This is a genomic window from Streptomyces sp. B21-105 (assembly GCF_036898465.1).
GTDB lineage: Bacteria > Actinomycetota > Actinomycetes > Streptomycetales > Streptomycetaceae > Streptomyces.
Map to the genome: position 1 here is coordinate 8,250,207 of NZ_JARUMJ010000001.1, position 227,844 is coordinate 8,478,050.

Sequence of the window (227,844 nt, forward strand, 5' to 3'; positions counted from 1 at the left end):
CTCTGCGGCGGTGGCAGCCCCGGGGCCACCGAGGTCACCGGGCCCACCGGTCGAGGCGGCGAGCCTCAGCAGGGACCGCAGCTGTTCCAGAGCGGCGTCCGTGACCTCGGGCTCGCCGAGGACCAGCTGGTGCAGCACCAGCCCGTCGAGGGCGGCGAAGACCAGCCGGGCCAGTGCCTCGTTCGCGCCGGCCGACAGCATCCGGCCCAGCTCGCGCCGGCTGGCGTCGAAGTACTCGTCGTACAGCTCACGGATCTGCGGCAGCAGCTCCGGCCTGCGCCGGGCCTCCAGCAGCAGCTCGTACTGGAAGGCCTGGGTGCCCGGATCCGCCGTGACCATCTCGGAGAGCCCCGTCGAGAAGTCGGCGATCTCACCGGTGCCCGGTTCGAGCGCGCTGCGGCTCAGCGAGGTGCGGATGGTGTGGGCGAGGGCCGCCTCGATCAGCGCGTCACGGGAACCGAAGTGGTGCACGACCAGACCGTGGGTGACCCCGGCCTCCTCCGCGACGGCCCGGTAGGTGAGCCGGCGCAGTCCGCCCCGCGCCACCACGCGCACGGCGGCGTTCAGCAGGGCCTCGCGGCCCTCGCCGTAGTGCAGGCGCTTCCTCGGCCGGCGGCCCGTCGGGGCGTCCGCGGAGTCGGTCATGCCGGTGACCCTACCCGCCGGCCCGGCGGCGGCCCTCGCGGGTGTCATCGCCGGGGCGGGCGGACGCCGCGGAACTCCCAGTCACCGCCGAGCGCGGTGGACAGCACCTCCTCGGACTCGGTGGGCTGGGCGCCGACGTCGGCGCGGACCGCGGTCGGGCCGGTCACGATGTGGTTGGTGAGCCGCCCGAGGCCCTCGACCTCCACCTCGACGACGTCTCCCGGCTGGACGGGCCGCGAGTTCGCCGGCGTGCCGGACAGCAGGACGTCGCCGGGGTGGAGGGTGATGGTGCGGGCGATGTCGGCGACGAGGTAGTGCATGTCCCACTGCATCTCGTCGGTCGAACCGTCCTGCGCCACCTCGCCGTTGACGTACGTGCGCAGCCGCTTCCCGTGGAAGTCCCAGCCGGTGACCAGCCCCGGCCCGAGCGGGCACAGGGTGTCGGAGCCCTTCACCCGGAGCATGGACCCGGCGTCGGTGTCGCGGAAGTCGTGCAGTCCGTAGTCGTTGGCGACGGTGTAGCCCGCGATGAACTCCCCTGCCTCGGCGGGGGAGATGTTGCGCGCGGTCCTGCCGATGACGATGGCGACCTCGCCCTCGTAGTTGAGCCACTTGCAGCCCTCGGGGCGGACGATCGCGCCCTGGTGGGAGTTGAGGGAGGAGGTCGGCTTGTGGAAGTAGGTGGGGGTGGCCGGGAGATCGATCCCGAACTCGTCCACGCGGCTGCGGTGGTTGAGATGGACGGCGATCACCTTCGACGGTACGACCGGCGGCAGGTGTTGCGCCTCCTCGGTCTTGACGCGACGGCCGTCGCCGGCGACGAGTTCGTCCCCGTCGACGGTGACCTGGACGGCGGCGCCGTCGAGGAGGATGCGGCGGTACTCGGGCATGGCGGGGCTCCTAGGGGTGGCTGTGCGGGGTGCGGCTGGGCGGCGCGGGAGGGCCGGCGACGGTACGACTGGCGGCGGGACGGCTGTCCGGGAGGCTGCCGGGCGGGGTGTGCGCCGGGCCGGCCGTGGCAGGGCCCGCGCCGGTCCAGCCGTCGGACGGGCGGTCGAACCAGAGGTGCACCTGGCCGGTGCCGATCGAGTTCTCGTACTCCCCGTACTGGCTGGCCCTCGCCACGCAGGCCTGCTCGCCCAGGGCGCCGGCCATCATCAGGTAGTGGAAGAACTTCGCCTCGGGCCGGTACTTCCAGAACTCGTCCATCGTGTCGAGGACCTTGTCGTGGCGGCCCTCCTTGAACCAGGCGATGCGCTCGTGGTCGGCCTCGCGCGCCTCGGGGGTACGGATGTGCACCGGGTCGCTGGACTCGTGGTCGCGCAGTTCGCGCAGCGGCCAGAAGGTGTGCGAGAGGGCGCCGGACGCGATGAGCAGGACACGGCGGCCGGGGGTGGCGGCGATGCCGTCGGCCAGCGCGCGGCCGAGCCGCAGATGGTCCTCCATGTCACCGGTCTGGCACACCCCGATGGTCACCCACCGCTTGTCGGGCAGGCCCTCGCCGAGGAACTTCCACAGGTTGATCGTGGCGTAGTAGACCGGCAGGTAGTCGTCCTCGATCGCGGTGATCCAGGTGCCGTGCCGGTCCGCGAACTTCGTTATGTTCTCCGCCAGTTCGGGGTCGCCGGGGAAGTCGTACGGCATCCGGCACATGCCGCGCGGCAGCTCCTCGGAGGTGAACAGCCCGGCGCGGCGCCGCTGGGCGGTGACGACGAACTCGACGGTCGTCGCCCAGTGCGAGTCGAGGACGACGACGGTGTCGTAGTCGTCGCGGGCGAAGACGTCCTCGCGCAGCTGCCGCAGCCCGGTGACGAGGGTGATCTCCTTGCCCTGGTTGAGCTCCCGCCGTTCCTGCTCGGGGAGCACGATGGTGGGGACGTGGGCGAGCAGCCCCGCCCCGACGATCTCACCCATGGTCCTGGCTCCATCCGTTCGGCGCGGTCACGGTGTTCTTCAGGTCGCAGTAGAAGTCGAAGCTCCAGGAGCCGCCCTCGCGTCCGACACCGGACTGGCGGGAGCCGCCGAAGGGCGCCCGGAGGTCGCGGACGAAGAAGCAGTTGACCCAGACCGTGCCCGCGACCAGTCGTGCCGTGACGCGCTCGGCGCGCGCACGGTCGCCGGTGGCGAGGGTGGCCGCCAGACCGAAGCGGGTGTCGTTGGCGAGCCGGACGGCTTCGTCCTCGGTGGTGAAGGTCTGGAGCGTGAGGACGGGTCCGAAGACCTCTTCCTGGACGATCTCCGAGTCCTGGGTCACGCCGGTGAGCAGCGTCGGCGCGTAGTACCGGCCGTCCTTGCGGTGCCCGCCGATGACCGCGCGTGCCCCGGCGTCGAGCGCCCGCCGCACGAAGCCGTCGATCTTCTCCAGTTGGCGGGGGTGGATGGTGGGCCCTATGTCGGCGGCCTCCTCGCGGGGGTCGCCCTGGGTGAGCTGCCCGGCCTTCTCCACGAACCGCCGGGTGAACTCCTCGGCGACCGAGTCCTCGACCAGGATCCGGGTGGCCGCGAGACAGACCTGGCCGGCGTTGTCGTACTGCTCCACCGCGAGGTCGACGGCGAGGTCGAGGTCGGCGTCGGCGAACACCAACAGCGGTGACTTGCCACCGAGTTCGAGGCTGAGCGGGGTGAGGTGGGCGGCGGCCGACGCGGCGATCCGCCGGGCCGTCGGGACGGAGCCGGTGAAGCTGATGCGGCGGACGTCCGGGTGGGAGGTGAGTGCGTCGCCGATCTCGGAGCCGTAGCCCTGGACCACGTTCAGCACCCCGGCCGGCAGCCCGGCCTCGGCGGCGATGTCCGCGAGCAGGGACGCGGTCAGCGGGGACCACTCGGCGGGCTTCAGGACCACGGTGTTGCCGGCGGCGAGGGCCGGCGCGACCTTCCAGGTGGCGAGCATGAGCGGGGCGTTCCACGGGGTGATCAGCACACTCGGGCCCGCCGGGTCCCAGGAGACGTGGTTGGTGTGGCCCCGGGTCTCGAAGTCCTCGTGGTCCAGCTTCAGCAGCCAGTCGGCGAAGAAGCGGAAGTTGTGCGCCACCCGGGGCATCACCCCGCGGCGGTGCGAGCGCAGCAGGGCCCCGTTGTCGGTGGTCTCGACGACCGCCAGCTCCTCGAGCCGTTTCTCCACGCCGTCGGCGACGGCGTGCAGGATGCGGGCGCGTTCGGCGCGCGGGGTGGCCGCCCAGGCGGGGAAGGCGGCCTTGGCGGCGGCCACGGCGGCGGCGGCCTGAGCCGGGGTGCCGCGCGCGATCTCGCCGATCGCGCGGCCGTCGATGGGTGAGACGTCGGTGAACGTCTCGGCGGAGGCGACGCGTTCGCCGCCGATCCAGTGCCGGGCGTCGACGGTGACCCCGGCCACCGTGAGGGTGTGCTCGATCATGCCGGTCTCCAAGTTCTGTGATGCGTGCGGGGGTTACTCGGCGCCCGACATGCCGGACTCCAGCAGCCGGCCGCCGTCCCAGACGACGCCGACCTGGCGGTAGTAGGCGGCGATCGGCTCGTGGATCTCCAGCCGGGCCAGTTCCTCCGTGGGCGCCTCGAACAGCTCGAGCTCGGCCTCGCCGACCCACGCCGGGCCCGCCTCGAAGGACGCAGCCCCGGTCTCGACCAGCTCGTCGAGGGCCAGCCCCTTTCCCTTCTCGATCGAGGGCAGCCAGCGGTGGTGGGCCATGGGGTGCGCGTTGACGAACCCGTTCGTCTCCGACGGCTCGCGCAGCGTCACCACCGTCTGGGCCAGCCGCCGGTCCGCCGCGGCCAGCGTCGCCCCGAACCGGGCCCCCGCCTCGATGCGCGGGGCGGGCCCGTAGGGGTGCGGGCGGGTCTGGTGGATGGAGCCGAGTTTCTTCGGGTAGCCCTGGTGCAGTCCGCGGGCGATGGCGAAGTCCTTGTCGACCCAGATGTAGACGCACCGCGAGTAGGTCTGCCCCCGGTATGCGCAGCGGACGACCGCGAACGCCTCCTTGTACTGGGAGAGCACCGGGTCGAGCAGCTCGTCGCCGGAGGCGGCGCAGGACTGCCAGTCGGCCCAGATCAACGCGACCGCGCCCGGGTCGTCGTCGGCCAACTCCAGTGGCTCGGGCAGCAGTTCGCGCACCCGGGCCGGATCGGTCCGGTACTCGACGGTGAGCAGGTCGCCGGAGTAGCGCCACGGCGGCGACGGGATCAGCGACGAGGCGCCGCTCGCCGTCTTGGGGTGGAAGTAACCACGGACAGGGGACATGACGGGCTTCCTTACGGGGTGAGGGCGGGCGACTTCAGCAGCTGGGCGCGGTAGCGGGCGGCGGCCGTCGCAGCGGCCGGGCCGCCGAGGGCGACGACGCCGACCAGCCGGCCGCCGGTGTGGTAGCCGGTCACGACGTCGCCCTCGGGGTCGCCGTCCAGGACGCGGACGTCGTCCGTGCCGAGACCGGGCACCCCGAAGGACTGCAGCCGGAAGTCGTGCTGGTCGCTCCAGAAGGTGGGCAGCGGGGCGAAGGGGCCGGGCGCGGCGTCGGCGTCGGCGCCGGTGAGACCGGCGACCAGGGCCTTCGCGGCGTGCCGGGCGGTGTCGGTGGGGATCGACCAGTGCTCGACGCGGCGGGGCACGCCGTCGTAACGGGCGTTGGGGAACCGGGCCACGTCACCGACGGCGACCACGTCGGGCCGGCCGCCGACCCGCAGCCGGTCGTCGGTGAGGACGCCGTCGACGAGGTCGAGGCCGTTGCCGTCCAGCCATTCCACGTTGGCGACCGAGCCGACCGACTCGACCACCACGTCGGCGGGCAGCACACGGCCGTCTGCGAGGACGACGCCGGTCACCCGCCCGTCGCCCCGGAAGCCGGCCACACCCGTGCCCAGCGCGAAGCGCACCCCGCGCTCCTCGTGCCGCTTCAGCAGCGCGCGGCCGAGCAGCTCGCCGAGCGGGCCCACCATGGGCAGGGGCAGCGGGTCGACGACGGTCACCTCGGCCACGCCGAGACGGACGGCGGTGGCGGCGACCTCGCATCCGATGAATCCCGCGCCGACGACGACCAGCCGGACTCCGGGCCCGGTCAGCTCGTCGCGCAGGCCCTTCGCGTCGTCCAGCGTGCGGACGGTGTGGCGGCCGGCGAGCGGTCCCGGGCAGCGCAGCCGTCTCGGCCGCATCCCGGTGGCGACGACCAGCCCGTCGTAGGACAGCGTGCGGCCGTCGTCGAGGGCGACGGTCCGTTCTCCGAGCCGGGCGGCGACGACCTTCGTGCCGAGCCGCCACTCCACGTCGGCCGCGGCCGCCTTCGGAGTGAAGGCCAGCGACGCGAACGGCGCCTTGCCGGCCAGCACGTCCTTGGACAGCGGAGGCCGGTTGTAGGGCATGTGGGGCTCGTCGCCGACGACGGTGACGGCCCCGGTCCAGCCCGCCGCGCGCAGCTGCTCGGCGGCGCGCAGTCCGCCCATCGAGCCGCCCGCGACGACAATCGTCCCGGTCGCCGTGCCGGTCTTCGTGCCGGCTGTCTTGCCGGTCGTCGTCCCGGTCATGGGATCAGCCCTCGATCCGGATGGCCTGCAAGGGGCAGACGTCGGCGGCTTCCTCGACCTCGTCGCGCAGAGCTTCGTCGGCGTCGGAGACGTAGGCGAGCCGTCCGTCGTCGTCCAGCGAGAAGACGTCCGGGGCGGCGAAGACGCACTGGCCGTGGTCCTGGCACTTGTTCATGTCGACGACGACCTTCATGGCGGTCCTCCTGAGGGGTGAGCGCATCGGAGCGGAGGGGGAGGAGGGGAGGGGCCCGGCCCGGTGCGGACCAGCAGCGTCCGGTGCGGGCCTGGCCGGGCCCCGGTGCCACAGGGCGGCTGGAGAGCCGTCGCCCTGACTCGTTTGGCGTCAAACAACATAGGAAGCCGTCGCCCTCTGGTCAATACCTGTCCAGATGGATAAATTTCTTGCACCGCCCCCTTGCGGGGGCGCGGCTCCCTTCCTTACCGTTCGGGGTCAAACGAATGGCTCCAGGGGTTCGCCCAGGGCCGTCTTCCCGCTCCCTCCCGGCCCCGGACCGCCTTCTGTGTCGCCTCCCGGTCCGGCCGACGCCCCGGGGGAGCCCCGCCTTTCCGCCCTAGGAGAACCGGTGAGCGCATCCGACAGCCCAGACATCCGCCGGCACATGGAGCGGCTCGCCGCTGAGGGCGTCGACGTGGTCCGGGTGCAGTACCCCGACCTGATGGGCACCGACCGCGCCCGCGACGTCCTGCTGGACCACCTGCCCTCGGCCGGCGAGCACGGCCTGGCCTTCTGCCGCGCCGTCTACCACACCACCCCCCAGGGCGACGTGGTCCCCGTCGCGGGCGGCCTGGACGCCGGACTGCCCGACGTCTGCGTACGCCCCGACCTGTCCACCGCCGTCCCGCTGCCCTGGGAACCCGGCGTCGCCGCCTGCCTCGGCGAGGTCACCGACCCGGCGACCGGGGAACCGGCCGCGGAATCCCCGCGCGACCTGCTGCGCACCGTCCTGGCCCGCTGCGCCGAGCAGGGACTGCGTCCCGTCGTCGGCCCCGAACTCGAGTACTTCCTCCTCGAACCGGCCCCCGGCACGCCCACCGGGTGGCGTCGCGCCCCGGAGACGACCGGCGCCGTCTACACCGCCGGCCTGCGCGCCGACCCCTCCAACCATCTGCTGCGCACCCTGCGCCTGCTGCGCGACCTCGGCCTGGGCGTCACCAACGGCAACCACGAGTTCGACGGCGGCCAGATCGAGATCAACCTGACCCACTCCGACGCCCTGGACGCGGCCGACCGCGCCTTCCGCTTCAAGGCCGCCGTCAAGGAACTGGCCCGCAAGGAGGGCAAACTGGCCACCTTCATGGCCAAGCCCTTCGGCGACGCCGGCGGCTCCGGCTTCCATCTCCACCTGTCCTGCGACGACGCCGACGGCCGCAACGCCTTCGACGACCCGTCCGGCGCCCACGGCCTCTCGGCCACGGCCCGGCACGCCGTCGCGGGCATCCTCGCCCACGCACCGGCGCTCGCGGCGCTGGCCAACCCCACCGTGAACTCGTACAAGCGCTTCGGCCCCGACACCCTCGCGCCGTGGCTGATCGACTGGGGCCTCGACAACCGCAGCGCCATGGTCCGCATCCCGCCGGAGCGCGGCAGCGGCGCGCGGCTCGAACTGCGCCTCGGTGACGCCGGCGCCAACCCCTACCTGCTCGTCGCGGGCACGATCGCCGCCGCCCTGCTCGGCGTCCGGGCGGGCGAGGAGCCGGCTGCCCCGCTGGAGGGCTACGGGTACGACACCGCCCGCTCCGCCCTGCTGCCCACCGGCCTGCCGGCCGCCCTCGACGCGCTGGAGGCGGACACCGCCCTCACCGACGTCCTCGGCAAGGACTTCACCGCCTCCTTCCTCACCTACAAGCGCAACGAGGCCGAACGCTTCGGCCGCCACGTCACCGACTGGGAGTTCACCGAGTACGCCTACCACCTCTGACCCGGGTACGCCCACCCCCTCTGAGCCCTGCCCGCCCCGAGCCCTCTCGGGCCCCCGAGCCCGCCCGGCTCGAGCACGCCCGACCGCCCTGAGCCCGAGCCGCCCGGCCGCCGAACCCGAACTCGCCCACCGCTGCCCGGTCGGCGGTCCGACCTCTACCCCCGACCCCCGACCGCCCCAAGTCCAGGTCCCTGCTGTTCCGCCTCACGACCCCGCAGCCCTGCCCACCCGAGGACGCCGCATCCTCACGCCGCTTCGCCCGCCCCGCACAGGAGATCACCGATGACCAGCCCCTCCGCCTCCGCCGCCGCCTCCGTTGTCTCCTCTTCCTCGGCCACCGTCCCCGCCGGCCGGGCCGAGCTGCGGGCCGCCCTCGAAGAGCCCCTGCCGCTGGACCGGGTGGACCTCGCCGACCTCGACAACTTCGCCGACGGCGTCACCCCGTGGCGGATGTTCCACACCCTGCGTCACGAGGACCCGGTCCACTGGCAGCCCGAGGAGGCTCCCAACTCCGGCTTCTGGGCGGTCACCCGGCACGCCGACATCGCCCGCGTCGACCGCGACGCCGACACCTTCACCTCCACCCGCTTCGTCAACCTGGAGGAGGTCGACGACGACCAGATCAAGAAGCGCGCCTCGATCCTGGAGATGGACGGCGTCCGCCACCGAGCCCTGCGCAGCGTCATCCAGCGCCAGTTCGGCGCCGGCGTCATCAACAGCTACAGCGACTTCCTGCGCGGCCTGACCGCGAAGACCCTGGACGCGGCCCTGGCCAAGGGCACCTTCGACTTCGTCGCCGACGTCTCCGCCGACTTCCCCATCAACGTGCTCGCCCGCCTCCTCGACGTGCCGCCGGAGGACAACCAGCAGCTCATCGACTGGGGCAACCGCATCATCGGCAACACCGACCCCGACTACGCCGACGTCCTCCTGCACAGCGCGGAGAGCGAGAAGTACCGCGACCTGCCGTTCCGGTCACCCGCCTCGCTCGAGGTCTTCGAGTACGGCCGTGAGCTGGCCCGGCAGCGGCGCGGCGGAGACGGCCAGGACCTGGTCTCCAGGCTCGTCAACACCGTCCCGCGCGACGGGGTCCCGCTCTCCGCGCAGGACTTCGACAACTACTTCCTGCTGCTGGTGGTGGCCGGCAACGAGACCACCCGCCACACCATCTCCCACTCCATGCTGGCCCTGCTCCAGCACCCCGACCAGCTCGCCAGGCTGCGGGACGACCCCTCGCTGATCCCGACGGCGGTCGAGGAGTTCCTGCGCTGGGCGTCCCCCGTGTACCACTTCCGCCGCACCGCCACCCGGGACGTCGAACTCGGCGGCAAGCAGGTCAGGGAGGGCGACAAGGTCGTCATGTGGTACGCCTCCGGCAACCGCGACGAGGCAGTCTTCGGCAACCCGTACGACTTCGACGTGGCCCGCCGGAACAACGACCACGTCACCTTCGGCAAGGGCAGCCCCCACCTGTGCCTGGGCAACCTGCTCGCCCGCACCGAGATCCGCATCATGTTCGAGGAACTCATCCCGCGCATCGCCGACATCAGGCTGGCCGGCGACGTCCCCCGGGTCCGCTCCAACTTCGTCAACGGCATCAAGAAGCTGCCGGTCGAGGTAACCCTCGCCTGACCGCAGCGGCGTCAGGGCCGCCCGGTGGGGCGGATGAGCAGAAGGGCGATGTCGTCGCTGCGGGGCGCGGAGCGGCGGGCGTGCTGGATGAGCGAGTCGGCGAGCGCGTCCAGGGTGCCCGGCCCGGCCCGCTCCAGCTGGCGGGCCAGGGCGTCGACGGCGTCCTCGAGGTCGACCCCGGGCGCCTCGACGAGCCCGTCCGTGTAGAAGGCCAGCACGGAGCCGGGCGGCAGCGGGACCTCGGTGGACGAGTACGGCACGTCGGGGTCGATGCCCAGCAGCAGTCCGGGCGGCAGGTGCAGGATCTCGGTGCGGCCGTCCGGGTGGCGCAGCAGCGGGGGCGGGTGCCCGGCGGTGGCCAGGCACGCGCGCCGCGCGGTCAGGTCGATGTGGGCGTACAGACAACTGGTGAAAAGTCCGGGGTCGAGGTCGGTGAGCAGCCGATTGGTGCGGGCGAGGACCTCGTCCGGGGGCGCGCCCGCGGTGGCGTGGACGGCGGTGCGGACCTGCCCCATCAGCGCCGCGGCCGTCATGTTGTGGCCCTGGACGTCGCCGATGGCCGCGGCCGCGGTGGTGGCGTCGAGGCGGATCAGGTCGTAGAAGTCGCCGCCGACGTCCATGCCGCGGGTGGCGGGGAGGTAGCGGGCGGCCACCTCCAGGCCGGGCACGTCGGGCAGGGCGTGCGGCAGCAGGGCGGCCTGCAGGTCGTGCGCCAGCTGGTGCTTGGTGTCGTACAGGCGGGCACGGTCGAGGGCCTGCGCGATCAGTCCGGCGGTGGACGTGAGGACGGCGCGTTCCTCGGAGGCGAAGGCGCGGGGCCGGCCGTAGGCGAGCACCAGGGAGCCGACCGGGTGGCCGGAGGTGATCAGCGGCAGGAAGGCCCAGGCCGCCATGCCGTCCTGTGCCACCGCGGGCGGATAGGCGCGCTGGAGCTCGGCGAAGCTGCCGAAGAAGGCGGGCACGCCCGTCGTCAGCGTGCGCACGGCCGGGGTGGCGGAGGTGAGCGGCTCGGCGTCGAAGCGCTCCATGACGTCCGCGGCATAGCCGCGGTAGCCGATGATCCGCAGCCTGCCCTCATCGGCGGTCATCAGGGCGAGCGCCTCCGCGCCGAAGGCGGGCAGCATCTGGTCCGCGACCTGGTCGACCACGTCCCGCACGCCGACCGCCTCGGTGAGCGTGGCGGCCAGATGCATCAGGTGGTACAGGGTGGCGGCCCGGCCGGGAGCGGCGGACACGCACGCGTCCGGCCGGGGCGGGGTGGAGACCGGCGCGTGGGCGTGGGCCGAGTGGGTGGGCGCGATGTACACGCTGACGCCCGAGCCGTCCGGGGTGAGCCGGAACGACAGCCACCGGTCCGGAGGGCACAGCGCGGTGAAGGACACCGGCTCACGGCTGAGCACGGCCGCCCGGTAGCTGTCCTCGGCGGTCGGCTCGTCCAGCCAGGGCAGGGCCTCCCACGGCTTCCTGCCGAGCAGGGCCTCGATGTCGGCGCCGAGCAGTTCGGCGGCTTTGGTGCTGACGAAGGCGATACGGCCGTCCACGCCCAGCGAGCAGCAGCCGCGCGGGAGGCGCTCGACGAAGTCCACCGCGGCCTGCGCCTCGTCCGGTCCCACCGTGCGGGCCCGCAGCGGCGGCAGCATCAGCGGCTCGGCGCCCGGCCGCACCGGCCGGCCCTCCTCGGCGGCGTGCCGCAGGATCAGGCCCAGCCGGTGACATGCGCCGGTGATCGCCTCCCGCTCGTGCGGGCTCAGCTCCGAGGGGTGCGACGCGGGCCAGTGCACCACCAGACCGCCCCAGGTGTCGGCGCCGGTGGCCACCGCGGCGGCGGCCAGCGCGAAGCGGTACGGCAGGACGAGCGCCAGCCGCGGGTAACGGCGCGCCCTCTCCTCCTGCCCGCCCACCCACACCAGGCGCCGCTCCCGCACGGCGTCGGAGACCGGAGAGACGGCGTCCAGCATCACCCGCGCCCAGGGCATGGAGATCTCCCACGGGGTCCCGCCCAGCGCGGCCAGCCGCAGGACCGGCTCGTCCTCCTCCAGCAGATAGACGGCCGCAACGGAAGCGCCGGTCCGCCGCGCGAGGTCGACCAGCACCGGCTCCAGCAGCTCCGGACCGGAGCCGGCACGGAGGTCCTCGGCGGCGGCGTCCGCCACGTTCTCACCTTCCCCGGAGCGCAGGGCCAGGGAGCGCGGTCAGAGGTGACTCCCTCATAACCGGACCTTACGCCCCCCACGCCCCACGGTCGCGCAGTGCGCGAACCCCCGGCCGCCCGGCGCCGGGGGCGCCGGGCGTACGTCGGTCGGGTCAGCCGGCGCCGAGCGGAGCCGTGGCCCACGGGCGGGCATCCGACCCCCCGGGCCGAACGACGACGTCTCGGGCCGCTCCGGGGATCAGCCGGGGATCGGCCGAGGGAGCAGCAGACATTCGGTACACGGCGTACATGATCGCATTTTTGTTAACGCATGCTCGGAGAGCCGCCTGCTGTACTCCTCCTGCGCCTGCCGGCGCGCGTCGTACTCGATGACGGGCACCACATCGGCAACCCCGTTAGCGAAGGGCGCTGTTGCTAACCTTGCCGGGGAGTCGGTGATCGGAACGGGGGAGACGATGACGTTCGGCGACGAGTGGGCGCAACTGGTCTCGGAGGGCAGGCAGCGCCAGTCCACGGGGATGCGGCTCAATCAGCTGGAGCCTGGATCAGGCGGTACAGGTGGCGCGGCCGGCAAGGATCTGGTGGTCAGGCAGGACGATCTCGGGGCGGTTGGTCATGAGGCGTTCGTGCTCCACGGCGACCTGCACAAGAAGGCGGACATCGTGGGTGCGGGTGCCGACCGCAACGGAGAGGGTTCCACTGCGCGGGCGGCCAGGGAATTCGCGGACCGCAACCTGACCATGGGCAGCGAGCTCTACACCACGCTGTCGGTGTGGGACACACAGGTGAAGACCGTCCTGCAGATGTGCGCGCACATCTCGAACCACCTGGACTACTCGAAGAAGCTGCACGCCAATGACGACGCGGCGATCGCGGCGTCCCTTCGTGGCCGGGACGGGACCGCCATGCCGGTCTCCGAGATCTCCACGTACGTGCGCTGACGGAGGGCGCCACATCAATGGGCACGTTCACCTATTCCGACCTCATCGCGCTGGATCTCGGCAGGCTCGGCACCGCCGTCACCGACTGGGAGACGATGGCCGGGAACCTCGCCACGCTGCAGACCGAGGCCAGGGACGGTCTGCTGAAGAAGTCCGAAGCGGCCCGTTGGCAGGGCGTCAACGCGACTGTGACCAAGGAGTTCGTGCGCAAGGCTGCCAAGGAGTTCGGTGATCTGTGCAAGGAGGCGCAGAGTGTTCACGCCGTGCTCGCCGACGCCCACACCGAGCTCTCGCAGATCCAGAAAAGGGCGAAGGCCCTGACCGACGAAGCGCGCAAAGGAGACCCGGACCGGTCCCCCGACCCGGACCACGGTCTGCTCGTGACGGACGGCGGGAACGGGACGGTGAAGGTGATCGAGGCGGTGTGCGACGTGAAGGGAACCTCGCAGCGCACCAAGGACAGGATGCAGTGGTACGCCGACACCCTCACAGGCCTGGTCGCCCACGCTGCCGAGATCGACGCAGCGGTGACCCGGGCCCTGCGTAAGTCCCACGGCGCAGACCCGCACAACGCCGGTCACGCCACGTACACCTCGCTCGACGAGGACCAGTTGCCGCGCGCGATGAAACTCGCCTCGCTCGGTGAGGACGCCAACGCCGGGCAGCGGGCCGAACTACGGCGTCTGTGGCAGTCGCTGAGCCCGGACGCCCGCGGCGAGATGTGGTCGAAACACAAGGACGATCTCCTCGCCGCCGGGATTCTCGCGCCCGGATCGAAGCGCATCGCGGCGGACCCGGGGGCGGGCGCGTACGACGTCGAGGCCCCCACGGCACACGACCAGTGGATCCAGGCACAGGCGGTGGCGATGTCCAACGCGGGCGACTTCATCGGGAACACCGATGCCGCGCATCACATGGATCACTACCTACGCGGGCTCGGCACCCCGGTGGATCTGGACGTGGACCGGATGCTCACGGACGACTCGGCACTTCGACAGACCGCGGAATACGCCATCCAGGACGAGCAGGAGAGGTGGCGGAAGCAGGCTCTCGCGGCGTTCGAGAAGTCGGGCGGCGAACCCGTGGCCATCCCGGTGGAGACCTCGCCGCAGAGCTACACCCACAGCGACCGCAACTGGTACCTGGCCGTCGGGAGCGGCATGACGAACACGACGGGTACGGTCACGGTCGTGCCCGGTGAGAACGGCGAACCCAAGATCAGCCTCGACTACCAGGTGAACGTATGGGACCGGTACAACTGGGACCCGGGCAAGGAGACCCCCATCGGCCCGACCACGGTGACCGACGCCGACATGGCTCGGTTGCACACCACAGGTCTGGCGAGAGAGTTCGACATGCGAGGCAGTGGATCGGTGCAACACCACGACCTGAGTGCGAACGGCGGCCTTCCCGCCCCAGAGGACCCGGGGCGCGACGGGACACGCACCGATCCGGGTCGGAACGGGGACGCCCGATGACGCGGACACTTCACAACTCTCGAGCGAAGCGGGTAGTCCTCGCAGCCGGAGCGGTGGCCGCGCTCTGTCTGACCGGCCCGGTCCTCGCCGCCTGCTCGGCCGCGGGCGAGTCCGGTGCGGCCGACAGGACCAGCGAAGTGCCCGACTGGGACGACAAGGCCACCCCTGTGACGGTCGGTCGGCAGATGAACATCCAACTTCCGTCCAAGGCCGCCGACATCCGTGCGGCACGTCAGAACGGATTCCAGGACGACGGGCTGCTGCTGGCCTTCACCCTTCCCACCTCCGGCGTGGACGGCTTCGTGAAGCAGCTCCGGCCCGAGAGGGAGCTGAGGCAGCGAGACGAGCCCCGCGAGAGCGTCGCGAAGCCCATGACTCCCTTCTCCCACCTCGGACTCCCCGAACCCGAGTCGTTGCCGGACGTACGGGAAGGGCAGGTCTGTGCCCCCTGCGGTGGAGACCTGAACTCCCTGGCGATCGCGGTGCACAGGCTGGACAACAGCGAGAGCCGGATCTACCTCAGGGCAGTCGACTGACGAGAACATTCGGTGGCCTGCGGCTGCCAGGGACTCCTGCTTCACTTCGCCACCCGGGCATTTCCGGAGGGGAGGCAGAGGACGAACTGTTGAGCCGAGCGACCACGCAGCTCCGACGCCGGAAGGGAAGCGCCGGCCGACGGGCGTGCGCAGGAAGTTCAGCGTTCGCGCACCGAGTGGGGTCGGTCAACATAGGAGGAGCCCTGCCGCCGTGTGTCATGCTGCTGCAGTTTCCGGAAGGGGAGGGTGCGATGACTGAGAAGCCGCTGGCGCACAAGCCGGCGCTCGCCGCGGTGATCCAGGCGTTGCGAGGCACATGGGACACCGAACGTTCCGTACTGGCTCTACGAGTCGCAGGGTACCGGCCGGCGGACGACGAAGCCGCGGGCAAGGAGGCCCGTCGCAACCTGCGCGAACTCGCCCAGGACGGTGTGATCGTGAGGCCGGATCCGGACCAGGCCGTATATCGACCGGCGTAGTCGCCGCCGCAAAGCTCCGGCACTGACCCCTCATAGGACGGCGGGCTCCTGGAAGCCGTTCGTGGTGATGTGGGCAATGGCTGACGGATGCCTGGTCAGCCACTCGCCGCACACGCGCCAGCGGGGAGAGGTGCCGTCGCTGAACTCAGGTCGCACTTCCGCGACGAGCTTGTGGTCGCAGACGCCGCGCGAGGCCATGGAGCAGATCATATCGCCCTGTTGCTGGATGGCCGGTACGTATGGATGGATCGAAAGGATCGGAGAGCGCATCTCCTGCGCTGCTGAATGAGGCATGCCACGGAGGGTAACAACACGGTTTCGCCGGCTGCTTACGTGCCGTGAGACGCCCGGTCGGCGGTCACGATTCGTCCTCGTCTCCCAACTCGTTGACGAGCGGTACGAGGAGGGGGTGGACGGAGAAGCCGGACGCGGGGCCCGGGCCTGCGTCGTATTCGGCCTTCAGAACCCGGACGGCCGACTCCGGGATCTTTCCCAGGCTTCGGAGCAGGCCGGTAATGCGCGTGACCGGTTTGGTGAAGCCTCTCAGGGAGCGGCCTTCGGGGTACTGGCAGACGTCGAAGACACTCTTGGCGTCCGCGACAGCATCCAGCTCGGCGGCGTACTTGCTCTGTTGGCCAATGTGTCCTTGTTCATGATCTCGTACATCAACTCGTGGACGGTGCGGGAACCTTGCCATCACATAAGGTGATCGGAAACCGTACGACGCGACGTCGCCGCCCAGTTGCGAGTGGCGGCCCCGTTGACCGAGGCGCTTGGGACCCGTTGCCGCGCTACGGGCCGTTAGCCTGTCGGTATGCCGGAGCGTGTTATGCCCCCTCGTACGGACGGCCTGATCACCCTTGCTGCCGCGGACGCTCTGTGGGTCGATCTGACGGCCGACAGTGCTGTGCCGACGGCTTCTGGGGCATTCACCTGTACTCCTGCCCATGCCCGGGCGGGGTACGTCCTGCTCGGCGGCCTTGTGGTAACGACGGTGAGGGCGAGCGGCGGTCAGTGGAGTGTTCCGGAGGGTGAGTTGCGCCGGGCGGCCGCGGAGCTGAACGCGGTGGGGGTGGACCGGCGGGACCTGGTCCGCATCGGTCCGTTTCGTGGGGCGCCGAGGCAGGAGTGTGACGAGGGGACGCGGCTGCGTTGGCGCCGGCGCGTCACGGGTGAACTGCGGGAGCCGGGCGGCCCCGAGCGGGCAGCACGACGTGAAGTCGGCCGGCCGCACCATCTGGCGGGGATCGACTGGCGGCAGATGCTCGTGGAGCAGATTCGCGACGGGACGCAGCAGACGTGGTGGCTGCCACGCGCCGTGGTCAGGCTGCTGGACGCGGCCGAGCACGCCGAAACGCAGTGGGGGCAAGCCGCGCGGACCCGCCAAGCAAGCGAAGCCGCCACCGAGCCGCCCTCCCACCCCCGGCAGGCCCGAGACACCGACGGTCGGCAAGACGTCGACGGTCGGCAGACGCCGATACCCGAGGGTCCCACCGCCTCACCGCGCCCGTACAACGCGGAACTGGAAGGCCAGCTGTACTCGGTGCTCAGCAGGAAGCCCGGTATCTCCCGCAAAGTGGCCGCGTGGGCGTGCGCCGTCTGCCGCACCGCGCCCGCCACCGTGCTCGACCACTGCCACGAACACGGCTACGTCCGCGCCCCCGTCTGCCAGTCCTGCAACACACTCGAACGTCCCGACCACCTGTACAACAACGACATCCGGGTGGCGAACCGCTACACACGCCTCTTCCACACCGACTCCGGCGACTGGCTCCGGCACTGGCACCGCTGCCCCGGCTGCCGCGCCCGCACCACCCTGCCCCTGCCGCACCTCGCCGCATGGACCGCCCACACAGCCTGCCGATCGCTGCGCCCGACCCACCGAGCCTCCCGCGGGCGCACGCCCTGCGGTGTCCTGCGCGTGTCCTGGACGGGCAGTCAGAACGCCCCCCGTTCCTGCCTGCTCACGGTCACCGTCGACTGCTGCCCCTCCGGCGAGCACCGTGTCCTGGCGCAAGTCCCCTACCGCGAAGCCGTCGAGCGGTTCCGCGTCTGGCTGGCCGAGACGGCCCCTGCCGTGGCCGCCGCGGCCGGTCCCGACCGAGTGGACGACCTCCCCGCCCAGCCCCGCCCGGTCATCGCGGACACCAGCGGCGAGGGCCTGGCACTGTTCTGAGCGGGCACCGGGAGACCTGACACCCCTACATCACCCCCGCAGCCGTCGGCCCCGACACGGTCACCCCGCCCGCCCGGCGGAACGCGCGGCAGAACCTCACCGGGACTCCCGCAGAATGCCCCGCGTTCATACCGGGGGTGAACGCTCGATCCTCGTCGATGTCGGTCAGCTCAACTCCGCGCGCACGGCCGAATCCCGGGTTCCGTGGGCGGTGAAGTGGACCCGGTCGGTTACGGGGGACGCCCGGTCGGGCGATGGCGCGACTACCGGTAGCGTGGACCGTCGCGGCCGGTCCGGCAGCGCGGGCACCGGCACGGGGGCCACATGAGGGACACCGGCGGGAGTGTGCCCGTGCCGGGGGCGCATGCGGTCGGCTCTGTCACGCCGACCCGGCGCCCGTCGTTATCGAGGCGGTAGGCGCTGATGGTCAGGCGGGACCTGCCCGGTTCGGGAGGGGTTCCGGCGATCACCGCTCGCCCTCCGACGTGTGACAGCGGGCCGATGTGTGACAGGGGTTCGGGCGGTTCGGGCAGCGCCCCATCAGAGGGGGACCGACGCCCGGGCCGTGGCCGAGGCCCAGCGCCTTCACCGTGCGCCCGACGCTCACCGCTCGCCACCGCGGCGGGACGCGGGCGGCAGCGACAGGACATCCGGCACATGCGGGAAGTGCGGGGCGCAGTCCCGGCACGCGTAAACCGTGAAGCCGGGACCGGAGCCCTGGTGCACCACGGAGACGACGACCGGCGTATCGGTGATCGCACAGCAGCGCACACACATACGCACCGGCGCACGCGTCCCACCCGGGGCCGTCTCGGAACGCTCGCTCTGCTCGCTCACCGGGCCACCGCCTCAGCGACGACCACATGCCGGTCAAGGTCGATGCCGAAATCGGCGGCCATGAGCATGACGACACGGCGCTGCCGCTGCCGCGCCCACTCACGTTTCCGCTCCCGCTCAGCGAGAACGACATACGGTCGGACCACGGCAGTCGCCTCGCCGGGCAACGGCTCCGCTACAGCGGCACCCAGGGTGACGACTGCGTGGAGATCGCCCTCACCGAACAGGCCATCTGCGTACGGGACTCCAAGGACGTGACGCGCCCGTACTTCGCCGTCGGGCGTGAGGAGTGGTCGCGGTTCGTGGGGTTCGTCTCGGAGGTCTGAAGAGTTCATGGGTGGCACTCGGGCCATGAAGTGGCCCCGATCGGCTACGAACGCCGACCGGGGCCCAACCCGCCTGTCAGGCGCGGGCTTACACGGGTCTGCCCGACCGAAGAAGCCCCTCCGCCTATGGGATTCGTTTGCTGCCAGGCCTCTGGTGACGTCGTCAGCCTCGACGACAGCGATCCTGAAGCTCGGAGATGACGGCTTCCTCGCGTGAGTTGACGTCGCCGTCCACAGCGGCCACCTGGTTGGCCACGTCGAGGAGGTCGCTCAGATCTCCTGACTCGGCATCCAGGCGCTCCCACACCTCGGCGGGGTCGATGTCGACAAGGCGAGCGAGCTGTTCATCGACGACCTGATGCCGCTCCCGGACCAGTCTCACCAGGTGGCGCATCAACAGCGTCTCATCGTCAGCGATCTTGCGGTTCGCCCTGATGACCAGCCAAGCGACCCACAGCATCGCCTGTGGGTGCCGACTCCGCTTGCTCAGTCTTTCGGCGACTTCCATCACCCGTGCCTCGTTGCGGAAGACGGCTTGCGCGTGCCGTCCCGCGACCAGTGTCGTATAGCGGTTCAACACCACCGCGAGGGGTACGCCGACCACCGGGATGCCGATCTTGATGACGTTGCGCTGCAGGAGAAACTTCCCGACGACGGGGAGCCCTCTCGCGGCGCTCAGCACCCCCTTGGAGTAGAAGCGCTTGATCACCTGCCGTACCACGAGCGGCACCGCCTTGAGCGCGCTTTCCTGGACCACTTCCCCACTCTTGATCGTGAAGGCTACTCGTATGAGTTTCCACAGGTCCTCGGGGTCGGACAGGTCGAGCGGGACCTGGTAGAGGACTGCGATGTCGTAGGCCAGGCGGAGCTGGAGCCGGCTGGTGAACGCGACATCGACCATCATCGTCGCGACGGCGGCCGGGACGGTGGCCGGAGAGGCCCCGCCAAGGGTTCCGATGGTGGATGCGACGGCCGCCGTGTAAGCCCCGGCGGAGAGTCCGCCCTCGATGGCGGCGTACCGGGCCGCCATCTTGATCCGCTGATCGACGATGCCGTCCGGGGGCACGCCCTCGTAGCGTTCCTGGAAGTACTGCCAGTCGACCTTCGTGGTGTAGGAACTCATGGCCTGAGCACAGAGCTTGGTGAACCAGTTGCCCGACTTGATGTCGTCCGCGCTCAGGCTCTTGACGAACTCGCGTATCTCGGAGCGCTCTTGCTCGACGGCCGTCCGGTCGGCATCGTCGTCGGCGGCGTCAGTCGGGGGTTTGGGCATGGTGGGGTCTCCTGAGTTCGTTTCCATCGGGGTGACGTCAGCGCAGTTCGGAGTGGCGACGCAGTGCCATGCGCCAGTGCATGAACAGGGCCTCGGGCGGGGGAGCGATCCGGTCCAGGTTGAAAAGGATCTGCTGATACAGCGGATGCGGCCGTTCGTCTCCGTGCGCGGTGACCAGGGCGGACAGCGGAGGTCGGTCGTCGGGTGTTTCACGGTCGGCCTCGACCAGTACGGCGATCTTGTCGTCGGGGTGGAGAGCCGCGAGGGGAGCCCCGATCCGCAGCGCCAGCTCGCCCCATGTCGTCGTACGGCGTTCACGCGCGCTCTGCCGCAGCGCGACGCGCACGGCGACGGCGAGGCCGCGTATCTGTGACAGAGTCAGACGCTCGGTCATCCGCTCCAAGTGTCGCTGCCAGCGTGCGATGTCCTGGCGTTCCTCTGCTGCCAGACCGCCCCCGAGCTCCTCGGCTAGGTCGTTGGCGCTCCGTAGAGCAAGCCGCAGCTGGTCCGGATGGAGATCGTCTCCTTCGCGGTTGATCTCGTCAACGAGCGCTGACAGGCGCTCCCACGACTCGTGCAACTCGTCAGCGCGCCGGTTCACGAGCCAGTCGGTGAGATCCCGCAGGGTTTCGTGGGCATCAGTTGAAGGCGCGGCCCGTTCCGCCAGGAACAGGTTCTGCTCGTAGGCGTCGAGGTCACCGGCCTGCTGTGCCTCGTGCGTCAGGTCGAGCAGCGCGTCGAACGCGGCGCGGGACTCGGCCTCCTTGCGTCCGCTTCTGATCGGCGGCCGACGAGAGGCTTCATGAATGGGGCGAGACGGCGAGTTCGTCTGGCTTCTGCTTCTGCTGTAGGCCGCGTGCACGCGGCCACGCTCGCGGTTCCAGATGTCGAGCAACTCGGCGTCGGAGAGACTTTTCGTCCAGCCGAGTCCGTGCAGTACCTCGTTGAAGAACGAGGCTGGGCCGCCGTCTCGCCGCTTGATGAGGGATGACAGAACGGGCTTGCCCGGTGTCCGGGGCTGTTCGACCTGGAGGAGGAGTTCCCGCCACCGGTCCACGGAGAGTGTGTGGCCGTGGAGGGATGCTCCCTTGCACAGGGTTGCCGTCGTGACGACGTTCTTGCTCCGCGCGGTGTTCTCCAGCGTCTTGCGGAAAGAGGCGACGAGTTCGGCGTCAGAGGGTAGCGGGTGCGTCTCTGACGATGGCTCATGGGTGTCGGTGGATGCTGTGGCCCTGACCACGGGCCCGTCAGTGGCGTCGGTCCCGACGCGTTGCAGGTCACTGGCCTTGATCAGCCATGTGCCGTTGCTGTCGAGGGAGACAACGGCGTCCAGGGGTAGGTACGTGTGCTGACGCTCGGGCGAATCCGCGTGAGCGGGGAGCGACAGGCGGGCGTTGACGCGCAGGGAGACTTCGAACCAGTGATGGGTGTCGGTGGTGTGAGCCGGCGTGGCGTCGGTGATGAGTACGGAGGTCGGGGTGAGCGGCAGCCCGGACAGAGGACGGGCAGGTTCCACAGGTGCGGCGGCATGGCGTGGAACGATGCCGTCCGTTGTGTGGAGGAGGCTCGGGGTGACGATGCCTTCGGGGGTGAGCGTGCACTCCGAGAGGGAGGTCCACTCCACGGGCATGTCGGGGAACTGAGTCCCGATCTCCACCGCTCGTGTCACCCCGAGAGACCGGCACTGCACGCGGAGGGCGTACCCCTGCTGTTCGATCTGCCAGTTGGCCAGGAGGCTGTCGGGCCCGAAGAGCCAGTCGAGTTCCGAGTGCCGGAACCGCAGTTCCGTGTCGGCCTCCTCCCACTCCCGCTTCGACCGCCGAGCGAGCTGTACGCGTATGAGCTGGCGTCCAGTCCCGTAAGACACATCGACGGCATCGCGGACCTGGTGCCCCTTCGGCTTGTAGACGGGCTGGACCGCACCCTGCCCCTGCCGCTTCAGCCAGTCGGCGACGGTCCGTCCGATGTAGAGGTGGTCGGCGCTGTCCTCACCTGTCTCCGTGCGCCGACAGTGCACGGGCGGCCGGTGCGCGAAGTGGCATTTTTTGTCCGTGTACCGTTTCGGGGACAGTCTCTTGCCACAGCCGCCGAGCAGGACGCCGCAGTAGAAGTCGTCGCGCGTCCGACCTCGCATGAACCGGTCGAAGTCGTCATGGTCGTAGGGCAGGAACACCGGCCAGTCCGACTCGGCCCGGCCGATGACTGCGGTCTGGACCCTGCGCGTGTCTTCTTCCTGTGCGTACGGCAACGGGGGCTCCTGGTGACGGGTGGTGGTGGCGGGTCAGGCGCTACGCCAGCGGTTACGGCCGTCGGAGCCGGGGCCGCAGATCATGGGGGTTCCTGCCTTGGTGACGCCGGTCGCGCCGCGCGGGGAGCAGAACGAGCCGGGGTGGACCGTGCCGACGCCGTTGCCATCACCGGTGGAGTCGCCGGAGGAGGATGAGGAGCCTCCATCGGTCGAACCGCCGCCGGTCGTGTCGTCGTCGTAGTCGGGGTCGTTGGCGGGGATCTTGTAGGTTGCGCCCTTCGCCGACGGACAATCCTGGACGAGGTCTGCGTCGGTCCACTGGCCCAGGTCCAGGCGGACCGTGGTGGCGGGGTTGACCTCGGTTCCCTCGTCCGGGGACTGGAAGCACACCCGCCACTCGTTGCCGTCCTCCGCGGCCTCCTCGGCGGTCGGAGTGTCGATGTCGAGGTAGACGTCGTCGAGCGTGACGCGGTCGAGGTCGATACCGGCCTGCTTCAGATCCTCGACGGCCTTGTTGTAGGTGGCGCCGACGACGTCCGGCATCTTCGGCCACGGGAGCGGGCCGCCGTCCTTCTCAGGGCACGGCTCGAGGCTCTTGACGGCCGCGAAGTCGATGGTCTTTGCGGCTGCGTCGGCCACCTGAAAGCACACGGTCCATCCGGACCTCAGGACGATCACGCGATCTTCGTCGGACGCGTCATGGTGGGCCGCGGTGTAGCCGGTGGCGCGGGCCTGCTTCTCGGCCTCGTCCAGTTGCTGTCCGACGTAGTCAACGGCGATGGCGGGCTGGGACTTCTTGGACGCGGTCGGGGATGCCTGGGCGGATTCGCCGCTCGCCCCGCCCGCGTGCGCTGACTTGGTGCCGTTGGCGTCGAGCTGTCCACCCAGTCCTGCCCCGACCGTCAGGAGGAGCAGGGCTCCGACTGTCGCTCCGAGCCTGGCGAACCAGCGCCACGGTGGCAGCACCCACACGGCCACCATGGCGGCGATCATCACGAGGAAACCCAGGGCGAAGCTGAACGCGCCGAGCAGGGCGACCAGGGCGAGGATGCCGAGCACGGCCTGTGTGCTCTTCCACCAAGGACGGGACAGGGCCGGGGCATTGTACGGATTCACGTGGTGCTCAACTCCTTAAGTGCGAGCCCGGGCACGGTGGGCTCACACCGGCCCTCGCACGGACCGGGTTCGGGCTGTCAGGCGGAGTGTCTGGGGCCGTGGCCCGGGGCCGGGGTGAGGGTGGAGGTGTAGTTCTCACCTTCGACGAGCGGGTTCTCCAGGGTGAGGCCGGCGGCGGCCATGCGGTCGTACTCGGCAAGGGTCAGTTCCTCGGTGCGGTACGAGCCGTGGCTGTTGGCGAGCGCGTTCATCGGGTAGACGATGATTGCCCGCACCCGCTTGGGAGCCTTCGGCCCCTCGGTGTCCCGTTGATGGAGCACCTTGGTCACGATGGGGACGATGTACGCGAGCGGCTTGCCGGAACCGGTGCCCGTCGTCAGGACGTACGCCGCCCCGGACGCGGCGGCGTCGACGGCCTCGCGCTGGTGCTGGTGGAGCATCAGCGGGCGGCAGTGCGGGACCGTGCCGCCCTCGGTCTTCCTCGCCTGGAAGATACGCGCGCGCTCGTCGTGCAGGACCTTCTGTCCGGCGAGTTCGACGACCGTGCCGCCGCCCTGGAAGAACGGGTTCAGCGACAGCCACGGGTCGGGCCACTGCGACTTGCTGTTGAGGTCGTCCTCGACGAACGCCGCGACGCGGTCGCCACGGATGACGGTGCCGCCCTGCGTGAAGGAGCGGTAGTCCTTGATGAGCGCGCGGTGGACGCCGAAGACGTCCATACCCGCGCCCGAGGCGGTGACGAGAGTCGGCCTCGCGGAGTCCGCCTTCGGGACGGAGGCCTGCGCCGCGGGGTCGCGCAGTAGGTGGGTGTGGGAGCCGGGCTTTGCCACAGGGGGGTCGGCCGGCTCGCGGCCCCGGAATGAAAGCCGGCCTGGCGGAACTGCTGACCCGTCTGCGTAGTGCGGCGGTCGACGTTGCCGTGCCGGAAGCCGTGTTCCTGGAGCATGTGGGCGCGCTGGGGCTCGGTGACGTCAAGCAGGAGCGTCTCCGTGACGAACTCGCAGCGCTGGGCCTGCCCACCTGAAGGCGGTGATGCATGCAGACGGTGACGGTCCGGATGCGAAAAAGGTTGCAGGGATCCGTGAAGAAAATGTGTCCAGTCCCGTTTTCCCTCCCAGGACGTGGCCCGGGCACTGCTGAGCCGGTACGTCGACCCCGACGGATATGTGGCCGCAAGCGCAGTGGACGGCGTCGCCCGTCTGGCCGGCCTCGACACGCGGGAAGCGGCGGTCCTGCGCGCCGGGGCCCGGGTACGGTCCGAGACCGTCGTGACGTCGCGGTCGGCGACGATGACGGAAGCGGAGGCCGCGGTCGGGCTCCCCGGCGCCGCGGAACACGTTCCGGAAGACGTCTCGCCGCAGGATGTCCGTGACCTTGCCACCCCCCCCACGCCGTTCTCCCGCATCGCGCTGTGTCCCGTATCACTCCTGTCGACGTGAGTGCGGGGCCGGGGTGTGGCGCGTACCCATCTGTGGCGGGCGGGGCCCGGATGCGAGGATGAGGCCGTCATGACTGCTGGGTGGGGTGCGCGCACGGTACGCGCCGCGGTGTTCGCGGCCGTCTGTGTGCTGCTCGCCGCCCTCGGACACGTACTCATGTCGGGCTCCTCCGTGCCGTGGTGGACGATGGCCGCCGGGTTCGCCGCCACAGCCGGCGTCGGCTGGACTCTGACGGGGCGTGAGCGCGGACTTCCGCTGGTGGTGACCGTCGTGGTCGTCGCGCAGGGGGCGCTGCACTCGGCCTTCTCGTGGGGCCGGTCGGCCGCGCCGGCGTCGGGGAACGGTTCCGCGGCACGGGGCATGAGCGGTATGCCGACTGGCTCGATGTCCATGGACGCCCTGGACGCCATGGACATGGGCTCGCTGGGTTCCATGGGCATGGGGCATGCGGCGCATGCCGAGCACCTCGGGCACATGGGCCACGGCGCCGGCGGCATGTCGTCGTCGGGCATGCTCGCCGCCCATACGCTGGCCGCCCTGCTGACCGGTCTGTGGCTGGCCCACGGCGAGCGCGCCGCGTTCCGGCTCCTGCGCACCGTCGCCGGACGGCTCGCCGCGCCGCTGTTCCTGCCGTTCGCGGCCCTGTCCGTCCCGCCGCGCCGGCCCAGCCTGCGGCCGACGCGCGAGCGCGCCGAGCCGATCCCGCGGCTGGCGCTCACGCACACGATCATCTCTCGGGGGCCTCCGGCCGGGACCGCTGTCGTCTGAGACAGCCGGTTTCCCGAAGCCGTCCTGCCGCCGTCGCGTTCGTCGCGTTCGTCGGCCCCGAGGCTTCGGGCGCGGGGCGTGCCTACGTCGCACGTCCCCGTCCCTATCTCCCTCCCGTCCCGGGACGTTCCGCAGGGCCTGTGGCACGCCGCTCCGTGCCTCGCTCAGCTGTGCCGCGCCGAGCGTCCGGGACCACCCGAGAAGGACATCAGGTGATCACTCCTGTCCTCCCCCTGCCCCCGGCGCCGTCCGATCAGCACCTCAGGACGACGCCGCCCGACGATGCGGCCACCGGCTGGGCTCTCGCCGCCCGCGCCGGCGACCCCGAAGCCGTCGACCGGTTCGTGCGCGCCCTGCGTCCGGACGTCGTCCGCTACGTCACGTATCTCTCCGCGGACCGGCAGCTGGCCGACGACCTCGCGCAGGACACGTTCCTGCGGGCGCTCGGCAGTCTGCACCGATTCGAGGGGCGCTCGTCGGCACGCACCTGGCTGCTGTCCATCGCACGCCGCACGGTCGTCGACAGCCTGCGCCACGCGGCCGCCCGGCCGCGACGGGCCGACGTGGACGACTGGACGGTCTGGGCCGAGCGCGCCCAGCCCGCCGGCCTGCCCGGCTTCGACGACGGTGTGGCCCTGCTCGACCTGCTGGACGCGCTGCCCGCCGATCGCCGGGAGGCGTTCGTCCTCACGCAGTTGGCGGGCCTGCCCTATGCGGAGGCCGCCGAGGCCGGTGGCTGCCCGGTCGGGACGATCCGCTCGAGGGTGGCACGGGCCCGCGCGACCCTCGTCGACTTCCTCGAAGAAGCAGAGAGGGGAGAGGGGGGCGAGGGGGTCGAGGTCCTGGCGGCTGTCGCCGCCTGATCGGAGGGCCGCCGCCGGAACGTCCGTGCCCTGCGGGGCCCGGCGTTCCGGCCGGTCCGGTCGACGTGAGGGTCACGGCGGTTTGGCACACTGTCCACACCCCGGTGAAAGAGGTCCCGTATGTCGATGGTCGGCCACCTGCGCAAAGTCGCGAACCTGGCGCGGCGCAGCCGACGGCGGCGCGTGGACCTCAGCCACCCGGCCCGCTCCCCGCTCGGCTCGACGGTCGTCAACTGCGTCGTCTACCGCGACGGAGTCCGTAGGCCGACGACCGGCTCCGTGGAGGAGGCCGTGCGATACGTCCGCAAGCAGCGGGACGGATTCGTCTGGCTGGGCCTGCACGAACCCAGCGCGGAGGAATTCGCCGGAGCCGCCGAGCTCTTCGGTCTGCATCCGCTCGCCGCCGAGGACGCCGTCCATGCCCACCAGCGACCCAAGGTCGAGCAGTACGGCGACGTCCTGTTCGCCGTGTTCAACACCGTCACCTACGTCGAACACGCCGAACTGACCACGTCCAGCGAGGTCGTCGACACCGGGTCGATCATGGTCTTCACCGGGCCCGACTTCGTCGTCACCGTCCGCCACGGCCGGCACGGCTCCCTCGGGCCCATGCGGGAGGACCTCGAGGCGGACCCGCAGCAACTGGCCAAGGGCCCCTCCGCCGTCCTGCACGCCATCGCCGACCACGTCGTCGACGACTACGTCACCGTCGCGGACGCGGTCCAGAACGACATCGAGCAGGCCGAGACCGAGGTCTTCTCCCCGCTCAGCCCCCGAAACGCCGACGCCGGCCGGATCTACCAGCTCAAACGCGAACTCCTCGAATTCAGGCGGGCCGTCGTCCCGCTCACCCGCCCTCTGGACCGGCTCGCCACCGAGCCGAGGAGCTGTGTCGACCCGGAGATCCAGACGTACTTCCGCAACGTCGCCGGCCATCTCCTGCGCGTCACCGAGCAGATCACCGCCTTCGACGCCTTGATCGACTCGATCCTCCAGGCCCACCTGGCGCAGGTCACCGTCGCCCAGAACGAGGACATGCGCAAGATCACCGCCTGGGCGGCGATCATCGCCGTACCCACCATGGTGTGCGGCGTCTACGGCATGAACTTCGACCACATGCCCGAGCTGCGCTGGCGCTTCGGCTACCCCCTCGCCCTCGCCGTCATGGCCATCGCCTGTGTCGTCATCCACCGGGGCTTCAAACGCAACGGCTGGCTGTAGGGCGTGTGCGCGGAATGCGCAGGGAGCGTCAGGCGGTGGACCGGCTGCGTCAGGCCGCCTTGCGGAAGACGAGGACCTCCGTGGAGGCGACGCCCATCGGAGCCAGGAAGCCGGCCTCCAGGCCGCAGCCGAGGGACGCGAAGAGGTCCACGCACATTCCGCGAGGCATGGCGGCCGGGAAGGAGCCGTGCCCCGTCCCGCCCCTCGTCGCCCAGGTGCGTACCGCCGCCGGGTCCAGGCAGGCCTCGGTCATGACGTCGAAGACGATCCGGCCACCGGGCCGCGTCACACGCGCCATCTCGAAGAAGTAGCGGGCGGCGCAGAGGAAGGTCACGGTGTTGAAGACCTTGTGCGCCTGAACGAGGTCGACGCTGGCGTCGGGTGTCGGCGCGAGAGAGGACCCCTCGGTCGGCCGGGCGATCACGCCGAACGTGTCCACCAGGTAGCCGGCCCAGGGCGCCGCCGTCTCGTAGATCTCGTAGCGGTCCGGCGAGCACTCCTTCAGCGTCTTCTCCAGGTACCGCCCGGACCCGGGTCCGATCTCCAACACGGTGGCCGGGCCGGCGGCGAAGACGCCGAGAGCGCGTAGTTCGTCGATGGTGGCCTGGGTGGCGCCCGGCGTCCCGTTCATGACCGTGTCGATGTGGTCGCCGACCGACAGACCGGCCGCCCGTGCGGCCCGCATCGTCGCCTCGAAGGGGATGAAGTCGTCCACGCCCCCCAGGTTGTTGCTGCTGCGCACGATGTCGAATCCCGTGCGGCCCACGAGCCGCTTGACCCCGGACTTCCAGGCCGACGTGCCCTTGCCCGCTGCGCCCATCAGGCATCCCCCAAGGTCGTTGCCACCCTTGACGTCAGCATAGGATTTTCGGACATGGGCCCGCAGCGGGACGGCGAATTCGCCGAGTCGGGGCGCCTCGCCGAGTCGCCGAGTGGACCCGTCGCTGAGACGCCGGGACGCCGCGTCCACCGGTGACCGCCATCGCGCCTCACGGGTGTCCGGCGGCCGGTTGCGCGGGCGTCCGCTCGCCCACGCTGACCAGTCCGGTCTCGTAGGCGGCGATGACGGCCTGGACGCGGTCGCGCAGTTGCAGCTTGCCGAGGACGCGCGAGACATGGGTCTTGACGGTGGTCTCGGCCAGATGCAGACGGCCGGCCACTTCGGCGTTGCTCAGTCCGCGAGCGACCAGACCCAGGACTTCGCGTTCGCGCGAGGTCAGCGAGGCCAGGTCGCGGTGGATCGCGGCGCTCTGGCTCCCTTGCCGAGTGAACCGTTCGACGAGACGCCGGGTGACGGCCGGCGCGAGCAGGGCGTCGCCCGAGCGGACCGTGCGGACGGCGGAGATCAGCTGCTCCGGGGTGACGTCCTTGAGGAGGAAGCCGCTGGCGCCGGCGGACAGGGCCGCGTAGACGTACTGGTCGAGGTCGAAGGTGGTCAGGATGATCACGCGGGGCTCGCCCGGAACGCCCGTGAGGATACGGCGGGTGGCCTCCAGGCCGTCCATCTCCGGCATCCGGACGTCCATCAGGACCACGTCGGGCCGGGTGCGCCGGACCGCGTCGACGGCCTCGGCCCCGTCGGTGGCCTCGGCGACCACCTCGATGCCGTCGGAGCGCAGGATCATCCGGAAGCCGGTGCGGACGAGGGTCTGGTCGTCGGCGAGCACCACGCGGGGCGGCGGCTCGGTCACGGTGCCTCCAGGGGGATGAGTGCCTCGACACGGTAACCACCCGTGAGGCGCCGGCCGGTGTCCAGGGTTCCGTCGTAGACGGAGAGGCGCTCGCGCAGGCCGAGCAGCCCGAGCCCGTTGCCGGCGGCCGCGCCCGGGCCGGGAGCACCGCCGGTGTCGGAGACCTCCACCCGCAGCAGGTCGGGGGAGTAGTCGACACGGACGGTCGCCCGCGCTCCGGCGGCGTGTTTCACCGTGTTGGTCAGCGCCTCCTGGACCACGCGGTACGCGGTGAGCCCGATGCCGGGCGGTACGGGGCGGGCCACTCCGGTGACCTCGAGGTCGACCGGCAGGCCGGTGTCACGGACCCGCCCGACGAGCGTTTCCAGCTGCTTCAGGCCCGGTTGCGGGGCCAGCTCCCCGCCGCGGTCCGCGGCGTGGTCGTCGCCGTCCATGGTGAGCAGGCCCATGACGTGACGCAGATCGGTCATCGCGGCCCGTCCGCTCGCCTCGACGGCGAGCAGCGCCTCGTCGGCCTCGTCGGGGACGGCCCTCATGACCCTGCGGGCGGCGCCGGCCTGGATGACCATGACGCTGACGTTGTGGGTGACGACGTCGTGCAGTTCGCGGGCGATCCTGGCGCGTTCCTCGGCGACGGCCCGGCGCAGCGCGGCGGCCTGCTCGTGTTCCACGGCGGTCAGCCGCGCGCGGCCCTCGTCGGTCCGCACCCGCCAGGTCCGCAGGCCGTTGGCGGCCATCGCCAGCGGCCCGAGGATCCACAGGACCACGTACTCGTTCGGGACGATGCCCGGCTGGTACGGGTAGACGTGCGTGGTCGAGGAGCCCGACGTGTACACCAGGAGGACCGCCGTCGGGAGTGCCACCAGGGTGGGGATGCGGTACGGGCTGTACGCGGCGGCGCTGTACACGGCGACGACGAGGGGGTAGAAGGTCAGCCGGGCGACGTCCTGCGGGGTGAGCAGGGCCAGGCAGGTCACCGCGCAGAGCACGGCCAGCGGAAAGCGGCGGCGCATCACCAGTGCGCCGGAGGTGACGAGCGCCAGGGCGCTCAGGGCGATCGCGGCGGGCATCCCGGCCGGGTGGATCGCCTTGCCCACACCGGGGAGGATCTCGCGGACCTGGTTGTCCGCGACGTCGACGGCGTAGTACACGGTGGTGACGGCGAAGGCCGCCGCCAGCGCCAGGTCGAACTGTCGGCCGCGCCGGGTGAGGCGCGGTGCCGGCCCGGTCGGGCACAGCGCATGGCGGGCTGCCTCACGGACCCGGTCCACCACGGTCGTCTCGTTCGTCACCGGCACATTCTCGTCGTCTGCCCGCCCCCGTGGGATCCGTCACGGAGATCACTTCCGGCGCACCTCCTACGCCGGTCGACTACTTCTCAGGGAGGACCCCGGCAGGCCCTCGTTCCCACGGAGGACCGCGAACGGCTCGGGCGAAGGACGTGGCCGGCCCCGATGCCCGCCTAGCGTCCAGGGCGCCGGATACGCGCAAGCAAGGAGCCTTCATGACCGAGCCGCTGATCGAACTGCGCGCTGTGAGCCGCAGATACGACGACGGGCCGCCCGCACTGGACGACGTGTCGCTGACCGTGGGGGCCGGTGAGGCGGTCGCGATCCTCGGTCCGTCCGGCAGCGGCAAGTCCACGCTGCTCAACCTGATCGCGGGCCTGGACCGGCCGGACACGGGGACCGTGACCGTGGACGGCGTGCGGGTCAGCGGGCTGGGCGAGGCCGCGGCGGCGCGCTACCGGCGCTCCAAGGTCGGCATGGTCTTCCAGTTCTTCCACCTCCTCGACGACATGACCGTCGCCGACAACGTCGCACTGCCCGCGCAGCTGGCCGGCATGGCGCGAGGAGAGGCGCACCGCCGTGCCGCCGAACTCCTCGAGACCCTCGGCATCGACCGGCACGCCCGCGCCCACCCGGGTCGGTTGTCCGGCGGTGAACGCCAACGCGTCGCGGTGGCCCGGGCGTTGATGAACCGCCCGCCGCTGATCCTGGCCGACGAGCCCACCGGCGCGCTGGACACGGCCGCCGGTGACGACGTCAGCAGACTGCTCAGGGAGCTCAACGCCGAGGGCCAGACCCTGGTGATGGTCACTCACGACCTCGCCCTGGCCCGCTCCTGCACCCACCGCACGGTACGGATCGTCGACGGCCGGATCGCCGAGGACGCCGGTGTGCAGGGCATCGGCATGGACGGCATCGGCATGGACGGCATCGGCATGGACGGCACGGGTGTGGCGGACGCGGGCGTGGAGATGGCCCCGTGAGCGCGCTGAGCCGGGTGGTGCGGTCGGGCGTGGGGCGGCGCCGGGTTCAGACGCTCGTGATCGGTCTGACCGCGATGGTGGCGGTCGCCGCGTCCGTCCTGGGAGGCTCGCTGCTGGTGGTCTCGGGCGCGCCCTTCGACGACGCCTTCGACCGGCAGCACGGCGCGCACCTGTCCGTCACGTTCGACGCGGCCCGCACCGACGCCGGCCGGGCCGAGGAGACGGGGCGCGTTGTCGGGGTGGCCGCCGCGGCAGGGCCGTTCCGCACGGTGTCCGCGGTCCCGCGCATCCGCGGGGGCACGACCGGGTGGCCGATGACCGTCGTCGGCCGCGGCGATCCCGACGGCCCGGTCGACGACCTGACGTTGAGCGCCGGGCGGTGGGCCACCCGGCCCGGCGAGATCGTGCTGAACACCGACGGCTTCCTGTTTCCCGACCTCGGGCTCGAACTGACCTTCCCGGGACTGCCCGGCGACCCCGTCCTGAAAGTGGTGGGCACGGCCCGTTCGGTCACCGGGAGCGCCGACGCCTGGGTGACACCGGCCCAGGCCGCCGCACTCACCACGCCCGGCCGCCCCGGCGGCCACCAGATGCTCTACCGCTTCACCGCCGCCGACACCGCCGCTCAGGTCGAGGCAGGCCGCGAAGCCGTGACGGAGGGGGCTGTGACGGCGGGCGGCGAGGCGGTGACCGGAACGCGGTCCTGGCTCACCGTCAGGGCGTCCGCCGAGCACGACACCGCGCTGTACGTGCCCTTCCTCCTCGCGTTCGGAGTCCTGGGCCTGGTCATGTCGGTGCTCATCGTGGGCAACGTCGTCGCCGGCGCGGTGGGCGCGGGACTGCCTCGGATCGGCGTCCTCAAGGCCGTCGGCTTCACCCCGGCGCAGGTGGTACGGGCCTACGTGGGCCAGGCGCTCGTCCCGGCGGCAGCGGGCACGGTGTGCGGCCTCCTCGCGGCCCACCTGCTGGCCGTGCCGGTCATGTCCGAGACGGAGGACGTGTACGGCACCACATCCCTGGCGGTGGCCCCCTGGGTCGACGCGACCGTAGCCCTGGGCGTCCTCGGCCTGGTCGCGGTCACCGCCTGCGCGAGCGCCTGGCGGGCCGGCCGGCTGCGCACGGTCGACGCCATCGCCGTCGGGCGCGGCGCGCGGACGGACCGCGGCCGGTGGGCGGCACGCCTGGCCGGGCGGCTGCCCCTGCCACGGCCGCTCGCCCTGGGCCTGACCCGTCCCTTCGCCCGCCCCGCCCGTGCCCTGGCCACGGGGACGGCGATCCTGTTCGGCGCCACCGCCGTCACCTTCACCGTCGGCATGGGGGCGTCGCTCGGCGAGGTCATGAAGGCGAGGGCCCACGACTCGGCCGACGTCACCGTCGCCGCGCCCCTGCCGGAACCCGGCCCGGACGGGCCGATCCCGGGCACACGCGGCGAGCCCGAGCCGGACGCCCGCGCCGTCGCCGCGGCGATCGACGCCCAGCCCGCCACCCGGGCGTACTACACGACCGCTACGGCCCGGGCCACCGTCCCCGGTGCGGCCGGGACCACCGCGGTCGTCGCCTTCACCGGCGACGCGTCCTGGGGCGGCTACACCATGGTCTCCGGTCGCTGGATCGCCGAGCCGGGCGAGGCCGTCGTACCCACCGCCTTCCTCGCCGCCACCGACACGCACATCGGGGGCACCGTCACGCTGGGCGGCCTGGGTGATCCGTACGGCCCGGGCGGTTCGGACGGCTCGGCCGAGGCGGTCACCGTCCGGATCGTCGGCGAGGTGCTCGACCCCCGCAACGACGGCATGCAGGTGTTCACCGACGCCGCGACGCTCGCACCCGCACACCCGGACCTGACCGACACCACGCAGCACATCGCGGTGACATCCGGCACTTCCGCCGCCGGTTACGCAGACGCGCTGAACAAGAGCCTGAAACCCCTGGGCGTCACCGCCCGGGCCGGCGGGGCCGACGGCGGCAGCGACGTGGTCGCCACGCTGAACGCACTGTCCGCGCTCCTGACGCTGATGCTCGTCGCCGTGGCGGCGCTCGGTGTCCTCAACGCGGTCGTCCTCGACACCCGTGAGCGCGTCCGTGAACTCGGCGTCCACAAGGCCCTGGGCATGACCCCCCGGCAGATGATCGCGATGGTCGTCACTTCGGTCGTCCTGACCGGGCTGGCCGGCGGCATCCTGGGTGTTCCGCTCGGCGTCGCGCTGCACGGCTGGGTCGTCCCCGCCATGGGCCACAGCGCCGGACTGGAACTTCCGCACTCCGTCCTCGCCGTCTACCCCGCGGACCGACTGTCCCTGCTCGCTCTGGGGGGCCTGCTCATCGCCGTTCTCGGGGCGCTGCTGCCCGCGGGCCGCGCGGCCGCGGCGCGCACCGCGACCGCCCTGCGCACCGAGTAGGCATGGAACAGGTGCGAAGAAGGTCCGGAGCGCCGCCGGGCCGATGGACGCCCGCTCGTCGACCGCGAGGCGGGAACCGCGGAGGCACCAGGCAGACTCTGCGTGTTGTAGTCCCTTCGTAATCGAGTTCGCAGACGAGTTCGCAGGCAAGCTCGCGGACGAGTTCGCGGACGAGTTCGTAGACAAGGATGAGCCACGCATGATCACCCTCACCAAGGAAGACGGCCCCGCCGACCTGGACGGAGTCACCCATCTGTCCCTCGGGGTCTCCTGGGACCCCACCGCCGGCAGCAGCGGCGGGGTGCTGGGCAAGCTGCGTCGCAAGACCGGCACCGACCTCGACCTGATCGCCATCGCCATGCAGGGCGCGGATCCCGTGCGTCTGGCGGGTCTCGACTCACTCGACCCGATGGGCAACGGCTCGCTGCTGCACAGCGGTGACAACCAGACCGGGCACGGGGACGGCGACGACGAGACGGTGACCGTCGAGTTCGCCCGGATACCGGCCAACATCACGTCGATCGTGTTCATCGCCGCGGCGTACAAGAAGGGCAGCAACTTCCAGAAGGCCCGCAACATCAGCTTCAAGGTCTACGACGCGACCGGCGGCAACACCCAGCAGGTCGCCGACATCTGGCCGAGCCTGCTCACCCAGGACAACGGCTGCGCCGTGGCGAAGGCCATGCGGGTCGGCGGCAGTTGGAAGCTCGAGGTCATCAACGTGACGGGCAAGATCAAGCAGGGCGACGAACACGCCCTGATGCGTTTCGCCGTCAGCAAGTAGCAGTGTGCGCAGGCGGGTTCCGTCACGGATGAGCCGTCCGACGTCGACCGGCGAGGGTGCTGACGCGCCCTCGCCGGTGCTGGTTCAGTGATGGTGACGGCGTATCAGTTCAGCGTCCATTTCTGGTTGTTCTGGCCGTTGCAGGTCCACAGGAGCAGCTTGGTGCCGTTGGCGGTCGCCGCGTTGGAGGCATCGAGGCAGAGGCCCGAGAGGTTGTTGGTGACGGTGCCGTTCGAGTTCACGGTCCACTTCTGGTTGGTGCCGCCGGTGCAGTCCCAGATGATGACCTTGGTGCCGTTGGCGGTGCCGCTGTTGTCGGCGTCCAGGCACTTGTTGCCGTAGACGACGAGTTCTCCGCGCGAGGTCTGGGTGAAGGTCTCGTTGCGTCCGCCGGAGCAGTCCCAGATCTGCGCCTGGGTGGCGTTGACGTAGGTGTTCTTGTCGATGTCCACGCAGCGGTGGGAAGCGGCCCCGACGAGGGCTGTGCCGTCGGTGCCGGGGATGCCCTGGACGCGGAGGGCGTCGATGTCCGGGGCGGTGCTGCCGGAGACCGCGGTGAACTTCACGGTGTTGGCACCCTTGGCCAGGTGCGCGAGCACGGACACGGTGCGGTAGGTGGTGGCCGAGCCGGTCGGCGGGAAGGACACGGCGTACGCGAACTGGCCGCCCACCTGGAGGTTGGCCTTACGGGCCGTGCTGCCGCCGTTGGCGTAGGTGATGTCGACCAGCTTGGTGCCCGCCGCGGAGGCGGTGACGCCGGTGAAGGTCGGGGTGGCGGCGGTGGTGGTGTCCTCGTACGTGGAGCCGGCCGCCTCGGTGCCGGAGACGGTCAGCAGCACCGCGTCGTTCGCCGGGACCGAGGTGGTGTAGCCGGTGGCGAACGATCCGGCGGTGGTGCGGGTCCAGGCGTTGCGCACGGTGGCGGAGGCACTGGTCAGGCCGAGGTCGGCCCAGCGGACGGTGATGTTCGCGGCGGAGCCGGTGCGGTTGAACAGCATCACCGCGCGCTTGCCGGTGCCGGACAGCACCTTGCCGTACACCTGCAGATTGCGGGCGTCCTCGGCGACCTTGACGCCCTGCAGTCCGCGCGGGTCCTGGTCGATGGCCAGGACCTCGGGGTTGGTGAGGATGTCGCGGGTCTCCGCGCTCATCGTGGCCACGTTGTTGCCGGCCAGCAGCGGGGCGCCGGCGATCGACCACAGGCTCATGTGCAGCCGGTTGCGCGCGGCGGTCATGCCGCTCAGCCCGACCATCATCATGTCGGGGTCGTTGTAGTACCCGGTGTGCTGGGCCGCGGGCTGCAGGGCCTGGTCGAAGTTGCGGTACATCTTCGTCAGCCCCGGCGTCTCCTTGAAGAAGAGGACGTCGTCGCTGGTGCGCCACAGGTCGCCGTAGCCGGTCGCCCAGTTCCAGGGCAGTCCGGTGCCCCACTCGCAGAAGGACAGCACCAGCTTGCGGCCGGTGACGGCCGACGCGGCGGTGTTCGCGGCGGAGATCGCCTTGTACGTGGCCTCCTGGTTCAGGCCCTCCACCCGGCCGCCGCAGAAGTCGAGCTTGACGTAGTCGAAGCCCCAGCGCTGGAACGTCTCCAGGTCCTGCTGGTAGTGGCCCTCCATGCCGGTGTCGGGGGCGGCGGGGCGGGTGGTGGGGAAGTAGAAGCCGCAGCCCTGCTTGCCCGCGTCGGTGTAGATGCCGGCCTTCAGGCCCTTGCTGTGGATGTAGTCGGCGATCGCCTTCATCCCGCCGGGCCACAGGTTCTCGTCCACGACGATGTTGCCGTTCGCGTCGCGGGCGCCCTGCCACCAGCCGTCGTCGAGGTTGACGTACTTGTATCCGGCGGCGGCCATGCCGGAGGAGACCAGTGCGTCGGCCTGCTGCTTGATCGCGTTGTGGTCGATGCTGCTGAAGAACGAGTTCCAGGACGCCCAGCCCATCGGCGGGGGTGTCACGTCGATCTGGCTGGTGCTCACAGCGACCGGTTCGGCGGGCAGGGGCGCCGGCTGCTCCTGCGGGTCGAGGGTCGCCAGACCCGCGACGACGAGTCCGACGGCGAGGGTTCGGGCGGTGACGCGTCTGACCCATTGCCGGGCAGCGGTGGCGGACATGCGGATCTCCAGAGAGGGGGAGGGGGGACGAGTACTCACCGGCCGTGGAACGTCAGCGGACGGGGGGAAGGTCGCGCAGGAGTCGGCCCTCCAGGGAAGACGTGTGAGCGGGCAGGAAGCCCTGTGTCCGGTATTTCGGACGACATTCGGTGATCCGGTGATCCGGTGATCTGGTGATTCGGTCAGAAGGTAGAGGTGGAGCAACGGTGGGTCAATGGTTCTGTCGCTTCACGTTGGATTTTGTGTGACTTCCGGATGCGACTCTCCGGCGTGACGGCTCTCGGTGCCGCTCGGTCGCCGGTCCGCCTGTCACCGCTCATATCCGCACACCGGTGAAAACACATAACGACATAATCCTTGACGGACCATCAGTAAGTCCCTACCTTGCTGATTGTGGGAACGTTCCCATACTCGCGGTTCCGAGCCGTTCCTAATTTGTCAGGTGCATGCCTTGAATGGCTGTGGAGGCCGCCCGCTCATCGCTCGCCGGGTCCGGGAAGAGGGCCCCTGGGAAGGGAGAAGGCGTGTTCCTCGGACGCTCGTCGTGGCAACGGCCCAGGAGCCGACGGTTCGTCATGCGCGCCGCGCTGACCGCCGTCGTCGCGGTCCTGCCGATCGTTCCACTGCCCGGCACGGAGGTGAGCGCCTCGGCGGCGACCCCCGTCCATGTCTACATCGCGGGAGACTCCACCGCCTCCACCTACGTGTCCTCGCTCGCCCCCCGGGCCGGCTGGGGCCAGGCGCTGCCGGTGTTCCTCACCTCCCGGGCCGCGGCGGTGAACGTGGCCAAGTCAGGGGCCAGTTCGAAGAGTTTCGTCGATCTGGGCCGACTCGACCACATTCTGGCGCTGATCAAGCAGGGTGACCTGCTGCTCATCTCGTTCGGGCACAACGACGAGAAGGCCGACGACCCGACCCGCCACACCGAGCCGTCGACGACGTACAAGCGGTATCTCTCCCAGTACATCGACAGGAGCCGGGCCAAGGGAGCGGTCCCGGTGCTGGTCACGCCCGTCGAGCGGCGCCACTTCAACGGCGCGGGCGTCATCTCCCCGTCGCACGGCGCCTATCCGGCCGCGATGCGCGAGCTCGCCGCGGCCAAGGGCGTACCGCTGATCGACCTGACCGCCTCCAGCACGGCGCTCTGGAACCGCGCAGGCGTGGAGGGAACGAAGAAGCACTTCATGATCCTCAAGGCCGGGCAGTACCCCAACTACCCCAACGGCAGCCAGGACAACACGCACTTCCAGGCACTCGGTGCGATCGAGGTCGCCCGACTCGTCGCCACCGGCCTGCGCAACCAGGGGATCCTCCCGTCCGCCGATTTTCAGCGGCTCACCGACACCATCCCGACCAGTGCGGTCGTGTGGCCCAGGACCGCGCCGTACTGAGGGCCGCCGGCCTCTCTCCACCCGTCGACCACTGTCTACCCGCCGGTCTCTCCCCATCCGCCGGTCATCTCTCCACCCGCTGCCGCCGGCAGATCCGCTGAAGTTCGACGAAAGGGCACACATGCACCCGCTCGGTACACGCAGGACCTTGGTGGTAGCCGGCGTCGTCGCCGTCCTACCCCTGGCCGGCCTCGGGGTGACCACCCCGGCGAGTGCCGCCACCACGATCACGGTGGCCAGTGACGGCTCCGGGAACTACACCACCGTCCAGGCGGCGATCGCGGCAGCCCCGTCCGGAGCGATCATCAAGATCAAGCCGGGCACCTACCGCGGCCAGGTGTCCATCCCGGCGAGCAAGCCCGGCATCGTCCTGCAAGGCACGTCCGGGACCTCCACCGACGTGGTGATCACCGGAAACGCCCCCGCGTCCACGGCCGGTACCGCGGGCAGCGCGACCGTACTCAACATGGCCAAGAACACCACGGTCACCGGCGTGACCATCGCCAACACGTACGACCGGCACGACAGCCAGGCACTGGCCCTGTACGCCGGCGGTGACCGGCAGGTCTACCGCAACGTGCGCCTGCTCGGCTACCAGGACACCTTCCTGTCCTGGGGCGGCACGGGAAGCGCGCAGGTCCGTCAGTACGTCTACAAGAGCTACATCGAAGGCGCCGTCGACTTCATCTACGGCAACGGCGCCCTGGTCGTCGACTCCACGACCATCCGCTCACTGGACCGCGGCAGCAGCAACAACGGCTACATCACCGCCGCGGCCACCAACGCCGCCAACCGGTACGGCATCCTGATCACCCGGTCGACGCTGGTGAGCTCGGCCGCGGCGCGGACCGTCGCCCTGGGACGCTGCTGGCACGCCGGCGGGGCGGCCGACGCGGTCGGTCAGGTACTGGTCCGCGACTCGACGCTGGGGGCCCACACGCGCCAGACCGGAGCCTGGCAGGACATGGGCGGCTTCTCCTGGAAGACCTGCCGGTTCAGCGAGTTCAACAACAGGGGCCCCGGCGTCAGCACCGGCACCACGGACCGTCCGCAGATCAGCGCCGCGACCGCGGCGAACTACACCTCGCAGAAGTACCTGGCCGGAAGCGACGGCTGGAACCCAGTGCAGTAGCCCGTCGCCGTCGCCGTCGCCGGGGGTGGGGGCGGGACGCAGGGCGGGCGTGGCCGCCTCGTCCCGTTCCCGCGGAGCGCCCAGGTCCGCGCCGTGGCCGCCGGCCGGTGGGGAGGCGGGAAGGACGCCATCCGCTTCTCGCGGATCCTGATTGCGCGGTGCGCGACCGTCTCCGGCCGCTTCTCCGCGTCTCTGTCGCGACCTTCCCGCCCCTTCCAGGACACCACGGGGACCACCCGGCCGCCAGGTCCGACCGGCCCCGATCCCGGGGAGACCGGAGATTCGTTCCTGAACGAGGTCCGCACCCGCCCACCGTCACCCACGACAGCGGCGGGACACCGAGAAAGGTGGGCCGACCGGTGGGTACGGCCGCCCCGGCTCCGTGTAGGCAGCCTCGGACCCCGGCTCGGCAGCCCCGGACCCCGGCTCGGCAGCCCCGGACCCCGGCCCGGTCGCGCCGGCCACAGGCGCACCCTGCCGCCACCGCGCCGACTGCCCCGGTGGCGGACCTGCCACCGACGGTGTGAACGTGGTATTCAACCGCCCGGAGAGGCAGTGATGACGGCAATCCGGTTCCGCGACGTGCGCGCACCCGCGCTGAGGGACGTCGACGCGGTGGTGTGCGACGTCCGCGGGGACGGCCGCCCGGCGTCGCGGCACGGGAGCGAGCCGCGCACCGACGCGGAGGCACGACGGTGACGGGCCGGATGTGGGAGTACCACGGCTACGACCCGGCCCAGGAGCGGCTGCGGGAGTCGTTGTGCACGCTGGGCAACGGCTACTTCGCCACCCGTGGGGCGCTCCCGGAGTGCACCGCTGACGACGTGCACTATCCGGGCACCTACGTGGCGGGCTGCTATGACCGGCTCACCACGGACGTAGCGGGGCGCCGGGTGGAGAACGAGGACATGGTCAACGTCCCGAACTGGCTGCCGCTCCGGTTCCGCCTCGCGGGCGGGCAGTGGCTGACCCCCGACACGGCCCCGGTGCTCGACCACGCGCTGGTGCTCCACCCCGCCACCGGGCTCCTGGAGCGCCGGACACGGTACGGGCTCGGCGACGGGCGGGCGCTGGCGGTGCGGCAGCAGCGCCTCGTGCACATGGCCGACCCTCATCTGGCCGCCCTGCGCACCGAGTTCACGGCCGAGGGCGTCACCGGTGACCTCGAGGTGGAGTCGGCTCTGGACGGTGGCGTCACCAACGCGGGGGTCCCGCGCTACCGGGACCTGGACGGCCGTCACCTCACCCGGGTGCGCACCGGGTCCGTCGAGCCGGACACGGTCTGGCTGTGCTGCCGTACCCGCACGTCCGACGTCCGGATCGGCATGGCGGCCCGACTGAGTGCCGCGTCGCCGGTCGCCGACCGGCACGAGGGGTCGCGTGTCGGGGGGCGAGTGCGTCTGGGGCTGCGGCCGGGCCGGACCGTCACCGTCGACAAGAGCGTCGCCCTGCACACGTCCCGCGATCCCGCCATCAGCGACCCGCTGGACGCCGCGATCGACCGCGTCCGCGCGGCGCCCCCCTTCGACGAACTGCTCGACGGGCACCTGACGGCCTGGGACCACCTGTGGCGGCGGGCCGAACTGGACGTTCCGGGTGAGGCCGGCGACATTCTGCGGCTGCATCTCTTCCACGTCCTGCAGACCCTCTCCCCGCACACGGCGGACCTGGACGCCGGCGTACCGGCACGAGGACTGCACGGCGAGGCGTATCGAGGCCACGTCTTCTGGGACGAGCTGTTCGTGCTGCCGTACCTGGACCTGCACTTCCCCGAGGTCTCCCGCGCCCTGCTGCGCTACCGGCACCGCCGTCTCGACCGCGCCTGCGCCGCGGCGCGGGCGATCGGCCGGCGCGGCGCGCTGTACCCCTGGCAGAGCGGCAGCGACGGACGTGAGGAGACGCCACGACTGCATCTCAACCCGCGCTCGGGGCGCTGGCTGCCGGACCACTCGCACCTCCAGAGGCACATCGGCTCGGCGGTGGCGTACAACGTGTGGCGTTACTGCGAGGCCAGTGGGGACTCCGAGTTCCTGCACACCGAGGGCGCCGAGACGATGCTCCAGATTGCCCGCTTCTGGTCCGACTCGGCCACCTGGGACGAGCGGCTCGGCCGGCACCGCATCCGGGGCGTGATGGGTCCCGACGAATACCACGACGCCTATCCCGACGCGCGGCAGCCGGGCCTCGACGACAACGCGTACACCAACGTCACCGCCGCCTGGGTGCTCGCCCGCACGCTCGACGTGCTGCGGACCCTGCCCGACCCCCGGCGGCGCGAACTCGCCGAGCGCACCGGCCTGGACGACGCCGAGCTCGCACAGTGGGAGGACGTCTCCCGCACACTCCACGTGCCCTTCCACGACGGCGTCGTCAGCCAGTTCGAAGGCTACGGCGATCTCGCCGAACTCGACTGGGAGGGCTACCGCGAGCGGTACGGCGACATCAGGCGCCTGGACCGGATCCTGGAAGCGGAGGGCGACACCGTCAACCACTACAAGGCGTCCAAACAGGCCGACGTCCTCATGCTCGGGTTCCTCTTCTCACCGGCCGAACTCCGAGCCCTCTTCGAGCGGTTGGGCCACCCGCTGGACGAGGACACCTGGAGCCGGACGGTCGACCACTATCTCGTGCGCACCAGCCACGGCTCCACGCTGAGCGGCCTGGTACACGGCTGGGTCCTGGCCCGCGCCCGGCGCGCCGAAGCGTGGACGTACTGCCAGGAAGCCCTGCGCGGGGACATCGCCGACCTCCAGGGCGGCACCACCGGCGAGGGCATCCACCTGGGCGCCATGGCGGGCACCCTCGACCTCGTTCAGCGGGGACTGACCGGACTGGAGACCCGGGAGGGGGCACTGTGGCTCGATCCGGTGCCGCTGCCCGAGCTGTCGTCCTACGGACTCTCCCTGCGCTACCAGGGCCACTGGGGGGTGCGGCTCCGTCTGGAGTGCGGTGCGCTGGACGTGACGGTGCCGCCGTCCGACCGCTCACCCATCGACATCCGGCTGCCGGGCCGGGCGGTCAGGGTGCAACCGGGCGAGACGTGTCACCTCCTCCTCGACGCCGCGCCCGACGCCGTTCCCAAGGTCGTGCCTCGTCTCCGGGGAAAGGGGTGAACGACATGTCCGGGTCCGGGCCGAGGTCCGGGTCCGGGTCCGGGTCCGGGTCCGGGAGGAGCGAAAGGCCTCTCGTCGGCGTCCCGCCGGCCATTCGCGAAGGGCGATTCCCGTCTCCTCCACTGTTCTCCGGCGCCCCCGGGCGCGTGCGGTGACGGCCGAGGGGGCGGGGGAAGCGCAGGGTGGGCGACGACAGGGGGGAGCGGGCGACGAACGGTGGGCGGTTGCCTCGTCGAGCGGTCACCCCTGTACGTCCTCCCCCGGAGCGACGTCAGGCCGGCGCGTTCAGCAGGTCGGCCAGCACGTCGGGTCGTTCCAGGGCGATGAAGTGCCCCGCCTCGGCGATCTGTGTGAAGGCGGCGGCCGGCAGCAGTCTCCTGTTGGCCTCCCGGTCCGAGGGCCGGGACCAGTCCTTCTCGCCGTAGACGAGGTGGACGGGGGCCTTGACCTCGGGGTAGCGCGAGCGGGCCGCGACGAGGGTGGGCAGGGCCTGGTACACGGCTCGGGCGACGGCCGGGTAGCCGGGGCGCGCGCCCACCCGGAGGAGCTCGTCCACGTAGTCCTCCCGTAGAGCGGTCCTGTCGCTGAGGCCGCCTTGCAGGATCTTGCGGAGGGCGGGCCTGGGCTCCACCCCGGCGATCACCGGGCCCACCCCGGGAGTGAGGACACCGCCGACCACCACGCGGGCGAGGAGTGAGGACCGGGCGATCCCGCCGGGGAAGTCGTAGGTGTTGACCGCGACGACGCGCCGCACGCGCTCCGGCAGATCGGCCGCGGTGGTCAGGGCGAGCACCGCCCCCATGGACTCCCCGACCAGTGTGACGTCGTGCAGGTCGAGCTCGGTGAGGAGCCGTTCGACGCCCGCGCGCATGGCCGGCTCGTCGTACGAGGCGCCGGGCACGATCTCGGAGTGGCCCATCCCCGGCAGGTCGAGGGCGTACACGGTGTACCGGTCCGCGACCAGCGGGACGAGGTGGCGGAAGTGCTCGGCCTGGGTGCGCACGGTGTGGAGCAGGACGAGGGGGGCGCCGCTGCCCGCCTTGAGGTAGCGCAGGGTTCCCTCGCGGCCGTGTCCGTCCGCGCGTGGGGCGATCGTGTGGCTGGTGGTCTCCGGAATGTGCATCGTGGGACGTGACTCCTGGGCGGGCATCTCGACGACTCCTTGTGTGTGAAGGGGGTTGTCAGCTGCTCGCTCTGGAGCATGCATAACGTCGTTTCAGTTCGATCGTGTGATGGTCGGCTTCTGGGCTTGCGGCGCGATGGGTCGTTCGGGCTACGGTGACCGTGCGGTCTGGGAGGCCGGGTAGGGCGCCGGTGTGCGGGGCCCCCGCTCCACCAGCGAGATGGCTCGGGGCCTCCCCGTCACCTTTGGCCTCACCCATATGTCCAGGTCGTGAGGGAGCCGGCCTCCCGGGTTCGGACCACGCACCGGATGCGTGTCGCTGCCCCGGGGTCGAGTACGCCGGTAACCAGTGCGCCCAAGACCGTCCGGGGCGTGCGGCTGAGCAGGACCCACTTCTGCTCAGTCCACAGGAACGGTTACTTCGACAGTTGGGGGTACAGCGCGGACGGGTCGCCGGCCAGGCCTGCCTTGACCTGGCGCGAGATGTCGTCGGCGAGCACCTCGTGCGCTCCCGCCTCGACCCCGTCGAGGGCGAGTGCGGCGACGTCACGCGGGTCGGACTTGGGCGCGTCGACGCCGGCCGCGAGGTCCGTGTCCACGTATCCCACGTGCAGTCCGGTGACGGAGATGCCGCGCGGCAGCAGTTCCAGGCGCAGGGAGTTGGTCTGCGACCACAGGGCGGCCTTGGAGGCGCTGTAGGAGCCGCCGAGGGCGATCCAGGAGAGCACCGAGTGCACGTTGAGGAGGTGGCCGCCGCCGTTGCGCTCGATGACGGGGACGAAGGCCCGGGTGACCAGCAGCGGACCGTAGAAGTTGGTCTCGAACTCCCGGCGTACGTCGTCGACGGGGGAGTCGAGGAAGGACGCGCCGACCGAGGCGCCCGCGTTGTTGATCAGCACGGTGACGTCCCCGGCCTGTGCGGCGGCGGCCGCCACGGAGGCCGGGTCGGTGACCTCCAGCGCCACCGGGACGGCGTCGGGGTGCGTCACGCCGCGCGGGTCCCGGGCCGTGGCGTAGACCTTGCCGGCGCCGCGGGCGTAGAGCTCCTCCACCAGTGCCTTGCCTATGCCGCGGCTGCCGCCGGTGACGAAGACGTTTGCGCCCTTCAAAGCGGTCATGACTGCCTCCACAGAGTGAGAAACCGATCTGTTTCCACTACGGTAAACCGTTCGGTTTCCCGTGGCAAGCTCCGAGGGGTGCGCGATGTCGCCCGGTGTCCGCGTTGGAGGCCGGGCGGCTGCCGGGCCGGCGGCGCCCCGTTCGCTTGCGCCGTGGAAACCGATCCGTCTTCCTGAGGTGGAAGCAGATCGGTTTCCGGGCTGACCGGCTGATCGTCGGCCTGTGGCCTGTGGCCTGTGGCCTGTGGCCTGTGGCCTGGGCCAGCGGCTAAGGGGAAAAGTGAGTACTGCCTTCGATCGTGGGGTGACCGCCTTCGGGGCATCGGATTCGGGTCGCCGCGACTCACGCGCCGTCCGCTGGTGGGTGCTTGTCGTGCTGGGCGCGGCGCAGCTCATTGGTTTACGCCGATGCGACGGTCGTGAGCATCGCGCTGCCCGCGGCGCAACACGACCTCGGCTTCAGTGGCGGCAGTCGGCGGTGGGTTCCTGCCTCTCGGCCGTGGGCTGCGTCGAAGACCGGCCCGGGCGGGGGCAAGCCGTAAACCGATCGGTTTTCAATTGGCCGTCGTCGAGTTAACCTCGCACCATGAGCACAGACGTGAAGCAGAGTCCCCGGGAACGGCTGCTGGCGGCAGCGGCCACGCTCACCTACCGAGACGGTGTCGGTATCGGCGTCGACGCGCTGTGCAAGGCGGCGGGGGTGTCGAAACGCTCCATGTACCAGCTGTTCGAGAGCAAGGACGAACTGCTCGCGGCGAGCCTGGAGGAACGCGCCTCCGTCTACGTGGCGACCCTCCTGCCGACGGCGGACGGCGACCGTTCCCCCCGTGAGCGGATCATGCACGTCTTCGACCGGCTGGCGGAACAGGCGGGCGCGCCCGACTTCCAGGGCTGCCGATACCTCACCGTGCAGATCGAGCTCAAGGACCGGAGTCACCCGGCGAGCCGGGTGGCCCACCGGGTCAAGGAGAGCCTGACCGGCTACTTCCGTTCCGAGGCCGAGCAGGGCGGCGCGCGCGACCCCGACCTGCTGGCCCGGCAACTGATCCTGGTCTTCGACGGCGTCAGTGCCCGTGCCGGGATCAAGGCCGACACGCCGGCAGGGCTCGTCGCTCCCACGGTGACCGTCCTGCTCGACGCGGCAGGCATGCGCTGACGCCCCGCCTCCGCGTGCTCGCGGATGCGGGGCGCCGTCGCCTCTCCGGCCGGTCGGCGCGCGGCTCGACGGGATCGGACACCGGGTGGCATCGCCTCCACCCGGCTCGAACCACGCGCCTACCGGGGTGCGTATCCCGGCACCGCGTCACCCCGTCACCCCGGCACCGCGTCTCCGGTCAGGCGGCGGACGGTAGGCCCGCGCCGGCCACGCCGCTCATGATGGCGCTGATGATGCCCGGCTGAGTCACCGTGAGGGAGCGCCGGTCGAACAGCCCGAACCCGTACCGGGCGGTTGCGCCGTTGTCCCAGTAGATGGTGGCCGCCCCGTACTTCTTGGCCGTGGCGGTGACGGCCCGGGCGAAGTCCGCACGGTACCTGTTGTTCGACGAGTCGAACGACGACTTGTCGATCGAGCCGTATTCACCGACGACCACCGGATACCCCTTGGTGGCGAATGCGTCGTACATCATCTTCAGTTGCGCGTCCAGGTAGTCTTCCTGCCCCCAGGTCGACTTCTTCGACGGATCGGTCGCCGCCCGTCCCCACTGCGTGATGGTGCCGCTCTCCTCCCCGGCGAAGTCCCACGGGGCATAGTGGTGAACGGAGATCATGATGCGCCGCTCGTTGGCGGGAACGGACGAGGAGCGATACTGGTCGGACGGGAGCGTGAAGCCGTAATTCCCGGCGGTGTAATCGATGTTCGTGTTCCAGCCGGCGATGAGAAGCCACCGCGAAGCGTTGTTGCCGCCCGTTTTCCGCACGGTGTCCACGAAGATCTGGTTGTAACTGTTGATGTTCGAGTAGCACGGTTGGGTCGGGCGGCCGTACTGCCCGTCGAACTCCTCGTTCATGGACTCCAGGATCAGGCGCTGGTCATAGTTCTTGAACTTGTTCGCGATCTGCTGCCAAGCCTTCTGGTACTTCGCCTTGATCGTCGTCTGGGACGCTGAATCACAGATCAGCCAGGAGCCGTTGACGTTCTTGTAGCCGTCGCCGTGCATGTTGATCAGAACATGCAGACCCCTGTTGTAGGCGTAGTTGACGACTTCTTGGATCCTGTTCAGCCAGGAGGGATTGATCGTGTAATTCGGCCCGGGCCCTATGGCGCCCAGGTAGGAGACCGGGATCCGGATCGTTTTGAAGCCTGCAGACCGCACTTTGTCGATGAGGGCCTGCGTGACGACCGGCTGGCCCCACGCCGTTTCGCTGGGGTATCCGTTGGTGGTGGCTTCGAGTTGGTTGCCCAGATTCCAGCCCGCGCCCATGTCGGCCACGATCTGTGAGGCGCTCGACTGCGCCGCGGTATCGGCCGATGCCGCATTCGTCGCGCCGTACACGGATGCGGCAACCGCCAACAGGGCGGCAAGGAAGCTGACTCTGATCTTCCCTGTCAGTGAAACCATGAGCTTTCCTCTCTTCTCTTCCGGTCCAAAGGGTTTCGGACCCTCGAATGACGTGTCTGTCCGAGTGCGGGCAGCCGGAGCCGCCGGCTGTTCGGGGGCGTGGTCTCCCGGCGCACCGGCCTGGGAACGTACACAGCCACCCGGCAATGACGCCGCGGCTGCCCTCGCGGGGATCCGGGAAGTGGTCGGAGCCGCGAAACGCGCTTGCTGTGGACGAAGGCCGGGCAGCCCGCTGACGTGGGTGGTGAGCTGGAATGGGGGGTGCGGAGCGCTGCTCGGGCAGGTGTCGGCAAGAGAGCGCCGGCGATGCCGCGATGGCGACGCTGACCCAGATGGTGGGGGAGCGACCGTGGGGGGTGATGCGGGTGTGGGGTGTGGGGTGGTGGGGGGTGGGGGTGACGGGGGTGGTGGCTGTTCCGCGGAAGCGTCGTAGAGGTGCCTTTCCCTTTTCCTTCCGGTCACGGCACTGGTTGTGTGCTGACGCCTCTGGGAGCGTTCCCACCTGGGGTGCAACAGTCAGATTCCCGATCGGGTGCCTGTCTGTCAATCATTGGCGCGTAACTCTGCTGCCTTCGACGCGTATTCGACAGATTGCCGGGCGGAAGGCGGTCGCGTGGCGTCCGGACCGGGCTGGGGCGGACCCGTCGCAACACCGCGACGCGGGCCTCCCCATGACCGGCATCGGCGACGCCGCCGGCGGTTGCGCCGCCCCACCGCCCCCGTTCATCCGGGCACGAGGTCACCGCGCCCGGCCAGGTCTCGGCGGTCCCGGGCCCCGGAGCGAATCCGGTGTCCGCAGCCGACTGAGGCCGACGGAGTTCTCGTCATCGAGCCTGGCGAGAGCGGTCGCGGCGCAGCCCCGCAGACGCCCCGTCAGGTTGCGCGTGTGCGCGGTCGGTCGAGCGGGTACGGCCCCGGCCGGGTGCCGCAGTCGACGACGAGATCCTGACCGTTGACGCGGTTCACGCCGGTGTCCCCGTCAGGGTGTGCGCGATGTGGTCGCTCAGCTGCGCCAGCCAGTCCGGCCGCGCGTTTCCGAGGAGGTGATCGCCGTGCGGGACGGACAGATAGGTGCCGTGCGGCGCCAGCCGGGCCAGCGACTCGCCGTTCGTCACGCCGGGGATGACGTCCCGGCCGCCGTCCACGACCAGCAGCGGGGCCGCGATGCGGGGCGCCAGGGCGGCGAGGTCCACCTGCTGGACGAACGCGTGCGCCGCGTCGGCTCCTCCGGCACGTCGGGCCATGATGTCCCGTACCGGCGGGGGCAGCGTCTCCCAGTCGAGGCGGAAGGGACCGCTGACGGTGGCGACGGCTGACACGCGCGGATCGAACGCCGCGGCCCTGGCCGCGAAATAGCCGCCCAGACTCAGGCCGACGAGCCCGATGCGTGCGACGCCGAGGGCATCGACGACCCGGCCCACGACCCGCTCGTAGTCCGCCACGAAAGTCGTGCCGGCCGCGAGCACGCCCTGTCCCGGACCGTCCATCGCGAACACTGCCAGCCCTCTGGCCAGCAGCGCGGACGCGAGATCGAGGAACTCCTCCTTGGCCGAGTCCAGACCGGGGACGACGACCACGGTCCCCGGTGCGTCCGAGGGGCTGTCCACGGGGCAACGCAGCCAGCCGGTGAATCCGTCACCGCTCACCCGTCGCGCACCGGGTTCCAGGAGGGTGAGGGCTCTGCCCAACGCGTGGTCCGCCTCGGCGGCGGCACGGTGCGCTTCCGCGTACGGCGCCAGGGTGGCCAGGTGGAACCACCGGGCCGCCACCAGGAGATACTGGCCCGCCGAGCGGACCGATCCCGCGTCCTGCGCGCGCCGGAGATAGCCGTGGCCCGTGCGGAGGAAGGCCGGGCCCCAGTCGGCGACCGAGGCGAGGCCGCCGGTGACGCGCCGGTACTCGTGAGGGTCGACGCCTGCGCCGGTGGCCCGGGTCCACTGGGCGGCGGCGAACTCCGCGGGGTTCATCGGGCTCCTCCGGTCAGCAGGACGGCCTTGCCACGTATCCCGCGCTCCCGCAGGTCGACCAGGGTCTCGGCGGTCTGCGCCCAGTCGGCGACGCGGCCGATCTCCGGATGCAGCCGGCCTTGCTCCACCAGGCTCACCAGCGCCGAGAGGTCACAGCCGTACGGGGCGCCGGCGTAGTGGAAGTGCTGGATCGTCACACGCTCGGGACCGCCGAGGAGGTCGAAGAAGTCCAGGGTCACAGGGGTGCGGCTCGCCTGGCCGAACCAGACGAGCAGGCCGCCCGGGCGCACCTTCGACAGGGCGAGCGGCAGAGCCGGCCCGCCGGTGGACTCCAGCACGACATCGAACGGCCCCTGAGCCGACGCCACCTCGTGCACCACCCGCGCCCCCAGCGCCGCGAGCCGCTCACCGCGCACCGGCGTCGCCGTCACCGCGGTCACCATCGCTCCGGCCCCCACGGCCAGCTCGGTGACGTAGTGGCCGACGCCGCCCGAGGCGCCGGTCAGCAGCACCCGTCGGCCGGCCAGGGAACCGGCCGTGCGCAGCAGCCGCAGGGCGGTGATCCCGGCCAGCGGCAGAGCCGCCGCCCGCGCGCTGTCCACGCTGTCCGGGAGCACCGCGAGCGAGTGCGTGGGCACGGCCGCGTACTCGGCCCAGCCGCCCTGCGCAGGGTGCCCGACGACGCGGGTGCCGATGCCGGGGCCGGACCCGTCGGCCGCCGCCTGTACGACGAGCCCCGCGATGTCCTTGCCCGGCAGCGCCTTCGGCAGGGGGCGTTCGAGAAGGAACGTCTCACCCCGGTTCGGGGCGAACGCCTCGACCTTGATCAGTGCCTGACCGGGCTCCGGCACGGGTTGGGAGACCGCGGCGAAGGCGACCGGGCGCGCCGCGTCTCCCGTGGGAATCAGTCTTTGCATGGAGAGGATGCAACCCCGACGGCCGCCCCGCGATCCAACAACGAACAGGCACAGCCGACAACTTCTGGTTGTCACCTATGGTGAGAGCCATGGATCTGGACGTGGCGCAGGTACGTGCCTTCGTGCGCGCCGCCGAAGAACTCCACTTCGGCCGGGCGGCCGGGACACTCGCGATCTCCCAGCAGGCGCTGTCCAAGAGGATCGCGCGGCTGGAATCCCTGCTCGGCGCCGGTCTCTTCCGGCGCGACGGCAACGGAGTACGCCTCACTGAGGCCGGACAGCGTTTCCTCGCACCCGCACGGCAGACCGTGGCTGCCGCCGATGCCGCGGTCGCCGCGGTGTCCGGGAAGGAACCATCGCTCCGCGTGGACGTCTGGGGACACCTCTACGCGCCCATGCGGACGATGGCCCAGGTCGCCGGACGAGCCGGTGAACTGGCGCTCGGGCACGGCCGCGACCTGCCGTCGGTGACGTCGGCCCTGCTGCACGGCGACATCGACGCGGCCTTCGGCCGAGTCCACCCCCCGCTGCCCGCGGGGCTGGCGCACCGCCTCGTCCGGCTCGAACCGGTGGACGCCGTGCTGAGCACGGACCATCCGCTCGCAGCCGAACCAGCCCTGCGGCCGGACCAGTTGCGCGACAGCACGCTGTGGGCGCCCGGTGCGCTGGACCGGCTGGACTTCCTCCACCGGTTCGCCGACCGGTTCGGCATCCGGAACACGGCCACCGGTGTCAACCTGGGGCTCGCCCACTTCCTGGCCGAAGTGGCGGGCGAGCCGCGAGGCTTCTCGCTGGTGCCCGCCGATGTGCCCCTGCCTCAGGTCCCGGGACTGCGCAGCGTCCCCCTGTTCGATCCCACACCGCTGTACGCCTGGTCGCTGATGTGGTGCACCGTAAACGCACACCCGAGGCTGACCGGCCTCGCCGCCGCCTGCGCCGAGGAAGCGGGGCGAAGCCGATGGCTGGAGTACGACCCGACCCGCGACTGGCTGCCCGAACCGCCCACGAGCGATCCGGGCTTCGGCGGGTAGCCCGTACCCGTGGCCCCGTGGCCCCGTGGCCCCGTGGCCCCGTGGCCCCGTCGAGCTGGGGGCCGGGGGGCCGTCGTGCCGGGGGGCCGACGGTGTCGTCCCGGCTGCACCGTGTGATTTGGACGAGCGCTTCTCCTGCGCTGCACGTGCGTTGGACGAGCGCTAACCGTCCTCTGGCGAGTGTGGAGTCACCAACTCCACCTGGGAGGACGGGAGCGGCGGAGAGCCGGTCGAGCCCGTCGAGCCGGTTGCGATGTGCCGCAGCCCCCTGAACTCCCGGGCGGATTCCGCTCAGGACTGCAAGGGACAGACTCATGGGTAACGCCGTAGGGCCACAGCGCAGGGCCGTTCTCACCGGAGGACTCGCGGCAGTGGGCGCGGCCGTGCTCACCGCCTGTTCCTCAAAGGCCAGTGGCGCCGACACCGCGAAGGCGGCGAACACCGGCGCGGCCTCGCCCTCCCCCTCCGCGCAGACCGCTCCCCGGCCCGACTCCGCCCGGACCGCCTACGCGAGGCTGATGGAGGGCAACAAGCGCTGGGTGAGCGGCAAACTGCAGCACCCCGACCAGGACCCTGCCCGCCGCAAGGTCCTCGCCCCCGAGCAGAAGCCCTACGGTGTCATCGTCTCCTGCATCGACTCCCGGGTACCGCCGGAGCTGGTCTTCGACACCGGCATCGGCGACCTGTTCGTGATACGCACCGGCGGGCAGGTCGTGCAGCCGGTGGTCGTCGGCTCCGTCGAGTACGGGCCGCTCACCTCGGGGTCCCCGCTCATCGTGGTGCTGGGTCACCAGAGCTGCGGTGCCGTCAAGGCGGCGTACAAGGCGCTCAAGGAGGCCACGGACCTGCCGGGCGACCTGGATGCGATCGTCGACGCCCTGCGCCCGGCCTACAAGGAGATCGCCAAGACCAAGCACGCCGACCCCGTCGACGCGATGATCCGCGCCCACGCCAACCGGACCGCCGCCGATCTGCGGTCTGACTCCGCCCTCGCCCCCTGGTGAAGAAGGGCGAACTGAGCGTGGTCAGCGCCTACTACTCCCTCGACACCGGGCGCGTGGAAACCCTCTCGGGAGCCCCGTCGGCCTGACCCGATCCACCCCTGCCACGGGACGACGGGCTCGTTCAGATCACCTCAAGTGACCTGAACGAGCCCGTCGTTGCGCTCTTCCCGCGCGGAGCCGTACGCGGCCCTCCGCCACCGTGAGCGCCACGAACGCCGCCCACCTCAACGAGCGAGTTCGGCTCGGCGAAGGCCGCGGAACACGTCCGCCGTCGCCCAGCCGCGCAGCGTGGCGTGAACCGATGAGCGGAACGCGGCCTCGGCCGTGGCGGCCTCGAGGGCCCCGGCCAGTTCGAGCGTCACGAGCCCGTGCATGGTCGCCCAGATCGACAGGGCGATCTCCGTCGCGTCACCGGCGAGGACGTTCGCCGTCACAGCGCGATCGATCGCCGCGAGGAGCGGACGGATCGGGTCGCCGGTACCGACCTTCCCCGACGGGGCGAACGGCTGCACACCGCCGAACAGCACCGTGTACAGGTGGCTGTGTCCGCGCCCCCAACGGCGGTAGGCGACGGCCAGCGCGTAGAGGTCGGCGAGAGGATCCGCGGAGGTCGGCACCGCCGACACATCCTGGAACAGGCCGGCGACGGCTCTGTCGCGCACCGCACGGATCAGCCCGTTCTTACCGCCGAACAGCGAGTACACCGCCGTCGTCGACGCCTCGGCGGCAGCGGCCACGGCGCGAACCGTGACCGACTCCCGCGGACCGGTGGCGAGCATCTCGGTCGCGCACTCCACGAGCCGCTCTTTGACGCCCTCGTCGTTCGTTCTCGGCCTACCCACGGCGAGCAGCCTACCTCCTTCTGATAACGTTGTTTTGAAACAGCGTTCTGAAACTGTCGGAGGTTCGCCGTGCCCACGTCCGCCCTAAGCCTCGTCCGCATCACCGCACGCTTACTGTTGGCCCTGGCCGCCGTCGTGACGCTGGTCGTCGTCTTTCTCGCACTGATCGCCCTCACGGACGGGGCGGCTTCGGGCCTCGCCGCGTGGGCGACGACCCTCGGGGCCGGGACCGTCCTCGCGCTGTGGCGGAGCCGGCGCGGCCGACGCGGCACCTGGCGGGCGCGGCTCGTGCCGTTCCTGCCGGTGATCGTCGCGGCGGCGTTGACGGCGACGGTCTGCATACCGACCGTGCCGACGGCCCGCCAGTACCCGCCCGCCCTGCCCTCGGTGTCCACCCAGTACTGGAGCCTGGCCACGGGCAGCCGGGTCGCCGTGTACCACTACCCGCCCGCGAAGACCGGCGCCCCGCATCCCGTCCCGCTCGTGTACCTCCACGGGGGACCTGTCCGCGGCATCGCGATGCAGGACCACCGGTTCCTGCGACAGCTGGCACGCCAGGGCTACGACGTATACGCCTACGAACAGGCCGGCGGCGGACGGAGCGCCCTGCTCCCCATGGACCAGTACACGATCTCCCGGTCGGTCCGTGACCTCGCCGCCTTCGTCGACCGCCTGGACAAGGGCAAGGCCGACGTCCTCGGATTCTCATCGGGCGGAGTCGTGCTCACCCGAGCCCTCGCCGACCCGGGCGTCGCCGCACGCCTGCACCGGGCGATCATCGCCGAGCCCGGCCCCATGGACGGCCCCACCGCACACATCACCGGCCACAAAGGCCGAGCATCCGCACGCGGCCTCGCGCCGGCCCCGACCGGACCGCGATCGACGCACGTCCCCCGGTACGCCGTGGCGTTCGGACTCATGCGCCTCGGACTCCTCACCCCCGACACCCAACTGCTCGGACAGGCCGAAGGCGACAACGCCTTCACCGCCGCGGACCTCGGCAGCGACACCGCATCCGCCTACTGTGCGCGCGACGCCCACCGCATCCCCGCCGAGGACACCGCGCGCAACTTCTCCTTCAGCCCCGCCGCCAGCCTCCGCATCCAGCAGACCACCAAGGACTCGCCCTCCGTCGCACCACTCCTGAGGCAGTCCCGGACGCCCGCGATGCTGATGATCGCCGAGTGCTCCTCCCAGGTCCGGCAATGGGCGACCGCCGTCCTCGCGAACGACCCCGCCGTCCAGCGCACGCAGTACATGCCCGGAGTCGGCCACCACATGTGGAACGGCCTGGACGACAACAACGCCCGAGCCGCCGCCGTCATCACGGCGTTCCTCCAGGACGAACCGGCCCCCCTGCCCAACCACCCGACCCGCGAAGAGATCCCCGCCTTCCTGCGCGACCACAAATGAAGACACCCCACCCACGTCACCGCGCCGCCGACGCAGGGCGACCACACCGGCAAGGCCGAACAGATCTCGCCCTCGGCGGGAGCCGAGGAACCCAAGGGGTCGGGCGAGTAGACCTGCTGACACTCACCGCGCCGACATCCCGCCGAGTTCCGCCAGAACCATCGCCCACGGTGCGGCCCCCGCTGGGCAGCTTGATGCCCTCGGCGAACCCCGAACCAGGCCGTGGGCGCCTGCGCGACGGCCAGCCGGTAGCGGTCGGTGGCCACGAGGTGCAGGCCGTCGTCCTCGACGTCGAACAGGACGCCGCCGAGCATCGGCAGCTCCCCGTCGGTACCGGCCGCGAAACGGACGGCGTCCAGCGCGGCGGCCGACTCCGGCGCTCACGCCCAGTCCGCCGTCCCGGGCCATCTCCCCGATGCTGCGCATGTCGTTCTCCACTCCCGGAACTCTGAGCCCTCGACAAGGTCGAGGGTCAAGGTGGACCCGGCCGCCCCGCGCGTTTTCTGGGTCGTGGCATCGAAGGGGATATCCCGTTGACAGAGGGCTATGGGGCGGTCACGATACTGGGCGCATTCATTGAACCGATTCAGTGAAGCGCTCGACCGCGTGGGCAGATGGGGGACGAAGGCCGGACAGCATGCGACATTTCCCTGAGGCAGATCCGGGACGTCCCGACATCCGGTCGCCCCGCAGATATCTCCTGTGGCTGGCACTCGAGCAGCGTGCCCCGGCCCTCGGGGCCCTCGCCTACGGCGTGGTGTGCACGCTGGCCCAGGCGCTGGTCCCGCTCGCCCTTGGCAAGGGCATCGACGAAGGGCTCGTCCACCGCGACGAGCGGGCGCTGCTGTGGTGGGGCTCGGCCATCCTCGCCCTGGGGGTGCTGCAGGCGATCACCGGCACGCTCCGGGACCGCTGTTCGCTGACGAACCGGCTCGGAGCCTCGTACCGGACGATGCAACTGGTCACCGGCAAGGCCGTCGACCTCGGGGTCGAACTGCCCCGGCGTGTCTCGACCGGGTCCGTCGTCAGCGTGGGCACCACCGACCTCACCCGGATCGGCGCCGCGCTCGAGAGCACCGCACGGGGCAGCGGCGCCGTGGTGTCCATCGTCATGGTCGCCGCCCTCATGCTGACCCAGTCCCTGCGACTGGGGCTGATCTGCCTGGTGGGAGTACCGCTCATCGCCTGGGCGGCAGCGCGGCTCGTACGCCTCCTGCACCGCGCCCAGCACGAACTGCGCACCGAGCAGGGCCACCTCGCCGACCTGTCCGTCGACATCGTCAGCGGCCTTCGGGTCCTGCGCGGCATCGGCGGCGAGGACGTCTTCTCCTCCCGCTATCGCGACCAGTCCCAGCGCGTGCGCGCCCTGGGCGTACGGGTGGCGTCCGTCGAGGGCCGGGTCGCCGCGGGACGTCTGCTGCTGCCCGGCCTGCTCACCACCGCCATCGTCTGGCAGGGGGCCGAACTGGTCGCGGGCGGCACGATGAGCGCCGGCGCACTCGTCGCCTTCTACGGGTACGCCGTGTTCCTCGCCGAACAGTTACGCCGCGCCACCGGCATGCTCGATCAGCTGACCCGAGGCGCCGTCTCCGCCGAGCACGTCACCGGGTTCCTCGCACTCGACCGACACCTGCACGACGGCCCGCTCCCCGCCCCCGCGGGGGACGGCACGCTGCACGATCCCGACACCAAGATCACCCTTCCCGGGGGCGGCCTCACCGCGGTGGCCTGCGCCGTCGCCGCCGACGCGCTCCCCATCGCCGAACGGCTCGGCCGCTACACGGAGTCGTCCGGGACGGCCTTGGACGGTGTCCCGCTGCGCGAACTCTCCCTGAACGAAGTCCGCCGGAACATCCTGATCGTCGACCACGGCTCCCGGCTGTTCGCGGGCACCCTGCGCGACCAACTCGACCCGCACGGTACAGCCGCCACCGCCCCCGACCGGCTGCGCCACGCTCTGGACGCCGCCTGCGCGCGCGACGTCGTCGACGCCCTGCCCGACGGCCTGGACCAGCAGATCACCGGAAGCGGCGACTTCTCCGGCGGACAACTCCAACGTCTCGTACTGGTACGGGCGTTGCTCATGGATCCCGAGGTGCTGATCCTGATCGAGCCGACCAGCGCCCTGGACGCACACACGGAGGGCCGTATCGCCGAGCGTCTCGGCGGCTACCGCGCCGGCCGGTCCACCGTCGTCTTCACCACCAGCCCCGCCCTGCTCGGCCGGGCCGACCACGTCGTCCACGTGGAGGACGGCGCGGCGACCGCCACGGGCCGGCACGACGAACTGATCACCGACGTCCGTTACCGCGCCACCGTCACCCGAGAGGCGGCGGTGTGACCACCACGGCCACGACGACGACCACCACCAGGGCCGGCGCCGATGCGGGCCGCCGCCCCCTGCCCGTAGCGACCAGCGTCGAAGTGCGCTCCCACGCACGGCGACTGATGCTGCGTCACCCACGGGAGCTCCTCGGCTCCCTGCTTCTGCACTGCCTCGCCACGGCCGCCGGCCTCGTCGCCCCCCAACTGCTCGGCCGTCTCGTCGAGAACGCGGGCCGCGGCGCCGACGACATCGGACGGTTCGCCCTGGGGATCTGCGCCGCCGTCACCCTTCAGGCCGCCCTGACCGGCTACGCGATCCGGGCGTCGCTGCGCCTCGGCGAGAAGGTCCTCGCCCGGCTGCGGGAGGAGTTCATCGACCGGGCGCTGTCGCTCCCCCTTCCCCTCGTCGAGCGCATCGGACCGGGGGAGCTGCTCACGCGCACCACGCGCGACGTCGACGTCCTCGCCACCACCGTCCAACTCGCTGTCCCCGACACCCTCGTGGCCGGGGCGACGATCGCACTGACCCTCGGCGCCCTCCTCCTGACCGCCCCCGTGCTCGCGCTGCCGTGTCTGATCGCGGTGCCGGTGCTGTGGGTGTCCACCCGCTGGTACCTGCGCCGGGCACGATCGGGCTATCTGCGCGCGAACGCCTCCTACGCGCGGCTGACGGACGGGCTCAGCGAAACGGTCGACGGCGCACGCACCGTCGACGCGCTGCGCCTGGGCGAGCGACGGCTGCAGCGCGTCGCCGAGGACATCGCGGAGTCGTACGCGGCCGAGCGCCGGACCCTGCGTCTGCGCAGCGTCTACCTGCCCGTCGCGGACACCGGGTACGCCCTGCCCGTGGTCGCCACCCTGCTCGTCGGCGGACTTCTGTACCTGCGCGGACACGTCTCCCTCGCCGAGGTCACGGCGGCCTGCCTCTACGTGCAGCAACTCACCGGGCCGGTGGACCGGTTCCTGTTCTGGATGGACGAACTCCAGGTCGGCGGCGCCTCCCTGGCCCGCATCCTCGGTGTGCGGCCTCCCGACGCCCGCCGGCGCCCGGCGCAGCCCGCCGCGGACGCCGAGGCGCCGGCCGGCGGTGACCTCGTCACCGAGGGGGTCCGGTACGCGTACCGGGCCGGACACGACGTGCTGCACGACATCGATCTGCGGGTCGCCGCCGGTGAACGGCTCGCCGTCGTCGGCCCGTCCGGCGCGGGCAAGAGCACACTCGGCCGTCTTCTGGCCGGCGTGCACGACCCCACGGCGGGCTCGGTCTCCCTCGGCGGCACCGCCCTCCTCGACCTCCCGCCGAGCCGACTGCGCCGGTCCGTGGCACTGGTCACCCAGGAGCACCATGTGTTCCGGGGCACGCTGCGCGACAACCTGCTGATCGCCCGGCCCGACGCGCAGGAGACCGACCTGAGACGGGCCCTCGCGGTCGTGGACGCCGAGGAGTGGAGCGCCGGTCTGGGCGGCCTGGACGCCGAAGTGGGCTCCGGAGCGGCCGCGCTCACCCCCGACCAGGCACAGCAACTCGCCCTGGCCCGCCTGGTCCTCGCCGATCCGCAGACGGTCGTCCTCGACGAGGCCACGTCCCTGCTGTCCCCCCATGCGGCACGCCGCCTGGAACGCACCCTCGCCCGCGTACTGGCCGGACGCACCGTCATCGCCATCGCGCACCGGCTGCACACGGCGCACGACGCCGACCGCATCGTCGTCATGGAGTCCGGAAGGATCAGCGAGACGGGAACCCACCACGAACTCGTCACGCGCGACGGCCCCTACGCCCGCCTGTGGTCGACCTGGCACACGGCCGACCGCAGCGACACCCCCGCCGCGACGGCAGGCGGCACCCCGTCGTAACGCCGGACGGCATGACGCCCTCGGACCCCACTGCCACCCCGGTCGAGCCGGGGAAAGGGGCATGGACGTCAGCCGTAGGCCGTTGTGGCCAAACAAGGGGAGATGATGATCGACTACCGCAAGGGGACCGTTCCGGTGTGGATGCTGGCGACCGGTGACGTCCAGATGCCCGCACTGTCGCGGCCAACGGCCGCACCACGGACGTGGCGATCGAGATCGTCCGCGACAGGGACGGCTCCGTGGTCGTGTTCCCCACGCTGCCCGCCGAGGCGTAGGCGCGCCGCACTCACGGGGTGAGTGGTGGGCTCGCACCGTCATCGGCTGTTCTACGCCCGGCGACGATACGACCAGTGCCTTTCAGGGCGTACCCGAACGGGCAGAAAGCGATATGCCGTTCTGATGACCGATCAGGCGCCACATGCATAGAGTCAAGCCATGGTGAGGCTGGTGACGCTGCGGGGGTACCTTCTCGAAGAGGTCCTCGCCTGGCTGCTGCGGTCCAGTGGGTACCGTCTGCTGACGGAACGGGACGACCCGGCCCGACCGCCGTGGAAGGTGTTGGAGAAACGCAAACACGGACTGGTGGTGCGGGGGCGCGGGGCCTGGCATCAGGCGGACGCTCTGGGCGAGTTCCAGTACGTGCCGCCGTTCTCACTCCCGATCCGTCTGTTCGCCGAGGCGAAGTTCACCCGCCTCAAGGTCGGTCTCCCCACCGTGCGCAACGGCCATGGTGTCGTGCATGACCTCAACGAAAACGTCGTCACCACGCTGAGCGGCGGCTCCGGACCGCGCCGCCCGAGGGTGCGCTATCACTACAGCTACGCGATCTTCTCGACGTCAGGGTTCACCCAGGATGCCCAGGAGTTCGCACTGGCCCATCAGATCTCCCTCATCGACCTGTCGCTGCCCGACTTCCAGCCGCTGTGCGACCTGGTGAGTGTGGCGTCCGAGTCGGTCCACGACGCCATGAGTTCGATGCCGCCTAGTGAGCGGCCTACCGTGTACGAGATTCGCAACTACCTGCGTCGGCATCTGTTGGAGCTGTGGGACGAGCCCGCAGCCGAAGATCCCTCGGTGACCGATCCGCTCGACGCGTTGGCGGCGGGCCTGCACCGCCGGTCGTCGTTGGGACTCGTCCTGGGCTTTCCCGCTGCTCCGTTCGTCCTCGGGCTCGTCTCCAGAGATCTCCGTGCCTTTGTCCGGCACGCCCGGGAGCACCCCACTCACGCCGTCCGCGTGCACAGGAGCCAACGGTCGGTGGGACATCCCGTGTGGCTGATCGAACCGCGCGGAGGCCATGCCTACAGGCTGACCTTCAGTCTGCCGGAGCAGGTGGAGGCATGGATCCTTGACCAGGAGGAGGGATCACGGTCCCGCACTCACTGGATGACGCGGAACCTCCTCGCCGCCATCACCATGTACTGGGTCGACGAACACCACACCCACACCTTCCAGCTTCAGTACAGCGCGAGTGAGTTCCGGGAGGTCAGCGGGAGGCGGGAACCGTCCTTCAACGACTTCGGTGAGGCACCGGACCTCTTCTGATCCCAGGGGCGTGGCCATCCCGGCGCCGGCCGCCGTCCCGCGTGGCGGAGCGCGGAGAGTTGCTCGCGTTCCTGTACGGCCACGTTGGTGGGGAGGGCGTCGGCGAGGGCCCGGGCTCGGCTGAGCACGTAACGCGCCGCGTGCCAGCGCTTGCTGTTGATCGCGGTGCGGGCCACCCCGATGGTCTGCTGCAACGCCTTGATCTTCGCGGGCTGCCGCCGGGGTATCGGAGACTCCGCCCCGCTGCTCCGCCGCTGCCCGGCGGCACGGGTCCCCCAGTCAGCACCCGACGTCAGGACGACGGCCGCACGGGGATTACTGCTCTGGCTATGAACACCCGGACACCCGCCGCGGAGCCCGAGGCGAGATATCCGGCGGGTCGAGCAGTCCCTCTCTTCTGTTCGGATGTGATCGGGCGTGGTCGTTCGTATTCGAGGGTGTTCTGAATCGTTGACTGCGGGTCCGATCGCGGGATGAGGTGGCCTTTCCACCACCTCACGGAGGAAGCGATGACGCCCAGCGAGGATCGGGGCCGGTCCCCGTACACGGGATGGACCAGAGACCACTGGACCGATCTCGCCGACCGGATGCTCGCGGCGGTCGATCCGTACCGCTCCCCACGCGGGGCCCGGATCGAACTGCCCGGTCCGGCGAGCCGCTACGGCCCGGTCTCCGACGGCCTGGAAGGCTTCGCCCGTACCTTCCTGCTCGCCGGTTTCCGCGTCGCCGGAGAGCACGGCGCCGACCCCGCGAACCTGCTGGAACGGTATGCACAGGGCTTGGCGGCGGGCACCGACCCCCACTCACCGGAGGCCTGGCCCCGCCCGGACGAACTCGACCAGGCCAAGGTCGAGGCCGCCTCCATCGCGCTGGTGCTGCAACTGACCAGGCCCTGGCTGTGGGACCAGCTCGACGAAGAGGTGCGGGAACGCGTCGTCGGATGGCTGGGGGCCGTCGTGAACCAGCCCTATCCGCCCATCAACTGGGTCTGGTTCCGGATCGTGGTGGAGTCCTTCCTGCGCGAGGTCGGCGGACCGTGGTCGGCCGCCGACATCGAGGAGGACCTGGCCGTCCACGCCTCGCTGCGCCGCCCCGGCGGCTGGCTCAGCGACGGACAGGAACGGGCCTACGATCACTACACCGGCTGGGCGCTGCACCTCTACCCGCTGCTGTGGACCCACCTGTTCGACGTCACCGGCACCCTGGTTGCGCCGTCCCTGCGCCGGACCTGGGCCGACGACCTCGCCCGCTATCTCGACGACGCGGTACGCCTGGTCGGCACGGACGGCTCCCCGCTGTTGCAGGGCCGCAGCCTGATCTACCGTTTCGCCGCCGCGGCGCCCTTCTGGGTCGGCGCGATCACCGGCACCGGCGGGCAGCCGCCCGGCCTGGTGCGCAGGGTGACCAGCGGCATCGTCCGGCACTTCACCGACCATGGGGCCCCCGACCGGGAAGGACTCCTCGGCCCGGGCTGGCACGCCGCCTGGCCCGCCATGCGGCAGGCGTACTCCGGGCCCGGCTCGCCGTACTGGGCGACCAAGGGCATGCTCGGGCTGATGCTGCCCGCGGAGCACCCGGTGTGGACGGCCCCCGAGAGGCCGCTGCCGGTGGAGACCGGGGACGTGGCCCGGGTGATCGAGGCCCCCGGCTGGCTGCTCGGCGCCCGGCGCGACGACGGCATCGCGCTGGTGCTCAACCACGGCACCGACCACGCGAGCCCCGGCGACCTGCGCGCGGACTCACCGCTGTACGCGCGGCTGGGCTACTCCACGGCCACCGTTCCGCCGCTGGTCGGCGCGGGGGTGACGGACCCGGTGGACAACGCGGTCGTGGTGCTCGACGACGCCGGCCGGGCCGGCCATCGCAGCGGGTTCGAGACCCTGTTCGCCCGTGAGCTCCCCGGCGGAGTCCTCACCGCCGCCTCCCGGGGGCCGGTGCGCTGGGTCGACAGCGACGCCGACGACGCACCCGACCACGGCTCCGGCCGCAGCGGCCCGACGAGGCCCGGCCCGGTGATCACCGTCGCCTCGGTGCTGCGGGCGGGGACGGAGATCCGGCTGGTCAGGGTCGACCCGCCGCCGACGCGAACGGACTCCACCTGGCGCTCGGTCCGCCTCGGCGGCTGGCCGCTGGCCGCCGACCTCCAGCCCCGCACCCGATCGGGCGCCCACGGCTGGCAGGGCCCGTACGCCGAGGCGCGCACGGTGTCCCTGCGCTCGCGGCTCTGCGGCCTTCGCGGGCTGCACCACGGCGGAGTCGCCGTCACGAAGGACGACAGCCCGCTCGGCAGCCGCACCGCTACGCCGTGGCTGGCCACGGACGGCGTGCCGTACGGCGAGGTGCTCGCCGCGACGGTGCTCCTCGACCGGGGCTCAGCGGACGTACCCGTCCCTGCCCTCGCCCTCGCCGTGCACCCCACTCCCGACGGCGGCCACCAAGCCGTACTCACCTGGCCGGACGGTCACACCACCCGCGTCGAACTGCCCGCCGCCGGGGCGCGGTGACGTCGGCGTCCTGTCCGCAGCCGGGGCGCGGTGTCGTCCTCGTCCTGACCGCCGTCCGGGCGCGGTGACGTCGGCGTCCTGATCGCCGTCCGGTCACAGTGACGTCGTTCTCCTGACCGAGGAGTCGCGCAGGATCAGTTCCGGCAGGATGAGCACGCGCTGCGGCGGACGGCGCCTGCCCTCCTTGAGGCGGGAGACCATCATCTCGACCGCCGTCCGGCCGACACGGGCCTTGGGCGGGCGGACGGCCGTGATGGCCGGCTCGGCGAGATGGGCGACCTCGTCGTCGTAGCCGACCAGGGCGATGTCGTCCGGGATGGCGACGCCCTGCTCGGAGAGGTACTGGGCGATGGAGATGGCGTCGGGGTCGCTGTGCACGATCAGCGCGGTGATCCGGTACCTGCGGCACCGCTCCAGGATGTCCTCGATGGCCTGCCGGTGGCCCGGCTCGTAGAGGGCCACCCCCGCGCGGACCACGAAGTCGTCGGGCAGACCGAGTTCCCCGCAGGCCTTGTGCCAGCCCTGGACGAGGTGGACCGAGGTCGGGCTGCCCTTGGACAGCACCAGCCCGATCCGGCCGTGCCCGTGCTCGTGGAGGTGACGCACGGCCATCTCCAGACCGAGCGCGTGGTCGCTGCGCACCCATTCCAGCTGGCGCGGGGTCGGCGTCCAGGAGGAGGTCTGCCGCTCCACCAGGACGGTCGGCACCGGCAGATCGCCGATCCAGTCGATCATCTCGTCGACACCGTCCCCGTCCTCCAGATTGGGGGCCAGCAGCAGCCCCTGCACCTGCTTGGCCTCGACCAGCCGGCTGATCTGCCGGCGGTCCTCGGCCTGGTCGTAGCTGGATCCGCGCAGCTGGAGCTGGACACCGAGAACGGCGGCGGCCGCGCGGGCGCCGCTGACCACCTGTGGCCAGTAATAGTCCAACGACGGCACGACCATCCCGATGGAGAAGGGGGTCGCCGCCGGGCGGGCGCGGCGCGCCTGAGCCTGCGCCGAGTCGAGTTCGGTCGGCAGGGTGGCACCCCCGTGCACCTTCGTCAGCAGGCCGCGCGCGGCGAGTGCGGCGATGTCGCGGCGGACCGTCAGCTCGCTGACCTCCAGGAGTTGTGCCAGGTCACGAACGCGTACAGCGCCATGCAGACGCAGCTCGTCCATGAGTCGCTCTCTGCGTTGAAGAGCGAACGGCCGGTCTTCGGTCATCGACAGCCCCGTCGTGGTCGGCCGGCTTCTGCCGCCGAGATGATCTGTTCGAGCATGAACTTTTTGGTTCGCTCGCGTTCGGAGTGTAGTGAACGTGTGCTTCCGACCACTATCTCTGTTCCCACGGCGCAATCAAGCCAACCGGTCGACGCGAACCGTTCACGGGAAGGACCGACGTCCGATGCAGAGGAAGCCCCACGCTCTGATCGTCATGAGCAGCGAGAGCTTCGCCGCGCATTTCGACTCCGTCCGGCTCGCGCGTCTGGCCGATCTGGTCACCCTCGACGAGCTGCTGTTCACCGACAGCCTCGACGGCCCGGGGGAGCGGGCCCGCCTCGCGGACGCTGAGGTCCTGATCACCTCCTGGGGCGCCCCCATGCTGACGCCCGAGCTGCTGGCCGCCGCCCCCGCGCTGCGGGCGGTACTGCACTGCGCGGGCAGCGTGCGCCACCTGGTGGGCGACGAGGTGTGGCGCCGCGGGATCCGGGTGGCCTCGGCGGCGGACGCCAACGCGGTCCCCGTCGCGCAGTACACGCTGGCGGCCGTGATCCTCGCCGGCAAGAAGGCCCCCTTCCTCGCCGCCGACGAACAGCGCGCCTACCAGGGCTGGGGGCCGGTGATCACGGGCTACGGCGACCTGTCGAACTTCGACCGCACCGTGGGGATCGTCGGCTTCTCCCGGATCGGCCGCAAGGTCGTCGAGCTGCTCAAGGTCCTGGAGGGCACCACCTGCCTGGTCGCGGACCCCTACGCGGACCCGGCCGAGGTGGAACAGGCGGGCGCCACCCTCGTTCCGCTGGACGAACTGTTGCTCCGAGCGGATGTGTTGTCCCTGCACGCGCCCGAACTGCCGGAGACCTGGCACATGATCGGCGCGAAGGAACTCAACCTGTTGCCCGACCACGCCACGGTGATCAACACGGCGCGGGGCAGCCTGATCGACTCCGAGGCACTGGCCGTCGAGTGCGCCTCCGGCCGCCTCCACGCCATCCTCGACGTCACCGACCCCGAGCCGCTGCCCGTGGACTCACCGCTGCGGAACCTGCCCGGAGTGATGATCACCCCGCATATCGCGGGCTCGCTCGGCTCGGAGATCCGTCGCCTCACCGACCACACCCTGGACGAGCTGGACCGGTGGATCGCGCGACAACCCCTGCACCACGAGATCACCGCGGAGGACTGGGCCCTCGGCCGTCACGCCTGAGCGCCCCCGACCATCGGCCACCGAACATCATCATGCAGCGCCTGGGACTGGTGAACACCCATCTGTCGCTGATCCTGCTCCAGGCGTTCGGGGCGTTCGGCGTCTTCCTGATGCGGCAGTACTACCAGTCCATCCCGGAGGAGCTGAGCGAGGCGGCCCGCCTGGACGGACTGAGCGAGTACGGCATCTGGGCCCGGATCATGCTGCCGCTGGCCAAGCCCGCGCTGGCCGGACTGGCGCTGCTCCGTCCTCACCTGGAACGACTACATGGGCCCGTTCATCTACCTGACGGACAACGACCTGTGGACCGTTCAGCTGGGCCTGCGGTCGTTCGTCGGGGTGTACGACTCCCGGTACGCGATGATCATGACGGGTTCGGTGCTGTCCGTGCTGCCGATCGTGGTCGTGTTCCTGCTCGGCCAGCGCCACTTCGTCCAGGGCATCGCCACCAGCGGGATGGAGTGAGCGCCGCGATGAGCACCCGAGTCGACGACCTCCGTCCACGGTTCAACGTCAGCCAGGGCTCCTGGGACCTCATCTGGTCCCACGTCCGAACGGCGGACCGCGTAGCTCCCGAGCGACACCGAAACGACATGTGACGTGCGTCACGTCATCCCATTGGTTACGTTGAGGTGCCTGGATGCCGATGGCGATTATGGAGGCGCAGCAGGAGAACGCGCCGAAGGAGAGCGTCCGTGGATCGAGGGCGTGTGCACCGCGGGGTCTGACTCTTCCCGGCGGGCCGGCAGTCCAGGGTTGAAATCCGGGGCAGTGCCCGAGGAGCAGGTCTGCCGAAACCTGACTGCGCGTCGTTGATCCGTCCCGAGTCGCGCACGACGCGGCTCGCATCCAACCCGTTAACGGTAGTCGTACCGCCTCTGCGGCAGAGGCGTGAGGAGTGTTGTCATGACCAGCAAGAACGTCGACATCGCGCGTGAGTACTTCCAGGCCGTCCGGACGGGTGACCTGGCCAAGGTGGGCGAGCTCCTGGACGAGGAGATCGTCTGGCATCAGCCGGGCGCCAACCGGTTCTCAGGTGAGCGCAAGGGGCGCGACGCCGTCTTCGCGATGCTCGGCGGGATGATGGAGGCCAGTCAGGGCTCCTTCGCCATCGACGCGATCCACGCCCTCATGGGCAACGGCGACATGGTGGCCGCCTCGATCCACTTCGCCGGGCGGCGGGAGGACGCGTCCATGAGCATGGACGGCGTGGACGTCCTGCGCCTCGAGGACGGCAGGATCGTCGAGATGTGGCTGTTCTCCCGCGACCAGGCGGCCGAGGACGCCTTCTGGGGGCAGTAAGCCACCCGTCGCCTTTCGGACGGGAACGGTCGGCGCCCGGCCTGGCAGCTTCTCGCAGCCCATTTGGTTCTCACCACATACCTATGAACCGCAGGATTACAGCCGTCACGCTGACGCAAAGTATCCAGGACCATCTCAAGGGCCTTGCCCACACCGGCACGCTGAGCCCCGGTGACCGTCTGCCGCCCGAGCGGGAACTGGCTGCGAGCCTCGGGGTGACGCGGGTCGGTCTGCGGGAGGCCATCCGGACAGGCGTGGATGTACGTACCTCAGCCGTCCGGACCGCTGTACGAGGAGGGGGCTCTGGCCGACTCGGCCGCCGAGAGCCCGCTGCGGGAGGCCGCCCGGCCGCCGGAGAACGCCAGCGCGCTCCGTGCGTCGACAAAAAACTCGCGTGCTCGGTAGAGCGTCGAGGACAAGAAGCGTGCCTTTCGGACGAGGACAGGGCGGACGCGCCTTCACGGTACGCATCCGCCGCTGTCCTGGCTCACAGCCTGCGGTCAGAGATCAGCAGGCGATTCAGTACGAGTACCCGTTCGACGAATAGTAGGTATGGAGCCGACGGACGGTGGCGTTGGCATGGTTGTTGCTACGCAGGGACCAGGACCAGCGGTGGGCCTCGGCGGTGAACGCCGGCGCCGGCGCGTCGGCGGCACGGTTCTCCCGTCTGTCGTGCCGGGCCGTTCGGCGGGACGAATCAGGGCGCGGCGGCGGCCTCGCTGGACAGACAGGCTGTCTCGGCGGGATGGCGGAGCCGGATCCGCGTGACACGGGCCGGTCCGGTGTGGGCGGGGAGGCTGAGGCGAGGTCTTGTGCGATCCGGTGGCCGGCAGGTGCCAGTCGCCGCCGAGCTTGTGTCCGGCGCCCACGGCTCCCTCGGGTTGCTGGACGGGACGGTCGATGTGACACCTGGTCGGGCGGCGGAGGGCAGGTCAGGAGGGGATGATCTGCCATTGCTGGTGCGTCTGTGACGCGTATGGCTGCTGCTCGATGTTGGCTCCGTTGGTGGTGCTGCCCTCGTCGACGGCGAGGCAGAGCCCGCTGTAGCGGTTGATGAGGGCGTAGTGACCGTCGCCGGTGGGCGTGACGGCCCAGTGCTGTTGGGGTGCGCTGGCGTCTGACCAGATGCCGACGTTGCCGCCGTCCTCGCGGGAGAGACCCGCGACCTCCAGAAGCTTGCCGCTGCCCACACCCTTGATCTTGTAGTAGCCGTCGCCGGTGTTGGTGAAGGTCCACTTCTGGTTCGCCTGGTTGAGCCATGGCCACTGATCGACGTTGGTGCCGTTGGCGGTGCGCGCGCCCTCGACGTCGGCGACCTTGCCGCTGTGCCGGGCGCTCAGCCGGTAGACGGTGCCGTTGCCGGGGAGTGTGGTGGACACCAGCGTCGGCTTGACCGACCGGCCGCCGATCCTGACGCCGCTGATGTTGGCGTAGCCGCCGGTGGCCGCCTCGACCTGGATCCGCACGAAACCCACGTTCCGGTTGGGCCACTCCGCCAGCTTGGTCTTCTGGTTGCCGGCCCAGGTGCCGGTGGCGACCTGGGTGAAGGTGACCCCGTCGGTGCTGGTGAGAATGGTGTACGAGGTGATGTCGCCGTCGGTGGAGTTGGTGCGGTTCCACTGCTTGGGCAGGTACTCGAGGGTGGAGACGTTGCTCCACACGCCGCCCAGGTCGATGGTGATGGACTGTGGCAGCGGCAGGTTCCAGGTCGACCAGCAGGTTTCGTAGCGGACGTCGCTGAGTCCGTCGATGGCGTTGAGCGGTCCCTCGCCGGTGTGGAAGCCGGTGGCGTACGCGTTGACGGGTGTGACCGGGTGCTCGGCGCGCAGTGGCTGGGTGGGCAGCGGCGGCCGGGAGGTGTTGGGGCTCCAGGCGGCACCCACGTCGGCGAGCCGGTTGACGATGTTGGTGTCCAGCAGGCCGTTGCGGTTGGGCGGGCAGTTGAGGATGAACGAGGTGTACTTCGGTTCCAGGTCGGCCAGGTGAGAGAGGATCGCGTCCTTGCTCATGAGGCCCTCGGTCGGGGTGGAGGGGTGCCAGAACCAGCCGTTGCTGATGGTCTGTCCCTGCATGCCGGCGTAGGTGTTGCCCGCCGGCGCCGTGATGCCCAGCGGCTCCTCGAAGAAGATCGCGTCGCTGAGGAAGGGCTCCGACAGTCCGCCGATGTCGATCATGACGCAGTCCGGCTGCAGTTGCTTCACCAGCGAACGGATCCTCTGGTAGGAGACGGCTTGCTGTCCCATCTGCCATGCGTAGCCGTCGGTCATGAACATGTCGATGGTGCCGTAGTTAGTGAGCAATTCGGTGATCTGACCGAGGATGAAGGTCATGTCGCCGGGCTGGATGGCATCGGTGATTTCGAGCCCGGTCACCTTGTGCCGGCTCTCCCATGCCTCGACGCCGAACGTGCGGTCCCAGATCGAGTAGTAGAAACCGACCTTCAGCCCCTTCGCCCGGAAGGCGTCGCAGTACGCCTGGACGACGTCGTGCTTGTAGGAGCTGTTCGCGACGTTCTGGGTGCCATGGGCGCTCGGCCACAGGGCGAAGCCGTCGTGGTGCTTGGTGGTCAGGATGCCGTAGCTCATCTTCGCGGCGACCGCCGCGTCGGCCCACTGGGCGCAGTTGACGCTAGGGGGAGCGAAGAGGGTGGGACTCTGGTTGGGTTCGGCCCACTCCTGGTTCGTGAAGGTGCCCAGGCTGAAGTGGTTGAACATGCCGAACCGCATGTCGACCATCTTGCTCAGGTTGGTCTGCGTGTCCGCGGCGGCCGCCTGCGGAAGAAGGCCGGAGAAGCCGGGGACGATCGGCAGGGCGGTAGCGGCGGTCGCCGCACCCGCCGCGCCGAGAAACGTACGGCGAGACATTCTTGATGAGGACATGGTCCACTCCTGTGGATCGATGGCATTGATTACGGTGACGACGTCCCAGGTGCAGTCGACGTCCACCTGGGTGCCGGGAGTTGCGCGGATCGTCAAAGTGGCTGTGAAGCGGTGCTCTGCTGGAACCTGCCGGCCAGGCGGGTATCAACCGGAAGGTGACGCCCAAGGTTGGCCGCCAGGCCGTCGTGGGGTGGCTCAACCGGCTCGCGGGCAGGAGTGACCGGCCATCCTCGGACGGCGAGCAGGAGAGAGACCACCCGTACGGTGTGTGATCCGCCGCAGTGACATCGGACCTATTAAGGAGCTTCAGCGTGGAGTCTGTCCAGAGGATCGACAGAAACTCCGCGATAACAGCCTGATGGCATGCCCAATCCTTGGGATCAGCTGCCGAAGCGCCGGATGCGGAAGGTCCGATAGATCGGGTGAATGAGGGTGGCTGGGGCCCTGGTGAACGCGCCTTGGACGCGTCCCCGCTGGGGTCCTCCTCCTGGTTGGCGAACTCGTGGGCGCGCCTGGCCCTGGCCGCGGTGTCACGAGTCCCTTTCACCCAGCGCTTGTTGCCGTCCACGTTTTCGCGAAAGCAGGTGGTCAGGCTTGAGTGCCCTCTGGCCGGAGGGTGCCGTGAACTGCGGGCCGCGCAACTCCCGGACACCACCGAAACGGTGAGTGACGTGCATCACATCACCCCATTGGTTACCTTGAGGTGACTGGTTACCCATGGCGAGTATGGAGGTGCAGCGGGAGAGGGTCGATCCATCCCGAGTCGCGCACGTCGCGCCACGCATCCAACCTGTAACAGAAAGCCGTCCTGCCTCCGTGTCGGATGGCGCAGGGAGTGTTGTCATGACCAGTAAGAATGTCGATATCGCCGGTGAGTACTTCCAGGCCGTCCGGACGGGTGACCTGGCCAAGGTGGGCGAGCTCCTGGACGAGGAGATCGTCTGGCATCAGCCGGGCGCCAACCGGTTCTCAGGTGAGCGCAAGGGGCGCGACGCCGTCTTCGCGATGCTCGGCGGGATGATGGAGGCCAGTCAGGGCTCCTTCGCCATCGACGCGATCCACGCCCTCATGGGCAACGGCGACATGGTGGCCGCCTCGATCCACTTCGCCGGGCGGCGGGAGGACGCGTCCATGAGCATGGACGGCGTGGACGTCCTGCGCCTCGAGGACGGCAGGATCGTCGAGATGTGGCTGTTCTCCCGCGACCAGGCGGCCGAGGACGCCTTCTGGGGGCAGTAAGCCACCCGCACCGGTTGGGGTTGCTGCCTCTGGGTGATGCCGGGCGGCTCCCCCCGGACATTTCATTCCCTTTGACAACCAGTCACGGTCGCTGGCGGGCGTTGTAGTTCTCGCGCGCCGCGAGTACCTCGGTGAAGTGTTCCTCGGCCCAGAGTGCCAGTGCCTGAAGTGGGGCATGCAGGGTGCGCCCCAGTGCGGTCAACTCGTACTCGACCCGGGGCGGGACCTCGCCGTACGCGTGCCGGGTGACGAGCCCGTCGCGTTCCAGGTCCCGGAGCGTCTCGGTGAGGACCTTGGCGCTGATGCCGTCGACGCTGGTGCGCAGGTCGCGGAAGCGCATGGGGCCTGCGCTGAGCGCGATGACCACCATGGCCGTCCACTTGTTGGCGATGCGGGCGAGCGAGGTGCGGGACGGGCAGGTCGCCGTCATGACATCGAAGGCCGGAAAATGTGGCACGTCACACGTCCTCGTGGGTTGGGTCGAGGCGACTATTACCGGCGGTAGGTGCTAGATCCGGCAGGCAGCATTTTTACCGAGGACGTCGTCTGGCACCAGCCCGGTGCTCACCCCGTCTCCGGACGCCACCGCGGTGGGGCGATGTGGGGCGACTCGGGAGGTTGAGGCCCCCTCACCGCCAGACACCGAGGGCCACGGTGTGAGCGCCGGCGAGCGGGGCTTCCCGCACTGCGGAGGCAGTGCGGGGCAGGGACTTGCCGGCCGACGCAGTTCAGCGCCCGACGCCCACAGGTCTGTGGAAATGGCGAGTTGAGCGAGGGCTGTCCTCGGCGGACAGGCTGGGCGGCGCCGTACGCCCCCTGAAGGACTGCGCGCTGCTCACCCTGGACAGCGCTCAGGCCGTCGAGGCCGCCCGCATCCTGGGCGCCCGGCGGATCGTGCCGGTCCACTTCGACAGATGGGCCCACTTCGCCGAGGGGCGCGAGCAACTCGTGGACGCCTTCACCACCGCCGGATTGATCGACCGCGTGGAACTCGCCTGACCCTGCACGCCCCGGCCGCTGCGGTGCGTCACCAGCGCACCGCCGGCGGTCCATTCCCCGGCCCGGCCACCCGCGCCCGGCCGGCGCACCGCACAAGGAATCCCCCGTGAACGACCCGATCAAGGGCATGACCCGGCCGGCGCCCAGTACACCCTGTGGCGGATCATCTTCCCCGCTGATGCGGCCGATCGTCGCGACCGTGTTCATCCTGACGCGCTGAGCGTCTGGAACGACTTCGCCAGCCCCCAGGTCATCCTCGGCCCCGGCAACGACGTCTACACGGTCACGACCGGCGTCTAGGCGGCGGTCGGCGCCTGCTCGGCCCACTACACGAAGGCATCCTCGTCCTCTTCGTCGTGCTGCAACGCCACGTCATGAGCGGCCTGGCCGCGGGGTCGGTGAAGGGCTGACGGGGGGTTCCAGGGCCCGCTCAGGGTTCTCGGCGCCGAGACGATGCCGCCTGCGCGTTGCCGTACCGCGCGCAGGTCGGCCCGGACATGACGGCGCTCCGCGTGCCGGTGTGGAGGTCACACCGGCACGCGGAGCTCCTTTCGGAGATCGTGACCCGAACCGCTGCGTCAGCTGACGGAGAACTGGCTGAAGTTCGCGGTGCCGATGCCTCCGGAGTGGGCCGTGGAGAACATGCCCGCGTCCAGGGTGCTGTTCGCCCCGGTCAGCGTCGCGGTTCCGACAGTGGTCCAGGTGGTGCCGTTGGCGGAGTAGGAGCCGGTGACCGACGTGCCGTTCCTGACCAGGCGGAGCCAGACAGGGGCGACGGTGGCGCTTCCGGTCTTGATGGTGTTGGTGTCGAGGTAGCCGTCACCGTTGGAGTCCGACGACAGGGCGATTCCGTTGCCGGGGGTGGTGGCGAGGACGAGGTACCCGGTGGACGAGCCGGCGGAGGCGATGCTGTTTCGCAGCATCAGGCCGGCTTTGGCCCAGCCGTTGGTGTTGTCCTGGCTGGTGACGCGGACGGTGACGGTCGAGGACGTTCCAGCGGCCCCCGTCTGGTAGGCGGCGGCGTACTCGTCGTCGTATGCCGTGCCGGAGCGCCATATGTCGATGCCCGCGCCGGTCAGGGAGGTCACTTGGCCGCTTTGGCTGGCTGCGGCCGGGATCGGACTGTATGCCTTGTAGGGAGAGGTGACGATTCGCAGGTTGCTGAATGTCGCGCTGCCCGCGGTGGCGCTGTGGGCTGTGTGGATGACACCGGCATCCTGTGTGGTCGCCATGGACGGCAGGGTCACCGTCGAGCCGATCTGGGTGAAGGCGGATCCGTCGGTGGAGTAGTAGGCGGAAACCTGGGTGGCGGTGCGGGTGAGCCGCACCCAGACCGGCGCCTTGACGGTGGCAGCGGTGGACGTGAGCTGGTCGAGGTAACCGTCGGCGTTGGAGTCCCACTGGAAGTTGACGCCGTGGCTCGGGGTCGCCGTGACGACCGTGTATCCGGCAGAGGAGCCGCTGCCGGTGAGGTCGTTGCGCAGGGCGACGCCGGCCTTGGCCCAGCCATTGCTGTTGTCCAGGTTGTCGACCCGGGCGGTCACCGAGGTGCCGTTGACGGCCGCCCCGGCCCGGAAGACGGTGCCGTAGGCATCGTCGTGCTGTCCGCCGGCACCCCAGATGTCCGCGCCCGCGTCGGTGATGGTGAAGCGGCCGCCGCTCTGGCCGGTGTTGGCGGGGGTTGAGGAGTAGGCACTGTAGGGGGAGCTGACGGGGTCGGTGGTCAGCGGACGGTACAACGGCTGGATGCCGGCACTCTCCATGACCGTCTTGGCGGCTGCCGGCCAGTTGCCGTTGCTGACGACGACGGTGCCGCTCACCGCGTCACCGCGGCCGTTGGTGTTGGTGATGTTCGCGGAACTGTTGTTCGTCCAGTTGTCGGTCAGGGTCAGGGCGCCGGTGTTGTTGGTCGAGCTGCTGTTCTCGTGGCCCCAACTGCCGGTGTTGCGGAAAACGTTGTTGGTGTCCGTGAAGTTCCGGGAGCCCTCGTCGTGGTAGAAGCCGAACCAGCCGTTGTTGGTGTGGCAGTAGTTGCGTTCGAAGGTGCTGCCCGGTGACGCCGACAGCGTGTACATGCAGCCGCCGTCGGTCATCTGCTGCATGAGGTCGTGGATGTAGTTGTCCGTGACGTGGTTGTCGGCGGCGGTGGTCGCCGTCGTGTAGGTGGGCTGGTAGCTGTACAGGCCCCGGTTGACGTAGTCCTGGCTGCCGCCGATGTCGTTGACGCCCCAGCCGTAGCCGATGGTGAGGCCGGAGTAGGGCAGGTTGTACACCTCGTTGTGCGAGACGGTCGCGCCGCTGACGTAGGTGACGAGGATGGCCGACATGTCACGGTATTCCAGCGCCACGTCATGGATGAGGTTGTTGCTCAGCGTGATGTTCTTGTTGGTCATCCGGCTGTCGCCGGGGTGGTGCGCGTCCGCCTGAAGGCCGCCGGCGACGATGCCGCCGCCCGCGTCCTGGGTGAACACGTTGGCCGTCGCGGTGATGGTGTCGGCGCCGAGTCCCACGCCGGTGGTGTGGGCGTTGGCGTCGTTGCCGATGCCGAGGCCGACCTGCCCGAGTTGGGTGAACCGGTTACCGGTGAACGTGATGTGGTCGGCGGCCGAGACCTGTACGGCGGCGGGCATCTGGTCCCAGTGGGGGCGTGTCGCCTCGAAGAGCGGGCAGCCGCTCTGGCAGGAGGTCAGCGCGTCCGACGGGCGGTCCCAGGTACCGGAGATGTACGCGCCGGTCTGCTGGCTGGCGTAGCCGTGGGCGGTGGGGTCCAGCCAACTGGTGCCCGAGAACTGCAGCCCTGAGAAGGCGATGTGGGTGGCGGGGGAGGAGTACGTCCCTCCGACGCCGATGAGTGACTCCAGCTTCGGCACCTCGACGTCGGCCGCGCTCATGTCCTGCCCGGTGAGCGGCTTGTAGTACAGGGTGCCGGTGGCGGTGTCGAGGTACCACTCGCCGGCCGTGTCGAGGAATTCGTAGGCGTTCTCGATGTACAGGGGGCCGGCCCGGAAGGGGCTCGTCAGGGTGTCGTAGCCGAACGTGTTGTTGTCCCACGAGGGCTGGTCCATGGTGATGGCGCCGCTGCTGATGCCGGTCACCGGGGCATAGCGGTCGGTGAAGGATCCGATGCCGTGGATCTCGGTCCGGCCGGGCTGCGCGAGGCTGTTGAGGTAGCTCAGCGAGCTGTCGGTGAACGTGTAGCCGCTGGTGGTCGCGGTCAGGTAGGAGCGGTTGACCGAGGAGCGGGCCCTGGTGGCCAGGACGCCGTCGACGAACAGATGGCGCGTGTCGAAGCCGGTGCCGACGTCGGCCTTCCAGATGTTCTTGGCCGAGTCCTGCACGGTCCAGCCGGTGGCCTTCTGCGCTCCGGTGATGACGGGATGGGCGCCGAGCGCGGCCTTCCAGGTCACCGTGTAGCCGCCGGTGCCGGAGTCCGCCGAGGTGAAGGCGAGCGGCGCGGAGAGCCGGTAGACGCCGTCGGCGAGCTCGATGGTGATGTCACCTGTCATGGAGCCGTTGATCGCCCGCACGTTGGTCTTGGCCTGGGTGACGGAGCAGGGCTGGCTGACGGAGCAGGCGGTGCCGGAGCCGTTCGGGGAGGCGTAGAGGGTCGTGCCGGCCGCGAAGGCGGGGTCGGCCTGGATGAGGACTGCCGCGGTCGAGGCGACGAGGACGGCGGCGGTGGCCAGCCATGATCTGAGGCGGTCAGGGCCTGCGGGGCGGATGTGGGTTGTTCGCACGTGAGACCTTCCGGGAGGTTCAGACGATCTGGGGGTGCTCTTGGTGGGCGGGGGAGCCGGCGACAAGAGGGGAAGGGGTAATGGCGAAGTAACATTAGACGTCATATGAATTTCGTCAATAGGTCGAGCGTCGTCGACCCGGTCGGCCCCGGGCATGCGAACGCCCCCGGCCTGTCGGCTCGGGGGCGAGGTCGGTGCGGGTGCCCTCAGAAGGTGGGGGAGCCTACGTTCGGCAAGCGGCGGCGGCTCCAAGCGGTCTGGATGTGTGCGGCCATGGCCTGTGCGGCCCCGTCGGGGTCCCGGGCCAGCAGCCGCTCGGCGACTGCGCGGTGCTCTTCGTTGGCCTGGTGGCACGCGGTCTCGTCCGGCGTGCCGTTGTACAGGAAGGTCGTGCGCGCCTGGGCGTGGAGGATCCGGATGATGGAACGGCCGAGCCTGTTGTGGGATGCCTGGAGGATCCGGTCGTGGAAGGCCACATCGGTCTCGATGAAGCGTGCCGGGACGGCGGTCTCCTCGTCGAGCCGGGCGAGCAGCCGCTCGATGGCTCGCAGGTCGTCGTCGGTGGCCAGCTCCGCGGCCTGGGCGGTCATCTGGGCCTCCAGCGTGGACCGGATGTCGACCAGCTGGTCGAGGACGACGAGCTGGTCGTCGTGCTGGACGGTCGCGGCGAGCACCACGGGGTCGAGGAGGTTCCATTCCTCGGGCGGGGTGACGGTGGTGCCGTAGCCCTGCCGGGCGAGGACCAGCCCCTTGGCCTCCAGGGACTTGACCGCCTCGCGGACGGTGATGCGGCTGACGCCGAACGTCTCGCAGAGCTCGGGTTCCACCGGCAGGGTCGATCCCGGAGGAAGGACGCCCGACACGATCGAGTCGGTCAGGCTCTCCATGACTGCCTGCGCCAGCCGGGCCGGACGCTTGGGCCAGGGCTTGAGAACGGGAGGCTCTCCTCCTCTGCCGGCGCTGTCCTTGGCCATGTGTGCCCCCTTGCTGGTGCGGATGACGGCGAGTCTACTGTGCGGAACTTCTTGACAGCATTCGTATGACGACTTACGTTACACGAAAATTTCGCAGCAGTACTTCTCCTGTGGCAAGGGGTGCACGCCGTGCGCATTACCGAAGTCGAGTGCCATCCGGTCCGGGTGCCCGGGGTCAGTCCGCCCTTCGTCTGGCGGGACGGACTCCTGGGCAGCCCGTCCGAGGGCGAGGCCGCGGCGCTGCGCATCTGCACGGACGAAGGGGTCGAGGGGGTGGCGATGTCCCCCCGGCGGGGCAGCGGTGTCATCCTGGCGGACCTGCTGGACCGCGTCCTGCGCAAGGAGTTGGTGGGTCAGGATCCGCTGCAGCGGGAATGGCTCTGGCACCGCATGTGGGAGCTGGACCGCACCGAGGAGCTTCCGCTCTACCTGCTGGGTCTGGTCGACACCGCCCTCTGGGACCTGGCCGGACGACTCGCCGACCGGCCCACCTGGCAGATGCTCGGCGGTTACCGTACCTCGATACCCGCCTACGCCTCCACCGTCACCTACTCCTCGGTCGAGGAGTACCTGGACATCGCCGACCAGGCCCTCGAACTCGGCTACCCGGCCATCAAGCTCCACGCCTGGGGCGACGCCCGCCGCGACGCCCGCCTGTCGGTGGCTCTGCGCGAACACGTGGGGGACGACATCCCGCTGATGTTCGACGGCTCGGCGGGCTTCGACCTCCCCGACGCGATCTATCTCGGGCACGCCCTCTCGGGCGCCGGGTACCTCTGGTACGAGGAGCCGATGAGGGAGTTCAGCGTCACCGCGTACAAGCGTCTCGCCGACGCGGTGGCCGTTCCCCTCCTCGTGGCGGAGACGTCCGACGGGGCGCACATGAACTCGGCCGACTTCATCCAGGCCGGCGCCGCCACCTTCGGAGTCCGCGCCTCCACCCAGCTGCGGGGCGGCTTCACCGGCGCGATGCGCACCGCCCACCTCGCCGACGCCTACCGGCTGCGCGCCGAGGTGCACGGGCCGGAGATCCCCAACCGGCACCTGTGCATGGCCATCTCCAATACCACCTACTACGAGTCGCTGGTCATGGGCAACCCCATCGGCCGCGAGAGCGGCATCGACGCCCACGGCCTCGTCCATGCCCCCACCGGTCCGGGCGTCGCCCTTCCGGCGGGCTTGGATTACCCTCCCGTCCTTCAAAGATTTGTCGACAAGGAGACCGTCACTCCGCCCCGGGCCTGATGACCGGAGCCGCAGGCCCGACCGCCTGTTTCGAACACCCCGAACGCGGCGCCTCTCCCTGTCGTGCGCCATTTTCCAAGATCTGAGGTCAGTCATGAACGACGACGTTCCGGTTTCCTCCCGCCGCCAGCTCAGAGACGCGGCCGCCGCCGTCCTGGGCGCGGTCTCCCTGCTCGCGATCGCTGCCTGCGGCAGCGCGGACCCCACACCCACGGCGACTTCCTCCCCCGCCGCCTTCAAGCCTGTCGCGCAGCAGGAAGGCAGCGAGATCACGGTCTGGGCGGACGCCGCCCGTGTGCCCGGCGTGCAGGCGTACCAGGAGGCGCACCCCGACGTGAAGCTGAAGATCGTCACGTACAGCGGCGACGCCAACGGGGCCAACGACCTGCAGACCAAGGTGCAGCTGTTCGACCGGACCGGCAGCGGCTGGCCCGACGTCGCCTTCAGCGCCAACGTCAACGACGGCAGCTGGGCCGCCCAGGGCAAGTCCCCCTATGCCGCGCCCGTCGACAAGGGCCTGGTCCCGCTGTCGACCCTGAACGGATTCGCGCACGGCGCACTGAACCCCTGCAAGGTCAACGGCAGCACCTACTGTCTGCGCAACGACCTCGCCCAGAACGTGCTCTGGTACAACAAGGAGCTCATGGGCAAGTGGGGCTACTCCGTCCCGACCACCTGGGAGGAGTACCAGGCCCTCGGTGAGCGGGTCGCCAAGGAACACCCCGGGTACCTGGTCGGAACCGCCGGGGACGCCTGGACGCCGGAGGTGTACTTCTGGGCGAGTCAGTGCACCGCCAGCACCGCGACCGGTGCCAAGAAGGTCACCGTGGACCTGCACGACTCCAAGTGCACCCGGATGGCCAGGCTGCTCGACACTCTGATCGCCAAGGGATCGGTCGCCAAGGACACCGTCTTCAGTGCCGGCTTCATCAAGAACCAGGCGAGCAAGGTCCTCATGCTCCCCGGCCCGTCCTGGTACGGGCAGGTGCTCTTCAACTCCACCTTCAAGATCCCCAAGGGGCAGATCGCCGCTGCTTCACCGCTGAAGTTCGAGGGCGATGACAAGAACTACACCGGCAACGTCGGCGGCGGCCTGTGGTTCGTCTCCTCCCACAGCAAGAACCTCAAGACGGCCTCCGACCTGGTCACCTGGATGACCACCTCCGACGACTACCAGGCCACCGCGGCCACCTACCCCGCCTACAGGCCCGCGGCCACCACCTGGCTCGCCAACCAGCGCAGCACCGGCTACTTCGCCAACGACATCAGCCCCGTCTTCGAGGAAGCCGCGGAACTGATCTGGCCGGCTGGTCCGCCACCCAGTACAGCCAGGAAGCGATCTACTCCTCCACCGTGATCCCGGCCCTGAACTCCGGCAAGACCCTCACCGACACCCTGGACACCTGGCAGAAGGCCATCACCGACAAGGCCGAGTCCCTCGGATACACCGTCAACTAGCGAAGCGGACCCATGACCACCCACCTCGCAACGGAGCGGAGCGGCCGCCGCGGCGACCGCTCGGCCCGCAACCCGGTCGGACGCGCCGGATACGTCTTCGTCTCCGGCTACGTCCTCCTCCTGCTCGCCTTCGGCGTCCTGCCCACCGGTTACGCGGTGTGGCTGGCACTGTCCAACTCCCGCAGCCAACTCGTCGGGATCGGCAACTTCACCCGCACCTTCAGCGACTACCGCTTCGGACCGGCCTTCCTCCACATCGGCCTGTACCTGGTGGTGTGGCTGGCCAGCCTGATGATCCTGGTGGTGCTGCTCTCCCTGATGCTGCACGGCCGCATGCGCAGGGCCTCCACCAGCCTGCGGTTCCTGTTCTACCTGCCGGGCGCCCTCGCGGGGGTGGCGAGCGTACTGCTCTTCCTGATCCTCCTCGACCCGGCGGCCAGTCCCGTCGGCTGGCTGCTGAAGGGCTTCGGCTGGAACACCCTCGCCCAGGTCAACGCCCCCGACCACCTGCCCGTTCTCTTCACCGTCATCGCCTTCTGGACCGGGGCCGGCGGCTGGATCGTGGTCATGTACGGCGCGCTCAACAGCATCCCCGACGAGATCCTGGAAGCCGCCCGCATCGACGGCGCCAACACGCTCCAGATCGCCCTGCGCATCCAGATCCCGATGCTCACCAAGTGGATCGCGTACATGCTGATCCTGGCCTTCGCGGCCGGCACCCAGCTCTTCGTCGAGCCACAACTGGTCTCCCTCGCCAGCTGGGGCATGATCCCCGACAGCTGGTCGCCGAACCAGCTCTCCTACCAGTACGCCTTCCAGGCAGGCGACTTCAACGGCGCGGCGGCGCTCTCCGTCGACCTCCTCATCCTGGGCCTCGCCTGCGCGGCGCTCGTCGTCTTCCGTACCGGCCTGTTCGACAGGGACGAACGATGACCACGGCTCACACGACCACAGCCCGCCGAACCCCGCCGCCCCACAACGCCGGCGCCCGCACCAGCCCGAGGAAACCCATGCGCCGGACGCGCCGCCCCAGCTCACTGGCCGCCCGGCTGGCCTGGCTCATCGTCATGGGCCTGGCCGTGCTGTTCTTCTGTGTGCCGGTGGCGTGGCTCCTGCTGGCCCCGACCAAGACCGACGGCCAGATCGTGCGGGACAACCCCTTCTCCTTCGGCTCCCTGGGGGCCGTCGCCGACACCTGGCACCACCTCTACGCCTTCCAGGACGGCGCCATCCTCACCTGGTTGCAGAACTCGGCGCTCTACACGTTCGGCGCGCTGATCCTCACCCTGGTGACGTCGATCCCCGCCGGGTACGCGCTGGCGCTCACCCAGTTCATCGGCCGGCGGATGCTGCTGACCGTCACCATGCTCGTGATGCTCATGCCGACCGCCGCGATGGTGCTGCCCCTGTACCTGGGAATGAACGCCGTGCACCTGGACGGCACGATCTGGTCGGTCATCCTGCCGTTCTCCTTCTTCCCGTTCGGGGTCTATCTCACCTACATCTACTTCTCCTCCAACGTCCCCTCCGACCTGCTGTCCGCCGCACGGATCGACGGCTGCTCGGAGTGGCAGGTCTTCCGGCTCATCGCGATGCCGCTGGCCAAGCCGGTGATCGCCCTGGTCGGCTTCTTCAACTTCGTCGGCAACTGGAACAACTTCTTCCTGCCGTTCGTGATGCTGCCCGACAGCTCCCAGTATCCGGCGCAGGTGGGACTGAACAACCTGCTCGCCGCCTCACCGCTGTTCAACACCTCCAGCGGCGGGGGAAACCAGATCCTGCGGCCCGAACTGGCCCTGGCCACCCTGGTGACCATCGTTCCCGTTCTGATCGTGTTCCTGTTCTCCCAACGCGCTCTCGTGTCCGGCATGCTCGCCGGTGCGACCAAGGAGTGAGGCGGCAGCCACACCCCGGCCCCCTGACGACTCCTTCGTCCGCTCATGGCGCGCTGACAAACGCCCGCCGCACACCGCCGTGCCGAACCGACGTTCCCTGACGTCGAGGTCGTTCCGAGCAGCGTGTCGTGCGGGCAGAGCCTTCGCCGATGCGCCACCAGGCACGCCCGATCCGGACCGGCCGGCAACGCGGCCTCCCTCACCGAAGGACCCCGATGAAACGCGTCGCCCAGACGATCCGCCTGCGGCCGGAGCACCGTGACCAGTATCTGCGCCTGCACTGCGAGGTATGGCCGGCTGTCGAGGCCGCACTGCGGGCCGCGAACATCCGCAACTACAGCATTTTTCTGCGCGAGGACACGCTGTTCGGCTACTTCGAGTACCACGGCGACGACTTCGAGGCGGACATGGCCGCTATCGGCGCCGACACGGCCACCCAAGCCTGGTGGAAGCTCACCAGCCCCTGTCAGGAGTCCTGGGCCGACAGCGGCACAGCGGGCAACTGGTCGGACCTGACCGAGATCTGGCATCTGACCCCTTCGGCGACAGCCACCTGACAACCACCCCACGCGAGGAGACGCTCAGTGAAACTGCTACGAGTCGGCGCGCCCGGCGAGGAGCGGCCCGCCGCCGTGCGTACCACCCGCGCCGCCCTGCCGTATCTGCGGCCCTCGTCCCACGCGGCGGTCGTCAACACCTGCTCCATCGCTGCCACCGCGGGCCCTTCCCACCGCGCCCTGTACTCCGCCAGCAAGGGCGAGGTGCTGTCGCTGACCCTGGCGATGGCAGCGGACCACGTCCGTGAGGGCAACCGCGTCAACCCCGGCACCGCCGACACCCCTGGGTGACCCGGCTCCTGGACGCCGCGGACGACCCGGAGGCCGAACGTGCCGCCCTCGACGCACGCCGGCCCCTGGACCGCCTCGTCACCGCGGACGAGGCGGCGGCGGCCGTGGTCCACCTGGCGAGCCCCGCCGCGGCCTCCGTCACCGGCATCGCCCTGGCCGTCGACGGTGGCCTGCAGGGACTCCGGCTGCGCCCGGCGGCCGGCTCATGAGAACGACCGCGCTGGGCACCACCGACGTCAGAGTCACCGAGCTGTCCTTCGGGCCGCCGGCATCGGAAACCTCTTCCGCCCGGTCACCGACGAGGCCGCGTCCGCCGCGGTGGAGGCGGCCTGGGACGTGGGCATCCGCACCTTCGACACCGCCCCGCACTACGGACTCGGGCTGTCCGAGCGCCGCCTGGGTGCCACGCTGCGCGGACGCGACCGCGACACGTACACCGTCTCCACCAAGGTCGGGCGGCTGCTCGAACCCGCCCCGGAGGGCGGCCGCGGTGACGATCTCGCACACGGCTTCGCCGTGCCCGACACCCACCGCCGCCACTGGGACTTCAGCTCCGACGGCGTCCTGCGCTCCCTGGAAGCGAGCCTGGACCGCCTCGGCCTGGACCGGGTGGACATCGCCCTGCTGCACGACCCGGACCACCACGCCGAGCAGGCCCTCACCGAGGCGTACCCGGCGCTGGAACGGCTGCGCGGCGAAGGCGTCGTCAAGGCGATCGGCGTCGGAGTGAACCGGTGCGCGCTCCCCGCCCGCTTCCTGCGCGAGACCGACATCGACGTGGTGCTGCTCGCCGGCCGCTACACCCTGCTGGAACAGGAAGGGCTGGCGGAAGTACTGCCCGAGGCCGCCGCCCGCGGCAGGAGTGTCATCGTCGGCGGGGTTTTCAACTCGGGTCTCCTCACCGACCCGAAACCCGGGTCCATGTACGACTACGCGCCCACCCCACCACATGTGCTGGACCGGGCCCTGCGCATGAAGGCGGTCACCGAACGCCACGGCGTACCGCTGCGCGCAGCCGCTCTGCGCTTCCCGTTCGGCCATCCGGCGGTCGCGAGCGTACTGTCCGGTGCGCGTTCCGCCGAGGAGGTCCGCGACACGGTGGACCAGCTGCGGCGAACGGTACCGGCCGCGGTCTGGGACGGAATACGCGCCGAGGGGCTGCTGCCCCCACACGTCCCTGTCGCCCTCGCCGCCTCACGGGTCGACGAAGCCGATCGGCCGCAGGGCGAGTCGAGGAGTCGTGGGGGTGACCGCCATGGAGGGGAACACCGCTGAGGGCGTCATCGACGCGCACCACCACGTGTGGGACCTCTCCGTCCGCGACCAGGACTGGATCACCGGACCGGAACTCGCCCCGCTGCGCCGCGACTTCCTGCTCGCCGACCTGGAGTCCGAGGCCCGGGCCTCCGGCGTCACCGCGACGGTCCTGATCCAGACGATCGACGTGCCGGAGGAAACGCCCGAGTTCCTGGCGTTGGCCCAGGACAGCGACCTGGTGGCCGGCGTCGTCGGCTGGATCGACCTGACCTCCTCAGATGCCGCCCGCGCGCTCGCGGTGCTGCGGGAGGGACCGGGCGGCGAGTACCTGGTGGGCATCCGACACCAGGTGCAGGGCGAATCCGACCCTCGCTGGCTGATGCGGCCGGACGTACGACGTGGGCTCGCCGCGGTGGCCGAGGCGGGGCTCGTGTACGACCTGGTCGTCAGGCCCCACCAGCTCGCGGCCGCGTATGAGACCGCCCGACTGCTTCCCGGCCTCACCTTCGTACTCGATCACGCGGGCAAGCCCCCCATCGCCTCGGGCGAGCTGCGGCCGTGGGCGGACTCAGTTCGTCTGCTGGCCTCGCTGCCCAACACCGTCTGCAAGCTCTCCGGCATGGTGACCGAGGCCGACTGGGACCGGTGGAGCGTCGAGGACCTCCGGCCATACGCGGACACGATGCTGGACGTCTTCGGCCCGCGGCGGCTGATGTTCGGATCCGACTGGCCCGTCTGCCGGCTGGCCGCCACATACGCCGAAGTCATCTCCACCGCACGGGAGTTGATGGCCGCTCTCCGTCCCGACGAACAACACGAGGTCTTCACCGGAACCGCTCTGAGGACCTACGGCCTGACGTTCACCGGCTCACCGGCCGCTCAGGAAGCACCATGCGCATAGTTCCCTCCATCACCTGTTTCAACGACGTGATGTTCCCCCGCACCGGCCGCGCGGTGACCGAACTGCTGGAACGGCTCGGCCACCGTGGAGTTCCCGCAGGACCAGACCTGCTGCCGCCAGACGCACTTCAACACCGGCTACCGCCCCGAGACCCTGCCCATGGTGCGCCGATTCGCGGAGGTCTTCGACGGCTACGACGCCGTGGTCACCCCTTCCGGCTCCTGACAGAGTCCGGCCACCTGAGCCACGTTGCGCGCCCAGATCGCCGACGGTCCTGCGACATCGGCGGGTTGTTCGCCGACCGCAAGGAACAGTGGTTCTGACGAGGTGACTTCCCGGCCGGCTGAGATGACCCCGGCCAACGAGCTCTACGCCCGATGACTGCAGTTCGCCGCGTTCCGGCCGATAGGTCGCCGATCAGTCCGCGGCGGAACCGCCGAGCGCGGACAGCTCGGGCCCGAGACCGCCGGGACGCTGGACCGCCGGCCGGCGCCGGGCCGAGCGGTGAAGTCTCGGGCGGTGTTCGGCACCGGGCTGCCGTGCCGTCTTCGTCGACACCTCGGGAAACCGCCGCCGCGCATACTGCTCACGCCTGTGCGCCATGCGGGTCCACGTGTCCGCGCACCGCGATCGCAAGCGGCGGCCGCAAGGCCATCCACGTCGACCGTGCCGTTCCCGCCGGAGTTCAAAGGGTTGCGCGCAGGTGGCTGACGGTGACGAAGTGGTAGCCGCGGGCGGTGAGGGTGCGCAGGATCTCGGGGACGGCGGCGACCGAGGTGGGGTGGATGTCGTGGATCAGGACGACGTCGTTGGGTTCGGCCTGGGAGATGACGGTCCGGGCGACCTTGGCCGGGTCGTGGGTCTTCCAGTCCAGGGTGTCCATGTCCCACAGGACGGGGGAGAGGCTGGTGGCCGCCTTGACCTCGTCGTCGATCGCGCCGTACGGCGGGCGGAACAGTGTCGGCTCCTTGCCGGTCGCGTCCTTGATCGCCGTGGTGGTGCGCTCCAGCTGGGAGCGGATCTGGGCTGGGGTGAGATTGGTGAGGACCGGGTGGTTCCAGGAGTGGTTGGCGACCTCGTGGCCGGACTTCATCTCGGCGCGGACGATGTCCGGGTGGGTGGCGACGTTCTGGCCGACGACGAAGAAGGTGGCGCGCGCCTTGTACTGGGCGAGGTTTTTGAGCAGCGTTCCCGTCTCGGGGGCGGCGGGGCCGTCGTCGAAGGTCAGGGCGATGCACTTGGCCTTGGAGCAGTCCGTGGTGTCCTCGCCCGGGTCCGGCTGGGCGGCGACGGCCGGGGCGGGTGTGCGGGTGCCACCGAGGTCGAGCTTGTCGTCCGGGTCGGTGGTCTCCGCCTGGGCGCGGCTGCCGAAGTCGGACAGCCACGGGGTGACGATCGCCCTGGGGAGGGTGACAGAGATGCGGCCGGCAGGGGGGAGGCCGACCGTGTCCCGGTCGAAGTCCACCCTCAGATCTCCGTCGGCGGTGAAGGCCATGTCGTCCAGGTAGGAGTCCCGGTACTCCCGGTCGCCGAGCGCCGCGTCGACGCTCTCGGGAGTGACCCCTTCCCGCTTCTCCAGGCCCTTCTTCAGGGCCGAGACGAAGGTGTCACGGGAACCGTCCGCGATGAGCCCGGGGGAGGGCCGGTACTTCTTGGCGGCGCCGTCGTACCAGTACGTCCTGGTGCCTATGCCGTCCGCGTTCGACGTACGGTCGACTGTCGTCAGCCGGACGCCCAGCACGTCGCCGGAGGCCACGAGGAACGAGAAGCTGACGTTCAGCTCGGGGCCCTCCGACCCGTCCGCGCCGCCGCAGCTCGGCGGGCCGCCGATGTCCTCGCCGAGGAAGCCCGCGAGGCGCACCTCCACGTCCCTTTTCATCGCGGCCGTCATCGCCCCGGCGCCGGGGACGTCCGGGTAGCTCGTAGCCCAGGGGCACGAACGGTCGGTGCTGCTGTCGCTGACGATGTTCACGCCCTTGAGCTTGCTCAGGTCGACCTGGGTGCCGGTGCCGTTGCCTCGGGTCCGGGACGGGTTGTCCGCGGAGGGCGCGGAGTCCGCCGGGGAGGAGCCGGTGGAGCAGGCGCCCGTGAGGGCGAGCGAGCCGAGCAGGAAAAGCACGGGGGCGAGGGCGTGTCGAGGCATACGTGAACCTGGGTCCGTGAGGTGCCGGGGGCATGAGTGCGGGCGTGCGGTGCACGAGCTGTCGCGGCGCTGCGACGTCCCGCTGCGGGTGCCTTGCGATGGGCAAGAGCTTTCTTTTTGCCGGGTCAAGCTATGTTTTCGGCCGGTCTCCCGCAATCCTCTTGGCCGCCGCCGGAGCGGATGTGACCACTCTCTCTCCGGCCAAGCTGCCGGGCGCCCCATGCATCGCGCGAGGAGACGCCCGAGTCGTGCTGTGGGAGCGGCCCACGCACGGGTTCAGCGGTCCGGTGGAGCTGCTGACCGGTCCGTGGACGCCCAAGACTCTGACGCAGTCCGATGGGCCCCCCGTCACCGTGCCCCCGATCGCTGCCCGAGGTCCTCCCACCCCCGGGCCTGCGGTCGGGCTCACCACCGCCACACTCGTGGTGCGACGGCCACCGATCGACACGTCACACCGTCCGGGGCCATTTCGTCATTCCGTGCGGACGCGGTGAAGCTGCCGAACGGCGACTGGCTGGACCGCCGACTGTCAGCCATCACACAGCTCGTCGCCGGCGGCCACCACGACGCGCACCGCGAGTCTCTGCCGCCTGTCGTGCCGTAGTCGGAAAGGCGGGCCGGGCCTGTTGGAGCGAAGCCGAGAGGGGCGGGGGAGGCGTAGACCCTGCCGGTCCGCTGGTTGACGGCGAGACCCGCCGGCCGGGCACCCTCGACGGTGCCCGCTCCTTCTCCTTGCAGATACGCATCCCCAGCCCCCCATGGTGGTCGGCGAGGCTGGGAGTCTGGTCCGCACGTGGAGAGGGCCGCGACCGGGTGTCGTGACCCTCGCTCGGGGCCCTGCGTGGAGCAGGCCCTGTTTCCACCGGGGTGGCCGGGGGACTCAGCGGGATCCGCTGTTGGTCAGTCCTTGCCGGTGAGCCGCCAGATCTTGTTCTTCTTGGTGGTCAGGGTGCTGCCGGTGTCGCATGTCCATTGGTGGATGAGGGTGCGGGGCGCGGTGGAGATGGTGCTGACGTCGACGCACTCGCTGCTGTTCACGGCGACGAGCTGGTGGTCGTGGCTGTTGCCGAGCGCGGTCACCGTGCTCAGCTTGAACCGCTGGTTGGTGCCCCCGTGGCAGGTCCACTGCTGGACGGCGGCGCCGTTGGCGGTGGAGTAGTAACCGGCGATCCGCCGCTATGTTGCCGCGCTGCTTCGGCCACTCGAATTCATGGAGCTGTGGGCGCCTCCTCCTTTGAGACGGGATACGAGGGGCCTGGGCCGGCTGACCCATGGCGGTGCGTAGTCCGACTTCCGGTCGAGCGCCTTCGCTGCTGACTGCCGTCCAGACCGTCCGCGTGACGGTGATCACGGACGTCCTTCGGGGGGTGCTGCGTAGGCTTGGGCCGTCGCCACGGCGGGGTCCGCGAGAGGTGGCGAAGCCCTCCTCCAGTCACCTGACGAGGCGTCAGGAAAGTCAGCGAGTGGTCAGCATGAGTCCTGAATAACCTTTGGACAGCTGCCCGAACATGCGACTCGTTGTAGGGTGTCGAAACAGCCCTTGACCTGCAAAAACGCAGGCAGGGAGCCTACTTGTGGGAGTGCCCCGATGTTGCGTACCATGTTCAAGTCCAAGATCCACCGTGCCACCGTCACCCAGGCCGACCTGCACTACGTGGGATCGGTGACCATCGACGCCGACCTGTTGGACGCCGCCGATCTGCTGCCGGGCGAGCTCGTGCACATCGTCGACATCGCCAACGGGGCGCGGCTGGAGACGTACGTCATCGAAGGGGAGCGCGGCTCCGGTGTCGTCGGCATCAACGGCGCCGCCGCGCATCTCGTGCACCCCGGTGACCTGGTGATCATCATCAGTTACGCTCAGGTGACCGACGCCGAGGCGCGGGCACTGGAGCCGCGGATCGTGCACGTGGACGGTGACAACCGGATCGTGGCCCTGGGGGCCGACCCCTCGGAGCCGGTACCGGGCACCGACCAGGAGCGCAGCCCGCACGCGGTGTCGGTCTGACCGAAGCCGTCAGCGCAGTCACCGCACCGGGAGAGCCCCATGAGCGACATCGAGATCCGCGACGACCGGGCGGCGGGCCGCCTCGAAGCCGTCGGCGACGGCGGTGAAGTCGTCGGCCGTATCGAGTACTTCGTCCTCGACTCGCCCGCTGCCGCCCTGGTGCCGGTGCACACCGTCGTCGAACCCGCGCACGAGGGCAAGGGCATCGCGGGGTCGCTGGCGCGCGAGCTGTACGCCCTGGCCGCGCGCGACGGCGTCCCGGTGGCGCCGCTGTGCCCGTACGTCGTGAAGTGGGCCGCACGCCACCCCGAGGAGGCTCCGGCCGCGGACCCCGGGCTGCTGAGCGCCGCGAAGGACTGGCTGCGCGCCCACCCCGGCAGGCTCTGACCTTCGCGCCCAGGCCCCGTCGGTCTGTCCTTCGGCGGCTCGCGAGCCGGGCGCGCCCGCGATGCGGGTGGCCTGCCGTCGCACGGCGATCGCGGCGATCGGGGCGTGGGCGGCGATCGGGGCTTGGGTGGCGTCACCGGTGGTCCGAGCCGAATGCGGTCCCCGATGGGGCGGCCTGCGCACGGCCTCCGCCGGCCGTGGGCCCCGTCGTCCGCTCGGGCGCCGTAGGGGTGACGGTCGGGCGGGGCCGGCCGGGTGAGTGTGCGGGGCGGGCCCGGGTACGCGGGGGAGTAGTTCCACAGCCAAGCCCCGCAAGCGGCCGGAGGACACGATGAGCGACCCGTACCCCGACCCCGTCCCGCCCGGGCCGACGCCAGGCCCCGACCCGGTACTTCCGGATCCCTTCCCGAGCCCGGTGCCCACGCCCGAACCGCAGCCACCCGGCCCACAACCGCCCGGCCCGGATCCGGCACCGCCCCCGCGGCCCGGGCCGCCGGACCCGTCGCCGTCCCCGATCCCGCCGGGGCCGGAGCCGGTCCCCAGCCCGGAACCCGGGCCGCCCCTGACCTGACGCGGCGGCGGTGGGCGGCCCCGGCGCCGCTCACCGCCGCCACCCGACGGGCCGTTCCCGCACTGCTCCCGGGAACGGCGTCTACGCGTCCACCTCCGAGCGGTCCCCGCCCCACAGCGTGTGGAACGCGCCCTCGCGGTCCACCCGCCGGTACGTGTGCGCACCGAAGAAGTCCCGCTGCCCCTGGGTGAGCGCCGCGGGCAGCCGCTCCGCCCGCAGGGCGTCGTAGTAGGCCAGTGCGGCGGCGAAGCCCGGGGTGGGAACGCCCTGCAGCGTCGCCGAGACCAGCACCTCGCGCCACGCGTCCTGCGCCGCCGCGATCTCCGAGGCGAACGTCGCGTCGGAGAGCAGGCTCGGCAGGTCGGCCCGGGTGTCGTACGCGGCCCGGATCCGGTCCAGGAAGGCGGCGCGGATGATGCAGCCGCCGCGCCAGATCGACGAGACGGCGCCGAGGTCGATGTCCCAGCCGTACTCCTCGCTGCCCGCCGCGATCTCGTGGAAGCCCTGCGTGTACGACACGATCTTGGAGGCGTACAGCGCCTGCTCCACCCGGTCGGCGAAGGCCTGCGCCTCCGCCTCGCCCAGCGGGGCCGCCTTCGGTCCCGCCAGAGCGCGTGAGGCCTCGCGCAGCCCCGCGTGTCCCGACAGCGACCGTGCGAAGACCGCCTCCGCGATGCCCGAGACCGGAACCCCGAGGTCGAGCGCGATCTGGACGGTCCAGCGGCCGGTGCCCTTCTGCTCCGCCTGGTCCACGACGACGTCCACGAACGGCCTGCCGGTGGCCGCGTCCACGTGGGACAGCACCTCGGCGGTGATCTCGATCAGGTAGGAGTCGAGGCGTCCGGTGTTCCAGGTGCGGAAGATGTCCGCGATCTGCGCGGGCTCGTACCCGGCGACGTCACGCAGCAGCTGGTAGGCCTCGCCGATGAGCTGCATGTCGGCGTACTCGATGCCGTTGTGCACCATCTTCACGAAGTGGCCGGCGCCGTCGGGCCCGACGTGGGTGACGCAGGGCGACCCGTCCGCCGCCTTGGCGGAGATCTTCTCCAGCATCGGGCCCAGCGACTCGTACGACTCGGGGGAGCCGCCCGGCATGATGCTCGGGCCGTGCAGCGCGCCCTCCTCACCGCCGGAGATACCCGCCCCGACGAAGTGGAGCCCCTGCTCGCGCAGTTCGCGCTCGCGGCGCCGGGTGTCGGCGAAGTGTGCGTTGCCGCCGTCGATGATCATGTCGCCGGGCTCGAGCAGCGGGGCGAACTCCCTGATCACCGCGTCGGTGGGCTCGCCCGCCTTGACCATGACGACCAGGCGGCGGGGTCGTTCCAGTGCCGCGACGAAGTCCTTGGCGGTCTCGGCCGCCACGAACTCGCCCTCGTGTCCGAACTCCTCCACCAGCGCGTGGGTGCGTGCCGATGTGCGGTTGTGCACCGCGACCGCATAGCCGTTGCGTGCGAAGTTGCGGGCGAGATTGCGGCCCATGACCGCGAGTCCCGTGACGCCGATCTGGGCTGAAGTGCTCATACGGGTGGCTCCTCCGGAGGGTGCGCTCGGTGGCGTGCTGTCATCCTGTCGTCCTCGCGTCCTCGGGTCCAACTTGCCTGCCGGGTTTCCCGACCCGATTCGTTCCGCGACCGGCCCTCGGACGACGGCCGCGCTCCCGGCCGCTCCGGTGCGGCCGGTTGTCGCCTTGTCATGGCCGGTTCGAAGCCCATATTTTTGCCGCTCCTGACGCAATGTCGAGGGGGACCTCCATGGCCGTACGCGGTCGGCACCGCCGGTATCAGCCGAACAGGATCAACCGCGCCTCACTCACCGTCACGGCAGGTGGCGCCGGCATGGCGATACCGCTCATGGGCGCCGGAGCAGCCCAGGCGGCCGACGCCGACACCTGGGACAAGGTCGCCGCGTGCGAGTCGACCAACGACTGGGACATCAACTCCGGCAACGGCTACTACGGCGGGCTGCAGTTCACGCAGTCCACCTGGGAGGCGTACGGCGGCACGCGGTATGCGCCCCGTGCGGATCTGGCCACCCGGGACCAGCAGATCGCCGTGGCCGAGAAGGTGCTCGACGGACAGGGACCCGGCGCATGGCCGGCGTGCTCGGTGCGGGCCGGCCTGAGCCGCGGCGGCGGCGACCCCGACATCCACCCGAACGGCTCGGCGAAGCCCGCCGCGAAGAGCGACAGGAGCGCCAAGAGTGACAGGAGTGGCAAGTCGGCGCGGTCCGGTGGGGCGTCGAAGACGTCCCTGGACGACGTGCGGCCGCAGAGCACTCCTCAGTCGCGGGCCGGCACCGCGCAGATGTACACGGTCGTCCGCGGCGACACCCTGTCCGGTATCGCCGACGAGGAGGACGTCCGCGGCGGCTGGCAGGGCCTGTACGCCGCGAACCGAACGACCATCGGCGCCGACCCCGACCTGATCCTGCCCGGTCAGCGGCTCAGCCTGCGGGCCGGGGCGACGTCCGCCGGCAGCGCTCCGAGCAGCCACGGTAAGCCCAGCAGTCACGGCAGACCCGGCAAGCCCAGCAGTCACGGCGAGCAGCACAAGCAGAGCAATCCGGCCAAGAGCTCCAAGAGCCCCAAGAGCCCCAAGAGCTCCGAGAGCCCCCAGAGCTCCAAGGGCGGCAAGAGCTCCAAGGGCTCCAAGAGCTCCCGTTCCTTCGTGGCTCCTGTCGACGCGACCACTGGAACGCGGTATCACGCGTCCGGTTCGTCCTGGTCGAAGGGCTACCACACCGGGGTCGACTTCCCCGTGGCCACGGGGACGACGGTGAAGGCGGTCGCGGCCGGAGAAGTGGTGAGCGCGGGCTGGGGCGGGTCGTTCGGCTACCAGGTGGTCATCCGGCACGCCGACGGCCGCTACACCCAGTACGCCCACCTTTCGGCCATCTCCGTACGGGACGGCCAGTCGGTGGGCGGCGGTCAGCGCATCGGCCGGTCAGGCTCCACGGGCAACAGCACGGGCCCGCATCTGCACTTCGAGGTGCGGACGGGGCCCGGCTTCGGATCGGACGTCGACCCGGTGGCCTACCTGAGGGCCGGCGGCGTCAGGATTTGACCCGCACCCGGTGCCGGTCCACCGAGACCGGCGCCGGGATGTGCAGCCCCCCGTAGAGCGGGGTGTAGAACGAGGGCGGCACGGCGGGCGGCACGGCAGCCGCCTGCCCGGAGAGCGCGTCCTCGTGTCGGTCGTCGAAGTCGAGATCGCGGTCGTCGTCGTGGGGGCCGTCGCCGTAGCGGTCGTCCGCCCGGTGTGTGTCGCCGTCGGCCAGGGAGGCCGCCATCAGGCGGTCCGTGCCGGACACGACCGCGGTCCTCGACTCCACCGCCGCTGCCGGCGTCGACGCCGCGGCGGCCTCCAGGACCACGGCCGGCGCCGGGAGGACAGCCGTGACGGCGCCGGACTGCCGGCGCGCGGCCGGCACATCCGTCGTCGTCGCAGGCTCAGGCGCCGCCGTTACCGACTCAGGCGCAGCCGCAGGCTCAGGCGCAGCTACCGGCTGCTCGCTGTGCAGGCGCTCCGTCGTGAGCAGGATCAGTCCGCCCGCCGCCACCACACCGCAGCCCAGCGCGAGCACGGTGCCCGTGGTGCCGTACCGGAAGGTCTCGCCGAACATCGTGATGCCGACCGCGGCCGCCACCACCGGGTTGACGACGGTCAGCGTGGCCAGTGGCGCGGCGAGGCCCGCGCCCCGGTAGGCGGCCTGGGAGAGCATCATGCCGGACGTGGCCAGCACGCCGATCACGGCCAGCGAGGGGACGTCCGCCGCCGAGACGCCGTCCGTCCAGTCGACCGCGACGGTCTTGGTGAACACCGACGACATGCCGAACGCGATGCCCGAAGCGGTCGCCAGCAGCATGCTGCGGACCGCAGGGTGACGGTGCGCGGCCCGTCCGGCGATCATCAGCGCCACCACCGCGCCCGCGGTGAACACGGCCACCGTGATCCGCTGCGGGGTGCTCAGCGACTGCGCGTCGGACGCCCCGACCAGGGACAGCAGACCCGCGAGACCGACCGTCGCCATGATCGCGCCCCGCCAGGCCGTCGCCCCGGCCCGGCGGCCGACGAACAGCGCGGCCATGGGCAGCGCGAACACGATCGTCAGCGCGCCCAGCGGCTGGACCAGGCTGAGCGGGCCGTAGGCGAGCGCCACCACGTGCAGGAGTCCGCCGAGACCGTTCAGCGCGACCGCGGCCCACCAGCCCGGGCGGCGCAGCGGAGCGTATTCCTCGTCGGGCGAGGACACCGCGACCTGCTCCTGCACGATCGCCCCGGCCGCGTACGCGACAGCGGAGACGAGCGACAGGACCACGGACAACGCGAGGGCGCTCATGAGCTGCTCCTCTGCGTGAGGCGGGGGCACTCGGCCCGGCGCGGCGAACGGTCGGCTCTCATAACCAACACGATGCCTTGTCGATCTGTTCCCGTCGTCGTCCCTGAGCACGCATTGGGTCCTACTGCCGATGGAGTACGACGGGCCCTGCGTCCTCCCTCAGGCGGGTGACGGACCAGGGATCCCCCTGACCCCGGCCCCTACCCGCCTTGGTACTACTGCACTTCGTGGACCTCGACCCCGAACTCGCCCTGCTCCGCCCGCTGGGCGGCTTCTTCACCCTGCGCACCCCACTAGGGAGCCCAGGAGAGCCCGACCGGCCCCTGCCCACCCTCGAGCAGGCCTACGTGCTGGCTCCTGCGCAGGCCCTGACAAAAGCTCCAGGTCGTTCCGGAGCGGGCCTTCACGACGATCCGCTGGCCTTTCGTGTCCGAAAGGTGACCCGCGCGCTGCGGGCCCCCGAGGAGCGGATCGGCGCGTCGGTGGCGCAGCAGGGGCTGGCGGCCCGGCTGTGGTCGGTCGCCCTGGGCTGTGCCGCCCTGTACGGGCGCGTTCCCGACCTCGCCCCCGGGTTGCTGCGCTGGGACCCGGACGCGGGCGCTCCGGACGACCTGTGGCTGACGCGGGTGCGGGCCCGTCCCGAGGGCCCGGCGGGCGTGCCTCGCACCGTGGCCGAGGCCGTGGCGGTGACCGTCCTGGAGGATCACCTCGAACCCCTCGCCTCGGCCCTGCGCGCCCGCTGTCCGGTCGCGCCCGGCCTGCTGCGCGGCAACGCCGCCTCCGCCCTGGCCGCGACGGCCCGTCTGCTGGGCCGGTGGGCGGACGAGCACAGCCGTCCCGACGTCGCCGCACGCACGCGTGCTCTCACCGCGGCGCTCCTCGCCCACCCCCTCCTCGCGGACACCGGCACGCTGTCCGACGGCGTCTTCCGCCGCCGCAGCTGCTGCCTGTACTACCGGGTCCCCGGCGGTGGCCTCTGCGGCGACTGTTGCTTCACACGGCCCCCGCGCTCTTCCCCGCGCCACCCGTCTGGGTGACCATGAAGGGAGTCGGCTGCCGAGACCGGCCGCCGAGACTGGCCTGAGACTGGGGGTTCCGGGTGCGAGTAGGCCTGCTGACCCGGGAGTATCCCCCGGACGTGTACGGCGGCGCGGGCGTCCATGTGGAGTTCCTCGCCCGCGAGTTGCGCCGGCTGATCGACCTCGACGTGCACTGCTGGGGCGAGGGCCGCACGGACGGGGTACGGCGCCACCGGCCGTGGTCCGCGCTGGACGGCGCCAACGACGCGCTGCGCACCTTCTCGGTCGACCTCGCGATGGCGGCCGCCCTCGAAGGGCGTGAACTCGTCCACTCCCACACCTGGTACGCGAACCTCGCGGGTCATCTCGCCAAGCAGCTGTACGGCGTCCCGCACGTGGTGACCGCGCACTCGCTGGAGCCGCTGCGGCCCTGGAAGGCCGAGCAACTCGGCGGCGGCTACGCCTTGTCGAGCTGGGCCGAGCGGACCGCGGTGGAGGCCGCCGACGCGGTGATCGCCGTCTCCGGCGCGATGCGCGAGGACATCCTCGCCTGCTATCCCTCGCTCGCCCCGGACCGGGTCCACGTCGTGCACAACGGCATCGACACGGTGCTCTACCGGCCCGACCGGGGCACGGACGCGCTCACCCGGATCGGCCTCGACCCGGACCGGCCGTTCGTGCTGTTCGTCGGCCGGATCACCCGGCAGAAGGGCGTGCCCCATCTGCTGCGCGCGGTACGGGACATCGATCCCGCGGCGCAGGTCGTGCTGTGCGCGGGGGCCCCCGACACCCCCGAGATCGAACAGGAGTTCCGCGACCTCTTCGCCGAACTGCGCGCATCCCGCGACGGGGTGCACTGGATCCCGAAGATGCTGCCGCGCCCCGAGGTGATCCAACTCCTCACGCACGCCGCCGTGTTCGTCTGCCCGTCGGTGTACGAACCGCTGGGCATAGTCAACCTGGAGGCGATGGCCTGCGGGACCCCGGTGGTCGCCTCCCGGGTCGGCGGGATCCCCGAGGTCGTCGAGGACGGGGTGACGGGCCGGCTCGTGACCGTCGACGAGGATTTCGAGGCGAACCTCGCGGGCGCGCTGGACGAGATCCTCGGCGACCCGGCGGCCGCGGCGCGGATGGGCGAGGCCGGGCGGGCCCGTGCGGTGGGGGAGTTCGGCTGGGACGCAGTGGCCCGGCGGACGGTCCGGTTGTACGAGGAGATCGTCGAACAGGCGTAGGGAGCCCCGCGCCGGGGCAGCCATGGGTATCCGACCAGGGTGAGGAGAGCGGCCATGCGGCGTGGAGGACCTTCGGTGCTCGGGATCGTGCTGGCGGGCGGTGAGGGCAAACGGCTGATGCCGCTCACCGCGGACCGGGCCAAGCCGGCGGTCACGTTCGGCGGCACCTACCGGCTCGTCGACTTCGTCCTGTCCAACCTCGTCAACGCCGACATCCTGCGCATCTGCGTGCTGACGCAGTACAAGTCGCATTCGCTGGACCGGCACATCACGACGACGTGGCGCATGTCGAGCCTGCTGGGCAACTACGTCACCCCGGTGCCGGCCCAGCAGCGGCTCGGGCCGCGCTGGTACCTCGGCAGCGCCGACGCCATCCTGCAGTCGCTGAACCTGATCTACGACGAGCGGCCCGAGTACGTGGCCGTGTTCGGCGCCGACCACGTCTACCGCATGGACCCGCGGCAGATGCTCGCCCAGCACATCGAGAGCGGCGCGGGCGTCACGGTGGCGGGGATCCGCGTGCCGCGCGGCGAGTCCTCCTCGTTCGGGGTGATCACCCCCGGTTCGGACGGCCAGACGGTCGAGCGTTTCCTGGAGAAGCCGGCCGACCCGCCGGGGCTCGCCGACGACCCGGAGTCGGTGTTCGCGTCGATGGGGAACTACATCTTCACCACCAAGGCCCTCATAGAGGCGCTCCAGCGGGACGCCGAGGACGAGTCGTCGGTGCACGACATGGGCGGCTCGATCCTGCCCCAGCTCACCGAACGCGGCGAGGCCGGGCTGTACGACTTCAGCGAGAACCACGTCCCCGGCGAGACCACCCGGGACCAGGGCTACTGGCGCGACGTCGGCACGCTCGACGCGTACTACGACGCCCATATGGACCTGATCGCCGAACGCCCCGCGTTCAACCTGTACAACCGCAGCTGGCCGATCTACACCCACTCGGGCCAGCTCTCCCCGGCGCGTTTCAACGCGGGCGGCATCGCCGGTGAGTCGATCATCAGTTCGGGGTGTCTGATCCGCGGTCAGGTGACCCGGTCGGTGCTGTCGCCGGGCGTGGTGGTCGACCCGGGGGCGGTCGTCCAGGGCTCGATCCTGCACGACAACGTGCACATCGGCCGGGGGGCCGTGGTGCGCGGGGCGGTCCTGGACAAGAACGTCGAGGTCCCCCCGGGTGCGACCATCGGCGTGAATCCGGAGCGGGACGCGGAGCTGTACACCGTGTCCCCGGGCGGGGTGATCGCCCTGGGCAAGGGCTGCCAGGTGTCATGAACTTAATCGGATGTTAACTGTGCGTAGCCTGATCGTGCTTGACCGTAATCACCTCCGAGGGGTTGACTGACTCCACACCCGTCCTCCACACCCGTCCTCGACGCGAGGCAAGTCCGTGACTGCTGATGATCTGCTGGCCCCCCTCGACCTGGCGTTCTGGAACCTCGAGTCGGCCGAGCACCCCATGCACCTGGGCGCGCTCGGCGTCTTCTCGGCGCACTCGCCCGCCGCGGGCGCCCACGCGGCCGACCTGCTCGCCGCCCGGGCGGCGACCGTCCCCGGGCTGCGGATGCGGATCCGGGACGTGTGGCAGCCGCTCGCCTTCGGGGGAGCCGTGCGTGAGGCCGACCCGGACTTCGACCCCCGCCACCACGTCCGTCTGCACGCCCCCGCCGCCGACTTCCAGAGCGCCGCCGGGCGCCTCATGGAGCGGCCCCTGGAGCGCGGCCGTCCGCCCTGGGAGGCGCACGTCCTGCCGGGCGCGGACGGCGCCTCGTTCGCCGTCCTCTTCAAGTTCCACCACGCCCTCGCCGACGGTCTGCGCGCCCTGACGCTGGCCGCGGCCGTCCTCGACCCGATGGACCTGCCCGAGCGCCGGCCCCGCCCGACCGAGCCCGCCCGGGGATTCGTCCCCGACGTGGACCGGCTGCGCGGGCTGCTGCGCGGGGCCGTCTCCGACGTGGGCCGCGCCCTCGACATCGGGGCCTCGCTCGCCGTCTCGGGCCTCGGCGTGCGCTCCAGTACGGCGCTCACCGCCGCGCCCAGCGGCACCCGCCGCACCGCCGGCGTCGTCATCGACCTCGACGACGTGCACCGGATCCGCAAGGTCGCCGGCGGCACCGTCAACGACGTCCTGATCGCGGTCGTCGCCGGAGCGCTGCGCCGCTGGCTCGACGAGCGCGGCGACGGCAGCGCGGGCGTACGGCCGCGCGCCCTGATCCCGGTCTCCCAGCGCCGCCCGCGCACCGCCCACCCGCAGGGCAACCGGCTCTCCGGGTACGTGGTGCGGCTGCCGGTCGACGACCCGGACCCGCTCGGCCGGCTCGCCCACGTCCGCACCACCATGGACCGCAACAAGGACGCCGGGCCGCACAGGGGCGCGGGCGCCGTCGCCCTGCTCGCCGACCACGTCCCGGCCCTCGGCCACCGGCTCGGCGGGCCGCTCGCCGGCCAGGCCGCCCGGTTCTGGTTCGACATCCTCGTCACCAGCGTCCCGCTGCCCAGCCTCGGCCTGAAGCTCGGCGGGAACCCGGTCGACGAGGTCTTCCCCTACGCGCCGCTGGCCCGCGGCCAGGCCCTCGCCGTCGCGGTCTCGACCTACCGCGGCAGCGTCCACTACGGGCTGGTCGCCGACGCCGAGGCGGTCCCCGACCTCGACCTGTTCGCCCACGCGCTGACCGCCGAGGTGGAGACGCTCATCACGGCCTGCGGCCCTTGACGGGAACGCGTTTGGAGGAGAGGCGCGGCGCTCCGTAAAATTCCCCCTTCGTACGGCGGGCGCGGTCGGAGCGCCGCCCGGGTGAGCAGGGAAGCGGCAGCGCGATGACGGTGACAGAGGACAACTCGGCGGCGATCACCGAGGAGGCCGTGGACACGGTCGTGCACGGGCCCGGCGTCGATCCCGAGCGGCTCGCCGTCTGCCTCGGGGTGCTGGAGGAGCTCGACAAGCTCGACGTGGACCACCCGGACGCCATCGCCGTGCGCCGGGCCACCGCGGGCGTCTACCGCACGGTCAAGCAGCGCCGCCGCCAGGAGCGCCGGGCCGCCAAGACCGCCCACGACAAGACGGTCACCGAAGCCACCGCGACCGGCTCCGCCCAGCGCATCGACGACGAGACCGAGGGCATCCTGCCGTCGTCCGTCACCGAGGAGGGCCGGATCGCCGGGATACTCCAGCGCCCGCGCTCCTGCTACACCTGCAAGACCCGGTACGTCGAGGTCGACTACTTCTACCACCAGCTCTGTCCCGAATGCGCCCGCCTGAACCGCGACAAGCGCGACGTGCGCGCCGACCTCACCGGCAAGCGCGCGCTGCTCACCGGCGGCCGCGCCAAGATCGGCATGTACATCGCGCTGCGGCTGCTGCGCGACGGCGCGCACACCACGATCACCACGCGCTTCCCGAAGGACGCCATCCGCCGCTTCAAGGCCATGGACGACTCGGCCGACTGGATCCACCGCCTGGAGGTCGTCGGCATCGACCTGCGCGATCCGGCGCAGGCCGTGGCCCTCGCCGACCAGGTCGCCGCGGCGGGTCCGCTCGACATCCTCATCAACAACGCCACGCAGACCGTGCGCCGGCTGCCCTCCGCGTACGCCGCTCTGGTGGGCGGCGAGAGCGCCCCGCTGCCGGCCGGCGAGCTGCCCGCCCACCACGTCATCGGCGCGTTCGGCTCCGGCGCCGTCGACGGACTCGCCGCTCTGCCGGTCGGGGCCAGTGCCCTGGACGCGCAGAAGGTCGCCGACCTCGCCCTGGTCGCGGGCAACGCCAGCGTCGCCCGGCATCTCGACGGCACGGCCATCGACGCGGGCGGTCTGGTCCCCGACGTCGTCGACACCAACACCTGGGTGCAGACCATCGAGCAGATCTCCCCGGTGGAGCTGCTGGAGACCCAGCTGTGCAACTACACGTCGCCGTTCATCCTGATCAGCAAGCTCCGGCCGGCCATGGCAGAGGCCGCCGCGAAGGCCGGGAGCGGGCGCGCGTACGTCGTGAACGTCTCCGCGATGGAGGGCGTCTTCGGCCGCGGCTACAAGGGCGCCGGGCACCCGAACACGAACGCCGCCAAGGCCGCCATGAACATGGTGACCCGCACCAGCGCCCAGGAGATGTTCCAGACCGACGGCATCCTCATGACCTCCGTCGACACCGGCTGGATCACCGACGAACGCCCGCACTACGACAAGCTGCGCCTCGCCGAGGAGGGCTTCCACGCCCCGCTCGACCTGGTGGACGGCGCGGCCCGGGTCTACGACCCTGTCGTGCGGGGCGAGGCCGGCGAGGACGTGTACGGGGTCTTCCTCAAGGACTACGCGCCGGGCAAGTGGTGACCGGGGGAACGTGCCGGTGAGGCGGAGCCGGTGGTCCGCGGTCCGCGTAAGCGGAGGGTCACCGGCTCCGCCGGGCGGCTGGATGCGCGGTACGGCGCGGGCACGGGGTGCGGGCGGGGCGTGGGTGACCGTTCGGGCCGGGCGGCACGCGCCGGACGTCACCCGGGCTCGGGCCCGGCCCCGGGTTCCTGATGTGCGGTGCGTGCCGCCCGCACCCGCGTGCCGCCGTCCACCAGCAGGTCCGCGCCCGTGATCCACCGGGCGTCGTCCGAACACAGCCACAGCACCGCCCGGGCCACGTCCTGCGGCTCGCCGATGCGTTGCAGCGGAAGCTCCCGTGCGACGGCCCGCTCCCTCGGCTCCCACACGAACCGTGCCATCTCGGTGCGGACGAGGCCGGGGGAGACGGAGTTCACCCGCACCGCCGGGCCCAGCTCGCCCGCCAGCTGCTGCGTGAGGTGCAGCAGGGCCGCCTTGCTGGTGCCGTAGGCGCCGACGCCCGGTCCCACATGGCCCGCGCCCTCCGTGCAGACGGTGACCACGGCCCCGCCGTGCTCGCGCATCCAGCCGTGCCACGCGCACTGCACCAGCCGCAACGGGGCCTCGACGTTGACGGCGAACGCCTCCCGCCAGACGTCCGGGTCGGCGTCCATGAGGGGGCCGTACGGCTGATTGGTCGCCGCGTTGTTCACCAGGACGTCCAGCCGCCCGAACGTGCGCAGGCACAGGTCGGTGAGCTCCTCGGGATGGCCGGGATCCGCGACGCTCCCGGCCAGCCCCACCCCGCCCAGCTCGGCGGCGGCGCGCCGTACCTCGTCGGGGTCGCGTGCGCTCACGCACACCCGCGCCCCGGCGTCGCGCAGCGCCCGGGCCACCGCCCATCCGATGCCCCGAGTGCCCCCGGTGACGAGGGCGGCCCTGCCGCGCAACCCGTACGACGACGTCATCGGCGTACGGTCTCACGGCCCGCGCTCAACCGACAGGCCCAGGAGGGGAGTTGCACGTCGTGCGCCCCCGCCGCCGCCGGGCGGCGCGGGAAGCGTGCCGCCTCCGACTGGCATCCGGCCGGTGCGAGGGTCCGGGAGGGGTGTTCGGCGACATACGCCGTCCGGGTGAACTCAAAGGGCGTGCCGGCGGTGAAAAGGGTTCAAATCACTTGCGAGGGCTCGGGGGTGGAGCGCCACGGTTGTGTCAAATCTTGGGGCCCTATCGAGCGGCACCCCGCTCATTTGGTTAATGTGTAGCGGACGGACAGCAGGACGGAGTGCCACCCACACCCATCGTCCGTCTGGGACAAGCCGGTTCACCACGGCCAGCTCTCCTGGGAGTCACCGGCGCCACCGTGTCGCCACCGACTCCAGCAAGACCCGAGGGAGCGTTCAGCGCCGGACCGCAGACTGGCCGGCACGCCCCGAGGGTGACCCGACACATAAGGAGTGCGCGGTGACACCGGAGAAGACGAATCGCGAGCAACGCCCCAAGGAACGCACGGAGCGGGCCGGCCGCAGGCCCGGCGAGATCGGCAGCCTCGACGTGTGGGCCCGCTCCGCCCCCATCCGCCTGGCCGGCTACGAGGACGACCTGGCCGAGGACCACATCCTGCCCAGCGTCGACTGACCCCACGGGCCGCGCTGTCGCGCGACCGCCGCCGCATGGGCGTGCGCCCACACCCGAGCCACGCCCATGCCGCCCCGCCCCGCCCGTCACGGCCCGCCCCGGGGCGCGACCTGGTCAGTCGAGCGGGGCCGTGCGTCGCCAGGGGCGCAGGTTCTCCAGCTGCTCCGCCACCCGCAGCAGCTCCGCCTCCGAGCCCGGCCGTCCGACCAGCTGCACGGCCGCGGGCGCACCGGACGGCAGCGTGCCGAACGGAACCGCCATCGCCGGCCAGCCGGTCAGGTTCCACGGCGGGGTCAGCGGCGAGTAGTTCGTGTTCGCCGCGACGTTGCGCAGCCAGCCCCGCTCGTGCCACGCCGCCGCCTTCGGCGACCGCCGCGCCAGCGCCGGGGTGAGCAGCACGTCGTACTCCGCGAAGAACGGCTCCAGCCGCCGCCGCAGCTCCTCGCGCGCCGAGCCCCGGCGCACCCCGTTCAGGAACCGCCTGCCGAGCGCGGCGTGCACCCGGGTGCGGCGGGTCAGCAGGCGGGCGTCCAGGGCGGCCGCGTCCACGGCCGTGCCCGCCGTCCAGTGGGCGAGCGAGGTCACGCCCAGCGACAGCGGATAGGGCGGATCGGCCCGCCGCACGGGGTGCCCCGCCTTCATCAGCACCCCGGCCGCCTCCCGGGCCGCGCCCGCGTAGGGAGCGCTCACCGTGACCCCGGCCAGCGGACTGCGCACGGAGACCGCGATCCGCAGCGACCCGGGCTCGTCGGCCGCCGTGACGTCGGCGCCCGCGAGCACGGACAGCATCAGCCGCACGTCCGCCACCGTGGTCGCCAGCGGACCGTTCTCCGACATCCCGAACCAGTCGCCGTCCCCGATCCCGGCCGGCACCACCCCGTGCCCCGGCTTCACGGTCACCAGGCCGCAGTTGGCCGCCGGGATGCGCAGCGAGCCCATGCCGTCGTTGCCGAGCGCGATCGGCGTCATCCCCGCGGCGACCGCGGCCGCGCTTCCGCCGGAGGAGCCGCCTGCCGTGCGCGAGACGTCCCACGGATTGCGGGCGGTGCCGTGGACGCCCTCCGTGGTGCCGAACACGCACAGCTCCGGCACGTTCGTCAGCCCCACGACCACCGCGCCGGCCGCGCGCAGCCGGGCCACGGTGACGTGGTCGGCGTCGGCCGGGGCGTCGGGCGTCGCCGCCGAGCCGACGCGCATGGTCTCGCCCCGCACGCCGAGGTTGTCCTTGACCGCCACCGGCACCCCGGCCAGCGGAAGTTCGCCCAAGTCGGGCCGGGCGGCCACCTCGTCGGCCTCTGCGAGCGCGGCCTCGGCCCGCACCCTGCGGAACGCGCCGACGCGGCCGTCCAGCCGCTCGATCCGCGCGAGGTGCTCCGCCACCACCTCCCGGGGCGTGACCTGCTTCTCCCGCACGGCGGCGGCGATCTCGACGGCGGTCCGGCCGACCCAGGCAGCCACGGCAGCTCCTCTGCACTACTCGCGAGTACGTAGGGAGAACTGTGCCCCGGCGAACGCCCCGAGTCGAGAGGCCCGGGGCGGGACCGAGTGGATCACGGCGGGCTCGCGGCGTTACGGTCGAAGGGGCGCCGAACCTCGAGCGGACGCGGTGTGCGGCCGCGCCGTACAGTTCACCGTGCCCGTGCCCGTCCCCGCCGCCTCGGCCGCCGTCTGGCCGGAGGCGCGGGACACCGGCCCGCTTTCGCCCTCCCCGAGGAGCCGTCATGAGCACCGCCCAGTCCGCCGTGAGCTGCGCGTCCGGCGTCGCCGTGCCCGCGTACGCGCCCGCGCTCGTCGTGCGGAGGCCGGCGTGACCGTCGACGCGCACCACCACGTCTGGGACCTGTCGGTGCGCGACCAGGACTGGATCGCCCGATGCAACCCGCTGCGGCGGGACTTCGGCGTCGGCGACCTGGCGCCCGAGGCCCGCGCGGCGGGGATCGACCGCACGGTCCTCGTCCAGACGATCACGGTGGCCGAGGAGACGCCCGAGTTCCTCGCCCTCGCGGCCGGGAGCGACCTGGTCGCGGGCGTCGTCGGCTGGACCGACCTGACCCGCCCGGACGTCGCCGACGAACTGGCCAGGCTGCGGGAGCTGCCCGGCGGGCGGTACCTCAAGGGGATCCGGCACCAGGTCCAGGGCGAGAGCGACCCGGAGTGGCTGCTGCGGGCCGACGTACGGCGAGGGCTCGCCGCAGTCGCCGACGCCGGTCTCGTCTACGACCTGGTGGTGCTGCCCGGCCAGCTGCCGGCCTGCGTCCGTGCGGCCGACGCGCTGCCCGGACTCACCTTCGTGCTGGACCACCTCGGCAAGCCACCCATCGCCTCCGGCGCGCTGGAGCCCTGGGCGCGCGACGTCCGGGCGCTCGCCGCCCTGCCCAACACCGTCTGCAAGCTCTCCGGCATGGTGACCGAGGCCGACCCCGCGTCCTGGACCGTCGACGACCTGCGCCCCTACGCGGACACGGTGCTGGACGCGTTCGGCCCGGCCCGGCTGATGTTCGGCTCGGACTGGCCGGTATGCACGCTGGTCGCGTCGTACGGCGAAGTCGTCGCAGCCGCTCGGCAGTTGACCGGCCCGTCCGACCACGACCAGATCTTCGAGGCCACCGCCGCCCGCGTCTACGGCCTCTGAGCCGCGCCCGCGAGACGGGTCGGCGGCAGGTACTCGCGCACATACGTGCGCTCCCAGCACGCGCCCGTCTCCCGCAGTTCGGGCCAGGTCGTGAACCGGTAGCGGAACAGGCGGGCGCGGACGTGGCGCGGGGGCTCGCCGGGCGGGAACGGGCAGTGGCGGAGCAGCTTCAGCGTGTCCCGGTCGTTCTCCAGCAGCCGTTCCACCAGGGCGCCGAACCACGCCCCGGCGTAGGCGGGGGAGAGCGCCGCGAACCACATCATCCAGTCCAGCCGCAGATGGTAGGGGGCGAACTGGCGCGGCCAGCGCCGCGGATCGCCCGGCTTGCCCTTGAACTCGTACTCCCGCCAGTCGGAGTCCTCGCGCGGCACGGCGTCGAGGGTGCCCTCGACCACCACCTCGTAGCGGATCCGGCTGACGCTGCCGAACGCGCCGTAGGTGTTGACCAGGTGGAGCGGATCGAAGGACCGGTTCATCACCTGCCGGCGGGAGAGCATGTTGAGCACCGGGCGGTGGCTGAGGAACAGCAGCAGGGCGGCCACGGCGAGGACGGTGACCTCGTACCAGAGCGGGGCGCCCGGACCCGGTCGGTGGTCGGAGGGGAGCGCCAGCGCAGGGACGGCGAGGACGACGGTGATCCAGTTCAGCCAGGAGAAGTTGCCCGACAGCACCAGCCACAGCTGGGTGAGGATCATCAGCGCGGCGGCCGCCGACGCCACCGGCTGCGGGGCGAACAGGGCGAACGGCACGACGAGTTGGGTGACGTGGTTCGCCGCCGCCTCGACGCGGTGCAGCGGCTTCGGCAGGTGGTGGAAGAACCAGCTCAGCGGGCCGGGCATCGGCTGTGTCTCGTGGTGGTGGTAGAGGCACGTCAGCTTCCGCCAGCAGGCGTCCCCGCGCATCTTGATCAGGCCCGCACCGAACTCGACCCGGAACAGGATCCAGCGGATCAGGAAGAGCACGACGACCGGCGGGGCCACCTCGTCGTTGCCCAGGAACACCGCGAGGAAGCCGGTCTCCAGCAGCAGGGACTCCCAGCCGAACCCGTACCAGGTCTGGCCCACGTTGACGATCGACAGGTACAGCGCCCACGGCACCAGCCACAGCGCCATCGCCCCCCAGAGCGGCAGCAGCCCGTCGACCCCGGCCAGCAGAGCCGCCGACACCGCGCACCCCGTCCACGCGCAGAGCGCGAACAGCCGGTCGGAGTAACGCAGCTGGAACAGGCTGGGCGCCTGCCGGAAGGGCACCCGCTCGACGAACCGGGGCACCGGCAGCATGCCCCGTTCCCCGAGCAGCGCCCGGAACTGCAGCGCCGTGGCCAGGAACGCGACCACGTACAGGCCGGCCAGGGCGCGCTGGAAGACCAGTCGGCTCAGCCAGTAGTCGGGTGCGGTGAACCACTCCACGGCCGTGCGCTCCTTCGTTCAGGACCTCTCGGTTCCGGCACGGGCCCACCTCGGTGGCGAATCGTCACTGTGCGCGTCCGTCCGCTCCGCTTGCGTGACCTGTGCAGGCCCGGCAGACAATAGTGGGCGAACCACTTCGGTTCGATCCGTTCGGACGATGCGGAGTACGTGGTGCGACTACCCATGGCCACTCTCCTCACCGCCTGCGCGCTCTCGGCGGCGCTCGTCGTCGCCGGCCGCGGCGGCGGGGCGGCGGACCACACGATGCCGGGCTCGGAGCTCGTCCTTCCGGCCGCCGAGGGCCGCGTCCTCTTCGGCACCCCCTTCACGGGCGGCTCGGGTCCTGGGTCGGGCTCCGGCTCCGAGTCCCAGGCCCACGCCGGTACGGACGCGGACGGCTCGGAACTCGACCGCGGTCTCGACCCCGGCGTTCTCGACCCCGACGCGATCGGCCCCGAGACCGTGCCGGAAGTGCCCGACCTGCCCGACGGCGGCGGACTGATCCCGGACGGACCCGACGAGTCCGGTGAGCTGGGCGAGTCCGCTGAGCACGGTGAGCCGGCCGACCCGGACCGGTCCGGCGGCCTCGAGCCGTCCGGCGTCCGCGACCGGTCCGGCGCGATCTTCGCCGGCCCCGTCGACGTCGCCCTGGGCTGACCGTGGTCGCAGGCCCGGCGCTTTCCGGTCGAATAATCGGGCAAATGCTGGCAAGGTGGGCCCATGGCTGATCGGGGAGCGAGCGCCCTGTCACTCCCGGACGACTGGCCCGCCCACCCGGATCCGATCCTGGCGCTCAATCGCATGGGCGGCTTCGACTGGGACCTGGACTCCGGTGTGTTCCAGATGGACGCCAGGGCGCACGAGATCTTCGACCTGCGGCCCGACGAGTACGACGGGAACCCGGCCTCGCTCGCCGTGCGCGTCCCGCCGAACGAGGCCATCCGCCTGGACGAGCTGGTCGCCCAGGCCATCAAGGACGGCAGCGAGAACTACGGCGCCTACTTCCGCCTGCGGCTGCGTGACGGCACCCTGCGCTGGACCCACACCCAGGGCCACATCCGGCGTGACGGCACCGGCCGGCCGCGCCGGATCGTCGGCATCGTCCGCGACGCCACCGACGAGCTGCACGACCTCGCCGACCGCCACGAGGCGGCCGCCCTCGACGACGCACGCCGGGAGCAGACCAACGTCGTCCAGCTCACCACGGCGGCCCTCGCACACGCCCGCACCGTCCAGGACGTCATCGACGTGCTCAAGGACACCCACGGCCTCACCCACCTCGGGGCGACCAGTCTCGTCATGGGCCTGGTCGAGGCCGGCCGGATCCGGCTGATCGCCGAGGGGCCCGAAGGCAGCTTCGTGCCCGGCACACTCGTCACCCGGATCGACGAGCCGTACCCGATGAGCGAGGTCGTGCGTACCCTCACCCCCCGCTTCATCGAGTCGCCCGAGGAGTTCGCCGGCGGCTACCCCGTGCTGTGGCCGCATCTCACCGACCTGAGGATCACCTCGGCGGCCTATCTGCCGCTCATCGTGCAGGCCCGTCCGATCGGCGCGATGGGGTTGCTCTACAGCGACCGGCACGGCTTCACGCCCGAGGAGCGCAACATCCTCGTCGCCCTAGGCTCCAGCATCGCGCAGAGCCTGCAGCGGGCCATGTTCTACGAGCAGGAGAAGGACATCGCCCAGGGCCTCCAGCAGGCCATGCTGCCGCGCACCATCCCCAGCGTGCGCGGCGCCGAGGTGGCCGTCCGCTACCGCGCCGCCACCATAGGCGGCGCGAACGGCCGGGACATCGGCGGCGACTGGTACGACGTGATCCCGCTGCCCGGCGGCCGGGTCGGCGCGGTCATCGGCGACGTCCAGGGCCACGACACGCACGCGGCGGCCGTCATGGGCCAGCTGCGCATCGTGCTGAGGGCGTACGCGGCCGAGGGCCACACCCCGGCCGCCGTGATGGCCCGGGCCTCCGTCTTTCTGCACGAGCTCGACACGGACCGCTTCGCGACCTGCCTGTACGCCGAGGCGGACCTGTCCACCGGTGTCGTCCAGCTGGTGCGCGCCGGGCACATCGAGCCCCTGCTGCGCGGCCCGGACGGGAACTGCCGGCGTGTTCCGGTGCCCGGGGGACTGCCGCTCGGCCTGTCCGCCGAGTTCGGCAGTCTCGGGTACCCGGTCGGCACGGTGGAGCTCGATCCCGGGCACACCCTGCTGATGTGCACCGACGGCCTGGTGGAGCAGCCCGGCACCGATCTCGACGACGGCATGCGGACGCTCGCCGACTTCATCGCCGCGGGCCCCGAGGACGTACGCGAACTCGCCGACCGGCTCATCGAGATCGCCGAGGAACGCGGCGGGGACGACGACGTGGCCGTGCTGCTGCTGCGCAGGCGGGGCCCGGACAACGGCCGGTCCGGCAACCGGCTCCAGCAGCATGTGGCGCCGGGCGACCCGGAGGCCCTCACCGAGGCCCGGCACATGATCCGGGCCGCCGTCCGCTCCTGGGGGGCCCGTGACCGCTCCGACGAGATCGAGCTGGTCGCCGACGAACTGGTCACCAACGCCCTCATGCACACCGAGGGCGCGGCGATCGTCACCCTGCGCGCGCTGACCGGCGGCGACCGCCGGCTCCGCGTGGAGGTCGAGGACTCCTCCAGTGCGCTGCCCCGCCGCCGCGATGCCGGCGAGTCGGGCGTGTCCGGCCGCGGTCTGCTCCTGGTGGACCTGCTCACCGACGGCTGGGGAGTGGAGGCGCGGGGCGGCGGAAAGTGCGTGTGGTGCGAGTTCGTCGTGCACGAGCACCACTGAGCCCACGTGGCACTCTGGACGTATGCCGGAACTTCCCGAGGTGGAGGCGCTCAAGGACTTCCTGACCGAGCATCTGGTCGGTCACGAGATCGTGCGCGTGCTGCCTGTCGCGATCAGTGTGCTGAAGACGTACGACCCGCCCGTCACCGCGCTGGACGGGCAGGAGGTCACCGCCGTGCGCCGGCACGGCAAGTTCCTCGACCTGACGACCGCGGACGGCCTGCACCTCGTCACCCACCTCGCCCGCGCGGGCTGGCTGCACTGGAAGGACCGCCTCCCCGACGGCCCGCCCCGCCCCGGCAAGGGCCCCCTCGCCCTGCGGGTCGCCCTGGAGACGGGGGAGGGTTTCGACCTCACCGAGGCCGGCACCCAGAAGCGGCTCTCGGTGTACGTCGTCCGCGATCCGCAGGAGGTTCCCGGCGTCGCCCGGCTGGGCCCCGATCCGCTCGCCGCCGACTTCGACGAGGCCCGTCTCGCCGCCCTGCTCGCGGGGGAGCGGCGTCAGCTCAAGGGCGCCCTGCGCGACCAGAGCCTGATCGCCGGCGTCGGCAACGCCTACAGCGACGAGATCCTGCACGCCGCGAGGATGTCCCCGTTCAAGCTGGCGGCCTCCCTGACGCCTGACGAGACCCACACCCTCCACGAGGCCCTGCGCACGACGCTCACGGAGGCGGTCGAGCGCTCGCGGGGCGTGGCGGCGGGGCGGCTCAAGGCGGAGAAGAAGAGCGGCCTGCGCGTCCACGGCCGTACCGGTGAGCCGTGCCCCGTCTGCGGCGACACCGTCCGGGAGGTCTCCTTCAGCGACTCCTCGCTCCAGTACTGCCCCACCTGCCAGACGGGCGGCCGGCCACTGGCGGACCGGAGAATGTCCCGGCTGCTGAAGTAGACCGCCGCGCGCCGCCGTCCGCCGTGTGCTTCGCAAATCCCGCGCGGCGTACGGCAGATCGGCGGAAGGGGTCGACTTGCGGAACGGTCGTCGGGGCAAGACGCTGGAATCATCCGCTCGGACGAATCCTCGGAATCGAGCACGGTCCGTAGGACATGTTCCCCGCGGGAAAGCAGGCGTGCGCCCTCGGCTGTCCTCGTAGTCCGGCGTCGAGGGCGATGCGGCTTCCCGCCCGCGTCTCGGACTGTGCCGAGAAGGAACATCACCATGGACACACCAGTCGAGTACGAGACGAAGATTCCCCGCTACTGTGCCCAACCGGCGCAGACGCAGCCTGTGTTGCGCCCCGACCTCGGTCCCGACCGGGTGGCCGCGATACAGATGGTCGGGACGAAGTGGGTCAACGGCACCGTCCTGCACTACGCGTTCCTCGACCGGGGCGGGGACATCGGCGGTCCGGAGCAGTTGGACGAGGTGCGGCACGCCTTCGACAAGTGGAAGTCCCTCGGCATCGGGCTGGAGTTCAGAGAGGTGGACGACCCGGCCGACGCCGAGATCCGGATCGCCTTCATCGAACGGGAGGGCTCCGCCTCGTTCGTGGGCACGGACGCCCTGACCATCGCCACGACCGAGCACACGATGACCTTCGGGTGGAAGCTGAACACCCCGTACGGCAGGGCCACGGCCCTGCACGAGATCGGTCACGCGATCGGCTTCGCCCACGAGCACCAGAACCCGTTCGCGGGCATCGTGTGGGACGACGAGGCCGTCTACACGGAACTGGCGGGGCTGCCCAACGAGTGGCCGCGGGAGGTCACGTTCCACAACATCCTGCGCAAGCTCTCGAAGACGCAGGTGGCCGGTTCCGCCTGGGATCCGGAATCGATCATGGAGTACGGCTTCCCGCCCGGGCTGATCCGCAAGCCGGAGAAGTACGGCCGTGAGGGCATCGAGTCTCCGCTCGACCTCTCCGCCGTGGACAAGGACCACGTGCTCCGCTGGTACCCGGCGCTGGTCGCCAGGCCGGCGAGGCTCGAACCGTTCCAGTCGTACCCGCTCCAGCTGTCCTCCGGTGAGCAGGCGGACTTCGAGATCGTCCCCACCGAGACCCGCAAGTACGAGATCGGCACCTTCGGACAGGCGGACGCCAATCTGGTCCTCTTCGAGGAGCGCGACGGAGAACCGCGCTATCTGACCGCCGAGAACGACAGCGGACAGGACCGCAACAGCCGCATCGGCGTCCGGCTCGTCAAGGGGCGCCGGTATGTGGCGCGGGTCCGCCTGTACTCCGCCTGGGGCGGCGGCGGAGCGGCTCTCATGTACTGGTGAGACGGGCGCCGGAAATGACCTGAACTCACTCCGGCTGAACTCACTCCGGCCCGGTCACTGGGCCGGGAGCGTCACCAGGTGCTCGCCGCCGGCCGTGCGCAGCTCGTAGCGGGCGATCTCGTCGGGGTGCCAGGCCGCCGCGCCCTGCATGGTGTTGGGGCGGGCGTCGTGCAGCGGGACGGTCCAGCTGGTGACGGTCTGCTCGGAGCCGTCGCGACCGACGGCGATCAGCCGGCAGGAACGCGGGCCCGCGCCGTCCTTGACCTCCAGCTGCACATGGCTGCCCCAGTTCTCGTCCTCGGTGGTCACCTGGGCCCACACCCCGGACTTCTCGTCCGTCGCGGCGGTGACCCGAACGGCGTTCGAGCCGTCGTCGCCACCGCTGCCGCCGCCCGCCGTCATCGCGAGCACGGGACCGGCGAGGGCCACCACCACGGAGGCGGCCACGGCGTACAGCACGCGCCGGCGCACCGCCCGGTGCCGGGCCGCCACCTCGGCGAGCAGCCGGTCCAGGAACTGGGGACCGGGCCCGGCGAAGGGGTGCACGGCGCGCGGGGTGGCGCGCCGGTAGAGCATCATCTGCCGTGCGGTGGGGCCGAACTCGGTGACCTGTGCCGCACACTGAGGACACTCCATGAGGTGGTCCTCGAAGCGGAAAGCCTCTGCTTCGTCCAGCACGCCGAGCGCGTACGCGCCGACGTCGCGATGCCTTTCCAGGGACCTCATGCCGAAACCTCGTGCCGTTGAGTGCCAGTGGGGTTACTCGTTGCTCCCACCGGTACGCACCTGGTCGGCGAATCACTCAAGCCGCGTACCGAATCGTGACCCAGATGTTCGGAGTGATCCGGCCCGCGGATTGGTGGGAATCTAGAAAAGATGAATGGCCAGGTGGCCGAGCGGCAACCCGAGCTGCCAGGCCGGCGTCCAGACCTTGGGTCCGTCGTCCTCGCCGGCGCCCGTGGAGCCGCCCGGCACCGCGTTGAGGTCGGGAGCGAGCAGCTCCGTCTCCTCCAGCCAGCGCCAGGCCGCGGCGGCGAGTTCCAGATCGGGCGCGGGCCCCTCCGACTTCGACGCCTGGGCCGTCAGTTGTGACATACGTGCGCCGACCCAGTCCTGCCACGGCTGGTCGTACGCCGTGAGCGAAAGCCAGGTCTCCAGCTGGGTGACGACCCGGATGCCGGGCAGCTCGCCGTCGGTGTCGGACAGGAAGATGGTCAGTGCCAGGGCATCACGCCCGGCGCGGAACTCGAAGGACGTCGGCGGCATCAGATCGCCGGTCCGCAGCAGTTCGTCGGCGATGTACTCGGCGTACAACCAGGCCATGGGGACGGTCAGTTCGCCGCCGCCGGTGCCGTCCGTGCTCTGGTGCCCTCTGTGCAGCATCCCTTCCTGCCTTCCTCCGGTGCGTGCGCTTCGCCCGTCGCCGGGACGCTGGAGACCCGCTTCCCGGACCCGTCCGGAACACGGATAAGGACACCCGATTACCCAACGGGGGTCCTCGGCAAGGCGCTTTGCGAAGGCTTGACCCGACCGTGGGTTTCAGCGCAGGTCGGCCGCGTATCCCGGAAGTACCCGGCGCAGGGCGCGCAGCGCGTAGTACGCGCGGGACTTCACGGTACCGGGCGGGATGCCGAGCGTTTCGGCGGCCTCCGCCACACTCGCCCCTCGGAAATACACCAGCACCAGGACTTCACGGTGCTCCGGAGTGAGAGTCTTCACAGCCTCGCGCACATCGAGGGTCGCGGCCGCCCGCTCGGCGTGGTCGGCGCAGACGGGCGCGTTCTCCAGCACCGCGTCGCCGACCTCGGCGGGCCGGGCCTGGCGGGCCCGCCGCGCGTCGATCGCGAGCCGCCGGCCGACGGTGAGCAGCCAGGGCCGTACGGAGTCGAAGGCGTCGGCGCGCAGCGCCTCGGGGTGCTGCCAGGCGCGGACCAGGGTCTCCTGGACCAGGTCCTCGGCGCGCTGGCGGTCGCCGTCGCACAGCCGCAGCAGCAGCGCGAAGAGCGGCCGGCCGTGTTCGCGCTGGAGCGCGGCGAGCTCGTGTTCGGCGGTCGTCGTCCGGGCGTTGAGGGCGGCGGTGGCGGTCATGGGCGTATGGCACCGCAAGGGGAGGATTTCAGACAGGGCGTGCACAGGGGTCTGCGGCGGACGGTCGATCGCGTCGGCGAACGGTTCGACGAACGGTCCCGGCTACGCCGATCGCAGGCATCGCCCGTGGACGACGGGTGTGCCGCGGTGGCCGGCCGCCACGTATCGACTAATAGTGACACATGCATAAATATGACAATTTGACTGAACGGGGGTGACCCGGTGATCGCGCGCAGACATCAGGTGGCCCTGGCCCTGACGGTCCTTCTCACCGCGGCCGCCGCCTGCCAGGCCCAGGACGACCGGCCGGGAGAACGACCCGGACGCCCGGCGCCCGCCGGCGCCCGCGGCTTCACCCTCGTCGCCTCCGGCGACGTCCTCCCGCACACCACCGTCATCGACCGCGCCCGCTTCGACGGCGGCGGCGTCGCCTACGACTTCCGCCCCATGCTCGCGGGGATCGCACCCGTCGTCTCCCGCGCCGACCTGGCCCTGTGTCACATGGAGACGGTGTACGGCGCGAACGGCGACTACACCGGCTACCCCGTCTTCAAGTCCCCGCCGGAGATCGCCGCCGCCCTCGCCGCCACCGGCTACGACGGCTGCTCCACCGCCTCCAACCACAGCCTCGACGACGGAGCCGCCGGCGTGCAGCGCACCCTGGACGCGCTCGACGCCGCCGGCGTGCGGCACGCGGGAACCGCGCGCACCGAGGCCGAGGGCAACTCGGTCACCCTGCTGCGCGCCGGCCCGGCCCGCGTCGCCCACCTCGCCTACACCTACGACACCAACGGCTACCCCCTCCCGCCCGGGCAGCCCTGGACCGTCAACCTCATCGACGAGAACCGCATCCTCGCCGACGCCAAGGTCGCCCGGAAGGCGGGCGCGGACGTGGTCGTCGTCTCCGTGCACTGGGGCACCGAATGGCAGGACGCCCCGGACGACCGCCAGCTCACCCTCGCCCGCACGCTCACCGCCTCCCGCACCGACGGCCGCCCCGACATCGACCTGATCCTCGGGACCCACGCCCACGTCCCCCAGGCCTACGAGAAGGTCAACGGCACCTGGGTCGTCTACGGCATGGGCGACCAGATCGCCGGCGAGATGTTCAACCACCAGGGCGCCCAGGACGCGCGTGGCAACCAGTCCACCGTCGCCCGCTTCACCTTCGCCCCGCCCGCCCGGGCCGGCGGCCGCTGGGAGGTGCGCAGGGCCGAGTTCGTGCCGCAGATGTTCGACGTCGACGCGGGACGGGTCGTCGACCTGAACAAGGCCCTCGCCCAGGGCGCCGGCGTCCGGGGCGTGCGCGACCGGATCAGGGACGTCGTCCTGAGCCGGGGCGCGGCCAAGGACGGGCTGGTGATGGGGGAGTGACGAGCGGCCCCGGCGGCGGGGCCGAACCACCGGCGGACCGCGCCGGACCGGGACGGCGGGGCTGCGGCGCCACCGCCCGGACCGGTCGGGACGGGATCGGGACGGCGGGGCAGGTGGGATGCAACGCCACCCTCCGGTCCGGACCGGACCGGACCGCAAGGCGGGTTACGGCACCACCGTCACCGGCCACCGCCCCGCCTTCACCAGCCGCACCGCGACCGACCCCACGATCCGGTGGCCCGCCTGCTCGGAGGCGCCCACCACCACCGCGTCCGCCTTCAGCTCGTCCGCCGCCTTCGCCAGGCCGCTGTAGGGGTCGCCGGGGAAGGTGTGGAACTCCCAGCGCACGTCGAACGTCCCGCGGGTCCGCTCGGCGGCCTCGCGGATCTGGGCGACCAGCTCCTCGGCGACGGCGTCGGTCGTCTCCGCGACCGGCACGCCCAGCGCGGCGCCCGCCGTCATCACCGGCTGCACGTACACCACGGCGAGCAGCGCGTGCTGGCGGCGGGCCAGCCCGCCGGCGTAGGCCGCCGCACGCAGCGAGGAGTCCGATCCGTCCACGCCCACGAGGACGACCTTGGGACCGTCGGTCCCCCGCTCGAACCGGTGCGCGGGCTGCTGCGCGTGTTGTTCCGTCACGCCCCGAGGCTATCGGAGCCCCCGGGACCGGCAGCCGTCGGGCCGTCGGCGCAGGGGCGCGGCGCCGGCGCTGCGCCGGGCGGGTGGAATCATGCCGCCGGTCCGGTGTCGGCAGGGTGCGCCGGGGCCCGGTCGGGCGACTGATGACTGCATGAAGAAGGAGCAGTTGTTCACGCGACGCCGGGCGTTGTTCGCCGGCGCAGCCGCCGTCGGAGCGGTCGGCACGGCCGGGGTGTTCGCATGGGGCGACAAGGGCGAGCCGGTCAGGGCCGCCGCCTCCGCCGCGGGAGCCCCGGCGCGCAGCCTCCCGCTGAAGCCCTCCGCCTACCGCCTCCAGCCGCTGACCGGCTACGGCCCCCCGCACGCCGCGCCCGCCCGCACCCCGGTGCGCCACGAGCCGCTGCTGCGGATGACCGGCCGCGGCCGCACCATGGTGCTGACCTTCGACGACGGACCCGACCCCCACTACACCCCCGGCATCCTCGACACGCTGGGTGAGTACGACGTGCGCGCGACGTTCTTCGTGTGCGGGGAGATGGCCGTCGACAACCAGGACCTGCTGGCCCGGATGGCCGACGAGGGCCACGTCGTCGGCAACCACACCTGGTCCCACCCGCTGCTCACCAGGCTGACCCGCGCCAAGATCCGCTCCGAGATGTCCCGCACCAGCGACGTCATCGAGGAGGGCTACGGGGAGCGGCCCCGCTGGTTCCGCGCCCCCTACGGCGCGTGGAACCGCGCCGTCTTCCAGTTCGGCTCCGAACTGGGCATGGAGCCGCTCGCCTGGACGGTCGACACCCTCGACTGGACCACCCCCGGCACCGGAGTGATCGTCGACCGGGTCGAGAAGGGCGCCGCCCCCGGCGTCGTGGTGCTCTCGCACGACGCCGGGGGCGACCGCACCCAGAGCGTCAAGGCGCTGCGCAGGTATCTGCCGCAACTGCTGGACTCCGGCTACCACCTCACGCTGCCGCACGCGCAGCGCGCCTGACGCGGGCCCGCCCGCCCGGCCGGCGTCCGCTCAGCGGACCTCGACCAGGCGGGCGAAGGCGACGACGTTCCCGTCGTACCCGTTCGCCTTGGAGAAACCGCCGCCGCAGGTGATGACCCGCAGTTCCGGGGATCCCTTGGAGGCGTAGACGCGGTCGCCGGGGAAGTTGTTCTTCGCGAACACCTCGATGCCGTAGATCTCGAACACCGCCGTCTTTCCGTCCTTGCGGGACACCTCGACGCGGTTTCCCTTTTTCAGCGCGCCGAGGCCGTAGAAGACGGCGGGGCCGAGCTTGTTGTCGACATGGCCGACGACGACCGCCGTCCCCTTCTCGCCCGGCGAGACGCCGCCGGTGAACCAGCCGGCCAGGTTCGGGTCCTCGGGCGGCGGCGCACCCACCCAGCCGTCCGTGTCGAGGCCGACCGCCATGACCGGCGCGTCGACCCGGATGGCGGGGATCCGCACCCGGTCCGGCTCGGCGAAGGGCAGGGCGGCGGCGGTCCGTCCGAAGACGTCGCCGACGGTCCGGCCGTCCGCCGCCGCGGCCGAGGCCGGCTGCGGCGGGCCGATGTCGAACTCCCCCGACCCGTTGCGGATGAGCGCGAGACCGGTCAGCAGAACAAGCGCTATCACGCCCCAAGGGGCGCGCTTCCTCCGCCGCTCCTCCTCTTCCGCCGCCTCGGACAGCTCGTACGCAGACATTCGCCATCCCCTTTCGACGCGGCCGTCGCCGCGTCCTTTCGCGCATACGAGAACGCTAAGTGCCGCGACGTGAACCGGCGACGGGGCAACGGCGAACGGGTGGCCCCGGCTTCGTCCGGTGCGCCATCCGAGTTGACGACGACAGATATTTTCTGACGGTCCGTGACCTGCGGCGATATCCGATTGTGTGCATATCGCTCGGCGTGTCCTCTCACCAGGACGGACCATTCCCGAAATGCGGGCGCCCGCGCGGCGTCCGAGGGTCGGTCCGGGAGGCGCTTTCTCGCCGACATGCCGGGGACGGGACCCGGGGCGCCTTCCGCGGAGGATCACATGCGTACCACTCGTGCTCTGGCGGCTTCGGCGGTCTCCGCCGCCGCGGCCGCCGCCATCGCCCTCACCGCCCCCGCCGCTGTCGCCCGGGACGGCATGGGCGCCAACCCCAGCAACATCGTCGTCCTGCCCGGCGTCATCGCCCGCGGCGGGCAGCTCACCATCACCGTCGACGGCTGCCCCGGCGGCGGCGCCGCGACCTCGGCCGCGTTCCCGCAGACCCAGCTGACGCCGATCACCGGCGCCAACCAGACCGCCAGGGGCACCGCCACCGTCAACGACACCGCCCGCCCCGGCGCCTACGACGTCACCGTCAACTGCTCCGGCCGTACCCTCACCCGCCCGGCCGCCTTCACCGTCATCGGCGGTGTCCGCGGCGGCCTCGGCGGCAGCAGCACCAGCGGCGCCACCCCGACCGACGTCGCGATCGGCGGCGGGCTCGTCGCCGCGGCGGCGGTCGGCGGCGGTCTGTTCTGGATGCGGCGCCGCGCCGAGCGCCGCATCTGACGTCCGCTCCTGCGCGGACCGCGGACCGCGCAGGAGCGGACGTGACACCGGACTTCGCCCCGGACCTGCTGGGTTCCGGGGCGAAGCCCCGTGTGCGGCGAAGTCCCGTGTGCGGCGAGCCGTCAGCCGCCGTCCTCGCCCGTGCGGCGCCGCGCGACGCGGTAGGCCGCGGCCACGGAACCCGCGATGAGCGCCGAGCCCAGCCCGATCTCCCGGAGGTCGAACCCGGCGGCGCTGCCCCCCTCACCGGCGTGCACGCCCCGTGGCGGCTCGGGGCGCACGGGATCCGGACGGGCGGCGGCGATCGTCAGTTCCTTGACGGCGCTGACGCCGCCGCAGCCGAACGTCACCCGGTACGAGGCGCCCGGCTCGGCGTGCCGGTCGACCACCGCCACCGCCGACGTGGAACCCTTCGGGACGACGACGGCGTCGAACACGCCCGAGGTGACCCTCACGGAGCTGCGGCAGCCGCTGGTGACACGGTCGACCTCGAGGACGACCTCGCCGCCCGCGGCGACCGTCGAGGGCAGCACCCGGTAGCCGTTGGACATGACGTAGTGGTTGTCGTCGTCGCTCGCGACGGCGGCCGGTGCGAAGCAGGTCAGGGCGGCGACGCCCAGAAATGCGGCCGAAGCGACGCGTATCGCGCCCATGATGGATCCTCCGGTCCCCGAGGAGCGGCTGCGGACCTGTTCCGCTCGTTGCCGACAACGCACCTCGATGACCGAAACGCTAGGAACACGTGTGCGCTCCCGCGATCGCTGTCGTACGAATGGGGCATGCCTGTGGGTCGCTCGGGGGACGTCGTTCCCGCACCCGGGTGACGGCGGCGGCGTGGCGGCCGCCCTCCGGGGCGTGTGTGTGGGACAGCCCGGGGCCGGCCCCGAGGGCCTCAGCTCCCGATTCCCGGGAACAGCCGGAGGAACGGTTCGGCCGACGCGGAGACACCGCGGCTGTAGGGCGCGTCGAAGTCCCAGATGAGGAAGAGCAGGAAGGCGATGAGCGCCGAGAACAGCCCGGCCAGGACCAGTTCGCGGGTGGTGCGCCGGATCTGCAGCGCGAACACCATGCCGATGGTGATGACGGCCCCCGCCAGCAGCCCGAACCACACCACGCCGGGCATGGTCGCCCCCGTCGAATCGGCGCGGGCGTTGCGTGCCTGGTCGGCCGCCGCCAGTTGGTCCAGCAGCGGCTGGTAGGCCTGTGCCTGGAAGTCGGAGGCCGGTTGGTAGTCGGTGACGTCCACCCGGACCTGCTGGAGGAGCTCGTCGCCGCGCCGGCTGACGTCGCCGCCGTCGGCCATCTCCTTCCATTCCTTGGTGACGACGTGTCCGACATAGGCGTTGACATCCGCTCGAACACGGTCACGGACGTCCGCCGGATAGACGCGCACCCGCTCGGAGATCTCGTGCAGCGCCTGCGCCTCGGCCTGCACATGGTCCTGGGCGGTACTCCGCGCCTCCCAGACGCCGGCGATGGCCAGACCGAGGACGATGGCGTACACCACGCCGATCCACATCGTCATGTACTCGATGACGTCCGGGGTCTCGGAGGGGTCCTCGTCCTCGGGTGCCCTGCGGTGCCGTACGAGGGTGATGACGACCACCACCGCACAGGCGGCGAGCATCGCGAGGGTGAGAACAAGCCATTCCGGCAAGGAAAGCCTCCAGGATCGGCATCAGCGCGGTCGCAGCGCGGCGACGGCGATCAGCGCGGGCACGGTGACGAGCAGGACGTAGGTGACCGGCGACCGGCGCCCGCGGGCAGGTCGCTGACGTGCCTTCGCGTGGTAGGCGGGGTAGGTCACCGGGGCCGCCGAGGGGCGCGGGGCGGGCGTCGGGGCGGGCGTGGGGGCCGGCGGGGGTGTGGGGGCCGGCGGGGGTGTGGGGGCCGGCCGCGGCGCGGCGCGGCGCGGCGGCGCAGGGGCCGGTGGCTCGGGGCGCGGTTTCGGCGCCGGGGGCCGGGGCGCGTAGGGAGGCGGCTTCGGGGCCGGCGCCGGTGACCGGGGCGGGGTGGGCGCAGGGGTGGGTGTGGGCGGCGGGGGCGGGGTCGGTTCGGGCGGTTCCGGCTTCGGCGGCTCGGGCGGTTCCGGTGGCTCGGGCGGCGGGGTGGGCTGCGGGCAGACAGGGGAGGCCTGCCACCCGTGGCTCCCCGCGACGGCCACCGCCTCGGTGCCGTCCTGGCCCGTCGAGGCGTACGCGCACGCGTCGGCCGTCGCCACGCCGGCCGGGACGGCCGCGAGGATCCAGACCGCGGTCACCAGGGCCAGACCTCGTGTGACGAGGGCGGATCGGGTCGGTTCGGGTCCATGCACGTCGGAGATCATGCGGCCTCGCGCGGCGAGGGGAGTCCTCGCCCGGCGGGGATTGCCCCGAACGGGGGAAGAACGGTTCCCCAGGTTTGCCGGGCGGTGCGTTCGCTTATGCGGCCCGTCGTCCGTCTGTGCGATCGTCGCGTTCCGTGCAGGTGGGGACGTCCGACGGGGGCGTGCGGTGAGGGCGTCCGGCGGGGACGTCGTGAGCGGCCCGGGGCGGCCGGGGACGGCCCGCGTCACAGGTCGTGGAAAGAAATTTGTGCCGCTGTTGAACACAACGGACCTCCGCATGCGTACCCAGTGTCGTGCGGTGGCGCAGCAGGGCGCCGCAACACCTTGGGAGGATCGGGGAGTTGTTGACGATGAAGACCACCTGGCGGAGCGCCTCACTCGCGGCTGGCACCGTGGCCGTACTGGCGCTGACGACGGCGTGCGGATCGGAAAGCGGCACGTCAGCGTCGAGCCAGAACGTCGGGGCCACGGCTCCGGCCGGTGGCATCGGGGGCGTCGGCAGCGGTTACGGCCAGGTCGGCGCCAGTGCGAGCCCGGCGCCCGGCGGCGTCGGCGCGGGCACCGGAGCACAGGGCGGATCGACGGGCGAGCTGGCCGTCAGCGCGAACGCGGAACTGGGCAAGATCCTCACCGACGGCACCGGCAAGACCCTCTACCGCTTCGACGCGGACACCGCTGAACCCCCGAAGTCGAACTGTGAGGGCGACTGCGCGACCGCCTGGCCGCCGGTGTCCGCCGACGACGCGAGCGCCGGCGACGGCATCGACAAGTCGCTGCTCGGCGAGATCACCCGCTCCGACGGCAGCAAGCAGCTCACCGTGGGCGGCTGGCCCGCCTACTACTACGCCAAGGACGCCAATCCCGGCGACACCACCGGCCAGGGCGTGGGCAACAAGTGGTTCGCGCTGACCCCCGAGGGCAAGAAGGCCAAGGGCGGCGGCGCGAGTGGCGGGGGCGGAGGCGGCGATGCCGCCCTGGCCGGGCTGTCCGTCCGCAAGGACCCCAATCTCGGTGACATCGTCGTCGACAAGAACGGCATGACCGTCTACCGGTTCCTGAAGGACAAGGCGTGGCCCAAGCCGGTCTCGAACTGCAACGGCCCGTGCCTGGAGAAGTGGCCGGCGGTGGAGCCGGTCGAGCCGAACGACACCAAGGGCGTCCAGAAGAAGGGCCTGATGAGCTTCACCCGGGGTGACGGCGTCAAGCAGCAGACGGTCAACTGCTCGCCGATCTACACCTTCTCCGGTGACAAGGCTCCCGGCGACATCAACGGTCAGGGCGTGGGCGGCACCTGGTACGCCGTCGCGCCCGACGGAAAGCTGGTCGGAGCGCCGGGGCAGTAGGAACGCCTCCCCAGGGCCGGTTCCCGAAAGCCGCCCCCTCGCGCACGACCCGTTGGTCCGCCCCCTCCGCGCCGCACGGAGGGGGCGGACCGCTGTGCTTGTCGGGCCCCCGCCTCGTGTGCGTAGAATTCGGCCGCCCTCCGGGCCGCTTCCGGAACTCTCCGGAGCGTCCCGGACACTTTTCGTGGCCCCGCGGGGGTCGTCGGTCCGGCACGTGCCGGAGGCAGTGACCGGGAACGGACGGTCAATTTCCGTTTCCCCTCGCCCGTTTGGCGGGCGATCAGTAGCCTCAGCTCGAACACCGGATCGCCTACGCCTTGGAGAGATAGATGGAGCGTCCCGCCTGGGCCCCTCGGAGCATCGACATCTCGGTGCCGAGCGTCTCGCGGATCTACGACTACTACCTGGGCGGATCGCACAACTTCGAGGTGGACCGGGAAGCGGCCCGCAAGGCCATGGAGTTCATCCCCGGACTGCCGAAGATCAGTCAGGCGAACCGGGCGTTCATGCGCCGTGCCGTGCGGTACGCGGTCGCCGAGGGCGTCACCCAGTTCCTCGACATCGGCTCCGGGATCCCCACGTTCGGCAACGCGCACGAAATCGCCCGGGCGGCGAGCCCCGGCGCGCGCGTGGTCTACGTCGACCACGACCCGGTGGCCGTGGCGCACAGCGAGGCGGTGCTGGCGGACTGCGACGGCGTCGACGTCGTGGCCGCCGACCTGCGCAAGCCGCGGGAGATCCTGACCAGCCCGCAGGTGGGGCAACTGCTCTACCTGGAGCGGCCGGTGGCCCTGCTGCTGGTCGCCGTGCTCCACTTCGTCGAGGACGCCGACGACCCGTACGCGGCGGTCGCCGAACTCGGCGCCGCGCTCGCGCCCGGCAGTCTGCTGGTGCTCACGCATGCCTCGTACGAGGGAATCCCGCAGCTGTCGCAGCGGGCCGAGGGCGCCGTCGACGTATACAAGGACATTCGCAATCCGCTGGTCATGCGCTCGCGTGACGAGATCGGGCGGTTCTTCGAGGGGTACGACATGGTGGAGCCGGGACTGGTGCCGATGCCGCACTGGCGGCCGGACACGGCGCCGGAGGACGAGGACCCGTGGGCCTTCTCCGGGTTCGCCGGCGTGGGGCGTACGGCGTGAGTGCGGAGCCGGACGGGCCGGAGGACAGACTGCGGCGGTTCGTGACGATCTGGAGCCGGGCCGTGTACCCGGTGACCTCGACGTCGCTGACCCGCCCCGAGCTCGAAGAGCAACTCCTGCCGCTGGCGGGGCGGTTGCGTGCGGCGCTGCTGGATCGGACCCTCGACGCCGACGCCGCCAAAGCGGTCGGCGCCGCCCTGGTCGAGGTGCACTGCACCGACCCCGAGGCGCTCAGCCGCACGCTCGACTGCGTCGACGCCTATCTGGTGCTCTACTGCGGCGAGGACGGCCCCCAGGAAGACCTGCGCACCCGCGCCTCACGGCTGCAGCACGCCATGGCGGGCGGCTACGCGGCGGCGCTGCGCGAGCGCACCCTCGCCGAGCAGGAGGCCATCGCCCAGGCCGCGTTGCGCGCCCAGGGCGTCGTCGCGCAGGCGCTGCACGCCAGCGAGGCCCGCTTCCGCGCGGTCTTCGAGGGCGCCGCGATAGGGATCAGCATCGCCGACCTGGAGGGCAACGTCCTCCAGGTCAACGGGGCGTTGTCGCGCATGTTCGGCGGTTCGGAGCAGTCGCTGCGGGGCCGCAAGGTCCAGGAGCTCACCCACCCCGAGGACCCGCCGCAGACCTGGCGGCTGTACGACGAGCTCGTCCGCGGCGAACGTGAGCACTACCACACGGAGAAGGCGTTCAGCCGCCCCGACGGCACGGTCCTGTGGACCAATCTGACGGTGTCGCTGCTGCGGGACGCCGACGGGGTCCCGCAGTACCAGCTGGCCCTGATGGAGGACACCACCGAGCGCCGGCTGCTCAATCTGCGGCTGCGCTACGAGGCCACCCACGACGCGCTCACCGGACTGCCCAACCGCACCCTGTTCTTCGAACGGCTGGAGAAGGTGCTGGCGGCCGGCGAGGGCCGCCGGTTCGGCCTGTGCTACCTCGACCTCGACGGCTTCAAGACCATCAACGACAGCCTCGGGCACGCCGCCGGCGACCGGCTGCTGGTGGAGGTCGCCGACCGGCTGCAGTCCTGCGCGACCGCGCCCGGCGAGATGGTCGCCCGCCTCGGCGGCGACGAGTTCGTGGCGCTGACCACCGGCCCCGACACCCGCCACGAGGTCGACGAGCTCGCCGCGCGCATCATGAACGCGCTGGTCGCGCCCGTCGGCATCGACGGCCGTGAGCTGACCGTGCGCGGCAGCATCGGCATCGTCGAAGGGCCGGCCGGGGAGCGCAGCGCGGCGGAGGTGCTGCGCAGCGCCGACATCACCATGTACCGGGCCAAGTCGGCGGGCGGCAACCGCTTCGAGGTCGCCGACCCGGAGGCCGACGCCCGCGCCATCACCCGGCACGGCCTGACGACGGCGCTCCCGGCAGCCCTCGAACGCGGCGAGTTCTTCATCGAGTACCAGCCGCTGGTCCACCTCGGCGACGGCAGCGTGCGCGGCGCGGAGGCGCTGGTGCGCTGGCTGCATCCGCAGCACGGGGTGCTCGGACCCGACCGGTTCATCCCGCTCGCCGAGCACACCGGGCTGATCGTGCCGCTGGGCCGCTGGGTGCTGGAGGAGTCGGTACGGCAGGCCGGTGAGTGGCGTGACCGCGACGAGGACACCGGCCCGCTGCGGATCAACGTCAACCTGTCCCCGTGCCAGCTCACCCACCCCGGCCTGGTGCAGGACACCGTCGACATCCTGGAGCGCGCGGGCGTCGACCCGGCCGCGCTGTGCCTGGAGGTGACGGAGTCGGCGTTGATCGGCGCCGACGACGCCCTGCTCAAACCGCTGCGCCGGCTCGCCGAGATGGGCGTGGACATCGCGCTCGACGACTTCGGCACGGGCTACTCCAACCTCGCCAACCTGCGCCGGCTCCCGGTGAGCGTGCTCAAGCTGGACCGCTCCTTCACCCAGGGCATGCAGCAGTTCCCGGCGGACCCGGTCGACCTCAAGATCGTCGAGGGCATCGTCTCGCTCGCGCACAGTCTGGACCTCGCGGTCACCGTCGAGGGCGTGGAGACCGGCGCCCAGGCCGAGCAGCTGCGGATACTCGGCTGCGACACGGCCCAGGGCTGGTACTACGCCCGCCCCGGCCCCCCGGACCGCCTCCACGACCTGGCCCTCGTGGACGCGACGGGCTGACCTCGGGCGCGACCGCTCCGGGCGGGGGAGCGGGGCGTTCGCGGCCCGGACCGGGAGCCCGCGCGCGGCGGGCCGGCCGGTTGCCGAGGCGGTCGGCGCCGCCCTGGCGCGCCGCACACGCGGGCCGGGTCACCGGGCCGCACACGCGGGCCGGGTCACCGCTCCAGCAGCATGCGCTGCAGCTCCCGCGCCGCGCGGGGCGGCGCCACGTCGCTGCGGTGGGCCAGGGCGATCGTGCGGAACAGGCCCGGCCGGGCGAGCGGCGTGACCCGCAGGCCCCGGCCGGAGCGGGCGGCCACCATCCGGGGGACGACGGCCACCCCGAGGCCGGCCCGCACGAACCCGAGCACCGCGTCCATCTCGCCGCCCTCGACCGCGAAGTCGGGTTCGAAACCCTCCGCGCGGCACGCGGCCACGGTGAGTTCCCGCAGGTCGTAACCGTGCCGGAACATCACCAGGCGCTCGCCCTCCAGGTCGGCGATCCGCACGGTCCGCCCCTGCCCCGGCCCGGTCGCCTCCGGTGACGACACCACCACCAGGTCCTCGCGCAGCAGCTCCACCGTGGTCAGCGCCGGGGACGGGGTGGGCAGGGGCAGGACGACCAGGGCGAGGTCGAGGGCGCCGCGCGCCAGCTCGCGGACGAGGTCGTGCGAACCGCCCTCCTCGATCAGCAGCCGGATCCCCGGATAGCGGTCGTGGAAGGCGCGCAGCACGTCCGGGAGCAGGCCCGTGCAGACACTGGGCGTCGCCCCGAGCCGCACCCGGCCGCCGCGCAGCTGCACCAGCTCCTGCACCTCGTACCGGGCGGTCTCGGTGTCCGCGAGGATCCGCCGGGCCAGGGGCAGCAGCGCCTCACCGGCGTCCGTGAGTGTGATGTTGCCCCGCGCCCGCAAGAACAGATCCGCCCCCAACTCCCGCTCCAGCGCCTTGATCTGCTGCGACAGCGACGGCTGCGCCACGTGCACGAGCTCGGCGGCCCGGGTGAAGTGCCGGGTCTCGGCGACCGCCACGAAGTACTGGAGCTGCTGGAACTGCATACCGCCAGCATACGCCGACGATAGTCCTGGGCTATGGAATCCAGGCAGACCATGTCTTGGACCGATCGGTCGGCCCCGCCGTAGCGTCTGCAGACATGGCTCTGGCAACGCGGACGGACCGACGGTCGTCCATGGCGCGCACCGTGTGGGACTCCTCCGTCGGCAAGAAGACGGTGATGGCCGTCAGCGGCATGATCATGCTGCTGTACCTGGTCGCCCACGTCATCGGCAACCTCAAGATCTTCTTCGGCCCGGCGGAGTTCAACCACTACGCCCACTGGCTGCGCACGGTCGGCGAACCGTTCATGCACTACGAGTGGACGCTCTGGCTGGTCCGGGTGGTGCTGGTCGTCGCGGTGGTCGCCCACGCCGTGTCCGCCTACCAGCTCAGCCGCCGCGACCTCAGGGCGCGGCCCAGCAAGTACGTGCACAAGAAGCCGCGGGCGAGCTACGCCACCCGCACCATGCGCTGGGGCGGGATCATCCTCGCCCTCTTCATCGTGTGGCACATCCTCGACCTGACCACCGGCACCGTGCACAGCGGCGGCTTCCAGGAGGGCCACCCGTACCAGAACGTCGTGGACACCTTCTCCACCTGGTACGGGAACGTCATCTACATCGTGGCGATGCTCGCCGTCGGCCTGCACGTGCGGCACGGCTTCTGGAGCGCCGCCCAGACCCTCGGCGTGGGCAGCCGCACCCGCGACCGCGCCCTCAAGATCTTCGCCGACGTCCTCGCACTGCTGCTCACGGCCGGATTCCTCGCCGTGCCCGTGGGCGTCATGACCAAAGTGGTGAGCTGAACATGAGTCCCTTCCCGTCCTACGCGCACTACACGACCGGTGAGCCGGTCGTCGACGCCAAGGCACCGTCCGGCCCCGTCGCCGAGCGCTGGGACACGCGCCGCTTCGAGGCCAAGCTGGTCAACCCCGCCAACCGGCGCAGGCACACGGTGATCGTCGTCGGCACCGGCCTCGCGGGCGGCTCGGCCGGCGCCACGCTCGCCGAACAGGGCTACCACGTGGTCCAGTTCTGCTACCAGGACTCCCCGCGGCGCGCCCACTCCATCGCCGCCCAGGGCGGCATCAACGCGGCGAAGAACTACCGTAACGACGGCGACTCCGTGCACCGCCTGTTCTACGACACCGTCAAGGGCGGCGACTTCCGGGCCCGGGAGTCCAACGTGCACCGGCTCGCGCAGATCTCCGTCGAGATCATCGACCAGTGCGTGGCACAGGGCGTGCCCTTCGCCCGCGAGTACGGCGGACTGCTCGACACCCGCTCGTTCGGCGGCGTGCAGGTCTCGCGGACCTTCTACGCCCGCGGCCAGACGGGGCAGCAACTGCTCCTCGGCGCCTACCAGGCCCTCAGCAGGCAGATCGCCGCCGGCAACGTCGAGATGCACCCGCGGACCGAGATGCTCGACCTGATCGTCGTCGACGGCCGGGCCCGGGGCATCGTGGCCCGTGACCTGATCACCGGGAAGATCGACACCTACGTCGCGGACGCCGTCGTCCTGGCCAGCGGCGGTTACGGAAACGTCTTCTACCTGTCGACCAACGCCATGAACTCCAACGCCACCGCGATCTGGCGGGCGCACCGGCGTGGCGCCTGGTTCGCCAACCCGTGTTTCACCCAGATCCATCCGACCTGCATCCCGCGCACCGGCGACCACCAGTCGAAGCTGACGCTGATGAGCGAGTCGCTGCGCAACGACGGCCGGATCTGGGTGCCGAAGACCAAGGGCGACGACCGTCCGCCGCACCGCATCCCCGAGGACGAGCGCGACTACTACCTGGAGCGCGTCTACCCCGCATTCGGCAACCTGGTCCCACGCGACATCGCGTCGCGCGCCGCGAAGAACGTCTGCGACGAGGGCCGCGGCGTCGGCCCGGGCGGACAGGGCGTGTACCTGGACTTCGCCGACGCGATCGCACGCCTGGGCCGCAAGGCCGTCGAGGCCCGGTACGGCAACCTCTTCGACATGTACCGGCGGATCACCGACGAGGATCCGTACGAGGTCCCGATGCGGATCTACCCGGCCGTGCACTACACGATGGGCGGACTGTGGGTCGACTACGACCTGCAGACCACCGTCCCCGGCCTGTTCGCGATCGGCGAGGCCAACTTCTCCGACCACGGCGCGAACCGCCTCGGCGCCTCCGCCCTGATGCAGGGCCTCGCGGACGGCTACTTCGTCCTGCCGGCCACCATCAACGACTACCTCGCCCGCAACCCGCGCCAGAGCGAGGTGAGCGACGAACACCCCGCCGTCCAGGAGGTGCTGGCCGACACCCACGACCGTCTCAACCTGCTGCTGGCGGTGGACGGCGACCGCACCCCGGACTCCTTCCACCGCGAACTCGGCGAACTGATGTGGGAGTTCTGCGGCATGGCCCGCACGGACGCCGGACTGCGCAAGGCCCTGGAGCGCATCCCGCAGATCCGCGAGGAGTTCTGGCGGCGCATCAAGGTCCCCGGAACCGGCGAGGAGTTCAACCAGTCCCTGGAGAAGGCCAACCGGATCGTCGACTACCTCGAACTCGCCGAGCTGATGTGCCTCGACGCGCTGCACCGCGCCGAGTCCTGCGGCGGCCACTTCCGCGAGGAGTCCCAGACCCCCGACGGCGAGGCCGCCCGCCGCGACGACGAGTTCGGCTACGCCGCCGCCTGGGAGTTCACCGGGACGGGCGCGGCGCCCACCCTGCACAGGGAAGACCTGGTCTTCGAGTACGTCCACCCCATCCAGCGGAGCTACGCATGAGGCTCACCCTGCGCGTCTGGCGGCAGCGCAACACCGACGCCGAAGGCGCCATGTCCACGTACGAGGTGGACGGCATCTCGCCCGACATGTCCTTCCTGGAGATGCTCGACACCCTCAACGAAGAGCTCATCCTGTCCGGCGACGACCCCGTCGCCTTCGACCACGACTGCCGCGAGGGCATCTGCGGCGCGTGCTCGCTCGTCATCAACGGCGACGCGCACGGACCGGAGCGCACCACCACCTGCCAACTGCACATGCGGTCCTTCCGGGACGGCGACACCATCGACGTCGAGCCGTGGCGGGCCGCCGCCTTCCCCGTCGTCAAGGACCTGGTGGTCGACCGCAGCGCCTTCGACCGGATCATCCAGGCCGGCGGGTACGTCACCGCACCCACCGGCGCCGCACCCGAGGCCCATGCCACACCGGTGCCCAAGCCGGACGCCGACCTCGCCTTCGAGCACGCGGAGTGCATCGGCTGCGGGGCGTGCGTGGCCGCCTGCCCCAACGGCGCGGCGATGCTGTTCACCTCCGCCAAGGTCAACCACCTGAACGTGCTGCCGCAGGGCGCGCCCGAGCGGGAGACCCGGGTGCTGGACATGGTGGCGCAGATGGACGAGGAGGGGTTCGGCGGCTGCACCCTCGCCGGGGAGTGCGCGACGGCCTGCCCCAAGGGCATTCCGCTGATGTCCATCACCGGCATGAACAAGGAATGGCTGCGGGCGACCCGGAAAGCCGCCAAGCGGTAGGCCCGGGTCGGGTCGGGTCGGGTCGGTAGAGCGTTCGCCGAAGGTGCGGACGGGCGGGGCCGGGAGTGGTGCTCCCCGGCCCCGTCTCGCATCTGCGGGACGGGCGGGGCGCAACGGAGGGGCGGGCGCGCCGAGTTGATGGGATCATGACGCGTCCCGAACTTCCGAGGGGAGCGCGTGTGAGTACGGATCCGGCCGGCACACCGGTGCTGGTGACGGGCGGCAGCGGCTTCGTGGCCGCGCATCTCGTCCAGCAGCTCCTCGCACGCGGCCACCGCGTGCACACCACCGTGCGCTCCACGGCGAACGCGGCCAAGTGCGGCCCGCTGCACGCGCTCCAGGACGCCTTTCCCGGCCGCCTCGACCTCTTCGAGGCCGACCTGCTGACCGAGGGCTCCTTCGACGAGGCGATGCGGGCCTGCACGGTGGTCTTCCATGTCGCCTCGCCGTTCCTGATGCCGGAGAAGATCAAGGACGGCCGGCGGGACGTCGTGGAACCCGCCCTGCGGGGCACCCGCAACGTCGTGGCGTCGATCGAGCGCACGCCGACGGTCCGCCGGCTCGTCCTCACCTCCACGGTGGGCGCGATCTTCGGCGACTACGCCGACGTACGGGAGATGGACGGCGGGACGCTGTCGGAGAAGTACGTCAACACCACCAGCACGGTGGAGAACAACCCCTACCACTACGCCAAGACGGTCGCCGAGCAGGCGGCCTGGGAGGCCGAGGCCGCGCAGGACCGCTGGCGCATGGTCTCCCTCAACCCCGGCCTGATCCTGGGGCCTTCGCTCACCCCGTCCTCCGACTCGGGCAGCCTGTTCCTGCTCGACGAACTGTTCAAGGGCTACTTCTTCTACGGTGCCCCGGACTTCAGCTTCACCACGGTCGACGTGCGGGACGTGGCCGCGGCCCACATCGCGGCCGCCGAACACCCCGGCGCCCACGGCCGGTACATCCTCGCCGCCGAGGAGATGACCTCCTTCCACCGGATGGCGAAGATCCTCCTGGAGCAGCACCCGAGGAACCTGCGCCTGCCCCGGACGGCCCTTCCGCACTGGCCGGTCCGCGTCCTCGGCCCCGCCTTCGGCCTCTCCCAGGCCTACATCCGCAGCCACCTCGGGATCCGCTTCCGCGTCGACAACCACAGAAGCACCGAGGAACTCGGACTCGTCTACCGCCCGATCGAGGAGACCGTGACGGACCACTACCGGGCTTGGCGGGAGCAGCGCGTCCGGGGGTGAGCGGCGTCCGGCGATGAGCGCGCGGGCCGGGTCCTGGGCCGACGTCGATCGCCCGGGCTACGGGTGCGGGGTCGCGGCCAGGTGCGCGCCGTCGTGGCGCTCCCGGTCGACGATCCCGGCGAGCCGTCGGTAGGAGCCCAGCAGCGCCGCCCGGTCGTAGGTGCTGGTCGTCACCAGCACCTCCTGCGCACCCGTCTCGTCGAGCAGGGACTCCAGCTCCCGGGCGACCTGCTCCTCGTCGCCGACGACGCCGCCGGCGAGCCCGGACTCGTAGAACCCGCGCGCCTTGGCGGTCATCGGCCGTCGCTCGGCCTCCTCGGCGGGTGGCAGCGCAGGGAAGGCGCCGTGGGTCCGCGAGTACGCCATGGACCAGGCCTCCGGTATCAGCAGCCGGCGCGCGGCCTCGGGCGTCGCGGCCACCGCGACCGTCCCCGAGACGACGACGTACGGCTCGGCCGCCCACGGCGAGGGCCGGAAGGCGGCGCGGTAGCGGTCGATGGCGCGCAGCATCCTCTCGCGGTCGCGGAGGTCGCCGACGACCATCGGCAGGCCCGCGCGGGCGGCGATCTCCGCACCCTCGCCCAGGGCCAGCACGAACGGCGGTACGGCCAGCCCCTCCGACGGCCGGGCGTGCACCCCCGTCGGCGAAGCGCCGGCGAACCAGTCGAGCAGCTCTTGCAGTTGCCCCGCGAAGTCGTCGGCGTCGTCCTTGTCCCGGCCCAGCGCCCTGCGCACCCCGTCGGTGAAGCCCACCGAACGCCCGAGCCCCATGTCGATGCGGCCCGGGAACAGGGACTCCAGGACGCCGAACTGCTCGGCCACGACCAGCGGGCGGTGGTTGGGCAGCATCACCCCGCCGGTGCCGACGCGGATGGTGTCCGTCGCGCCGGCCACGGCGGCCGCCAGGACGGTGGGCGCGGACCCGGCGACACCCGGCACGCCGTGGTGCTCCGACACCCAGAACCGGTGGTAGCCGAGCCGCTCCGCCTCCTGCGCCAGCCGCACGGTGTCCCGCAGCGCCTGCGCGCCGGTGTGCCCCTCACGGGTGCGTGAGCGGTCGAGGACGGAGAAGCGGGCCGAGGCGATCAGTGAGCTCATACAGGGTTCAACGCCTGACGGCCCACGGGATTCCTCGGCCCCGGTGCCCCCGGTGCCCCCGGTGCCCCCGGTGATCCCGGTGCCCCCGGTGCCCCCGGTGATCCCCGGTGATCCCCGGCGTCCTCTACCCCGCAGTGTGCTCGTGCTCGCAGACGTCGTCGAGGCCGGGTGCGTCCCAGGCGGGGAACGGGTCGTCGGCCGGTATGCCCTCGCCGTCGGCAAGCAGACACCGGGCGAGGGCGGCCCGCAGCGCGTGGGCGTCCAGGTCGGTGCCGATGAACACCAGCTCCTGCGCGTGGGGCGCGTCGGCGTCCCGCGCGGCGGACGGCTCGAACCGGGCCACCGCGCCGGCCTGGGACCACAGTCCCGTCACCCGCGGGCGGCTCGCCAGCGTGAAGAACCCCTTGGAGCGCAGGACGCGCCCGTACCGCCCGCTGTCCAGTCCCTCGGTGACGAAGGTCCACAACCGCCCCTGATGGAAGGGGAGTCCGGAGCGGAACACGGTAGAGGAGATGCCGTACTCCTCGGTCTCCGGCACATGGTCGCCGTTGAGCTCGCGCACCCAGCCCGGCGCCTGCTGGGCCCGCTCCAGGTCGAACAGACCGGTGCCCAGCACCTCGTTCAGATCCACCCGGCCGTGCACGGCGGGCACGATGCGCGCGAGGGGGTTGAGCCGGGCGAGCGCGGCCCTCAGGCGGCCGGCCGCCTCCTCGTCCACCAGGTCGAGTTTGTTGAGCACGATGACGTCCGCGAACTCGACCTGGTCGACGAGCAGATCGCTGACCGTGCGCTCGTCGTCCTCGTACGGGGCGAGGCCGCGTTCGTCGAGGTCGTCACCGCTCGCCAGCTCGGTCAGGAAGTTCGCCGCGTCGACGACCGTGACCATGGTGTCCAGGCGGGCCACGTCCGCCAGGGTCGCGCCGTCGTCGCGCGCGAAGGCGAAGGTGGCGGCGACCGGCATCGGTTCGGAGATGCCGCTCGACTCGATGAGCAGATGGTCGAAGCGGCCCTCGCGGGCCAGCCGGTCGACCTCCTCGAGCAGGTCGTCGCGCAGGGTGCAGCAGATGCACCCGTTGGTGAGCTCCACCAGCCGTTCCTCGGTCCGCGACAGCGCCGCCGCACCGCCGCGGACCAGGGCCGCGTCGATGTTGACCTCGCTCATGTCGTTGACGACGACGGCGACCCGCAGCCCGGCGCGGCCCGCCAGGACGTGGTTGAGCAGCGTCGTCTTGCCGGCCCCGAGGAACCCGGACAGGACGGTGACGGGCAGCGTGCGGTCGTGCATGCGGCCCTCAGCCCTCGGGGTGCAGCAGGCCGCGCTCGTACGCCTTCAGCAGGCGCTGGGGCACGAGGTGACGCACGCCGTCGACGGTGACCGGCACCAGCCGCGGTGCGGTCGCCTTCCACTGGGCGCGGCGGTGACGGGTGTTGCTGCGGGACGTCTTCCGTTTGGGAACGGCCATGGGAACCTCCTCGGTCGGCTCGCGGTGAGCTCCGAGGACGCTATATGAAAATGGATCCCATTAGCAATTGGCTGCCGAAGGATGCCCGGTGGCGGCGTCTGGCTAGGGTGGGCGGCGTGACCGACAGCAGCAGGCGGCCCCTCGCCGTGTTCGACCTGGACAACACTCTCGCCGACACGGCCCACCGGCAGCGGTTCCTGGAGCGCAGGCCGCGCGACTGGGACGCGTTCTTCGCGGCCGCGCCGGACGATCCGCCGATCGCCGAGGGCGTCGCGCTGGCGCTGTCGAGCGCCGAGGAGTGCGAGGTCGTCTACCTCACCGGCCGGCCCGAGCGCTGCCGGCGCGACACGCTGGAGTGGCTCGCCGCGCAGGGGCTGCCGCAGGGGCGGGTGCACATGCGGCGCGACGGCGACCGCCGGCCGGCCCGGCTCACCAAGCTGGAGATCCTGCGCCGGCTCGCCCGTGACCGGACCGTGCGCGTCCTGGTCGACGACGACGAACTGGTCTGCGCCGACGCAGAGCGGGCCGGGTTCACCGTCGTGCGGGCGCGCTGGGCCGCCCCTTCGGGGGAGCTGAAGCAGGCACAGGAGGGTGAAGGCCGTACCTGAGCGGTTCTGGGCTGCCGGGCCGTGCCGGGCGGCTCAGTCCGACTCGTCCAGGCGGAAGCCGACCTTCAGGCCCACCTGCCAGTGTGCGATGTCGCCGTCCTCGATCTGGCCGCGCACCTGGGTCACCTCGAACCAGTCCAGGTTGCGCAGCGTCTGTGAGGCGCGGGCGAGCCCGTTGCGGACGGCCTGGTCGACGCCGTCCGGCGACGTGCCGACGATCTCCGTGACCCGGTAGGTGTGGTTCGACATCGGGGCTGCTCCTCTCGACCGTGACGGCGTCGTCACGTATGTCACGCGTCACTCCACCGTGCCCCAAGCTGCGGCGGAGCGCGAGACGTCGGAGCGGACGGGCCGGTTCCGGGCGCCCCCGTGCGGGTCCCCGACCCCTCGCACGGGTCCGTACGGCCATGGCGGCGGGGGCGGCGCAGCCCGCGCGACCCCCGCCCCGGCCCGCCCGACCGGGCCGCCGTCACGCCCCAGGCCCGTGCTCAGGCGCGTCCGGCCCGTGCTCGGCGCGCCGTGCTCAGCGCGCCGTGCTCGCCGACAGTGCGAAGCGCCCGGCGCGGTCCGTCCACCAGTCGGTCGTCTCCAGTCCGGCGGCGGCCAGCTCGGCCCGCACCCCCTCCTGCCGGAACTTCGCCGACACCTCGGTGCGCAGCTCCTCGCCGGCCGCGAAGTCGACCGCCAGATCCAGCGCGGGCACCTTCACGGTCTGCGCCGTACGGGAGCGCAGCCGCATCTCGATCCACTCGTTGCGCGCGTCCCACAGGGCGACGTGATCGAAGGCGTCCTCGTCGAAGTCCGCGCCCAGCTCACGGTTGACGACGGCCAGGACGTTCTTGTCGAACGCGGCCGTCACCCCGGCCGCGTCGTCGTAGGCCGCCACCAGCACCCGCTCGTCCTTGACGAGGTCGGTCCCCAGCAGCAGTGAGTCACCCGGCGCGAGCAGGGCGCGCACCGAGGCGAGGAACGCCGCCCGCTCGGCCGGCAGCAGGTTGCCGATCGTGCCGCCGAGGAAGGCGACCAGTCGCGGGCCCGGGGTGTCGGGCAGCGTCAACCGCGCGGTGAAGTCGGCGATCAGGGCGTGCACGGTCAGCGCGGGCCGCTCGGCGATCAGGGCCTGCCCGGCCTGGGTGAGCGCGCTCTCGCTGACGTCGACGGGCACATAGGTGTCCAGGTCCGTCAGCGCGTCGAGCAGATAGCGGGTCTTCTCCGAGGATCCCGAGCCCAGTTCGACGAGGGTGCGGGCGCCGGTCACCGCGGCGATCTCGGCGGCGCGGTCGGCGAGGATCTCCCGCTCGGCGCGTGTCGGGTAGTACTCGGGCAGTTCGGTGATGCGCTCGAACAGCTCGCTGCCGTGGGCGTCGTAGAACCACTTCGGGGGCAGCCACTTGGGGGTCGCGGTGAGGCCGCGCCGGACGTCGGCGCGCAGTGCGGCGTCGGTGGCGTCCTCGGGGAGGGTGCGGATGATGTGGAACGGACTCACGTACCGGTCTCCTTGCGTGGTGCGGATGCCGTGTCCTCGCTCGGGTCCTTGAGGGGGGTGAGCAGGACGTCGGCGCGGCTCGCCACGAGCAGGGTCCGGTCCGGGACCTCCTGCCAGCGGGGATCGTCGTCGTACGGTTCGGAGGCCACGACCACCGTGCCCCCGCCGGGTTCGGTCAGGTACCAGAGGGTGTCGCCCCACGCGGTCGCGGTCACGGTCGCCCCGTCGGTGAGGAGCAGGTTGAGCCGGGAGCCGGGAGCCGCGGCGGCGACCTCGAGGACCGTGTCGGTCAGCGCCTGGCCCGCCGGGTCCCCGGCGCGCAGCCGGGCGAGGACCAGCGCCCAAACGAACGCGGAGTCGTTGCGGGCCTCCACGGACAGCAGGTCGGCGGCGGGCAGGGTGCGCGCCAGCGGCGCCGACGAGAGCGGCCAGCCGGCGACCGCCCCGTTGTGGCTGAACAGCCAGGCGTCCGCCGCGTACGGGGCCGCCGCGGCCTCCGCGTCGGCGCCGGCCAGGGTGGCGTCCCGGACGGCGGCCAGCACGGCCCGGCTGCGCACGACGCGGGCGAGGTCGGCGAAGGACAGGTCCGCCCAGATGGGCCCGGCCCGGCGGTAGCGGGCCGGCGCCGGGTCGCCCTCGGCGTACCAGCCCACCCCGAAGCCGTCGGCGTTGACGGTGCCGTGGCGCTGCCGCCGCGGCGCCCACGACTGGCGGTACAGCGCGTGCGGGGGTTCGACCAGGAGCCTGCCGAGCGCCATCTCGGGCCCCAGGTAGGCGAGGTGACGGCACATCAGAGAGCCGCCGAGCGCGCGGTGCGGAACCCGGAGAAGATCTGCCGCCGGATCGGGTAGTCCCAGTTGCGGAAGGTGCCCCGGCAGGCGACCGGGTCCACCGCGAACGAACCGCCGCGCAGCACCTTGTGCTCGGGCCCGAAGAACACCTCCGAGTACTCCTTGTACGGGAACGCCCGGAACCCCGGGTAGGGAAGGAAGTCGCTGGACGTCCACTCCCAGACGTCGCCGATCAACTGCCGTACGCCGAGCGGGGAGGCGCCGGCCGGGTAGCTGCCCGCCGGGGCCGGACGCAGATGGCGCTGGCCCAGGTTGGCGTGTTCCGGCGCGGGGTCGGCGTCGCCCCACGGGTAGCGCATCGAGCCGCCGGTCGCGGGGTCGAAACGGGCCGCCTTCTCCCACTCGGTCTCGGTGGGCAGCCGGCGTCCGGCCCAGCGGGCGTAGGCGTCGGCCTCGTGCCAGCACACGTGCAGCACCGGCTCGTCGGGCGGCACGACCTCGGTGACGCCGAACCGGCGGCGCAGCCACTGGCCGTCGTCCCGGTGCCAGAACAGCGGCGCGTGGATGCCGTGCCCGCGGATGTGCGCCCAGCCTTCCCGCGTCCACCAGCGTTCCTCGTCGTACCCGCCGTCCTCGATGAACGCCTGGTAGGCCGCGTTCGTCACCGGGGTCGTGTCGATGTGGAAGGGCGCCACCTCACGCCGGTGGGCGGGGCGTTCGTTGTCGAGGGCCCAGGGCTCGCCGGACGTGCCCATGGTGAACGGGCCGCCGGGGACCAGCACTTCGGCCGGTCCGGTGAACAGCGGGACCGGTTCGGGGTCGGGAGCGGTCAGCACCGGCGGCCCCGTGCGGAGCTGATGGGTGATCAGCATCGTTTCGTCGTGCTGCTGTTCGTGCTGCGCGATCATCCCGAAGGCGAAGCCGGACTCCGTCAGCCGGGTGCCGTGGAAGTCGGCCGACTCCAGCAGGTCGGTGACCCGGCCGCGCACCTCGGCCGCGTACCGGCGGGCCTCGGCGGGCGGCAGCAGGGGCAGCGAGGGGCGTTCGGCGCGCGAGTGCTCGAAGGCGTCGTACAGGCCGTCGATCTCGGGGCGCATCGCCTCCCGGCCGGCCACCGCGCGCAGCAGCCACAGCTCCTCCTGGTTGCCGATGTGGGCGAGATCCCACACCAGCGGGGACATCAGCGGGGAGTGCTGGGCGGTGAGGTCGGGTTCCTCGACGCAGGTGGTGAGCAGCGTCGTGCGGGTGCGGGCCGTGATGAGCGAGGCGAGCGCGCGGGCGCGCAGCACCTCCGGGTCCGGGGCGTCCCCGTGCGCGGCGGGGACGGGCTCCGCGGCGGATGCGGGCTCCGCGGCGGGTACGGGCTCCGCGGGGGATGCGGGCTGCGCGTCCAGGGCGGGCTCGGTCATGTGCGGAGGTCCTTCCCGTGCGCGCGGGTGTCCGTGCCGCGCAGGCGGTCGAGCTGGTCGTCGGCGGGGGTGCGCCCCTTCTGGACATAGCGGTCCCGGTAGCCCGTCACGGCCTCCAGCACGGCGTCGTCGGCGCCGAGACGGGGCAGGGCCCGCAGGGCCGCGGCGAAGCAGGCGACCGCCGTCTCGTGCAGTTCGGGGTCGGTCAGCGCGTGCCGGGCCGCGTCGATCCACAGCGGATTGTGCGGAGCCGGCAGCGGGCGGGCCCGCTCGGCCAGCGGCTTGACCGCGCGGTAGGCGAACTCGGCGGCCTCCGGGTCCTCGAACAGGGCCGTCGTCACGGCGAGCGGCACGATCCAGCCGTCGTCGCCGGGCTGCGCGTCGATCATGCGCAGCTCCAGATGGCCGCGCGGTCTGACCGGCGGGAACAAGGTGGTGAGGTGGTAGTCGAGATCCTCCCGGGTCGGCTCACCCGTCCGGGTCCACTGCCGGAACGTGAGGCGGTCGGGCACCTCCCAGGCCCCGCCGGTACGCCGGACGCACATCACCGGCGCGTCCAGCACATGCCGGGCCCAGGCGGCGCGCGGATCGCCGTTCATGACCGGTCCGCCCGCGCGGCCGGCGCCGATCTCCATCCACAGCAGCTGCCGTGTGGAGCGCCAGCCGGTGGGGGCGCCGCCGAGCAGCGGGGAGTTGGCGAAGGCCGCCACCAGCACCGCGCCCAGCGTGTGCGACAGCCACCAGCGCCTGCCGTGCCCGAGCGGGCCCGGTTCCTCGTACCCGGCGTCCAGGCACACCTGCACGGAGGCCGAGGTGCACATCATGGCGCGGCCCGCCGGTCCCGTGCGGTCGAGGCAGGCCTCCATGGCGTCGTAGCGGGGCTCGTGCAGGAACCGGCGCGGTGTGTGCCAGGGGTCGGTGCCCATGCCGGCGAGTGCGAGTCCGTGTTCGCGCAGGGTCGCGCGGACTGCTGCGAGGTCGGCGGAGACGGTGTGCACGCACTCCATGAGGGAGGTGGCGGGCGGCGAGCTCAGCTCCAGCTGGCCGCCGGGTTCGACGGTGAGCGGCGAGCGCAGAGGCACGTCCCGCAGGGCGGCGTAGGCCGCTTCGAGCCGTTCGGGTGTGACGGGGAGCCGCGGCGCGCGCAGCTCGTGGACGAGCCATTCCACCTCGACCCCGACGGTGCGGGGCGGGCCGGTCTTGAAGCAGATTCCCCTGACCAGCGCCTCCACCTCGGCTTCGGTGAGGGCGGTGGGTGGCGGCTCTGCTCCGTTCGTACAGTGGCTGACCGAGTCGGACATGTCGGGATCCTCCTGAGATTCCACCATGCCACCGGTCCGGCCTCGGTGTGGCCGGACCGGTAGAGCTCGTTCCACCCAAGACCCTGGATCCGATTCGCACAAGGGTGCACAACGGCACTTTCAGGACCGTGAATCCTGGATCCCGTGGCGATTCTCCACCGGTTCGCCGCCGGTTTCCCTTCGCCTCAGAGCTGTTTCCCGGACGTTCCCGGAACATGCGTCACATGGTCCGGTCACCGGAAAATCATGTTGCACGTGGTGTCCAGGATCGCTCACGATGCGTGCATGGGCACGACGGGGGACCCGAAGGAGGCGGGGGAGTCAGGGGAGTCGGGCGGGGTGCGAGCGACCGCGCGGCGCGCGGCCATGGGGTCCACGGGGGTGGCGCCATGAGCGCGCGGCTGCGCGGTATCGCCCGGCAGACGGAGGAGATCGTCGCGGCCGGCCGCTACCGCGCGTCCGACGGACGCGAGGTGCGCCTCGCCGCGGCGATCGAGGCCGCCCGGGCGGGCACGCGGATGCTGGGCCCGGGGCCGGTCGACGGGCCGGGGTCCCCGCCCGCCGAAACGCGCGCGGGATCCCCGCCCGCCCGCACGCGCGTCGAGGTCACCGGCGAGAGCAGTCTGGAGGCCGCCCGCCGGCTGGCGGACGAGCCGGTCGCCGTCCTCGACTTCGCGTCCGCCCGCAACCCGGGCGGCGGCTACCTGAACGGCGCCCAGGCGCAGGAGGAGGCCCTGTGCCGGGCCTCCGCGCTGTACACCTGCCTGCTCGAGGCCCGGCAGTTCTACGACCACCACCGCGCCCACCGCGACCCGTTCTACACGGACCGCGTCATCCACTCACCGGCCGTGCCCGTGTTCCGGGACGACCGGGGCCGCCTGCTCGACGAGCCGTACGCCGTCGGCTTCCTGGCGGCCGCCGCGCCGAACGCGGGCGTGGTGCTGCGCACGGCGCCGCATCTGGCCGGCGAACTGCCGCGCGCCCTGTCCGTCCGCGCCGAACGGGTTCTGGAGACGGCCGCCGCGCACGGCTACCGCCGCCTGGTGCTGGGCGCGTGGGGCTGCGGGGTGTTCCGCGACGACCCCGCGCAGGTGGCGGGTGCCTTTCGGACCCTGCTGGCCCGCGGCGGGCGCTTCGAACACAGGTTCATGCACGTGGTCTTCGCGGTGCTGGACCGGACACCGGGCGGCGCGGTCCGCACCGCCTTCGAGGGCGCGTTCGGCCAAAAGGGTGCTCAGGTCCAGCCGTAGCGCTCGTGGAGCCGCCGGCGCACCAGGTCGAAGCGCATCCGGTCCAGCGCGCAGGCCTCACGCCGCATTCCGTCCTCGTGCAGCCGCAGCACGCGGTCGACGTCCACCCAGGAGTCACGGCCGGTCCGGTCCCACGGCCCGCTCCCGATGGCCACCCACTCCCGGTCGCCGTCGTGCCGCTTGCTGGAGAGCTGCACGGCCAGGAAGGTGCCGCCCGGCTCGCGGGCGACGACGAGCACCGGACGGTCCTTGCCCCGGCCGTCGTCCTCCTCGAACGGCACCCAGGTCCACACGATCTCGCCGGGGTCCGGGTCGCCGTCGTGCGCGGGGGAGTACTCGGTGCGCACCCGGCCGACCTCACGCGGGTCGGCCTCGACGGTGGCGGTTGGGCCGGAGCGGCCCGGGACGTCTGCATCGGTAAACGCGGTCACGGGGGCACCCTAAGCGGTGTCCTCCCAGCCGTGCCCCACCGGCATGTCGACTCCGCGTCGGACGTCACGGGTGGGCAGACCCCTCGACGGCACGGTCGCCCCACAGGCATCTCGTGTTCCTGCGCAAAGGATTGACGTGCTTCCGCCGCACGCTTAGCTTCTGATCGACTTCCCGGACTTTGTTCGGTATGTCGAACTCTGAAGCCGTAGGAGAGCCGCACCATGACGACACGTCCCCCCGCCCCGTCCCGCCGTGCCCTGCTGCGCGCGATGACCGTCCTGCCCGCAGCGGCGCTGGTGCTCGGGGAGGCCCCCGGCCTGCTCGGCACGGCCCTCGCCGCCGCGCCCGGCGCCGGATCGGCCACGCGCTACACCATCGTGCCGTTCCTCGACAGCAACGACGGAACGGTGAACGTCTACCAGTCCGACGACGCCACCGACTTCCGGCTGCTGAAGGCCTCCGCGTACACACCCCCCACCAACCGCATCCGCGACGCGAGCGTCTTCAAGCACACCGACGGCTTCTACTACATCACCTACACCACCCACACCTGGCAGGACACCAGCACCACCATCGGCTTCGCCCGCAGCTCCGACCGGCTCAACTGGACCTTCCTGTACGACTACACGGTCCCGATCGCCAACATCTCCCGCGCCTGGGCCCCGGAGTTCTTCGTCGACAGCGACGGCAGCGTCAACGTCATCGTGTCCTGCTCGAAGACGAGCGACGAGTGGATCTTCACGCCGTACCTCCTCAAGGCCACCAACTCCTCGCTGACCGCCTGGAGTGCGCCGGTCGCCCTGTCCGGCATCGGCGCGAACCACATCGACACGTACATCGTGAAGACCGGGTCGACCTACCACGCGTTCACCAAGAACGAGACGGCGAAGTACATCGAGTACGCGACGGCGTCCAACCTCGCCGGCCCCTACACGATCAAGAAGACCGGCGACTGGGCCGGCTGGGGCAGCTACCGCGAGGGCCCGACCGTCATCCAGCTCGACAACGGCGCCTGGCGCATCTTCTTCGACGGCTACGGCGACCACAAGTACTACTACAGCGACAGCTACGACTCCTTCGCGACCTGGAGCGCCCCCAAGGCGCTGCCCGGCATCTCGGGCACGGCGCGCCACTTCACGGTCATCAAGGAGACGGTGAGCGGCGGGCCGACCCTGACCAAGAACGCCACGCGCTCCCTGCGGTCGGGCAACTACACCACCCGCTTCTGGCAGGAGCAGTCCGCCCTGCTGAACCTGCCCGTGGTCACCTCCTCCAGCACCACGGCCGAGAAGCAGGCGTCCACCTTCACCGTCGTCGCCGGGCTCGCCGACGGCAACGCCTACTCGTTCCGCGACGCGGCCGGCAAGTACCTGCGCCACTACTCCTTCCGCGGCCGCTTCGACTCCAACGACGGCACGTCGACCTTCTCCAGGGACGCCACCTTCATCGCCCGCACCGGAACGGTCGCGGGCTCGGTCCGCTTCGAGTCGTACAACTACCCGGGCTACTACCTGCGTCACTACAACTACGAGCTGCGCGTCGAGCAGTCCGACGGCACGGACCTCTTCCGGCAGGACAGCTCCTTCGTGCCGGTGACGGCCTGGGCCTGAGCCGTACCGCCGCGGCCGCGCGGCAGGAGGCGGGCGGTGGCACCCGGGCGCGAACGCCCAGGCCACCGCCCAGTAGAGTGCGCCCCTGTCGTCCCGAGCCGTCCACGAACACCGAGGTAGTGCGCAGTGACCCCCGCCCGACCAGGACCGTCGCCAGCCGTCACCGCATCCCCCGCCCCCTCCGTCTCCATCCCCTTCTCCACCCCCGTCTCCGCCTCCGGCGCGGTCACCGTCGTCGGGATCGGAGCGGACGGCTGGGCGGGCCTCCCGGACGCGTCCCGCGCCGCGTTGAGTGCGGCGGAGGTCCTGATCGGAGGCCCGCGCCAGCTGGACCTCCTGCCGTCCGACTGCGCCGGCCTGCGCGTCCCCTGGCCCTCGCCGCTGCGACCCGCGGTCCCCGGCCTCCTCGCCGCGCACGCCGGCCGCCGGATCGCCGTCCTGGCCAGCGGGGACCCCATGTTCCACGGCATCGGACGCGCCCTCGCCGAGGAACTCGGCCCCGCACGGCTGCACGTGCTGCCGCACCCCTCGTCGGTCTCCCTCGCCGCCGCCCGGCTGGGCTGGCCGCTGGAGGACGTCGAGGTGGTCACCCTCGTCGGCCGCCCCACGGCCCGCCTCGCCGCCGCCCTGCACACCGGCCGACGGCTCCTCGTCCTCGGCGCGGACGCCGCCGCCCCCGCGCAGATCGCCGCCCTGCTGCGCGACCGCGGGTTCGGGCCGAGCCCGATGCGGGTCCTGGAGCAACTCGGCGGCGCCCGGGAACACACGACCGCGCCGCGCACCGCCGACGACTGGCCCGCCGGCGGACCGCTCGGCGACCCGCTGAACATCGTCGCCGTCGAGTGCCGCCGCGCCCCGGACGCGACTCGGCTCGGCGCCGTGCCCGGGCTGCCGGACGACGCCTACGAACACGACGGCCAGCTCACCAAGCGGCACGTCCGCGCGGCCACACTCGGCGCCCTCGCCCCGGCCCCCGGCGAGCTGCTGTGGGACGTCGGCGGCGGCTCGGGCTCCATCGCGATCGAGTGGATGCGCACCCACTCCTCGTGCCGCGTGGTCACCGTCGAGCGGGACCCGGCGCGGGCCGCGCGCATCGCCCGCAACGCCGACCGGCTCGGGACGCCCGGACTGCGCGTGGTCACCGGCGCGGCCCCTGCGGCCCTCGCCGAACTCCCGCCGCCCGACGCGGTGTTCGTCGGCGGCGGACTCACCGCACCCGGACTGCTCGACGCGTGCTGGGCGGCCCTGCCGGCCGGCGGGCGGCTGGTCGCCAACACCGTCACGCTGGAGTCGGAGGCGCTGCTCGCCGAGGCCCACCGCCGCCACGGAGGCGAGCTGGTGCGGCTGGCCGTGGCGCACGCCGTCCCCGTCGGCGCGTTCACCGGCTGGCGGCAGGCGATGCCGGTGACCCAGTGGGCCGTCCACAAGACCCTCGACACCCTCTCCGACCCCTTCGACACCCCCGCGGGAGAAGACCGATGACCGTGTACTTCATCGGCGCCGGGCCCGGCGCCGCCGACCTGATCACGGTCCGTGGCGCGCGCACGCTCGCCGCCTGCCGGGTCTGTCTGTACGCGGGCAGTCTGGTCCCACGCGAACTGCTCGCCGAATGCCCTCCCGACGCGCGGCTGGTGGACACCGCACAGCTGGACCTCGACCAGATCACCGCCGAACTGCTGCGCGCCCACGAGGAGGGACACGACGTGGCGCGGCTGCACTCCGGGGACCCGTCGGTGTTCAGCGCCGTCGCCGAGCAGATGCGCCGGCTGGACGCGGCCGGCGTGCCCTACGAGGTCGTCCCCGGCGTGCCCGCCTTCGCCGCCGCGGCCGCCGCCCTCAAGCGCGAGCTGACCGTGCCGACCGTCGGCCAGACCGTCATCCTCACCCGGATCGCCCACCGCGCCACCGCCATGCCCGAGGGCGAGGACCTCGCCACCCTCGGCCGCAGCGGCGCGCTGATCGTGCTGCACCTCGCGGCCCGGTACGTCGACCGGGTGGTCGCCGAGCTCCTGCCGCACCACGGAGCCGACTGCCCCGCCGCCGTCGTCGCCTACGCCTCCCGGCCCGAGGAGCTGATCATCCGGGGCACGCTCGACGAGATCGCCGACAAGGTGAAGGACGCCGGGGTGCTGCGCACGGCCGTCATCATGGTCGGCCGGACGCTGGGAGCGGAGCAGTTCCGCGACAGCCACCTCTACTCCCCGGACCGCGACCGCCACAGCTGCTGAACACCCGCCGCCGTCCACGAAGCCGGCAGCGCGGCTACGGTCCGGCGACCGTGCTGCGGCCCACCACCGTCCCCGCACGGTCGATGCAGATCACGTCGACCGCGACCGGGGCGCCGCGCAGTACGCCCAGCGCCTCGTCGCGGGCGGCCGTCGCCACGAGGTCGCCGAGCGGCACCCCGGCCGCGGCGCACAGCTGGAGCGCGGCGAGCCCCGTGTTGGCCCCGGCCACCTCCGCGGCGAGCGCCGGGTCCGCACCGCCCCGCCGGGCCAGCTCGGCGAGGAAGCCCTTGTCGACCTGGGACCGGGCGGAGTGCAGGTCGAGATGGCCGGCGGCGAGCTTGGAGAGCTTGGCGAAGCCGCCGCAGATCGTCAGACGCTCCACGGGGTGCCGGCGGACGTACTTCAGGACCGCGCCCGCGAAGTCGCCCATGTCGAGCAGCGCCTCCTCGGGCAGCCGGTACTCGGCGACGACCGTCCGCTCCGACGTCGACCCCGTGCACCCGGCGACATGGGTGCGGCCCGCCGCCCGGGCCACGTCCACGCCCCGCCGGATGGAGTCGATCCACGCCGAGCAGGAGTACGGCACGACGATCCCGGTCGTGCCGAGGACGGACAGCCCGCCGAGGATGCCCAGCCGCGGGTTCCAGGTGGAGCGGGCGATCTCCTCGCCGTGGTCGACGGAGAGGGTGATCTCGACGTCGCCGGCGCCGCCGTGCCGGGCCGCCACCTCGGCCACGTGGTCGCGCATCATCTGGCGGGGGACCGGGTTGACGGCGGGTTCCCCGACCGGCAGAGGCAGTCCGGGACGGGTGACCGTGCCCACGCCGGGCCCCGCCCGGAACACCACCCCGGACCCGGCCGGCAGCAGCCGCACCGTGGCCCGGACCAGCGCCCCGTGCGTGACGTCCGGATCGTCGCCGGCGTCCTTGACGACCCCGGCCATCGCGTGGTCGTCCGTCAGCTCCTCGGCCGCCAGCGCGAACGCCGGTGTCTGCCCCCTGGGCAGCGTGATCGTCACCGGATCGGGGAACTCGCCGGTCAGCAGGGCGGTGTAGGCGGCCGTGGTGGCCGCCGTCGCGCAGGCGCCGGTCGTCCAGCCGGGCCGCAGACCGGTGTGCTTGAGTTGGGCGCCGCGGCCGCCCTTCGGGCCGTCCGAGCCTGCCACGTCACTGCTCATCGGGGCTGTCCTTCCTGGATACCCCCGGCTTCAGCCGGGGGTGGGGGTACCTCCCGCTTGAGGGGGAGAACCAAAGCTCCTGCGGAGCAGGGCAGGAAGAGCCCGTTCGCTGTCAGGGCGGACCGACGTTCGCCGGCTACCGGCCCAGGACCGGGGCTCACACGGAAGGTGATACGGTGTGAGGCATGCCGCAGCAGGTCAAGCGGGCGTTCAAGTACCGCTTCTACCCCACGGACGGGCAGGCAGCCGAGCTGTCGCGCACGTTCGGCTGCGTCCGCCTCGTGTACAACAGGGCGCTGGAGGAACGCACGAGGGCTTGGTACGGCGAGCAGCGCCGCGTCTCCTACGTCCAGTCCTCCGCCGCGCTCACGGCGTGGAAGAAGACCGAGGAGCTGGCGTTCCTGACGGAGGTGTCCTCCGTTCCGCTCCAGCAGGCGCTGCGCCACCTTCAGACGGCATTCGCCCACTTCTTCGCCAAGCGCGCCAAGTACCCACGCTTCAAGTCGCGGAAGAAGTCCCGGGCGTCGGCCGAGTACACCCGCTCCGCCTTCACGTGGCGCGACGGGCAGCTCACGCTGGCGAAGATGGCCGAGCCGTTGGACATCCGCTGGTCGCGTCCGCTGCCGCACGGCTCGGTGCCGACGACGGTGACCGTGTCCCGCGACGCTGCGGGACGCTGGTTCGTCTCGATGCTGTGCGACGACGCCGTCGCCCCGGCTCCGGCCACGACGAACGCGGTCGGCGTCGATGCAGGGATCACGTCGCTGGTGACGCTGTCCACCGGGGAGAAGGTGACCAACCCCCGGCACGAGCGCCGCGACCGGGCCCGTCTCGCCCGCGCGCAGCGGGAGGTGTCGCGCAAGGCGAAGGGCTCGGCGAACCGGGAGAAGGCCCGGCGCAAGGCGGCCAAGGTCCATGCGCGGATCGCCGACCGGCGCCGGGACTTCCTGCACAAGCTGTCGACTCGTCTCGTCCGTGAGAACCAAACGGTCGTGATCGAGGACCTCACCGTCCGCAACCTGCTGAAGAACGGCAGGCTCGCGCGCGCCGTCTCCGACGCGGCCTGGACGGACCTGCGCTCCATGCTGGAGTACAAGTGCGCCTGGTACGGGCGTGAACTCGTCGTGATCGACCGGTGGTTCCCCAGCTCGAAGCTGTGCGGGGCCTGCGACACGGTCGCGGCGAGGATGCCGCTGAGCGTCCGCGAGTGGACGTGCGAGCACTGCGGCGCCGTGCACGACCGCGACGTGAACGCGGCACGCAACATTCTGGCCGCCGGGCTGGCGGCGTCTGCCTGTGGAGACGGTGTAAGACCTCAACGGGAGTCCTCCCGGACGGGGCGGTCGTCGGTGAAGCAGGAACCCCAGCGGGCGACCGCTGGAATCGCCCGCCTTCAGGCGGGGGAGGAAGTCAAGATCGGATCCGGACTTTCGTGCACGTACTGATTCTCGGCGGAACCACGGAGGCCCGCCGCCTCGCGGGGCTGCTGCACGGCACGCCCGGCCTGGAGCTGACCAGTTCCCTCGCCGGGCGGGTGGCCAGTCCCCGGCTGCCGCCGGGCGAGGTCCGCGTCGGTGGCTTCGGCGGGACCGACGGGCTGACGGCCTGGTTGCGCGAGCGGGCCGTCGACGCGCTCATCGACGCCACCCACCCCTTCGCCGGGACCATCAGCTTCCACGCGGCGCGGGCCGCCGCCACCGCCCATGTTCCCCTGCTCGCCCTGCGCCGCCCTGGCTGGGTCCCCGTCGAGGGCGACCGCTGGCACGAGGCCGGTTCCCTGGAGCACGCGGCGCGACTGCTGCCGGCGCTCGGCCGCCGGGTGTTCCTCACCACCGGACGGATGGGCCTGCCCGCCTTCGCCGCCCTCGACGAGCTGTGGTTCCTCGTGCGGTCCGTCGACGCGCCCGAGCCCCCGCACCCGCCGCACAGCGAGATCCTGCTCGACCGCGGCCCCTTCACCCTGGACGGCGAACGGGAGCTGCTGCGCCGCCACCGCATCGACGTCGTGGTGACGAAGGACAGCGGAGGAGCGGCGACCGCACCGAAGCTGACCGCGGCGCGTGAGGCCCGGCTGCCCGTCGTCGTGGTCCGGCGGCCGCCGGTCCCGGAGGGCGTGCCCGAGGTCGGGGAGCCCGAGCAGGCGGCCCGCTGGGTGGCGGAACGCCTCGCCACCGCGCCCCGCGCCTGACTCCCCGGCCCGCTCACCCGCCAGCCCGAGCCGCCCGCGCAGGAGGCGTCCTCGCCCCTGGCGCCCGCGGTGGCGTCGGTCGGGCGGCGCCGCCGCGGGGTCACGCCTCGGGGTAGCGGCGAGGGGTCCAGACGATCTGCTCGCCGTCCCCGCGCCGCACGGCACGCGTCTGCGAGGAGCCCACCAGCAGGATCGTCCGCATGTCGACCACCGCCGGGTCCAGGTCGGCCAGCCGCACGATCCGCACCCGCTCACCGGGGCCGCCCACGTCCCGCGCCACCACGACCGGGGTGTCCGGCGCCCGGTGCTCCAGCAACAGCTCGCGCGCCTTGCCCACCTGCCAGGTGCGGCTGCGCGAGCCCGGGTTGTACAGGGCCAGCACCAGGTCCGCCGAGGCCGCCGCGCGCAGCCGCTCGGCGATCACCTCCCACGGCTTGAGCCGGTCGGAGAGGGAGATCGTGGCGTAGTCGTGCCCGAGCGGGGCGCCCGCGCGGGCGGCGGCCGCGTTGGCGGCGGTCACCCCCGGCAGCACCCGCACCGGCACGTCCGCGTACTCGGGCTGCGAGGCGGCCTCCAGGACGGCGGTCGCCATGGCGAACACCCCCGGGTCGCCGCCGGAGACGACGGCCACCCGCCGTCCGCGCTCCGCCAGTTGCAGCGCGAACTCGGCGCGCTCGGACTCCACCCGGTTGTCGCTGCCGTGCCGCAGCTGGCCGGGCCGCACGGGCACCCGGTCGAGGTACGTGGTGTAGCCCACCAGGTCGTCGGCTGCGGCCAGCGCGGCCCGGGTCTCGGGCGTCAGCCACAGCGGGCCGGCCGGTCCGGTGCCGACCACGACGACGTCGCCGCGGGGCCGTACGGGACGCTCGGCATCGACCCGGCTGGGCAGCACGGCCACCGAGAAGTACGGCACCGACTCCGGGTCCACGTCCGCCAGTTCGCCGGTCCGCTCCCCGCTCATCGTGGCCCGCTCCACGTACCGCGCCTCGGCCAGCCGCCCGGCGGCCTCCAGCGCGCGCCGCACCTTGGGGAAGGTGCGGCCGAGCTTCATCACGACGGCCACGTCGGTGGCGGCGAGCCGCGCCGTCAGCTCCTCCTCGGGCAGCGTGCCCGGCAGCACCGTCAGCACCTCCTCGCCCTCGGCGAGCGGGGCGCCCAGCCGGGCGGCGGCGGCGGACACCGACGTGACACCGGGGATCACCTCGGTGTCGTAGCGGTCGGCGAGCCGCTTGTGCATGTGCATGTAGGAGCCGTAGAACAGTGGATCGCCCTCGGCGAGCACCGCGACCGTGCGCCCCGCGTCGAGATGCGCGGCGAGCCGGGCGGCGGCCTCGGCGTAGAACTCGTCCATGGCGCCCTGATAGCCGCCCGGGTGTTCGGTGGTCTCCGTGGTGACCGGGTAGACCAGACGTTCCTCGACGTGGTCGGCGCGCAGGTGCTTCGCCGCGATCGCGCGGGCGATGGACCGGCCGTGCCGGGCGCTGTGATAGGCGATCACGTCCGCCTCGCCGATCACCTCGACGGCCCGTACGGTCATCAGGGACGGGTCGCCCGGGCCGAGCCCGACGCCGTACAGCTTGCCCTTGCCGCTCATTCTTCCTCGCTCGCGATCGCGTTGAGCGCGGCGGCCGCGATGGCGCTGCCGCCACGGCGTCCGCGCACCACCAGGTACTCCAGGCCGAGCGTGTTCGCCGCCAGGGCGTCCTTGGACTCGGCCGCGCCGATGAACCCGACCGGCGCGCCGATCACGGCGGCGGGCCGGGGCGCGCCCTCCTCGATCATCTCCAGCAGCCGGAAGAGGGCGGTGGGCGCGTTGCCGACGGCGACCACCGAGCCCTCGAGCCGGTCCCGCCACAGCTCCAGCGCGGCGGCCGTGCGCGTGGTGCCCAGTCGCGCCGCAAGCTCGGGCACGGCGGGTTCGGACAGCGTGCACAACACGTCGTTGGCGGCGGGCAGCCGACGACGGGTCACCCCGCTGGCCACCATCTGCACGTCGGTGAAGACCGGCGCGCCGGCCCGCAGGGCCTCGCGGGCGCGGGCCACGACGGACGGCGTGTACGCGAGGTCCCCTGCGAGGTCGACCATCCCGCAGGCGTGGATCATCCGGACCGCGACCTGGCTGACGTCGGCGGGCAGCCCTTCGAGGTCGGACTCCGCGCGGATGGTGGCGAAGGACCGGCGGTAGATGGCCGCTCCGTCCTTCTCGTAGTCGTAGCTGGTCACGGTGTTCGTCTCGCTGCTCTCGATGGTGGTACGGCTCATGAGGTGATCGCCGCCAGGGCGGCGGCGAGGTCGTCGGGGTCGGTCATCGGTGCGGTGCGCGTCGCAAGGCCCGCGCGCACCGCGGCCAGCCGGTAGCCGCCGTCCGCGGAGGCGACCACGTCGATCCGGTCGCCGTGCGGGTGCCCGCAGCGGCGTTCGCAGCCGGACCAGTACAGCGGGAGGGGGCAGGCGCCGGCCGCGTCGACAGTGTCGGCCGCGTCGGCCCGGACGTCGGCGTGGGATTTGCCACACCCGGGCCGTCCGACGCACGCGCCGACGCGCGGCCAGGGGGAGTCCGGATCGGTGACGAGACCGGCGGCGGCCAGCCGGGCGAGCGACTCGGCCCGCTGCCGCGCGCCCTGGTCCGGCACGGGGACGACGACCGAGCGCCACGGGGTCAGCCGCAACTCGGTCGCGGCGACCCGCGTCAACTCCCGCCACTGGCGGGCGGAGAGCCGCCCCAGCGGCACGTGCGCGGACAGGGCGTCGCCGACGACGCCGGGTGCGGGCCCCTCGGCGACCGCTGCGGCGGCGACCTCCGTCCCGGGCGTCCAGCCGACGCCTCCGGCGGTCAGACGGCGACGGACCAGCTCGGTCAACTCGCCTGCTTCCAGGGTGAGTTCGGCCACCCGCCAGGCTTTGCCGCCGGAGTCCAGGACGGCTTCCAGGAACGTCTCTGCCGCCAGCAGCGCGGCGCGTGGCGCGTCCCGCGCGGATACCCGTACCGCCCCCGGATCGAGCACCGCGCCGCCGTCGCCGGCCGCCCGCAACGTCACGTCGGCGCCGAGCCCGGCGACGTCCCCGCGCCCGTCGTCCAGGGCGAACAGGAACCGGCCCGACAACTCCCGCGCCGGCCCGCTCGCGCACAGCGCCGCGTCGAGGTCCGACAGCCAGGTCCGCACGTCGTGCAGGCTCCGTCCGTCCAGGCCCGACAGCGGCGAGGCGACGACGTTGCGCACCCGCTCGTGCCCGGGCGAGGGGAGCAGCCCCGCCGCGTCCAGCACGGCGGCGAGCTCCGTGCCGCAGCCGCCCGCGAGGCCCCGCAACTGCACGTTGCCGCGCGAGGTCAGATGGAGCTCGCCGTCGCCCAGCCGTCGGGCCGCCGCACCCAGCGCCTCGGCCTGACGGACACTCAGCACCCCGCCGGGCACCCGGATCCGGGCCAGCGCCCCGTCGTCCGCCGCGTGCAGCCGCAACGCCCCCGGGCAGGCGTCACCGCGGTCCCGAGAGACCGCTGTGGCCTGGGGCGTTGGACGGAGGTCAGCCGAGGACATGGCGGCGAGCATACCCACGTCCACCTGGGAGGTATGCCTGTGCCCTCTTCCCCGCCCCTTACTATGCTCAACGGTGGATCATCCGGTCCGCCTTCGCCACGACGGCGACAGGGGAGGAAGCCCGGTGCGAATCCGGCGCGGTCCCGCCACTGTGAACCCGGCCCCCACCGGCCGGGCGAGCCAGGAACTCCCGCCGTCCGACACCGCCCGGGGCGCGGACACCCCGAGGAAGGCCGACGCCCCATGATCCTGCTGCTGTCGACGTCCGACACCGACCTGCTGAGCGCCCGCGCCGCCGCCGGCCCGGTCCCGTACCGCTTCGCCAACCCGGCCCGGCTCGTCCTCGACGACCTCCCCGCCCTCCTCGACGGCGCCGACCTCGTCGTCGTACGCCTCCTCGGCGGAGTGCGCGCCTGGCAGGACGGCCTCGACCTGCTGCTCGCCGACGGCCGCCCGGTCGTCGTCCTCACCGGTGAACAGGCCCCCGACGCCCAGCTGATGGCCGCGTCCACGGTCCCCGTGGGCATCGCCGCCGAAGCGCACGCGTATCTCGCCCACGGCGGCCCCGCCAACCTGGAGCAGCTCGCCCGCTTCCTCTCCGACACGGTCCTGCTCACCGGCCACGGCTTCGACGCCCCGGCGTCCGCTCCCACCTGGGGCCCGCTGGAGCGGCCCGCGCGGGCCGACGCCGCCGACACCTCGACGGCCGCCCTCGACACCCCGAGCGCCCTCGACGTCCCGACCGTCGCCGTGCTCTACTACCGGGCCCACCACATGAGCGGCAACACCGCCTTCGTGCACGCCCTGTGCGACGCCGTCGAGGCGTCCGGCGCCCGGCCGCTCCCGCTGTACGTCGCCTCCCTGCGCGCCCCCGAGCCGGAGCTGATCGAGGAACTGCGGGCCGCCGACGCGATCGTCACGACCGTGCTCGCCGCGGGCGGCACCCGTCCCGCCGAGGCCTCCGCGGGCGGCGACGACGAGTCCTGGGACGCGGGCGCGCTGACCTCCCTCGACGTCCCGATCCTCCAGGCGCTGTGCCTGACCTCCTCGCGCACCGACTGGGAGACGAGCGACGAGGGCGTCTCCCCGCTGGACGCGGCCGGCCAGATCGCCGTCCCCGAGTTCGACGGCCGGCTGATCACCGTCCCGTTCTCCTTCAAGGAGATCGACGCCGACGGACTGCCCGCCTACGTCGCCGACCCCGAGCGCGCCGCCCGCGTCGCCGGCATCGCCGTACGCCACGCCCGGCTGCGCCACATCCCGCCCGCCGACAAGCGGCTCGCGCTGGTCCTCTCCGCCTATCCCACCAAGCACTCCCGCATCGGCAACGCGGTCGGTTTGGACACCCCCGCCAGCGCGGTCGCCCTGCTGCGCCGGCTGCGCGAGGAGGGCTACGACTTCGGCGGCGCCGACGTGCCGGGGCTGGCCTCCGGCGACGGAGACGAGCTGATCATGGCGCTCATCGAGGCGGGCGGCCACGACCAGGACTGGCTCACCGAGGAGCAGCTGGCGCGCAACCCGGTGCGGATCCCGGCGGCCGACTACCGCCGCTGGTTCGCCGCCCTGCCCGAGGAGCTGCGCAGGTCCGTCGAGGAGCACTGGGGGCCGCCGCCCGGCGAGATGTTCGTCGACCGCAGCCGCGACCCGGAGGGCGACATCGTCCTCGCCGCCCTGCGCTTCGGCAACCTGCTGATCCTGATCCAGCCCCCGCGCGGCTTCGGCGAGAACCCGATCGCCATCTACCACGACCCCGACCTGCCGCCCTCGCACCACTACCTGGCCGCCTACCGCTGGATCGCCGCGCGGACCGAGGACGGCGGCTTCGGCGCCGACGCGATGATCCACCTCGGCAAGCACGGCAACCTGGAGTGGCTGCCCGGCAAGAACGCCGGCCTGTCCGCCGCCTGCGGCCCGGACGCGGCCCTCGGCGACCTGCCCCTGGTCTACCCCTTCCTGGTCAACGACCCGGGCGAGGGCACCCAGGCCAAGCGCCGCGCGCACGCCACCCTCGTCGACCACCTCGTCCCGCCGATGGCCCGCGCCGACTCCTACGGCGACATCGCGCGGCTGGAGCAACTCCTCGACGAGTACGCCCAGATCGCGTCCATGGACCCGGCGAAGCTGCCGGCGATCCGCGCCCAGATCTGGACCCTCATCCAGGCCGCCAAGCTCGACCACGACCTCGGTCTCGCCGACCGCCCGGACGACGACGGCTTCGACGACTTCCTGCTGCACGTCGACGGCTGGCTCTGCGAGGTCAAGGACGCCCAGATCCGCGACGGCCTGCACGTCCTCGGCAACCCGCCGGCCGGCGCCGACCGCGTCAACCTCGTCCTCGCGATCCTGCGCGCCCGCCAGATCTGGGGCGGCGCCACCGCGCTGCCCGGCCTTCGCGAGGCGCTCGGCCTCGACGAGTCCGCCGCGACCCGCACGACGGCCGACGAGGCGGAGGCCCGGGCCCGGTCCCTCGTCCAGGCCATGGAGGACGCGGACTGGGACCCGGCCGCCGTCCCGGCCGAGCACGGCGAACAGGTCGCCGCCGTCCTGGAGTTCGCCGCCCGCGAGGTCGTCCCGCGGCTGGCGGGCACCACCGCCGAACTCGACCACGCCGTGCACGCGCTGGCCGGCGGATTCGTGCCCGCGGGCCCCTCCGGCTCACCGTTGCGCGGTCTGGTCAACGTCCTGCCGACCGGCCGCAACTTCTACTCCGTCGACCCCAAGGCCGTCCCCTCCCGGCTCGCCTGGGAGACCGGGCAGGCCCTCGCCGACTCGCTTCTGGAGCGCTACCGCACCGACAACGGCGAATGGCCCACGTCCGTCGGGCTGTCCCTGTGGGGCACGAGCGCGATGCGCACCGCGGGTGACGACGTGGCAGAGGCCCTCGCCCTGCTCGGCGTCCGCCCCGTCTGGGACGACGCCTCGCGCCGCGTGACCGGCGTGGAGCCCGTCCCGCAGGAGGAGCTGGGCCGCCCGCGCATCGACGTCACCCTGCGTATCTCGGGCTTCTTCCGGGACGCCTTCCCGCACACGATCGGGCTGCTGGACGACGCCGTCCGCCTCGCCGCCTCGCTCGACGAGCCGGCCGAGGTCAACCACGTGCGCGCGCACGTCCGGGCCGACCTGGCGGAGCACGGCGACGAACGCCGCGCCACCACCCGCATCTTCGGCTCCCGACCGGGGACGTACGGCGCCGGCCTGCTCCAGCTCATCGACTCCCGCGACTGGCGCACCGACGCCGACCTCGCCGAGGTGTACACGGTGTGGGGCGGCTACGCCTACGGCCGCGAACTGGACGGCCGTCCGGCCCGCGACGAGATGGAGACGGCGTACAAGCGGATCGCGGTGGCCGCGAAGAACACCGACACCCGCGAACACGACATCGCCGACTCCGACGACTACTTCCAGTACCACGGCGGCATGGTCGCCACCGTGCGCGCGCTGCGCGGCACCGCCCCCGAGGCGTACATCGGCGACTCCACCCGCCCCGAGACGGTCCGCACCCGCACCCTCGTCGAGGAGACGTCCCGCGTCTTCCGCGCGCGGGTCGTCAACCCGAAGTGGATCGAGGCGATGCGCCGCCACGGCTACAAGGGCGCCTTCGAACTCGCCGCCACCGTGGACTACCTGTTCGGCTACGACGCCACCACCGGCGTGGTCGCCGACTGGATGTACGACAAACTCACCGAGACCTACGTCCTCGATCCGACGAACCGCGAGTTCCTCCAGCAGGCCAACCCGTGGGCGCTGCACGGCATCGCCGAGCGGCTGCTGGAGGCGCAGTCGCGCGGGATGTGGGCCGAGCCCGACCCGTCGGTGCTGGAGCGGCTGCGGCAGGTGTACCTGGAGACGGAGGGCGACCTCGAGGGCGAGGACTGACCCGCCCGCCACACGGGGTCGCGAGGTCGCGGGGGCGCCCTCCTCGCGGGGCCTCGCCCCGGGTCAGAGCCGCGGTGACCGGCGGACGGTCAGGATGGCGACGTCGTCGTGGCGGCGGCCGTCCTCCGCGAAGTCGCGGGCGTCCTCGTGCAGGGCGCCGGGCAGTTCGGTGGGGGAGCGGTCGAGGTGCTTCATCAGGCGCTCGTCGAGCGGATAGAACGTGCCGTCGGCGGCACGGGCCTCGGTGAGCCCGTCGGTGGTGAGCACCAGCGTGGCGCCGGCCGGGAACGCGAACCAGTCCACCGTGGTGGGCTCGACGGCCAGTTCGGCGAGGCCGAGCGGGACGCCCGGGTCCACCGCGGCCGTGGTGACGGTGCCCTCGTGCACCAACCGCGGCGGTATGTGGCCGCAGTTGACGATCTGCGCCTCGTCGTCCGCGTCGACGCAGACGATGAGGGCGGTGACGAACCGTTCGTCGTCGCCGGTCTGTTCGGCGTAGGAGTTGTGCCGGACGACCGCGGCGTCGAGGGCGTCGACGAGCGCGGTGAGCGTGGGCTCCCGGTAGGCCGCCTCCCGGAACGCGCCGATGACGGCGAACGCGGCGCCCACCGCGGTCAGGCCCTTGCCCTGGACGTCCCCGATCAACACCCGTGTGCCCCACGGCGAGTCGACGACGTCGTAGATGTCACCGCCGACGAGCCGGTCCTCCTGCACGGGCTCGTAGACACCGTTGACGAGGACGTCGTCTGTGAGCAGGGGGAGGGGATGCAGGATGTGCCGCTGCATGGCGGCGGCGGTGGAGCGCAGGCGCAGCATCTCCTGCTCACGCGCGATGCGCCGGTGGCAGGCGTACACGGAGACCACCCCCAGGACCAGGGTGAGCAGCACCAGGAGACTGCGGTCCAGCCAGCCCGCCCGGTCGCCGGCCCGCAGGAACAGGGTGAGGGAGACGAACAGGGTGGTCCACGCGGCGACGAACCTGGTCTGCTGCACGGTGCACAGCGCCGACGCGGTCCCCGGCAGGAAGACCAGGAGCCCGAGCAGCCACACCTCGGACCCGGACAGCACGCCGAGCACCTCGACCAGCACCGTCACCGAGAGCACGCCGACGACAGTCTCGGCGTTGCCCGGGGGCTCGATGGCGTCGACGGCGTCGAGGGCGCCGGCAGGTCTCTTCCGACGTATACCGATCATGGGGTGCTCCCGGGCGCGTGGCGATCCTCTCCACCTTAGCCAGACCCCCGGCCTGCACGACGGGTCGAGCCGCCGGTCCGGGCCACGGGCGGCGGATGAGGCGGGTCCGGGGCGCGGGAAACGGGCGGCGGGACCCGGGCATGGGGCAATGGGCGCCGGGGAGGCCGGGGGCGGGGAGGCCGGGGCGGACGCGTGCGCCGCGCGGAGCGCTCAGCCGGAGATCCGCAGCAGCAGCTTGCCGGTCGACGTGCGGCCGCCCATCAGCGCGTGGGCGCCGGCCGCGTCCGCCAGGGGGAACTCCGCGGTGACCGGAACGCGTACCGTGCCCTCGGCGACGGTGCGCAGAGCGCGCTCGGTGAGTGAGCGGAGCTCCTCGGGCGCCGACCGGGCCAGGCTCAGGATGGAGAACCCGGCGACGGAGCGGCCCCCCTCGTACAGCTCGGGCTGCCCGACCTGCCACGGCGGCGCCCCGCTCGCGTTGCCGAAGGACACCAGGCGTCCGAAGACGGCCAGCGTGTCGAGGCCGCGACGCAGGGTGTCGCCGCCCACCGGGTCGAGCAGCAGGTCGACGCCCCTGCCGCCGGTGGCACGGCGGACGCCGTCGGGGAAGGCGTCGTCGGTGAAGACCTCGTCGTAACCGTGCTCGAGGGCGTGCGCCGCCTTGGCCGTGGAGGAGACGACGCCGTACACCGCGCCCGCGCCGGCCGCCCGGGCCAGCTGCCCGGCGACCGTGCCGACGCCGCCCGCCGCGCCGTGCACCAGCACGGTCTCGCCGGCGCGCAGCCGCCCCACCTCGTGCAGCAGGGCGCGCGCGGTCGGCAGCACGGTGGGCAGCGCGGCCGCCGTGCGCAGGTCCACGCCCGTGGGGAGCGGGAAGACGGCGGCGGCCTCGGCGACCACGACCTCCGCGTACGCGCCGCGGTCGACCAGGGCGGCGACCTCCTGCCCGGGGCGCAGACCGGTGACGCCCTGGCCGACGGCCCGGATCCGTCCGGAGACCTCCAGCCCCGGGCGGAACGGCAGGGAACCCACCCGGTACCCCTCCGCGCGGGACTTCAGATCCGCGAAGTTGACGCCGGCGTAGGCGGCGTCGACGGTGACCTGTCCCTGCCCCGGCTCGGGCGTCTCGACCTGGACGACCTTCAGCACCTCGGGGCCGCCGTACTCCTGGAACTCCACTGCGCGCATGACGATGTCACCGCACCCTTCGTCGACTGTTCAACGGGAAGCGAACACCGGGACTGTAAGATATTCATCGAACACCGGGCAACCCGCCGGAGCGTGGCGCGAGGAGAGGGCATGACGAAGCGGACCGAGGGCGCAAGCCACCGTGCGGCGCCCGTGCACACGGACCCGGGTGAGGTGTCGGTCGTGACCGCGCTGTCCGCGCTCGCCGACCCTGTACGCATCCAGCTGATCCGCGAACTGGCCGGCTCCGCCGACTGGACGCGCAGCTGCGGCGGCTTCGACGTGCCGGTCGGCAAGGCCGCGCTCAGCCACCACTTCTCGGTGCTGCGCTGCGCCGGCCTGGTCGAACAGCGCGACGAGGGCCCGAGGCGGACCAACCGGCTGCGCCGCGAGGAGTTCGACGCCTGCTTCCCCGGCCTGCTCGACCTGGTGCTCCGCGACGACGCCGGCTGACCGACGCGCCCGTCGGGCCCTGCCGGCGGCCCGCCTTTGAACGCGATGAACGCCCGAAGGGACGCTGCCGTACACCTCGACGCGTGTCCGTCCAGCGGCACGCACGGATGAACGCCGCCTCGCAGATACGGAGTCGTACGTGCCTCAGCAGCCCCCGGCCCGCCTCGCCCGCGCCGCCGCACTGGCCGGCGGCCTGACCCTGCTCCTTACCGCCGCCACCGCGTGCGGCGGCGGCGCGGACGGCGCCGCGAAGAGGGACGAGCCGACGCCGACCACGGTGACCGCGGCCGCGGCGGCCGGGGTCGTGGCGCCGGCGAAGGTCGAGGTGATCGCCGGGCTGACCGGCTGCACGGCCGCCATCCGCATCGAGGCGGCGGAGCTGCGTCAGGGCGTGTGTCACGCCGAGGGGGCCGACTACCTCATCACCACCTTCCCCGAGGAGCGGCACAAGGAGACCTGGCTCGACGCCGCGGCGATCTACGGCGGCCGCTACCTGGTCGGCTTCCGCTGGGTGGTCAGCGCTGAGCCCGAGACGCTGACCCGGTTCCAGCCCGAACTCGGCGGAGAAATCCGGCAGTTGGGTGCGGGGGCGGGCCCGTCGGCCGCGCCGGGCGCCTCGTGACCGGCCGCGTCGCGCCGCGCCGGCCGGTCGGCGTCCTCCGTGTCGGTCCTTTGTGTCACGGGCGCGGCCGGGGGCGGCCCCCGACGGCCTCGATGCCGTTGTTGAAGCGCCGCAGGTAACCCGAGGACGGATTCCGTACCGCGCTCCTCGTCGGCGGCGGTCTCGCGCTGGTCTCCGCGGCCATCGAGGCCGCCATCCCCGCAGCGCGCGCCGCGGCCGCGGGCGAGGACGTCGCCGACCCGGCGGCCGAGCCCGAGCAGGCAGAGACGGACCGGCGTCGCACGGACGGCATGGGCGGCGTGGACGGCACGGAGGCCACGGAGGGGCGACCGCCTCCGCCGGGCCTCTACGGCCGGGTCAGCCTTCGCATCGTGAGCGCGAGGTGCAGCCGCAGCCGGCCCTGCGGGGTGCGCACCGGCCAGCCCAGCAGGTGTTCGGCGTGGGCCAGCCGGTCCTGGAGCGTGGAGTGGTGCACGTTGACCTCGGCCGCCGCCGCCCGCAGACTCGCCGTCGCGGTGACGGCGTACAGCGTGGTCAGCAGCCAGGGCGCGTCCGCGGCGGCCGTGTCCAACGCCCTGACGTCCGGGGGAGGTTCGGCGCCCGGTGCGATGAGCTCGGCCAGCAGCGCGACCCCGCCGAGCTCCTCGGCGGACACCACCCAGGGCCCGGGATCCAGCGGGCCCCCTTCTGCGGTGAACCGCAGCGCGGTCCGGGCCGCGTCCCACGACCCCGGCAGCTCCAGCACGGGCACCGCCGGGCCGACCCCGGTGCGGACGGCAGGGGGCTCGGCGGCGCCGGGTGCGGCGGACGCGGGGACGACCCTGGGCCGGCCCGCCGGCGTGGCGAGGGCGCGGGCCGGTGCGAGGACGTCGAGGCCGAGACGGCGGGCGGCGTACAGCCGGGCCGGCTCGGCCGCGGCGGCGTCCAGAAGCGTCTCGACGAGGGCCGGATCGGTCAGCGGGGCCCGGCCGCGGGTGCGGTCCAGCACGAGCCGGGCCGCGCCCGCGGCCCGCTCCAGGATCACCGCGTCGACCACGCTCGGCGTCGCGTCGGCGCGTTCCAGCCAGAGGGCGGGCGCCCCGTCCGGGCTCAGCGCGGCGGACGGCCACGCGGGGTCCGGCGGCAGGTCGCAGTCCCGCCGGACGCCGTCGGCCTCGACCCGGACGCACACCCGCCGGTCGGCGTCGACGAGCCGTGCCGGCACCCCCGCGAGCACCGCGGCCCCGCGCATCAGCGCCTCGACCCCGGCGCGGCCCTCCACCAGCCGGTCGAAGTACGCGATGACGCGCACGGCGGTTCCGGCGTCCGGGTCCAGTGCGGTCAGGCGCCCCGCCAGCTCTTTCATACGGTCATCATGCGGTATGCGCCCCTCGGTGAGGAGAGCCGATGCGCTGCCACTGCCTCTACCCTCTGGCCCCGGACGGGTCCTACTCGGCGAGCAGTCGGCGCAGCCAGTCCAGGTGGGCCGCCCGCGCCGACTTCGACAGCGTGGCCTGCGGTGCGAAGCCGTCGAAGCCGTGGAAGCCGCCCGGCCACACATGCAGTTCGGCGATTCCGCCGGCCTGCCATATCCGGGAGGCGTACCCGACGACCTCGTCCCGGAAGGTCTCGGCGGAGCCCACGTCGAGGAAGGCGGGCGGCAGCCCGGACAGGTCCTCGGCGCGGGCGGGAGCCGCGTACGGGGACACGTCGGGGCCGCCGCGTGCCGCCCCGAGCAGCGCCGTCCAGCCGGTGTCGTTGGCGGTGCGGTCCCACACGCCGAGGCCCGCCATCTGGTGGGAGGAGACGGTGTCGTTGCGGTCGTCCAGCATCGGGCACATCAGCAGCTGGCCGATCGGCCGCGGACCGCCGCGGTCGCGCAGCAGCAGGGCGAGCGCTGCGGTCAGCCCGCCGCCCGCGCTGGTGCCGGCGATCACGATGCGGTCCGGGTCCGCGCCCAGCTCCTTTGCGTGCTCCGCCGTCCACAGCAGCCCTGCGTACACGTCCTCGACGGGCGCGGGGTGCGGGTGCTCCGGCGCGAGGCGGTACTCCACCGACACCACGACCATGTCCAGCGCCCGCGCCCAGTCCAGGGCCACGTCCACGCCGGCCCGGTTGTTGCCGAGAACCATGCCGCCGCCGTGCACGTGGTAGACGACGGGACGGGGCCGGTCGGGGGCGGGCGCGACCGGGCGGCAGATCAGCAGGGAGATCTCCGGTGCGCCCTCGGGCCCCGGCACCGTGCGGTCCTCGACCTCGAACGTGCCGCCGGCCGTCAGGTCCAGCTGGGACAGCAGCGCCATGCCCGGGCCCTGGCGGACGGCCTCGATGTCCTCCATGGCCATGCCCGGTTGGATCACGTCCTTGATCAGTTCCAGGGCGGCGGCGAGTTCCGGGTCGAACGGCGGCGGGACGGATGTCATGGCGTCTCCTCGGCGGGGCGGCTCGTGCGGCCATGATTCACGCACGCGCCCCCTGCGGAGCGCCGCCGTCCGGCGGGACCTGCCCGCCGTTCGGCGGGTGGCCGCCCGGGTGCGCCCCACGCCTTGCCAGGATGTGACCTTTTGTTCATCCGCGAGGGGTAGACAACCGGCGGACCGTGCGACAACGATTTTCACCCCCACACCGCACCAGGAGTACCACCCGTGAACGTCTCGCTTTCCGTCTGGCTGTTGACCGTCGCGGCGCTGTGCGCGCTCGTCGCCGTCGACTTCTTCATCGGCCGCAAGCCGCACGACGTCTCGGTCAAGGAGGCCGGGACCTGGACCGTCGTCTGGGTCGTGCTGGCCTGCCTGTTCGGTCTCGGCGTGTTCGTCTTCGGCGGCGGCAAGCCGACGGGGGAGTTCTTTGCCGGGTACATCACCGAGAAGTCGCTGAGCGTGGACAACCTCTTCGTGTTCGTCCTGATCATGGGCAAGTTCGCGGTGCCGTCGCAGTACCAGCAGCGGGTCCTCATGGTGGGCGTGCTGGTGGCCCTCGTGCTGCGCGCGCTGTTCATCGCGGCCGGCGCGGCGATCATCTCGACGTTCTCCTGGGTCTTCTACCTGTTCGGCGCGTTCCTGATATGGACGGCGTGGAAGCTGATCCAGGACGCGAAGAAGGGCGCGCACGAGGAGGAGTTCGAGGAGAACAAGCTGCTCAAGGCCGTGGAGAGGCGTTTCGGCGTGGCGGACCGGTACCACGGCACGAAGCTGTGGATCGAGCAGAACGGCAAGCGGGTCATGACGCCGATGCTGGTCGTGATGCTGGCGATCGGCTCCACGGACGTGCTCTTCGCCCTCGACTCGATCCCGGCGATCTACGGGCTGACCGAGGACCCGTACATCGTGTTCACCGCCAACGCCTTCGCGCTGATGGGTCTGCGGCAGCTGTACTTCCTGATCGGCGGTCTGCTGAAGAAGCTGGTCCACCTCAGCTACGGCCTGTCGATCATCCTGGGCTTCATCGGCGTGAAGCTGCTGCTGCACGCGCTGCACGAGTCAGGGGTGCACGTGCCCGAGATCGGCATCCCGTTCTCGCTCGGCTTCATCGTGCTCGTCCTCGCCGTGACGACCTTCACCAGCCTGCGGGCGGCCAAGCGGCAGGAGGAGGCCACGGCCCTGCCGGACTCGACACAGGCGTGACGGATCCGCGGCGCGGCCCCGGCGGGACACCTCTCCCCGAGGCGGACTTCCCGAGGCGGTCTTCCGAGGCGGGCGCCGCGCATCCGGCCTGTGCGCCGCATCCGAGAAGTGTGCGCCGCGTCTGGGCAGTGGGTGCCGCGGCGGCCCGCATCAGCACGCAGTCGAACTCGATCCCCCGGCCGGTCGTCGCAACACACCTCTCTGATCAGGCATGTTGCTACGACTGGCGTGAACCCGGGCTGTGCCGCGCGCTCGTCCCGGCGCGCCGAGGGGTCCATGAGAAGCACGGCGCCGGTTCGCCCAGCCGCACGGCCTCGTCCTGGCCGGCCTCGGAGCGGGCCGCGTCGCCCGTCGGCCGCAGGAGCCAGGTGTCCTTGCCGGCGCCGGTCACCCGGTACGGGCCGCCGTGTCGGGAGACCACAGCCTTCCCCGGCCCGAGGTCGGTCACCTGGACGCCGATGCGCGGCATCAGATCGAGCAGTCGTCGGTAAAGGGTGCTCATCTGCCCTATCAGACGGGACGGCCCGGGGTCTGCGGCTTGACCGACATTCGCCGCTGCTCTTCACCCCACCCGCGAGGGCACACGCCGAAGGGGCGCGACCCGCGCACGCCGAAGGGGCCCGGAATCTGATCCGGGCCCCTCGGGTGCCGCTGCGTCGTGGGCTGTTCCCGTCCCTGCGTGTGCCGACCGGGTCCGCTGCCGGGCCGGGTGCGCTGCCGGTCGGGCGTCAGGCGGTCGCGAACTCGTCGGCGTGGCCGTGCAGCTGGGCGACGACCTCGGTCAGCTGGGCGGCGACCTCGGCGTCGTCGACCGGGTGGGTCTCGGCGAAGCGGGTCAGCGAGCCCGGGATGGACAGCTTGAGGTCCTCGATGACCTTGCCGCCGGCGATGCCCACGGCCTTGCGGGCCTCGTCCTGCGCCCATACGCCGCCGAACTGGCCGAACGCGGTGCCGACCACGGCGACCGGCTTGCCGCCGAACGCGCCGGCGCCGTAGGGCCGCGACAGCCAGTCGATGGCGTTCTTCAGGACGGCCGGGATCGTGCCGTTGTACTCGGGGGAGAAGAGCAGGAAGGCGTCGGCGGCCAGGGCGGCCTCGCGCAGCCGGGCGGCGGCGGCCGGGACGCTGCCCTCGACGTCGAGGTCCTCGTTGTAGAACGGGATCTCGGCCAGACCCTCGAAGAGGTCGACCTCGGCGCCCTCGGGAGCGACCTTGACGGCCGCCTCGGCGAGCTGGCGGTTGGTCGAGCCGGCGCGAAGGCTGCCGACGAGCGCGAGGATGCGGACAGACATGGGTACTCCCAGAGGCTGAAACACGGGGACAATAATCCGGACCGGGGTCCGTTTAATTTCTAGCACCCTAACCGGACCGTGGTCCAGTTTCATTCCCGATGCTTTACGCTGGCGTCATGTCCGCCGTGCTGCCCCCCTGTCCCGAGCCTGAGGAGAGCGCCGCCGAGCCGGAGCTGCTGCAACTCGGTCCGGCGGGCGACGAACCGTGTCTGCGCGCCGACGCGGCCCGCAACCGGGCCAGGCTGCTGGACGCCGCCGCCCGTCTGATCGCCGAGCACGGCGCGGCCGGGGTCACCATGGAGGCGGTGGCGAGCGCGGCGAACGTCGGCAAGGGCACCGTCTTCCGCCGCTTCGGTGACCGCACGGGTCTGCTGAACGCCCTGCTGGACCACTCGGAGCGGCGGTTCCAGGCCGCGTTCCTGAGCGGTCCGCCGCCGCTCGGGCCGGGCGCGCCGCCGGTGGAGCGGCTGCGGGCGTTCGGCTTCGCGCTGCTCGCGCGCTCCGTCGACCAGCTGGATCTGCAGCTCGCGGCCGAGCCGGGGCCGGACCGCCGGCACTCGGTCCCGGTGCGCCGGGTGCATCACCGTCATCTGGCGGTGCTGCTGCGGCAGGCGCTGCCCGGCGCGGACGACGAACTTCTCGCGCACACGCTGATGGGCTACCTCAATCCCGTCCTCGTCCACCACCTCACCCGGCAGTGCGGCATGCCGCCGGAGCGGCTGGAGGCGGGCTGGAGCGACCTCGTCGACCGGATCACGGGCGAGCACCGCGGAACGGGCGCCGGGTGACATCCGGCGACGTGCGGTGACGCATGGTGACGTGACTGCCGAGTGTCGACGACCCGTCGAACGTGTGCGTTGACGGATCGTCGGATTCGGCGTCCCCCCGCCCGGGACCCGGTTCGCGGCTTCTGCCAAGATGCGGTACGTCATGGTGCAGATACCGAACACGCCCGCGCCGCCGGTGCCGCCGGTGCCGCGCCCCGTGCCCACGAGCGCCGACGTGGCCCGCCTGGCCGGGGTCTCGCGCGCCACCGTCTCCTACGTCCTGAACAACACCAGCGCCGTACGCATCAGCGAGCCGACCCGCCGCCGGGTCCGCGAGGCCGCCGAGGAACTCGGGTATGTGCCGCACGCGGCCGCCCGCACCCTGCGCGCCGGACACAGCCGGATGGTCCTGATGCCCACCCTGCCGGTGCCCGCCGGCCCGCTCTACAGCCGGTTCGTGCACGACTTCCAGGGTGCGATGAGCCGCCTCGACTACACGGTCGTCCAGTACGGCGCGAGCGGAGTGACCGGTGACGACGCCGTGCGCGCGTGGGCCGAGCTGAGGCCCGTCGCCGTGCTGGTGCCCGGCACCGGCATCGGACCCGAAGGCGTGGCGATCCTCAAGCGGTCCGGCGCCCGGGCCGTGGTGACCCTCAGCCCCGAGGCCGTCGAGGGCGCCCACGCGATGCTCCTGGACCAGGCCGACGTCGGCCGGGGCGCCGCCGGACACCTCCGCGAGCGCGGCCGCCGCCGGATCGGGGTGGTGGTCCCCGAGGAGCACGGCATGGAGATGTTCTCCGCGCCCCGCCTCGCCGGCGCCCGTGCGGCCGTCCAGGGCACCGACGCCTCCGTCACCGAGCTGCCCCTCGCCTACACGGAGGAGGCCGCGGCCGCCCTCGCCGCGCGCTGGCGCGGCCTCGGCCTCGACGCCGTGTTCGCCTACAACGACGAGTACGCCATGCTGCTGTTACGCGCCCTGCACGACGCCGGCCTGCGCGTTCCCGAGGACGTGGCCGTCATCGGAGCCGACGACCTGCTGCTCGGCCGGCTGCTGCGGCCGCGGCTCAGCACCGTGCGGATCGCGCTCCCCTCCGGCCGCGACCTCGCCTCCCTGGTGGACCGGGCCGTCCGCAACCCCGCCGCCGCCCCCGAGTCGCACGCGCTGTTCTCGGCCACCGTGGTGCACCGCGACTCCAGCTGAACTACGGTCCAGGTGGAGGCATGCCATGCGCACCACGGTCGGCATCATCGGCGGCGGCCCGGCGGGGCTGCTGCTCGCCCGTCTGCTGCACCGCGCGGGAATCGCCTGTGCCGTGCTGGAGAGCAGGACGCGCGCCTACGCGGAAGGGCGCCAGCGAGCCGGAATGCTGGAGCAGGGCACGGTCGACGTGCTGCGTGAGGCCGGCGCCGCCGACCGGCTCGACGTCGAGGGCCTGGTGCACAACGGCATCGAGCTGCGCTTCGACGGCGAACGCCACCGCCTCGACTTCCCCGCCCTCACCGGTGGCCGCACGGTCACGATCTACGCCCAGACGGAGATCGTGAAGGACCTCATCGCCCTCCAACTGGCCGACGGGCCGCCCCTGTTGTTCGAGGCGGAAGCGCTCGCCGTCGAGCAGCCGGAGAGCGCGACACCTGTCGTGCGGTTCCGCCACGAGGGCCGGGAGCGGACGCTGCACTGCGCGTGGGTGGCGGGCTGCGACGGCTCGCACGGCGTCGCCCGGAACGCCTTCCCGGCGGCCGTCGGCCGCGCATACGCCCACGACTATCCGTACTCCTGGCTTGGCGTCACCGCCGAAGTGCCGCCCTCCTGCGACGAGTTGGTCTACGCGCGCCACGCGCGCGGCTTCGCCCTGCACAGCATGCGCTCGCCGCATGTCTCCCGGCTCTACCTCCAGGTCCCCCGCGGCACGAGCGTGCGGGACTGGCCCGACGAGCGGATCTGGGACGAACTCGCCGCCCGCTTCGCCGTCGACGCCGACTGGACGCTGCGCCGCGGCCCGATCACCGCCCGGTCCGTGACGCAGATGCGCAGTCTCGTCCACGAGCCGATGCGGCACGGCCGGCTGGTGCTCGCCGGGGACGCCGCCCACATCGTCCCGCCGACCGGCGCCAAGGGACTCAACCTCGCCGTCTCCGACGTCCGGCTGCTGGCCAGGGCCTTCACCGAACTGCACGCCCATGGGTCCACCCGGCTCCTGGACGGGTACTCGGAGCTGTGCCTGCGACGTGTGTGGCAGGCCACCCGCTTCTCCTACGACATGACTAGGATGTTGCACGCTCAACCAGATGGGGATGCGTTCGACCACCGGATGCAGCTCGCCCGGCTGCGCCGGATCACCGCATCCCGCCACGCGGCCGCCGAACTGGCGGCGAACTACACGGGACTTCCCCTCTCGCCGTGAGAGCGGCGAAGCCCGCGGGTCACCGATCGGAGAGCCTTCATGCCGTTGCTCGACCCCACCAACTGGCAGCCCCGCACCCTGTCGGGCCCCCGGTACACCGTCACCGAGCCCGCCACCGGCGAGCAGCTGGGCACGGTCGTCCTGGCAGCCGGCGCGGATGTCGCGCCGGCCGCCGAGGCCGCCCGCGCCGCGCAGGCCGAGTGGGCCCGCGTCCCGCACTTCGTCCGCGCCGGAGTGCTGCGCCGGGCCGGCGACCTGTTCGCCGCGCACGCCGAGGAACTGCGCGAGTGGATCGTCCGTGAGTCGGGCTCGATCGCGGGCAAGGCCGACTTCGAGCTGCACGTCGCGGCCCAGGAGTGCTACGAGGCCGCAGCCCTCGCCTCCCGCCCGGCCGGCCAGGTCCTGCCCAGCGAGGCGCCCCGGCTGTCGTACACCCGGCGGGTCCCCGTCGGCGTCGTGGGCGTGATCTCCCCCTTCAACGCCCCGCTGATCCTGTCGATCCGCTCCGTCGCGCCCGCCCTCGCGCTCGGCAACGCCGTCGTCCTCAAGCCGGACCCGCGCACCGCCGTCTGCGGCGGGCTGTCGCTGGCCGCGGTGTTCGCTGAGGCGGGACTGCCCGAGGACCTGCTGCACGTCCTGCCGGGCGGCGCCGAGACCGGCGAGGCCCTGGTCGCCGACCCGCGCGTGCCGGTCATCTCGTTCACCGGCTCCACCGCGGCCGGCCGGTCCGTCGGCGAGGCGGCCGGACGTCACCTCAAGCGCGCGCACCTCGAACTCGGCGGCAACTCCGCCCTGATCGTGCTCGAGGACGCCGACCTCGACGCGGTGATCTCCACGGCCGCCTGGGGCTCGTTCTTCCACCAGGGCCAGATCTGCATGACCACCGGCCGCCACCTGGTGCACGCCTCCCTCTACGAGGAGTACGTCGAGCGGCTCGCGGCGAAGGCCGACGCGCTCGCCGTCGGCGACCCGCACCGCGCGCAGGTGCACCTCGGCCCGCTCATCGACGACGGCCAGCTCGCCAAGGTGCACGGCCTGGTGGAGGCCAGCACGGCGGCCGGGGCGAAGCTCGCCGCGGGCGGCACCCACCAGGACCGCTTCTACCGGCCGACGGTCCTCGCGGGCGTCGGCGACGACACCCCCGCCTACGCGGAGGAGGTCTTCGGACCGGTGGCCCCCGTGCGCCCCTTCACCACGCCGGACGAGGCGGCGGCGCTGGCCGCGCGCAGCTCCTACGGACTCTCGCTCGGCATCGTCACCCGCGACGCGGCCCGCGGCCTCGACCTGGCCGAGCGGGTGCCGACCGGCATCGTGCACATCAACGACCAGACCGTGAACGACGAGGCCGTGGCGCCCTTCGGCGGGGTCGCCGCCTCCGGCACCGGCGCCCGGTTCGGCGGCGAGGCCAACCTGGAGGCCTTCACCGACGTGCGGTGGACGACGGTGCGGGCCGACGTGGCGCCGTACCCGTTCTAGAGCCGCGCCGCCCACCGGGGCTGCCACCGGGGACGGCCAACCGGGGACGGCCCACCGGGGTTGCCTGCCGGGAACTGCCGCCCGCCGGGGGCTACTCGCCCGGGGCCGCCGGGGAGTCGCCGGCCCCGCTCTTGGCCTGCTCCGCCTCGATGGACCGGCGCACCTCGTCCATGTCCAGCCCCCGCGCCTGTCCGATGACGTCCGTCAGGGCGGCCTCGGGCAGCGCGCCGGGCTGGGCGAACACGGCGACCCGGTCGCGCACGATCATCAGCGTCGGGATCGACTGGATGCCGAAGGCCTGGGCCAGCTCGGGCTGGGCCTCGGTGTCCACCTTGCCGAACACCAGGTCGGGGTTCTCCTCGGCCGCCTTGTCGTAGACCGGGGCGAACTGACGGCACGGCCCGCACCAGGACGCCCAGAAGTCGATCAGGACGAAGTCGTTGTCGGTGACCGTCTGGTCGAAGTTCTCCTTGGTGAGCTCCACGGTGCTGCTCATGACCTGATTCCTTCTTCCCGGAGTTCTGTCGGGTGCGTCCTGTGCGTCCCGACATGGGGTGAGGCCGCCCGGCACAACGCCGGCGGCCGGGCGCGTATTCCGCGCCCCTACCCGTGTGGCCACCCCGCACACCACCCACCAGACTGACCCCATGACGGAAACGGAAACCAACGCGTACGACGTCGTGGTGCTCGGGGCCGGGCCCGTGGGGGAGAACGTCGCCGACCGCACCCGCGCGGCCGGCCTCAGCACCGCGGTCGTGGAGAGTGAACTCGTCGGCGGCGAGTGCTCGTACTGGGCCTGTATGCCCAGCAAGGCCCTGCTGCGCCCGGTCATCGCCCGCGCCGACGCGCGCAGGCTGCCCGGTCTGCGCCAGGCCGTACAGGGCCCCCTGGACGCCGACGCCGTCCTCGCCCGCCGCAACTGGTACACCGGCGACTGGACGGACGACGGCCAGGCCGACTGGCTGGGGAGCATCGGCGCGGACCTCCACCGCGGCCACGCCAGACTGACCGGCCCGCGCACGGTGACCGTGGGGGACACCGTCCTCACGGCCCGCCACGCGGTCGTCGTCGCCACCGGCACCCGCGCCGCCCTCCCCGACCTGCCCGGCCTCGCCGAGGTCCGGCCCTGGACGAGCCGGGAGGCCACCAGCGCCCAGGCCGCGCCCGGCCGGCTCGTCGTGGTCGGCGGGGGAGTCGTCGCCACCGAGATGGCCACCGCCTGGCAGGCCCTCGGCTCGCGGGTCACCCTCCTGGTGCGGGGCGAGGGCCTGCTCGACCGCATGGAGCCGTTCGCCGGCGAACTCGTCGCGGAGGCGCTGACCGAGGCCGGCGCGGACGTGCGCACCGGCACCTCGGTGGCGTCGGTGACCCGCACGGACGGTGTCGTCGTGGTCGTCACCGACACCGGGGAGCGCATCGAGGCCGACGAGATCCTCTTCGCCGTCGGCCGCGCCCCGCGCACCGACGACATCGGCCTCGAGACGGTCGGCCTGGAACCCGGCTCCTGGCTCGGCGTCGACGACAGCATGCGCGTCACCGGCACCGACTGGCTCTACGGCGTCGGCGACGTCAACCACCGTGCCCTCCTCACCCACCAGGGCAAGTACCAGGCCCGGATCGCGGGCGCCGCCATCGCCGCCCGCGCCGCCGGAACACCCCTGACGCAGAACGGCCCGTGGGGCGCCCACGCCGCCACCGCCGACCACGAGTCCGTCCCGCAGGTCGTGTTCACCGACCCGGAGGCGGCCTCCGTCGGCCTCTCCCTCGCGGAGGCCGAACGGGCCGGACACCGGGTGCGGGCCGTCGACGTCGACATGTCGTCGGTGGCCGGAGCCGGCCTGTACGCCGAGGGCTACAAGGGTCGCGCCCGGATGGTGGTCGACCTGGAGCGGGAGATCCTGCGCGGCGTCACCTTCGTCGGTCCCGGCGTCGGCGAGCTGATCCACTCCGCGACCGTCGCCGTCGTCGGCCAGGTCCCCATCGCCCGCCTGTGGCACGCCGTCCCGTCCTACCCGACGATCAGTGAGGTGTGGCTGCGCCTGCTGGAGGCGTTCCGGGACGACTGACTGGACAACCGACTGGACAACTGACCTACGGCAGCTCGAAGTTCAGCGCCCGTGCCGCCTCGACGGGGGTCGGCTGCGCCCACCGCTCCCGGACCGTGCGTTCGGCGGCGAGCGAGCGCGGTTCGGCCCGGTCGAGGTAGAGCATGCCGTCGAGGTGGTCCGTCTCGTGCTGGACGATCCGGGCGGGCCAGCCCGCGAACACCTCGTCCAGCGGCCTGCCGTGCTCGTCCTCGCCATTCAGCCGGACCTCGAAGTGCCGGGCCACCACCGCCTGGTAGCCGGGGACGCTCAGACAGCCCTCGAAGAACGCGGCCCGGGCCGAACCCACCGGCTCGTACGACGGGTTGACCAGCACCCGGAACGGCTGGGGCACCCTGCCGCGGGCCTGCCGCACCTCCTCCGGCACCGTCGCCGGGTCCTCGACGACCGCGATCCGCAACGCCACGCCGACCTGCGGCGCGGCGAGACCGACACCGGGCGCGGCGTGCATCGTGCGGCGCAGCGCCTCGACGAAGCGGGCCAGCAGCGCGGGGGCGAGCTGACCCTCGTAACGTGCCGTGCCCGCCCGCAGAACGGGGTCGCCGGCCAGGACGAGCGGCAACGGGCCGCCGGACGCGAGGAGTTCCTCGATCCGTTCGGCAAGGGGCGCGAGGGGACGGGGAGATGCCATCGAGCCAGCATGCCACGGCCACACCCGGCGTGACGCAGGTCACTCGAAGTGGCGGGAACTCGGAGGCGCAGGCCCCCGACTACTGGAGCGCACGGCCGAGAACAGCCTTCGCCCCGCTCTGTTTCCCAAGCCCAAATGCCCAAATGCCCGAAGCCCCAAGCCCCAAGCCCCAAGCCCCAACGCTCAAATGCCCGAAGCCTGACGCCCACGCCCGACGCCCCGTTCGCTCCCCGTCCCCGGAGAAGCCGCCGATGTCCACCGCTCCCTCCCTCGCCGCGGAAGAGGCCCCGCAGTCGGCGGCCCTCGAGCCGAGGACCCACGGCCCGTGGGCCGCACTGCGCCCGCTGGTCCTGCGCCTGCACTTCTACGCCGGCGTGTTCGTGGCGCCCTTCCTGCTGGTCGCCGCCGCCACCGGCTTCCTGTACGCCGCCTCGTTCCAGGCCGAGAAGCTCCTGTACGCGCATGAGACGACCGTGCCCGTCGGCGACGCGAAGCTGCCGATTTCCCAGCAGGTCGACGCCGCTCGCAAGGCCCACCCCGAGGGGACCGTCTCGGCGGTGCGGCCCTCACCCGAGGACGACGCCTCCACCCGCGTGATGCTGTCCGGCGTCGACGGGGTCGGCGCCACGCACACCCTCGCGGTGTTCGTCGATCCGTACACCGGCGAGGTGCGCGGCGCGCTGGAACAGTACGGCTCGACGGGCGCGCTGCCGCTGCGCACCTGGATCGACGAGTTCCACCGCGATCTGCACCTCGGTGAGAACGGCCGCCTCTACAGCGAACTCGCCGCGAGCTGGCTGTGGGTGATCGCGGGCGGCGGAGTCGTGCTGTGGTTCTCCCGTCGGCGCGCGCGGCGCAAGGTCCGCGGGGTCACCGGACGGCGGCGCACGCTCGGCCTGCACGGCAGCGTCGGCGTCTGGGCGGCGGCCGGCTTGTTCTTCCTGTCCGCGACCGGCCTGACCTGGTCGACGTACGCGGGCGCCCACATCGACGAGCTGCGCACCTCGCTCGGCCAGGCCACCCCGTCGGTGTCGGCGGCCGCGGGCGGCGGCGACCACGCCGGTCACGACGCGGCCTCCAAGGCGGGCGGGGACGGCGCACACGGCGTGGGCCTCGACAAGGTCCTGGCCGCCGCGCGCGCCGAGGGCCTCGGCGACCCGGTCGAGATCGTCCCGCCCGCCGACGCCTCGTCCGCCTACGTCGTCAAGCAGGTGCAGCGCAGCTGGCCCGAGAAGCAGGACGCGGTCGCGGTGGACCCGGCGTCCGGCGAGGTCACCGACACCGTGCGGTTCGCCGACCACCCGCCCCTGGCCAAGCTGACCCGGTACGGCATCGACCTGCACACCGGCGTCCTGTTCGGCCTGGCCAACCAGATCGCGCTGATGCTCCTCGCGCTCGCGCTGATCCTGCTCATCATGTGGGGCTACCGCATGTGGTGGCAGCGGGGCCGGGGCAACGCCTTCGGCCGGCCGGTCCCGCGCGGAGCCTGGGCGCAGGTCCCGCCGCACGTCCTGGTCCCGCTGCTGGCGGCGGTCGCCGTGGTCGGCTACTTCGTCCCGCTGCTCGGTATCCCGCTCGCCGCATTCCTCGTGGTGGACGTCGTCCTCGGCGAGATCGCGCACCGGCGCGGACGACGGACGCCCGCCGCATGAACCGTCGAGGACGGCGTGAGCGGCCGGGCGGTGACGACCCGTCACCGCCCGGCCGCTCACGCCGCCGTGGCCGCCTGCCGCCCGGGACGGCCGTCGTCCGGGCGGTGGCGGCGCGGGCCCGTCAGTCCTGCGGGAAGTCGCCCGCCAGCGCCGAGGCTATCCGCAAGTGCGGCCCCGCCTCCGTGTGCCGGCCCTGACGCTCCAGGGTGCGGCCCAGCATCAGCCGGGCGTAGTGCTCGACCGGATCGCGCTCCACGATGAGCCGCAACTCGCTCTCGGCGCGGCGAAGTTGGGCCGAGTGGTAGTAGGCGCGGGCCAGCAGCAGGCGCGGTCCGGTCTGCTCCGGCGTCTCCGCGACCAGGCCGGCCAGCACCCGGGCCGCGGCGGTGTACTCCCGCGCCCCGAAGAACAACTGCGCCCGCTCCCAGCGCTCGGCCGGCGTCCCGTGGGAGTAGTACTCCTCGGTCCCGCCGTGTGCCCTCTCGTACCTCATGTCCACTGCTGACCTCCTTCGAGGCCGTCAACCGGACCGGCTAGTTGAATATTCCACTATGTGGGCCGGTGGCGTGAATGCCAGCGGCGGTCACCGAGCGAGGCCTACGATGCACACAGCGGGACGTGACATGCGCACGTTACCCGTGAGGACGGACGACGCAGGGCGGGGTGGTGTCATGGAGCCGGACACGACGGGCGGCGACGACGTCATCAAGGTCGCCGCCGTGGACGACCACCCGGTTCTCCTCGACGGCATCGCGGCCCACTTCGCCCGGCACGGCCCCGACATCCGGCTCGTCGCGACGGCCGAGGACGTCGACGAACTGCTCGACACGCAGACCGGCGACGACGCGGCCTCCGTCGTCCTGCTCGACCTGCGGCTGCGCGACGGCAGCGATATCGCGTCCAACGTCCGCCGACTGCGGGCCGCCGGGGCGCGGGTGCTGGTGTACACCGGTGAGCAGCGTCCCGCCCTGGTGCGCCGGGCGCTCGACGAAGGTGCCCTGGGCCTGGTGCTGAAGGAGGATCCGCCGGACCGACTCGTCCAGGCCATCCGCACGGTGGACACCGGCGAGATGTACGTGTCCAGCCGTCTCGCCCACTCGATCGTGAGCGATCCGCGCGGCAGAGTCCGGCTGTCCGCGCGGCAGGCGCAGGTGCTGGAACTCATCGCCAAGGGCCTGCCGTACACGGACATCGCGTGCAAGCTGCACATCAACGAGGAGACCGTGCACACCCATCGCAAACGGGCCGTCGAGGCCTACGCGAAGGCCGGCGAACAGGTGGGAGGCACCGGAGAACTCGTCTACCGGGTCGTGGCCGACGGCCACATCGACATCGGCCCGGACCTGCCCGAACAGGCACGTCCCTGACGCCGGGGTCATACCGGCACGGCGTCGAGCACGGGCTGTCGCGCGCGGTGGCCGCCCTGTCGGCCCTGTTCGCCGTCAACTGGGCGGTGCTCCTGCTCCCAGGAGGTCCGGAACGCGAGCCGGACGTCCGCGCCGTGGCCGTGGTGTTCCTCGGGCAGGGCGTGGTGACGGCCGTGCGGGGAGCGCGTGGGGCGCTGTCCCGCGCGGACGGCCACGTCGCCGCCGCACTGGCGCTCCTCGGACAGGTGGTGCTCGCCGTGGGCGGCGCCTCCCGCGTCGTGATCGGACAGCGATGTCTGCTGGCGGCTCCCGCCGTGCTGCTCGCCGCCGTGCTGCTGTCCCGCGGGGCGAGACGCTGGGCCCTCTGCGCGGCGATCGGCGCGCAGGTCGCGACCTCCTGGTCCGCGGACGGTCCCGCAGGGGCCGTCGAGGGCGTCTGGCCGCTGGTGGCGACGGCGGTTGCCGGCGACGTGCTCGTCCCGCTGATGCGCGCCGCGGGCGACCGGGCCGACCGGGCGCAACATCGGGCTCGGGCGGCGCGGGCGGCGGCCGGCAGGGCGGAAGGCCGACGCGAGGCACATCGGCATTTCCAGGGGATGCTGCACGACGAAGTCAGCACGGCCCTGCAAGCCATCGCCATGCCCTGGGTCCCGGCGGCCCGGCTCCGGGAGGCGGCCTCCGGCGCCCTGGCCGCGCTCGCCGCGGCCCCGGCCGCGCCGGGCCTTGGCGGCCGGAGGGATCTGGCAGCCGTCGTGCGCGCGTTACGGCCGCCCACGGGAACGGTGCTGACGGTCGACGCCGTAGGCCCCCTCCCGGTCCCGCAGCGGGTGGCCGGCGCGACGATGACTGCGGCTCGCGAGGCGCTGCGCAACATCGAGAACCACGCCGCGGCCGGCACCGTCCGCATACGGCTTCGGCGCGGCGACACACCGGCTCACCCGGAAGCGGAAACGGAAGCGGAAACAGAAACGGAAACAGAGCCGGAGCCGGAGCCGGAGTCGGAGGGCGGCGAGGGCTTCACCCTGAGCATCACGGACGACGGCACGGGTTTCGCCACCGCGGAACTCGCCGCCTCCTCGGTGGGGTTACGGCGCAGAGTGCTCCGCGAGATGGAGGAGGTCCAAGGACGCGCCGAGGTCCACAGCACCCCCGGCCGCGGGACGACCGTGCGACTGCGGTGGCGTCCCCCGGCCGCCACACCGGCGGTGGACGCCGGCCCTGCGGCCCTGGTGGGAGGGGCGCCCCAGGACACGCTCGCGATGATGCGGGCCGCGGTGGGGGACGTGCGGCGTCCGCTGGCCGCCGTCTGCCTGCCGTTCCTCACCGTCATGGGCCTCGTCGCCGTCCTCCACACCTCCCTGACCTCGGGCACCGTCCCCCTGCTGATCTGGTACGCGCTGCTCGCGGTCCTCACCGTGGGCCTCCTGCTGCGGGCGGACTCGCGGATCGCGGGCCCGGTCGCAGCAGCAGCCTGTGCGTTCGCCGTCGCCGGGGCGCTCGGCAGCTTCCTCGTGCTGCCCTTGACCGCTCTCCACGACTACGCGTCCTGGCCCATCGGCGCCGTGACACCGTTGCTGACCCTGCTGGTGATCGTCCGCCCGGCCTGGGAGGCGCTGACGGCGCTGGCGCTGGAGCAGGCCGGCATCGTCGCCCTGGTCGTCTCCGGCCCGCCGATCGCCTCCTCCGCCGGTGAGACCGTCGCCATCGTGCTGCCCGCCCTTTGCGCACCCGCGCTCGGCGTCGTCGCGGGCCTCGCCATCGGGCGGACGGTGGCCCGGCTGGGCGGGGCGACGGCGCGTGCGGAGGCCGACCGGTCGGCCGTGCTCGCCACCGAGGCGGCTCGGCAGGCCCGTGAGGAGTCGCACCGCAGACGGCTGGCCGACCTCGGTGAGGAGATTCTGCCGTTCCTCGCGGACGTGGGGGCCGGGCGGTGCGGCGCCGAGGAGGCCGGCGTACGGGACCGGGCCCGTCTGCTCGCGAGCGCGGTGCGGGACGAGATCCAACTCCCGGGCGTGTTCGACCGCACCGTACGCGCACTGCTCAGCGCGGCCCGCCGCGCGGACTGCGCCGTCGTCATCCAGTCGGACTCCGACGACCCGCATCCGCCGGCGTTCCTGCGACTGCTGCTGACAGCCGCACTGGCCCACGGTCCGGCGCCGTGCGAGGTCACCCTGACCCTGAGCACGACGGCGGCGCGGACCGTGCGTGCCTCCCTGGTCGTCCTGCCGGGGGACGAGCGGCGGGCGCACGCCCTGCGCGAGGCGCTCGCCGGGACCGGCGCCGGCGCCGACGCGCAGGTGCTGAACTCCCCCACCTCCACCTGGGTCGAGGCGAGCGTGCGCACACCTTGACCGTGCGCACACCGAGACCGTGCGGGCCCGACCCGCTCCGGCTGTCCCCGCAGGCGGGGACAGACAGGACACGCCGCGGCCGCGAGCATCGAGGAAGGCTGGGGCACGGGGCTCCGGTCCTCACGAGGGGACGGCCATGTCCGGATCCATCCGCGACCGCCTGCGGCGGTTCACCACGTCGGTCGAGCAGGCCGACGGTCTCTCACCCGCGCAGAAGGCGACGATTCTCCAAGGATACGAGGAGGCACTCGGCAGTGAGGCGCCGCCCCGGCTGGTCCTCATCGGGGAAGCCGGGGTCGGCAAGTCCACGACCGTCAACGCGCTGTTCAACGCCGGGCAGGAGGTGGGCCACAGCAAGGCGACCACCGACCGCGCCTGGACGATCCCGGTACGGGAAGTCAGCGGGAGCAACGGCACCCTCGAGGTCGTCGACATGCCGGGCCTCGGCGACGACGTCGCCAACTACCGCCCCTACCTGGACCTCTACCGCAAGATCCTGCCCACCGCGGACGCCGTCGTGTGGATCCACCCGGCAGAGGACCGCATGATGCACCTCGTCCAGCAGGCGCTGGCCGACCTCTTCGGACCCCGCCCGGAACTCGTCGGCAGGCTGGTCTTCGGACTCAACAAAGCCGACGAGATCGGCCCGCACGACTGGAACACCCGCGCGAACCTGCCCTCGGAGCTCCAACGTGCCGCGCTGCGGGAGCGGGAAGCGGAGTTCACGGCGAGCATCACCCGGGTTCTGCCGGCCTGGCGGGGGCGTGCGGTGTCGTACGCGGCGCGCCAGTTCTACAACCTGACGGCCCTGTTCAAGGAGATGATGTACGCGGTGCCCGAAGAGCGCCGGTGGGTCCTGGAACAGCGGATGGACCTCGCGGACTTCACCGCCCTGGTGGACGGCAAGCTGCTGAGGGCCGCCACGGCGACAACCCTGGCCGAGATCCCGGTGGCCGATCCGCGACCGCCCGCCCCGCCGCAGACGCCGCAGGACACGCGTGAGCAGCCGGGACCCCGCCCGCCGCGGTCCGTCGCCGACGCGCTGAACGGTCTCTCGGACGCCCAGTGGCGGGAACTGCACGCCGACCGGGCCCGGTTCGAGGAGTTCGTCCGGCGTGTGGAACGGGGGGACGGCCGATGAACGCCGAGCCCGGGCAGGGCAAGGACCTCGACGCGCTGGTGCAAGCCCTGCGCGTGGTCATTCGGGAACAGGAGGAGAACCTGCGGGAGATCGACCGGTTGTCGGAGGTCTCCTTCCGGGTCTGGCTGGGCAGCGTGGCCGACCGGCTCGCGACCGCCGCCGGCATCTCGCTGGCCCGGGTCCACGCCCTCCTCGGTGACCTGGCCTCGATCGCGGCCAACGCCGTGGCGGCGGGCAAACAGGCCTACCGGAACGAGTTGCACAGGGCGCGCCGGATCCCGCGCACCCCGACAGGCTGACGGGAGGTCAGAAAACCATGACATGGGTCGAGTTCGCCTTTCCCGCATGCCCGGCTTGCTCCCGCTCCTGGGCCGTCAGCCGCCATCGCGACTGCCCGGCGAAGGGGCGGGGAGCGGGCGACGAGGGCGGTCTGGACGTCGATCCCGATCAGTCCCGGGTGCGGTGCACGGGCTGCCGGCGGACCTGGGGCGTGTGGGAGACGCGCTTCCACTGCGCCTGCGGGCGCCGGTTCGAGGCACACGAGGTGGAGGGGGCCGTACGGGAGATCATCCGGGTCGCCGCACTGCTGGCACGGGTTCTGGCCCAGCAGGCGCAGGACCTGGCCGAGATCCGCCGCGCCGGCGAGGCGTCGTTCCGCACGTGGACGAGCCGCTTCACCGTCGCCGTGGCCCGCACGCTCGGGGCGATGGCAGGCCGCCTCGTGGGCAGCCTGCTGCGGGCCCTGTACTGAAGGCGAGGCGAGGCGAGGCGGGTGGGGGGGGCGGGACGGACCGCGGGGGCGGCAGCGGTCCGGTCCCGCCCGCCCCCGCGGTCCGTCCCGCCCGCCCCCGCGGTCCGTCCCGCCGGTCCCCGTGGTCCGTCCCGCCGGTCCCCGTGGTCCGTCCCCGCCCGCCCCCGCGGTCACCGCACCGTCGGTGAGGAGCGTGACCTCGGTCGGGTGGCCGCCGATGTCCACGACGAGCAACGGGCGGGTCAGGTCGATGCCACGCTCGGCCGTCCGGGTGGTGGCCCGCGGGGGCCGTGAAGCCCCGGCGCCCGAGTGGGACGTATGGCCTCCGAGCGCCGGTCACGGGCCGTCCCGGACGGACGGGGAGCCGCAACGGCGCCGGACAAGGAAAGGGACATGGCCATCGAGACTGAAGCCGCGAGCGGCCCGTACCCGTCGCCCGAGCACCACAACGGCGCGGTCCCCGACCTCCGCCGCCGCGGGATCGACCCGGACTTCTGGTATCCGGTCGCCGTGTCCCGGAGCGTGCCGCGGAAGAAGACGTTCGCCGCCCGGTTCGCGGGGGAGCGGATCGCCCTGTACCGCGGTGAGGCCGGCACGGTCTTCGCCCTGGAGGACCGTTGCGCCCACCGGCAGGTGCCGCTGAGCATGGGCGTGGTGGAGGGCGAGGCGCTGCGCTGCTGCTATCACGCCTGGGCCTACCGCGGGAACGGCCGCATCTCGCAGATCCCGTATCTGCCCAAAGGGGTGGACCGGCCGCCGCGGGGTGTGCGCGCCTATCCGGTCCGGGAGGCCTACGGACTCGTCTTCGTCTTTCCCGGCGATCCCGAGAAGGCCGCCGCGACGCCGCTGCCCGACCTGCCCGAGTTCGGTTCGGCCCGGCACCGGACCATGACGTTCTCGCGCACCGTGCGATGCCACTACTCGTTCATGCACGAGAACCTGCTCGACATGAACCACCAGTTCCTGCACCGGGGCGTCCTCGGCCGGATCCAGCCCCGGCTGCTGGGATTCGACACGGGTCCCGACTTCGTGGAGGCGCGGTACCTGTTCGTCCCCGCGGGCGGCAGGAAGGACCGGGGCGCGGGTCTGCTGTCCGCCGAGGGCATGAGCGGCGGTTCGTCGCCCGACGTCGTCACCGTCCGCACCCAGTACCCGTACCAGACGCTGCGAGCGGTCCCGGAGAAGGCCGAGCTGCCGGCGTTCTCCCTGTGGGCGGCCTACGTGCCGCAGGACACCGAACAGCGCGTCAACCACACCTTCGGACTGCTCATGATCGCGAAGCCGCCGGTCCCGGGGGCCCTTCATGCCGCCTGGCCGTTCATCCGGCGGTTCACCGAACGCGTCTTCGCGGAGGACCGGATGGCCGTCGAGGCCGAGCAGCGGGCCTGGGACGAGCAGGGCGAGGACCGCAACCAGGAGGTGTTCCCGCTGATCCTGCACGTCCGCGACGTGCTGCGGAACAACGGCGTCCCCCTGCGCCCCACCACGGCGCGCGCCGGCGCGGGCCCCTGCGGGGGCGGCGCGGTGTGCGCGCCCTGACGCCTGCGCGGGCGACCGGCGGTCCGCCCGAAGGGACGGGGCGGGCCGGCCCTCGTCGGTGCGCATCCGGCCGGGGCGCCCGCTGTGACTTCTCCCACCTGCTCTTGCCGGGGCGCGGAACGCTTACCTACGTTCGGTCGCATGTCCTCCCATGGCGACGCCTTCCCCGCCGAACCCGACGAACCCGCCGAGACGCGCGGGCCTGCCGCGGACCGGCCCGGCGCGTCCGCCCTGGTCGGCCTGGACATCGACCTGAGCTCCCACGAAATGCTCCGCCGCGCCCATGTCCTGGACGCCCTCGGACCCGACTGGGACCCCCTCGCCGCGCTGCGCGGCGAGGAAGCGGCGTACGAGCTGCTCTACTCGGGCCTCAGCCCGGAACAGCAGCGGATGTACGACGAGCTGGTCGCGGCCGGTGTCCTCCCGCACCGAGGGGGCGGCCATGCTGCCGCTTGACCCGCAGGCCGACGTCGGGCGTCGCGCCTGGGTGCCCTGCCCGAACTGCGACGACCGCCGGGGCTGCGCCGTCTGCGGGCAGGGGCGCACCTGCTCCGAGCACTGGCGTTATCTGCTCTCCAACGTCGGCAGCCTGCTCCACCTGCAGTGCCGGTCCTGCACCCACATCTGGACGCACGAGACCCACTTCGGCGCCACCCGTTCCCCGTGGGAGCGCATCACCAGCGGCCTGCGCCGACGCTGACCGCGCACGACGGCCGGTCTGACCGGCGGTGCGCTCACCGTCCCCGGCCGTGGGAGGCCGGACGGCGGATCGGTGCCGACTTTCGGGTGACCCCACCGTCTGTCGCCGGGGACGGCGGACCCGCCCTGGCCGAGGATCGCGGTCGGCGGACATCCCTGCCTGCCGTTCTCCCGCCCGGAGGCAGCTGTGCACATCCTGCTCCTTGCCAGCGCGTTCAACAGTCTCACCCAGCGAGTCCACGCCGAACTGCGCGACCGGGGCCACACCGTGGCCGTGGAACTGGCGCTGCCCGGCAGTCCGCTGCCGGAAGCCGTGCGGCGGCACGCACCCCGGCTCGTCGTGGCGCCGATGCTGAAGACGGCGATCCCGGAGGAGGTGTGGGCGGCGTACACCTGCCTCGTCGTCCATCCGGGGCCGGTGGGCGACCGCGGTCCGTCCTCCCTGGACTGGGCGATCCACGAGGGCGCCGACCGGTGGGGCGTCACCGTTCTGCAGGCCGACCGGGAGATGGACGCCGGTGACGTGTGGGCCTTTGTGCCGTGCCGGGTCCCGCCGGTGTCCAAGAGCGAGCTGTACCGGGGCGAGATCGCCGACGCCGCGCTGACGGCTCTCATGATCGCGGTGCAGCGCTTCGCCGAAGGGACGTACGTACCGCGCCGGCAGCCCGCGTCCAGCACGGCGGACGGAAGCTGCCGTGGCACGCGTTCCCCGTCCGGCACGGCGGACGGGGAACACCCGGGCACCCGTCCCTACCTCGACCAGAGCGTCCGGCGGATCGACTGGGCCGCTGACTCCACCGAGGACGTCCTGCGCAGGCTCAGAGCGGCGGACTCCCAGCCCGGGGTGCTGGACACCCTGCTCGGCGGCGAGTGGTACCTGCACGGCGGCCACCCCGAGACCGTGCTGCGCGGCCGCCCGGGCGAGCTGCTGGCCACCCGGTCCCAAGCGGTCTGCCGGGCCACCCGGGACGGCGCCGTGTGGATCCCAGAACTGCGGCCCCGGCGCGAGCCCGGACAGCCCCCCACGTTCAGGCTGCCGGCCGTCCGGGCGCTGGGCGACCGGCTGCCGCCGCTGCCCGAGCACCCCCTGCCGGCGCTGCCCGTGCTGCCCGACGAGGGCCTCGGCACCTGGACCGACATCCGCTACCGGGAGAACGGCGACGTCGGCTTCCTGTCGTGGGCGTTCCCCGGCGGAGCCATGAGCACCGAGCAGTGCCGACGCCTGCTGGACGCCTACCGCGAAGCGTGCACCCGGCCCACGTCCGTGCTGGTGCTGGGCGGCGAACGGGACTTCTTCTCCAACGGGATCCACCTCAACGTCATCGAGGCCGCGGCCGACCCCGCGGCCGAGTCCTGGGCGAACATCAACGCCATCGACGACCTGGTCGAGGCGGTCCTGACGACGACGGACCGGCTGGTCGTCGCGGCGGTCGCGGGCAACGCCGCCGCGGGCGGGGTGATGCTGGCCCTCGCCGCCGACGAGCTGTGGTGCCGCTCGGGCGCGGTGCTGAACCCCCACTACCGGCTGATGGGCCTGTACGGATCGGAGTACTGGACGTACACCCTTCCGCGCAGGGTGGGGCCCGCGACGGCCGACCGGCTCATGAGCGAGGCCCTGCCGGTGAGCTCGGCGAGCGCACTGCGCCTCGGGCTGGCCGACCGAGTGGTCGACTGCGGCCCGGACGCCTTCGCGCGGGAGGCCGGCGCTCTGGCGGCCCGCCTGGCGGCGCTCCCGGCGACGGCGGCCCGGATCACCGCGAAGAAGACGGCACTGGACCGGCTGGAGGCCACCACCCCGCTGGCCGGATTCCGGGAGCGGGAGCTGGCCCGGATGCGCCGCACCTTCGACGACCCGGACGCCTCCTACCACGCCCTGCGCCGCTCGTTCGTCCACAAGGAGCGGCCGTCCCGCACCCCGCCGCACCTCGCCGCCGCCGCGGTTGCGCCGACGGCTCCCCTCCCCACTGCCGCAGACGTCACCGGAACGGCCCACGCTGGCGTCCCGTCGGAGCCGACCGGCTGATACGAAGAAGACGACGGCCGATATGCAGGCCTTCATCCCTTACCTCCCCAGGAGGCGGTCCCATGACTGAGGCGACGCCGGGCACGGTCGGCGCTGCGGACGCGGACGGCGCGCCCGCCGACGAGACACCCACGATCCACATCCTCTGGATCAACGCGGGGCTGAGCTGCGACGGCGACTCGGTCGCGCTGACGGCCGCCATGCAACCCAGCATCGAGGAGATCGTGCTCGGCGTACTGCCGGGTCTCCCGAAGATCGCCGTCCACTGGCCGCTCATCGACTTCGAGTGCGGCCCGATCGGCGGCTCGGACACGTTCATCGAGTGGTTCTTCAAGGGGGAGCGGGGCGAGATCGACCCGTTCGTCCTGGTCGTCGAGGGCTCCATCCCCAACGAGGCGATCAAACCCGAGGGCTACTGGTGCGGCTTCGGCGACAACCCGGAGACCGGCCAGCCGATCACCACCAGCGAGTGGATCGACCGGCTCGCCCCGAAGGCCCTGGCGGTCGTCGCCATCGGCACCTGCGCCACCTACGGCGGCATCCACGCCATGGCCGGCAACCCGACCGGCGCCATGGGCGTGCCGGACTACCTCGGCTGGGACTGGAAGTCCCACGCGGGCATCCCCATCGTGTGCGTCCCGGGCTGTCCGATCCAGCCCGACAACTTCTCCGAGACGCTCACCTACCTGCTCTACCAGGCGGCCGGCTCCGCCCCGATGATCCCGCTGGACGACAAGCTGCGCCCCACCTGGCTGTTCGGGGCCACCGTGCACGAGGGCTGCGACCGCGCGGGCTACTACGAGCAGGGCCAGTTCGCGCTGTCGTACGACTCCCCGACGTGCCTGGTCAAGCTCGGCTGCTGGGGCCCGGTCGTCAAGTGCAACGTGCCCAAGCGCGGCTGGATGAACGGCATCGGCGGCTGCCCCAACGTGGGCGGCATCTGCATCGCCTGCACGATGCCGGGCTTCCCCGACAAGTTCATGCCGTTCATGGACGAGCCGCCCGGCGCCAAGGTGTCCAGCGGCGCCAGCGGGGCGTACGGCGCCGTCGTTCGCACCCTGCGGTCGATCACCGCCAGGACCGTCGACAAGGAGCCCAAGTGGCGCCGCACCGGAGACCGGATCACCACCGGATACCGACCCCCGTGGTGAGCGGCGGCCGCAGGTAGTCCGCTCCCCGCTTCGTGCACCCCCCACCCCCCGTACCTCCCGCGCAACGAAGGGCACGGCACACAGATGGCACCGAAGACGAAGGCGGCCGGCGACGGCACCGGCCTGGTGGAGATGGCCTGGGACCCGATCACCCGGATCGTGGGCAGCCTGGGCATCCACACGAAGATCGACTTCAAACAGAAACGGGTCGCCGAGTGCTACAGCACCTCGTCGGTCTTCCGTGGCTACAGCGTCTTCATGCGCGGCAAGGACCCCCGCGACGCCCACTTCATCACCAGCCGCATCTGCGGGATCTGCGGGGACAACCACGCCACCTGCTCGGTGTACGCGCAGAACATGGCGTACGGCGTGAAACCCCCGCACCTCGCCGAGTGGATCATCAACCTCGGCGAGTCCGCGGAGTACATGTTCGACCACAACATCTTCCAGGAGAACCTGGTCGGGGTCGACTACTGCGAGAAGATGGTCCGCGAGACCAACCCCGGCGTCCTCGAACTCGCCGAGCGCACCGAGGCCCCGCACGCGGCCGAGCACGGCTACCGCACGATCGCCGACATCATGCGCTCGCTCAACCCGCTGGAGGGCGAGTTCTACCGCGAGGCCCTCCAGGTCAGTCGCTACACGCGCGAGATGTTCTGCCTGATGGAGGGCCGCCATGTGCACCCCTCCACGCTCTACCCCGGTGGCGTCGGCACCATCGCCTCCGTCCAGCTCTTCACGGACTACCTCAGCCGCCTGATGCGCTACGTGGAGTTCATGAAGCGCGTCGTGCCCCTGCACGACGACCTGTTCGACTTCTTCTACGAGGCGCTGCCCGGCTACGAGGAAGTCGGCCGCCGCCGGGTCCTGCTCGGCTGCTGGGGCGCGCTCAACGACCCCGAGCACTGCGACTTCACCTACGCCAACATGACGGACTGGGGCCGGCGCATGTTCGTCACGCCCGGCGTCATCGTCGACGGCAAGCTGGTCACCAACGACCTCACCGAGATCAACCTCGGCATCCGCATCCTGCTGGGCAGCTCCTACTACGAGGACTGGCAGGGCCAGGAGCAGTTCGTCACCCGCGACCCGCTCGGCAACCCGGTGGACCCGCGCCACCCGTGGAACCAGCACACCATCCCCGCCCCGCAGAAGCGCGACTTCGACGACAAGTACAGCTGGGTCATGTCGCCCCGCTGGTTCGACGGCAAGGACCACCTCGCCCTGGACACCGGCGGCGGCCCCATCGCCCGCCTGTGGTCCACCGCCCTGTCCGGGCTCGTCGACATCGGCTACGTCAAGGCCACCGGCCACAGCGTGGTCATCAACCTGCCCCGCACCATGACCAAGCCGGAGACCAGCTTCGAGTGGAAGATCCCGCAGTGGTCCAACGCCCTGGAGCGCAACCGCGCCCGCACCTACTTCCAGGCGTACGCGGCCGCCGTCGCCCTGCACTGCGCGGAGAAGGGCCTGGCGGAGGTCCGCGCCGGACGCACCCAGACCTGGGAGAAGTTCGAGGTCCCCGACGAGGGCATCGGCGTCGGCTTCACCGAGGCCGTCCGAGGCGTCCTGTCCCACCACATGGTGATCCGCGACGGCAAGATCGCCAACTACCACCCGTACCCGCCCACCCCCTGGAACGCCAGCACCAGGGACACCTTCGGCACCCCGGGCCCGTACGAGGACGCCGTGCAGAACACGCCCATCTTCGAGGAGAACACCCCGGAGAACTTCAAGGGCATCGACATCATGCGCGCCGTCCGCAGCTTCGACCCCTGTCTGCCCTGCGGCGTCCACATGTACGTCGGCGGCGGCAAGACGGTGAAGTCGATGCACGTGCCCACCGGCCTGAGCGGACTGGGCGGATGAGCGCGGCGACGGCGGCGACGCCGGTGAACGCCGAGCAGACCGGACGCCGTGTCGAGGAGGTGCTGGAGCGGCTGACCGCGAGCGGCGATCCGGCCGCCGCCGCGGCAGCGGAGGAACTCGTGCGGTCCCTCATGGACTTCTACGGCGCCGGACTCGCCCGCATCCTCCACCTGCTGTCCGCCGCCCCGGACGGTCCGGCGGCGCGGCTGCTCGGCGACGAACTCGTCGCGAGCCTGCTCGTCCTGCACGACCTGCACCCCGAGGACCGCGACACCCGTATCGCCCGGGCCCTCGACAGCGTCCGCGAACACGCCCTGGAGGTCGTGGACTTCGACGAGGGCAGCGGCACCCTGTCGCTGCGGACCCAGGAGGCAGGCGGCTGCGGATGCGGCTCCGGCGCGGACGCCCGGCAGGCCGCGGAGGCCGCCCTCGCCTGCTTCGCACCGGAGGTCAGGGCCGTCGACGTGACGACCGCGCCCGCGGGGCCCGCGCTCCTGCAGATCGGCACCGCCCCGACGGGCGCCCGATGACGGCGTCCCCGGCGACGCACACGCAGGGCCTTCGGAGGTTCGTCACCGAACGTACCCCGCAGCCCGAACGGTGCGAACTGTGCGCCGTGACGGTCCCGGCGGACCACCGCCACCTGGTCGACACCGAGAAACGCGCCCTCGTCTGCGCCTGCGCCCCCTGCGGGCTGCTGATGGAGCAGCCGGGGGCCGCCGCAGGCCGCTTCCGCACCGTCCCTGACCGCTATCTCGCCGACCCCGCACACCACCTCGACGACAGCGCGTGGGACGCCCTGCAGATCCCGGTCGGCGTCGCCTTCCTGTTCCGCAACGCGGCACTCGACCGGCTGGTCGCCCTCTACCCGAGCCCGGCCGGCGCCACCGAGAGCGAACTCGACCCCGCCACCTGGACGGACGTCCTCGGCGGCAGCCGCCTCGCCGCACTGCTCGAACCCGATGTGGAGGCACTGCTGCTGCACCGCACCAACGGCAGCTGCGTGTGCCACCTCGTCCCCATCGACGTCTGCTACGAACTCGTCGGCCGCATGCGCCTGTTGTGGCAGGGCTTCGACGGCGGCGCCGAGGCCCGCGCCGCTCTGGACGCGTTCTTCGCGGACGTCGCGCGCCGCGCCCGCCCCGTGGACGAGGCGGTGCGGCCGTGACGGAGTTCTCCTTCGCCTGCACCGGCGTGCGCGCCGACCGGTACGCCGCCGGACCGACCCTGGTCTTCCGGCTGCGGGTCACCGCCGCGGCCGGCGCACGCGTGCACGCCCTCGCGCTGCGCTGCCAGATCCGCATCGAACCCGCCCGCCGGACCTACGGGGCGGCCGAGGCCGACGGACTGTCCGACCTCTTCGGCGAGCGCTCCCGCTGGGGCAGCACCCTCCAGCCGGTGCAGTTCGCCCAGGTCGCGCTCATGGTCCCGAGTTTCACCGGAGAGATCGAGACCGACCTCGTCGTGCCCTGCACGTACGACATGGACGTCGCCGCGACCCGCTACCTCACCGCCCTCACCGACGGCGAGGTCCCGCTGCTGATGCTGTTCTCCGGTACGGCCTTCACCGGGGACGGCGGATTCCAGGTCGAGCCGGTTCCCTGGGACCGGGAGGCGGCGTTCCGGATGCCGGTCGCCGTCTGGCGGGAGATGGTCGAACAGCACTTCCCCGGCTGCGGCTGGATCCGGCTGCCGCGCGACACCATGGACGCCCTGCTCGCCTACCGCTCCCGGCACGCCCTGACCTCCTGGGAGGCGACCCTCAAGGCCCTGCTCGGCGACGACGGCGACGGACGCGGCGGCGACCGGGGCGACCGGGGCGACGACGACGGCGTCCTCGCACCGCCCGCGCGCGATCCGTTCCGCGCGCTCACCGGCAGCACCGGAAGGACGGATCCGTGACCGTGACCACCTTCGCGCCCGAGACCGAGGAACGGTTCGCCCTCGCCCGGCAGGTCGCCGACGCCGTCCTCTTCGAGGGCTATGTGCTCTACCCGTACCGGGCCTCCGCCGCCAAGAACCGGCTGCGCTGGCAGTTCGGGGTGCTGGTGCCGCCCGGCTGGGGCGCGGACTGCGAGGAGCACGACTTCCAGCACACCGAGTGCCTGATGGAGCCGAAGGCGGGCGCGACCCTCTCGGTCGAGGTGCGCTTCCTGCACGCCCGACGGCGCACCGTGCAGCGGACCCGCCCGGACGGCGGCTTCGACACGGTGCCCGAACTCCGCCTCGACGACCGGGTGCTGATGCCCTGGGACGAGGGCAGCGAGGAGCGGGTCGAGGTGGTCGCGCCGGTGGACGACCTCCTCGGGGACGGCGTCACACATCCCTTCAGCCGCCCCGCCCGCGAGGACGCCGAACCCGTCCTGGACGCGGCCGGCCGCACCGTGGGCCGGCTGGTCCGGCGGTGCGAGGAGATCAGCGGGACGATCCGGCTGTCCGCCCGTGAGCTCGACGGCCCCTACCGGACCCTGCGGCTGACCGCCGTCGTCGAGAACACCGGTGACTGGACGCCCTCCGGGAGCAGCGGCGCCGGCCGGGACGCGGCCCTGCCGCACTCCCTGGTCGCCACCCACCTCCTCATGGCGCTGAGCGCCGGATCGTTCCTGTCGATGACCGATCCCCCCGAGTGGGCCAAGGGCGCGGTCGCCGCCTGCCGCAACCTGCACACCTGGCCCGTGCTCGCCGGCGAACCCGGCCGCGCCGACCTCGTGCTGTCCTCGCCGATCATCCTGGAGGACCATCCGGCCATCGCCCCGGAGAGCCCCGGCGCGCTCTACGACGCCACCGAGATCGACGAGATCCTCGCGCTGCGCACCGCCGCTCTCACCGACGAGGAGAAACGGGAGGCGCGCGGCACCGACGAGCGGGCGGCCGCGGTGATCGAGCTGGCGGACTCGATGCCGGCCGAGGTCCTGGAGCGGCTGCACGGCGCGGTGCGCAGCCTGCGCGAGGTCACCGGCCCGGACCTCGCCGCCCCGGGTCAGGCGACCGCGGACCCCGCCGTCCCGGATGCGGGCTTCCCCGACGAGTACGGGGTGCCGCGACCGGACACCCCCTGGTGGGACCCCGCGAGCGAGGCCGGCTTCGATCCCGCACAGGACCGTGTGCTCGTCGACGGCCGGCCGGTGGGCAAGGGCAGCCGCGTCGCGCTGCGACCGGGGCTGCGGCGCACCGACGCGCAGGACATCTTCCTGCAAGGCCGCACGGCGACCGTCGAGGCGGTCCTGCACGACGTCGACGGCGGGGTGCACCTGGCGGTCACGGTCGAGGGCGACCCGGGCGCCGACATCCGCCGCGAGCAGGGACGCTTCCTGTACTTCCAGCCCGACGAAGTCACCCCGCTGGAGGAGGACGGATGACGCCCTCGGCACCGCCGGACGCCAGGACCCTCGTCGCCGGCATCGGCAACGTCTTCCTCGGCGACGACGGCTTCGGCGTGGAGACCGCCCGCCGGCTCGCCGAACGCGAGCTGCCCGCCCACACCGAGGTCGTGGACATCGGCGTACGGGGGGTGCACCTCGCCTACCAGCTGCTGGACGGCTACGACACCCTCGTCCTCGTGGACGCCACGGCCCGCGGTGAGGCTCCGGGCACCCTGTACGTCATCGAACACGACGTCGCGGGCGGGACCCCTTCGCCCGCCGCCGCGATGGACGGCCACCGGATGACCCCCGACACCGTCCTGGCGCTGCTGGGCGCCCTCTGCGCCGGGACCGGCACGGAGCCGCCGCGCCGCGTCCTGGTGGTCGGCTGCGAACCGGCCTCGGTGGAGGAGGGCATCGGCCTGAGCGCACCGGTGTCCGACGCCGTACCGCGGGCCGTCCGGCTGATCGAGGACCTGCTGCGGAACAGCGAGCCGTCCGCGGAGCAGACCCCTACCGCACAGACACCGACCGCACAGACACCGACCGCGCGGGCTTCGACCGCGCGGGCAACGACATGAGGAGAGACGGGATGAAGAAGATCGTCATCGGCGGAGCGGCCCTGGCCGCCGTGGTCGCCGTCTTCGCCGAGGTGTATCCCGACATCAGGCGCTACCTGCGGATCCGACGGATGTGACCCTCGGCCGCCACCCGGTGCGCCGTTCGGTTGCGTCGAACGGCGTACCCGCGAGGCCGGTGACGGCGTGCCGGGCCGTGCGGCCCGGACGGGCGCGCCTCTAATGAAGCCCGGCAGAGGCAGTAGCCCGCGGAAGAACGGAACCCCATGCACGAGATGTCCGTCGCGCTCGCCGTCGTCGACCAGGTGGCCGAGGCCGCCGGCCGGTCCGCGGGCGTCACGGCGGTGCGATCCGTCCGGCTCCAGGTGGGCGAACTGGCCGGCGTCGTACCGGACGCCCTCGCCTTCTCCTTCGAGCTGGCCTGCGCCGGAACCCTGCTGGAAGGCGCCGAACTGATCACCGAAGCGGTGCCGGGACGGGCCCGCTGCACGCCCTGTGCGCATGAATGGGCCGTCGGCATGCCGCCCCGGCTGGCCTGCCCCGCGTGCGGCGCGACGCACACCGAACTGCTCGCCGGCCGAGAGCTGAGAATCGTCGACGTGCACTGGGAGGACGGCCCACCGCACGCGTCCACCCGCGAACCGATCTTTGAGGAGCGCTGAACCATGTGCCGTGTCGTCGACCTGCGGCAGGCCGTACTCGCGAAGAACGACGCGAGCGCCGACGCACTGCGCGCCCGCCTCGCTGCCCGCGGGACGGCCGTCGTCAACCTGCTGTCCAGTCCGGGCAGCGGCAAGACCGCGCTGCTGGAGCAGGAACTGCTGCGGGCCCGGGAGCGGTCCCTCCCCGTCGCGGCGCTCAGCGCCGATCTCGCCACCGAGAACGACGCGGTCCGCCTCGCGCGTTCGGGCGTCCCCGTGAAGCAGGTGCTCACCGACGGACTGTGCCATCTGGAGGCGGGGATGCTCGCCGGTCACCTCGACGGATGGCTGCCCGACGACACCCGGCTGCTGTTCGTGGAGAACGTCGGCAACCTGGTCTGCCCGGCCTCCTACGACCTGGGGGAGACCCTGAGGGTCACGCTCGCCAGCGTCACGGAGGGCGAGGACAAGCCGCTCAAGTACCCCACCGCCTTCGGCCTCGCCCACCTGGTGGTGGTCACGAAGACCGACATCGCCGAGGCCGTCGAGTTCGACGAGCTCGCGTTCCGCGCGAACGTGGCACAGGTCAACCCGGGAGTCGAGGTGATCCTGACCTCGGCACGCCGGGGGCAGGGGATCGGCGCGCTGCTCGACCGGGCGCTGGCGGCCGCGGACGGTGCACCGGTCCACACACCCGTGATGGCCCGGCCGCCGCAGCACGACGGTCACTCCGACACGCGCCACAGTCACTCCCACGGGCACGACGGTCACTCCCACACTCACGCGCATCCCGGCCACACGCACCCGCACGACGTCCCCACTCACACGCACCCCGGCCCCGCCCACGCGCATCCCGGTCGTGCCCCTGAGCACGACGGCCGTGCCCCCGTGCACCCGGAGGCCACCGGCACCGCGGGCCACACCCACCCGTGAGCGGTCCGCAGGCCCGGGCCGCGCTCGCCGAGGACACTCCACTGCGCCGCAGGGTCACCGTCCGGGGAGTGGTGCAGGGCGTGGGCTTCCGGCCCTACCTGTACGGCCTCGCCACCGAACTCGCTCTGGCCGGGCACGTGACCAACACACCGGAGGGCGTCGTCGTGGAGATCGAGGGCGCCGCCTTTGCCGTGGTCCGGTTCTGCGACCGGATCGCCGTCCAGGCGCCCCCGCTGGCCCGTGTCGAGTCCGTGCACCACCGGGACATGCCGCCCGCCGGCGACACCGCCTTCACCATCCTCGCCTCCCGCACCGACGGGCCGGCCCGCACCCTGGTCTCCCCGGACGCCGCCACCTGCGCCGACTGCCTCGCCGAGCTGGCCGACCCGGCCGACCGGCGGTACCGCCACCCCTTCGTCAACTGCACCCACTGCGGCCCGCGCTTCACGATCGTCACCGGCGTGCCCTACGACCGTTCCCACACCACCATGGCCGGCTTCGCGATGTGCCCCGACTGCGCCCGGGAGTACGCCGACCCCGCCGACCGCCGATTCCACGCGCAGCCGGTCGCCTGCCCGGCGTGCGGGCCGCGGCTGCGGTTGGTCCTCGACCCGGAGCCGGGGCCCGGGAGCGCACCGGGAGCGGACCCGGTCACCGAGGCGCGCGCCCTGCTGGCGCGGGGCGCGATCCTCGCCGTGAAGGGGCTCGGCGGCTACCACCTGGCGTGCGACGCCACGAACGGGACGGCGGTGGCCCTTCTGCGACGCCGGAAGGCGCGCGGCGACAAGCCGTTCGCCGTCATGGCCGCGGCGGCGGACGACGTCCGTCACCTCGTCCGGCTCGGCCCCGAGGAGCGGAGCCTCCTCGAAGGCCCGGCCAGGCCGGTCGTCCTGATGAGGCGGCTTCCGCAGCCGTCGTACGCCGGCGGGGGCCCGCGCCTCGCCGAGGCCGTCGCGCCCGGCAGCCCGGACCTGGGCGTGATGCTGCCGTACACACCGCTGCACCATCTGCTGCTCGGCCTGCCCGGCGACCCGGAAGGTCCCCGGCTGCTCGTCATGACCAGCGGCAACGTGTCCGGTGAGCCGATCGTCACCGACGACGCCGAGGCGCTGGAGCGGCTCGCGCACCTGGCCGACGGCTGGCTCACGCACGACCGGCCCATCCACGTGCCGTGCGACGACTCCGTGGTCCGCGTCTGCGACGGGGAGCCGCTGGTGATCCGCCGCTCCCGGGGGTACGCGCCGCTGCCGGTCCCCCTCCCGCTGGCCGTGCCGCCGGCCCTCGCCGTCGGCGGAGACCTGAAGAACGCGTTCTGCCTGGGAGCGGGCCGGCGGGCCTGGCTGTCGGCCCACATCGGCGACATGGACGACATCGCCACGCAGCATGCGTTCGGCCGCGCGGTGACGCAGTTGCAGGGCATCACGGGCGTGCGGCCCGAGACCCTGGCGTCCGACCGGCATCCGGGCTACCGGTCCGCCCGGTGGGCCGAGCGGAACGCGGCGCACCGGCCGGTCGTACGCGTCCAGCACCATCACGCGCACATCGCCGCCGCCATGGCCGAGCACGGGCTGGACGGCGCCCGGGCGGTGATCGGCGTCGCCTTCGACGGCACGGGCCACGGTGACGACGGCGCCGTGTGGGGCGGGGAGTTCCTGCTCGCGGACTACGACGGCTTCACCCGGTTCGCGCACCTGGCGTACGTCCCGCTGCCCGGCGGCGACGCCGCGGTGCGCCGCCCGTACCGCATGGCGCTGGCGCATCTGAGGGCGGCCGGGATCGACTGGTCCGCGGACCTCGCCTGCACGGCGGCCTGCCCGCCCGACGAACTGCCGCTCCTGGCACGTCAGTTGGAGCGCGGGCTGAACTGCGTCCCCACGTCCAGCATGGGCCGCCTCTTCGACGCGGTGTCCTCGCTCGCCGGGGTGTGCCACCGGGCCGGGTACGAGGCGCAGGCCGCCGTCGAACTGGAGGGGGCGGCCGTGCAGGCACCCGTCGAGGACGGCGCCGCGTACGCCTTCGCCCTGCACGGGGCGGAGGAGGGCCGCGACGGCGCCCTGCGGGCCGACCCGACCCCCGTGCTCGCGGGAATCGTCGACGACCTGCGCGCGGGCGCCGCACCGGACGTCGTCGCGGCGCGCTTCCACCGGGCCGTGACCGCCCTGGTGCACCGGGTCTGCGTGCGGGCGAGGGAGCGGCAGGGGCTGGACACGGTGGCCCTGACGGGCGGCGTGTTCGCCAACACGCTGCTCTCCTCGGCCTGTGCCGCCGTCCTGTGCGAGGACGGCTTCACCGTCCTGCGGCACCGCCTGGTGCCGCCGGGCGACGGCGGCCTGGCGCTGGGCCAGCTGATGGTGGCCGCCCGGTCCGTTTCCCGTCCGACCGACTGAGTAACGCGCGACCCACAGCGAGGAGAGGCTCATGTGCCTGGCGGTACCCGGCAAAGTGCTGGACATCGAGGAACGTGACGGCACCCGGATGGCCACCGTCGACTTCGGCGGCGTGGTCAAGGAGGTGTGCCTGGAGTACCTGCCCGACCTCCGGGTCGGCGAGTACGCCATCGTCCACGTCGGGTTCGCCCTGCAACGCCTGGACGAGGAGTCGGCGCGGCAGACGCTCGAACTCTTCGCCGAACTGGGCCTGTTGCAGGAGGAGTTCGGCGACCCCTGGGAGACGGCTGCGATGGAGGCGGCCGAGGACGCCGTGGAAGAGGTGCGGAAGTGAAGTACATCGACGAGTTCCAGGACCCCGAGCTCGCGCGCCGGCTCCTCGACGACATCCACGCCACGGTGACCAGGCCGTGGGCCCTGATGGAGGTGTGCGGAGGGCAGACGCACAGCATCATCCGGCACGGGATCGACCAACTCCTCCCGAAGCAGCTCGAGTTGATCCACGGGCCGGGGTGCCCGGTGTGCGTGACCCCGCTCGAGGTCATCGACAAGGCCCTGGAGATCGCCTCCCGGCCGGAGGTGATCTTCTGTTCCTTCGGCGACATGCTGCGTGTGCCCGGCACGGGACGGGACCTGTTCCAGGTCCGGAGCGAGGGCGGCGACGTACGCGTCGTCTACTCGCCGCTCGACGCCCTGCGCATCGCCCGGCAGAACCCCGACCGCCAGGTCGTGTTCTTCGGCATCGGCTTCGAGACGACGGCGCCCCCGAACGCCATGACGGTCCATCAGGCGCGGAAGCTGGGCATCGCCAACTTCAGCATGCTGGTCTCCCATGTCCGCGTGCCACCGGCCATCGAGGCGATCATGTCGTCGCCGAGCTGCCGTGTGCAGGGCTTCCTCGCGGCCGGTCACGTCTGCAGCGTGATGGGGATGGGGGAGTACCCGGGACTGGCGGAGCGCTTCCGCGTGCCGATCGTCGTGACGGGCTTCGAGCCGCTGGACATCCTCGAAGGCGTGCGCCGCGCCGTCCGCCAGCTGGAACGCGGTGAGCACACCGTCGACAACGCCTACGCGCGGGCCGTGCGCCCGGAGGGCAACCCGGCCGCCCGCGCCATGCTGGAGGACGTCTTCGAGGTCACCGACCGTGCCTGGCGCGGCATCGGGGTGATCCCCGGCAGCGGTTGGCGGCTGTCGTCGAAGTACCGCGACCACGACGCCGAGCACCGCTTCCAGGTCGACGGCATCCGCACCGAGGAACCCGCCGCGTGCCGCAGTGGAGAGGTGCTCCAGGGACTGCTCAAGCCGCACGAGTGCGAGGCCTTCGGCACCGTGTGCACCCCGCGCACCCCCCTGGGAGCCACCATGGTCTCCAGCGAGGGCGCCTGCGCCGCGTACTACCTCTACCGGCGGCTCGACATGCCCGCCGCCAAGGCCAGGGAGGCGACCCCCGTTGTCTGACACCACCGCTGTCTCCGCCGCCGTCCCCGCAGCGGTCCCCGCCGCCGCTCTGGACATCGAGGCGTGGACGTGCCCGGCGCCCCTGCGTGACCGGCCGCGGGTCGTGATGGGCCACGGCGGCGGCGGAGCCCTGTCCGCCGAACTGGTCCAGCAGATCTTCGCGCCGGCCTACGGGGGCGCGGCGCTCGCCCAGATGGGGGATGCCGCGGTCCTCCCGCTCGGCGGCGCCCGGCTGGCGTTCTCCACCGACTCCTACGTGGTGCGGCCGCTGTTCTTCCCCGGCGGCAGCATCGGCGACCTGGCGGTCAACGGCACCGTCAACGACCTCGCCATGAGCGGCGCCCGCGCCGCCTACCTCTCCTGCGGGTTCATCCTGGAGGAGGGCGTCGAGCTGGACGTGGTCACCCGCGTGTCCGAGGCGCTGGGCGCGGCCGCGCGCACCGCCGGAGTGGAGGTGGTCACCGGCGACACCAAGGTGGTGGAGGCCGGCCACGGCGACGGCATCTTCATCAACACCGCGGGCATCGGTCTCGTCCCGGCGGGCGTCGACCTGCGTCCGCAGCGGGTCGTCCCCGGCGATGTCGTGATCGTCAGCGGCGCCATCGGCGTCCACGGGGTGGCGATCATGAGCGTGCGTGAGGGCCTGGAGTTCGGCGTGGAGATCAAGAGCGACTGCGCGGCGCTCGGCGGCCTCGTCGACGCCATGCTCGCCGTCACCCCCGACCTTCACGTCCTGCGCGACCCCACCCGGGGCGGCCTCGCCGCCACGCTCAACGAGATCGCGGCGGCCTCCGGCGCCGGGGTGGTCATCCGGGAACGCGACGTCCCGGTCCCGCCCGCCGTGGCCAACGCCTGCGCCGTGCTCGGACTGGACCCCCTGTACATCGCCAACGAGGGAAAGCTGGTCGCCTTCGTCCCGCGCGAGCACGCCGACGCCGTGCTCGAGGCGATGCGGGCCCATCCGCTGGGCGCGGACTCCGTGATCATCGGTGAGGCCGTCGAGGAGCATCCCGGCCTGGTCGTGACCCGGACCGGCCTGGGCGGGACGCGCGTCGTCGATCTGCCGATGGGGGAGCAACTGCCGCGCATCTGCTGACACGGCGCGCGCCGCTCGTCGGGTGGAGGAGAGCGACCGTCCGCCGGCCCGGCCCGGCCCTGACCGGGGGTTCAGCCCGCTCGGGGCCCGGACGGCGGGTCCTGCGGGTCCACGCCGCTTCTGGAGGAGGCGTCCTTCGTGCCGCTGGGTCGCTGGGAGCGGCCCCTGCGTCCGGTGTCCCGCCTGCCCTTCTCCTGCGCGTCGCCGTACTCCTCGCCGCTCGCGCCGGGACTCTCGACCGTTTCACCCGGCACGGACTTCGTCTCCTCCGCGGATTTCGTCCGGCCGCGGCCCCGCTTCCCGGCGTGCTCACCCGGGTGGAACGAGCGACGGGCGCTCGGGTTGTCCTGTTGGCGCGTCTCGTCCACGTCGGGCGACCAGCCGTGGTGCTCGCCGCCCCGGTGACGGCTGGGACCCTCTCCGTGCGGTGGTTCGGACGAACGTGGTTTCTTCGACATGGTCCGATCCGCCCTTTCGCGGTCAGCGGGGACGCCGCTCACGCCCACCCGATATACGTAAATTATCCACTCTTGCGTACGGGTGGGCATGTCGTGGGGGTGATCGGAGCGCGACGGCCCGCCGGTGGGGAGTCCGGCGGGCCGTCGGTGACCGGTGAGTCGGGTCAGGGGGCGATGTCCCACTGCTGGCAGACGTTGTCGAGCTGCTGCCACTGGCGGACCGCGGTGCCGTTGGCCGTTCCGCAGTTCGTGACGTCCAGCGTCATGCCGGTGTTGACGTTGGAGATCGTGTAGTGGGTGCCGACCCTCGTGACGTCCCACTGCTGGCAGCGGTTGCCGAGCGAGGCCCACAGCTGGACGGCCGTCCCGTTGGACTGCGCGCAGTTCTTGTCGTCCAGGACCGTGCCGCTGTTGACGTTGGTGATGGTGTAGTGGCCGTTGCCCGCGGCGGCGAACTTCCACTGCTGGCAGGCGTTGCCGAGCGAGGACCAGAGGTCGACCGCCGTCCCGTTGCCGGTGCCGCAGTTGACCGCGTCCAGGACCTTGCCGGAGCCGGGGTTGGTCAGCCGGTAGGCGGTGCCGGCGACGGGGAAGGTGACGGCCGGGGTGGTGTAGCCGACGGAGGTGATGTTGGCCTGCACCGCGTTGTCGGCGGCGTTGGTCGGGTAGCCGGAGGTCATGACGCCTTCGAAGAAGGAGCCGTCCGACCCGTTGCTGTTGTCACCGCCGGTGCCGAGGACGATGGAGCCCTCCAGGTGCATGGGGGTGTATCCGCCGAGGTTGGGCAGTGCCCCGTCGTACCAGGTCGTCAGTGAGCCCGATTGCGCGTTGCCGCCCTTGATGGCGTAGGTCGTCTTGCCGTTGTTCTTCTCCATGGCGGTGACGTATTCGCTGGAGTTTCCGGTGTTGGCCGAGTTGGCGCCGTTCCCTCCGAAGAACAGCCCGTTCTCCAGGTCGGCCTCGACCCAGGGGCCCGATCCGGCGCCCGCACAGGAGAACCAGCACTCCGTGCCGAAGTTGATCGCGTCCATGTGGCCGTTGCCGGTGTCGTTGCCGGACGTCTCGGCGTTGCCGTAGTCGAAGCAGCAGCGGTTGTTCACGTGGTGGCCGCTGGTCACCATGTAGGCGCCCTCGGGGGAGCTGCCGGTGGCGATGCCCGTGGTGCTGTTGTCGCGGTAGCCGACGCCGGCGGACACGAAGACGCCGTACGCGGCGTGACCGCCGACGGTGACCGGCAGCGCGTTGGCGATCGCGCCCACGTCCTGCCCGCCGTTGCCGCCCGGCCCCTCGATGGTCAGGTCGTTGTGGTTCGCGCTCTGGTCGTAGATCTTGGTGATGACGCAGGTCGTGCCCGAGCAGAAGGAGTCCTGCGCCGCCGCGTTGGCGTAGCCGCCGGCGCTGAGGAGGCCGATGTCGGCGGTGGCGGAGTCCGAGGCGCGCTTGACCTGGTAGAGAGAGCCGTTGTAGGCGGCGTAGAGCGCCCGTGTGGTGCTGTGGGCGGCGGCGCAGGGAGTGCCCGCGGACGCGTAGATGTCGCACGGCAGGGACGAGGCGGCCTCGGCCGTGCCCGCGGTGCTGATGACCCCGGCCAGGAGGCCGGCGAGCAGTGCGAGGACTGCGCCCACCACCCTCAGGCGAAGCCCTTTCAGGTGTCTGGCTATCACTGTGAACCTCTTCCGTCGTGCGTTCTTCACTGGCCCGGTGCCGAAGGGCGCGGGCAGCGCGGGACGGCCAGCCGGCGAACGAAAATTGTGAGCGCTAACAATCGAGAAAGCCGGATGTCACCACTCATCCGAGCTGTGGGGGGCGAGGGTGTGAACGGTTCGTCGGCGGCTCTGTGTCGGAGTTGGTCCAGGGGTGTGCCTGGACGGTTCTCATGCGGTCGGCGGTGATCGACCGGTCCCGTGACTCCGTCTTTTTACGCCGGTGTGAACATCGGGTCAACACTGCTGAACAGTCAAGAGTATGGAAACAAAGGTCATGCCATTCCTTGACCTTCATTTCTGTTATGCCGGAGCAGAATGTGGGCGCTAACAATCCACCGACGGCATCGGCCAAAGAGGTCTCGACGTGAACCGGAGTCACCGGAACATCGCCCGGATGATTCCCACGGTGCGGGCCAGATGCGGTTCGGAGCGGTCCGCGCGGTGGGCGACGGCCAGTTCCACGCGGGCGTCCGGCCCGGCCAGCGGCAGGTAGGTGACGCCGTCGAGCGCGAGGGCCGTCACGGGTTCGGGCACGACCGCGAGGCCGAGACCGCCGGCCACCAGGGTGACCAGCGTCGAGGTCTCGCCGACCTCGTGGCGGATGTGCGGCTCGACGCCGGCCTCGCGCAGGAGGCCCAGGACGACGTCGTACATCACGGACCGGCGGTCGGCGGAGTGCACGATCAGATCGGCGCCGGCGAGGTCCGCGGCGCGCAGCCGCTTCCGGCGGGCGAGCCGGTGGTCGACCGGTACGGCGACGACCAGCCGGTCCCGGCGCAGGGTGTGCACGGTGAGGGAGAGGCCGGCCGCCACGGGACGCAGCAGCGCGACGTCGATCGCTCCGGTGCGCAGCGCCTCGACCTGGTCGGGCGCGAGCATCTCGCCGCGGAAGGAGAGGTCGACGCCGGGAAGCTCCTTCGTGAGCCGCCGCGAGAGGGCGGGCAGCACGCTGTACGTCGCCGATCCCACGCACCCGATCGCGAGGTGGCCCACCGCGCCGGCCGCGACGAGCCGTGCGTGCTGCGCCGCCTCGTCGACGCCGGCGAGGATCGCGCGCGCCCGCCCGAGATAGGCCCGGCCGGCCTCGGTGAGGTCGACGCGGCGGGTCGTGCGGTGCAGCAGCTCCACGCCGAGCTCGGCCTCGAGCTGCCGGATCTGCGTGGAGAGCGGCGGCTGCGCCATGTGCAGCCGCTCGGCGGCACGACCGAAGTGACGCTCCTCGGCCACGGCCACGAAGTACCGCAGATGTCGCAGATCCATATCTCATCCATATCAATCAGCTCGGATATGCGTACTTCAGAATATCGCGGGCCGGGATTAGCGTCACCGTCATGAGTGCTTTCCTGTACGCCGCGACCCGGACGCCGTTCGGCCGCTTCAACGGCGCGCTGGCCGGGGTCCGGCCCGACGACCTCGCCGCCGCCGCGATCACCTCGACGCTCGCCCGGGTGCCGGGCCTCGACCCCGCCGCGATCGACGACGTGGTGTGGGGCAACGCCAACGGCGCCGGCGAGGAGAACCGCAACGTCGGCCGTATGGCGGCGCTGCTCGCCGGGCTTCCGGTGAGCGTGCCCGGCACCACCGTCAACCGGCTGTGCGGCTCGAGCCTCGACGCGGCGATGGCGGCCGGCCGGATGATCGAGACCGGCGACGCCGAGGTGGTGCTGACCGGCGGCGTCGAGTCGATGACCCGGGCGCCGTGGGTGCTGCCCAAGTCGGCGAAGCCGTTCCCGGCCGGCGACGTCACCGCGGTGTCGACCACACTCGGCTGGCGGCTCGTCAACCCGCGGATGCCGAAGGAGTGGACGGTCAGCCTCGGCGAGGCGAACGAGCAGCTCCGGGAGCGCTTCGACATCTCCCGCGAACGGCAGGACGAGTTCGCCGCCCGCTCCCACCGACTCGCCCACCGGGCATGGGAGTCGGGCTTCTACGACGACCTGGTGACGCCCGTCGAAGGCGTCGGCCTGACCCGCGACGAGAGCATCCGGGCCGGCTCCACGCCGGAGGTGCTGGCGGGGCTGAAGCCGGTCTTCCGGACACCGGAGCAGGGCGGCGCCATCACGGCGGGCAACGCCAGCCCGCTCAACGACGGCGCCTCCGCGGTGCTGCTGGGCAGCGAGAAGGCCGCGGCCGTGATCGGGGCCGACCCGATCGCCCGCATCGCCGGCCGCGGCGTGAGCGCGCTGGAGCCACAGGCCTTCGGCTACGCCCCGGTCGAGGCCGCGAACCGGGCGCTGGCCCGGGCCGGGATCGGCTGGGACCAGGTGGGCGCGGTCGAACTCAACGAAGCCTTCGCCGTGCAGTCGCTCGCCTGCCTCGACGCGTGGAAGGTCGACCCGGACCTCGTCAACCAGAAGGGCGGCGCCATCGCGATCGGCCACCCGCTGGGCGCCTCGGGCGGCCGCGTCCTCGGCACACTGGCCAAGGTGCTGCGCGAGACCCGGCAGCGCTACGGCGTCGCCGCGATCTGCATCGGGGTCGGCCAGGGCCTGGCCGTCGTCCTCGAGAACTGCGACCTCACGGGGGCGACCCGGTGAGCCGCGCGGACATCGTCGACAGCACCGACGCCGCGGTCGCCGGGATCGAGGACGGCTCCACGGTCCTCGTCGGCGGCTTCGGCCTGGCCGGGATGCCGTTCGACCTGATCGACGCGCTCATCCGGCAGGGCGCGAAGGACCTCACGATCGTGTCCAACAACGCCGGCAACGGCGACGTCGGGCTGGCCGCGCTGCTGGCCGCCGGCCGGGTGCGCAAGGTGCTCTGCTCCTTCCCGCGCCAGGCCGACTCCTGGGTCTTCGACGGCCTCTACCGGGCGGGAAAGATCGAGCTGGAGGTCGTGCCGCAGGGCAACCTCGCCGAGCGGATGCGTGCGGCCGGGGCCGGCATCGGCGCGTTCTACTGCCCGACCGCGGTCGGCACACCGCTCGCCGAGGGCAAGGAGGTCCGGGAGATCGACGGCCGTACGTACCTGCTGGAATACCCCATCAAGGGCGACTACGCGCTGATCGGCGCGCACCGCGCGGACACGCTGGGCAACCTCGTCTACCGCAAGACCGCCCGCAACTTCGGACCGGTCATGGCCACCGCCGCGACGACGACCGTCGTCCAGGTCGACGACATCGTCGCACCCGGGACGCTCGACCCGGAGGCCGTCGTCACCCCGTCCATCTACGTCGACCGGGTCGTCCAGGTGGCGGCCCGTCGCTACACCGTCCAGGGGGCACGATGACCACCACGCCTATCGATCATCGTCTCTCCATGGACGAACTGGCCGCCGTCATCGCCCGGGACATCCCGGCCGGCGCGTTCGTCAATCTCGGCATCGGCCAGCCCACCAAGATCGCCGACCATCTGCCGGCCGGCTCCGGGGTGGTGCTGCACACCGAGAACGGCATGCTCAACATGGGCCCGAAGGCCGAGGGCGACGCGGTCGACCCCGACCTGACCAACGCGGGCAAGGTCCCGGTGACGGAGCTGCCGGGGGCCGCGTACTTCCACCACGCCGACTCCTTCGCCATGATGCGCGGCGGGCACCTGGACGTCTGCGTCCTCGGCGCCTACCAGGTCGCCTTCACCGGCGACCTCGCCAACTGGACCACCGGCAAGCCGGACGACATCCCCGCGGTCGGCGGCGCCATGGACCTCGCCATCGGCGCCAAGGACGTCTACGTGATGATGACGCTCTTCACCCGCTCCGGCGAACCCAAGCTCGTGGCGCAGTGCACCTATCCCCTCACCGGCGTCGGCTGCGTCAGCCGCGTCTACACCGACCACGGCGTCTTCGACGTCGGCCCCGACGGCCTACGGATCCGGGAGACGTACGGCATCGGCGCCGGCGAACTCGCGGAGCGACTCGGCATCACGCCGCCCTCCTGATCGTCGCGGACGAGGAGCGCGGGCGGCGAGGGCGGACGATGCCACAGGCCGGCCTCGGACGCGGGGCCGGCCCCCTCACGGCCGGTCTCCCCGCCGTCCCCTCGCCCTCGTCGCCCCGCCGGGCGGAAGGGCTACTCCGGTGTGCCCGCCGGCTCCATCGCCCCGCGGCGCAGGGCGAGGCCGGCCGGGACGACCGCCGAGACCACGGCGAGCACCGCGCAGGCGGCCAGGACCGCCGCGAGCGTCGCCCACGGCAGCTCGACGGACGTCCACACCGAGCGCAGGCCCAACGCGCCCCACATGCCCGCCAGGTTGAGACCGGCGACCAGTGCTCCGAGCGCCCCGCCGACCACGACCACCGTCAGCGCCTCGGCCCCCACCAGCCGCAGCACCTGCCACCTGGTCGCGCCGGCCAGCCGCAGCACAGCCAGTTCGCGGGACCGGTCGGAGGTCGCCATGACCATCGTGCCGGCCAGCGAGATGCCGGTGTAGAGCAGGGCGATCCCGAGGACCAGGAAGAAGCCCGCCCGGGTCGTCCGGTCGGTCTCCGGGTACATCGCGCGCACCCAGGCGTCCCTGGTCGCCACCTCCCCGTCCGACGCCCGCACCGCCCGACGCAGTCCGGCGGCCACGGCGTCCGCGTCGGCGCCCTCCGCGAGGCGTACGTCGACCCGGTCGACGGGCGCGGCGGCGTTGCGCGGGGTGACGTAGACGCCGTTGTCGCCGGTGCCGACGGTCATGACCGCGGCGATCCGCAGGGACTTCCGCGTGCCGTCGCCGAGCCACACGTCCACCCGCTCGCCCACGGTGTGCTTCTCCCACTCCTCGTTGACGATGATCGAGTCGTCGTCGAGAGCGCTCACCGTCCCGGCGGCGAGCGGAAGACGGGCCGTCGCCGCGAACGTCTGCGGCTCGACGGCCCTGGCCTCGGACCTGATGAGCGCCACGCCGTCCTCCAGGACGTACACCGCGCTCGGCGAACTCGCCGAGACGTCGGTGCCGGACACGCCCCGCAGCCGCCGCACCGTAGCCTCGTCGAAACCGGCGTCGCCCGCAGAGGTGACCACGAAGTCGGCGGCCGTCCGCTCGCGCACCTCGGTGGCCTTCGCCGCGTCGAGGGTCGCGGCGGCGCCCAGCAGCGAGCCCGCCAGCGCGACCGTGACCAGCACCGGCGCCGCGACCGCGGCGGTGCGGCGCACCCCGGCGGCGGCGTTCTCCCGCACCAGCATCCCGGCGGCGCCCGGCAGCCGGGCCGGCAGCCAGGCGATCAGCCGCACAGACGGCCGCACCAGCAGCGGCGCGAGCAGGGCGACCGCGGTGATCAGCAGCATGGGCCGGCTCACATAGGTCTTGCGCTGCAGCAGCTCGCCCGGGTTCGTCACCAGGGAATGGGCGAGCGTCACCGCGGCGGTGATCAGCAGAGCCGCGCCGAACAGCATGCGGCCCCGGGTCATCGGCCGGGCGTCCACGGACGCCTCGCGCAGCGCCTCGGCGGGACCGGTGCGGCCCGCCCGCCAGGACGCGGCCAGCACACCGCCCAGGGCCACCGAAAGCCCCGTCCAGAACGCCAAGTGGTAGGGCCAGACGTGGCCGCCGACGGTGAACCAGCGGGGCGCGAGACTCTCGTCCACCGCCCACGCGGCGAGCCCCGGAGCCGCGGTGGAACCGATCACGCAACCGGCGGCCGAGGCGAGGACGCCGACCGCGAGCGCCTCGCCGGCGACCATGCGGCGGATCTGTCCCGGGGTCGCCCCGGCGGTGCGGAGCAACCCGAACTCGCGGCGCCGCTGGGCCACCGCGAACGCGAACGTCGAGGCCACCACGAACACCGACACGAACCCGCTGACGCCGCCGGCCGTGCCGAACAAGGCGTTCATCGCGGTGAGGGCCGCGCGGTCGCGGTCGGGGTCGGCGTCGGCGTACCGGCGCGCGTCCCCGGTGAGGACCTGGACGCGCTCGTCGCCGCGCACCGCCTCGCGCACGGCCGCCGGATCGGCGTCCACCACGAGCTGGACGCTGCGCGGCGACAGCTCGGCTGCGCGGGCGTCGGTGTAGAACACGGCGTTCTCGAAGCCCGGCCCGGCCGGGGCGCCGACGACGCGCACGGTCCCGACGACGCGCACGACACCGCCGTCGGTCCGCACGCGGGCGCCCGGCCGGGCCCAGTGGCCGCTGACGACGACCTCGTCCGCGGCCCCGGGCGCGCGTCCCGCGCCGAGCCGGTACGGCGCGAAGGCCGCGGTGGACCAGGGATGGCCCACCAGGTCGGCGGGGCCGCTCGCCGCCCGTACGGCGAACGACCGGTCCTGCACGACGGCGCCGAGGTCCCGCAGTCTCGCGACCGCGTCGGCGGGCACCGCACGCGGCTGTGCGAGCTTGTGGGTGCGGTCACCGATCGAGGTCCGCACCCGCAGCGTGTCCTGCCCTTTGACGACGACCGGCGCGGCGGCGAACCGCTCCGGCCCGCGCCCGGGTGCGTCCAGTGACGACGCCAGGGCCAGCCCCATCACCGCGATCAGCGCCACGCCCGTACAGAGCGCGACGAAGCTGCCGACGAAGGTGACCCATCGGGTGCGCAGGGTGCACAGCGTGGTGGTCAGCACGGCGCCGCCTCCAGCCCGGACAGGCGCGCCGCGATGGCGTCCGCACCGGCGCCGAGCAGCTCGCCGTCGACCCGGCCGTCGACGAGGAGCACGACGCGGTCGGCGTAGGAGGCGGCGACGGGGTCGTGGGTGACCATGACGATCGTCCGGCCGTCCCGGTCGACCATGCCGCGCAGCAGCGTCAGCACCTCACGGCTGGTCCGCGAGTCGAGCGCGCCGGTCGGCTCGTCGCCGAACAGCACGTCGGGGCGGGTGATCAGGGCGCGGGCCAGGGCGACCCGCTGCTGCTGGCCGCCGGACATCTGTGTCGGCCGGTGCCGCGCCCGGTCGCCGAGCCCGACCTGGGCGAGCACCTCACGCACCTGCGCCTTCTTCGGGCGGCGGCCGGCCAGCCGCAGCGGCAGGGACACGTTCTGCTCCGCGGTCAGCGAGGACAGCAGGTTGAACGTCTGGAACACGAAGCCGACGCGCCGGCGGCGCAGCAGGGTCAACTCCCTCTCGCTCAGGCCGGTCAGCTCCGTGCCGCCCACGGTGACCGAGCCCGAGGTGGGCCGGTCCAGGCCCGCGGCGCACTGCAACAGGGTCGACTTCCCGGACCCGGAGGGGCCCATCACGGCGGTGAACGTCCCCTTCGGGAAGGCCAGGGACACCTGGTCCAGGGCAAGGACGGACGTGCCGCCCGAGCCGTACCGCCGGGTCACCGAACCCAACCGGATCGCGTCGTCGCTCATGTGTTCCCCCATCAGTTCCTGCTCCTCGCTTCGTCGGTGCCTCCACGAAACCGCCCAAGCCCCTGACGGCGCAGTGAGGCAGGAACGAGACCTGGGGTAGGGCCAGGCATACCCCCGATACGGATCCTGGACCGATGGCGCCGGACCGACGGGGCCATCTACGGTCATGCACATGCACCCTCGGAACGTGTGGCAGGCCATGTCCCGGCCGGGCTTTCTGCTGTCGGCCTGGCCCTGGCGCTCCGCCGCGTATCTGCTCACCGGCGCGCTGACCGGCGTCGTCACCCTGGTGGGGATCGTGACCGCGGCCGTGGTCTGCGGGGCGCTCGCCCTCGTCCTGGTGGGGCTGCCGCTGCTCGTGCTGCTCGCCCTCGGCGGGATCCCGGTGGCCCGGGTGGAGCGGTACAGGGCGCGCCTGGTCGACCGCGACCCGCTGTCCGGCCGGCACCGGACGCCGTCCGCGCCGGGACTGCGGCCCTGGCTGACCACCCGGCTGCGCGAACAGACGACCTGGCGGGAGCTCGGGTACACGCTGCTGTTCGCCGGGCTGCTGTGGCCGGTCGACGCCCTCGCCGTCACGGTCGCGCTGCTCTTCCCCCTGTCCATGGTCGCCGCTCCGCTGCTGATGGCCACGGTCGGCGACGGCCACGAGACGAAGGTGCTCAAGCAGTGGACGGTCACCACCTGGCCGACCGCTTTCGGCGTCGCCGTCCTGGGCCTGCTCCTGACGGGCCTGTGCGCCTATCTGCTCGGCGTCACGGCGGGCGCCCGCGCCGCGCTGGCCCGGCTGCTGATCGCCTCACGCGAGGGCGAACTCGGCGCCACGGTGGTCGAACTGGCCCGCTCCCGTGTCCGGTTGGTCGACGCCTTCGAGGCCGAGCGGCGCCGTATCGAGCGCGATCTGCACGACGGAGCCCAACAACGCCTCGTGGCGCTGACGATGACCCTCGGGCTGGCGCGCCTGGACGCCCCGCCCGGCCCGCTCGCCGACCAGCTCACCCGGGCCCACGAGGAGGCCGGCAAAGCACTCGCGGAACTGCGCGAGCTCATCCACGGCATCCACCCCCAGGTCCTCACGGACTACGGCCTGCCCGCCGCGGTCAGCGATGCCGCCGACCGCTGCGTGGTCCCCGTCGACGTCGACCTCGCACTGCCGGGACGGCCCACCCGGGCGGTCGAGTCCGCCGCCTACTTCGTGGTCTGCGAGGCGCTGGCCAACGTCGACAGACACAGTGGCGCCGGCCGCGCGCGGGTGAGCGGCGGTCATCACGACGGACGCCTGTTCCTCGAAGTGCGCGACGACGGCCGCGGCGGCGCGGACCCCTCGGCGGGCAGCGGCCTCACCGGCCTCGCCGACCGGGTCTCGGTCCTGGATGGCAGACTTGCCCTGACCAGTCCGCCAGGTGGACCGACCCTGTTGCGTGTGGAGTTTCCTTGCGAGGTGACGAAGGCGGCCGACCGCTTCGCGTAGTGCTGGCCGAAGACAGCGTGCTGCTGCGCGAAGGGCTCGTCGGCCTGCTCGACCGCTGCGGCCACGAGGTGGTGGCGGCCGTCGGGAACGCGCGGGCGCTGATCGCCGCGGTCGAGGAGCACGCCCCCGACATCGTGGTGACGGACGTACGGATGCCGCCCGGTTTCCAGGACGAGGGACTGCACGCGGCGGTACGGCTGCGGGAGAGGCGCCCCGCACTCCCCGTCCTGGTCCTCAGCCAGTACGTGCAACGGACGTACGCCGCCGAACTCCTGGACTCCGGCGACGGAACAGGCGTCGGCTATCTGCTCAAGGACCGGGTCGGCCAGGTCGGGGAGTTCGTGGAGGCACTGCGCAAGGTGGCGGACGGCGGCACGGTCGTCGACCCCGAGGTGGTGCGCCAGTTGCTGCGCCGCCGCCGCGATCCGCTGGAGCAGCTCACCCCGCGCGAACGCGAGGTGCTGGCACTGATCGCCGAAGGCAGGTCCAACGGCGCGATCGCCGAGGAGCTGGTGGTCTCCGAGGCGGCGATCGGCAAGCACATCGGCAACATCCTCGCCAAGCTGGACCTGCCTCCGACGGACACCACGCACCGCAGGGTCCTGGCCGTCCTCGCCTACCTCCGGGCCTGACCCACCGAACGCACCGGACCACCACCGTCGACGACGACCACCCCGCCCACGCCCAGGGCCGATCCGGCTGCCGGCTGCCGGTATCGGGCCGACGGTCCTCGACCCCCGCCGGACCCTCGCTGGACTCCGGGCGGCCCCCCGCTGGACCGCACGCTTCCGACAGTTCGAGAGGATGGGCGCATGATCGCCGAAGAAACCGAGCCGCCGTCCCGGGACCGAGAGCCGCAGCGCGGGCCCGGCAGTCCGTTTGACGCCTCGCGCGTCGCGCCACACGACGACACTTCCGCCACGACCCGGCGGCCGACGACCGCCACCGGCCTCGAAGGCGGCATGGAGCGGGCGGCGGCGGCGCTGAAGCCGCGGCTGCGCGGCTGGCTGCACGCCGGCGTGTTCCCCGTCGCGCTGGCCGGCGGGATCGTCCTGCTCGCCGTGTCACGCTCGGCGGCGGCGGTGGCGGCCTGCGCGGTGTACGCGGTGTCGGCGTGCCTGCTGTTCGGCACCAGCGCGGTCTACCACCGTGGGACGTGGGGCCCGCGCGGTGGGGCGGTGCTGCGGCGGCTGGACCACGCGAACATCTTCCTCATCATCGCCGGCACCTACACGCCGCTCGCGGTGGTGCTGCTGCCCGCAGACCGGCAGCGGTTGCTGCTGACCGTGATGTGGGCGGGCGCGCTGGCCGGGGTCGCCTTCCGCATCCTGTGGATCGGGGCTCCCCGGTGGCTGTACACCCCGTGCTACATCGCGCTGGGCTGGGTCGCCGTCTTCAATCTCCCCGACTTCGCGCGCACCGGCGGAGCAGCCGTCGTCGTGCTCGTCATCGCCGGCGGCCTGCTCTACACCGCGGGCGCCGTCGTCTACGGACTCAAGCGCCCCGACCCGTCACCCTCGTGGTTCGGCTTCCACGAGGTCTTCCACGCCCTGACCATCGCCGCCTTCGCCGCGCACTACACGGCCATCCTCCTCGCCGTCGCATAACCGCACATGACCCGCCCACCCGGACAGCGGGGCGGCCGAAGCCTCCCGATCCCACCGGCCTCGTCGTGCGGGCGCGGGGCGCGGGGGGTCAACGGCTCCCGGTGAGTTCTCCGCTGAGCGTCCGGTGGATGCGGGCGCTCGGCTCGTTGAGGCCCTTGATCTCGACGGTCTTCCCGCGCTGGGCGTACTTGGTCTCGACGGCGTCCAGCGCGGCCACGGAGGAGGCGTCCCAGATGTGGGCGGCGGACAGGTCGATGACGACCTTGCCGGGGTCGCCCGCACGGACCGAGCTGTCGCTGCGCACCATCCGGCACTACGAGGAGACGGGTCTCCTGATCCCCTCCGCCCGCTCCCGGGGCGGTTTCCGCCTCTACACCGAGTCCGACGTCGCCCGTCTGATGGTCATCCGCCGTATGAAGCCCCTCGGCTTCGCTCTCGACGAGATGCGGGCCCTGCCGGAGGCGACGGACCGCATCGACTCGGGCGCGCAGCTGCCGCCCGACGAGCACGTGGCACTGCTCGACCGGATCCGCGGCTTCGAGCAGGCCGCCCAGCGGCGAGTGGCGGACCTGCGCACCCAGCCGGCGAGGGCGGAGGAATTCGCGGCCGCTCTCGCACAGCGTCTCCCGCCGTCCCACCAGTCCTGAGGCAGTGGCCGCACGGCACCGTCGACTGTCACTGGGACCTCACGCGCCCTCTGACGTGCTGTCGCCACGGGGGCTCAGCACGCTGGCGTTCAGTCCCGACGGGAGCCGCCCGGCGGCGGGCGACCGCACTGGCCGGGTCGCCCTGTGGGACGGAGACCTGCGTCGCCGCGCCGCTGTTCTGCGCAACGTCCTCCCGGCCCCGCTCGGCGATGCCCCGGAGGCGGTGAGCGCCCTCGCCCTGAGCCCCGACGGCCACACCCTCGCTGTCGGCGGTGACGCCGGCACCATCCAGCTCTGGGACACCACCACCCAGCAGCCCCTCGGCGGACCCCTCCCCTCCCCGGGCGAGCCCATCGACTCCCTCGCCCTCAGCCCCGACAGCACCTCCCTCTACGCCGGCGGCGGCCACGGTCAGGCGTGTCCCGGGGGGCGCGGGGCGTCGTAGGGCTGTGCCGGGACGGGCCGGTTGTTGCGGTCCACCGACAGGAAGATCTCGTTCGCCAGGGGTGTCCGGATCTCCTCCGCGAGCTGGCCGATGAGTCCCGCCGTGCGGGCGAGGAGCGCGAAGGCGCGCAACAGTTCCAGTGGCAGGCCGAGGTCGGCGAGCGCGGCGCCGCAGACGCCTGCGCCGTTCAACGGAAGTGTTCTGCCCAGCACTTGGAGGTGGACCCGGCCAACGGCCGCGAAGAGCGACAGGTGCGGGCCGAACAGCCCCTCCTCCCTGGCGATGTGGAACAGCCGAGGGGTGCGGGGGTCGCCCTCTTTGTGTACGTGGTGCCCGAGCCCGGGGATCATCCTCCCCTCCTCCCGCGCGGAGCGCACGGTGGCGAGGGCCAGCTCGTCCCAGCCCGCCTCGTCGGTCGGGGGGCCGCCCCCGGCCGTCGACAGGGCGTCGTGGAGGAACCTGCCGCAGTCCTCGGTCACGCCGAGGAAGTGCGAGCCGCCGCCCAGCAGCCCGGCGGCGAGGGCACCCTGGACCGAGTCGGGCGCCGACAGGTACGTCAGCCGGGTCGTGATCGCTGTCGGGGTGAAACCGTGATCGGCGAGGGCGGCCAGCACGGACTCGAACACCCGTGTTTCCCCCGGGGTGGGCCGGCGCTGCGTCGCGAGCCAGAACGCCAGCTCGCCGAAGCCCACCTCGCCCATCACCTCCGCGGCGAGGTCCTTCCCGAGCAGGGTGATGCTGTGCAGGGAGGACGCCCCGAGGGCGGTCGGGTAGTCAGGCTTGTCGGCCATCGTCTTCTTCCGTGGAGTCGTCCAGCCACTTGCGCAACTCGGCCCCGTGCTCGTCCAGCTCGGGAGGGGGCAGCCGGTAGGCCGCCGGGGTCTGCGAGAAGCGGATCGGGTGCCGTGTCGTGGGTACGGCCCGATGCCCTTCGCCCACCTCGACGACCGGGTCGAGCCCGAAGCGTTCCGCCATGGCGAACCCGCCGTCGATGGTGTTGATCGGCCCGCAGGGGACGCCCGCGTCGACGAGCAGGTCGAACCACTCCAGAGCCGTCCTCGTCCCGAACCGCTCGGCCAGGAGAGGCCGCAGCTCCTCGCGGCGCTCGGTGCGGTCGGCGTTGTGCCTGAAGCGCGGATCGTCGGCGATCTCGGGGGCGCCGAGCACCTCGCACAGTCTGCGGAACTGTCCGTCGTTGGCCGCGGTGACGATCAGGTCCTGGTCGGCCGTCGGCAGCGGTTCGTAGGGAAAGACGCTGGGGTGCGCGTTGCCCATCCGGTAGGGGACGGTGCCGCCGGCGACGTAGGAGGAGCTGTGGTTGACCAGCCCCGTCAGCGCCGAGGACAGGAGGTTCACCTCGACGTGCTGGCCCTGGCCGGTCGCGTCGCGGTGGCGCAGCGCGGCGAGGATGCCGATGGCGGCGTGGTTGCCCGCCATCACGTCGAAGACCGAGATGCCCGCCCGGTACGGCGGCCCGTCGGGATCACCGGTGAGACTCATCAACCCGGAGATCGCCTGCACCATCAGGTCGTACCCGGGGACCTTCCGGCCGGGTCCGGCGCCGAAGCCGCTGATCGAGGCGTAGACCACGCCCGGGTTCACGCTGCTCACCGAGGGGTGGTCCAGGCCGTACCTGGCGAGCCCACCCGGTTTGAAGTTCTCGATCACGACATCCGCGCGCCGGGCCAGTTCCCGGGCCAGACGTGCGTCGGTGTCGTCACGGAAGTCGAGCGCGATGGAGCGCTTGCCGCGGTTGACGCCCAGGTAGTACGTCGAGACACCGTCGCGCGCCGGGGGCGTCCAGGTGCGGGTGTCGTCTCCGCTCGGCCCTTCGACCTTCACCACGTCGGCCCCGAGGTCGGCCAGCAGCATGGTCGCGTACGGCCCCGCCAGGATGCGGGAGAAGTCCGCCACCAGCAGCCCGTCCAGCGGTCCGCGCGGCCCGGATGAACCGCCGTCCATGGCCTACGCCTCCTCGTGCTGCACTGCGACGCCTTCGCCGCGGTACTCGCTGTAGGTGTACGGGTTGGAGATCATTTCGTCGGTCGGGATCTCCGGCTCGACGGCCTCCCGCCAGGCGTCCTCGCCCATGGTGGTGCGCGCGTACTCGACGGTCGCGGCGACGGCGGTGCGCGCCCGGTCCAGGTCCACGCCGATCAGCTCGTGGGCGTACTTCACCACGGTTCCGTTGACGAGCACGGTGTGCACGTCGGCGCGGGTGGCCTGGTACACCACGTGGCCGTAGGGGTGAAGGATCGGGTACATCGCCGCGCTTCTGTCGTTCTTGAGCAGGACGAGGTCCGCCTTCTTGCCCGGGGTCAACGAGCCGATGCTGTCGGCGAGTCCGAGTACGCCGGCGCCGCCGATCGTGGCCCATTCCACGACGTCCCGCGCCCGCAGCCGGTGGTGCACCACTGTCTCTCCGGCCGCGTGGGCCTCCATGTGCTCGCGCGTGCGGTCGGCCGAGAGGGTGGCGCGCATGGCGGAGAACAGGTCGCCGCTGAACCAGACGCTGGTGTCCATCGACAGCGACACGGGGATGCCGTGGCGCCGCAGGCGCCAGGTGGGAGGGTAGCCCTGGCCCGCGTTGTGCTCGCTCTCCGCCGAGACCGACACCGTGCCGCCGGAGGCGGCGATCCGCTGGTAGGAGTCCTCGCTGAGCGTCGCCGAGTGCACGTAGGTCACGTCGGGCGTCATGAACCCGTGGTCCCACATGAGTCGGATGCCGTTGTCGTCGGTCGCGCCCCAGACTCCGGCGTGGGTGGTGACCGGCAGGCCGAGCTCACGGGCCGCCTCGAAGGCCGCCTGTTCGGGGAAGGCCTCGTCACCGGTGACGTCGAAGGCGAGTTGCAGACCGAGCATGTCGTCCCGCGAGGAGAAGTGGCGGTCGACGAAGGACCGGAACTCCTTCGAGCGGGTCCACTCCCAGGGGGCGCCGAGCAGGTTGCCGTAGGCCAGCACGAACCGGCCCGGGACGGAGCGCAGCGATTCGACGGCCGCGTCCGCGTGCTCGGATGTCTGCAGGCCGTGCGACCAGTCGACGGTGGTGGTCACACCTGCGTCGAGCGCCTCGATGCCGGACAGCAGGTTGCCGGCGTGGATGTCCTCGGGGCGGAAGATCTTGCCCCAGTTGAGGTAGTAGAAGACGAAGTACTGCGAGAGGGTCCAGTCCGCCCCGAGGCCGCGCAGTGCGGTCTGCCACATGTGCCGGTGCGTGTCGACCATGCCGGGCATGAGGATGCCGCCGGCGCAGTCCACCACCACGGCGTCGTCCGGTGCCTGGAGGCCTCTTCCGACCTGTTCGATCCGTTCGCCGCGGACCAGTACGTCGCCGCCGTCGAGCAGGCCGATCGCGGGGTCCATGGACAGAACGGTCGCGTCGCGGAACAGGACGGGGCGTCCGGCGGCGAAGTCTTCTCTGCGTGGTTGTTCGATCGTCATGCGGTCACCTCGTTGTGGAGTTCGTGGTCCGGGCCCGCAGTACCCGGGATCGGGCGGTCAGGGGTACCGCCGCGGTGGCCAGGCCGAGGGCAGGCGCGGCGGATCCCCAGGCTGGGCCGTTGAGTTCGGTCAGCCCGAGCAAGTGGTCGAGTGACCAGGCTCCGGGGCCGGTGAGAGCGAGGACGGCGGCCACCGCGCCGTACCAGAAGGGGACCTCGCAGCCGCCCTTCTGGGCCCAGAAGCCGTTCGGCGCGGTCGCCGCGGCCGCGACCGCCATGGTGCCGACGATCACCGCGCAGCCGCCGGGCGTCAGCAGACCGGCCGCGACCGAGGCCGCCCCGGCGAGTTCGGCAAGGCCGGCGACCAGCACCATCCGGTGGCCGGGTACGAAGCCCCACTTCTCGAAGACGGCGGCGGTCCCGGCGCGCCCCGCGCCGCCGAACCAACCGAACAGTTTCTGGGTGCCGTGGCCGAACAGCAGCGCGGCGAGCAGCAGTCGCAGCAGGAGCAGCCCGAGATTCACGGCTGCGGCTCGCTCGTCGTCCGGGGCTGCAGCACGAAATCGAACTCGGCGCGCAGGTACGGCTCGTCGATGGTGCCGCCGTCGGGGGAGGAGCCGGCCGGTTCCTCGGCGAAGCGCACGATCAGCTCGTCCTTGGTGCCGAACACGACATCGGTGTCGAGGAATTCGGAGCCCTGCCGGAACAGGTGGGTGATGAGCTTCTCGTGGCCGGGGTGGTCGATCAGGAAGTGGATGTGCGCGGGACGGAAGTGACTGATGTCGGTCCTGCCGATCAGGTCACCGACCGGACCGTCCATCGGGATCGCGTAGCCGCGTGGTGCGATGGTGCGCACGCAGTACGTGCCGTCCGGTCGCGTCCGGTACTGCGCGCGCAGCCGGGCCTCGTCGATCTCCGGCAACTGCGCCTCGTAGGCGCCGTCGGCGTCGGCCTGCCATACGTCCAGGACGACGTCGGGCAGCGGCGTGCCGTCGAGGTCGAGGACCCGACCCGTGATGAACAGCGGCGTGCCCGGGACGCTGTCCGACATGTCGGCTCCGAAGCCGGCCGTCGGAGAGCCGTCGATGTGAAAGGGACCGAGCACCGTCGCCGGGGTGGCCTTCGCCGAGAAGCGGTGGTTCAGCTGGACGACGAGCGTGCTCAGACCGAGGACGTCGGAGGCGAGGATGAACTCCTGGCGTTTGTCGTCACTGATCCGGCCGGTCGCCGTGAGCCACTCGACGGCCGCCGCCCACTCCTCCTCCGTCAGCCGGACCTCGCGGGCGTACGCGTGAAGGTGCCGCACCAGCCCTGTCATCAGCTCGGCGAGCCGGGGCGAGTGAGAGGTGGCCCACCGCTTCACCGCCAGGTCGCTGAGGTTGTCCTCCGTCACGAAGGCCATGGAATGCTCCTCGATTCGTTCCGGGCTCGACCCTGCGCGGACGATTGTCCGTACAGCGGACACAGTGACGCATGATTGACTCGTAAACAAGCCCTTGGGTGGCTGCATGCCGAGCTTTAAGGGCATGGCCGCGATCGGACGTATGTCCGCTGTCGAGAACGGGTGCCCGTCACCGGGCGGGTGACGGGCCACAGGGCCGCGATGACCGGAGGGGTCAGAACATCGTGTTGTCGTTGGCGGAGGCGGCCGGGACGTCCTGTACGGCGTCCCAGTGCTCGACGATCTTGAGCTTGCCGTTCTTCTGCTTCTCGACCCGGAAGATGTCCACGACGGACTGCCCACGGTCCTCGGGGCTGAGACGGTAGTGGGCGTGGATGGCGACGTAGTCCCGGTCGGCGATGACACGCTTGCGTTCCACGATCAGGTTCGGGAACTGGCGGAAGAAGTCGGTGAACTGCTCACGCAGGCCGGCCGAGCCGTTGGGGATGGTCGGGTTGTGCTGGTAGTACTCCGGTGCGAGGTACTTGACGGCGTCGGGGTTCTTTTCGACGAGGAGGGTGTCGAAGTAGCTGGTGGCGATCTTCTCGCTGAGGGATGTGCTCCAGCGGGGGCCGCTGGGCTGGTTCGTGTGCGGGTTGCTGACCGTGCCGAACATGTCGTTTCCGTTGACGGTGGTCGCCGGCACGTCCTGGACCGTGTCCCAGTGCTCGGCGATCATGCCGCTCTTGGGGTCGAAGCGGAAGATGTCGACCACGGCCGTGCCACGGGTGCCGGGCTCGTAGACGGGGTTGGAGTGCACCAGGACCAGGTTGCCCTGGGCGAGGACCCGCTTCACGTTGTACTGGTGGTCCGGGAAGCGCGCGGTCCAGTCGCGGATGAAGTTCTTGATCGCTTCCCGGCCGTTGGGCGCGGCGGGGTTGTGCTGGATGTAGTCCTCGCTGATGTACCGGTCGGCGACCGAGAGGTTGCCCTCCTCGAAGAGCTGGGTGAGGACGTGGACGGCGACGCGCTTGTTGCGCTCCTGCGTGGCGGGGCTCGTGTGCGGGGCGTCGAGGCCGAGGGTCGGTCCGCTGCGGGACGGGGCGGAGGCGGTGGCGGCAGGTGCGAAGCCGGCCACGACTCCGACGGTCGCCGCGGCCAGGAGGGCGGCTATGGCCTTACGGGTCGTCCGGGTGGTGCTGTTCGACCGGGTGGTCCTGTACATGGGGGGATCTCCGATGCGTTGCGGACGGTGGTGAAGCGCGTCGTGGGTGTCTGGTGAGGGATCGCGGGCTCGAGTGAGGGGACTCGTGTGACCCTCTGGCCCCGTATGGGTTCAGGCGCGGTCGAAGGTGAGGAGGAACTCGATGACTCCCTCGTCCTCCACCGCGATCCCGCCGAAGTCGGGCGCCTCGACGCCGTAGTCGGCGAAGGTGACCGGGATGGAGCCGTTGACCCGGAAGCCGTCGGCGGTGCGCTGGGCGTCGAGCTCGAAGGAGACGGAGTTGGTCTCACCGTGGACGGTCAGCTCGCCCGTGGCCTTGGCGCTGACCTGCTTGCCCACCTCCGGCGTCGAGCCGAAGTCAACGGGCGCGGTGAGCTCGAAGGTGGCCTCCGGGTACTGCTCGGTGTTCATGACCTGGCCGCGGAACTGGCCGTCGCGCTGGTCGGAGTCGCTCTTCACCGAGGTCAGGTCGACGGTGAAGGATCCGCTGACGGCCCGGTCGCCCTCGATCTTCAGCTCGCCGGTGACCTTCTCGGTGCGGCCCACCGCCGTGACGTTCTGGCCGAAGAGGACCTCGTCGACCCGGTAGCCGGCCTGCGAACCACTCGCCACCCGCCAGGCGCCCTCGACGCCCTTCTGTCCGGTCTGCTCACCGGAGGAGCTGTCGGACGAGTCCGAGCCCGGCGCGTTGTCGAGCGAGAGGGCGGCCGGTGGCTCGTCCTGGACGTAGTTGATGTAGATGTAGGGCCCTGCCGTGGCCAGGACGGCGATGGTGGCTGCGCCGGCGACGAGCCAGCGCTTCCAGTGCTTGCGGATGCTGCCTGCCATGGTCGTCTCCCTAAAGGTTTCGTATTTCAACTGAAATTTCAAGTACTTGGTCGCAGGTCGCCCTGAAGCGGAACGGGGCGCTGCGGGGGTGCGCAGTTCCGCCGTGGGCGGCGAGCGGCGGAAGGTCAGTCCAGGAGCTGCTCGGAGACCTGCCAGAGTCGCTCGGCCGCCTCCGGATCCAGGGCGTACTCGGCGACCCCGGTGTCGGTGCCCGGCTGGTGCGGTGGGGCCTCGTTGCAGTCCTCGAAGTACCGGCCGCTGATGCCGTCGAGCAAGGGTGAGGCGGCCAGCAGGACGGAGGTCGCAGCGCCCTGTTCGACCGATTTGAAAGCCATCTCGGGCAGGGGCGTTCCCTCGCCGAGGACGGCTTGCAGGTGGGTCATGAACAGGCCCATCTGCGCTTCGTCCATGTGGCGTCCCAGGTTGGTCTGGATCCCGCCGGGCATCAGCGCGTTGGCCGTGATCCCGTCGTCGGCCCATCGCCGGCCGGCCTCGACCGCGAACAGCACGTTGGCCGTCTTGGACTGCCCGTACGCCAGCCACGGGTCGTAGGGTCGCTCGGTGAAGTGGAGGTCGTCGAAGACGACGGGCGAGAAAAGGTGCCCGCTGGAGCTCACGGAGACCACGCGGGCGCCGCCGGCCTCGGCGAGCGGGCCGTGCAGTTGGGTCGTCAGGGCGAAGTGCCCCAGGTGGTTGGTGGCGAACTGCAGGTCCCAGCCCTGGGGTGTGCGGCTCTCGGGGGCCGCCATGACCCCGGCGTTGTTGACGAGGATGTGCAGTGGACCCTGCCACGCGGCCGTGAAGGCGCGGACGGATGCCGGATCGGTCAGCTCCAGCGCGGCGACCCGTACGTTTTCGTTGCCGGTGGCGGTTCGGACGGCCTCGGCGGTGCGGTGGCCGGCCTCGGTGTCCCGTACGGCGAGCGTGACCTCCGCGCCGGCGCCGGCGAGCGCCCGGGCGGTCTCCACGCCGATGCCGGACGCGGCCCCGGTGACGACGGTGCGGCGGCCCGTGAGATCGATGCCCGCGATGACCTCGGAAGCCGTGGACCGGCTGGTGAACGCAGTGGTGATGCCTGTCCTTGTGGCCATGCTCGCAATGCTCCCTGCTACGCTCGAAGCGGAGGTTCCTCCGGTTGCTTGGAATTTAAGCGGAGGACCCTCCGATTGTCCAGAAGGAAGGAAAGCTGTGACCGCCACCACACGCGGGCTGCGTGCCGACGCGAGACGCAACCGGGAGCGCCTGCTCGAAGCCGCGGGGCGCGCGTTCTCCGAGGTCGGCACGGACGCGTCCCTCGAGGCCATCGCCAAGGACGCCGGCGTGGGCATCGGAACGCTCTACCGGCACTTCCCCACCCGCGAAGCCCTGCTCGAGGCCGCCTACCGCAACGAACTCGCCCGGGTCTGCGACAGCGCCACGGAACTGCTCGCACAGCTCCCGCCCGACCAGGCCATGCGGCAGTGGATGGACCTGTTCATCGACTACCTGGCCACCAAGCAGGGCATGGCGGACGCGCTCAAGGCCGTCATCGCCTCCGGCGACGAGGATCCGTTCGCCGAGAGTCTGGACCGGATCAGCACCGCCATCAGCACCCTGCTGCACGCCGGGGCCGAAGTGGGAGTTCTGCGCTCGGACGTGGACCCCCTGGACGTCGGCTTCAGCCTCGGCGGTGTTCTGCTGATCACCAGCGACAAAGGGCTGCGCGACCGCGCGGGCCGCATGCTCGACCTCCTGCTCGACGGCCTCCGCTACCGCTCCGGCTGACGCGCCCCGATGCGAGAAGGGTGTCCAGGGACGGGCCTCGCCGCGCGGCACACCCGTGCCAGGAGCGACAGGGCCGTCGGGCTCCGTTCGGTCGCGAGACACCGAGCGGCTGGGCGTACACAGCAAGCACCGCGAGATCGCCTCCATGGATTCGGGGGCGGTCGCGGATCGTCGTGAGCCGCGCCCGTCATCCACGGGGCCGTCGTCGCCACGCGGGTCGGGGCTCCGAGCCGCGGATCGAGCGTCATGTCGATCGCGCCGGGCGAAGCCCCGAGGCGTCGATCCGGTGCCCTGTCGCTCCCGCGTCACGGGCGTCGGCGGGTCAGGGCTGACGGAGAATCACCGGCCCAGGTTCTCGAACAGCACCATGCCGGCCGCCGTGTTGGACGCGGGTACGTGGTAGGTCTCGTGCACGCGCCGGATCCGTGGCCCCAACGCACCGCGCATGATCAGCCACATGATGAGTTCGATGCCCTCGGAGCCGGCCTCGCGGATGTACTCCTCGCGGGTCAGCGCGGCCAGCTTCTCCGGCTCGTGCTCGATCGCGTCCAGGAACATTCGGTCGAAGTCCTGGTTGATCAGTCCCGCGCGGGCGCCCGCGAGTTGGTGGGACATGCCGCCCGTACCGAAGACGGCGACCTTGAGGTCCTCGGGGAAGGACCGGATCGCGTCGCCGAGCGCGCGGCCGAGGGCCAGGCACCGTGCGGCGGTCGGCTGCGGGTACTGGATGACGTTCACCAGGAGGGGCACCACCGCGCAGGGCCAGCGTTCGCCGGGATCGGGGCAGTACACCGACAGGGGAACGGTCAGGCCGTGGTCGACGTCGAGTTCCTGATAGACGGTGAGGTCGAAGGAGGCGTCGATCAGGCTGTTGACGAGGTGGTCGGAGAACTCGGGAGCGCCTGTGACCGCGGGCACCGGGCGGCTGCCCCATCCCTCGTCGGCCACCCGGTACGACTCCGCCGTACCGAGCGCGAAGGTCGGCGTGACGCTCAGGTCCACGGCGTTGGCGTGGTCGTTGTAGACGATGACCGCGATGTCGGGCGTATGCCGGGCCATCCACTCCCTGGCCGGCGTGTATCCGTCGAACAGCGGCTTCCAGTAGGGGTCCTCGGTCTTCCCGCGGTCCATGGCCGCACCGATCGACGGCACGTGCGATGTGGCCAGACCCCATGTCACCTCAGCCAAAGCTCCGCCCTCCCGCTTTCAGCGCCTGCGCGAACTCCTCGGTGGTCATGCCGGTGAACACGCCGCCGAGGTACTGCATGGATCTCTGGTCGACCATGGCGAGCTTGAAGACGTAGAAGATGGAGCCGCCCAGCTCCATCATCCGGTTCCAGTCCCGTCGCAGGACGGCGTCCCGCTGCTGGACCGTGAGTCCGTACGTCTCGCAGTACGCCGCTTCGTCGGCTTTGAACTTCTCCCGGCTCTCGGCCTCCTTGAGGGAACCGCAGAGCCGGTTCAGGGCCCGGGCGCGTCGGCTTTCCGAGGCGTCGAAGACGTAGGTGCCCGGGACCCGGGGTGTGATGCCGTTCAATTCGTTCCTCTCCTCTCCCGTGGTGTCGCCGGTCAGTGCAGGAGTCCGCCGCCGTCGCAGACGAGTGTCTGGCCGGTGACCATGACCGCGTCGGGGGACGCGAGATAGGAGACGAGGCCGGCGAAGTGCTCCGGGGTGACGAACTCCTCGATCGCCTGTCGGTGCATGGTCGCGGCGAACACCTCGTCGTCGGAGTGCGCCCGGGTGCCCGGAGTGGCCACCTGCGCGGGTGCCACCGCGTTGACGGTGATCCGGTGCGCGCCCAGCTCGCGGGCCATCACCCGGGTCATGCCGATGAGCGCGCCCTTGCTGGCCACGTAGGCGATCTGGCCCGGCGCTCCCGTGAAGAAGGTGCGGGACGCGACATTGATGACCCGCCCTCCGTACGGGCTTGCGCTCAGCCAGGGCACCGAAGCCTGCACCATGAGCAGCGGGCCGACGGCGTTGACGGCGAAGAAGCGGTGCAGTTCCTCAGGGGGAGTCTCCAACAGCGGTGCCCGGCCGGAGAGCAGTCCCGCGTTGTTGACGAGTACATCGATCCGGCCACCGCCGTACGTTTCGGCGATCTCCGTGACGGCCTGGCGGGTAGCGGCCCGATCTGTGACGTCGCAACGCCAGGCCCGGACACCCGGAGTCGGGTCCCTGTCGTCGGGCTCGGCGATGTCCAGGGCGGCGACCGTGAATCCGTCCTCGGCGAGTCTGCGGGCGACGGCGAGCCCCAGGCCACCGGCGGCACCTGTGACCACCGCGACCCGTGGGCTTCGACGGTCGGGGTCCATGGTCATGGCGTCTTCTCCTGCGGATGGGTGGCGAGCGCCTCGACGGTGATGTCCATCCATTTCCACATGGGCAGGGAGACCAGAGCGTCGTGCAGTTCCGCCGGATCGGCTGCCTCGTACAGGCCGATGGTCGCGTTGCGGCCCGGCACCCGCCACAACCGCTTGAGGATGCCCGCCTCCCTGAGCTGCATGGCCCGTTCGCGCTCGCTCTTGCGCAGGGACTCGCGTACGTCATCGGGGGTGTCCGGGGGCAGCATGTTCTCGGTACGGACGAGGAATTCCATGGGACGTCCCTTCACGGGTCGGTCACGGTCAGGCTGCCGCGATCTCCAGCAGCAGCTCGGCCAGTCGGTCGGGGGCCGTGACCATGGCCTCGTGCCCGGTCGTGATCTCGTGGACCGGCCAGCCACGGGCGGCGGCCCGCTCGGCGTGCGGGGTGAACACACGCATCCAGTCGGTGCATTCGATGAAGGCGCCGGGGACGTGGTCGGCCTTGCCGGTCAGCCGGAGCGGCTCGGTGTAGGTCAGCCAGGGGTGCGGGGTCAGTCGAGGGCCGAGCCAGTCCAGGTCCGACTGTTCCTCGATGCCGAGCACCCTCAGCGAGCGCACCGGGACGAGCCAGCCGAAGCCGGGGCCGGCCACGGACTCCCGGTAGTGCCCGGCGATGCGTTCGGGCAGCAGGTCGATGGCTGCCTCCCCGTCGTCGCCCACGAAGGCATCGAGGTGGACGCGCTTGGCCAGCCGGTCGGGGATGCGGTCCGCGACCCCGGTGACGACCTGGCCGGCGTAACTGTGCCCGACGAGCACGACGTCCCGGGCGTCGTGGGCCTCGATCAGCGCCACGACGTCCTGGATGTGGGTGCCGAGCCCGACCTGCGGGCTGAGCAGATGGGCACGGTCGCTCACCCCGGTCAGTGTCGGGGAGTGCACTTCGTGCCCGGCCTCCCGCAGCAGTGGTATGACGTGCTGCCATACCCATCCGCCGTGCCAGGCTCCATGAAGCAGGACGAAGACGTGGCGGCCGCTCATACGGACGGCCTGCTGTGAGGGGTGCGGGCGTCCTGTTGTGCGCGCTGTTCGCGGGCGAGCATCTTCGCCACCGCGCGGCGTCCGCGGAGTGCGGCGAGGTCGGACCTGATGCTGGACTCGGCGGTGCCGCCCGGATCGGTGGCGTACATGATCTCCTGCGCCTCCAGGGCGTCGACGTCCTCCTGCATCACGGCGAGCTGCTGCTCGTGCTGGAACCTCGTGAGCTCCTGGTCGTCGATGAGATAGTCGCGGCCCAGTGCGTAGAAGTCGTGCGTCTCGTTCCCGCGCCCCGGTGTCATCCCGTACAGCACCTTCATGTGGAAGCCGTCCGGCTCCTCGGTTCCGGTGGCCGCGACGCGGATGTTGAGGACGAAGATGCCCGGCGGGTAGAAGTCGCCGTCCTGCCAACGGTCCACCGGAGAGGTCAGCCCGCAGGACTTCTCGTAGAACGGAGGGGCCTCGATGCCGATCATGCGTCGGCTGAAGCCGACCCGGTCGCCGTCCACGGTCACGTCGATCGGGGTCGCGGCTACGGCGGCGTTGCCGATGCTCGTCGGATGCAGGAACGTCTCGTGGGTGAGGTCGAGCAGGTTCTCCAGGAGCAGCATGTGCCGTGCCTTCAGCGGGACGACTCCGTGAACATGGGTCCAGCTCGGGTCGGTCAGCCACGAGGTGTCGGGCAGCAGGCTCTCGTCGGCCAGTTCGGGGTCTCCGGGCCAGATCCATATGGCGCCTTCCCGTTCGACCAGGGGAAACCGGCGCAGTGCAGCCTTGGGCCGGTCGGCCTGCTCGGCGACCCCGACGCACACGCCCCGGCCGTCGAAGCGGTAGCCGTGGTAGTCGCACTGGAGGGTTCCCTCGTCGTCCAAGTGGCCCAGGGACAACGGGTACTTGCGGTGGGGGCAGCGGTCCTCGACGGCCGTGACGGTCTGGTCGGGCAGCCGGTAGAAGCAGACCGGGACGTCCGTGATCCAGCGCTGTGTGAGTGTTCGGCCGACGTCGTCGGACCAGGCTCCCAGGTACCAGCCGTTGCGCACATGCTGTGTCAATGTCATCGCGGGTCCTTTCTTCGGTGTCGGCCGTCCGGTTCGGGCGGTGCCGGATCGGTGATGGGTCGGTGACGGGTACTCAAGGCGTACGGGTCCGGCCCGACCGACAGAGCGCTGTCCGGACCTGGTCGGGGGTGTCAGAGATCCAGGACGAGGCGTCCGCCGCGCGCGCGGGAGACGCAGATCAACATCGTGTCGTTCGCGGCGCGCTCGTCCTCGGTGAGCAGTGAGTCGCGGTGGTCGACCTCGCCCTCCAGGACGGAGGTCTCGCACGAGCCGCAGATGCCTTCCTCGCACGAGGACAGGACAGGGACGCCCGCCTGCTCCACGGCCTTGAGGACCGACAGGCCGGGCGGCACGGTCACTGTGGTCCCGGAGGCCCGCAGTTCCACCTCGATGGGCTGCTCGGCCGCGTCGTCGGCAGGCTGCCGGACGGCCGCCGCAGCGAACCGTTCGACGTTCACCGCACCGGCCGGCCAGTCGGCGCAGTGCGCTTCGACCGCGTCGATCAGCCCTGCGGGGCCGCAGCAGTACACCAGGGTGGACGGGTCGGGATCGCCGAGGAAGCCGGCGAGGTCGAGCAGTCCGTGCTTGTCCTGTGGCCGCACTGCCACGCGCTCTCCGTGGCTCTCCAGTTCGGCCAGGAACGCCATGGACGAGCGTGTGCGGCCACCGTAGAGCAGGGACCATTCGGCCATGGCGGCGTCGGCCTCGGCGATCATCGGGAGCAAGGGGGTGATGCCGATGCCGCCGCCGACGAACAGGTACCGGGCGGCGGGCCGCAGCGGGAAGTTGTTGCGCGGGCCGCGCACCCGAAGTTCGCCGCCCTCCTCGACGTGGTCGTGGATCCACTGCGATCCGCCGCGCCCGTCGGGCTCCCGGAGCACCGCGACCTGCCAGTGAGCGGTGTCTCCCACCGGGCCGCACAGCGAGTACTGCCGGGTGGCGCCCGTGGGCAGGACGACGTCGATGTGCGCGCCCGGCTGCCAGACCGGCAGCGGTTCGCCCGAACTCGCCACGAGCTTCAGTGCCACGACGTCGTCCCCCACCGCCTGCCGGGCCAGCACGGTGACAGTGCCTTCGAACTCGGTGCCGCGCCGGGTCCCGGACGGCGTTGCGGCTGCGGCGGAACCGAGAGGGTGCGTGTCCGGGGCGGTGGCTGAGGGGCTCGTCACGTTCGTCATCTCCTCGGTACGGTCGGCAGGGCGGGCCGCCGCCCGGTGCCGGTGGCGGCACGATCGACGCTAGCCACCGCAGGACGTCCAGGTCATCGCGCGAATGACCGGACCGGGGCGGCGTAGCGTCGTGGCCCGGACTACGTCATCCGTCGCGCGGGCCGGGCATGTCGTCGTCCCTGCCTGCCTGCGGGGCCTGGTCGAGATGGATCCGCACCTGGCGGTCGTCCTCGTTCCAGAGGGCTTCCACGACGGCGTGCAGTCGTTCGACGTCGGTGCGCCACATCAGTACGCCGTAACGGTCGTCGGGAGTGAGCGCGCCCTCGGGGACGGCCTCGGCCAACAGACTCCGGGGGGTGTACGGTCGGGCCGCTCCGTGCACCCCGTCGGTCTCGTCCGTGAAGTGCACGTACAGCGACGTGTCGAGGAAGGGAACCCAGACGTGTGTGGTCTCGCGGGCGCCCGGCACGTGGTGCGCCGTCATCCCAGGACACCCGTCGTCTGCGGGTAGAGCCGCACGTACGCCTCTCCCATGGTTGCGTGCGCGAGCCCGAGGTTGGGTCCGGCGTTGCGCTTCAGCTGGACGCCGCGCCGCTTGGCGAGGTCGGTGTAGTAGTCCCACATGTGCTGCTGTGCGGCCAGGCACTCCATGGCCTTGCGCTTCTTGTCGAAGACGGGGGTGATGTCCAGCAGGACGTTCGGCTTGAAGTCGCACTGCTCCGGCTGGTGCGGCTCGAAGAAGAACACCGGGGGAGCGCCGAGCGGTTCACCGGGCGCGTCGTAACCGACCGCCTGGGCGAGCACGCGTGCCTGGAGCCCCATGCGGGCGGCGGCCGGATGGTCGCCGTTGTAGGGGTCCGTGAGGGTGTGGGTGAGGACGACCGCGGGATCCGTCTCCCGGTACACGTGCACGACGCGGTCCACCAACTCCTGTGTCTCCAGCAGCGGATAGTCCCCGGCGTCCAGGAACTCGATCTCCGCACCCAGCGCGGCCGCGGCGTTCGTGGCCTCGGTGCGGCGGAGTTCCTTGATCTCGTCCAGGCGCAGACCGTCCCGCCAGGCACGGGCGGACTCGCCGCGCTCGCCGAAGCTCAGGCACAGCACCTTCGCGCGCTGACCGCGTTCGGCGGCCAAGGCGATGGCGCCGCCGGCCCGCCAGACGAAGTCGCCCGCGTGCGCGCTGATCACCAACAGCGAGCCGTCGGACGTACGGGAGGTGTCGTGGCTCATCAGGACTCCTTGGGTCGGGTGGGGTGGGTGGGGGAGCAGAGGGAGAGGCGCGTCGGCCCCGGATGCGGGCCGGCGACGGCCGGGACCGCTGGGGGCGGGCCGGGGCGGAGAACTCGGATGTCGGCCGAACTCCCATGCCCTGGCATGGACTTGACCGACGCGGCGACGCAAGGAGTCAGCCGAATTGATGTCACCATATATCCAACTTTCTTATTGACAAGACTGTTGACTTCATGAATTCTCCTGACACCGATCCCGAACCTCCCGGAGGAGATATGCGCGACCGCCACGTTGTTGTGAGGAACATCGCCCGGCCCGCTGCCGACGTCGTCGCCCGGCTCGCGGAGGCGGGGGTGTCCACGGTCCACGAAGCCATCGGCCGCCGCGGCTTCGTGGGGACCGGCCTGCTGCCCAATCAGCGGAACGTGCGCGTGGCGGGTCCCGCGGTGACGGTCAGCTCGCACCCGGGGGACAACCTGATGATCCACGCCGCCGTGGAGGTCTGCCGGCCCGGGGACATTTTGGTGGTGACCACCACCTCGCCGTCCACGGACGGCATGTTCGGCGAACTGCTGGCGACCTCCCTGGCCACCCGGGGCGTCATCGGCCTTGTCACGGGAGCGGGTGTCCGCGACACCGCCGAGCTGCGGGACATGGGTTTCCACGTCTGGGCGCGGTCGGTGTCCGCGCAGGGCACGGTGAAGGCGTCCCCGGGATCGGTCAACGTGCCCGTGACACTCGGCGGGGTGACCGTTTCCCCTGGTGATGTCGTCGTCGCCGACGACGACGGTGTGGTCGTCGTGCCCCTCGCGGAGGCGGAGGAGGCGGCCGAGCTCGCGGAGAAGCGGGTCGCCAGGGAGGCGTCCACCCGAGAGGTCCTGCGCTCCGGGACTCTGGGTGTCGATCACTACAGACTGCGCACCAAGCTGGCCGACCTGGGTGTCGTCTACCAGGACTGACCGTACGCCCCCGCTGCTGTGCCGCCGGAGCGCCCGCCTCCGGCGGCACAGCAGCGGGGGCGCGATGGACACGCGGCCGCTTCGGCCCCGGACTTCCCGCAGTGAACGTGCTGTGCCGTGTCGCTGCCCAGGCGCCGGCGCCTCGTCGCGGCGCTCGTCACCGAGGACCCGGCGGTGGCCGAAGCCGCCGCGCGGGACCATGTGACCCATGCGGTGGAGGCACTGCTGACGCTGCTGCTCGCACCCGACTGTCACACTGCGTCGCCCGCGTCGGACTCCTGGACGGTCTTCTTGGCCCAGGCGACTTCGAGCTTGCCGGTGGGAGTTCGAGGCAGGACGTCCGTCAGGACCACGGAGCGCGGCACCTTGTAGCCGGCGAGGGTCTGCCGAGCCCAGTCGCGCAGCTCCTCCCCGGTGACGGTCGTGTCCGCCCGGACCGCCACGACGGCGGCGACCCGCTCGCCCCAGGTCTCGTCGGGGACGCCGACGACGACACAGTCGGTCACACCGGGATGGGAGAGCAGGGCATTCTCCACTTCCTGCGGGTGCACCTTCTCGCCGCCGGTGTTGATCACGCCCGAGCCGCGTCCGAGGAACCGGATCGCGCCGTCGGCCTCAAGACGGGCGAGGTCACCGGGGATGGCGTACCGGACACCTTCGATGGTGCGGAACGTCGTCGCGCTCTTCTCGGTGTCCTTGTAGTAACCGAGCGGCATGGGCCCGCAGTAGGCGAGTTTCCCGACGTCGTCACTGCCGGGTTCGACGAACCGGTCGTTGTATCCGATCACCCTCGTCGCGGGCACGGGGAAGAACCGGGCGGGCAGGTCTCGGAGGGAGGAAGTGATCGCGAAGGCGAAAGGCCCCCCTTCGCTCGAGGCGATGGCATCGATGACCGTGATCTCGGCTCGCTCGTGCAGTCGCCGCTTGAGCACGTCGCTGAGGGCTGTGCCGGAGCTGAGGACCGTGCGCACAGAGTGCAGAGCGTGCGGCGTCCCCGCCTGCTCCGCCCGCACGAGCTCGTCGGCGAGGGGCCGGCACACGGCGTTGCCCGCGACGATGACCGTGGCGACCCGCTGCTCGGCGACCGTGCGCCATACGTGCTCCGGGTCGAGCCCGCCCTGCCGCGCGGTGACCGCCCTGCCGCCCACCATCAAAGCGCCCATCGTGTTGAACAGTCCGGTGGCGTGCATCAGCGGCACGACGGGCATCGTGGTCGGCGCGCTGTCTTCGTGGTGCGCCCGGACCGCGATGGCGACGGCCTCGTCGAGCGTCGCCGGGAGCTCGGTGACACCGAGCGGATGGAAGATCGGGACCACCAGGGAGTGCAGCAGATCGCTCTGACGCCACACCACGGCCTTCGGCTTGCCGGTGGTCCCGCCGGTGTACATGAAGAGCCGGTCGGATCCGGGACGTGGCTGCGGCTCACGCGGTTCATGCGCCGCCAACAGTTCTTCCAGCTCGGGTACTTCGGGCCCGACCGGGCCGTCGGCAGGTTCGGCGCCGTCCCTCACGAGCAGCTTCAGCGTGCTCACATGGTCCGCGGCATGCGTGACCCGGGCGGCCAGGGCGCCGCTGAAGACGACCACTGCCGCGTCGGCGTCGGTCAGGAGTTCGGAGAGCTCCTCGCCGGTGTAGCGGTAGTTGGCGTTCACCGGTACGGCGCCGAGCTTGAAGGCGGCGAAGACCGTCTCCAGGTAGGTGGCGCCGTTGTACAGGTAGCAGGCCACGGTGTCGCCCTCGCCGACCCCGGCCTCTTCCATAGCGGTGGCCAGCCGTGACGCACGCTCGTCGAACTCACGGTAAGTGATCTCGCGCCCGGGCTCCGTGATGGCGACTGCATGGGGCAGCGAACGGCACACCGCTTCCCAGATCGTGCCGATGGACACGTCCACGTCTCGGACCTCCTCGTCCTGGATGGCGCACGAGGACCGCATGACCGAGCAGGCCGCTCGTGCGGCCCCGTGGACCTTCGCGGGAGTAGCGGTCCACGGGGCGCTCCCCCAACCTAGGCAGTCGCTCTCACCAGGGGGAACGCGAGTATTGACTTAACCTCATCGGCGCTTCGTCCCGACGGTGAACAGGTCGAATGACGTAGGACCGCCCCGGATCCCCCGGGCTACGATGCTGTGACCCCGCCGCGAGTCGCCTTGGTCCCCGGCCGGCCGAGCCTGCGGCGGCCGCACTCGGTTCCACAGCCGCGTCCGCCTGGCACAGCGGGCCTTCGAGGCAGGATCTTCGCACGTCGACGATGAGGAGGTCGGTCATGTCCGCGTCGCCGCTCGTGGGGTGGGACGAGGTCGCCGCCGCCGCGCCGGACGGCCTCGCCGTTCTGGACTGCGTGGGCCGGTTCGTACGGCTGAACCCGGCGGCCGCCGTGCTGCTCGAAGCGGACTCGGAGGGCGAACTGATCGGTGAGCCGTCCCCGTTCACGCCGACGGAGGGGGTCGGCGCATGCCGGGCCGGGCTGCTGGAAGCCCGATCGGACGAACAGGTGGCCCACTGGGAGCCCGCCTTCGGACCCCGCCGCGAGTTCGCCTACCGGACTCGCAGCCTGCCGAGCGATCCGAAGTTCGCGGTGGTGTCGTTCCGGGACGTCACCGACGAATGGCATCGGCAGCGCAGGATCGCGGCGATCGCCCAGACGTCGATCGCACTGGCCTCGGAGGGCTCGCTCGGCTCGACACTGGACGCTGTGGCCCGGCAGATCGTCCAGGCGGACGGCCTGGCCGGCGTGCAGATCCTCACCCTCGACAGCACCGGCCGAGAACTGAGGCTGATGGGTTCTGCGGGGCTGCGGCACTGGGACGGGTTCCTCGACCGTCTCCTGGAGTGCCGTGACCGGGGCGCCCGGCTGTG

The 227,844-nt window shown here is 71.9% G+C and carries 204 protein-coding genes, 10 pseudogenes and 1 riboswitch (2 of these 215 running past the window's edge); of the genes and pseudogenes, 121 read left to right on the forward strand and 93 right to left on the reverse strand.

All coding sequences use genetic code 11. The annotated features are described in order from the left end of the window. The 7 genes in view from QA802_RS36900 to QA802_RS36930 are tightly spaced (at most 44 nt apart) and all read right to left on the reverse strand, a layout consistent with a single transcriptional unit that may run on beyond the window. Window positions 1-645 carry the 5' portion of a TetR/AcrR family transcriptional regulator gene (locus QA802_RS36900; RefSeq protein WP_334532212.1) on the reverse strand. It extends 57 nt beyond the left edge of the window, so 645 of the gene's 702 nt are visible here — the first part of the coding sequence; the start codon lies at window positions 643-645; its stop codon lies beyond the left edge, outside the window. A 44-nt stretch (window positions 646-689) separates the two neighbouring features. Next, on the reverse strand, window positions 690-1,535 hold the full coding sequence (locus QA802_RS36905; RefSeq protein ID WP_334532215.1) for a fumarylacetoacetate hydrolase family protein: 846 nt from the start codon (window positions 1,533-1,535) through the stop codon (window positions 690-692). 10 nt (window positions 1,536-1,545) lie between these two features. Continuing rightward, window positions 1,546-2,559, reverse strand: a complete 1,014-nt coding sequence (locus QA802_RS36910; protein WP_334532218.1) for a 3,4-dihydroxyphenylacetate 2,3-dioxygenase — start codon at window positions 2,557-2,559, stop codon at window positions 1,546-1,548. Further along, window positions 2,552-4,018: an aldehyde dehydrogenase gene (locus tag QA802_RS36915; protein WP_334532221.1), complete on the reverse strand. Its 1,467-nt coding sequence runs from the start codon at window positions 4,016-4,018 to the stop codon at window positions 2,552-2,554. Before QA802_RS36915 ends, QA802_RS36910 begins: the two co-directional genes overlap by 8 nt. Before the next feature lie 33 nt (window positions 4,019-4,051). Continuing rightward, a complete protein-coding gene (locus tag QA802_RS36920; RefSeq protein ID WP_334532224.1) occupies window positions 4,052-4,858 on the reverse strand; it encodes an acetoacetate decarboxylase family protein in 807 nt (268 codons plus the stop codon). A gap of 11 nt (window positions 4,859-4,869) precedes the next feature. After that, a complete protein-coding gene (locus tag QA802_RS36925) occupies window positions 4,870-6,132 on the reverse strand; it encodes an NAD(P)/FAD-dependent oxidoreductase (RefSeq protein WP_334532227.1) in 1,263 nt (420 codons plus the stop codon). A 4-nt stretch (window positions 6,133-6,136) separates the two neighbouring features. Then, entirely contained in the window at window positions 6,137-6,325 is a 189-nt protein-coding gene (locus QA802_RS36930) for a ferredoxin (protein ID WP_334532229.1), read from the reverse strand. A 391-nt stretch (window positions 6,326-6,716) separates the two neighbouring features. On the opposite strand from QA802_RS36930, the gene QA802_RS36935 reads away from it, so the two are divergent. Together QA802_RS36935 and QA802_RS36940 are read left to right on the forward strand one after the other, a co-directional pair. Then, window positions 6,717-8,072 carry a glutamine synthetase family protein gene (locus QA802_RS36935; RefSeq protein WP_334532231.1) on the forward strand — a complete coding sequence of 452 codons (1,356 nt, stop codon included), beginning with the start codon at window positions 6,717-6,719 and terminating at the stop codon, window positions 8,070-8,072. Between the two features lie 282 nt (window positions 8,073-8,354). Further along, window positions 8,355-9,704 carry a cytochrome P450 gene (locus QA802_RS36940; RefSeq protein WP_334532234.1) on the forward strand — a complete coding sequence of 450 codons (1,350 nt, stop codon included), beginning with the start codon at window positions 8,355-8,357 and terminating at the stop codon, window positions 9,702-9,704. Between the two features lie 11 nt (window positions 9,705-9,715). On the opposite strand, the gene QA802_RS36945 is transcribed toward QA802_RS36940, so the two are convergent. Beyond that, window positions 9,716-11,857 (reverse strand): SpoIIE family protein phosphatase, encoded by a 2,142-nt coding sequence (locus QA802_RS36945; protein ID WP_334532237.1) that lies wholly within the window; start codon window positions 11,855-11,857, stop codon window positions 9,716-9,718. Window positions 11,858-12,311: 454 nt separating this feature from the next. Between QA802_RS36945 and QA802_RS36950 the strand changes: the two genes are divergently transcribed. The 4 genes from QA802_RS36950 to QA802_RS36965 all read left to right on the forward strand — a co-directional run bounded on the left by QA802_RS36950 (window position 12,312) and on the right by QA802_RS36965 (window position 15,290). Then, a complete protein-coding gene (locus QA802_RS36950) occupies window positions 12,312-12,797 on the forward strand; it encodes a hypothetical protein (RefSeq protein ID WP_334535118.1) in 486 nt (161 codons plus the stop codon). Between the two features lie 17 nt (window positions 12,798-12,814). Continuing rightward, window positions 12,815-14,275 (forward strand): hypothetical protein, encoded by a 1,461-nt coding sequence (locus tag QA802_RS36955; protein ID WP_334532240.1) that lies wholly within the window; start codon window positions 12,815-12,817, stop codon window positions 14,273-14,275. A gap of 53 nt (window positions 14,276-14,328) precedes the next feature. Continuing rightward, window positions 14,329-14,811: a hypothetical protein gene (locus QA802_RS36960; protein ID WP_334532243.1), complete on the forward strand. Its 483-nt coding sequence runs from the start codon at window positions 14,329-14,331 to the stop codon at window positions 14,809-14,811. A 251-nt stretch (window positions 14,812-15,062) separates the two neighbouring features. After that, entirely contained in the window at window positions 15,063-15,290 is a 228-nt protein-coding gene (locus QA802_RS36965) for a hypothetical protein (RefSeq protein WP_334532246.1), read from the forward strand. Between the two features lie 30 nt (window positions 15,291-15,320). Here the strand turns inward: QA802_RS36965 and QA802_RS36970 are convergent, their stop codons facing one another. After that, the gene (locus QA802_RS36970; protein ID WP_334532249.1) at window positions 15,321-15,584 is read right to left on the reverse strand and encodes a hypothetical protein; all 264 of its coding nucleotides are present in this window, start codon (window positions 15,582-15,584) and stop codon (window positions 15,321-15,323) included. A gap of 64 nt (window positions 15,585-15,648) precedes the next feature. Next, on the reverse strand, window positions 15,649-15,987 hold the full coding sequence (locus tag QA802_RS36975; RefSeq protein WP_334532252.1) for a hypothetical protein: 339 nt from the start codon (window positions 15,985-15,987) through the stop codon (window positions 15,649-15,651). 117 nt (window positions 15,988-16,104) lie between these two features. On the opposite strand from QA802_RS36975, the gene QA802_RS36980 reads away from it, so the two are divergent. Continuing rightward, window positions 16,105-17,466: an endonuclease domain-containing protein gene (locus QA802_RS36980; RefSeq protein ID WP_334532255.1), complete on the forward strand. Its 1,362-nt coding sequence runs from the start codon at window positions 16,105-16,107 to the stop codon at window positions 17,464-17,466. 603 nt (window positions 17,467-18,069) lie between these two features. Here the strand turns inward: QA802_RS36980 and QA802_RS36985 are convergent. Beyond that, window positions 18,070-18,303, reverse strand: a complete 234-nt coding sequence (locus QA802_RS36985) for a hypothetical protein (RefSeq protein ID WP_334532258.1) — start codon at window positions 18,301-18,303, stop codon at window positions 18,070-18,072. Window positions 18,304-18,434: 131 nt separating this feature from the next. On the opposite strand from QA802_RS36985, the gene QA802_RS36990 reads away from it, so the two are divergent. Beyond that, entirely contained in the window at window positions 18,435-18,629 is a 195-nt protein-coding gene (locus tag QA802_RS36990) for a DUF397 domain-containing protein (protein WP_334535120.1), read from the forward strand. Window positions 18,630-18,792: 163 nt separating this feature from the next. Here QA802_RS36990 and QA802_RS36995 read toward each other — a convergent pair whose 3' ends face one another. From QA802_RS36995 to QA802_RS37010, 4 genes are all read right to left on the reverse strand, one after another. Beyond that, window positions 18,793-19,902, reverse strand: coding sequence for a hypothetical protein (locus QA802_RS36995; RefSeq protein ID WP_334532261.1), 1,110 nt, complete (start codon window positions 19,900-19,902; stop codon window positions 18,793-18,795). Window positions 19,903-19,939: 37 nt separating this feature from the next. After that, window positions 19,940-22,150: a competence protein CoiA family protein gene (locus tag QA802_RS37000; RefSeq protein ID WP_334532264.1), complete on the reverse strand. Its 2,211-nt coding sequence runs from the start codon at window positions 22,148-22,150 to the stop codon at window positions 19,940-19,942. A gap of 33 nt (window positions 22,151-22,183) precedes the next feature. Beyond that, window positions 22,184-23,266 carry a PASTA domain-containing protein gene (locus tag QA802_RS37005; RefSeq protein WP_334532267.1) on the reverse strand — a complete coding sequence of 361 codons (1,083 nt, stop codon included), beginning with the start codon at window positions 23,264-23,266 and terminating at the stop codon, window positions 22,184-22,186. Window positions 23,267-23,343: 77 nt separating this feature from the next. Next, the gene (locus QA802_RS37010; protein ID WP_443042318.1) at window positions 23,344-23,985 is read right to left on the reverse strand and encodes a DEAD/DEAH box helicase; all 642 of its coding nucleotides are present in this window, start codon (window positions 23,983-23,985) and stop codon (window positions 23,344-23,346) included. Between the two features lie 140 nt (window positions 23,986-24,125). On the opposite strand from QA802_RS37010, the gene QA802_RS37015 reads away from it, so the two are divergent. The 5 genes from QA802_RS37015 (at window position 24,126) to QA802_RS37035 (ending at window position 27,557) form a co-directional block, all read left to right on the forward strand. Beyond that, window positions 24,126-24,290, forward strand: a complete 165-nt coding sequence (locus tag QA802_RS37015; RefSeq protein ID WP_334532269.1) for a hypothetical protein — start codon at window positions 24,126-24,128, stop codon at window positions 24,288-24,290. Window positions 24,291-24,387: 97 nt separating this feature from the next. Then, window positions 24,388-24,705, forward strand: coding sequence for a hypothetical protein (locus QA802_RS37020; protein WP_334532272.1), 318 nt, complete (start codon window positions 24,388-24,390; stop codon window positions 24,703-24,705). A 69-nt stretch (window positions 24,706-24,774) separates the two neighbouring features. Next, a complete protein-coding gene (locus QA802_RS37025; RefSeq protein ID WP_334532275.1) occupies window positions 24,775-25,473 on the forward strand; it encodes a hypothetical protein in 699 nt (232 codons plus the stop codon). Between the two features lie 212 nt (window positions 25,474-25,685). Continuing rightward, window positions 25,686-26,336: a sigma-70 family RNA polymerase sigma factor gene (locus QA802_RS37030; protein WP_443042231.1), complete on the forward strand. Its 651-nt coding sequence runs from the start codon at window positions 25,686-25,688 to the stop codon at window positions 26,334-26,336. A gap of 120 nt (window positions 26,337-26,456) precedes the next feature. Further along, window positions 26,457-27,557, forward strand: coding sequence for a magnesium and cobalt transport protein CorA (locus QA802_RS37035; RefSeq protein WP_334532278.1), 1,101 nt, complete (start codon window positions 26,457-26,459; stop codon window positions 27,555-27,557). 49 nt (window positions 27,558-27,606) lie between these two features. Here QA802_RS37035 and QA802_RS37040 read toward each other — a convergent pair whose 3' ends face one another. From QA802_RS37040 to QA802_RS37050, 3 genes are all read right to left on the reverse strand, one after another. After that, window positions 27,607-28,377, reverse strand: coding sequence for a methyltransferase domain-containing protein (locus QA802_RS37040; RefSeq protein WP_334532281.1), 771 nt, complete (start codon window positions 28,375-28,377; stop codon window positions 27,607-27,609). Window positions 28,378-28,546: 169 nt separating this feature from the next. Then, entirely contained in the window at window positions 28,547-29,248 is a 702-nt protein-coding gene (locus QA802_RS37045; RefSeq protein ID WP_334532284.1) for a response regulator, read from the reverse strand. Next, complete coding sequence (locus QA802_RS37050) at window positions 29,245-30,540, reverse strand: sensor histidine kinase (RefSeq protein ID WP_334532287.1); 1,296 nt, start codon at window positions 30,538-30,540, stop codon at window positions 29,245-29,247. Before QA802_RS37050 ends, QA802_RS37045 begins: the two co-directional genes overlap by 4 nt. Window positions 30,541-30,752: 212 nt before the next feature. On the opposite strand from QA802_RS37050, the gene QA802_RS37055 reads away from it, so the two are divergent. The 3 genes from QA802_RS37055 (at window position 30,753) to QA802_RS37065 (ending at window position 34,703) form a co-directional block, all read left to right on the forward strand. Then, complete coding sequence (locus tag QA802_RS37055) at window positions 30,753-31,520, forward strand: ABC transporter ATP-binding protein (RefSeq protein WP_334532290.1); 768 nt, start codon at window positions 30,753-30,755, stop codon at window positions 31,518-31,520. Further along, window positions 31,517-33,919: an ABC transporter permease gene (locus QA802_RS37060; protein ID WP_334532293.1), complete on the forward strand. Its 2,403-nt coding sequence runs from the start codon at window positions 31,517-31,519 to the stop codon at window positions 33,917-33,919. Before QA802_RS37055 ends, QA802_RS37060 begins: the two co-directional genes overlap by 4 nt. 199 nt (window positions 33,920-34,118) lie before the next feature. Then, window positions 34,119-34,703: a TerD family protein gene (locus QA802_RS37065; RefSeq protein WP_334532296.1), complete on the forward strand. Its 585-nt coding sequence runs from the start codon at window positions 34,119-34,121 to the stop codon at window positions 34,701-34,703. A 104-nt stretch (window positions 34,704-34,807) separates the two neighbouring features. Here QA802_RS37065 and QA802_RS37070 read toward each other — a convergent pair whose 3' ends face one another. Next, entirely contained in the window at window positions 34,808-36,808 is a 2,001-nt protein-coding gene (locus tag QA802_RS37070) for an RICIN domain-containing protein (protein WP_334532298.1), read from the reverse strand. A gap of 575 nt (window positions 36,809-37,383) precedes the next feature. Between QA802_RS37070 and QA802_RS37075 the strand changes: the two genes are divergently transcribed. From QA802_RS37075 to QA802_RS37090, 4 genes are all read left to right on the forward strand, one after another. Then, complete coding sequence (locus tag QA802_RS37075; RefSeq protein ID WP_334532300.1) at window positions 37,384-38,199, forward strand: rhamnogalacturonan acetylesterase; 816 nt, start codon at window positions 37,384-37,386, stop codon at window positions 38,197-38,199. A gap of 151 nt (window positions 38,200-38,350) precedes the next feature. Further along, a complete protein-coding gene (locus QA802_RS37080; protein ID WP_334535124.1) occupies window positions 38,351-39,331 on the forward strand; it encodes a pectinesterase family protein in 981 nt (326 codons plus the stop codon). 558 nt (window positions 39,332-39,889) lie between these two features. After that, a complete protein-coding gene (locus QA802_RS37085; RefSeq protein WP_334532302.1) occupies window positions 39,890-40,030 on the forward strand; it encodes a hypothetical protein in 141 nt (46 codons plus the stop codon). Between the two features lie 8 nt (window positions 40,031-40,038). Continuing rightward, complete coding sequence (locus QA802_RS37090; RefSeq protein WP_334535126.1) at window positions 40,039-42,444, forward strand: glycoside hydrolase family 65 protein; 2,406 nt, start codon at window positions 40,039-40,041, stop codon at window positions 42,442-42,444. A gap of 271 nt (window positions 42,445-42,715) precedes the next feature. On the opposite strand, the gene QA802_RS37095 is transcribed toward QA802_RS37090, so the two are convergent. Together QA802_RS37095 and QA802_RS37100 are read right to left on the reverse strand one after the other, a co-directional pair. After that, on the reverse strand, window positions 42,716-43,594 hold the full coding sequence (locus QA802_RS37095; RefSeq protein WP_334532305.1) for an alpha/beta fold hydrolase: 879 nt from the start codon (window positions 43,592-43,594) through the stop codon (window positions 42,716-42,718). 389 nt (window positions 43,595-43,983) lie between these two features. Further along, window positions 43,984-44,685 (reverse strand): SDR family oxidoreductase, encoded by a 702-nt coding sequence (locus QA802_RS37100; protein ID WP_334532307.1) that lies wholly within the window; start codon window positions 44,683-44,685, stop codon window positions 43,984-43,986. Between the two features lie 586 nt (window positions 44,686-45,271). Between QA802_RS37100 and QA802_RS37110 the strand changes: the two genes are divergently transcribed. Further along, window positions 45,272-45,841: a TetR/AcrR family transcriptional regulator gene (locus QA802_RS37110; protein WP_334532310.1), complete on the forward strand. Its 570-nt coding sequence runs from the start codon at window positions 45,272-45,274 to the stop codon at window positions 45,839-45,841. Window positions 45,842-46,019: 178 nt separating this feature from the next. On the opposite strand, the gene QA802_RS37115 is transcribed toward QA802_RS37110, so the two are convergent. The 3 genes from QA802_RS37115 to QA802_RS37125 all read right to left on the reverse strand — a co-directional run bounded on the left by QA802_RS37115 (window position 46,020) and on the right by QA802_RS37125 (window position 50,130). Then, window positions 46,020-47,246 (reverse strand): glycoside hydrolase family 5 protein, encoded by a 1,227-nt coding sequence (locus QA802_RS37115; RefSeq protein WP_334532313.1) that lies wholly within the window; start codon window positions 47,244-47,246, stop codon window positions 46,020-46,022. A gap of 962 nt (window positions 47,247-48,208) precedes the next feature. After that, window positions 48,209-49,213: an alpha/beta hydrolase family protein gene (locus QA802_RS37120; RefSeq protein WP_334532316.1), complete on the reverse strand. Its 1,005-nt coding sequence runs from the start codon at window positions 49,211-49,213 to the stop codon at window positions 48,209-48,211. Further along, a complete protein-coding gene (locus QA802_RS37125) occupies window positions 49,210-50,130 on the reverse strand; it encodes a zinc-binding dehydrogenase (protein ID WP_334532319.1) in 921 nt (306 codons plus the stop codon). The genes QA802_RS37120 and QA802_RS37125 overlap by 4 nt, the downstream gene beginning before the upstream one ends. Window positions 50,131-50,219: 89 nt before the next feature. On the opposite strand from QA802_RS37125, the gene QA802_RS37130 reads away from it, so the two are divergent. Together QA802_RS37130 and QA802_RS37135 are read left to right on the forward strand one after the other, a co-directional pair. Further along, window positions 50,220-51,161, forward strand: a complete 942-nt coding sequence (locus QA802_RS37130) for a LysR family transcriptional regulator (protein ID WP_334532322.1) — start codon at window positions 50,220-50,222, stop codon at window positions 51,159-51,161. A gap of 314 nt (window positions 51,162-51,475) precedes the next feature. Continuing rightward, window positions 51,476-52,165, forward strand: a complete 690-nt coding sequence (locus tag QA802_RS37135; RefSeq protein ID WP_334532325.1) for a carbonic anhydrase — start codon at window positions 51,476-51,478, stop codon at window positions 52,163-52,165. A 224-nt stretch (window positions 52,166-52,389) separates the two neighbouring features. On the opposite strand, the gene QA802_RS37140 is transcribed toward QA802_RS37135, so the two are convergent. Next, window positions 52,390-53,007, reverse strand: coding sequence for a TetR-like C-terminal domain-containing protein (locus QA802_RS37140; RefSeq protein ID WP_334532328.1), 618 nt, complete (start codon window positions 53,005-53,007; stop codon window positions 52,390-52,392). Between the two features lie 69 nt (window positions 53,008-53,076). Between QA802_RS37140 and QA802_RS37145 the strand changes: the two genes are divergently transcribed. Continuing rightward, window positions 53,077-54,420 carry an alpha/beta hydrolase gene (locus tag QA802_RS37145; protein ID WP_334532331.1) on the forward strand — a complete coding sequence of 448 codons (1,344 nt, stop codon included), beginning with the start codon at window positions 53,077-53,079 and terminating at the stop codon, window positions 54,418-54,420. 221 nt (window positions 54,421-54,641) lie between these two features. Here QA802_RS37145 and QA802_RS37150 read toward each other — a convergent pair. After that, window positions 54,642-54,800 (reverse strand): annotated as a pseudogene (locus QA802_RS37150) (DNA polymerase III subunit beta family protein); the annotation flags it as partial. A gap of 257 nt (window positions 54,801-55,057) precedes the next feature. On the opposite strand from QA802_RS37150, the gene QA802_RS37155 reads away from it, so the two are divergent. The 4 genes from QA802_RS37155 to QA802_RS37170 all read left to right on the forward strand — a co-directional run bounded on the left by QA802_RS37155 (window position 55,058) and on the right by QA802_RS37170 (window position 62,648). After that, window positions 55,058-56,761, forward strand: coding sequence for an ABC transporter ATP-binding protein (locus QA802_RS37155; RefSeq protein ID WP_334532334.1), 1,704 nt, complete (start codon window positions 55,058-55,060; stop codon window positions 56,759-56,761). Window positions 56,762-56,868: 107 nt separating this feature from the next. Then, a complete protein-coding gene (locus tag QA802_RS37160) occupies window positions 56,869-58,599 on the forward strand; it encodes an ABC transporter ATP-binding protein (protein ID WP_334535128.1) in 1,731 nt (576 codons plus the stop codon). Between the two features lie 435 nt (window positions 58,600-59,034). Further along, a complete protein-coding gene (locus QA802_RS37165) occupies window positions 59,035-60,144 on the forward strand; it encodes a hypothetical protein (protein ID WP_334532337.1) in 1,110 nt (369 codons plus the stop codon). A 509-nt stretch (window positions 60,145-60,653) separates the two neighbouring features. Beyond that, the gene (locus QA802_RS37170; protein WP_334532340.1) at window positions 60,654-62,648 is read left to right on the forward strand and encodes a DUF2264 domain-containing protein; all 1,995 of its coding nucleotides are present in this window, start codon (window positions 60,654-60,656) and stop codon (window positions 62,646-62,648) included. Window positions 62,649-62,741: 93 nt separating this feature from the next. On the opposite strand, the gene QA802_RS37175 is transcribed toward QA802_RS37170, so the two are convergent. Then, complete coding sequence (locus QA802_RS37175) at window positions 62,742-63,854, reverse strand: substrate-binding domain-containing protein (RefSeq protein ID WP_334532342.1); 1,113 nt, start codon at window positions 63,852-63,854, stop codon at window positions 62,742-62,744. 181 nt (window positions 63,855-64,035) lie between these two features. Here QA802_RS37175 and QA802_RS37180 point away from each other — a divergent pair, with 181 nt between their 5' ends. The 5 genes and pseudogenes from QA802_RS37180 to QA802_RS41790 all read left to right on the forward strand — a co-directional run bounded on the left by QA802_RS37180 (window position 64,036) and on the right by QA802_RS41790 (window position 66,989). Then, on the forward strand, window positions 64,036-65,058 hold the full coding sequence (locus QA802_RS37180; RefSeq protein ID WP_334532344.1) for a hydroxyacid dehydrogenase: 1,023 nt from the start codon (window positions 64,036-64,038) through the stop codon (window positions 65,056-65,058). 32 nt (window positions 65,059-65,090) lie between these two features. Continuing rightward, window positions 65,091-65,243: pseudogene (locus QA802_RS37185) on the forward strand (carbohydrate ABC transporter permease); the annotation flags it as partial. Between the two features lie 82 nt (window positions 65,244-65,325). Continuing rightward, a complete protein-coding gene (locus QA802_RS37190; RefSeq protein WP_334535228.1) occupies window positions 65,326-65,523 on the forward strand; it encodes an ABC transporter permease family protein in 198 nt (65 codons plus the stop codon). A gap of 441 nt (window positions 65,524-65,964) precedes the next feature. Beyond that, window positions 65,965-66,360 carry a nuclear transport factor 2 family protein gene (locus QA802_RS37195; RefSeq protein WP_334532346.1) on the forward strand — a complete coding sequence of 132 codons (396 nt, stop codon included), beginning with the start codon at window positions 65,965-65,967 and terminating at the stop codon, window positions 66,358-66,360. Between the two features lie 83 nt (window positions 66,361-66,443). Next, window positions 66,444-66,989: a GntR family transcriptional regulator gene (locus QA802_RS41790; protein WP_443042232.1), complete on the forward strand. Its 546-nt coding sequence runs from the start codon at window positions 66,444-66,446 to the stop codon at window positions 66,987-66,989. A gap of 303 nt (window positions 66,990-67,292) precedes the next feature. On the opposite strand, the gene QA802_RS37210 is transcribed toward QA802_RS41790, so the two are convergent. Further along, complete coding sequence (locus QA802_RS37210; protein ID WP_334532348.1) at window positions 67,293-69,239, reverse strand: RICIN domain-containing protein; 1,947 nt, start codon at window positions 69,237-69,239, stop codon at window positions 67,293-67,295. A gap of 843 nt (window positions 69,240-70,082) precedes the next feature. Here QA802_RS37210 and QA802_RS37215 point away from each other — a divergent pair. Further along, window positions 70,083-70,478, forward strand: a complete 396-nt coding sequence (locus QA802_RS37215; protein ID WP_334532350.1) for a nuclear transport factor 2 family protein — start codon at window positions 70,083-70,085, stop codon at window positions 70,476-70,478. Window positions 70,479-70,560: 82 nt separating this feature from the next. On the opposite strand, the gene QA802_RS37220 is transcribed toward QA802_RS37215, so the two are convergent. Then, window positions 70,561-70,935, reverse strand: coding sequence for a winged helix-turn-helix transcriptional regulator (locus tag QA802_RS37220; protein WP_334532353.1), 375 nt, complete (start codon window positions 70,933-70,935; stop codon window positions 70,561-70,563). A gap of 359 nt (window positions 70,936-71,294) precedes the next feature. Between QA802_RS37220 and QA802_RS37225 the strand changes: the two are divergent. Beyond that, window positions 71,295-71,477 (forward strand): annotated as a pseudogene (locus QA802_RS37225) (MBL fold metallo-hydrolase); the annotation flags it as partial. Between the two features lie 578 nt (window positions 71,478-72,055). Here the strand turns inward: QA802_RS37225 and QA802_RS37230 are convergent. Together QA802_RS37230 and QA802_RS37235 are read right to left on the reverse strand one after the other, a co-directional pair. After that, window positions 72,056-75,214, reverse strand: a complete 3,159-nt coding sequence (locus QA802_RS37230) for a DUF1349 domain-containing protein (protein WP_334532356.1) — start codon at window positions 75,212-75,214, stop codon at window positions 72,056-72,058. Between the two features lie 206 nt (window positions 75,215-75,420). Continuing rightward, window positions 75,421-76,188 (reverse strand): FadR/GntR family transcriptional regulator, encoded by a 768-nt coding sequence (locus QA802_RS37235; protein WP_334532359.1) that lies wholly within the window; start codon window positions 76,186-76,188, stop codon window positions 75,421-75,423. A gap of 129 nt (window positions 76,189-76,317) precedes the next feature. Here QA802_RS37235 and QA802_RS37240 point away from each other — a divergent pair, with 129 nt between their 5' ends. The 10 genes and pseudogenes from QA802_RS37240 to QA802_RS37285 form a co-directional block, all read left to right on the forward strand. Beyond that, entirely contained in the window at window positions 76,318-77,433 is a 1,116-nt protein-coding gene (locus tag QA802_RS37240; protein ID WP_334532362.1) for an enolase C-terminal domain-like protein, read from the forward strand. A 94-nt stretch (window positions 77,434-77,527) separates the two neighbouring features. Next, entirely contained in the window at window positions 77,528-78,790 is a 1,263-nt protein-coding gene (locus QA802_RS37245) for an ABC transporter substrate-binding protein (protein WP_334532364.1), read from the forward strand. Between the two features lie 113 nt (window positions 78,791-78,903). Continuing rightward, the gene (locus QA802_RS37250) at window positions 78,904-79,824 is read left to right on the forward strand and encodes a carbohydrate ABC transporter permease (RefSeq protein WP_334532366.1); all 921 of its coding nucleotides are present in this window, start codon (window positions 78,904-78,906) and stop codon (window positions 79,822-79,824) included. Between the two features lie 77 nt (window positions 79,825-79,901). Beyond that, window positions 79,902-80,786, forward strand: coding sequence for a carbohydrate ABC transporter permease (locus QA802_RS37255; protein WP_334532368.1), 885 nt, complete (start codon window positions 79,902-79,904; stop codon window positions 80,784-80,786). A gap of 215 nt (window positions 80,787-81,001) precedes the next feature. Continuing rightward, window positions 81,002-81,343, forward strand: a complete 342-nt coding sequence (locus tag QA802_RS37260) for an L-rhamnose mutarotase (RefSeq protein WP_334532371.1) — start codon at window positions 81,002-81,004, stop codon at window positions 81,341-81,343. Window positions 81,344-81,418: 75 nt separating this feature from the next. Continuing rightward, window positions 81,419-81,843, forward strand: a pseudogene (locus QA802_RS37265) (SDR family oxidoreductase); the annotation flags it as partial. Beyond that, window positions 81,840-82,909, forward strand: a pseudogene (locus tag QA802_RS37270) (aldo/keto reductase). The pseudogenes QA802_RS37265 and QA802_RS37270, both read left to right, overlap by 4 nt. After that, window positions 82,890-83,792: an amidohydrolase family protein gene (locus QA802_RS37275; RefSeq protein WP_334535130.1), complete on the forward strand. Its 903-nt coding sequence runs from the start codon at window positions 82,890-82,892 to the stop codon at window positions 83,790-83,792. The pseudogene QA802_RS37270 and the gene QA802_RS37275 overlap by 20 nt, the downstream one beginning before the upstream one ends. Continuing rightward, window positions 83,783-84,014: pseudogene (locus QA802_RS37280) on the forward strand (heterodisulfide reductase-related iron-sulfur binding cluster); the annotation flags it as partial. The gene QA802_RS37275 and the pseudogene QA802_RS37280, both read left to right, overlap by 10 nt. A gap of 301 nt (window positions 84,015-84,315) precedes the next feature. After that, a pseudogene (locus QA802_RS37285) lies at window positions 84,316-84,417 on the forward strand (CGNR zinc finger domain-containing protein); the annotation flags it as partial. 60 nt (window positions 84,418-84,477) lie between these two features. Here the strand turns inward: QA802_RS37285 and QA802_RS37290 are convergent. Further along, the gene (locus QA802_RS37290; RefSeq protein WP_334532374.1) at window positions 84,478-85,935 is read right to left on the reverse strand and encodes a polysaccharide deacetylase family protein; all 1,458 of its coding nucleotides are present in this window, start codon (window positions 85,933-85,935) and stop codon (window positions 84,478-84,480) included. Between the two features lie 900 nt (window positions 85,936-86,835). Continuing rightward, window positions 86,836-87,105 (reverse strand): RICIN domain-containing protein, encoded by a 270-nt coding sequence (locus tag QA802_RS37295; RefSeq protein WP_334535132.1) that lies wholly within the window; start codon window positions 87,103-87,105, stop codon window positions 86,836-86,838. Between the two features lie 418 nt (window positions 87,106-87,523). On the opposite strand from QA802_RS37295, the gene panD reads away from it, so the two are divergent. Together panD and QA802_RS37305 are read left to right on the forward strand one after the other, a co-directional pair. Further along, entirely contained in the window at window positions 87,524-87,943 is a 420-nt protein-coding gene (gene panD / locus QA802_RS37300; protein ID WP_334532377.1) for an aspartate 1-decarboxylase, read from the forward strand. Window positions 87,944-87,982: 39 nt separating this feature from the next. Further along, the gene (locus tag QA802_RS37305; protein ID WP_334532380.1) at window positions 87,983-88,330 is read left to right on the forward strand and encodes a GNAT family N-acetyltransferase; all 348 of its coding nucleotides are present in this window, start codon (window positions 87,983-87,985) and stop codon (window positions 88,328-88,330) included. Window positions 88,331-88,982: 652 nt separating this feature from the next. On the opposite strand, the gene gnd is transcribed toward QA802_RS37305, so the two are convergent. Beyond that, on the reverse strand, window positions 88,983-90,422 hold the full coding sequence (gene gnd / locus QA802_RS37310; protein ID WP_319169900.1) for an NADP-dependent phosphogluconate dehydrogenase: 1,440 nt from the start codon (window positions 90,420-90,422) through the stop codon (window positions 88,983-88,985). 230 nt (window positions 90,423-90,652) lie between these two features. Between gnd and QA802_RS41795 the strand changes: the two are divergent. Both QA802_RS41795 and QA802_RS41800 read left to right on the forward strand, forming a co-directional pair. Then, a pseudogene (locus tag QA802_RS41795) lies at window positions 90,653-91,367 on the forward strand (transglycosylase family protein); the annotation flags it as partial. 191 nt (window positions 91,368-91,558) lie between these two features. Further along, a pseudogene (locus QA802_RS41800) lies at window positions 91,559-91,963 on the forward strand (M23 family metallopeptidase); the annotation flags it as partial. Here QA802_RS41800 and QA802_RS37320 read toward each other — a convergent pair. After that, window positions 91,953-93,239 carry a DMT family transporter gene (locus QA802_RS37320; RefSeq protein ID WP_334532387.1) on the reverse strand — a complete coding sequence of 429 codons (1,287 nt, stop codon included), beginning with the start codon at window positions 93,237-93,239 and terminating at the stop codon, window positions 91,953-91,955. The pseudogene QA802_RS41800 and the gene QA802_RS37320 sit on opposite strands and share 11 nt — an antisense overlap. A 209-nt stretch (window positions 93,240-93,448) precedes the next feature. Here QA802_RS37320 and QA802_RS37325 point away from each other — a divergent pair, with 209 nt between their 5' ends. From QA802_RS37325 to QA802_RS37345, 5 genes are all read left to right on the forward strand, one after another. Then, a complete protein-coding gene (locus QA802_RS37325; protein WP_334532390.1) occupies window positions 93,449-94,276 on the forward strand; it encodes a (2Fe-2S)-binding protein in 828 nt (275 codons plus the stop codon). A 62-nt stretch (window positions 94,277-94,338) separates the two neighbouring features. Beyond that, window positions 94,339-95,490: a glycogen synthase gene (gene glgA, locus QA802_RS37330; RefSeq protein ID WP_334532393.1), complete on the forward strand. Its 1,152-nt coding sequence runs from the start codon at window positions 94,339-94,341 to the stop codon at window positions 95,488-95,490. Between the two features lie 54 nt (window positions 95,491-95,544). Next, window positions 95,545-96,765, forward strand: a complete 1,221-nt coding sequence (gene glgC, locus QA802_RS37335) for a glucose-1-phosphate adenylyltransferase (protein ID WP_319169905.1) — start codon at window positions 95,545-95,547, stop codon at window positions 96,763-96,765. A 115-nt stretch (window positions 96,766-96,880) separates the two neighbouring features. Next, the gene (locus QA802_RS37340) at window positions 96,881-98,203 is read left to right on the forward strand and encodes a wax ester/triacylglycerol synthase family O-acyltransferase (RefSeq protein ID WP_334532396.1); all 1,323 of its coding nucleotides are present in this window, start codon (window positions 96,881-96,883) and stop codon (window positions 98,201-98,203) included. Window positions 98,204-98,307: 104 nt separating this feature from the next. Next, complete coding sequence (locus tag QA802_RS37345; RefSeq protein ID WP_334532398.1) at window positions 98,308-99,816, forward strand: SDR family NAD(P)-dependent oxidoreductase; 1,509 nt, start codon at window positions 98,308-98,310, stop codon at window positions 99,814-99,816. A 158-nt stretch (window positions 99,817-99,974) separates the two neighbouring features. On the opposite strand, the gene QA802_RS37350 is transcribed toward QA802_RS37345, so the two are convergent. After that, on the reverse strand, window positions 99,975-100,763 hold the full coding sequence (locus tag QA802_RS37350) for an SDR family oxidoreductase (RefSeq protein ID WP_319169908.1): 789 nt from the start codon (window positions 100,761-100,763) through the stop codon (window positions 99,975-99,977). Between the two features lie 496 nt (window positions 100,764-101,259). Between QA802_RS37350 and QA802_RS37355 the strand changes: the two genes are divergently transcribed. Beyond that, window positions 101,260-101,433: a hypothetical protein gene (locus QA802_RS37355; protein ID WP_107103433.1), complete on the forward strand. Its 174-nt coding sequence runs from the start codon at window positions 101,260-101,262 to the stop codon at window positions 101,431-101,433. A 114-nt stretch (window positions 101,434-101,547) separates the two neighbouring features. Here the strand turns inward: QA802_RS37355 and QA802_RS37360 are convergent, their stop codons facing one another. Further along, entirely contained in the window at window positions 101,548-102,891 is a 1,344-nt protein-coding gene (locus QA802_RS37360) for an amidase (protein ID WP_334532406.1), read from the reverse strand. A 349-nt stretch (window positions 102,892-103,240) separates the two neighbouring features. On the opposite strand from QA802_RS37360, the gene QA802_RS37365 reads away from it, so the two are divergent. After that, window positions 103,241-104,065 carry an amidohydrolase family protein gene (locus QA802_RS37365; protein WP_334532409.1) on the forward strand — a complete coding sequence of 275 codons (825 nt, stop codon included), beginning with the start codon at window positions 103,241-103,243 and terminating at the stop codon, window positions 104,063-104,065. Here the strand turns inward: QA802_RS37365 and QA802_RS37370 are convergent. Further along, the gene (locus tag QA802_RS37370) at window positions 104,053-105,474 is read right to left on the reverse strand and encodes a lipase maturation factor family protein (RefSeq protein ID WP_334532412.1); all 1,422 of its coding nucleotides are present in this window, start codon (window positions 105,472-105,474) and stop codon (window positions 104,053-104,055) included. The genes QA802_RS37365 and QA802_RS37370 overlap by 13 nt on opposite strands. Window positions 105,475-105,657: 183 nt before the next feature. Here QA802_RS37370 and QA802_RS37375 point away from each other — a divergent pair, with 183 nt between their 5' ends. The 4 genes from QA802_RS37375 to QA802_RS37390 all read left to right on the forward strand — a co-directional run bounded on the left by QA802_RS37375 (window position 105,658) and on the right by QA802_RS37390 (window position 110,497). After that, on the forward strand, window positions 105,658-106,131 hold the full coding sequence (locus tag QA802_RS37375; RefSeq protein ID WP_334532415.1) for a hypothetical protein: 474 nt from the start codon (window positions 105,658-105,660) through the stop codon (window positions 106,129-106,131). Window positions 106,132-106,194: 63 nt separating this feature from the next. Then, window positions 106,195-108,282, forward strand: a complete 2,088-nt coding sequence (locus QA802_RS37380) for a SpoIIE family protein phosphatase (RefSeq protein ID WP_334532418.1) — start codon at window positions 106,195-106,197, stop codon at window positions 108,280-108,282. A 22-nt stretch (window positions 108,283-108,304) separates the two neighbouring features. Next, window positions 108,305-109,168 carry an Fpg/Nei family DNA glycosylase gene (locus QA802_RS37385; protein ID WP_334532421.1) on the forward strand — a complete coding sequence of 288 codons (864 nt, stop codon included), beginning with the start codon at window positions 108,305-108,307 and terminating at the stop codon, window positions 109,166-109,168. A gap of 267 nt (window positions 109,169-109,435) precedes the next feature. Beyond that, window positions 109,436-110,497, forward strand: a complete 1,062-nt coding sequence (locus QA802_RS37390) for a matrixin family metalloprotease (protein WP_334532424.1) — start codon at window positions 109,436-109,438, stop codon at window positions 110,495-110,497. 54 nt (window positions 110,498-110,551) lie between these two features. On the opposite strand, the gene QA802_RS37395 is transcribed toward QA802_RS37390, so the two are convergent. The 3 genes from QA802_RS37395 to QA802_RS37405 all read right to left on the reverse strand — a co-directional run bounded on the left by QA802_RS37395 (window position 110,552) and on the right by QA802_RS37405 (window position 112,585). Then, entirely contained in the window at window positions 110,552-111,223 is a 672-nt protein-coding gene (locus tag QA802_RS37395; protein ID WP_334532426.1) for a zf-HC2 domain-containing protein, read from the reverse strand. A 141-nt stretch (window positions 111,224-111,364) separates the two neighbouring features. Then, window positions 111,365-111,880 carry a hypothetical protein gene (locus QA802_RS37400; RefSeq protein WP_334532429.1) on the reverse strand — a complete coding sequence of 172 codons (516 nt, stop codon included), beginning with the start codon at window positions 111,878-111,880 and terminating at the stop codon, window positions 111,365-111,367. A 156-nt stretch (window positions 111,881-112,036) separates the two neighbouring features. Further along, on the reverse strand, window positions 112,037-112,585 hold the full coding sequence (locus tag QA802_RS37405) for a sigma-70 family RNA polymerase sigma factor (RefSeq protein ID WP_319169918.1): 549 nt from the start codon (window positions 112,583-112,585) through the stop codon (window positions 112,037-112,039). A gap of 222 nt (window positions 112,586-112,807) precedes the next feature. Here QA802_RS37405 and QA802_RS37410 point away from each other — a divergent pair, with 222 nt between their 5' ends. Next, window positions 112,808-113,959, forward strand: a complete 1,152-nt coding sequence (locus QA802_RS37410; protein ID WP_334532433.1) for a CapA family protein — start codon at window positions 112,808-112,810, stop codon at window positions 113,957-113,959. 165 nt (window positions 113,960-114,124) lie between these two features. Here the strand turns inward: QA802_RS37410 and QA802_RS37415 are convergent, their stop codons facing one another. Continuing rightward, window positions 114,125-114,598 carry a universal stress protein gene (locus QA802_RS37415; protein WP_334532436.1) on the reverse strand — a complete coding sequence of 158 codons (474 nt, stop codon included), beginning with the start codon at window positions 114,596-114,598 and terminating at the stop codon, window positions 114,125-114,127. 151 nt (window positions 114,599-114,749) lie between these two features. Here QA802_RS37415 and QA802_RS37420 point away from each other — a divergent pair, with 151 nt between their 5' ends. Next, window positions 114,750-115,589: a polysaccharide deacetylase family protein gene (locus QA802_RS37420; RefSeq protein ID WP_334532438.1), complete on the forward strand. Its 840-nt coding sequence runs from the start codon at window positions 114,750-114,752 to the stop codon at window positions 115,587-115,589. 30 nt (window positions 115,590-115,619) lie between these two features. Here QA802_RS37420 and QA802_RS37425 read toward each other — a convergent pair whose 3' ends face one another. Continuing rightward, window positions 115,620-116,291 (reverse strand): class F sortase, encoded by a 672-nt coding sequence (locus tag QA802_RS37425; RefSeq protein WP_334532441.1) that lies wholly within the window; start codon window positions 116,289-116,291, stop codon window positions 115,620-115,622. Window positions 116,292-116,624: 333 nt separating this feature from the next. On the opposite strand from QA802_RS37425, the gene QA802_RS37430 reads away from it, so the two are divergent. After that, entirely contained in the window at window positions 116,625-117,131 is a 507-nt protein-coding gene (locus QA802_RS37430; RefSeq protein WP_319169923.1) for a hypothetical protein, read from the forward strand. A gap of 122 nt (window positions 117,132-117,253) precedes the next feature. Here QA802_RS37430 and QA802_RS37435 read toward each other — a convergent pair whose 3' ends face one another. From QA802_RS37435 to QA802_RS37445, 3 genes are all read right to left on the reverse strand, one after another. Continuing rightward, window positions 117,254-117,784: a hypothetical protein gene (locus tag QA802_RS37435; RefSeq protein ID WP_334532444.1), complete on the reverse strand. Its 531-nt coding sequence runs from the start codon at window positions 117,782-117,784 to the stop codon at window positions 117,254-117,256. A gap of 239 nt (window positions 117,785-118,023) precedes the next feature. Further along, the gene (locus QA802_RS37440) at window positions 118,024-118,788 is read right to left on the reverse strand and encodes a bestrophin-like domain (RefSeq protein WP_334532446.1); all 765 of its coding nucleotides are present in this window, start codon (window positions 118,786-118,788) and stop codon (window positions 118,024-118,026) included. A 21-nt stretch (window positions 118,789-118,809) separates the two neighbouring features. Continuing rightward, window positions 118,810-119,445, reverse strand: a complete 636-nt coding sequence (locus tag QA802_RS37445; RefSeq protein WP_334532448.1) for a hypothetical protein — start codon at window positions 119,443-119,445, stop codon at window positions 118,810-118,812. Between the two features lie 362 nt (window positions 119,446-119,807). On the opposite strand from QA802_RS37445, the gene QA802_RS37450 reads away from it, so the two are divergent. The 3 genes from QA802_RS37450 to QA802_RS37460 all read left to right on the forward strand — a co-directional run bounded on the left by QA802_RS37450 (window position 119,808) and on the right by QA802_RS37460 (window position 124,074). Next, entirely contained in the window at window positions 119,808-120,800 is a 993-nt protein-coding gene (locus QA802_RS37450; protein WP_334532450.1) for an SCO0930 family lipoprotein, read from the forward strand. Between the two features lie 329 nt (window positions 120,801-121,129). Beyond that, window positions 121,130-121,942 (forward strand): SAM-dependent methyltransferase, encoded by an 813-nt coding sequence (locus QA802_RS37455; protein WP_334532452.1) that lies wholly within the window; start codon window positions 121,130-121,132, stop codon window positions 121,940-121,942. Next, on the forward strand, window positions 121,939-124,074 hold the full coding sequence (locus tag QA802_RS37460) for a putative bifunctional diguanylate cyclase/phosphodiesterase (RefSeq protein WP_334532455.1): 2,136 nt from the start codon (window positions 121,939-121,941) through the stop codon (window positions 124,072-124,074). Before QA802_RS37455 ends, QA802_RS37460 begins: the two co-directional genes overlap by 4 nt. Window positions 124,075-124,229: 155 nt before the next feature. On the opposite strand, the gene QA802_RS37465 is transcribed toward QA802_RS37460, so the two are convergent. Then, window positions 124,230-125,111, reverse strand: a complete 882-nt coding sequence (locus QA802_RS37465) for a LysR family transcriptional regulator (RefSeq protein WP_334532458.1) — start codon at window positions 125,109-125,111, stop codon at window positions 124,230-124,232. A 131-nt stretch (window positions 125,112-125,242) separates the two neighbouring features. Between QA802_RS37465 and QA802_RS37470 the strand changes: the two genes are divergently transcribed. The 4 genes from QA802_RS37470 (at window position 125,243) to QA802_RS37485 (ending at window position 129,862) form a co-directional block, all read left to right on the forward strand. Beyond that, window positions 125,243-125,914: a succinate dehydrogenase gene (locus QA802_RS37470; protein ID WP_334535134.1), complete on the forward strand. Its 672-nt coding sequence runs from the start codon at window positions 125,243-125,245 to the stop codon at window positions 125,912-125,914. A 2-nt stretch (window positions 125,915-125,916) separates the two neighbouring features. Next, window positions 125,917-127,875 (forward strand): fumarate reductase/succinate dehydrogenase flavoprotein subunit, encoded by a 1,959-nt coding sequence (locus tag QA802_RS37475; protein ID WP_334532461.1) that lies wholly within the window; start codon window positions 125,917-125,919, stop codon window positions 127,873-127,875. Beyond that, the gene (locus QA802_RS37480; RefSeq protein WP_334532464.1) at window positions 127,872-128,621 is read left to right on the forward strand and encodes a succinate dehydrogenase/fumarate reductase iron-sulfur subunit; all 750 of its coding nucleotides are present in this window, start codon (window positions 127,872-127,874) and stop codon (window positions 128,619-128,621) included. Before QA802_RS37475 ends, QA802_RS37480 begins: the two co-directional genes overlap by 4 nt. A 179-nt stretch (window positions 128,622-128,800) precedes the next feature. Beyond that, window positions 128,801-129,862 carry an NAD-dependent epimerase/dehydratase family protein gene (locus QA802_RS37485; protein ID WP_334532467.1) on the forward strand — a complete coding sequence of 354 codons (1,062 nt, stop codon included), beginning with the start codon at window positions 128,801-128,803 and terminating at the stop codon, window positions 129,860-129,862. 57 nt (window positions 129,863-129,919) lie between these two features. On the opposite strand, the gene QA802_RS37490 is transcribed toward QA802_RS37485, so the two are convergent. The 3 genes from QA802_RS37490 to rpmF all read right to left on the reverse strand — a co-directional run bounded on the left by QA802_RS37490 (window position 129,920) and on the right by rpmF (window position 132,423). After that, on the reverse strand, window positions 129,920-130,960 hold the full coding sequence (locus tag QA802_RS37490) for an LLM class flavin-dependent oxidoreductase (protein ID WP_334532470.1): 1,041 nt from the start codon (window positions 130,958-130,960) through the stop codon (window positions 129,920-129,922). Between the two features lie 124 nt (window positions 130,961-131,084). Then, complete coding sequence (locus QA802_RS37495) at window positions 131,085-132,245, reverse strand: GTP-binding protein (protein ID WP_334532473.1); 1,161 nt, start codon at window positions 132,243-132,245, stop codon at window positions 131,085-131,087. A gap of 7 nt (window positions 132,246-132,252) precedes the next feature. Beyond that, window positions 132,253-132,423, reverse strand: coding sequence for a 50S ribosomal protein L32 (gene rpmF, locus QA802_RS37500; protein ID WP_319171525.1), 171 nt, complete (start codon window positions 132,421-132,423; stop codon window positions 132,253-132,255). Window positions 132,424-132,539: 116 nt separating this feature from the next. Here rpmF and QA802_RS37505 point away from each other — a divergent pair, with 116 nt between their 5' ends. Next, a complete protein-coding gene (locus tag QA802_RS37505; protein ID WP_334532478.1) occupies window positions 132,540-133,031 on the forward strand; it encodes a phosphatase domain-containing protein in 492 nt (163 codons plus the stop codon). 33 nt (window positions 133,032-133,064) lie between these two features. Here the strand turns inward: QA802_RS37505 and QA802_RS37510 are convergent, their stop codons facing one another. The 5 genes from QA802_RS37510 to egtA all read right to left on the reverse strand — a co-directional run bounded on the left by QA802_RS37510 (window position 133,065) and on the right by egtA (window position 138,018). Further along, window positions 133,065-133,280, reverse strand: a complete 216-nt coding sequence (locus QA802_RS37510) for a dodecin (RefSeq protein WP_107445296.1) — start codon at window positions 133,278-133,280, stop codon at window positions 133,065-133,067. Between the two features lie 274 nt (window positions 133,281-133,554). Beyond that, the gene (gene egtD, locus QA802_RS37515; protein ID WP_334532484.1) at window positions 133,555-134,517 is read right to left on the reverse strand and encodes an L-histidine N(alpha)-methyltransferase; all 963 of its coding nucleotides are present in this window, start codon (window positions 134,515-134,517) and stop codon (window positions 133,555-133,557) included. Continuing rightward, window positions 134,514-135,308 (reverse strand): ergothioneine biosynthesis protein EgtC, encoded by a 795-nt coding sequence (egtC, locus tag QA802_RS37520; RefSeq protein ID WP_334532486.1) that lies wholly within the window; start codon window positions 135,306-135,308, stop codon window positions 134,514-134,516. Before egtC ends, egtD begins: the two co-directional genes overlap by 4 nt. After that, window positions 135,308-136,717, reverse strand: a complete 1,410-nt coding sequence (gene egtB, locus QA802_RS37525; RefSeq protein WP_334532489.1) for an ergothioneine biosynthesis protein EgtB — start codon at window positions 136,715-136,717, stop codon at window positions 135,308-135,310. The genes egtC and egtB overlap by 1 nt, the downstream gene beginning before the upstream one ends. After that, window positions 136,714-138,018, reverse strand: coding sequence for an ergothioneine biosynthesis glutamate--cysteine ligase EgtA (gene egtA, locus QA802_RS37530; protein WP_334532492.1), 1,305 nt, complete (start codon window positions 138,016-138,018; stop codon window positions 136,714-136,716). Before egtA ends, egtB begins: the two co-directional genes overlap by 4 nt. Before the next feature lie 389 nt (window positions 138,019-138,407). On the opposite strand from egtA, the gene QA802_RS37535 reads away from it, so the two are divergent. Then, window positions 138,408-139,268: a TIGR02452 family protein gene (locus QA802_RS37535; RefSeq protein ID WP_334532495.1), complete on the forward strand. Its 861-nt coding sequence runs from the start codon at window positions 138,408-138,410 to the stop codon at window positions 139,266-139,268. Here QA802_RS37535 and QA802_RS37540 read toward each other — a convergent pair. Then, the gene (locus tag QA802_RS37540) at window positions 139,253-139,699 is read right to left on the reverse strand and encodes a type II toxin-antitoxin system PemK/MazF family toxin (protein WP_334532498.1); all 447 of its coding nucleotides are present in this window, start codon (window positions 139,697-139,699) and stop codon (window positions 139,253-139,255) included. The genes QA802_RS37535 and QA802_RS37540 overlap by 16 nt on opposite strands. Before the next feature lie 222 nt (window positions 139,700-139,921). On the opposite strand from QA802_RS37540, the gene QA802_RS37545 reads away from it, so the two are divergent. The 3 genes from QA802_RS37545 (at window position 139,922) to cobM (ending at window position 143,538) form a co-directional block, all read left to right on the forward strand. Further along, window positions 139,922-141,310: a glycoside hydrolase family 43 protein gene (locus QA802_RS37545; RefSeq protein ID WP_334532500.1), complete on the forward strand. Its 1,389-nt coding sequence runs from the start codon at window positions 139,922-139,924 to the stop codon at window positions 141,308-141,310. A gap of 189 nt (window positions 141,311-141,499) precedes the next feature. Then, window positions 141,500-142,792, forward strand: a complete 1,293-nt coding sequence (gene cbiE, locus QA802_RS37550; RefSeq protein ID WP_334535136.1) for a precorrin-6y C5,15-methyltransferase (decarboxylating) subunit CbiE — start codon at window positions 141,500-141,502, stop codon at window positions 142,790-142,792. Next, window positions 142,789-143,538, forward strand: a complete 750-nt coding sequence (cobM, locus tag QA802_RS37555) for a precorrin-4 C(11)-methyltransferase (RefSeq protein ID WP_334532502.1) — start codon at window positions 142,789-142,791, stop codon at window positions 143,536-143,538. Before cbiE ends, cobM begins: the two co-directional genes overlap by 4 nt. Window positions 143,539-143,572: 34 nt before the next feature. On the opposite strand, the gene QA802_RS37560 is transcribed toward cobM, so the two are convergent. Continuing rightward, a complete protein-coding gene (locus tag QA802_RS37560; RefSeq protein ID WP_334532504.1) occupies window positions 143,573-144,715 on the reverse strand; it encodes a cobalt-precorrin-5B (C(1))-methyltransferase in 1,143 nt (380 codons plus the stop codon). Window positions 144,716-144,900: 185 nt separating this feature from the next. Here QA802_RS37560 and QA802_RS37565 point away from each other — a divergent pair, with 185 nt between their 5' ends. Then, on the forward strand, window positions 144,901-146,160 hold the full coding sequence (locus tag QA802_RS37565; RefSeq protein ID WP_334532508.1) for an RNA-guided endonuclease InsQ/TnpB family protein: 1,260 nt from the start codon (window positions 144,901-144,903) through the stop codon (window positions 146,158-146,160). Further along, window positions 146,148-146,903, forward strand: coding sequence for a cobalt-precorrin-6A reductase (locus tag QA802_RS37570; RefSeq protein WP_334532511.1), 756 nt, complete (start codon window positions 146,148-146,150; stop codon window positions 146,901-146,903). The genes QA802_RS37565 and QA802_RS37570 overlap by 13 nt, the downstream gene beginning before the upstream one ends. A gap of 100 nt (window positions 146,904-147,003) precedes the next feature. Here the strand turns inward: QA802_RS37570 and QA802_RS37575 are convergent, their stop codons facing one another. The 3 genes from QA802_RS37575 to cobG are packed head-to-tail and all read right to left on the reverse strand — an operon-like array spanning window position 147,004 to window position 150,451. Beyond that, window positions 147,004-148,497, reverse strand: coding sequence for a precorrin-2 C(20)-methyltransferase (locus tag QA802_RS37575; protein WP_334532514.1), 1,494 nt, complete (start codon window positions 148,495-148,497; stop codon window positions 147,004-147,006). Beyond that, entirely contained in the window at window positions 148,494-149,165 is a 672-nt protein-coding gene (locus QA802_RS37580; RefSeq protein ID WP_334532517.1) for a precorrin-8X methylmutase, read from the reverse strand. The genes QA802_RS37575 and QA802_RS37580 overlap by 4 nt, the downstream gene beginning before the upstream one ends. Then, window positions 149,162-150,451 (reverse strand): precorrin-3B synthase, encoded by a 1,290-nt coding sequence (cobG, locus tag QA802_RS37585; protein ID WP_443042319.1) that lies wholly within the window; start codon window positions 150,449-150,451, stop codon window positions 149,162-149,164. The genes QA802_RS37580 and cobG overlap by 4 nt, the downstream gene beginning before the upstream one ends. A gap of 101 nt (window positions 150,452-150,552) precedes the next feature. Next, a riboswitch (cobalamin riboswitch) is annotated at window positions 150,553-150,629 on the forward strand. Between the two features lie 53 nt (window positions 150,630-150,682). Between cobG and cobN the strand changes: the two genes are divergently transcribed. Beyond that, complete coding sequence (cobN, locus tag QA802_RS37590; protein ID WP_334532522.1) at window positions 150,683-154,315, forward strand: cobaltochelatase subunit CobN; 3,633 nt, start codon at window positions 150,683-150,685, stop codon at window positions 154,313-154,315. A gap of 63 nt (window positions 154,316-154,378) precedes the next feature. Here the strand turns inward: cobN and QA802_RS37595 are convergent, their stop codons facing one another. Both QA802_RS37595 and QA802_RS37600 read right to left on the reverse strand, forming a co-directional pair. Then, complete coding sequence (locus tag QA802_RS37595; protein WP_334532525.1) at window positions 154,379-155,509, reverse strand: PP2C family protein-serine/threonine phosphatase; 1,131 nt, start codon at window positions 155,507-155,509, stop codon at window positions 154,379-154,381. A gap of 210 nt (window positions 155,510-155,719) precedes the next feature. After that, window positions 155,720-156,697: a quinone oxidoreductase family protein gene (locus QA802_RS37600; protein WP_334532527.1), complete on the reverse strand. Its 978-nt coding sequence runs from the start codon at window positions 156,695-156,697 to the stop codon at window positions 155,720-155,722. Window positions 156,698-156,808: 111 nt separating this feature from the next. Between QA802_RS37600 and QA802_RS37605 the strand changes: the two genes are divergently transcribed. Further along, window positions 156,809-157,150 (forward strand): ArsR/SmtB family transcription factor, encoded by a 342-nt coding sequence (locus QA802_RS37605; protein WP_334532530.1) that lies wholly within the window; start codon window positions 156,809-156,811, stop codon window positions 157,148-157,150. Window positions 157,151-157,289: 139 nt separating this feature from the next. Continuing rightward, window positions 157,290-157,772 (forward strand): hypothetical protein, encoded by a 483-nt coding sequence (locus tag QA802_RS37610; RefSeq protein WP_334532533.1) that lies wholly within the window; start codon window positions 157,290-157,292, stop codon window positions 157,770-157,772. A gap of 346 nt (window positions 157,773-158,118) precedes the next feature. Here the strand turns inward: QA802_RS37610 and QA802_RS37615 are convergent, their stop codons facing one another. Beyond that, window positions 158,119-159,117, reverse strand: coding sequence for a helix-turn-helix domain-containing protein (locus QA802_RS37615; RefSeq protein ID WP_334532536.1), 999 nt, complete (start codon window positions 159,115-159,117; stop codon window positions 158,119-158,121). 82 nt (window positions 159,118-159,199) lie between these two features. Then, window positions 159,200-160,174: an alpha/beta hydrolase gene (locus tag QA802_RS37620; protein ID WP_334532539.1), complete on the reverse strand. Its 975-nt coding sequence runs from the start codon at window positions 160,172-160,174 to the stop codon at window positions 159,200-159,202. A 222-nt stretch (window positions 160,175-160,396) separates the two neighbouring features. Between QA802_RS37620 and QA802_RS37625 the strand changes: the two genes are divergently transcribed. Further along, window positions 160,397-161,374: a TerC family protein gene (locus tag QA802_RS37625; RefSeq protein WP_334532542.1), complete on the forward strand. Its 978-nt coding sequence runs from the start codon at window positions 160,397-160,399 to the stop codon at window positions 161,372-161,374. Between the two features lie 217 nt (window positions 161,375-161,591). Here the strand turns inward: QA802_RS37625 and QA802_RS37630 are convergent, their stop codons facing one another. Together QA802_RS37630 and QA802_RS37635 are read right to left on the reverse strand one after the other, a co-directional pair. Then, window positions 161,592-161,876, reverse strand: coding sequence for a hypothetical protein (locus QA802_RS37630; protein WP_334532545.1), 285 nt, complete (start codon window positions 161,874-161,876; stop codon window positions 161,592-161,594). Between the two features lie 226 nt (window positions 161,877-162,102). Next, window positions 162,103-162,666: an NAD(P)H-dependent oxidoreductase gene (locus tag QA802_RS37635; protein WP_319169159.1), complete on the reverse strand. Its 564-nt coding sequence runs from the start codon at window positions 162,664-162,666 to the stop codon at window positions 162,103-162,105. A gap of 116 nt (window positions 162,667-162,782) precedes the next feature. Here QA802_RS37635 and QA802_RS37640 point away from each other — a divergent pair, with 116 nt between their 5' ends. The 4 genes from QA802_RS37640 (at window position 162,783) to QA802_RS37655 (ending at window position 167,314) form a co-directional block, all read left to right on the forward strand. Then, complete coding sequence (locus QA802_RS37640; RefSeq protein WP_334532552.1) at window positions 162,783-163,454, forward strand: TetR/AcrR family transcriptional regulator; 672 nt, start codon at window positions 162,783-162,785, stop codon at window positions 163,452-163,454. A gap of 130 nt (window positions 163,455-163,584) precedes the next feature. Continuing rightward, window positions 163,585-164,634, forward strand: a complete 1,050-nt coding sequence (locus QA802_RS37645) for a LacI family DNA-binding transcriptional regulator (RefSeq protein ID WP_334532555.1) — start codon at window positions 163,585-163,587, stop codon at window positions 164,632-164,634. A gap of 25 nt (window positions 164,635-164,659) precedes the next feature. Beyond that, entirely contained in the window at window positions 164,660-165,838 is a 1,179-nt protein-coding gene (locus tag QA802_RS37650; protein WP_334532558.1) for a 4-hydroxybenzoate 3-monooxygenase, read from the forward strand. A gap of 39 nt (window positions 165,839-165,877) precedes the next feature. Next, window positions 165,878-167,314, forward strand: coding sequence for an aldehyde dehydrogenase family protein (locus QA802_RS37655; protein ID WP_319169155.1), 1,437 nt, complete (start codon window positions 165,878-165,880; stop codon window positions 167,312-167,314). A 91-nt stretch (window positions 167,315-167,405) separates the two neighbouring features. Here QA802_RS37655 and trxA read toward each other — a convergent pair whose 3' ends face one another. After that, window positions 167,406-167,810: a thioredoxin gene (trxA, locus tag QA802_RS37660; protein WP_334532562.1), complete on the reverse strand. Its 405-nt coding sequence runs from the start codon at window positions 167,808-167,810 to the stop codon at window positions 167,406-167,408. 151 nt (window positions 167,811-167,961) lie between these two features. On the opposite strand from trxA, the gene QA802_RS37665 reads away from it, so the two are divergent. After that, entirely contained in the window at window positions 167,962-169,380 is a 1,419-nt protein-coding gene (locus tag QA802_RS37665; protein ID WP_334532565.1) for a dihydrolipoyl dehydrogenase family protein, read from the forward strand. A gap of 25 nt (window positions 169,381-169,405) precedes the next feature. On the opposite strand, the gene QA802_RS37670 is transcribed toward QA802_RS37665, so the two are convergent. Next, on the reverse strand, window positions 169,406-170,050 hold the full coding sequence (locus QA802_RS37670; protein ID WP_334532568.1) for a peptide deformylase: 645 nt from the start codon (window positions 170,048-170,050) through the stop codon (window positions 169,406-169,408). Between the two features lie 251 nt (window positions 170,051-170,301). On the opposite strand from QA802_RS37670, the gene QA802_RS37675 reads away from it, so the two are divergent. Continuing rightward, window positions 170,302-171,702, forward strand: a complete 1,401-nt coding sequence (locus QA802_RS37675; RefSeq protein ID WP_334532571.1) for a PepSY-associated TM helix domain-containing protein — start codon at window positions 170,302-170,304, stop codon at window positions 171,700-171,702. Window positions 171,703-171,823: 121 nt separating this feature from the next. On the opposite strand, the gene QA802_RS37680 is transcribed toward QA802_RS37675, so the two are convergent. Further along, window positions 171,824-172,195, reverse strand: coding sequence for a tetratricopeptide repeat protein (locus tag QA802_RS37680; protein ID WP_334532574.1), 372 nt, complete (start codon window positions 172,193-172,195; stop codon window positions 171,824-171,826). 178 nt (window positions 172,196-172,373) lie between these two features. On the opposite strand from QA802_RS37680, the gene QA802_RS37685 reads away from it, so the two are divergent. From QA802_RS37685 to hypE, 23 genes are all read left to right on the forward strand, one after another. Beyond that, a complete protein-coding gene (locus QA802_RS37685) occupies window positions 172,374-173,069 on the forward strand; it encodes a response regulator (RefSeq protein WP_334532577.1) in 696 nt (231 codons plus the stop codon). Window positions 173,070-173,116: 47 nt separating this feature from the next. Next, entirely contained in the window at window positions 173,117-175,420 is a 2,304-nt protein-coding gene (locus QA802_RS37690; protein WP_334532580.1) for a hypothetical protein, read from the forward strand. Between the two features lie 136 nt (window positions 175,421-175,556). Next, window positions 175,557-176,561 carry a GTPase family protein gene (locus tag QA802_RS37695; protein ID WP_334532583.1) on the forward strand — a complete coding sequence of 335 codons (1,005 nt, stop codon included), beginning with the start codon at window positions 175,557-175,559 and terminating at the stop codon, window positions 176,559-176,561. After that, window positions 176,558-176,860, forward strand: coding sequence for a hypothetical protein (locus tag QA802_RS37700; RefSeq protein WP_334532586.1), 303 nt, complete (start codon window positions 176,558-176,560; stop codon window positions 176,858-176,860). Before QA802_RS37695 ends, QA802_RS37700 begins: the two co-directional genes overlap by 4 nt. A 17-nt stretch (window positions 176,861-176,877) precedes the next feature. After that, entirely contained in the window at window positions 176,878-177,312 is a 435-nt protein-coding gene (locus tag QA802_RS37705; RefSeq protein WP_334532589.1) for a hypothetical protein, read from the forward strand. Window positions 177,313-177,705: 393 nt separating this feature from the next. Beyond that, a complete protein-coding gene (locus QA802_RS37710) occupies window positions 177,706-178,851 on the forward strand; it encodes a Rieske 2Fe-2S domain-containing protein (RefSeq protein ID WP_334532592.1) in 1,146 nt (381 codons plus the stop codon). Window positions 178,852-178,992: 141 nt separating this feature from the next. Continuing rightward, window positions 178,993-179,307 carry a DUF6400 family protein gene (locus QA802_RS37715; protein ID WP_334532595.1) on the forward strand — a complete coding sequence of 105 codons (315 nt, stop codon included), beginning with the start codon at window positions 178,993-178,995 and terminating at the stop codon, window positions 179,305-179,307. Beyond that, the gene (locus QA802_RS37720) at window positions 179,294-179,551 is read left to right on the forward strand and encodes a hypothetical protein (protein WP_334532598.1); all 258 of its coding nucleotides are present in this window, start codon (window positions 179,294-179,296) and stop codon (window positions 179,549-179,551) included. The genes QA802_RS37715 and QA802_RS37720 overlap by 14 nt, the downstream gene beginning before the upstream one ends. A gap of 186 nt (window positions 179,552-179,737) precedes the next feature. Next, window positions 179,738-181,573, forward strand: a complete 1,836-nt coding sequence (locus QA802_RS37725) for an enoyl-CoA hydratase-related protein (protein WP_334532601.1) — start codon at window positions 179,738-179,740, stop codon at window positions 181,571-181,573. Window positions 181,574-181,635: 62 nt separating this feature from the next. After that, window positions 181,636-182,724 (forward strand): NADH-quinone oxidoreductase subunit B family protein, encoded by a 1,089-nt coding sequence (locus QA802_RS37730; RefSeq protein WP_307048279.1) that lies wholly within the window; start codon window positions 181,636-181,638, stop codon window positions 182,722-182,724. 84 nt (window positions 182,725-182,808) lie between these two features. Then, window positions 182,809-184,593 (forward strand): nickel-dependent hydrogenase large subunit, encoded by a 1,785-nt coding sequence (locus tag QA802_RS37735; RefSeq protein WP_334532608.1) that lies wholly within the window; start codon window positions 182,809-182,811, stop codon window positions 184,591-184,593. Then, complete coding sequence (locus QA802_RS37740) at window positions 184,590-185,123, forward strand: NifU-related iron-sulfur-binding protein (protein ID WP_334532611.1); 534 nt, start codon at window positions 184,590-184,592, stop codon at window positions 185,121-185,123. The genes QA802_RS37735 and QA802_RS37740 overlap by 4 nt, the downstream gene beginning before the upstream one ends. Then, the gene (locus QA802_RS37745) at window positions 185,120-185,761 is read left to right on the forward strand and encodes a DUF5947 family protein (protein ID WP_334532614.1); all 642 of its coding nucleotides are present in this window, start codon (window positions 185,120-185,122) and stop codon (window positions 185,759-185,761) included. The genes QA802_RS37740 and QA802_RS37745 overlap by 4 nt, the downstream gene beginning before the upstream one ends. Then, a complete protein-coding gene (locus QA802_RS37750; RefSeq protein ID WP_334532616.1) occupies window positions 185,758-186,495 on the forward strand; it encodes a DUF6084 family protein in 738 nt (245 codons plus the stop codon). The genes QA802_RS37745 and QA802_RS37750 overlap by 4 nt, the downstream gene beginning before the upstream one ends. Then, a complete protein-coding gene (locus QA802_RS37755) occupies window positions 186,492-187,952 on the forward strand; it encodes a hypothetical protein (RefSeq protein WP_334532619.1) in 1,461 nt (486 codons plus the stop codon). Before QA802_RS37750 ends, QA802_RS37755 begins: the two co-directional genes overlap by 4 nt. Next, window positions 187,949-188,536, forward strand: coding sequence for a hydrogenase maturation protease (locus QA802_RS37760; protein WP_334532622.1), 588 nt, complete (start codon window positions 187,949-187,951; stop codon window positions 188,534-188,536). The genes QA802_RS37755 and QA802_RS37760 overlap by 4 nt, the downstream gene beginning before the upstream one ends. An 11-nt stretch (window positions 188,537-188,547) precedes the next feature. Further along, a complete protein-coding gene (locus tag QA802_RS41805; protein WP_416070905.1) occupies window positions 188,548-188,652 on the forward strand; it encodes a DUF6893 family small protein in 105 nt (34 codons plus the stop codon). Between the two features lie 147 nt (window positions 188,653-188,799). After that, window positions 188,800-189,195: a hydrogenase maturation nickel metallochaperone HypA/HybF gene (locus tag QA802_RS37765; protein ID WP_334532625.1), complete on the forward strand. Its 396-nt coding sequence runs from the start codon at window positions 188,800-188,802 to the stop codon at window positions 189,193-189,195. Window positions 189,196-189,198: 3 nt separating this feature from the next. Next, complete coding sequence (hypB, locus tag QA802_RS37770) at window positions 189,199-190,107, forward strand: hydrogenase nickel incorporation protein HypB (protein WP_334532628.1); 909 nt, start codon at window positions 189,199-189,201, stop codon at window positions 190,105-190,107. Next, window positions 190,104-192,494 (forward strand): carbamoyltransferase HypF, encoded by a 2,391-nt coding sequence (hypF, locus tag QA802_RS37775; protein WP_334532631.1) that lies wholly within the window; start codon window positions 190,104-190,106, stop codon window positions 192,492-192,494. The genes hypB and hypF overlap by 4 nt, the downstream gene beginning before the upstream one ends. A 31-nt stretch (window positions 192,495-192,525) precedes the next feature. Further along, window positions 192,526-192,828 carry a HypC/HybG/HupF family hydrogenase formation chaperone gene (locus QA802_RS37780; protein WP_334532633.1) on the forward strand — a complete coding sequence of 101 codons (303 nt, stop codon included), beginning with the start codon at window positions 192,526-192,528 and terminating at the stop codon, window positions 192,826-192,828. After that, window positions 192,825-193,952, forward strand: a complete 1,128-nt coding sequence (gene hypD / locus QA802_RS37785) for a hydrogenase formation protein HypD (RefSeq protein ID WP_334532636.1) — start codon at window positions 192,825-192,827, stop codon at window positions 193,950-193,952. The genes QA802_RS37780 and hypD overlap by 4 nt, the downstream gene beginning before the upstream one ends. Further along, the gene (gene hypE / locus QA802_RS37790; RefSeq protein WP_334532639.1) at window positions 193,945-195,048 is read left to right on the forward strand and encodes a hydrogenase expression/formation protein HypE; all 1,104 of its coding nucleotides are present in this window, start codon (window positions 193,945-193,947) and stop codon (window positions 195,046-195,048) included. Before hypD ends, hypE begins: the two co-directional genes overlap by 8 nt. 71 nt (window positions 195,049-195,119) lie before the next feature. Here hypE and QA802_RS37795 read toward each other — a convergent pair whose 3' ends face one another. The 3 genes from QA802_RS37795 to QA802_RS37805 all read right to left on the reverse strand — a co-directional run bounded on the left by QA802_RS37795 (window position 195,120) and on the right by QA802_RS37805 (window position 198,472). Next, window positions 195,120-195,506, reverse strand: coding sequence for a hypothetical protein (locus QA802_RS37795; protein WP_334532642.1), 387 nt, complete (start codon window positions 195,504-195,506; stop codon window positions 195,120-195,122). A 164-nt stretch (window positions 195,507-195,670) separates the two neighbouring features. After that, window positions 195,671-197,170 (reverse strand): arabinofuranosidase catalytic domain-containing protein, encoded by a 1,500-nt coding sequence (locus QA802_RS37800; RefSeq protein WP_443042233.1) that lies wholly within the window; start codon window positions 197,168-197,170, stop codon window positions 195,671-195,673. A 417-nt stretch (window positions 197,171-197,587) separates the two neighbouring features. Next, window positions 197,588-198,472, reverse strand: a complete 885-nt coding sequence (locus tag QA802_RS37805; protein ID WP_334532648.1) for a LysR family transcriptional regulator — start codon at window positions 198,470-198,472, stop codon at window positions 197,588-197,590. A gap of 71 nt (window positions 198,473-198,543) precedes the next feature. Here QA802_RS37805 and QA802_RS37810 point away from each other — a divergent pair, with 71 nt between their 5' ends. From QA802_RS37810 to QA802_RS37820, 3 genes are read left to right on the forward strand one after another with little or no spacing between them, the layout of a single operon-like run. Further along, window positions 198,544-199,749 (forward strand): thiolase family protein, encoded by a 1,206-nt coding sequence (locus QA802_RS37810; RefSeq protein ID WP_334532651.1) that lies wholly within the window; start codon window positions 198,544-198,546, stop codon window positions 199,747-199,749. Next, complete coding sequence (locus QA802_RS37815) at window positions 199,746-200,441, forward strand: 3-oxoacid CoA-transferase subunit A (protein WP_334532654.1); 696 nt, start codon at window positions 199,746-199,748, stop codon at window positions 200,439-200,441. Before QA802_RS37810 ends, QA802_RS37815 begins: the two co-directional genes overlap by 4 nt. Further along, window positions 200,438-201,088, forward strand: a complete 651-nt coding sequence (locus QA802_RS37820) for a 3-oxoacid CoA-transferase subunit B (protein ID WP_334532657.1) — start codon at window positions 200,438-200,440, stop codon at window positions 201,086-201,088. The genes QA802_RS37815 and QA802_RS37820 overlap by 4 nt, the downstream gene beginning before the upstream one ends. Before the next feature lie 131 nt (window positions 201,089-201,219). Here QA802_RS37820 and QA802_RS37825 read toward each other — a convergent pair whose 3' ends face one another. Beyond that, the gene (locus tag QA802_RS37825; protein WP_334532660.1) at window positions 201,220-203,691 is read right to left on the reverse strand and encodes an FtsX-like permease family protein; all 2,472 of its coding nucleotides are present in this window, start codon (window positions 203,689-203,691) and stop codon (window positions 201,220-201,222) included. Beyond that, window positions 203,685-204,434 (reverse strand): ABC transporter ATP-binding protein, encoded by a 750-nt coding sequence (locus tag QA802_RS37830; RefSeq protein WP_334532663.1) that lies wholly within the window; start codon window positions 204,432-204,434, stop codon window positions 203,685-203,687. The genes QA802_RS37825 and QA802_RS37830 overlap by 7 nt, the downstream gene beginning before the upstream one ends. A 187-nt stretch (window positions 204,435-204,621) precedes the next feature. Between QA802_RS37830 and QA802_RS37835 the strand changes: the two genes are divergently transcribed. The 3 genes from QA802_RS37835 to trhA all read left to right on the forward strand — a co-directional run bounded on the left by QA802_RS37835 (window position 204,622) and on the right by trhA (window position 207,500). Then, window positions 204,622-205,893: a sensor histidine kinase gene (locus QA802_RS37835; protein WP_334535139.1), complete on the forward strand. Its 1,272-nt coding sequence runs from the start codon at window positions 204,622-204,624 to the stop codon at window positions 205,891-205,893. Further along, window positions 205,893-206,525, forward strand: coding sequence for a response regulator (locus tag QA802_RS37840; protein WP_334532666.1), 633 nt, complete (start codon window positions 205,893-205,895; stop codon window positions 206,523-206,525). Before QA802_RS37835 ends, QA802_RS37840 begins: the two co-directional genes overlap by 1 nt. 180 nt (window positions 206,526-206,705) lie before the next feature. After that, window positions 206,706-207,500, forward strand: a complete 795-nt coding sequence (gene trhA, locus QA802_RS37845) for a PAQR family membrane homeostasis protein TrhA (RefSeq protein ID WP_334532669.1) — start codon at window positions 206,706-206,708, stop codon at window positions 207,498-207,500. Window positions 207,501-207,588: 88 nt separating this feature from the next. Here trhA and QA802_RS37850 read toward each other — a convergent pair. Further along, a pseudogene (locus tag QA802_RS37850) lies at window positions 207,589-207,780 on the reverse strand (STAS domain-containing protein); the annotation flags it as partial. On the opposite strand from QA802_RS37850, the gene QA802_RS37855 reads away from it, so the two are divergent. Both QA802_RS37855 and QA802_RS37860 read left to right on the forward strand, forming a co-directional pair. Further along, window positions 207,755-208,147 (forward strand): MerR family transcriptional regulator, encoded by a 393-nt coding sequence (locus QA802_RS37855; RefSeq protein WP_334532672.1) that lies wholly within the window; start codon window positions 207,755-207,757, stop codon window positions 208,145-208,147. The pseudogene QA802_RS37850 and the gene QA802_RS37855 overlap by 26 nt on opposite strands. A 55-nt stretch (window positions 208,148-208,202) precedes the next feature. Then, window positions 208,203-208,592 (forward strand): WD40 repeat domain-containing protein, encoded by a 390-nt coding sequence (locus QA802_RS37860; RefSeq protein WP_443042234.1) that lies wholly within the window; start codon window positions 208,203-208,205, stop codon window positions 208,590-208,592. On the opposite strand, the gene QA802_RS37865 is transcribed toward QA802_RS37860, so the two are convergent. The 8 genes from QA802_RS37865 to QA802_RS37900 all read right to left on the reverse strand — a co-directional run bounded on the left by QA802_RS37865 (window position 208,559) and on the right by QA802_RS37900 (window position 216,557). Next, window positions 208,559-209,383 (reverse strand): citryl-CoA lyase, encoded by an 825-nt coding sequence (locus QA802_RS37865; protein ID WP_319169111.1) that lies wholly within the window; start codon window positions 209,381-209,383, stop codon window positions 208,559-208,561. The genes QA802_RS37860 and QA802_RS37865 overlap by 34 nt on opposite strands. After that, the gene (locus tag QA802_RS37870; protein WP_334532676.1) at window positions 209,367-210,554 is read right to left on the reverse strand and encodes a CaiB/BaiF CoA transferase family protein; all 1,188 of its coding nucleotides are present in this window, start codon (window positions 210,552-210,554) and stop codon (window positions 209,367-209,369) included. The genes QA802_RS37865 and QA802_RS37870 overlap by 17 nt, the downstream gene beginning before the upstream one ends. A gap of 3 nt (window positions 210,555-210,557) precedes the next feature. Further along, window positions 210,558-212,033, reverse strand: a complete 1,476-nt coding sequence (locus QA802_RS37875; protein WP_334532679.1) for an amidohydrolase family protein — start codon at window positions 212,031-212,033, stop codon at window positions 210,558-210,560. Window positions 212,034-212,037: 4 nt separating this feature from the next. Next, entirely contained in the window at window positions 212,038-212,556 is a 519-nt protein-coding gene (locus QA802_RS37880) for a DoxX family protein (protein ID WP_334532682.1), read from the reverse strand. Continuing rightward, on the reverse strand, window positions 212,553-213,434 hold the full coding sequence (locus QA802_RS37885) for a dioxygenase family protein (protein ID WP_334532687.1): 882 nt from the start codon (window positions 213,432-213,434) through the stop codon (window positions 212,553-212,555). The genes QA802_RS37880 and QA802_RS37885 overlap by 4 nt, the downstream gene beginning before the upstream one ends. A 214-nt stretch (window positions 213,435-213,648) precedes the next feature. Next, window positions 213,649-214,638 (reverse strand): nuclear transport factor 2 family protein, encoded by a 990-nt coding sequence (locus QA802_RS37890; protein ID WP_334532690.1) that lies wholly within the window; start codon window positions 214,636-214,638, stop codon window positions 213,649-213,651. Window positions 214,639-214,749: 111 nt separating this feature from the next. Further along, window positions 214,750-215,466, reverse strand: a complete 717-nt coding sequence (locus tag QA802_RS37895) for a YceI family protein (protein ID WP_334532693.1) — start codon at window positions 215,464-215,466, stop codon at window positions 214,750-214,752. A 125-nt stretch (window positions 215,467-215,591) separates the two neighbouring features. Next, window positions 215,592-216,557: an SDR family NAD(P)-dependent oxidoreductase gene (locus tag QA802_RS37900; RefSeq protein WP_334532696.1), complete on the reverse strand. Its 966-nt coding sequence runs from the start codon at window positions 216,555-216,557 to the stop codon at window positions 215,592-215,594. A gap of 97 nt (window positions 216,558-216,654) precedes the next feature. On the opposite strand from QA802_RS37900, the gene QA802_RS37905 reads away from it, so the two are divergent. Beyond that, entirely contained in the window at window positions 216,655-217,230 is a 576-nt protein-coding gene (locus QA802_RS37905) for a TetR/AcrR family transcriptional regulator (protein ID WP_334532699.1), read from the forward strand. Between the two features lie 339 nt (window positions 217,231-217,569). Here the strand turns inward: QA802_RS37905 and QA802_RS37910 are convergent, their stop codons facing one another. The 9 genes from QA802_RS37910 to QA802_RS37950 all read right to left on the reverse strand — a co-directional run bounded on the left by QA802_RS37910 (window position 217,570) and on the right by QA802_RS37950 (window position 224,029). Continuing rightward, window positions 217,570-218,409, reverse strand: a complete 840-nt coding sequence (locus tag QA802_RS37910; protein WP_334535141.1) for a class III extradiol dioxygenase subunit beta — start codon at window positions 218,407-218,409, stop codon at window positions 217,570-217,572. Between the two features lies 1 nt (window position 218,410). Then, a complete protein-coding gene (ligA, locus tag QA802_RS37915) occupies window positions 218,411-218,767 on the reverse strand; it encodes a protocatechuate 4,5-dioxygenase subunit alpha (protein WP_334532702.1) in 357 nt (118 codons plus the stop codon). Window positions 218,768-218,799: 32 nt separating this feature from the next. After that, window positions 218,800-219,552, reverse strand: a complete 753-nt coding sequence (locus tag QA802_RS37920) for an SDR family NAD(P)-dependent oxidoreductase (RefSeq protein WP_319169100.1) — start codon at window positions 219,550-219,552, stop codon at window positions 218,800-218,802. After that, the gene (locus QA802_RS37925; protein ID WP_319169099.1) at window positions 219,549-219,830 is read right to left on the reverse strand and encodes a muconolactone Delta-isomerase family protein; all 282 of its coding nucleotides are present in this window, start codon (window positions 219,828-219,830) and stop codon (window positions 219,549-219,551) included. The genes QA802_RS37920 and QA802_RS37925 overlap by 4 nt, the downstream gene beginning before the upstream one ends. 28 nt (window positions 219,831-219,858) lie before the next feature. Beyond that, complete coding sequence (locus tag QA802_RS37930; protein ID WP_334532707.1) at window positions 219,859-220,575, reverse strand: alpha/beta fold hydrolase; 717 nt, start codon at window positions 220,573-220,575, stop codon at window positions 219,859-219,861. After that, the gene (locus tag QA802_RS37935; protein ID WP_334532709.1) at window positions 220,572-221,630 is read right to left on the reverse strand and encodes a Rieske 2Fe-2S domain-containing protein; all 1,059 of its coding nucleotides are present in this window, start codon (window positions 221,628-221,630) and stop codon (window positions 220,572-220,574) included. The genes QA802_RS37930 and QA802_RS37935 overlap by 4 nt, the downstream gene beginning before the upstream one ends. Window positions 221,631-221,761: 131 nt before the next feature. Continuing rightward, entirely contained in the window at window positions 221,762-222,799 is a 1,038-nt protein-coding gene (locus tag QA802_RS37940) for a PDR/VanB family oxidoreductase (protein ID WP_334532712.1), read from the reverse strand. A 145-nt stretch (window positions 222,800-222,944) separates the two neighbouring features. Then, window positions 222,945-223,283, reverse strand: coding sequence for a hypothetical protein (locus QA802_RS37945; protein WP_334532714.1), 339 nt, complete (start codon window positions 223,281-223,283; stop codon window positions 222,945-222,947). Beyond that, entirely contained in the window at window positions 223,280-224,029 is a 750-nt protein-coding gene (locus QA802_RS37950; RefSeq protein ID WP_334532716.1) for a PIG-L deacetylase family protein, read from the reverse strand. Before QA802_RS37950 ends, QA802_RS37945 begins: the two co-directional genes overlap by 4 nt. A gap of 275 nt (window positions 224,030-224,304) precedes the next feature. On the opposite strand from QA802_RS37950, the gene QA802_RS37955 reads away from it, so the two are divergent. Beyond that, window positions 224,305-224,988: a 4-carboxy-4-hydroxy-2-oxoadipate aldolase/oxaloacetate decarboxylase gene (locus QA802_RS37955; protein WP_334532718.1), complete on the forward strand. Its 684-nt coding sequence runs from the start codon at window positions 224,305-224,307 to the stop codon at window positions 224,986-224,988. 251 nt (window positions 224,989-225,239) lie between these two features. Here the strand turns inward: QA802_RS37955 and QA802_RS37960 are convergent, their stop codons facing one another. Continuing rightward, complete coding sequence (locus QA802_RS37960) at window positions 225,240-226,880, reverse strand: AMP-binding protein (RefSeq protein WP_334532720.1); 1,641 nt, start codon at window positions 226,878-226,880, stop codon at window positions 225,240-225,242. Between the two features lie 371 nt (window positions 226,881-227,251). On the opposite strand from QA802_RS37960, the gene QA802_RS37965 reads away from it, so the two are divergent. Continuing rightward, on the forward strand, window positions 227,252-227,844 hold the 5' end (the start) of the coding sequence (locus tag QA802_RS37965) for a sensor histidine kinase (protein WP_334532723.1). The gene runs 1,063 nt beyond the window's last position; the window shows 593 of its 1,656 coding nt (coding positions 1-593); the start codon lies at window positions 227,252-227,254; the stop codon falls past the right edge of the window.

Bases quoted from the DNA above. Each gene is read 5' to 3' on its own strand.
- QA802_RS37935 (WP_334532709.1), bottom strand. From the start codon at position 221,630: ATGACATTGACACAGCATGTGCGCAACGGCTGGTACCTGGGAGCCTGG.
- cobN (WP_334532522.1), top strand. From the start codon at position 150,683: ATGATCCTGCTGCTGTCGACGTCCGACACCGACCTGCTGAGCGCCCGC.
- QA802_RS37650 (WP_334532558.1), top strand. From the start codon at position 164,660: ATGCGCACCACGGTCGGCATCATCGGCGGCGGCCCGGCGGGGCTGCTG.
- QA802_RS37215 (WP_334532350.1), top strand. From the start codon at position 70,083: ATGACCAGTAAGAATGTCGATATCGCCGGTGAGTACTTCCAGGCCGTC.
- QA802_RS37035 (WP_334532278.1), top strand. From the start codon at position 26,457: ATGTCGATGGTCGGCCACCTGCGCAAAGTCGCGAACCTGGCGCGGCGC.
- QA802_RS37740 (WP_334532611.1), top strand. From the start codon at position 184,590: ATGAGCGCGGCGACGGCGGCGACGCCGGTGAACGCCGAGCAGACCGGA.
- QA802_RS37395 (WP_334532426.1), bottom strand. From the start codon at position 111,223: ATGAGGTCCCTGGAAAGGCATCGCGACGTCGGCGCGTACGCGCTCGGC.
- QA802_RS37655 (WP_319169155.1), top strand. From the start codon at position 165,878: ATGCCGTTGCTCGACCCCACCAACTGGCAGCCCCGCACCCTGTCGGGC.
- QA802_RS37010 (WP_443042318.1), bottom strand. From the start codon at position 23,985: ATGGACGTCTTCGGCGTCCACCGCGCGCTCATCAAGGACTACCGCTCC.
- QA802_RS36940 (WP_334532234.1), top strand. From the start codon at position 8,355: ATGACCAGCCCCTCCGCCTCCGCCGCCGCCTCCGTTGTCTCCTCTTCC.
- QA802_RS37425 (WP_334532441.1), bottom strand. From the start codon at position 116,291: ATGTCTGCGTACGAGCTGTCCGAGGCGGCGGAAGAGGAGGAGCGGCGG.
- rpmF (WP_319171525.1), bottom strand. From the start codon at position 132,423: ATGGCCGTTCCCAAACGGAAGACGTCCCGCAGCAACACCCGTCACCGC.
- QA802_RS37490 (WP_334532470.1), bottom strand. From the start codon at position 130,960: ATGAGCTCACTGATCGCCTCGGCCCGCTTCTCCGTCCTCGACCGCTCA.
- QA802_RS37640 (WP_334532552.1), top strand. From the start codon at position 162,783: ATGTCCGCCGTGCTGCCCCCCTGTCCCGAGCCTGAGGAGAGCGCCGCC.
- QA802_RS37760 (WP_334532622.1), top strand. From the start codon at position 187,949: ATGACGCCCTCGGCACCGCCGGACGCCAGGACCCTCGTCGCCGGCATC.
- QA802_RS37945 (WP_334532714.1), bottom strand. From the start codon at position 223,283: ATGACGGCGCACCACGTGCCGGGCGCCCGCGAGACCACACACGTCTGG.
- QA802_RS37470 (WP_334535134.1), top strand. From the start codon at position 125,243: ATGGCGCGCACCGTGTGGGACTCCTCCGTCGGCAAGAAGACGGTGATG.
- QA802_RS37465 (WP_334532458.1), bottom strand. From the start codon at position 125,111: ATGCAGTTCCAGCAGCTCCAGTACTTCGTGGCGGTCGCCGAGACCCGG.
- QA802_RS37735 (WP_334532608.1), top strand. From the start codon at position 182,809: ATGGCACCGAAGACGAAGGCGGCCGGCGACGGCACCGGCCTGGTGGAG.
- QA802_RS37075 (WP_334532300.1), top strand. From the start codon at position 37,384: ATGCGCGCCGCGCTGACCGCCGTCGTCGCGGTCCTGCCGATCGTTCCA.
- QA802_RS37780 (WP_334532633.1), top strand. From the start codon at position 192,526: ATGTGCCTGGCGGTACCCGGCAAAGTGCTGGACATCGAGGAACGTGAC.
- QA802_RS37135 (WP_334532325.1), top strand. From the start codon at position 51,476: ATGGGTAACGCCGTAGGGCCACAGCGCAGGGCCGTTCTCACCGGAGGA.
- QA802_RS37680 (WP_334532574.1), bottom strand. From the start codon at position 172,195: ATGAGGTACGAGAGGGCACACGGCGGGACCGAGGAGTACTACTCCCAC.
- QA802_RS37480 (WP_334532464.1), top strand. From the start codon at position 127,872: ATGAGGCTCACCCTGCGCGTCTGGCGGCAGCGCAACACCGACGCCGAA.
- QA802_RS37475 (WP_334532461.1), top strand. From the start codon at position 125,917: ATGAGTCCCTTCCCGTCCTACGCGCACTACACGACCGGTGAGCCGGTC.
- QA802_RS37720 (WP_334532598.1), top strand. From the start codon at position 179,294: ATGCTGCCGCTTGACCCGCAGGCCGACGTCGGGCGTCGCGCCTGGGTG.
- QA802_RS37580 (WP_334532517.1), bottom strand. From the start codon at position 149,165: ATGAGCCGTACCACCATCGAGAGCAGCGAGACGAACACCGTGACCAGC.
- QA802_RS37855 (WP_334532672.1), top strand. From the start codon at position 207,755: ATGACGACCTTGCCGGGGTCGCCCGCACGGACCGAGCTGTCGCTGCGC.
- QA802_RS37565 (WP_334532508.1), top strand. From the start codon at position 144,901: ATGCCGCAGCAGGTCAAGCGGGCGTTCAAGTACCGCTTCTACCCCACG.
- QA802_RS37685 (WP_334532577.1), top strand. From the start codon at position 172,374: ATGGAGCCGGACACGACGGGCGGCGACGACGTCATCAAGGTCGCCGCC.
- QA802_RS37450 (WP_334532450.1), top strand. From the start codon at position 119,808: ATGAAGACCACCTGGCGGAGCGCCTCACTCGCGGCTGGCACCGTGGCC.
- trhA (WP_334532669.1), top strand. From the start codon at position 206,706: ATGATCGCCGAAGAAACCGAGCCGCCGTCCCGGGACCGAGAGCCGCAG.
- QA802_RS37350 (WP_319169908.1), bottom strand. From the start codon at position 100,763: ATGACGTCGTCGTACGGGTTGCGCGGCAGGGCCGCCCTCGTCACCGGG.
- QA802_RS37710 (WP_334532592.1), top strand. From the start codon at position 177,706: ATGGCCATCGAGACTGAAGCCGCGAGCGGCCCGTACCCGTCGCCCGAG.
- cobM (WP_334532502.1), top strand. From the start codon at position 142,789: ATGACCGTGTACTTCATCGGCGCCGGGCCCGGCGCCGCCGACCTGATC.
- QA802_RS37950 (WP_334532716.1), bottom strand. From the start codon at position 224,029: ATGAGCCACGACACCTCCCGTACGTCCGACGGCTCGCTGTTGGTGATC.
- QA802_RS37250 (WP_334532366.1), top strand. From the start codon at position 78,904: ATGACCACCCACCTCGCAACGGAGCGGAGCGGCCGCCGCGGCGACCGC.
- QA802_RS37885 (WP_334532687.1), bottom strand. From the start codon at position 213,434: ATGGCCTTCGTGACGGAGGACAACCTCAGCGACCTGGCGGTGAAGCGG.
- hypB (WP_334532628.1), top strand. From the start codon at position 189,199: ATGTGCCGTGTCGTCGACCTGCGGCAGGCCGTACTCGCGAAGAACGAC.
- QA802_RS37670 (WP_334532568.1), bottom strand. From the start codon at position 170,050: ATGGCATCTCCCCGTCCCCTCGCGCCCCTTGCCGAACGGATCGAGGAA.
- QA802_RS37090 (WP_334535126.1), top strand. From the start codon at position 40,039: ATGTGGGAGTACCACGGCTACGACCCGGCCCAGGAGCGGCTGCGGGAG.
- QA802_RS37015 (WP_334532269.1), top strand. From the start codon at position 24,126: ATGAAAGCCGGCCTGGCGGAACTGCTGACCCGTCTGCGTAGTGCGGCG.
- QA802_RS36975 (WP_334532252.1), bottom strand. From the start codon at position 15,987: ATGGCAAGGTTCCCGCACCGTCCACGAGTTGATGTACGAGATCATGAA.
- QA802_RS36970 (WP_334532249.1), bottom strand. From the start codon at position 15,584: ATGCCTCATTCAGCAGCGCAGGAGATGCGCTCTCCGATCCTTTCGATC.
- QA802_RS37835 (WP_334535139.1), top strand. From the start codon at position 204,622: ATGTCCCGGCCGGGCTTTCTGCTGTCGGCCTGGCCCTGGCGCTCCGCC.
- QA802_RS37575 (WP_334532514.1), bottom strand. From the start codon at position 148,497: ATGAGCGGCAAGGGCAAGCTGTACGGCGTCGGGCTCGGCCCGGGCGAC.
- QA802_RS37120 (WP_334532316.1), bottom strand. From the start codon at position 49,213: ATGAACCCCGCGGAGTTCGCCGCCGCCCAGTGGACCCGGGCCACCGGC.
- QA802_RS36910 (WP_334532218.1), bottom strand. From the start codon at position 2,559: ATGGGTGAGATCGTCGGGGCGGGGCTGCTCGCCCACGTCCCCACCATC.
- QA802_RS37820 (WP_334532657.1), top strand. From the start codon at position 200,438: ATGACCACCACGCCTATCGATCATCGTCTCTCCATGGACGAACTGGCC.
- QA802_RS37595 (WP_334532525.1), bottom strand. From the start codon at position 155,509: ATGATCGGTATACGTCGGAAGAGACCTGCCGGCGCCCTCGACGCCGTC.
- QA802_RS37025 (WP_334532275.1), top strand. From the start codon at position 24,775: ATGACTGCTGGGTGGGGTGCGCGCACGGTACGCGCCGCGGTGTTCGCG.
- QA802_RS37130 (WP_334532322.1), top strand. From the start codon at position 50,220: ATGGATCTGGACGTGGCGCAGGTACGTGCCTTCGTGCGCGCCGCCGAA.
- QA802_RS36930 (WP_334532229.1), bottom strand. From the start codon at position 6,325: ATGAAGGTCGTCGTCGACATGAACAAGTGCCAGGACCACGGCCAGTGC.
- QA802_RS37875 (WP_334532679.1), bottom strand. From the start codon at position 212,033: ATGACGATCGAACAACCACGCAGAGAAGACTTCGCCGCCGGACGCCCC.
- QA802_RS37375 (WP_334532415.1), top strand. From the start codon at position 105,658: ATGGCCACTCTCCTCACCGCCTGCGCGCTCTCGGCGGCGCTCGTCGTC.
- QA802_RS37635 (WP_319169159.1), bottom strand. From the start codon at position 162,666: ATGTCTGTCCGCATCCTCGCGCTCGTCGGCAGCCTTCGCGCCGGCTCG.
- QA802_RS37435 (WP_334532444.1), bottom strand. From the start codon at position 117,784: ATGGGCGCGATACGCGTCGCTTCGGCCGCATTTCTGGGCGTCGCCGCC.
- QA802_RS36915 (WP_334532221.1), bottom strand. From the start codon at position 4,018: ATGATCGAGCACACCCTCACGGTGGCCGGGGTCACCGTCGACGCCCGG.
- QA802_RS37805 (WP_334532648.1), bottom strand. From the start codon at position 198,472: ATGGATCTGCGACATCTGCGGTACTTCGTGGCCGTGGCCGAGGAGCGT.
- QA802_RS37865 (WP_319169111.1), bottom strand. From the start codon at position 209,383: ATGGCCGACAAGCCTGACTACCCGACCGCCCTCGGGGCGTCCTCCCTG.
- QA802_RS37195 (WP_334532346.1), top strand. From the start codon at position 65,965: ATGACCAGCAAGAACGTCGACATCGCGCGTGAGTACTTCCAGGCCGTC.
- QA802_RS37055 (WP_334532290.1), top strand. From the start codon at position 30,753: ATGACCGAGCCGCTGATCGAACTGCGCGCTGTGAGCCGCAGATACGAC.
- QA802_RS37260 (WP_334532371.1), top strand. From the start codon at position 81,002: ATGAAACGCGTCGCCCAGACGATCCGCCTGCGGCCGGAGCACCGTGAC.
- QA802_RS37380 (WP_334532418.1), top strand. From the start codon at position 106,195: ATGGCTGATCGGGGAGCGAGCGCCCTGTCACTCCCGGACGACTGGCCC.
- QA802_RS37385 (WP_334532421.1), top strand. From the start codon at position 108,305: ATGCCGGAACTTCCCGAGGTGGAGGCGCTCAAGGACTTCCTGACCGAG.
- QA802_RS37830 (WP_334532663.1), bottom strand. From the start codon at position 204,434: ATGGGGGAACACATGAGCGACGACGCGATCCGGTTGGGTTCGGTGACC.
- glgC (WP_319169905.1), top strand. From the start codon at position 95,545: ATGCGGCGTGGAGGACCTTCGGTGCTCGGGATCGTGCTGGCGGGCGGT.
- trxA (WP_334532562.1), bottom strand. From the start codon at position 167,810: ATGAGCAGCACCGTGGAGCTCACCAAGGAGAACTTCGACCAGACGGTC.
- QA802_RS37600 (WP_334532527.1), bottom strand. From the start codon at position 156,697: ATGCGCGCAGTGGAGTTCCAGGAGTACGGCGGCCCCGAGGTGCTGAAG.
- QA802_RS36920 (WP_334532224.1), bottom strand. From the start codon at position 4,858: ATGTCCCCTGTCCGTGGTTACTTCCACCCCAAGACGGCGAGCGGCGCC.
- QA802_RS37645 (WP_334532555.1), top strand. From the start codon at position 163,585: ATGCGGTACGTCATGGTGCAGATACCGAACACGCCCGCGCCGCCGGTG.
- QA802_RS36955 (WP_334532240.1), top strand. From the start codon at position 12,815: ATGGGCACGTTCACCTATTCCGACCTCATCGCGCTGGATCTCGGCAGG.
- QA802_RS37700 (WP_334532586.1), top strand. From the start codon at position 176,558: ATGAACGCCGAGCCCGGGCAGGGCAAGGACCTCGACGCGCTGGTGCAA.
- QA802_RS37920 (WP_319169100.1), bottom strand. From the start codon at position 219,552: ATGACCATGGACCCCGACCGTCGAAGCCCACGGGTCGCGGTGGTCACA.
- QA802_RS37255 (WP_334532368.1), top strand. From the start codon at position 79,902: ATGCGCCGGACGCGCCGCCCCAGCTCACTGGCCGCCCGGCTGGCCTGG.
- QA802_RS37155 (WP_334532334.1), top strand. From the start codon at position 55,058: ATGCGACATTTCCCTGAGGCAGATCCGGGACGTCCCGACATCCGGTCG.
- QA802_RS37900 (WP_334532696.1), bottom strand. From the start codon at position 216,557: ATGGCCACAAGGACAGGCATCACCACTGCGTTCACCAGCCGGTCCACG.
- QA802_RS37405 (WP_319169918.1), bottom strand. From the start codon at position 112,585: ATGACCGCCACCGCCGCCCTCAACGCCCGGACGACGACCGCCGAACAC.
- QA802_RS41805 (WP_416070905.1), top strand. From the start codon at position 188,548: ATGAAGAAGATCGTCATCGGCGGAGCGGCCCTGGCCGCCGTGGTCGCC.
- QA802_RS36995 (WP_334532261.1), bottom strand. From the start codon at position 19,902: ATGCCCAAACCCCCGACTGACGCCGCCGACGACGATGCCGACCGGACG.
- QA802_RS37745 (WP_334532614.1), top strand. From the start codon at position 185,120: ATGACGGCGTCCCCGGCGACGCACACGCAGGGCCTTCGGAGGTTCGTC.
- QA802_RS37235 (WP_334532359.1), bottom strand. From the start codon at position 76,188: ATGGCCAAGGACAGCGCCGGCAGAGGAGGAGAGCCTCCCGTTCTCAAG.
- QA802_RS37620 (WP_334532539.1), bottom strand. From the start codon at position 160,174: ATGACATCCGTCCCGCCGCCGTTCGACCCGGAACTCGCCGCCGCCCTG.
- QA802_RS37160 (WP_334535128.1), top strand. From the start codon at position 56,869: ATGCTGCGTCACCCACGGGAGCTCCTCGGCTCCCTGCTTCTGCACTGC.
- QA802_RS37615 (WP_334532536.1), bottom strand. From the start codon at position 159,117: ATGAAAGAGCTGGCGGGGCGCCTGACCGCACTGGACCCGGACGCCGGA.
- QA802_RS36905 (WP_334532215.1), bottom strand. From the start codon at position 1,535: ATGCCCGAGTACCGCCGCATCCTCCTCGACGGCGCCGCCGTCCAGGTC.
- QA802_RS37170 (WP_334532340.1), top strand. From the start codon at position 60,654: ATGACGCCCAGCGAGGATCGGGGCCGGTCCCCGTACACGGGATGGACC.
- QA802_RS37495 (WP_334532473.1), bottom strand. From the start codon at position 132,245: ATGCACGACCGCACGCTGCCCGTCACCGTCCTGTCCGGGTTCCTCGGG.
- QA802_RS37290 (WP_334532374.1), bottom strand. From the start codon at position 85,935: ATGCCTCGACACGCCCTCGCCCCCGTGCTTTTCCTGCTCGGCTCGCTC.
- QA802_RS37180 (WP_334532344.1), top strand. From the start codon at position 64,036: ATGCAGAGGAAGCCCCACGCTCTGATCGTCATGAGCAGCGAGAGCTTC.
- QA802_RS37125 (WP_334532319.1), bottom strand. From the start codon at position 50,130: ATGCAAAGACTGATTCCCACGGGAGACGCGGCGCGCCCGGTCGCCTTC.
- QA802_RS37870 (WP_334532676.1), bottom strand. From the start codon at position 210,554: ATGGACGGCGGTTCATCCGGGCCGCGCGGACCGCTGGACGGGCTGCTG.
- QA802_RS36980 (WP_334532255.1), top strand. From the start codon at position 16,105: ATGCCGGAGCGTGTTATGCCCCCTCGTACGGACGGCCTGATCACCCTT.
- QA802_RS37245 (WP_334532364.1), top strand. From the start codon at position 77,528: ATGAACGACGACGTTCCGGTTTCCTCCCGCCGCCAGCTCAGAGACGCG.
- QA802_RS37765 (WP_334532625.1), top strand. From the start codon at position 188,800: ATGCACGAGATGTCCGTCGCGCTCGCCGTCGTCGACCAGGTGGCCGAG.
- QA802_RS37695 (WP_334532583.1), top strand. From the start codon at position 175,557: ATGTCCGGATCCATCCGCGACCGCCTGCGGCGGTTCACCACGTCGGTC.
- QA802_RS37810 (WP_334532651.1), top strand. From the start codon at position 198,544: ATGAGTGCTTTCCTGTACGCCGCGACCCGGACGCCGTTCGGCCGCTTC.
- QA802_RS37115 (WP_334532313.1), bottom strand. From the start codon at position 47,246: ATGGTTTCACTGACAGGGAAGATCAGAGTCAGCTTCCTTGCCGCCCTG.
- egtB (WP_334532489.1), bottom strand. From the start codon at position 136,717: ATGACCGAGCCCGCCCTGGACGCGCAGCCCGCATCCCCCGCGGAGCCC.
- QA802_RS37390 (WP_334532424.1), top strand. From the start codon at position 109,436: ATGGACACACCAGTCGAGTACGAGACGAAGATTCCCCGCTACTGTGCC.
- QA802_RS37320 (WP_334532387.1), bottom strand. From the start codon at position 93,239: ATGAGCGCCCTCGCGTTGTCCGTGGTCCTGTCGCTCGTCTCCGCTGTC.
- QA802_RS36925 (WP_334532227.1), bottom strand. From the start codon at position 6,132: ATGACCGGGACGACGACCGGCAAGACAGCCGGCACGAAGACCGGCACG.
- QA802_RS37705 (WP_334532589.1), top strand. From the start codon at position 176,878: ATGACATGGGTCGAGTTCGCCTTTCCCGCATGCCCGGCTTGCTCCCGC.
- QA802_RS37165 (WP_334532337.1), top strand. From the start codon at position 59,035: ATGGTGAGGCTGGTGACGCTGCGGGGGTACCTTCTCGAAGAGGTCCTC.
- QA802_RS37085 (WP_334532302.1), top strand. From the start codon at position 39,890: ATGACGGCAATCCGGTTCCGCGACGTGCGCGCACCCGCGCTGAGGGAC.
- QA802_RS37065 (WP_334532296.1), top strand. From the start codon at position 34,119: ATGATCACCCTCACCAAGGAAGACGGCCCCGCCGACCTGGACGGAGTC.
- QA802_RS37675 (WP_334532571.1), top strand. From the start codon at position 170,302: ATGTCCACCGCTCCCTCCCTCGCCGCGGAAGAGGCCCCGCAGTCGGCG.
- QA802_RS37730 (WP_307048279.1), top strand. From the start codon at position 181,636: ATGACTGAGGCGACGCCGGGCACGGTCGGCGCTGCGGACGCGGACGGC.
- QA802_RS37430 (WP_319169923.1), top strand. From the start codon at position 116,625: ATGCGTACCACTCGTGCTCTGGCGGCTTCGGCGGTCTCCGCCGCCGCG.
- QA802_RS37305 (WP_334532380.1), top strand. From the start codon at position 87,983: ATGAGCGACATCGAGATCCGCGACGACCGGGCGGCGGGCCGCCTCGAA.
- QA802_RS37535 (WP_334532495.1), top strand. From the start codon at position 138,408: ATGAGCGCGCGGCTGCGCGGTATCGCCCGGCAGACGGAGGAGATCGTC.
- QA802_RS37345 (WP_334532398.1), top strand. From the start codon at position 98,308: ATGACGGTGACAGAGGACAACTCGGCGGCGATCACCGAGGAGGCCGTG.
- QA802_RS37420 (WP_334532438.1), top strand. From the start codon at position 114,750: ATGAAGAAGGAGCAGTTGTTCACGCGACGCCGGGCGTTGTTCGCCGGC.
- QA802_RS37795 (WP_334532642.1), bottom strand. From the start codon at position 195,506: ATGTCGAAGAAACCACGTTCGTCCGAACCACCGCACGGAGAGGGTCCC.
- egtC (WP_334532486.1), bottom strand. From the start codon at position 135,308: ATGTGCCGTCACCTCGCCTACCTGGGGCCCGAGATGGCGCTCGGCAGG.
- QA802_RS37175 (WP_334532342.1), bottom strand. From the start codon at position 63,854: ATGACCGAAGACCGGCCGTTCGCTCTTCAACGCAGAGAGCGACTCATG.
- QA802_RS37110 (WP_334532310.1), top strand. From the start codon at position 45,272: ATGAGCACAGACGTGAAGCAGAGTCCCCGGGAACGGCTGCTGGCGGCA.
- QA802_RS37210 (WP_334532348.1), bottom strand. From the start codon at position 69,239: ATGTCCTCATCAAGAATGTCTCGCCGTACGTTTCTCGGCGCGGCGGGT.
- QA802_RS37925 (WP_319169099.1), bottom strand. From the start codon at position 219,830: ATGGAATTCCTCGTCCGTACCGAGAACATGCTGCCCCCGGACACCCCC.
- QA802_RS37560 (WP_334532504.1), bottom strand. From the start codon at position 144,715: ATGAGCAGTGACGTGGCAGGCTCGGACGGCCCGAAGGGCGGCCGCGGC.
- QA802_RS36965 (WP_334532246.1), top strand. From the start codon at position 15,063: ATGACTGAGAAGCCGCTGGCGCACAAGCCGGCGCTCGCCGCGGTGATC.
- QA802_RS37510 (WP_107445296.1), bottom strand. From the start codon at position 133,280: ATGTCGAACCACACCTACCGGGTCACGGAGATCGTCGGCACGTCGCCG.
- QA802_RS37040 (WP_334532281.1), bottom strand. From the start codon at position 28,377: ATGGGCGCAGCGGGCAAGGGCACGTCGGCCTGGAAGTCCGGGGTCAAG.
- QA802_RS37095 (WP_334532305.1), bottom strand. From the start codon at position 43,594: ATGCCCGCCCAGGAGTCACGTCCCACGATGCACATTCCGGAGACCACC.
- QA802_RS37715 (WP_334532595.1), top strand. From the start codon at position 178,993: ATGTCCTCCCATGGCGACGCCTTCCCCGCCGAACCCGACGAACCCGCC.
- QA802_RS37895 (WP_334532693.1), bottom strand. From the start codon at position 215,466: ATGGCAGGCAGCATCCGCAAGCACTGGAAGCGCTGGCTCGTCGCCGGC.
- QA802_RS37890 (WP_334532690.1), bottom strand. From the start codon at position 214,638: ATGTACAGGACCACCCGGTCGAACAGCACCACCCGGACGACCCGTAAG.
- QA802_RS37400 (WP_334532429.1), bottom strand. From the start codon at position 111,880: ATGCTGCACAGAGGGCACCAGAGCACGGACGGCACCGGCGGCGGCGAA.
- QA802_RS37605 (WP_334532530.1), top strand. From the start codon at position 156,809: ATGACGAAGCGGACCGAGGGCGCAAGCCACCGTGCGGCGCCCGTGCAC.
- egtA (WP_334532492.1), bottom strand. From the start codon at position 138,018: ATGTCCGACTCGGTCAGCCACTGTACGAACGGAGCAGAGCCGCCACCC.
- QA802_RS37190 (WP_334535228.1), top strand. From the start codon at position 65,326: ATGGGCCCGTTCATCTACCTGACGGACAACGACCTGTGGACCGTTCAG.
- cobG (WP_443042319.1), bottom strand. From the start codon at position 150,451: ATGCTCGCCGCCATGTCCTCGGCTGACCTCCGTCCAACGCCCCAGGCC.
- panD (WP_334532377.1), top strand. From the start codon at position 87,524: ATGTTGCGTACCATGTTCAAGTCCAAGATCCACCGTGCCACCGTCACC.
- QA802_RS37455 (WP_334532452.1), top strand. From the start codon at position 121,130: ATGGAGCGTCCCGCCTGGGCCCCTCGGAGCATCGACATCTCGGTGCCG.
- QA802_RS37955 (WP_334532718.1), top strand. From the start codon at position 224,305: ATGCGCGACCGCCACGTTGTTGTGAGGAACATCGCCCGGCCCGCTGCC.
- QA802_RS37930 (WP_334532707.1), bottom strand. From the start codon at position 220,575: ATGAGCGGCCGCCACGTCTTCGTCCTGCTTCATGGAGCCTGGCACGGC.
- QA802_RS37630 (WP_334532545.1), bottom strand. From the start codon at position 161,876: ATGAGCACCCTTTACCGACGACTGCTCGATCTGATGCCGCGCATCGGC.
- QA802_RS37665 (WP_334532565.1), top strand. From the start codon at position 167,962: ATGACGGAAACGGAAACCAACGCGTACGACGTCGTGGTGCTCGGGGCC.
- QA802_RS37545 (WP_334532500.1), top strand. From the start codon at position 139,922: ATGACGACACGTCCCCCCGCCCCGTCCCGCCGTGCCCTGCTGCGCGCG.
- gnd (WP_319169900.1), bottom strand. From the start codon at position 90,422: ATGAGCACTTCAGCCCAGATCGGCGTCACGGGACTCGCGGTCATGGGC.
- QA802_RS36950 (WP_334535118.1), top strand. From the start codon at position 12,312: ATGACGTTCGGCGACGAGTGGGCGCAACTGGTCTCGGAGGGCAGGCAG.
- QA802_RS41790 (WP_443042232.1), top strand. From the start codon at position 66,444: ATGAACCGCAGGATTACAGCCGTCACGCTGACGCAAAGTATCCAGGAC.
- QA802_RS37100 (WP_334532307.1), bottom strand. From the start codon at position 44,685: ATGACCGCTTTGAAGGGCGCAAACGTCTTCGTCACCGGCGGCAGCCGC.
- QA802_RS37070 (WP_334532298.1), bottom strand. From the start codon at position 36,808: ATGTCCGCCACCGCTGCCCGGCAATGGGTCAGACGCGTCACCGCCCGA.
- QA802_RS37275 (WP_334535130.1), top strand. From the start codon at position 82,890: ATGGAGGGGAACACCGCTGAGGGCGTCATCGACGCGCACCACCACGTG.